Here is a 213742-nt window from a genome sequence, read left to right as displayed (position 1 = left end):
CGCCGCTACGAACGCAAGGCCGCCCACTTCACGGCATTCGCCCAGCTGGCCTGCGCGGTGATCTGCTACCGCCGAGCCATCAAGCTGGACCTGCTCACCCACGACAACCCCAAATGAGATGTGGTCTTAGCTTGCGGGTGGTAGTCATCGCGATGCACTCCTTTGCTCGTGGTGTCGCGACCCACTCTCGTTGGCGGGTGGGCGTGCTTCATCCGCTCACGTTCTGATCTCGTGTACGTCAGATTGCGTAGGGGCGGCTTCGCCGACCCCGAGTTCTGTGGTTCGGTTGCGGGGCGTGGGCATGTGGCGGGCGGGTGGCGCCAGTTGGGTAGGTGGTCGCCAAGGGTCGGGTTGTCTCGGTGGCGGACCGCCGACCACACCGGCCAGCGGGCCGGAACCAACCCGCTACCCGGCCGGTACCTGGCCCCCTGCACGGTGGTTCGCGTTCCTCACTCCTCAATGGACGGTCGACTCCATTGAGGTCGGAGCGTGCTCCGCAGGCGCCTGCCGAACATGCTGGTGACAGGCGTCCGGCCACACAACGTCGATCAGAGACGTAGCATGGCGGGAGGGGTGAGGGGGATCCGACGTTGGAACTGGAAAGGCCTTCCGGCCACTTGTTGCCCCGTCGGCTTGACCGGCCGGGAACGTGGCTGGTCGCCGCCGCCCTCCTGTATTCCTGCTGGCTCCTCGAGCTGGTGCTGCCGACAGGGCTGTCGACGGTGGACAGCTACGTGAGCGAGCTGCTCGCCGACGACCAGCCGTACCGGTGGGTTTTCCGCGTCACCGACGCGCTGGCCGCCTGCTGCCTGTTCCTCGCCGCCCGCCGGATGCGCGGGCGGCTCGTCATCGCGGCTGTGCTCGTCTTCGCGGTCGCGACCCTCGCCGACACGGTGCTGTCGCTGGACTGCGCGGCAAGCGTCGACGCGCTGTGCCGCTCCCGTGAGGCCGCGGGAACGGTGTCGCTCGGGCATCGGCTGCACCAGGTCACCAGCGTGCTGACGTTCGGCAGCGCCCTCGCCGCCGCCGCGGGTCTCGAACGGAGCACCCGCCGGTGGAGTGCCAGGGTGGTGGTCGCCCTGCTGGCCACGACCGGCGTGCTGTCCGCCGTCCTCGTGAACCAGCCCGGCGCCGGGCTGGTGCAGCGTGTCCAGTTGCTGACCATCGCGGTGGGACTGGTGCTCGGAGCGCGGGCGTCTCTCAGGTGGAGGCGCAGCGGTTTCCGTTGAGAGTCACTCGCGTTCGCCGGTGAGCAGCTGGGTGGCGGCGAAGTCCGCGTACAGGGGATCACTCGCGACGAGCTCGTCGTGAGTGCCGGACGCACGCACCTTTCCGTTGTCCACCACCACGATCCGTTCTGCCTGCGTGACCGTCGACAGCCGATGGGCCACCACGAGAACGGTCATCGTCTTCGCCGCGGCCGTCACCACGTCGCGGATCGCCATCTCGTTCGCGGCGTCGAGCTGCGAGGTGATCTCGTCGAGCAGCAGGAGGCGGGGACGGCGGATCAGCGCACGAGCGAGCGCGACCCGCTGCCTCTCGCCCCCGGACAGGAAGTTGCCGCGATGCCCGACCGCGGTGTCCAGCCCTTCCGGAAGGCGCTCGACCAGCGAGTCCAGCCGGGTCTGCGCCACGACGTCGCGGATCTCCTCGTCGGTGGCGTCCGGCCTGCCGTAGACGAGGTTGTCGCGCAACGTGCCCGACAACATGGGCGCGTCCTGTTCGACGTAGCCGACACCGGCGCGCAGGCTCGCCAGGTCCCACTCCGCGAGGTCGCGGCCGTCCAGCAGGATCCGGCCGGCCGACGGCTCGTAGAACCGCTCGACCAACGCGAAGAGCGTGGACTTCCCCGCACCCGAAGGACCGACGAACGCGGTCATTCCCGTCGCGGGAACGTCGACACTGATACCGCGGAGGACCTCTGGCAGCTCCGGGCCGTAGCGGAAGCGGACGTCCTCGAAAGTGAGACGGCTCCCGTCCTTCGCGGCGGACTCCGTGCGGGCGCCGGCGACTCCGGCGGGCTCGGACCGCATCTCCTCGACCTCGGCCAGGCGGCGTACCGCCGCCAGCCCGACGGACAGACTGCTGCCCGCGTGCAGCAACTGCCCGATCGGTTCGTTCAGGTAGAACAGGAACAGCAGGAAAGCGACCAAAGTGGACAGTGAGATGGCTCCTGTCGCGACCCGAGCCCCGCCGATGCCGAGCACGGCGAGGAAGGCCGCCTGGACCGCCAGGGTGTTGGACCCGTGCACCAGCGACTCCCAGCGCGCGGAGCGAACACCGGCACGCCACGCGTCCTCCGCCCCGCGTTCGATCGCGGCGATCTCCCCGGTCTCCGCACCCGCGGCCTTGACGGTCCGGAAGGAGCCGAGCACGCGCTCCAGTCGCGCACCCGTGTCCCCGACCGCGGACTGGGCGGCGCGGGACGCCTTCTCGATCATCGGCAGACCGGCGCCGGCGAACAGGCCGACCACGGCGAGCACGGCCAGGGTGACGCCGAGCAGGGCGAGGTCCATCACGCCCATCATGACGACCATCACTACGGTCGTGACCGCACCGGTGACCAGTCCGACGAGCGCGCTGGTGCACACCTCGCGCAGCAACGTCGTGTCACCGGTGAAGCGGGACAGCAGGTCTCCCGGCTGCGCGCGTTGCACGGCGGGCACGCGCAGCGAGAGCAGCTTCCTGGTGAGCCGCTTCCTCGCCACCAGCACGACGGACTCCGCCGCGCGTTCGAGCAGGTAGTCACCGGCCATCGCGATCGCGGCGCCGGCGAGCGCGAGGCCGACCAGCAGCGCCAGCAGGCCGGTGATCGCGTCACCGGTGCCCAGCCGGTCCACGAGCGCCTTCGCCGCGAGAGGCTGGGCCGCCGCGGCGAGCCCGCCGAGCAGGACGAGTGTTCCTCCCAAAAGGACAGTGCGGCGATGTGGCCGGACGTGGCCCAGCAGGGTTCTCCAGGCCGGGCGGTCGATCGAGGTGCGCACGGCGACACAACTCCGTCTTTTGTTGTCGTTGAACGGTCACCCCGATCCTCGGTCCGAGACGCTGCGCGCGGCACCGGTGAACCGGCCGGACGACCCAGCCGGTCGGATGGTGCTGCGCCGTCGACCGGAGGAGCGCCGCCCAGCCAACAGACAACCTCATCCTGTGATGCACGTCACTAGATGCAAGGGGACAGCTCGAAGGGAGACCAACGACATGGGAAAGATCCTGAGACGCGGCGCCGCACTGGCGGCACTGCTGATGATGGCCGGACTGCTCGCGCCGTCCGCGTCCGCCGCACCGTATTGCGGCATCACCTGGGGCTCACTGCCGAAAGCAGGGCCCAGCCACGCGCACACGAGCGCGACCATCAACGACGTGCGTGCCGGACGGCACGACTGCTACGACCGGCTCGTGGTCGACATGACCGGCGGCCCGGCTCCGGAGTGGTACCACGTCTCCTACGTGCCGACCGTGCACCAGCAGGGCAGCGGCTTCCCCGTCCCGCTGGCGGGCGGCGCCTTCCTCGACGTGCTCGTCGGTTCGGCCGCGCACGACCAGTACTACAACCCGACCTACCAACCGGCCAACCCGATGCAGGCCGTCAACGTCGCCGGCTTCACGACCTTCCGCCAGGTCGCGTTCCTCGGCACGTTCGAGGGGCAGACGCAGTTCGGGATGGGTGTCCGGGCCCGCCTGCCGTTCCGCGTGTTCACGCTCACCGGGCCGGGGTCGACCGGGCGCCTGGTGATCGACGTCGCGCACCGCTGGTAGGACATCGCCTTGCCCCGGCCGTTGGACCGTGGCAAGGCGGTCTGCTTCCGCGCGCGTCACGCCCGCGGGCCGGGCAGCCGCTCATCCTCCGCGTCCAGAGCCTCAAGCCTCGCGTGCACGGCTCTGGCGTCAGGATGCCTCAGGTTGTCGAGCAAAGCCGACGCGGACCGCAGCGCGTCTCGTGCCGCGGACGTCTCCCCTTCCGCGAGGTGCGTGTCGGCGAGCCGGGTGAGGGTCGCTGCGTTCTCGAACACGTCGCCGAGCTCCCGGTACAGCGCGAGCGCCCTCTCGTAGCACTCGATCGCACGGGCGTTGGCGCCCATGTTGTGGTGGATGAAGCCGAGGCTGTCCCAGGTGACCGCCTCGCCTGTCCAGTCACCGATCCCGCGATGCCGCACGAGTGCCTCCTCGCACGCCACCAGCGCGCGGCGGTGACTGCCCAGCTGGCAGAGGTACCAGCCGACCTGGTTCAGCGCGGCGGCCTCACCGGCGAGGTGACCGCAGTCCCGATAGATCTCCAGTGCGCGTTGGCCGTGCTCGAGTGCCTCGGTGAAGCTGCCTTGCGTGTCGGCCATCAGCGCGAGGTCGCGGTGAATGCCCGCCTCGCCGACACGGGTGCCGTCGAGATCGAGTGCGGCCATGAGGTGAGCACGCGCCTGTGGAACGGAACGCAGCATGATGAACGCCTGGCCGAGACCGCGATGGGCACTCGCAAGCGCTCGCCGGTCGGCCAGTCTCGCCCCGGCCGCGAGCGCGTACGTCCCGAGCTCGATCCAGTCGTGCCACCGGCCCTGGCGGTCCAGGAAGTCCGCCGTGGTCCAGGCGAGCTGCCACACGTGCTGGTCGAAACCTTCAGCGGCGGCGAGGGGAAGAAGCCGGCGCAGGGCGGCGATCTCGTCTTCGAACCAGCGCCACGCGGCCTGGTAGTCGCTCAGCGGTTCCGGGCACGTTCCCGGTGCCGCGTCATCCACGTCGATGTGGTCTCTCATGGGACGCAACAGCAATGCCCCGGAGACGGCAGTGTGCAGGTAGTGGTCCAGGAGGCGGCGCAACGCGTCGTTCCTCGCCGGCGCCGGGACCTCCAGCCGGAACCGTTCCGCGGCGTAAACCCTCACCAGGTCGTGGAAGGCGAACCGGCCCGGCCGGTGTTCCTCGGTCAGGTGCACGCGGGCCAACTCGTCCAGCGCGTCCTCCGCCTCCTTGCCGGACAGCCCGGCCAGGCTCGCCGTCGCCGCGGCGGTGACGCCGGGGCCCGGATGAAGGCCGAGCAACCGGAACACCTGCGCCGCCGTCGGTCCGAGGTGCCGGCAGGACAAGGAGATCGCGGCACGCACGCTGGTCTTCGGGTCGTCGTCGTCCAAAGTGTCCAAACGCGACTGCTGGCTGTCCAGCTCACCTGCCAGTGCCTTCAGGGAGAAGGTGGGGTTCAGCGACGCCCTGGCGGCGAGCACCGCGAGCGCGAGGGGCAGGAACCCCGCGCCCGCGATGAGCTCGTCGACCGCCTGGGTCTCCGCCTCCATCCGGTCGCGGCCGAGGTGCTGTTCGAGCAACGCGCGTGCCTCGCGGAGATCCATGTGGCGCAGCGTGATCAGGTGCGCGCCTTCCCCGGCCACGAGACCCGCCAGGTGGTTGCGGCTCGTGACGACCACCATCGAAACGCCGTCACCCGGCAGCAGAGGGCGGACCTGCTGCACGTCCCGCGCGTTGTCCAGCAAGATGAGCAACCGCCGCGAATTCAGGATGCTGCGGTAGGTGGCCGCCATCGCGTCGATGTCCGACGGCGCACGATCGGGCGGTACACCCAGCATCGTGAGAAGCGTCCGCAACGCCTCCGCCGGCGACACGGCGGCCCCGGCGTGCTCGAACCCTCGCAGGTTCACGTAAAGCTGGCCGTCGGGGAACGATTCCTGCACGCGATGCGCCCAGTGCACGGCCAGTGTCGTCTTCCCGACTCCGGCGGCGCCGCTGATCGCCACGAACGGCCGATGCCGGCGCAGCAGGTCGTCGAGCACTTCCAGCTCCCCGTCACGCCCGACGAAGAACGGAGAGTGCGCGGGAAGCTGGCGTGGCACCGGCATGTCGGGCCGGCGTTTCAGGGCGGCCGGCGACTGCTCGTGCTGTTCCCGCACGGCCGGGCTCGGGTCGACGCCGAGCTCGTCGGCGAGCCTGCGGCTCAGCTCGGCGTAGTGCCGGTCGGCGTCTGCGTGCCGTCCTGACTTGTGCAGTGCCAGGATGACCTGCCCCGCGAGGCGTTCGTCCAGGGGGTGTGCCGTGGTTTCGCGGAACATCTCCCCGAGCACGTCGTCCTGCCTGCCGAGCCGCAGGGCCACCTCGTTGCGGTCCAGCACCACGGCGAACCGCTCGGATTCGAGGGTGGCGCGCAGCTCGTCCAGCCACGGCGTGGACAACCCGCCGAACGGCCTGCCCCGCCACAGCGCGAGCGCGCGGTTGAACAACAGAACCGCCTGTTCGTCGTCCGCCGTCCTGGCTTCGGCGACCAGCTCCCGGAAACGGTGGAGATCCACCGCCATGGGATCGGCGGTGAGCACGTACCCCGCGTGTTGCCTGGCCACTGTCACGTCACCAGCTGCCGCGAGTGCCCGGCGCAACCGGGAGAGGTAGCCGTACAGCACGTTCTTGCCGCGATTCGGCGGGTCGTCCCCCCAAACCCGGCTCAGGATCCGTTCCACCGGAATCGGCTGCCGGACGTCGTGGAGCAGCGCCACCAGCACGCACAGCTGCCGCGCGCGACCGGCGTCGACGCTCTGGCCATCAATGCGCACCTCGACGTCGCCGAGCACCCGGAATTCCACCGACATGGATCCGAACTAACTCGTCATGGCCAGCCGACTCAAGGTGTTTCGAACTATTGCCGACATTCGGTTCAGTTCCACCGGTCTCAAGTCCGTGCTAATCGTTTGCGTCGTACTGGCACGATTGCGTTCATGGAGCGCGTTGTGATCCGCGGCCGCGGCGGCGCGGGGAAGTCGACTCTCGCGGCCGCCCTGGGCACCGCGACCGGGCTCCCCGTCATCGAACTCGACGAGCACTTCTGGGGGCCGGATCTAGAAGCGACTCCCCCTGATCGCTGGGCCGTCGTCCAGGGTGAACTCGCCAACACCGACCGGTGGATCATGGACGGTGACCTCGGCCCCTACGACGTCCTCGACGTCCGTCTCCGCCGGGCGGACACCGTCCTGCTGCTCGACCACTCGTTCCCGGGGTGCGCCTGGCGGGCGCTGCTCCGCTCACGGGAACGGGCCGATTTCTGGCTGTGGGTGTGGTCGTGGCGCCGTCGCCATCGGCCGCTCCTCATCAACGCGATCGCGGCACACGCCGGGCACGCGACGCTGCACGTGCTTCGGAATCCACGCGCGACAGCACGTTTCGTGGCTCGAGAGCTGACCCGGAGGACATGACCGTGGAACGTTTTTCCGTGCTGCTGATCGGCGGCCGGTCCGGCGTCGGGAAGTCCACGGTCTCCTGGGAGATCTCGGCTCAGTTGCGGGACGCGGCCGTGTCCCACTGCTTCATCGAGGGCGACTTCCTCGACCAGGCCCACCCGGCGCCACCGGACGACCCGAGCCGCACGGAGATGACCAGGCGGAATTTGGCTTCCCTGTGGGGAAACTACGCGGCGCTCGGCTACCGGCGGCTCATCTACACGAACACCGTCAGCGTGCTGGAACGCGACCTGGTGGTCGGCGCGATGGGCGGGAACGTGGAGGTGACCGGCGTTCTGCTGACCGCCGCGGACGACATCGCGAGCCAGCGGCTGGGCCTGCGGGAGACGGGCGGCCAGTACGAGGCGCACGTGACGCGCGGGACCGCCGCCGCCCGGCACCTGGAGACGCACGCGCCGCAGTGGGTGGTTCGCGTTCCGACCGACGGCAAGGACGTCACCGAGGTGGCGGGCGAGGTCATCGGCCTCACCCGCTGGCACGCGGTTTGATCACACCGACGGCAGGACTCGTGGCCACCGCTCGGGCAGGCCGGCGGCCGTGACGAAGGCCGGGTTCTCGAACTTCGTCGCGCTGGAGAAGCGGCCGTCGACGAGGGTGAGCACCCACAGGCAGTCGGCCCGCAGGTCGCCGGAGGCGTCGGGGCGGTACCCGGCCATGGCCGGCTGGCCGTTGGCACGGGTGGGCAGCAGCCGGACGTGCCAGCCCGGGGAGGCGAAAGTGCGCTCCAGGAACGGGATGCACACGTGCACGCCCTTGAACCAGACCGGATGCGGCACGGCCTCGAGGCTGAAGTCGTCGTGGATGACGGCGCGGATCGCGGCGGAGTCCCCCGCCTCGAACGCGGTGAGGTAGCGGTCGAGCAGGGCGCGTTCCAGCTCCAGGTCCGGTGGTTCCACGCGCTGGTCGGCGAGGTCCAGCTCGTCCAGCCGTTTGCGGGCCCGTTGCAGGAGGCTCTTCACCGCGGGCACGGTGATGCCGAGCGTCTCCGCGATCTCGGCGGCGGACCACGAGAGGACCTCGCGCAGCAGGAGCGCCGCACGCTGCCGCACCGGCAGGTGCTGCAGCGCCGCGATCAACGCGAGGCGCACCGACTCGCGCTGCACGGCGGCCTCGGCCGGTTCGTCGTCGCGGTGGTTCAGCACGGCGTCGGGCAGCGGTTCGAGCCAGGCGATGGACTCGTCGGAGTAGGCGCGGACGCCGGGGTCCGTCGACGGCGCGCCGAGGCCGGCAGGGAGCACCCGCCGGCTTCGATGGCTCAACGCGGTGATGCAGGTGTTGGTCGCGATGCGGTAGAGCCAGGTCTTGACCGAGGAACGTCCCTCGAAGCCGGCCGCGCCGCGCACCGCTCGCAGGTAGGTCTCCTGAACGGCGTCCTCGGCGTCCTGGTACGAGCCGGTCATCCGGTAGCAGTGCGCGAGCAGCCCGTCGCGCAGCAGGCCGAACTCGTCGTGCAGGCTCGCACTGGCCACAGATGTCACGTCACTCCCCCTGGTCGTGGGTCACCAACTCTTCATTGGACTCCTCCGGCCGGCAAAAGGAATCGCTATCGCGCGAGTTTCTCCAGGGCGCCGCGCATGCCGGCGAACCCTCCCCGGTAGAACCGCGGGCCGTAGGACACGCGGGCCACTCCCAGCGACCGCAACGCGTCGAGGTCGAGGGAGTCGGTGGTGTTCCCGTTGACCGGCGCCTGCACCTCTGCGATCAACCTGGTGAGGTCGTGGCTGGTCGAGCCGCCGATCGGGTAGACGCAGTCCGCGCCCGCGTCCCGGTAGAGACGGCCGCGCCGCACCGCCTCGTCCAACCGGTCCTGCTCGGGAACGCCGCTGGACGGCAGGAACACGTCGATCCTGGCGTTGACGACGATCGGGACCCCGGCGGCGTCGGCGGCAGCGCGCACCCCGGCGAGCCGATCCGCCTGCGCCGCCGCGTCCACGAGGCCACCAGCCCGGTGATCGGTGTCTTCGAGGTTGCAGCCGGTCGCACCGGCTTCGAGCAGCCGGGCCACGAACTCGTCCGGTACCAGGCCGTAGCCGGCTTCCGCGTCCACGGTCACCGGGACGGGCACGGCGGCGGCGATCCGGGCGGCGGCCGCGAACATCTCCTGCCAGGGCGCGCTTTCGCCGTCGCGGTGGCCGAGCGTCTCGGCCACGGCGGCACTCGACGTCGCCACGACCGGAAAACCCATTTCCACCACGAGTTCCGCGCTGGGCTCGTCCCAGGCGTTCGGCAGCACGAGCATCTCTCCGTGGTGGAGCTCGCGCAACAGGTCGGCATGCGCCTTCAGATCGGACACCAACTACCCCTTTCGTGGAATGACGGCTCCGGCCAGCGCACCAGCGGCCGCGAGGCCCGCGCCGGTCAGAACGGCCGCCGTGAAACCGTTCGAGAACTCCTCAGGCGTCGCGTAGCTGCCGGCCGCGGTGAAGCCGACGACCAGCACCGCCACGCCGAACGCCCCGCCGAGCTGCCGCATGGCGCTGAACGCACCCGACGCCTTGCCGAGGAACTGCGGCGCCACCGATGTCAGCACGGCGCTCTGCACGGCGGGCAGGCACATCGCGATGCCCGTTCCGGAGAGCACCAGCGGTGCCGCGATCGCCGCATAGCCGGCGGCGGGATGGGCGACGAGGGCGATCCAGACCATGGCCAGGCTGTGCAGGCCGAGCCCCGCGACGATGAACGGCCGCTCACCGAACCGGCCGACCGACCGCCCCACCCACTGCGGGACGATCACCGTGGTCAGTCCCCACGGCGCCAGCGCCAGCCCCGCCGCCAGCGGCCCGTACCCCAGTGCTTCCTGCACGAACTGGGCGATGAAGAACAGCACCCCGAACGCGGAAGCCCAGTGGAAGAAGATCACGACGTTGGCGGCGGCGAACCTGCGCGAGCGGAACAGGTGCAGCGGCAGCATCGGATGGGCCGCCCGGCGCTGCCAGGCGACGAAGAGCCCGATCGCCACCAGCCCCGCCACGGCCCATCCCGCCGAGCCGCCCTGGACGAGCGCCCACATCAGGCCGAACGTGCCGGCGCCCGCCAGCAGCAGCCCGGGAAGGTCGAGGGTGCGATCAGGTCCGCGGCTCTCCTCGACGCGTGTCAAAGCGAGGACCAGCAGCGCGGCCCCCAGCGGCACGTTGATCCAGAAGATCCACGGCCACGAGACCCCCTCCACCACGGCGCCGCCGACCAGTGGCCCGAGCGGTACGGCGACCCCGCTCACGCTCCCGAAGACGCCGAGTGCCCTGGGCCTGAGGGCGGGCGGGAACGCGGCGCTCAGCAACGCGAGGGCGAGCGGCATGATGAACGCGGCCCCGGCGCCCTGGACGACCCGCGCGGCGATCAGCGTCTCCACGTCGGGCGCGACCGCGCACACCAGCGAGGCCAGCGTGAACAACGCGACACCCGCCGCGAACACCCGCCGCCGTCCCCACCGGTCCCCCGCGGCCGCGGCGGTCATGAGCAGCACCGCGAAGCTCAGGCCGTAGCCGTTGACCGTCCACTCCAGCTCGGTGATCGAGGCGCCCAGATCCGTTCTGATCGCGGTCAGCGCCGTCGCCACGACCAGTGCGTCGAGGACGACCAGCAGCGAGGCGATCGAGGTGATCGCGAGCACCCACGTTCGCCGCGATCTCTCCTCTGCCGCCGGCACATCTGCGGGTGTGGTTCGGGTGGACACGTCCGTCTCCTCTGGCTCCAGCCGACGTCCTTCGGAGGAATAGACATCGGGCGGCAGCGAAAGGAATCGGCGCAGGGATCAGCTGTCGAGCCAGCGGGTTCCGCGAGGCTGGTCCCCGCGGTGCACGGCCTCGCGCACGATCACGTACTGCGCGGCCCGTTCGACGTCCTTGGGGTGCGGCTCGGCCCCACACCCACACGGGGCACACCCGCCAGCTCCACGCTGCTCGCACCAGTCGGCGATCCGGCGCAGGTTGGCGGGATCGAACGACGGCACCACGTCGAGGTCGTTCGGCCGCAGGTCCGCGCCGTACAGGGTGAGCACGGCCGAACCGCTGAGAACCCGTTCGTGCAGCAGCCGCAGGTACTCGCCGGGGGCCGGTCGTGGACCACGATCCACGACCGGCCCGTGGTGCTCAGCTGTGGTCGAGCCGCACCGCGTGCGCGTCGGCACCGTCGGCGATCGTCGAAGTGAAGAACGCGATGGTGCTGTTGCCGGAGATCGTCTCGAGCCCCATGTAGTCGCCGAGGAACAGCCCCCTCGGATCACCGGGCGCGAAGTACGAGATCGGGGCGGCGTAATGGTCGAACGGCCCGTGCAGGTGCTGTTCGGGCTGCCAGCTCAGGGTGCCGTCCTGCGAGTGGCGGAGCCAGACGTCGGTGGTGGCGACGCCGTCACCGAGCACGTTGTTCCGGTCGTCCCAGTAGGTCAGGGTGACCATGCCGGTGTCCGACACGTCGATCGCGTGGTTGTACGACTGCACGCCGGGGCCGCCGGTGGCGACCGCGGTGGGGCCGCTCCAGTGCCGGCCTCCGTCGGTGGACTTGGCCAGCACGACCTTGTTCACCGCGGTGCCGAACGAGTCGGACCAGACGACGTAGATCGCGCCGGTGGTCATGTCGACCGCGATGTCGGGCAGGTAGTCCTCGGCACGGATCGGGAAGTTGTCGTCGGGCACGACCAGCTGGGCGGTCCGGATCGGCGCGATGCGCGCCGGGGCCGACCAGTGCAGACCGGCGTCGCGGGAGGTCATGACGCCCACGTAGACGCCGTTGTCGTTGAAGCCGGCGCCGGTGAAGAGGTTCGCGGTGACGTTGTAGAGCGTGCCGTCCGGGCCGACCGCGATCTGGTTGCCCTGGAAGAAGTTGTTCGAGTTGCGCATCGGCACCGGCTTCGACCACGTCAGCCCGCCGTCGGTCGTCCGGGAGAACATGGGCATGCCGCGGTAGGCGAACGAGTGCAGGTCCGCGACCGGGTGCTGCCGGCCGTCGTTGGGATAGGTGCCGCGCAACCACGTCGCGTAGGCGTGGCCGGGCCGGGTCGGGTCGCCGGTGATGGAGACCTTGTCGTTGAAGATGCCGCGCTCGCCGCCGTCCTCCTGGATGATCCGCGGCGGCCGCCACGTGCCGGTGGACCGGTCGAGGCTCGTCACCGAGATCGCGGACAGGCCGAGCGCGGCCGAGTCGATCGGCTGGCCGATGAAGTAGGCGTTGCCCACCTTGTCGTAGGAGACCCACGGGTCGGTGACGCGGCCGAACCGGGTCGGGCCGCCCTGGCAGGCGCTCCACGGCACGTCCGGCAGCTTGGCCCACGACGTGCCGCCGTCGTGCGTGATCCACGAGGACAGGCCACGCGCGCCGCCGTCCGGCCAGCGGTCCTGCTGGGTCACGCCGATCATCTCGTCCGGGTTGACGGGATTGACCGCCACCTGCGGCTCGACCTCGGTGTTGTCGTAGGCCGCGGCGAAGTCGGCAGAGGCGCCGAAGGGGCAGGCCGTCAACGTCGACGGGCCGCTGACCAGCACGTCAGCGCCGACCGAGAAGGGAGCCGCCGATGCTCCGGGCGCCGCGCTGAACAGAATCAGAGGGACAGCCGCCGCCGCGGCGGTGAGCCGTCTGGTCGCATGCATGGGGGTACCTCCGCAGGTCTGCTTTCCCCCTCACGGGTGAATCGCTGCGGCGGGCCGGACCGTTGCAGGTCTTGCACGGCTGTCACAACCGGGCCCGACGCGCCGTCCTGTGGGCATGACGATCGAAACGAGCAACGAAACGACGTTCAGCCGCCTGCACGACGCCGTCAACAGCGGTGACGCGGAGGCCATCTCGAAGGCGATCGACGAGGTCGCCGATCCGGACCTGGTCTTCCACGCGCCGGTGCCGGGCGAGCTGTCCGGGGTGCAGGCGCTCAAGCAGGTGTGGGCGACTCTCCTGCGCGCGTTCCCCGACATCCACGTCGCCATCGAGGACGTGATCGCGCAGGGCGACAAGGTCGTCTACCGGAACACGGTCACCGGCACCCATCAGGGCGAGTACCGGGGCGTGCCGCCGACGGGCAGGTCCGTCCGTTACAGCGAGATCTTCATCCTCCGCTTCTCCGGCGGCCGGATCGCGGAGATCTGGGGCGTCGTCGACGTTTTCGCGCAGTTGAGGCAACTCGGGCTCGTCCAGGTCTGAGAACGGCACGGCGTTCACCGCGCACTCCGGTCTGGAGTGGACGGTCCCTGGCCGGCTACGCCCTTCGCGTTCGCCCGCTGAGCCCGCCGGGTGCGATCGTTGCGGCATGCCGGTCAACGACGAACTGCTCGAACGGTTCCGCGCGGTCGACACGACCGCCATCTGCGACGCCGACCGGACCACGCGGGTCGTGCACGGCGCGATCCGCGCCCGGTCCGCGACGACCCAGGTCTTCGGGCCCGCGTTCACGGTCCGGTGCCGGGAGGACTTCCTGGCCGTGCTGCGCGCGGTCGAGGCGGCCGAGCCCGGTGACGTGATCGTGGTCGACGGCGGGGCACGCGAGACCGCTCTGGGCGGCGAGATGTTCGCGCGGGCGGCGTTGGCGCGGTCGCTGGGCGGCATCGTCGTGGACGGCGGCTACCGCGACATGTCCTACGTCGCGACGTGCGCGCTGCCCGTCTACAGCCGGTTCGTCACGCCGCGCGCCGGTACCGCGTCCCAGCTCGGGGAACTCCAGGTTCCGGTGACCTGCGGCGGGGTCACGGTCAACCCCGGCGACGTGGTTCTCGCCGATGACGAAGGCCTCGTCGTCGTTGACCCACAACGGCTGGAATCGCTCCTCGACGCCGCGCTGGCCATCAAGAACACCGAGAGTCACGTCATCGAACTGCTCGACGGCGGAGGTTCGCTGAGCGACGCGTTCAACCTCGCCGAGCACGTCGACGCGCTCGGACGCGGCGAACCATCGAATCTCGGTTTCTCGCCGTTCCACGGGTAACGGTGTCCACACGGCGACACGAGTGCCGGCGTACCTCACGGCGAGCACCACCAGTGCGGCGATCGCCAGCCACACATAGGTGTCGTAGTCGTGCAGCCGCGTCACGAACACCAGGAACACGGCGACGAACGCCGGCCACGCGTTGCCGCGCAGGGCGAGGAACACCAGCACGGGTACGCACCACACCCAGTGGTGCAGCCAGGACACCGGGGAGGCCAGCAGCCCGGCGGCCGCGATGGCGAACAGCGCGACGAGATCGTCCCGCGTCCGCCGGGCCACGAACACCGCGACGGCGACGGCGGCAGCGGCCGGCACGGCCCACACCAGCGTTTCGATGCCCGGTGCGAGGCCCAGGTCGCGGACGAGGCCCTTGATCGACTGGTTCGTCGACAACGAGATGTCGCCGATGCGGTCGGGGTTCAGCAGGGAGTGGAACCAGTACTGCACCGAGTCCTCCGGTGCGGCGAGGAAGCCGGCGACGACGAGGGCCGCGAACGTCGCCATCGAGGTCATGGCGGCCCGCCAGTCGCGTTTGACGAGGAAGTAGAGCACGAAGACGGCGGGGGTGAGCTTGATCGCCGGCGCGACGCCCACCAGCACACCGCGCCGGCGCCGGTCCGTCACCAGCAGGCAGTCGATCACGACCAGGCCGAGCAGGAACAGGTTGACCTGGCCGTAGCCGTACGTCATCCACACCGGGTCCAGTGCCAGCCCGGCGATCGCGGCCAGCGGACCGGCCGTCCACTTGAGACCTGGGCGCACCTCGCCCGCCACCGCGACGCACACGACGGTCAGCACGACGAAGCCGGACGCCACGACGAGCGGGTTGTGCAGTCCCTCCGGCACGACGCTCAGCCCGCTGAACAACACCGCCGCGATCGGCGGGTAGGTGAACGGGAGCCGCGGGTCGAGCGGTGGCCCGGTGAAGCCGACGTACAGCGAGGCGCCGTCCAGCCAAGCCCTGCCGCCGAGGCGGTACACGTCCAGATCAATGGGATAATGGCCGTACCACTCGATCACCAGCCAGATCAGGGCGACGAGCCAGAGCACACCGGTGACCTGTCGAGCGCGCAGGCCTTCCGCGAGACGAAGCAATTTGTGCGGGACTTCGTCGGTAATCCGCGTTGTTGAAACAAGTGACACAGTTTCGAAGTTGACTGCGACCACAGTTGTACACCTTGTTGAACAACCGGAAGAACTACCGGCAGAAGTGGTCTCGCCTGCAACGTTTCACCGCTTCCGGCGTCTCTACACAACGTGGGGACATCGGCATTCGGGGACTTCTTGCGCTTCTACCGGTCGCGCATTCCGCTGACGCAGGAAGAACTGGCGGAACGGACCGGATTGAGCATGCGCGCGATCAGCGACATGGAACGCGGCCGGACGCAGACGCCGCAGCTCCGCACAGTTCAGCTGCTCGTCCGCGGACTCCGTCTGCAGGGCGAGGAAGCCGCGGAGTTCACGTCGCTCGCGCGCGCCGGGCGGACCCGTGCGGCGGAGGCGAAGCCAGAGGTTCCGGCCGCGGTCGCCGCGATGTCGTCGTACACGCTGCCGCCGGTGCTCATCGAGCTCACCGGCCGCGAGGCCGAGCGCAAGGAGGTGGACGGGTTCGCCAAGGACGCCGCGTCGGCGTCACGGCTGCAGCTCGCGGTGATCCACGGCGCGCCGGGTGCGGGCAAGACCGCGCTCGCCGTCGACGCCGGGCACCGCCTGGGCTCGCGGTTCGCCGACGGGTGCGTGTTCCTCGACCTGCGCGGCATGGACTCCGCCCCGCTGCCGGCGGACCGGGCGGCGCACCGGCTGCTGCGCGCGTTCGGGCTGGAGGAACGCCAGATCCCCGCCGACGCGGACGACAAGCTGGCGCTGTACCACTCGATGCTGCGCGACCGCACGGTGCTGCTCGTGCTGGACAATGCCGTGAACGAGGCCCAGGTGCGCCCGCTGCTCGCCTCCAGCCCCGGCACCCTCGTGCTCGTGACCAGCCGCAACACCATGACGGGCCTCGACGCCCGGCACCGGCTCTGCGTGGACATGCTGCCGCTGGACCGTTCGGTCGCACTGCTGGGCGCGGTGGCCGGCGAGCACCGCGTGGCGGCGGAGCCGTCGTCGGCCGAGCGGGTCGCGGAGTTGTGCGGTGGCATGCCGCTCGCGTTGCTGATCGCCGGCAACAGGCTCGCGAGCAGACCGCAGTGGACGATCAGGCACCTCGCCGAGCAGCTGGAGGACGAGCGGCGCCGGTTGTCGGTGCTGCGGGCGGGCGACCTCCAGGTGCGGGCGGCGTTCGAGATCTCCTACCACCAGTTGGGACCCGGTGCGGCCGCGTTGTTCCGGCGGCTGGCGCTGGTGCCCGGCTCGGACATCAGCACGGAGCTGGCCGCGGTGCTCGCCGAGCGCGCAGAGGAGGCGCTGGAGGAGCTCGCCGACGCGAGCCTGCTCGGCATCAGCGAGACACCGGGCCGCTACACGTGCCACGACCTGCTGCGCGTGTTCGCCGTCGAACGCATGGAACTCGACGAGGACCCGGCCGTCGTGCGGGAGGTGGGGACCCGGCTGCGGCACTGGCTGCTCGCCGTCGCCACCCGGGCGGGGCGGCTCTTCGACCACGACAACCCGGAACCGGTGCAGGACAGGGAGTCCGCCGGTCGCTGGCTCGCGCTGGAGCTGGAGAACTGGCGCGGTGCGTTGCGCTCGGCGGTGGCTCTGGGCGAACACGAGCAGGTGCTCGCACTGGCCAAGGCGATGCACTGGTACTCGGACATGCACGGCGTGGGCGAGCTCTGGCGCGAGGTCTTCAGCGCGGGTGTGGAAGCCGCGCAGGCGTTGGGCAGTGCCCGCGACACGGCCGAACAGCTCAACTACCTCTCGTGGGCGCTCTACGCGTTGTGCGGCCAGCCCCACGACGCCTTGGTCGTGCACGAAAAGGCGGCGGCGATAATGGCCAACGACACGCTCACGGAGGCGTGGACCTGGTACTACGGCTCGGCGATCCGGCGCCGCGTGGGCGAACCGGAGAAGGCCGTGTGGCTGGGACGGCGGGCCGTCGAGCTGTTCGAGCAGGCGGGGTACCTGATCGGGGAGAACCTGGCGCTGTCGTTGCTGGGCCTGATGCTGAGCACCGTCGGCTCGGTCGACGAGGCCATCGAGGTGCAGGAACGCGGGGTGTCGCAGCACCGCGAGGCCGGTGGCGACGACGAGCTGCTGTCGATGATGCTCATCCGGCTGGCGACCACCCTTGCAGCCGCCGGGCAGGTGCTGGCGTCACTGGAGCTGCTCGACGAGGCCGAGTCGTTGTTCTCGAAGCACGGGACCACGGCCGGTGTCGCGCGCGTGCGGCACAACCGGGGGATCGTGCTGATGGACGTGGGCCGGCTTCACGAGGCCAAGGTGGAGTTGCTGTCCGCGTTGGACGAGACTCGGTTGTCCGATCATCGGATCGAGATCATGGCTCGGCTGGCGGAACTCGCGAACGCGACCGGGGAGGCCGCCGATGCTCGCGAGATGAGGGTGCGGGCGTTGGCCGAGTGCGACCGGTATGACACACCGGCGGTGCGTGGGACGGCGGCCGGGCTGGCGGCGGCGCTGACGCACTGACGCAGAGGCGTGGTGGCGCGATGCACTGGCATGGCAGAGGAAGAGCAGGCAGAACTGGCACGGCGGTTCAGCCGCGACATGAACCGGGGCGTGGCAGAACTCGCCCAGCTCGGGTATCCCGCGCACTTCTTCAAGAAGATGCTGGCCGAACACGGAGCTGTGGAAGCGGCGCGACGGCTGGTGAGCGACCCGAAGCCGTCCTACGGGCTGTGGCGGCTTCAGGAGCTGAGCAGGCTCAACGCCAGCGTCGAGATGTGGGTGCTTCTCCCGTGGTTCGAACCGCTCTTCGACCAGGAGACGCGAGACCGGGCAGAACGCGAGCTCCGCCTGCTCGACGTTGACGTCGACCGCGAGCTTCGGCAGCTAGTCAGCCGGCTCCAGCCGCCCGCCTAGCCGGCACGGGCTTCGGCGATGCGGCGCACGAGATCCGCGACCCGTTCCGTCCCGAGCCGGTAGCCGGACTTCGCGTGCAACGCACCGGCCTGCTCCGCGTGCCGGCAAGCGTCGTCGAAGCGGCGCCGCGCGAGATCCACCTCGGCGAGCGTGCGCAGGCTCTCTCCCTCCACCAGCCGATGCCCGGTACCGCGGCTGATGGTCAGCGCCTCCGAGGCCAGCGCGCGTGCGGAGTCGTGTTCGGAGTGGCGGAGGTGCAGTGCTGCCAACGAGATCAGGGCGTCGCACCGGCCCCGCGAGTGGGAGGCGGCGATGGCCAGGTCGAGTGCTGTCCGCAGTTCCGTCCTGGCGGCGGTGTCGTAGCCGAGCAGAAGGTGGGTGCTGCCGAGGACGTGCCACGCGCTGATCTGGGTGCGCCGCATGCCGAGGCGGGTCGCGATGTCCAGTGCCTCGCGGGCGGTGTCCAGGGCCAGGTCGTACTTCTCCTGGTCGCGGTAGGCGCCGGAGAGGTTCGCCAGGTTGCCCGCTTCCTCGGCGGGCTCGGCGAACTCGCGGCACAGCGCCAGGCCCGCCTCGTAGTGTTCGATCGCGCGGTCCAGGCGGCCCAGGGCCTGGCAGGAACGGCCCGCGTGGGTTTCGCCCAGCAGCACGCCGAAGCGGACTCCCTTCCGCCGGGCCGCGTCGATCGCCTGGGTGTGCAGCTCGTAGGCCTGGTCCAGTTCGCCGAGCTCCCAGTACGCGTCGCCGAGGACGAGGGAGCCGTCAGTCGGGCGGCCGTCCTGCCGCCACAGCTCCCGCGCCCGCTGGTAGTAGTCGGCGCAGTCCCTCGGCCGTCCCATCGAGATCGACGTCCTGCCCAGCGCACAGAGCACGACGCGGTAGAACTCGGTGTGGCCCAGAGCTTCCGCGGCCGAGAGCGCCCCCCCCAGAAACGTCAGCGACTGCTCGTAGTCGCAGGCGCACCAGTGGGCGTCGCCGATGATCCGCAAGGCGTGGGCCTCGGTGAGCAGGTCACCGCTGCGGCGCGCGGCCTCCAGCACCGCCGTGCCGGTGGCGAGCCAGACCGACTCCATGCGGTGGCGCTCGAACTGCGGGTGCAACGCGATCAGCAGCTGCACGGCGAGCCTCGTGTGGCCGGCGGCCGCGGCGGCGTGGGTGGTGGCGACGAGGTTCTCGGTCTCGACGTCGATCCACGTGTTCGCGATGGTGTCGTCGATGAACGCCGTGTGGCGGTAGTCCTCGGCCAGCACGTGGCGGTACGTGCGCGGGTCGACGCGTTCGCCGGCGTTCAGCAGGGTCAGCGCGAAGTGGCCCCACAGCCGTTCGGTCGCCGCCTCGCGTTCGGCGTCGGCGAGGTGCGCGGCGTGCAGGCGGAGCAGGTCGTGGAACGTGTAGCGGCCGGGGCTGTGCTCGTCGACGAGGTGTGCGGCGGTGAGCGCGTACAGGCAGCGGTCGGTCTCCGCGGCGTCGAGCTCGGTCAGCGCGGCGATGGCGTCGGCGGTCAGGTCCCGGCCCGGCATGAGGCCCATGAGGCGGAACACGCGGCGCGCCTGCGGGTCCAGCGCGGCGTACGACAGGTCGAACGCCGCGCCCACCGCGGTGTCGGGGTCGCCGGGTGCGGCCAGTGAGGCGAGCCGGTCGCCGGAACGCAGGGCCGTCACGTAACCGGCGATCGACCGGCCGCCCAGCAGGTGCGCGGCGGCGATGCGCAACGCCAGCGGCAGGCCCGCGCACAGGTCCACGAGCTCGGCGACGGCCTCCTCTTCCGCGAGCACCCGCTGCTCCCCCAGCACGTGCACGAGCAGCGCGCGGGCGGCGTCCCGGCTCAGCTGCTCCAGCTGGATCCGCCGGGCCCCGTCTCGCGCGACCAGGCCGTCGAGCCGGCACCTGCTCGTGACGAGGACGAGGCACCCCGGCGAGCCGGGCAGCAGCGGCCGGACCTGACGTGCGTCGACGGCGTCGTCCAGCACCACCAGCACGCGGCGGTCCGCCAGCAGCGTCCGGTACGTGGCCGCTGCCGATTCCACGTCGGAGGGAACCTTGGCCCGCTCCATCCCGAGGCCGGTCAGCAGGTGCGTCAACGCCTCCAGCGGGGTCACCGGGGCACCGCCGCCGTGGCCGCGCAGGTTCAGGAACAGCTGTCCGTCGGGAAAACGGGACCGCGCGCGGTGGGCCCAGTGCACCGCCAGCGTGGTCTTGCCGATGCCCGCCATGCCCGCGATCGCGGACACGACCACGGCATTCGGCTCGTGCGCGAGTAACGCGTCCATCGTGAGCAGGACGTCTTCGCGGCCGGTGAACCCCTGCACGCCCGCGGGCAGCTGCGCGGCGACCGTGCGTTCGTCCGGCGGTTCGGGATCCGCCCTGGGCACCGGCGGCCTCGACGCGGCGGTGATCAGGTCGCCGTACTGGTCCGGGGTGAGACGCAACGCCCTGGCGAGGCGGGCGACGGTCTCGCGGTGGGGATACCGGCGGGCGCCGCGTTCCAGCGCGCCGATGGCCTGCGCGCTGATCTCGGCCCGCTCGGCGAGCGTTTCCTGCGTCAACGCGGCAGCCAGGCGGTGGTGGCGCAGCAGCGCGCCGAATGACCCGTCCACACACGCCTCCTGTACACCCGACTGTATCGGTGGGTTGTGCGGGTTGTCGCTGTTGCCACCGCCGTTCGGGCTAAAGAATCGTCATCAGGTTCGTGGTCGGCACCTGATCCAAGGGGGGAGAGGAGCCGGCCACGTCACGAAGGCCGGTTGCCGCGACGGGGGCGGCAACCGGCCTTCACACCCCCATCTCGGCGACGGCGTCCGCGAGGCCCTATCCGCCGCCCGTCGTCCAGGTCGAAGAAGTGCAGCCTGGAACACCAGGAACACCGCGAGCGGCACGATCATCGACAGGAACGCGCCCGTCGCGAGCAGGTCGATGTTGGTGCCGAACTGACGCAGCTGGGCCCGCAGCGCCACGGTGATCGGCACCGAGTCCTGGTCCGCGATCACCAGCGCCACCAGCATGTCGTTCCACACCCGCAGGAACTGGAAGATCGTCAGCGACGCGATCGCCGGCTTGGCCACCGGCGCCGCCACCGCCGCGAGACCGATCAGGTCGCGCGGGATGCCGGTGAAGAAGTTGCGCAGCAGGAAGATGGCGAACGGCAGGCCGAACGCGACGTGGAACAGCACGACGCCGGTGATGGCGCCGAAGAGCCCGCGACGAGCCCCGCGTAGTTCTCCAGCGTCAGCTCGGCCGGCTTGGCGAACACCGTCCACCAGCCGCTCGCGGTGTTGGCCGACACGTCGCGCAACGACGCGATCAGCAGGCCGAACACCGGAACCAGCCAGAACAACGCCACAGCGCGAGTACCAGCTGCACGAAACCGTTGCCGAGCCGCGCACCGAGCCGCGACAGCACGCCCCGTTTCGGCGAGCCGGACACTGCACCGGGGCCGCAGCGGAGGCGGGTCGACCGGGCTCGGGCTGGACATCGCCCGTGCGGCGGCCGAGGCCACCGGCGGGACGATCCACCTGGAGCGCGGACGGCTGGGCGGTGCTCGGGTGCGATTGCGGTTCGGGGAGGCCAACAGCCACCACTCGCCGGCCAGCCCGCGGGCATGGCGGTTGTGGCGAGGTCATCCGCAGATGTCGAGATGGCGGATTCAGCTTCGACATGACTGAGTAAGCGCCACGGACATGCTTGGAGGACGCCATGAAACCGCCCGTCGTCGACTTCGCCACCTGGGAAGCCGCCCGCGATGAGCTGCTGGTTCGCGAGAAGGCCCACACGCGCGAGGGCGATGCGATCGCCGCGGCACGCCGCCGGCTGCCGATGGTGGAGATCGACGGGAAGGCACTCGTCGTCGGACCCGACGGCCCGGTGCCGTTCGTCTCGCTGTTCGAGGACCGCGACGAGCTCGTGGTCTACCAGCACATGTGGTGGGACGGCGCGCCGCACCAGGGCCAGTGCGAGGGCTGCACCTGGGTGCCCTGGCACCTGCAGAACGCCGCGTACCTCCACGCTCGCGGGGTCTCGTTCGCCATCCTGACCGTGGGCGCCTGGGACGAGGTGGCGCCGTTCGTCGAGTTCATGGGTTACACGCAGCCCTGGTACTCGGTGCGGGGGCTGCCCGCACCGATCGGGGGCGACATGGGGTACCTCTCGTGCTTCCTGCGGGACGGGGAGCAGGTGTTCCTCACGTATCGGACCACCGGGCGCGGGACCGAGCGGGTCAACGGGTCGTTGGGGCTGCTCGACATGACGCCTTACGGGCGTGGTGAGAAGTGGGAGGACAAGCCCGAGGGGTGGCCGGAGGGGCGTGACGCCGCGTGGTTCTGGCGGACGGACGCGGAGGGGAACTCGACCTGGGGGCCGACCGGGCGGCCGGTGCCCCAGTGGACCCGTCCCGGCGTGACGCCCGAGCAGACGCTCGGCCGGGACGGGCACTGCCACTGACGCGCGTCATCCGTCGAGCAACCGCGCGCACCTGATGAGGCCCAGGTGCGAGTAGGCCTGCGGGTGGTTGCCGAGTGATCGTTCGGCGACCGGGTCGTACTTTCGGGCAGCAGCCCGGTCGGCCCGGTCAGCCGCACGAGGCTCTCGAACAGCTCCTCCGCGCCGGCACGCCGCCCCGCGTCAGCGGCGATCTTGTCGCGCAGCACCACTCGGTCCGGGTCGGCGGACCTGCGGAAGCGGGCCGCCAGGGCGATGGCGCGGTCCAGGGTCTGCCAGCACATCCCGCGGGAGTAGACGCGGTGGCGCGGCACGTGGCGTTCCTCCCAGATCCCGTGATCCGGTTCGGACCACCGGGCCGCCACAGCCCGCACCATCGCGGTGACCACGTCCCAGTCGCGGTCACCCAGCGAGCCCCGGGACAGTGACAGGTCGTGCACCAGGTCGGTGATCGGGCCGAAGACGTCCAGCTGCACCTGCGTGTCGGCCAGGTTGCCGACACGCACCGGGCCGGACCCCGCGTAACCCGGGAGGCTGTCGATCACCAGCGGCGTCGCGCAGCCAGCAGTAGCGGTAGTCCCAGTTGCGCACGCCGCCGATCTGCTCGGGCAGCGACGTCGTGGCGGCGGCCAGGACGGCGCCGGTGTCGCGGTGGCAGAGGGCGCGCAACGTGAGCGCGGATCTTCGCACCAGGTCGCGCTCGACGGAAGGCAGCCGCCGACCAGCCGAGCCAGTCGGTGTCCTCTTCGGACGGTGAGCCGAGGTCCAGTTCCATGACGAAAGGTGGGGTGATCACAGCAGTGGCGGTGCCGTCGGCGATCTCCCATTCCACGCCGGGTGAGCGCAGCACGATCGGCGTACCGGCGAGAGAAAGAGCGTCGGCAATCCGTTCCAGGACCACGGGTGCCCGGCCGAAGTCGGGGCGGGGCGCGAACTCCACCACCGCGGGCACCCTGCCCTCGACGGTGCCCACCAGGCCCGCGGACAGGTGGTCGGTGACCTGCAGGCCCGTCCAGCGGGTTTGCACCGTCATCGCGACGAGTACGTACCGTTGGCCCAACGGCAGTTGGTCCTTCTGGGGCCTGATGGAAAAGTGGCCCGATCCGCCGAGCAGTGCTGCGAACAACGCGGGCGAGTCCGGGGCGGGGTGGCACAGCCACGTCACGTCTGCATCGGACGTGACCAGGGCGAGCGCACGGCGGTCGGAGAGCGGGCTGTGCCGTTCGATCGGCACGGCCACGCGCACCGGCAGCTCGGTCAGGAAGTCCGTCACGACGGCGAACGCAGGAACGTGATAGGGCCATCGGACCTGTGTTGGTCAAGACTTAGGTCCGTCCCAACGGTTTCTTATTACATCGGATTCGGATGCGTGGATTGTTCGCGTTGAGTCATCTCGATAGGGTCCGCACATCAGTCCTGTGCATGACGTAAGGCGGCAATCTTTGATCGGGCAGCGTGGTCGACCGCCGTCGGACGCCGACCTGATCGACGCCGTGCGCGAAGGCAAGATCGAGGCTTACGGCAAGCTCTACGAGCGCCACGTCCGTGCTGCCAACCTTCTGGCGATGCAGCTGTCGAACTCTTCCTCCGACGCCGACGATCTGGTGTCGGACGCGTTCGCCAAAGTGCTCGCCGCGCTTCGCACCGGCGGCGGCCCTGGCGCGGCGTTCCGGCCGTACCTGCTGACGGCGGTGCGGCACGCGGCGTATGACCGGACGCGCAAGGAAAAGCGGCTCGAACTGGCCGGCGACATCGAGGAGGTTCCCGGTGCCGTGCGGGCGACGAGCGTGCCGTTCCGCGACAAGGCCGTGGAGGACCTCGACCAGGCGCTCGCGGCCACGGCGTTCGCGTCGCTGCCCGAACGCTGGCAGACGGTGTTGTGGCACACCGCGATCGAAGGCCAGTCGCCCGGTGAGATCGCGCCGCTGCTCGGACTGACCGCGAACGGCGTCTCGGCGATGGCCTTCCGGGCCCGCGAAGGGCTGCGCAAGGCGTTCCTGCAGGCGCACGTGGCCCAGGAACCGGCGGAACGATGCCGCGCGACCGTGACGAAGCTCGGCGCGTGGACGCGCGGCGGGCTCAAGGGACGTGAGGCCGTCCAGCTCGACGCGCACATGGACGACTGCGCCGAATGCCGCAAGCTCGCGAGCGAACTGGCCGACGTCAACGGCGCGCTGCGCGGTGTCATCGCGCCGATCGTGCTCGGCACGGGCACGGCCGGTTACCTGGCCGCGGCGGGCAAGGGCACGGCGGTGTCCATCAGTGCGACCTCGTGGTTCGGTGTGGCCGCTTCGGCCGCGGCCGTCGTGGTCGTCGCGGGCTCCGGTGTCGTCACCTCCGACAACGGGAACGCTCCCCATGCCGCAGCACCGATCACCTCGACGATCGCGACGGCCGGTGTCACGCCGACCACCACCACCCCCGGCTCCACCACGACCTCCGGCACCACCGCCGCGGGCACGACCGCCGCGGGCACGACCGCCGGTGGCGCCACGCCGATCACCGAGCCGAACGGGCCCAACCCACCGGCGGCGACGTCGACCACCACCGTCACGGTGGGCGAGGCCAAGCTGTCCGCCACCGCGCCCACCACCATGGCCATGTCCACCAACGGCCCGCCCGACGAGATGAACATCGGCATCTCCAACACCGGCTCGGCACCGACCACGGTGCCAACGTTGACGCTGGCCCTGCCCGACGAGATCAAGACGGTCGGGCCCGGCAACGTGCCGGAGGGATCAATCGGCTGTCCCGCGAGCAAGGGCACGGTCACGTGCACCGGTGGCCAGACGCTGGCGCCGGGTCAGACGATCAAGTTCAAACTCCGGTTGCAGGCAGGACCGAAGGCGACCAACGGCACCATCACCGGCAACGCGGGCCCGCTGCAGCTCAGCATCGTCGTCACGATCAGTTAGCTATTCCAGGTCGGGCAGCGAAATCGCGCTGTCCGACGCACCATGAGCGGGTGGAGGAGCTCACAGCGGCCCTCACCGTGCTCGAAGCGCCGTTCCGCACGCTCGTCGACGACTCGGAGTGGGCGCACGCGAGCATGGAGGGCATGGTGCTCGACGTCGGCACGTGGTGGACCGCCGACGCCGGCACCAGGTTGTCTCCCCAGGTCACGTTCAGCGTCGCCTTCAGCGAGGCCGCGCGCCTGCAGGGCGCGGTGTACGTGGAGGGCTACCTCTGGCTGGACGGCCGCCCGGTCGCCGCCGCGTGGTGCGGGAAGAACGACCAGGTCGTCTACGGGCCACGGGCGGAGGCGTACCTCGGCATCCCGCTGTCGCCCCACTTCTGCCGCAGGGTCCAGCAGCGCAACGGCACCGCCGCGGTGCTGATGAGCAAGCACCCCAAGCTGCTGCCGTTGCTGCGGGACGGCCTGCCACGCGGCGCGGTGCTGCCGGGTGGCAGGCCTGGACCGCGCTCAGTCGGTGCCTAGAGCGGCGAAGCGAACCTCGGCCTCCTTCTCGTGGCGGGCCGCCTCCGCCGGGTCCGCCACCGCCTTGGCCAGGTGCTTGTGCGCGTTGGCCGCCTCCCGCCGGTCGTCGATCCGTTCCGCCAGCTCCAGCGCCTCGCGCAACTGCACCACGGCCTCCTCGGGACGCCCGGCCGCGGTCAGCACCTCGCCGAGGTAGTTCAGCACCACCGTCTCGGTCGTGACGTCACCGATCGCGCGCACCGCCGTCAGTGCCGAGTTCAACGCTCCGAGCGCCTCGGAGTGCCTGCCCATGGCGTGCAGGATCATGCCCAGCGCGCTCTGGGTGTCGGCTTCGTCGCGGCGGCTGCCCAGTTCGCGCATCAGCGCCAGGGCCCCGTTGCAGGCTTCCAGCGCCTCGTCGTAGCGGCCCAAAGCGCTGTAGATGTTGCTGACGTTGCTCATCGCCTGCGACTCGAGGTGCCGGTCGCCCAGCTCCCGCGCCACCGTGATCGCCTGCTCCAGCAGCTCGGCGGCCTCGGTGTGGCGGCCCAGCGTCCGGTAGACCAGCGAGAGGTTGTTCAGCGTGCCCGCCACGCCCTGCAGGTCGCCCTGCTCGCGCAGCATCTCGATCGCGCGCTCGTTGTGGAAGATGGCGTCGGAGTACCGCGCGGTCTGCCAGAACACCATCGCGTAGTTCTTCGTCGTGATCGCGAGCGCCGCCGGGTTGTCCTTCGCGGCCTCCAGCGCCAGCTCGTTGATCGTCGCCCAGTCCCGCGTGTGGCCGCGCACCATGCAGAAGAACGTCATCGCGCGGGCGAGCTGCCACGTGTGTGTACGCCAATCACCGTCGAGCGACAACGCAACCGCGGCAACGAGTGTCTGCCGTTCGGTCTCCAGCCACTCCACCGCGTGGTCGTAGTCGCGCAGCACGAGCCGTGACTCCGGGCGGTAGGTGATGTCGACCTCGTACCTGCGGGCCGCGGGCGACATCAGCCGCGTCGCCTGGTTCGCGGTGTCCAGGAAGTGGTCCAGCAGCCGGGTCAGCGGCGCCCGCGACGAGTCCACTTTGGACTGCGCGTACTGGCGGAGCAGGTCGTGCATCCGGTACCGGCCGAGCGTGGTCGCCTCGAGCAGGTGGACGTCGACGAGGTCCTCGAGCATCCCGTCGCACTCCAGCAGGCCGAGATCACCGAGCGCCGCGGCCTGGTGCACGTCGAAGTCCGTGCCGTGGTGCAGTCCCAGCAGGCCGAAGAGCCGCTGGTGCCCGGCGGGCAGCTGGCCGAACGACAACGCGAAGACAGCGTCCAGTTCGGATAATCGTCCCTCGCGCAGCCGCGTCGCGAGGTGGGCGGTGGTCCACGTCGGACGGGAACGCAACCGGCCAGCCGCCAGTCGCACGGCCAGCGGCAGCCTGCCGCACAGCTCCACGACCTCACGGGCCGCCGGATCCGTGCCGCGCTCGTCGCCCACGATCGTCGCGAACAGCTGCAGCGCCTCCGCCTCGGACAGCACGTCCAGCGTGAGCGTCGAGGTACCTTCCAGCTCGACCAGCCGCGCCCGTGACGTGACCAGCACCAGCGACCCCGGCACGCCCGGCAGCAGCGGCCGCACCTGGTCGGCGCTCGCCGCGTTGTCCAGCACGACGAGCAGGCGCCGCCGGGACAGCTCGAGCCGCCACAACGCGGCCCGTTCGTCCAGGCCGACCGGGATGTCCTCCAGGCCGAGCGCGCGCAGCAACACGTCCAGCGCATCCGTTGGTTCAACGGGTGCACGGCCCGCAGTGTGCGCGTGCAGGTCGATGAACAGCTGACCGTCCGGATACTCCAGCCGGTGCGCCAGGTGCACGGCCAGCGTCGTCTTGCCGACGCCCGGCATGCCGTCGATCGCGGAGATCACCACGGCCGACTTCCCGGTGACAGCCCTGGTCAGCCGTTCGATCTCGACGGCACGGCCGGTGAAGTCGGCGACGTCGCGCGGCAGCGTGTTCAACGCAGGCCGCGGTTCGTCCCCGCGCAGCAGCCGCTCGTGCAGTTCCCTCAGCTCGGCGCCGGGATCGGTGCCGAGCTCACTGGCCAGCAGCACCCGCAGGTCCTCGAACGCCCGCAGCGCCTCGGCCGGCCGCCCCGCCCGCTGCAGCGCGTGCATCAACTGCAGCCACAGCTGTTCGCGCAACGGGAACTGCTTGGTCAGCCGGCGCAGCTCGGCGACCAGCCGCTCGCCCTGGCCGAGCTCGATCGCCAGGCGCGCGTGCTGCTCCGCGATCGTCAGCCTGCGTTCCTGGAGCAACGTCAGCTCGGCGTCGAGGCGCGCCCCGAAGGTGAGACCGTCGAGGGCGGGGCCGCGCCACAACGCGAGCGCCTCCTCGTACCGGGCCACCGCCGTCCGGTGGTCTCCCTGCCGCAGCGCCTCGTCACCGGCCGCGCACAGCCGCGTGAAGACGAAGACGTCGACCTCGTCGGCGGGGACGACGAGCCGGTATCCACCTGGGACGGTGACCAGTTCGTCGAGCACCACCTTGCGCAGGGCGGCCACGTAGGTACGGATGTTCGATTCCGGTGCCGCGGGCGGGGATTCCCACACCGCTTCACTCAAGTGTTCAAAGCTGACAGTCTCGTTGACGTGCAGGGCCAACGCTGCCAGCAGCGCCCGTTGCCGGGGCCCGCCCAGCCGCAGTTCCAAGCCCCCACGCCAGATCTGCAGCGGCCCAAGAAGCCGATACCGCACTAGCCCTCCTCGGGGGGCATGGTGCCAGAACATCGGACCGCTGTGCGGAATTTGTGCGGACGATCTTCGAAACTTTTCCCTCGCCGTCGCGAAGGGGAGAACCGCCGTGGACCGGAGATCATGGACGGGACAGGCAGCCTAAGATGGCTGCATGACCGAGACGGCCAAACGACGTCCCGGCCCCCGCATCGAAGAGGTGGCGAGGGTCGCCGGGGTCTCGAAGTCGACCGTCTCGCGCGTGATCAACGGCGAGCAGTACGTCAGCGCCAAGGCCCGTGAGGCCGTGCACGCCGCCATCGCCCAGCTCGGCTACTCGCCCAACCAGGCCGCACGAGCCCTCGCCGGTCACCGCGCCAACGCGATCGCGCTCGTCGTCTCCGAACCGTCCGGCCGTGTGCTCGGCGACCCGTTCTTCGCCGGGGTGCTGCGCGGGATCCACTCCGAGCTCGCCGGGCGGCACCTGCAGCTGCTGCTGATGATGAGCCAGCCGGCGGACACCGGCGATCTGGTCAACTACCTCAGCAGCGGGCACGTCGACGGGGCGTTGCTGGTGAGCCTGCACGGCGAGGACCCGCTGGTGGCCATGCTGAACGAGATCGGGCTTCCGGTCGTGGCCGGCGGGCGTCCGCTCGGGACGACCAGCGTCCCGTTCGTCGACGCGGACAACTTCACCGGCGGACTCGAAGCCGCACGGCACCTGGTCTCGTTGGGGCGCAAGCGGATCGGCACCGTGGCGGGACCGAAGGACATGGCCGTGGGCGCCGACCGGCTGAGCGGGTTCAAGCGCGGGCTGGGTGAGGCGAAGATCGCCGCCGACCTCGTCGAGCACGCCGACTTCACGCCGGAGAGCGGCGGCCAGGCGATGGAACGGTTGCTGGACAAGGCGCCGGAGCTCGATGCGGTGTTCGTCGCAGCGGACATCATGGCGTTGGGCGCATTGCAGGTGCTCCATGCGCGCGGCAAGCGCATCCCCGAGGACGTCGCCGTGATCGGCTTCGACGACTCGGTGTTCGCTTCCAGCGCGTCGCCGCCGCTCACCACGATCAGGCAGGACGTCGAGGAGCTCGGCCGCACCATGACGTGGCGGCTGCTCGCGGAGCTCGCCGGCGAGGCGGGGCTGCCTCCGTCACTGCTGCTGCCGACGTCCCTCGTCCGGCGGGCGAGCGCGTAACAACCTGGGAGCGTTCCCAGAAATCAACCTTAGATGCCTTGACACCCTCGTGTCGCGCGGGAAACACTCCGTAAAACTTCTGGGAGCGCTCCCAGAATTTGCCGCCGAGACCGAGGGAGTTCTCCCGTGCGCCACCGCAGTTGGGTCAGCGTGCTCCTCCTGTTGACCGCCGCCACCGCCTGTTCGTCCGGTGGAGCGACGAGCCAGGACGGCAAGACCGAGCTGACCATCGCGACGTTCAACGAGTTCGGGTACGAGGAGCTCCTCAAGGAGTACGAGGCGGCCCACCCGGACGTGAAGCTCACGCAGCGCAAGACCGGGCAGGGTGCGCCGCACCACCAGAACCTGTTCACCAAGCTGGGCGCGGGTTCCGGTCTCGCCGACATCGAAGCCGTGGAAGAGGGCTACCTCAGCCAGGTGATGGACAAGGCCGGTCAGTTCAACGACCTCGCCGAGATCGGGCCGAAGATCGAGGACGGCCGGTGGCTCAAGTGGAAGACCGACGCCGCCACCAAGGACGGCAAGCAGATCGGCTACGGCACGGACATCGGCCCGCTCGCGATGTGCTACCGCAAGGACCTCTTCGAGAAGGCCGGTCTGCCGTCCGACCCCCAGGCCGTGAAGGCGCTGTTCGCCACGTGGGACAGCTACTTCGCCGCCGGTGACCAGTTCATCGCGAAGTCCGGCGGGGTGGCGTGGTTCGACAGCGCCTCGCAGGTCTTCAACGCGATGCACAACCAGCACGAGCTCGGCTACTTCGACAAGTCCGACAAGCTCGTCGTCGACTCCAACCCGGCGATCAAGGCCGACTGGACCGCGGTGACGAACGCGGTCGCGAAGGGCCAGTCGGCGAAGCTCGTGGCGTGGAGCAACGAGTGGAACTCCGGCTTCAAGGCCGGCGCGTTCGCCACGAAGACGTGCCCGTCGTGGATGCTCGGCGTGATCGAGGCGCAGGCCGGGCCGGAGAACAAGGGCAAGTGGGCGGTCACCGACGCGTTCCCGAACGGTGGCGGCAACTGGGGTGGTTCGTACCTGACCGTGCCGAAGCAGAGCAAGAACGCCAAGAAGGCCGCCGAGGTCGCTGCCTGGCTGACGGCGCCGGAGCAGCAGATCAAGGCGTTCAAGGCGAAGGGCACGTTCCCGAGCCAGGTCAAGGCTCTCGACGACCCGGCGCTGCTCGAGCAGGTCAACGCCTACTTCGGTGACATCAAGGCGGGTGCGCTGTTCGCCGCGCAGGCCAAGAAGGTCGGTGCCGCGCAGTACAAGGGCCCGAAGGACGGACAGGTTCAGGAGAACGTGTTCAGCCCGGCGCTGCAGTCGGTCGAGCAGGGCAAGAGCGCTGACGAGGGCTGGAAGACCGCGGTCGCGGAGGCTCAGAAGGTCGCCAAGTGACCGCCGTTCTCACCAGGCCGGACCGCGAGCGGGTGCACCAGCCCCGCTCGCGGCCCCCGCGGCACCGGCTGTCCGCTTTGGACAACAAGGTGTCGCCGTACCTGTTCGTCGCGCCGTTCTTCGTCCTGTTCGGCGCGATCGGGCTCTTCCCGTTGCTGTACACGGCCTACGTGTCGTTGTTCGACTGGGAGCTCGGCGCCGACGAGACGACGTTCGTCGGTCTCGACAACTACCGGACCTTGTTCACCGACAGCCAGTTCTGGAACGCGCTGTTCAACACGTTCAGCATCTTCCTGCTGTCGAGCGTCCCGCAGGTGATCGTCGCGGTGGTGCTCGCCGCACTGCTCAGCGCCAACCTGCGTGCCAGGACGGCGTGGCGGATGGGCGTGCTGCTGCCCTACGTCGCGTCGCTCGTCGCGTTGACGATCATCTTCGGCAACCTGTTCGGGCCGCAGTTCGGGCTGGTCAACAGCGTGCTGACGACACTGGGAATTCCGCCGGTCGACTGGCAGGCCAACACGTTCGGCAGCCACGTCGCCATCGCGTCGATGGTCAACTGGCGCTGGACCGGCTACAACGCGCTGATCGTCCTCGCCGCGATGCTGGCGATCCCGCGCGAGGTGCACGAGGCGGCCACCGTCGACGGCGCGGGTGCCCTGCGCCGGTTCTTCAGCATCACGCTGCCGATGCTCAAGCCGACGCTGATCTTCGTCATCGTCACGTCGACCATCGGCGGCCTGCAGATCTTCACCGAGCCCAAGCTGTACGACCCGGCAGGGGGCAGCGGCGGCGGCGCTGAGCACCAGTACCAGACCGTCGTGCTCTACATGTACCAGTCGGCGTTCCAGCAACTGGACCTCGGCTACGCCTCCTCGATCGCCTGGACGCTGTTCCTGATCGTGATCGCGGTGGCAGGACTGAACTTCTGGCTCACGAGGAGGGCCGTGCGATGAAACGTCCGTCCTTCGTGGTCTACGGGGTGCTGGCCGCGTTCGTGCTGGGCTCGGCCTTCCCGTTCTACTGGTCCTACCTCGTCGCGAGTCGCGACAACTCGGTGCTCACCGGCGACTTCACGCTGATCCCCGGCGGGAACTTCTGGTCGAACGCCACGCGCGTGTTCGACACGATCCCGTTCTGGAAGGCGCTGGGCAACAGCTTCATCGTGTCCGGCACGGTGACGCTGTCGGTGGTGGTGCTGTCGGCGCTGGCCGGTTTCGCGTTCGCCAAGCTGCGGTTCCGCGGCCGGGGGGTGCTGTTCCTCTTCGTCGTGGCGACGCTCGCGGTGCCGACGCAGCTCGGGATCATCCCGCTGTACATGGCGATGGCGGAGTTCGGCTGGGCCGGTGAGCTGGAAGCGGTGATCGTGCCGAACCTCGTCACCGCGTTCGGTGTGTTCTGGATGCGGCAGTACCTGGTCGACGCGGTGCCCGACGAGCTCGTCGAGGCGGCGCGGATGGACGGCTGCAGCCTGTGGCGGACGTTCTGGCACGTCGCACTGCCCGCCGCCCGCCCCGCCGCCGCGATGCTCGGCGTGTTCACGTTCATGCAGTCCTGGAACGACTTCCTGTGGCCGCTGGTCGTGCTGAACGCCGACAACCCGACGCTCCAGGTGGCGCTGGAGAAGCTGCAGAGCGGCTACTACGTCGACTACTCGCTGGTGCTCGCCGGAACGACTCTGGCGACTGTTCCGGTCTTGATCGTGTTCCTGGTGCTCGGGCGGCAGATCGTCGCGGGCGTGATGCAAGGCGCTGTGAAGGGGTGAAGGTGGAGAACATCGCTTTCCCGAAGGGGTTCTTGTGGGGAGCCGCGACGGCTGCGTTCCAGGTGGAGGGGGCGACCGACGTCGACGGCCGCACCGACTCGATCTGGGACGCGTTCTGCCGCGTGCCCGGCAAGATCGTGGGCGGCCACACCGGTGAACCCGGTGCCGACCACTACCGCCGGTTCGAGCAGGACGTGCGGATGATGGCCGATCTCGGTCTGGGTGCCTACCGGTTCTCGATCGCGTGGCCACGGGTGCGGCCCGACGGCGGGGCGGTCAACCAGGCCGGGCTGGACTTCTACAGCCGCCTCGTGGACACGTTGCTGGAGCACGGCATCAAGCCGTGGCCGACGCTCTACCACTGGGACCTGCCGCAGAAGCTGGAGGACACCGGTGGCTGGGCGGAGAGGGACACCGCCCACCGGTTCGCCGAGTACGCCGAGTCGGTGGTCGAGGCGCTGGCCGACCGCGTCGACGGCTTCACCACGCTGAACGAGCCGTGGTGCGCGGCGTTCCTCGGCTACGCCGCGGGAATCCACGCCCCCGGCCGCACCGAGCCCGACGCCGCCGTGGCCGCCGTGCACCACCTGCTGCTGGCCCACGGGCTGGCGGGCGAAGTGATCCGCGGCGCCGGCAAGGAGCTCGGCATCACGCTCAACATGTACCCGATCATCCCGGCCGATCCGTCGTCGGAGGCCGACCGGGACGTGGCGCGGCGGCTCGACGGCCTGCAGCAACGGATCTTCCTCGACCCGTTGCTGCTCGGCGAGTACCCCGCCGACGTCCTGGAGGACCTGGAGCCGTTCGGGTTCTCGTCGGTGATCCACGAGGGCGACCTGAAGACGATCTCGGGCCCGCTCGACATGCTCGGCGTCAACTACTACACCGAGCACTACGTCAGCGCCCAGCCCGGCGAGATCGGGCCGTCGCCGTGGGTCGGCGTCGGGGACCACTCGTTCCCGCGCCGTGACGCGCCGGTCACGGACATGGGCTGGGAGGTGCGGCCGGACGGGCTCACGTCGGTGCTGCTGCGGGTGCACAACGACTACCCGTCGATTCCCCTGTACATCACCGAGAACGGCGCGGCGTACCCCGACCAGCCGGGAGTCGACGACGCGGAACGCACCGAGTACATCGCCTCGCACCTGCGGGCCGCGCACACCGCCATCGCCGCGGGCGTGGACCTGCGGGGTTACTTCTGCTGGTCGCTGATGGACAACTTCGAGTGGGCCGAGGGCTACGCGAAGCGGTTCGGCATCGTCCACGTCGACTACGACACGCAGGTGCGGACACCGAAGATGAGTGCCCGCTGGTTCTCCGCAGTGGCGCGCAGCAACGCAATCGCGTCATGACCACGCGCCCCGGCATCGACGAGGTCGCCCGGCTTGCCGGGGTGTCGAAGTCCACCGTGTCCCGGGTGCTCAACGGTGCGCCGCACGTGAGCTCCCGGGCACGGGAGGCGGTGCGCAAGGCGGTCGTGAAGCTCGACTACACGCCGAACCAGGCCGCTCGGTCGTTGGCAGGACACCGCGCGCACGCCATCGCGCTGGTGGTCTCCGAACCGAGCGGCCGGGTGCTGACGGACCCGTTCTTCGCCGGGGTCATGCGCGGGGTGCACGCCGAGCTGGCTGGGCACCGCACACAGCTGGTGCTGATGATGAGCGAGCCTGGTGATGTCGGGTCGTACCTGACCAACGGGCACGTCGACGGCGCGTTGGTGATCAGCCTGCACGGCCACGACCCGCTGCTGTCGTTGTTGTACGACAACGGCTTGCCGGTCGTGGCCGGCGGGCGGCCGCTGGCGGGCGGGCCGGTGCCGTACGTCGACTCGGACAACTTCACCGGGGCGGTGGACGCGACGCAGCACCTGATCTCCCTGGGGTGCCAGCGAATCGCCACCATCGCCGGCCCCTCGGACATGGCCGTCGGGCTCGACAGGCTGTCCGGGTGGCGGCGGGCGATGTCGGGCCGGCGGGCGGACCTGGTGGCGTACAGCGACTTCACGCCGGAGGGCGGTGCTGCCGCGATGACGTCGTTGCTGGCGCGGCAGCCCGACCTGGACGGGGTCTTCGTGGCCGCGGACATCATGGCGCTCGGAGCGTTGCAGGTGCTGCACGCCGCCGGGCGCCGCGTGCCGGACGACGTGGCCGTGGTCGGGTTCGACGACTCGGTGCCCGCCGTGCCGCCGCTGACGACGGTGAAGCAGGACATGGAGAAGTTCGGGCGGATGCTGACGTGGCGCCTCCTCGCCGAGATCGAGGGCGAGGAGGGGCTGCCGCCGACGGTGCTGCTGCCCACGTCGCTGGTGCGGCGGACAAGCGCCTGATCAGCGCGTCTGACCCTCACGGGGAAGGGTTTACATCGTTGATCACGAACGCTTCGTGACACGTCGAGGCTGTTTTCACTCGATCGGCACAACTTCGCCGCACTCTCGGTAACACCTGGCGAAGTCCCTCGATGGTCAGGCGTACGAACGCCCACCCCGAGGGAGCGCGACGTGATCGAGAACTCGGCCGCCGGACTGGTGATGGTGCCCGGAGAGGTGACGGTGACCGTCACCGGCGAGGAGCACCACCAGGACGTGCTGGCCCGGTACGCCGTTCCGGACGGTGTGACGCGGCACGTCGCCGTGCATCTGACGTGGTGCGGGATCGCCGTCGGCAAACACCGCGGTCAGCGCGGTATCGAGGTGCGGCTCGACGGGCAGCGCGTGGGTGAGCTGACTTTCCTGATGTCGCAACGGTATGCGCCGGTGCTGCTGCACGTGGAGTCCGGTGGTGGGTCGACCGGGTGCGCGGCGTTGGTCCAGCGCGGCGGCAACGGGCTGTTGCAGATCGTCCTGCGGATGCCGCGTGACGTTCCTCGTGGCGCGGCGGTGCCGGTGCCGTCGAAACCCAAGTCGTGGGTGGTGCCGGTGGTGATCAGCGCGGCGAGCCTGCTGGCGTTCTTCTTCGTGGTCGGCATCGTTGGCGCTGCGATCGGTGGTTCGGACAACGGTTCCGCGTCGGGTCCGACGACGACGGTGTCGCCCACCACGACGACTACGACGGTGGCACAGCCGACCACGACGACCACAACTACCACCACCACAACGACTACGACGACGACCACCACTCCCCCGGCGGTCGCTCAGCCGAAGCCGCAACCCCAGCCCCAACCCCAGCCGCAACCCAAGCCCCAGCCTCAGCCGGTTCCCGCTCCGGCACCGCAGCCGAAGTGCGACCCGAACTACAGCGGCTGCGTGCCGATCGCGTCAGACGTCGACTGCGCCGGTGGCAGCGGGAACGGGCCCGCGTACGTCGCAGGCCCGATCCGTGTCATCGGCAGTGACATCTACGACCTGGACAGGGACGGCGACGGTGTCGCCTGCGAGTGACGTGCCTTCAGCATCGGCTTGAACGAGTCCCGGTAGGCCCAGGCCAGGTAGATCTCGGCGGCCGCGAGCAGCACGGCCATGATCGCGCCGCTGGGTGCCAGCAGCACGTGGAAGCCGAAGATGCCGACCACGAGCGGCGCCAGCAGTGCCAACGCCAGCGGCGCGAACCTGTTGGTCAGCAACATGATTCCGGCAAGCAGCTCGACCACCTTGGTGACGGGCATGATGAACCCGCTCTCGCCGAGAGCGGTGGCGAACGCCATGGCCTCGGCGGGCATGCCCTCCATCGACTGCGATCCCAGGCCGAAGAGCCCGGTGAAGCCGGAGAACGCGAACAGCGCTCCGAAGAGGATGCGAACGGCAACGGTGAGGTACTTGATCGTCATGTCAAAAGCGTCGAACCTCCATTTAGCTGGAGGTCAACGGGGTTCGCTCACCGCTGAATGAACACGCTGTTCGCCTTGAACGTGATATCGGACCGGCCGGTCTTGCCGTCGATCGGGTAGGGCCGGGCGGTGCAGTCGATGCTCGTTAACAGTGACGCGGTCAGGTTGCTGTTGTTGCAGGCGCAGCGAATCCGCTCGCCCCAGCCGTGCTCCGCCAGGTCGACGCACGCGGACGAGCCGAGCGGCACGACGTTGAACCTGACCCCCTGGTAGCCGACCTGGTCCCACGCGCAGAACGCGTCGGTGAACGTGCAGTCCGGCGTGGCGGCATGAGCCGCGGGTTGATGGTGAGACCGGCCAGAGCGCACAGCAGAACTGCGATCTTCTTCATGGTTCCCCCAGTTTCCCCTTGTCTGACACCTTCCGCCGCCACGGGGCCAGGTAAAGGTTTTCGCGGTACCGGAACTCGGGTGACTTCAATGGTTTGATCAACGGGTGGAGATTCCAGGGGACGTGTTGCGCGCGGTCGGAGTGGACGCGGTGTGGTCGCGCGACCACGAAGGCCTGTCCGGTGACGTGTGGCGGGTGGGTTCCAGTTACGTGAAGCGCGCCGGAGTGGACGAGCGCGACCGGTTGCTGTGGCTGGGCGAGCACTTCGAGGTGCCGGAGATCAGGGCGTTCGCGGACGACTGGCTCGTGCTCGCCGACGTCGGCGCGCCCTCGCTGGCCGCGGTCGATCCCGTGCAGGCGGGGACTGTCATGGGCGAGGTGCTGCGGTCGTTGCACGCATTGCCGGTGGCGTCGTGTCCTTTCGACGCACGGGTGGCGGTCGTGCTGGAGAAGGCGCGGCGCAACGTCGAGGCGGGTCTCGTGGATCCGGACGACTTCGACGACGACCACCGCGGGGCCACGCCGCAGGAGTTGCTGGACCGGCTGATCGCGACCGCGCCGGAGGACGAGGATCTCGTGGTGGCGCACGGGGATTTCTGCCCGCCGAACGTGTTGCTGCGCCCGGACGGCTCGACCGTGCTGATCGACGTGTCACGGCTGGGCGTGTCCGATCGGCATCGTGACATCGCGTTGGCGCACCGGGAGTTGGGCGAGGAGGCCGCAGCCGCGTTCGACCGCGCCTACGGCCTCGTCCCCCGCCCGGAAACGCTTGCGTGGTACCGCTTGCTGGACGAGTTCTTCTAACCGCGCTCGTAGGGCGTCTGCTCGCCCGCCTCGACGGCGAACGGCAGGTGGTTGCCCGCGGGCGGCAGCGGGCAGGTGGCGAAGTCGGTGAACGCGCACGGCAGGTTCGTGGCGCGGTTGAAGTCGAGCACCACCTTGCCGTTCACCGGGGTTGCCGCGAGTGATCGGTTCGCCGCGTACGTGGTCACACCGCTGGTGGCGTCGGTGAACAGGATGCTCAGGCCGCCGTTGCGTCCGTTGAACGCCGTCAGCGTGTGCTCGGTGTCGTTGTACGTGAACCGCACACGGCCCGGTGCCTCGTAGACGTGGCTAAGTCCTTCCACGACCGCACCAACGGTTGTGGGCACAGGTGCGTCGAACGGTTCGTACACGCCTTCGAGCACCCACTTCTCTTGCGGCTCGTACGACGGCACGCCGCGGAAGTTCTGGAGCACTTCGGCTTTCGGGTCGTGGACGCGGATCAGGTACCCGCCGCGCCGCGCGATTTCGATCTCCACGTCACCGGCTTCGACGCGGGAGCCGGGACCGCTCTGGACGAGTGCGAACCGCTGCGGCTCTCCCCCGTTCTGCCAGTACGCCGCGTCGTCGTCCTGCCACCACACGCCCGGTAGGCCCTCATAGGCACGAGGGGCGGTCTCCAGCCAGTCGAGCGAGACCAGCGCAAGCCACCCGTACGGGTCGGCCAGGCTCTTCTCCCGCTCCGTCTTCCAGGTCTGCCAGTCCTCCGCGAAGCTCATGTCCGGGAGAACGGCGGGTCTGCGGAGTTGCTTCCCCGTCCCGAGGAATGGGATACGAGGGCGTCCCCGAGCTCGGTGCGGGCGTACACGACGCTGCGGCCGTGCCGTTGCGAGGCGAGCAGACCGGCGTCGCGCAACGCCCGCAGGTGCTGGTTCACCGCAGAGGTCGTGACACCGGTGCGCCGCGCGACGTCGGTGGACGAGCGCGGTTCGCCCAGCCCGGCCAGCAGGTCCGCCCGCACCTGGCCGAGCACGCGGACCAGCGCCGCGGGGCCGCTCGCCCGGCCGGTCTCCCACACCGTGCCGGCGCCGCGGGCCGCGTAGATCAGCAACGGCGGTGCCTCGGGATCGACGGGCACGGCCGTGCGCCGCGCGAACAGGCTGGGCATCAGGGTGAGCCCCTGTCCCCTCGCTTCGACCCGCCGCGGCTCGACGCCCTTGATCAGCACCCTGACGACGGGGCTCGAGAAGGTGATCCGTTCGGAGATGCCGGAGAGCATCGCCGCCAGGCCGTGCTGGGCCATCTCCCGGCCACGATGCGCGATGTCCGCTTCCAGGACGGCGCGCATACGGTCCCAGTGACCGGCCAGCGCAACGTGCCAGTAGGTCTCCAGCGCTTCGAGCATCCGGTCGCGGTCCCGGAGCACGGCGGGCACCTCCCCGAGCACCGCGCGGAGGTGGCGTCGCATCGTGCGGGTGGACACCTCCCGGAGCGCGGCGAACTCGTCCTCGATCTTCGTGAACGGCGTCTGAGGGCGGGGGCTCAGGAAGTCCGGTGTCCAGCCGCGGTCGTTGGACAGGGCCAGCAGGACCTCGGTGTCGACGTCCCGGATGCGGCGCGCGAACGGCAGGTGCAGCGGGTACCTGGCCGGGTCCTTCAGCACGCGCAGGCTGAGTGTGAGCTCGTTGAGCGGCGACACGGCGAACCGCACGTCGACCAGGTCGGACTCGCCGAGCACGAACTCGATCATGTAGCACAACGCTACATCAGTTACGCGCGGCAGGCGCGCTCGGACAAGCTCGTGCGCCATGTGGACCGATCTGGATCTGGCGTTGCGGATCGTGCGGGAGGCCGCGGAGCTCGCGGCGGCCGCGTTCGCCTCGGACACCCTGCACGTGCGGCACAAGGAGGACGGCAGCGCGGTCACCGCCATCGACCTCGCGATCGAGGACCTCGTGCGCAGGAGGCTGGCCGCGGCCGTGCCCGACGACGGGGTCGCCGGCGAGGAACGTCCCGAGCGGTACGGGACGTCGGGCAGGCGCTGGCTCGTCGATCCGATCAGCGGCACCGCGGACTTCGTGCGCGGACGGCCGACGTACTCGGTGGACCTGGCCATGCGGGACTCGCACGGGCCGGCGATCGCGGTGTCGGCGTTGCCGTCGCTCGGTCGCACGATGGCGGCGGGACGCGGGATCGGATGCCGGGTGTTCACCGGTTCTCACGAAGCCACCGCACGCGTGTCCACACAGGACTCGCTGCGCGGCGCTCGGGTGTGCCTGCACGGCAAGGACAAACCCGTGCTGGAAGGCTGCGTGGTGGTAGACGGCAGCGTTTCGGTGCTGAGCCTCGTCACCGGTGAGGCCGACGCGATCGTGGTCGCCGGCGCCGAACTGGACGAGTTCGACCTGGCGTGCCTGCCGGTGCTCGTGGAGGAGGCCGGTGGCCGGGTGACGATCACAGACGACGTCGTGCTGGCCACCAACGGTGTCCTGCACTACGCCTTCCGCGCCGTCCTGCCGAGACCCACCTGGGAGTCGAACCCAGTGTCAACGCTGTTGCAGAGCGTTCCACGGCCGTCGTGACGTGGGTCGGGCATCGCGCGTCCTGGTGTCGAACCAGGCAGCCCGGGCTTATGAGGCCCAGGTGACCACCGGGTCCCGCGCGATGGGGTGACCGACCGGACTCGCACCGGCTTCGACCAGGATCACAACCTGGCGCCTCGACTGCTTCGGCTTCGGTCACAGCTGCCCGTCGAGGACTCGAACCTCGATCTCCGCGTCCAGAGCGCGGCGTCCGTGCCGATTGGACCAACGGGCAACAAAAAAGCCGTCTCGTCGCGACGGCGACGGGACGGCTCCCCGGAGACATGGGTCAACTCATGCCGGGGAGCACCAGACGTGCTGATGACACATGTGCTGCATCACGGCTGGCTCCTTTCTCCGGTTCGTCGAGATCCACTCTGACGGATGACACGGGGATGCCGCAACGCATTATCCGGGGCTGCAAAACTTTGCAGGCTTGCAACGAAAACTCAAGCGATCCTCATGTCGACTTGCGGAAAACTTTTGCAACGTCTTTCCTGGACCGCTGACACACCCCATCGGAAGGCTCAGGACATGTCCCAGGACTGGTGGCGACACGCCGTCATCTACCAGGTCTACGTGCGCAGCTTCGCCGACTCGAACGGCGACGGCGTCGGTGACCTGCCCGGCATCCGTTCACGCCTGCCCTACCTGCGCGACCTGGGGGTCGACGCGGTGTGGATCACGCCGTTCTACGCGTCGCCGATGGCCGACGGTGGCTACGACGTGGCGGACTACCGCGCAGTGGACCCGCAGTTCGGTGAGCTCGACGACGTGCGCGCGTTGGCCACGGACGCGCACGAGCTCGGCATCCGCGTGATCGTCGACATCGTGCCGAACCACAGCTCGGACCAGCACGAGTGGTTCCAGGAGGCGCTCGCCGGGCGTGGCCGGGAGCGCTACATCTTCCGCGAGGGCGTGGGCGACCAGCCGCCGAACGACTGGGAGTCGGTGTTCGGCGGGCCGGCGTGGACGCGGGTGGCCGACGGATCCTGGTACCTGCACCTGTTCGCGCCGGAGCAGCCGGACCTGAACTGGGAGCTGCCGGAGGTGCGCGCGGAGTTCCGCGACGTGCTGCGGTTCTGGCTGGACATGGGCGTCGACGGTTTCCGGGTGGACGTGGCGCACGGGATGATCAAGGCCGCGGGGCTGCCGGACATCGGGCACGCCGACCAGCTGAAACTGCTGGGCACGGAGCCGTTGCCGTTCTTCGACCAGGACGGCGTGCACGAGATCCACCGCGAGTGGCGCACCGTTGTGGACTCGTACCCCGGTGAGCGCGTGCTGGTGGCGGAGGCGTGGACGCCTTCTGCCGAGCGGACGGCGCTGTACCTGCGTCCCGACGAGATGCACCAGGCGTTCAACTTCCACTACCTGACGGCCGAGTGGGAGCACGACGCGCTGCGAGCGGTGATCGACTCGTCGTTGGCGGCGGTGGCTCCGGTCGGTGCGCCTACCACGTGGGTGCTGTCGAACCATGACGTGCAACGGCACGTGACGCGGTACGGCGGCGGCGAGACCGGTGTGCGGCGTGCGCGCGCCGCGCTGGCGTTGATGCTGGCGCTGCCGGGATCGGTGTACCTGTACCAGGGCGAGGAGCTCGGGCTGCCCGAGGTGCTGGACCTGCCGGACGAGGTGCTGCAGGACCCGATGTGGGAACGCTCCGGCCACACCGAGCGCGGCCGTGACGGCTGCCGCGTACCGCTGCCGTGGACCGCGTCCGGCCCGTCGCTCGGGTTCGGCACCGGCGGGTCGTGGCTGCCGCAGCCCGCGGACTGGGCGAAGCTCAGCGTGGAGGCGCAGTCGGATGACCAGGACTCGATGTTGTCCTTCTACCGCAACGCTTTGCGCATCCGCCGCGAGCACCCCGCGCTGGGTGCCGGTGACGGGGTGAAGTGGGTCGACGGGCCAGCCGACGTGCTGTGGTTCGAGCGGGACGGCCTCGCGTGCGCGGTGAACCTGTCCGGAGAGGTCGTCTCGCTGCCGGATCCGGGCGCGGTGCTGCTGGCGTCCTCGTACTACGGCGTGCGTGACGGGCAGTTGCTCCTTCCGCCGGACACCGCGCTCTGGTGGGAGCTCTGACCAGCACTTTCGCTTGATCATCAAAACTGTCAGACCCCCTGGGTACGGTTCGTCGACATCAGCTTCGAACCGACTCCGGGGGTATGGCAGTGCGCAGATGGGAGCTCGTCTCTGGCGGCTCGGCGAAGTTCTGGGAGATCGGCCGCGACGGGTCGGTGGTGACCGTCCGGTTCGGACGGCTGGGGGCGGCCGGGCAGACTCAGACGAAGGAGCTGGCGTCCGCGGAGGCGGCTGAGGCCCACGTCGCGAAGCTGGTGGCGGAGAAGGAGAAGAAGGGCTACCAGAGCGTCTCGGCTCCCGCCGTGACCGCTCCGGAGCCCGAGCAGCCCGCCGCTGTGCTCGCGGACGAGGACACCTGGGTGATGCCCTCGGCGTGGTTGAAGGACGCGGTGCGGCGCCGGCACCTCGAGCCCGCGCCGCGGTTCGTGCTGGACACCTCTCGCGCGCAGGAGTTCCGCGACTGGGTGGCGGCGATGGGCGCCGAGATCGCCGAGGCGATGGCGAATCCGAGATCGAACCAGACCCTGGTGCGCGTCCTGCAAGACCAGCTCGACGGACGGCCGAGCCCCCTGGGTGCGGCACTGCTCGCCAGCGTGGCGCAGCTGCCCAAGGCGTCGGTGCACTGGTGGATCGCGGAGTACGGCCTGCCGTTCGCAGCCGCGGCCGTGGTGCACTGCTCGACCGTCTTCGTGGGCGGCTTCCACAACTCGCAGACCGGACGAACGTTCAAGGTCTACCTGGAGTCCTTCGACGATCGCCACCCGGACCCGACCGACGTCGACGGCTGGAACCTGATTCAGGTCAGGAACGCGCTGGCGGTAGCGGACTCCGCCACCCACGACGCGGCGGTCGCGGAGCTGGAGAAGGTCGGCGCCACGGAGTTCGGCCAGGTGGCTCGTGCATTCCTGGTGCCGGCGCGCCATGACTGGTTCGAGGAGGCGAACGCGCACGCGCCGCGGCGGCCCGGCAACTGGATGACGCTGTGCGCGGTGAGCACGCTGGAACAGCTCGCGCGGCTGCAGGGCCGCACCCTCACGTGGTCACCGCTCGCCATGCACACCGCGCTGCACGTGCTGGGGCCGGCGATCGCACCGTTCATCGCCGGGGAGATCGACGCGGCTCAGCTCGACCCGGACGAGCGCAAGTTCGCGTTGAAGGTGCTCGCCTCGCTGCCCACGGACGAGGCCTTCACGCTCCTGCTGGATCGCAAGGACACACCGTACGTGCGGCCCGTTCTGCTGTCCGCGATGGCTGCCTTCCCGTCGCGGGCGGCCCGGATCCTGGCGCCGCGTGCGGCCTCCGACCACGAAACCCTGCACCTGCTTCGCGCGCACCTGACGTCGCATCCCGATCTCGAAGTGACCGCGGACACCGCCGCGCTGCTCGCTGAGGCCGGTTCGCGGCTGGTGCCCGAGGCACCTGCCTCGGCGTTGCCCCGCGTACTCGCGCAGGCACCGTGGAGCCACCCGCGCCCGCAGCCGAAGCCCGTGGTGTTGAAGGACGTTCCGGTGCCCGCCGCGCACGTCACGTGGCTGCCCGGCGAGCGCGAGGAGTGGCTGGCGAGCGGCAGCGACTGGACCACGTCGCTCACCTACTGGGAGCACGCGGCCGAGGAGGTCCGGACCGGCCGGCACGGCGACCGCAGGCTGTTCGAGAACGGCCCGGAAGAACTCGCCCGCCCGCTGCTCGCCGGCTGGGTGCCCGGCGACGGCTGGGGCGGCGAGAGCTGGGGCAGGCGCATCGCGGCCAGGTTCGAGCTGGACGCCCTTCCCCCGATGCTCCGCCTGGCCGCGAGCAACCCGCACGTGTCCGGCGTGCTCCTGCTCCCGTACGCCAGCGCAGAGGTCGCCGAGCTGATGGCGAACTGGTTGGTGCGCCTCAAAACCGCCAGGACGTTCGCCGTGGCCTGGCTCGCCCGGCACGGCGAGGCCGCCGCCCGTCTCCTGCTGCCCTCCGCACTGGGCGCGGCAAGCCCTCAGCGCCGCTACGCCGAGCTCGCCCTCCGTCACCTCCACCTGGAGGCCGGTGTCGACGTCATCGCCGTCGCCACCTCGCTGAGCACCGCGGCGGGTGCGGCCATCCGCACGCTGATCGAGGTCGACCCGGTCGACGTCCTCCCCGCGAAACTGCCGGCGATCGGCGAGTGGGCCGACACCCGGCTGCTCCCCCAGGTCCTGCTGGCCGACCGCACGTCCGCCCTGTCGGCGGAGACCGCGACGAACCTGCTGATGACCGCGGCACTGTCCAAACCGGACGCCGTGTACGCGGGTCTGCCCATCGCTGTGGAGGCGTGCGACCGCGAGTCGCTGGCCGAGTTCGCCTGGGAGGTCTTCCGCCGCTGGCAGGCAGAAGAGGCCCCGCCGAAGGACGGCTGGGCGCTCACCGCACTCGGCTGGTTCGGCAACGACGAGACGGTGCGCCGCCTCGCGCCGCTGATCCGGGCCTGGCCCGGCGAGAACGCCCACGCCAAGGCTGTGACGGGCCTCGACGTCCTCGCCCAGATCGGCAGCGAGACCGCCCTCGCCCACCTGAACGGCATCGCCGAGAAGGTGAAGTTCAAGGCCCTCAAGGCCCGCGCCCAGGAGAAGGTCGCCGACATCGCCGCGACGCTGGGACTTTCACGCGACCAACTGTCCGACCGCCTGATCCCGACCCTGGGTCTGGACGACGCCGCTTCACTGGTCATCGACTACGGCCCTCGCCAGTTCACCGTGGGCTTCGACGAACAGCTCAAGCCGTTCGTGCTCGACCCGGACGGCAAACGCCGCAAGGACCTCCCCAAGCCTGCCGCCAAGGACGACCAGGACAAGGCACCGCTGGAACATCAGCGGTTCGCGGCGTTGAAGAAGGACGTCAGGACGATCGCGGCCGACCAGATCCAGCGTCTCGAACGCGCCATGATCGCCCAGCGCACTTGGACCGCCGACGAGTTCCACGCGGTCCTCGCCGCGCATCCCCTGCTCTGGCACCTCGTCCGCCGCCTGGTCTGGATCACCGACGACGGCCTGTCCTTCCGCCTGGCCGAAGACCGCACCCTCGCCAACGCCGCGGACGACGAGATCACCCTCCCGGCGAACACCACCATCCGGCTGGCCCATCCGGTGGACCTCGCCGACACGCTGGAGACGTGGGGCGAGGTCTTCGCCGACTACGAGATCCTCCAGCCGTTCCCGCAACTGGGCCGCCCGGCCCACGCCTTCGCCCCCGGCGAACCCCGCATCCCGCAACTGCACAAGTACCTCGACCTGCCCGTGCCGGTGGGCAGGATCCTCGGCCTCACCAAACGAGGCTGGGTGCGCGGCACTCCCCAGGACGCGGGCGTCGAAGAGTGGATCACGCGCCCGCTCCCGTCCGGCGGCGCGCTCGTCGCCACCCTGGACCCCGGCATCGCGGTGGGCGCGATCGACGTCTTCCCCGAGGTCAAGTTCACCTCCCTGTGGTTCTCGGAGACCGGCGAAGGCCACTGGACCGCCCCGCGCGACGGCGGCCCGGACAGCTTCGACGCCGACCCGGTCACCGCCTCCGAGCTCCTCGCGGAGCTGGAGTCCCTGCACGCGTGACGCACCTGCGTTTGAGCTACAAGTTCTTGTGAACGACCAAAAGATGCCGGACCGGCTGAGTACGGTCCGGCATCAACTCCGGAATCTGACCCCAGGGGGTACGGCAGTGCGCAGGTGGGAGCTCGTCTCCGGCGGCTCGGCGAAGTTCTGGGAGATCGGCCGCGACGGGTCGGTGGTGACCGTCCGGTTCGGACGGCTGCAGACCGCGGGCCAGACCCGGACCAAGGAGCTCGCGTCCGCGGAGGCGGCCGAAACGCACGTGGCGAAGCTGGTGGCGGAGAAGGAGAAGAACGGCTACCGACCCGTCGGCTCAACCCAGGCTGCCGCCGCCGAGCAGCCCAGCACCGACCGCGACAACGCCGGCCAACCCGCCGCCACCTTCGCTTCTCCTCCTGCCACCGAGACACCCACCAAGCCGCCTGTCGCCGACGAGGACACCTGGGTCATGCCCGAGGCGTGGCTGCGCGAGGTGGTGCGGCAGCGCGGGTTCGATCCGGCACCGGTGTTCTCCGTCGACGCCGAACTGGCCGCCGAGGGCCGGCAGCGCGCGGTCAGGCAGGTCGCCACCCTCGACCGCGTCATGGCCGAGCCGGAGTCCGACCAGGACCTCGTCCAGGCAGCGCGCGACCACCTCGCCGGGCACGTCAATCCCGTTGGAGCGGCGGCGATCGCGGTCATGACGAGGCGCGACGTGGCGACGGTGCACCACTGGATCGCCGACCACGGGCTGACGTTCGCGGTGGACGCGATGATCGAGAGCATCGGCATGCACGTCAACGCGACGTGGATGCCGCACAAGTCCGATTGGGGCAAACCCCACCTGTCCCGCTACGGCCCCGTGCACCTGAGCAACGGGAGTGTGGACGTCCAGATGCTCACGGCTCTCCGCTACGCCTTGGCCGTCGCGGACGACGCCGGGCGCGACGCGGCGGAAGCCGTGCTGGAGCGCAAGACCGGGCTCGACGCGGTGATGGCCCGCGCCTATCTGGTGCCGTCGCGCGCCGACTGGTTCGACGAGGCCTGTCAGCAGCCGAACTCGTTGACCCACTGGTGGCTTCTCCCCTGCAGCGCCAGCACTTACGACGAGTTCATGCAGGCCGAGGCGTCGTTGACCGGCAGCACGTTCATCCTCCACACCGCGGTGTACGTGCTCGGGACGGCCGTGGCGCCGTTGCTCGCGAAAGAGCTCGACAGGCCACACCAACTCGCGGACGGCCGCAAGCGGGTGCTCAAGGTCCTCGCGGCGCTGCCCACCGACGAGGCGTTCACGATCCTGCTCGATCGTCTCGACACCAAGTACGTGCGGCCCGCGTTGCTGTCGGCGATGGGCGCGTTCCCGGCGCGGGCGGCCCGGCTGCTGGCCGAGCGGTCGTCCGGCAACGACGAGCTGCGGAAGTTGCTGGGCGTCCACCTGGTGACGCACCCGCAGCTGGAGGTGCCCGCCGGGTTCACGCCGATCGACTCCGCGCTGGTGCCAGAAGCACCGGCGGAAGCGTTGCCGCCGCTGCTGGTTTCGCCGCCGTGGCCGCACCGCAGGGCTCCGGTGAAGCCGGTCGTGGTGCCGGACGTCCCGGTGCCCGCGCCGTCGGTCGTGTGGCAGCCGGGTGAACGCGAGGAATGGCTGAAAGCCGCCTGCTGGAGCAACCGCCACGACTGGCGGGAGCTGCTGAAGGAGTACGAGGCTCGCCGGATCGGCTTCCGCGCCAACGACCTGTTCCTGATGGCGCCCGAGGAAGAGGTGCGGCACCTGCTGGCGGACTGGAAGCCGAACTTCGGCTGGAGCTCCGAGCCCGCCGGCAAGCGGCTGGCCGCGCGATTCGGCCTCGACGCGCTGCCCCCGCTGCTGCGCATCGTCGAGTCGGCCACGAACGCCGCCGTGATCCTGCTGCCGTTCGCCAGCCCCGAGGTGGCCGCGCTGATGGCCGACTGGCTGGTGCGTCTCAAGCAGGCCCGGCGCGTGGCCCTCGACTGGCTCGGCCGGCATCGCGAGACGGCCGCCCGCTTCCTCATCCCCGCCGCACTGGGCGCACCGGGTGCCCTGCGCCGCAACGCCGAGGCCGCGATCCGCCAGCTCCAGAGCATGGGCGTGGACGTCGTCGCCGTCGCTCCCGATGCCGAGTCAGCCGCAGGCCTGCGGGCGCTGCTGTCGGTGGACCCCGCCGACGTGCTGCCCGCCAAGCTGCCGGTCATCGGCGAGTGGGCGGACACGAGGCTGCTCCCGCAGGTCCTGCTGAGCGACCGCAGGCACGCCCTGCCCCCCGAGGCCGCCCGCAATCTCCTGATGACGGCTGCCCTGTCCAAGCCGGGCGACGTCTACGCGGGCCTGCCGATCGTCCGCGACGCGCTCGACCGGGACTCGCTGGCCGAGTTCGCGTGGGCCGTCTTCCAGCGGTGGCAGGAGGTCGGTGCACCGTCGAAGGAAGGCTGGGCGCTCACCGCGCTGGGCTGGTTCGGCGACGACACGACGGTCCGCGCGCTGTCCCCGCTGATCCGCAACTGGCCGGGCGAGAGCCAGCACGCCAAGGCCGTGACAGGGCTGGACGTCCTGGCCGGCATCGGCACCGAGGTGGCCCTGTCCCACCTGAACAGCATCGCCGAGAAGGTGAAGTTCAAGGCCCTCAGGACCCGCGCCCGGGAGAAGGTCTCGCAGATCGCCGCCGAACTGGGCCTGTCCCGCGACCAGCTCGCCGACCGCCTGGTCCCGCGCCTCGGCCTCGACGACGAAGCCTCCCTGGTGATCGACTACGGCCCGCGCCAGTTCCGCGTCGGCTTCGACGAGCAGCTCAAACCCTATGTCCTCGACCCGGACGGCAAGCGCCGCAAGGACCTCCCCAAACCCGGCGCCCGCGACGACGAGGACCGGGCACCGCAAGAACACAAGCGCTACACGGCGCTGAAGAAAGACGTCCGAGCCGTGGCAGCAGACCAGATCCACCGCCTCGAACGCGCCATGGTCGACCAGCGCACCTGGACCGCCTCAGAGTTCCACACGGTCCTGGCCGCCCATCCCCTGCTGTGGCACATCGTCCGCCGACTGGTCTGGATCACCGACGAGGGCCTGTCCTTCCGCCTGGCCGAAGACCGCACCCTCGCCAACGACGCCGACGACGAGATCACCCTCCCCGAGGGCGCGACGGTCCGCGTGGCGCACCCGGCCGACCTCCGGGACTGTCTGGGCGCCTGGGGCGAGGTGTTCGCGGACTACGAGATCCTGCAACCGTTCCCGCAGCTGAGCCGCCCGGTGCACCTGCTGGCACCGGGCGAGGACTTCCTGACCCGCCTGAAGAACTACCGCGACGAGCCCCACCCGGTGGGCAGGATCCTCGGCCTCACCAAGAAGGGCTGGGTCCGCGGCGAACCCCAGGACGCCGGCGTCGAGTGCTGGATCACCCGCCCGTTCCCCGGCGGTGGCTCACTCGTCGCCTCTCTCGACCCCGGCATCGCGGTGGGCGCCGTCGACGTCTTCCCGGAGATCAAGTTCGCCGAGCTCTGGTACTCCGCCAACGGCGACGGCTACTGGTCTGTACAGCAGAACGCCCCGTCCACCGTCGAGCTCGACGCCATCACCGTCTCCGAGGTCCTGTCCGAACTGGAGTCCCTGCGCGCGTGAGCGTTGCACCAAAAATTGTCAGACCCCATCAGTACGGTCCATGACATCGGAACCTGACCCAGGAGGTACGGCAGTGCGCAGGTGGGAGCTCGTCGCGGGCAGCTCGGCGAAGTTCTGGGAGATCGGCCGGGAAGGATCCTCTGTGACCGTCCGCTTCGGACGGCTGGAGACGGCCGGCCAGACCCAGACCAAGGAGCTGGCGTCCGCGGAGGCGGCCGAGGCGCACGTCGCGAAACTGGTGGGGGAGAAGGAGAAGAAGGGCTACGTCGCGGTCGGCTCGGCCACGGCCGCTCAGGCTCCGGCGGCTGCCCAGCGCGCACCCGCCCAGCCGACCGCCGCTCGCGCAGCCGCGCAACCCACCGGCGCCGCTGCCAAGCCGGAACCGGTCGTCGACGAGGACACCTGGGTCATGCCCAGAGCCTGGTTGCGCGACGTGGTGCGGCAGCGCGGGTTCGACCCGGCACCGGAGTTCTCGGTCGACCACGCCAAAGCCGCCGAGGCCCGGCTCCAGATCGTCGAGAAGGCCGCCACGATCGAGCGCGCACTCTCCGCGCACAACCCGAACGCCGATCTGGCCGACGCGGCCAGAGAACACCTCGCCGGAAACGCGAACCCCGTTGGCGCGGCGGCGATCGCGGCCATCACGTCGTCCGGGCCGGCGTCGGTGCACGCCTGGATCGCCGACCACGGCGCGGCGTTCGCCGCCGTCGCGGTCATCGAGTTCGTCGCGCTGACGTTCGCGGAGGAGTGGAACGAGCGGCGGCAGAAGTGGACCGGTACCCGCCTGCACCGCCGGAAGGGGCACTTCCACGCCGGTCGTACCGACGTCGAGGGTCAGATGCTCATCGCCGTCCGCTATGCGCTGGCGGTCGCCGGTGACGCGGAAGTCGAGGCCGCGGAGGCCGCGCTGGCGGGGTTGAGTGCCACGCTCGAGGTGCGGCAGCTGCGGTCGTTCCTGGTGCCGTCGCGGGCGGACTGGTTCGACGAGGTGTGCCGCCAGTCCTACGTGTCGCCGTGGTGGCTGCTGCCGTGCAGTGCCAGCACGTACGAGGAGTTCGTCAAGGTCGGCCGGTCGCTGCCCAGCTCTGCCTTCGTGCTCTACACGGCGCTGTACGTGCTGGGGCCGGCCATCGCTCCGATGCTCGCGGCGGAGCTCGACGAGCAGTACCAGGTCGCGGACCGCCGCAAGCTGGCGCTGAAGATCCTCGCGGTCCTGCCGACGGACGAGGCGTTCACCATCCTGCTCGACCGCCACGACACCAAGTACGTGCGGCCCGCGCTGCTGTCCGCGATGACGGCGTTCCCGCGGCGGGCGGCGCGGCTGCTCGTGGAACGGGTCGAGCAGAGCGAGGAAGCGCGACAGCTGCTGAAGGCGCACCTGCTGTCACATCCGTCGCTCGACGTGCCGGCCGAGGTCACCACGCTGCTCGCCGCGTCCGAGGGCCAGGTCGTGCCGGAGGCGGGCACGGACCTGTTGCCGCCGCTGCTCGCCTCGCCGCCGTGGCTGCGGCGCCGTCCGCCGGTGAAGCCCGTGGTGGTGGCGGATCTCCCCGTGCCGGACGCGACGGTGGTGTGGGAACCGGGCGAACGCGAGAAGTGGCTCGAGTCGGGCCACGACTGGTACTCGGACCGCAGCTGGCAGACGTTGCTCGGGGACTACCTCGCGGGCCGGGCCGGCTACTTCGACAGCGAACTGTTCCTCCTCGCGCCCGAGGCGGAGGTGCGGCACCTGGTCGCGGAGTGGAAGCCGACGCACTCCTACGGTTTCGAGGACTGGGGCAAGCGGCTCGCCGCCCGGTTCGGGGTCGACGCCGTGCCCGCCCTGCTGCGGCTCGGCCAGGCCACCCCCGCGACGGGCGGTGTGGTGCTGCTGCCCTTCGCGTCCGCCGAGGTGGCTGCCGTGATGGCCGACTGGTTCGCGAGGACCAGGCAGGCCAGGCGCTGGGGGCTCGCCTGGCTGGCCCGGCACCGCGAACTGGCCGCCCGGCTGCTCATCCCGGCGGCGGCCGGCACGCCAGGCACCGCGCGCCGCAACGCCGAGGCCGCGATCCGACACCTGCACGGCATCGGCGTGGACGTGAAGTCCATCGCCGCGTCCTGCGGCGCGGAGACGGCGATCGACGTCGTGCTGTCCGTCGACCCGCTCGACGTGCTGCCCACCAAGCTGCCGGTGATCGGTGAGTGGGCCGACACCCGGCTGCTGCCCCAGGTGCTGCTCCGCGACCGCGCGCACGCCCTGCCGGCGGAGGCCACCGGGCACCTGCTCATGACGGCGGCACTGTCCAAGCCTGGCGAGATCTACGCCGGGCTGCCGGTGGCCAGGGAGGCGCTCGACCCGGCATCGCTCGCGGCGTTCGCGTGGGCCGTCTTCGAGCACTGGTTGCAGGCCGGCGGGCCGTCGAAGGAGAGCTGGGCGTTGAGCGCGCTCGGCTGGTTCGGCAACGACGAGACGGTCCGGGCCCTGTCTCCGCTGATCCGCAACTGGCCCGGCGAGAGCCAGCACGCCAGGGCGGTCGCGGGGCTGGACGTGCTCGCCGACATCGGCACCGAGGTCGCCCTGTCGCACCTGAACAGCATCGCCGAGAAGGTGTCGTTCAAAGGCCTCAAGACCCGCGCCCAGGAGAAGATCGCCCAGATCGCCGCCGAGCTGGGCCTGAGCCGCGACCAGCTGTCCGACCGCCTCGTCCCGCGCCTGGGCCTGGACGACGCCGCGACCCTGGTGATCGACTACGGGCCCCGCCGGTTCACCGTGGGCTTCGACGAGCAGCTCAAGCCGTTCGTGCTCGACCCGGACGGCAAGCGCCGCAAGGATCTCCCGAAGCCAGCCGCCAAGGACGACCAGGACAAGGCACCGCTGGAGCACAAGCGGTTCGCTGCGTTGAAGAAGGACGTCAGGACGATCGCGGCCGACCAGATCCAGCGTCTCGAACGTGCCATGGTCGACCAGCGGACGTGGACCGCGGAGGAGTTCCACACAGTTCTGGCCGCGCACCCGTTGCTCTGGCACCTTGTCCGCCGCCTCGTGTGGATCACCGACGAAGGCCTCTCGTTCCGGCTGGCGGAGGACCGCACCCTCGCCGACGCCGCCGACGACGAGATCACCCTCCCGGACAACGCCGTCGTCCGGGTGGCTCACCCGGTGAGTCTCCAGGCCGAGCCGCGCTGGGGCGAGGTGTTCGCCGACTACGAGATCCTCCAGCCGTTCCCGCAGCTGGGCCGCCCGGTCCACCTCCTGGCTCCCGGTGACGACGTGCTCCCCCACCTCGAGAAGTACTGCAACGTGCCCCGCCCGATCGGCAAGATCCTCGGCCTCACCAAGAAGGGCTGGGTCCGCGGCGAACCGCAGGACGCCGGGGTCGAGTGCTGGATCACGCGGCCGCTCCCCGGTGGCGGCGCGCTCGTCGCCTCCCTCGACCCCGGCATCGCGGTCGGCGCCGTCGACGTCTTCCCCGAGATCAGCTTCACCGACATGTGGTTCTCTCCCACCGGCAACGGCGACTGGTCCGCGCCGAAGAACGCGCCGCGCACCTTCGACGTCGACCCGATCACCGTGTCCGAGCTCCTTTCCGAACTGGAGTCCCTGCAGTCATGACCAGCACTCAGACGATGCAGCGCCCGCCGGCCGAAGTCCGCCACGCCGACGAGCTCGCCCGGCTGCGCGACTCCGACACCGCGCCCAAGCCGCCCGGCTGGGCGTTGAGCCTCGAAGCCGCGCGCAGGTTCGTGGTGGGCGACGAGGAGCGGGGGATCACGAAGAAGTTCGTCGGCGATCCGTCCCTTGTGGACAGAGCGCTCGTCACGCTGGCCACCAGCAGGGGACTGATGCTCGTCGGCGAACCGGGCACGGCCAAGTCCTTGCTGTCCGAGCTGATCGCGGCGGCGGTCAGCGGCGAGTCGACGCTGACGATCCAGGGCGGCGCGGCGACCACCGAGGACCAGATCAAGTACTCGTGGAACTACGCGTTGCTGGTGGCGGAGGGCCCGTCGCCGCGGTCGCTCGTGCCGGCGCCGATGCTGCGCGGCATGGCCGAGGGCAAGGTGGTGCGGTTCGAGGAGATCACGCGCTGCCCGTTGGAGGTCCAGGACTGCATGCTGTCGATGCTGTCCGACCGCGTGATGGCGATCGGTGAGCTGAACGGCCCGGACGGCATGGTGTTCGCGCAGGACGGGTTCAACGTGATCGCCACGGCGAACACGCGCGACCGGGGTGTCAACGAGATGAGCGCGGCGCTGAAGCGGCGGTTCAACTTCGAGACGGTGTTCCCCATCGCGGACTTCGACACCGAGCTCGCGCTGGTCGAGCAGGAGTCGGCGAAGCTGCTCGCCAAGTCCGGCGTCGAGCTCACGCCGAAGCGGGACGTGCTGGAGGTGCTCGTCAGGACGTTCCGCGACCTGAGGGAGGGCAACGACCGGCTGACCACCGTCATGAGCACGGCGGAGGCGGTGTCGGTGGCGCACGCGGTGGGGCTGCGCGGGTGGTTCCTGCGCGGCGAGGCGGGGACGGCGGCCGACGTCGTCGAGTGCCTGGCGGGCACGGCGGCCAAGGACAACGCGGAGGACCTGGCTCGCCTGCGCCGGTACCTGGAACAGCACGCGCCGCGGCGCAAGGGGAAGCAGTGGCAGGAGCTGCACCGGGCCCGCCACCTGCTGCCCGGCTGATGGGGGCCGTGTTCGTCGGCGTCCGGCACCACAGTCCCGCCTGTGCCCGGCTGGTCGCCGACACCATCCGCACCCACCGGCCGGCGTACGTGCTGATCGAGGGCCCTGCCGACTTCAACGAGCGCGTCGACGAGCTGCTGCTGGGACACGAGCTGCCGATCGCGTTGTTCAGCTACTCCGACCAGCACGCCTCGTGGACGCCGTTCTGCGACTACTCGCCGGAGTGGGTGGCGATCACCGAGGGGCGCCGGCACGGTGCGGAGGTCAGGTTCATCGACCTGCCCGCGTGGCACGAGGCGTTCCACGGCGTCACGAACAGGTACGCCGACGCCGAGCTGCGCTACGCCGAGGTCGTCGAGCGGTTGTGCCGGGAGTTCGCGGTCGACAACGTCGACGTGCTGTGGGACCACCTCTTCGAGTCCGAACCGGAGCCGAAGGGGCTGGACGAGTACTTCGACGTCCTGCGCGGCACGGCCGCCGCGGACGACGGCGACGCGGCGCGCGAGGAGTACATGGCGCGCTGGGTGCGGGCGGCCGTGAGGCACGCGGGTGGCAGGCCGGTCGTCGTGGTCACCGGCGGCTTCCACACGCCCGCGCTGAAGGCCGAGCTCGACAGCCGTCCGGCAGAGGACGCCGAGTGGCCGGGGGTGCCGGAACGCGAGCGCGGCGCCAGCTACCTCGTGCCGTACTCGCACGCGCGGCTGGACGCGTTCACCGGGTACCAGTCGGGCATGCCGTCACCCGGCTACTACCAGCAGGTCTGGGAGAACGGGCCGCGGCGGGCGGCGGACTGGCTCGTCGAGTCGGTGGCGACGAGGCTGCGCCGCAGGCAGCAGCCGGTGTCGACGGCTGACCTCGTCGCCGCGCACACCCAGGCCGGGGCGCTGGCGCGGTTGCGCGGGCACGAGCACCCGGCCCGCACGGACGTGCTGGACGGACTGACCAGCGCGTTGATCTCCGAGGACCTGACGCAGCCGCCGCCGTGGAATCGGCGCGGCACGTTGCGGCCCGGCGCGCACCCGGCGCTCGTCGAGATGATCGCGGCGCTGCGGGGTGACAAGGTCGGGCGGCTGCATCCGAGCACACCGGCGCCGCCGCTGGTCGACGCCGTCCAGCAGCTGCTGCGGGCGCACGGGCTCGACCAGGAGGGCAAGATCGCGCTCGACCTCACGGACCCGGACGCGTTGGAGCGCAGCAGGATCCTGCACCGGTTGCGGGTGCTGGGGATTCCCGGCTTCGAGCGCACGAGCGGGCCGTCGGGGGGTACCGCGCCGCAGCTGGACGAGCAGTGGCTCCTCACACCGGTCGAGGAGCGGCTGGCGGCGTTGATCGAGGCCGCCGAGCACGGTGCCACGCTGGAGGAAGCGGCCGGGGTGGCGCTCGAACGGCAGGCACGGCACGCGCAGCTGCGGCACCTCGCGGGGATCCTGTTCGACGCGGTGCTGTGCGGCATCTCGACGCTGTCGGAGAGGGTCAAGGCGTCGCTCGGCGAAGGCGTCAAGGAGACGGGTGACCTTGCCGCACTCGGCGACGTGCTGAGCGGTGTGCTCGGGTTGTGGCGGCACGACAGGTTGTTCGGCACGGCGAAGGACCCGTTGCTGGGCGCGGTGATCGACGCGGGCACGGCCAGGGTGCTGTGGCTGATCGAGGGACTGCACGGCGGACCGGCGCCTGCCGACCCGCACCGGCTCAGGACGATGGCGGCGACCAGGGACGCCGTGCTGCATGCGAACGCCGCGCTGTCACTGGACACAGCGGATGTCACTGGTGTGGCGACGCGCGTGAGCAACGACGTGCAGGCGCCGCCGGACCTGCGGGGTGCGGCGCTCGGCCTGGCCTGGGCGCTCGGCGCGCAGCCGGACGTGCGGAAGGTCCGCGGCATCGCGGCGCTCGGCGACTGGCTCGCGGGGTTGTTCGCGGTGGCCCGCGAAGAGGTGCTGGCGAGCCCCGATCTGGTCGGGGTGCTGGACGAGCTGGTCAGCGCGATGACCGAGGAGGAGTTCCTGGTGGCGCTGCCCGCGTTGCGGCTCGCCTTCAGCTACTTCCCGCCGAGGGAAAGGGAGACCATCGCGGGGACCGTCCTCGCCCACCGCGGCGTCGAGGGCGACGCGAGGAACCTCACCCGGCTCACCGCCGACCCGATGGTCGTTGCGGAGGCACTGGCCGTGGAACACCGCGTCGGGGCGCTACTCACCAAGGGCGGGCTGGCATGACTGACCTGGAACGCTGGCGGCTGATCCTCGGCGAGCCCGCCTCCCGCTGCACCGGCGCGCTGCAGGGTTCCGCGGCGGCGCGGGACGCCGCGCTGCAGTGGCTCTACGGGCGCGATCCCGAGCTCGCCGAACGCGGGGTGCGCAAGGGCGGCAACGAGGACTCCGTGCTGCAGACGGTGGACTGGCTGGACCAGGTGCACCGGCTCTTCCCCAGGGAGACGATCGAGCGGCTGGAGCGCGACGCCGTCGAGCGGTACGAGATCACCGACGTCGTCACGGATCCCGAGGTGCTGCAACGCATCGAGCCGAACCAGGCCTTGCTGCGGGCGGTGCTGCGCACCAAGCACCTGATGAACCCCGCCGTGCTCGCGCTGGCGCGCAAGATCGTCGAGGCCGTCGTCAGGCAGCTCATGGAGAAGCTGCGGACCGAGGTGCGGCAGGCGTTCAGCGGCACGAGGTCGCGGCGGCCGAGCATCCACCGCAACTCGCGCAACTTCGACTTCCGGGCCACGATCAGGGCGAACCTCCAGCGCTACCAGCCGGATGAGCGCAAGCTCTCGATCGAGCACGCGAAGTTCTTCTCCCGCACCCGCAAGCACGTCGAGCAGTGGCAGGTGATCCTGCTGGTCGACCAGTCGGGGTCGATGACCGGCTCGGTGATCCACTCGGCTGTCACCGCGGCCTGCCTGTGGAACCTGCCGGGGCTCAGGACGCACCTCGTCGCCTTCGACACCAACGTGGTCGACCTGACGTCCGACGTGACCGACCCGGTCGAGCTGCTGATGAAGGTGCAGCTCGGCGGCGGCACGGACATCGCCAAGGCGACCGTGTACGGGGCGAGCCTCGTCGACAGCCCGCGCCGGGCGATCGTCGTGCTCATCAGCGACTTCTACGAGGGCGGCAACGCGGACCACCTGGTCCGCACGGTGAAGGGCCTGTGCGAACAGGGCACGCACGTGCTGTGCCTCGCGGCGCTGGACGAGGAGGCGAACCCGGACTACGACCGCGCGCTGGGCCAGCGCCTCGCGAACGCGGGCGCCCACGTCGGCGCCATGACCCCGGGCCAACTCGCGGAATTCGTGGCGGAGAAACTCTCGTGATTAGACCCGACCTGCTGGCACTCACCCCGGACGCGCTCGCGGCGCTGGCCAACCGCGGCCTGGTGAAGCGTGCCGTCAAGGAGCTCGACGCGGGGGCCGTCCCCGTGCTCGGCACCGATCCGGACGGTGCCGTCCAGGGCGAGTTCCCGGACGGCACAACGACGACGCTGCCGCCGAACACCACCCTCGACGCGGCCCGGTGCAGCTGTGGCGCGGCGGGCGTGTGCCGGCATCGCATCGCCGTTGTCCTGGCGTACCAACGCACTCAGGAGGCCGGTGCACCGGCGGAGCTGTGGTCGCCGGGCGCGGTGACCGACGACGACCTGATGGCGCTGATGGGTGAACGGACGCTGCGCCGCGCCCGCCGGGCGTTCCAGGCCGGCTACCGCGCCAGGCTCCGCCGCCCGACCGCGGAGGACCGGACCGCGCAGGCCGAGCTCCCGACGTGCACGGTGACGTTCCTGGTGCCCGGCGACCTGTCCTACGTCCACACGGACGCGGTCAACCGCGACGAGGCGACGGCGCTCGCGGTGTGGGCGTTCCGCGAGGCCGACGCACTCGGCACCGACACGGTCGACGTGGGCGGATCTCCCACCACCGCGACGGATCTGACCGCCGTCACCGACCTGCTCGACCAGCTGCTGCTCGACGGCGCCACCAACGCGAGCGAGGTGCTGGACGTCGCGTGGCAGCGCCTGCACCGCGACCTGACCGCGCAGCGCCTGCACTGGCCGGCCTCGGTGATCACCGACCTGCTGGCGCAGCTGACCGCCTATCGCCGGCGCAGCGCCGACTACGAGGCGCAGCGGTTCGCCGCGCTGCTGACCGAGCTGCACGCGCGGACCACCGCGACCGGCCCGCGCGCCGAGGTCCTCGGCTTCGACGAACCCGCGGAGACACCGTTGCGGCGAGTCCGGCTGACGGCGCTGGGTGCACGCCTGCGCAGCGCCACCACCGCGGACGTGTTCTTCGCGTCGGGCGACGTGGTGCTGGTGCACCGCGACACTCCCCTGCGCACGGGGCAGAAACTGGCCGCGGCCAACGTCGTGTCGGAGTCGGCGACCCGCAGCGCGAGCCGCGTGGTGACGCTGAAGACGAGCAGGGTGGCCAAAACGTCGCTCACCCCGGTAGGCACGTCCTGGGACGATCTGCCGCAGGCGCTGGTGATCGACGACTACGACGCCGCGGCCGCGCACCTGGCCGACCTGCCGCCACGCCAGGTGCGGGCGAGGGTCGAGGCGGAACTGGTGCGCGTGGTCCGGGTCAGCGAGGTGACGGAGGTGGCCTACGACCCGGCGGCCCAGCGTCTCACCGCCACGCTGCACCACACGTCACCCAGCACCCAGAACCACCGCAGCCAATGCGTTCTCGAAGCGACCCACCGGGCGGTGGCGCCACACGCGCTCGACGCGCTTGCGACCGCGTTGCGCGCCAACCCGACGACGATCACCGGCACCATCCGCAGGCACCGCGGCACGCTGGTCGTCGACCCGCTCGCCGTGCGCACCGACGCGGGCGTGGTGGTGCCGGACCTGGCGCCGGGCACCACGCCGCAACCCTTGCCGCCGGGCGTCACCACGTCCGATCCGCTGAGCGCGGCGGTCGACGGCGCGTTGCTGGTGTTAGCCGATGCGGCGCATCGAGGACTGGACAACCTCACGGACAGCCTGCTCGCCCGCGTGCGCGAGGTCGCCGCGCGCCTGCACCGCACGGGCCTGCGCACGGCGGCGGCCCAGGTCACGGCGTTCGCCGACGGCCCGGCCGCGGCCACCTGGCTCCGCGCGCACCTCAGGTTGCTGGTGACGGCCGATGCTCGCTGACACGACCGACGCTGTGGGGTCGATGCGTCGCGACAACACGTAGTCCTCGGCGGCTTCGGCCACCCGCCCGAGCCGGTCCAGCAGGAACCCGCGGAGGTGAGCAGCTCGCGCCGCGCCCCAGCCACCCAGTGCCACACCACGCGTGTAGGCCTCGATCGCATCGTCCAGCCGGCCGCACGCGGCCAGCGCGTCGCCGCGCAACGCCCACGTCCGGTGGTCGCCGGGACTGAGCTCGACGAGCTCGTCGGCGTACCCGGCCGCGCGCTGTCCCAGGCCGATGGCCAGGTGGGTCTGCACGAGGAAGCAGTGCAGCGCGTACGCCTCGTCCGCCCACGCCAGCTGGTCCATCTCCGCCGAGCCCGGTGTGATCGACGTCAGGCATTCCAGCGCGCGTCCGAGCAGCCGGTGCGTCTCGGTGATGTCGCGCCGGACGAAGGGAACCGCGGCGATCGCCCGGTACAGCCGCGCGCGGTTGAGCGCCATGGTGAAACCGTTGTGCGGCAGCTCCGAGGACGCCTTCACCGCCAGTGCCGCACCGGCCCGCAGGGACGTGGAGTCGGCTCCGCGGGCCGCGTTGCGGAACACCACGAACAGCGCGAGGTCGCGCCGTGTCTCGGCCGGCAACCCGGAACGGGCTCCCCGCAACGCCATCGCTTCGACCGCGGACGCCGGGAGGTGGCAGCGCAGCACCGCGAGCTGTTCCATGGCGAGCTCCGGCGAGAGCACCTGCCGGTGCGCGTCGATCACGGTCAGCCCTATCACCGACGCCGCGCGCTGCGGATATCCCAGGCGCAGCAACAGATCGCAGGCGACGCGGCGTTCGCCCGTGCGCAACGAGCCGAGCGCGCGTTCGTGCACCCGCCACCACAGTTCGGAGGCGAGGTCGACGGGGAACGTCGTCATGTCCACGCCGACTCCGTCCAGCCTCCCCCAGCTCGCCGCCGTGAGCAGCCGCAGCTGTGCGGACGGTGGCGGTTCGAAGCGGGGCACACCCGCCGAAGTGCCCGTCACGAACGCCTGAGCCATGGCGTGTGTGATCTTCGCGTGCAACGGCGAAGTGGCGACGGGAGCGGAAAGGCCGGCGTAGACACCGCAGGCGACGGGGACCTGGGCGGTGAGCAGTGCCCGCAGCCGGGTGGCCAGCGCGCGAGGGCTCGGGTCGGTGCGGTACCGCGGCAACGCGGTCATGCGGGCCTCCCGGGGGTCAGTTGAGCAGTTCCCAGCCGCGTCTGGTCAGGCGATGACGGACCGACCGGCCGTTGCGGTGGGTGGACACGAACCCCGCGGTGCGCAGGGCGGTGGCGTGCTGCGACGCGGTGGGCAGGCTGATGCCCACGTGCCTGGCGAGCTCGGTGGTGGTGCGTTCGGACGTCAGCGCCCGCAGCACCAGCGTCCGGGTGCGCCCGAGGGCCAGTTCGAGGCTGGCGCCGCTCGGCTGCGGTGCCGCCGCGGGGTAGAAGAGCAGCGGCTGCGGTTCGGCGAACATCGACACCGCCGGGCGGGTGAGCCCGTGCAGCACCGGCACGATCAGCATTCCCGTGCCGCGCAACGAGATCTCGGTGTCCCAGCCCAGTTCGACGTGCAGGGCGGGCGAGTTCCACGAGATCGACGGGTGGAGTTTGCCGAGCAGGTCCCCCAGCCCGCGCGACACCGCCTGCGACGACCGCAGCCGCACCTCGGCGTCGAACGCCTGGCGCGTCTCCGGCCAGTTGTTCCCCAGCAGGTCGCGGAAACCCGCGTTGAGGGCCGACCTCAGGTCCTGCCGCGAGGTCGGAGTGCCGGCCGCGAACGACCGCAGCCACGGCGAGGTCGTGCCCAGCATGCTCGCGATCTGGTCGCGCACCCGCGTCGAGGGCACGTCGAGCACCTGGCGCACGGCCTCGTCGAAGTCGGGTCGCGCGGAGTTGAAGAAGTCCGGGATGAACCGGCCGGGCCTGATCAGCTCGGCGAGCGGGCGGATCTGCGGCAGCAGCAGCCGGTCCCAGCTACCGCCGTGCACCGTGAAGACCAGCTCGTACATCGGCAGCGGCGCCGGCGCGAACCGGGTGCGCGCGAGATCTTCCAACTCGAAGAGAATCGTCAACGCGCGCCCCTTGGGCACGGATTCGGACAACACTATCGGCATTTGCTTCCCCCCGGAGTGCAACCACTTCCGACGGTACGCAGTTCTCGTTGTCCAGTCTCAGCGTTGTTCCACTTGACAACGATCGGTGGACAACGTCAGACGAGCGGCCCGGTCTGCTCGGTGAGCTTCAGCAGCAGGTCACGGGTGTGTTCGCGCTCTTCGGGTGTCTCCTGACCGCGCCACAGGAGATCTGCCAGCGTCACTCCGTCGAGTGCACGTGAAATCAGGTCCGCGCGTTGTTGATGAAGCCCGTCGGAATCGATTTGCTGGCGCCAGCGGGCCGCGGCGACATCCAACCGCTGCTGCAGTTCCGGGACGCCGAGCAACGCCGTTACGACAGACGGGTGAGACCACAGCTCGTCCGTCGTGAACGTCGCCCGGATGTGCGCGCGGGTCCACCGGCCCGGCGTGTCCTCCGGTTCGAGCAGGCTCTCGACCATCACGTCGTAGTGGCCGAACCACTCGTCGATCAGGCCGACGAGCAACGCCTGCTTGGTGCGGAAGTGGTGCAGCAGGCCACCCTTCGACACGCCCGCTTCCCTGGCGACGGCGTCGAGGCTGACTCCGGGCCCGTGCGTGATCAACGCGCGCGCGGCCGCTTCGATCACTTCACGGCGAGTGCGGGGCGCATTGCGTTGTTCTCCAGGCACGGGGTCAACCTAGTGGTTGCTCAGCCGACCGTCCAGACGGTAGGTTGATTTACAGACCAGATGGTCGGCTAAGGGGGATCTCGTGCGGAAGTGGGCAGCACTGGGCGTGCTCGCGCTCGCGTTGTTGTTGATCGCGGTGGACGCCACGGTGCTGGCGCTGGCGATTCCGGCGCTCGGTCGTGACCTGGGGCCGTCGCCGGCCGAGGTGCTGTGGATCGGCGACATCTACTCGTTCGTGCTCGGCGGTCTGCTCGTCACGATGGGCACGCTCGGCGACCGGATCGGCCGCAAGAAGCTGCTGCTGACGGGCGCTGCCGGGTTCGGGGTGGCGTCGCTGCTCGCGGCCTTCGCGCCGTCGGCGGGCTGGCTGATCGTGGCTCGCGCGCTGCTCGGCGTGGCGGGCGCGACGATCATGCCGTCGACGCTGTCGATCATCCGCAACCTGTTCACCGACCCCGTGGAGCGCACACGGGCGGTGGCGGTGTGGGCGGCGATGGCGACGGCCGGTGCCGCACTGGGCCCGCTGGTCGGCGGGATTCTGCTGGAGCACTTCTGGTGGGGTTCGGTGTTCGTCATCAACCTGCCGGTGATGGCGTTGCTGCTGGTGTTCGGCGCGTGGTGGCTGCCGGAGTCCCGCGACCCCGATCCGGGCCCGTTCGACCTGGTGTCGGCACTGCTGTCGGCGGTGGGCGTGGTGCCACTGGTGTACGCGATCAAGGAGGTCGCGCTGGTCGGTTCCACCTGGACGGCACTGGTGGCGGGTCTGGTGGGCGTGTCCGGGGTGTGGTTGTTCGTGCGGCGGCAGCAGTCGTCCGCGCACCCGATGATCGACGTGGCGCTGTTCCGCAAGCCGGCGTTCAGCGGTGCCGTGGGCGCCAGCATGATCGCGATCTTCGCCCTGACCGGGCTGGTGTTCTTCCTGTCGCAGTACTTCCAGAACGTGCTGGGCCACTCGCCGCTGGAGGCAGGTCTGCGGGAGCTGCCGCTCGGGATCGCGGGCATGCTCGTGGTCGTGGTGATCGGGCGGGTGGTGCGGTGGCTCGGCCTGGGCCGGGCGATCGCGCTGGGCCTGCTGGCCAGCGCGGCCGGGCTGGCGATCGTCGGGTTCTCCGCGGCGTACGGCGCGATCGCGGTGGCGTTGGTGATCGTCGGTGCCGGGGTGGGCCTGGCGCTGACGCTGACGACGGACGCGGTGGTGTCGGCCGTGCCCGCGGACAAGGCCGGTGCGGCGTCGGCGGTGTCGGAGACGGCGTACGAACTGGGCGCGGCGCTCGGCATCGCGGTGCTCGGCACCGTGCTGTCGGCATGGGCTCGCGCGGGCACGTTCACGGAGGCGATGCAGGGCACGGCACTGGTCGCGGCCGGGCTGCTCGTAGTGGCGTCCTTCGTGGCCTACCGGCTCGTTCCCGAGCACCGCGAGGCGGCCGAACCCGCGGTGGAACGGCGCTGACGCTGCGCTCGCACCGGGTCTGGGCGCACGCTTGTCTCAGCACTCGGGGGTGTGACGGGAGAAGCCGATGAGCTGGTTCAGGAGCAGACGACAGCTGTGGCTGGTCATCGGCGTGGTGACGGGTGTAGCCGTGCTCCTCGGCGGCGTGCTGATCGCGCTGAGGCCCGATCGGCAGGAGCCTCCCGGCACAGCCCCTGTCACGGAACAGACCGCGTTCTCCGTGTACTTCCACCGCGGCGACCCGGCCGCGGTCGTGGCCGTACCGCGCTCGGTGCCGAAGACCCAGATGGTCGCGACCGCCGCGTTGAACGAGTTGCTGGCGGGTCCCACGGTGGCCGAACGCGAAGCGGGCTACTGGTCGATGTTCGTGCCGGGCACCGCGAAGTCGCTGAAGAGCGTGCAGATCACGGACGGTGTGGCGCACGCCGACTTCACGGACTTCAGCACGATCATCCCGAACGCGAGCTCGAGCACCGGCAGCGCCGCGTTGCTGGCCGAGCTGGACGCGACGCTCAAGCAGTTCCCGACGGTGCGGTCCACCGTGTACTCGTTCAACGGCGACGTCGCGGGGTTCTACCACTGGCTGCAGGTCACTCCCCCGGACACGCCGGGCGACCAGACGGGCGCGGTGGCCGCGGGCAAGCGGTTCCTCGTCGAGGTCGCCGGGATGCGGACGGCGTTCGAAGGGCCGTTCCGGTGGACCGGTGACAACCTCGCCGAGGCGACGTACTACCCACCGTCCCCGAACGACAGCACCCAGCCGGTGAGGACACTGCCGACGGCGGTCGGGCTGTCACGCGCGGGTGGCCGGTGGCTGGTGACCGGCACCCGCTCGGACGTCATCCTGGTCGACACGCCGAAGACCGGCGAGGCGGTGTCGTCACCACTCGTCCTGACCGGACGTGCCCACGTCTTCGAGGGCAACGTGACGGTGCGCGTCGTGGCCGAGACGGACGGCGGCACGGCCGAGATCGCCAAGAGCTTCGTCACCGGCGGCGGCGGCGACGCGCCGGCCCCGTTCCGCGGTGAGATCACCTTCCCGCGGCCGGCCGGCGGCACCGGATGGGTGTTCTTCCAGGAGCACTCGGCCGCGAACGGCGAGGTCGTCCTCACCACCGCGGTGCGGGTGACGTTCTAGCCGGCGGTCTTCGACGCCTCGGCCAGACGTTCCTGAAGACGTTCCCTGACCTGGTCCGGGGTGTAGGCGGCGCGGCGGCGCTGGTCGCGGGCCACCAGCACACCGCTCGCCGCGACACCCGCGAACGCGGCGATGCCGAGCACCTTCCAGAGCTTCATGTGCCTAGGCTACGTGGTCATGGCGATAACCCTGGACGAAGCCGTCGAACTGACCCGTACCGGTGACGTGTGGGTGTTCCGCGGTCGCAGCGCCGCGGACAGGGCGATCCAGGCGATGACGAACAGCCCCGTCAACCACGTGGGCATGGCGATCGTGCTGGACGACCTGCCGCCGTTGATGTGGCACGCCGAGCTCGGCAAGTCGCTCAAGGACATGTGGAGCGGCACGCACCAGCGCGGCGCCCAGCTGCACGACCTGCGCGACGCCGTGGTGACGTGGCACGACAAGTACAAGCAGCGGGCGTGGCTGCGGCAGCTCGACCACCCGGTGACGCGCGAGATGGAGGACGCGGCACTGCGCGCGGTCGCCCGGCTCGACGGCACGCCGTTCCCCTCGACCGCGCGGCTCGCGTCACGCTGGCTGCGCGGGCGGATTCCGTTGCGGGACAAGGCGGACGCTACGCTGGAGAGCGCGTTCTGCGCGGAGATCGTGGCGGTGACGTACGCGGAGATGGGACTGCTGCCCCACCGCCGGCCGAACTGGTACGACCCCGGCCGATTCTGGAGCGGCGACGACCTCGACCTGCTCGGCGGCGCCCAGCTGGGCAAGGAGATCGAGGTCACCGTGTGAGGGCCGCGCCGACGAGCACCAGCCGCAGCGTGCGTTCGGTGGCGTCGGTGAGGAGCTCGGCGGTCCTGGCGATCGCGACGTCCAGCTCGACGGGCGCGGCGATGATGCTGGTGTAGGCGTCGATGCCGACGTCGTGGTTGACGCGGGCGTCGGCACCGATCGTGCCGGCCAGCGCGATCACCGGTTTGCCGTGCTTCTTCGCCCTGCGCGCCACCTCGGCCGGCACCTTGCCGTGCGGGGTCTGGCCGTCGATGGCGCCCTCCGCGGTGATGACGAGGTCGGCGAACGGCAGCCGTGCGTCCAGATCGGAGTGTTCGAGGATCACGTCGAAGCGCGGCACGAGGGTCGCGCCCAGCGCCGCGTGCAGTCCCGCGCCGAGCCCGCCGGACGCGCCGCCACCGGCGATGGTCCGCACGTCGCCGAGCAGATCCGCCCAGTTGTCGAGGGCATCAGAGAGCTGCTCGACCTGCCGCGGCGTCGCCCCCTTCTGCGGACCGAACACCCGCGCCACACCACGCTCGCCGCACAGCACGTTGTGCGGGTTGCACGCCACGGTGATCTCGACCTTGTCGAGCCTCGGGTCCATTCCGGACAGATCGAGCGTGCGGGCGTTGACCAGTGCCGCTCCCCCGTGCCCGATCTCGTCGCCGTTGGCGTCCTTGACACTGGCACCCAGCGCCTGCAACGCACCCGCGCCTCCGTCGGACGTGCCGGAGTCGCCGCAGCCGACGAGGATCCGGTCGACGCCGAGGTCGAGCGCGGCCTTGATGAGCTCGCCCACGCCGTACGTGGTCGTGCTCGCCGGATCGCGATGATCCTTCGGCACCAGCCTGAGCCCGGCTGCGGCGGCCATCTCCACCACGGCCGTGCGAGGTCCGGGACCACCGAGCAACGCGAAGTGCGACGGTACCGGCTCACCGATCGGCCCGGTCACGAACGTGGGGACGACCGTGCCACCGGTCGCCTCGGCGAGCGCCTTGGCCGAGCCCTCTCCGCCGTCGACGAGCGGCGCCTTGTCGACGATCGCGCCCGGCACGACCCGGTGGATGCCCGCGGCGATGGCGTCGGCGACGGCACACGCGTCGAGAGATTCCTTGAAACCGCTGGGAGCAACGAGAAAACGCATCATCGACCTCATTTCAGTGGTAGGCCGAGGTACGGCCAAAGCAGGACGGCTGCCGCGAACACGAGCAGCCCGGTGACCGGGGCCAGGACCGCGGAGAGCTTGAGCAGGTCCTTGGGCCGGTAGGCGTCGGCGAAGAGCGCGACCGGTTTCGCGGACGACGTGAGCGTGTGGCAGAAGCCGGCCGCCGCGGTGGAGGCGAAGGCGAGGGCGGCGGGGTTCATGCCGGCCGCGAGCGCCAGCGGGATGACGATCGGGATGAGGACGCTCGACCGGGCCGACCGCGACTGGATCACGAGGTGGGCCGCGAGGCTGACGCCGATGACGGTGGCGAGCAGCCGCAGGTCCGAACCGCCGCCGAGGTGGCCGGCGGCGAGGTCGGCGGCGCCGGACTTGATCAGGGCTGTGCCGAGCGCTGTGGTGGCGGCCATGAAGACCAGGAGGGACCACGGCACCTCGGCGAAGGCTGCTTTGAAGGTGGTGGTGCCGAGACGGGGTGCGGTGATGAGGAGGGCGCCGGTCAGGGCGGAGACCTCGGGTGGGATGTGGTGCCAGGGCTCGGTGAGCCAGGCGGCGGAGACTGCGAGGACGACGGTGAGGGCGGTCCACTCCTGCCGGGTGAGGGCGGGGGTGCGGCGGCGCCATGACTTCGCGGCCGATGTGCCGTCGGCGCGGGGCTGCTCCGGAGTCTCCAGAGGCGGCGGCGCGAGTTCGAGCGTCCGGAATTGTCGGTGCTGCGTGGGAGAATCAGAACAGGGGACCCCTGGGAGGGGACCCTCGCTCCGCGCTGCACCCACGAGGGCGGGCACGCGCATCTCGACGGTGGCCTGTTCCGCGGCGACCTCCACCTGCAGCGGCCTCGCCCGGTCCTCCCGCGTGGTGAAAAGCCACAACACGATCTCGGCCGTCAAATGCGCGCTCACCACGGCCAGCGGCACCCCGAGCAGCAGCCACCACCCGAAGCCGATGCCGTGCCCGGTCGCCGTCTCCAGCAGCGAGTTCGTGATCAGGTGCGCACCCGCCCCCACCAGCGTGGCCACCGCGGTCAGCAGAATCACCGACGGGAACAGCACGCCAAGCGCGCGCACGACCCGGCGGCGGTTCTTCAAACCCTCGGCCAGTGCGCCGAACACCGGGAGCGCCAGCGCCGCGCGGCCGGACGTCGAGGGCACGAAGAACGCCGACAGCAGCAGACCGAGCGACACCAGGTGGGCCAGGCCCCGCACGGTCCGGGCGCGGCCCACCAGCCACGTCGCCAGGCGGGTCGTCAGGCCGGATGCCGTCACGCCCGCCGCGAGCACGAACGCCGCGAGCAGCAGCCACGTCGTGGCGCCGCCCAGAGCGGCGAGCGAGGAGGCGGGCAGGACGCCGAACAGCAGCAGTGCCGCCACGGCCGCCAGGGCGACGAACGTGTCGTCCAGCGGCGTGCACACCCACAGGAGCACCGCCACCCCGAAGACCACCAACGTCAGAATCACGGGAACCAGAGTGCGCGGCCAGGCTGATCCACAGGTGAGGCGACGATGAAAGAGCCTTCATCTAGACGAGGCGATATCCCATCCCCCGCACGGTTTCCACCCGCGAGGCACCGATTTTCCTGCGCAGCGAACGAACGTAGACGTCGACCACATTGGACCCCGGATCGAAGTCGTAGCCCCACACGTGCGAAAGGATCTGCTCACGCACCAGCACCTGGCCCGGATGCCGCAGGAACAGTTCCAGCAGAGCGAACTCACGGGCGGTCAGGTCGACCGGGCCGGACGGCAGCACGGCCTGGCGGGTGCGCAGGTCCAGGGACAGCGAGCCGGACGACAGCACCGTGGCCTCGGGCACACCGGGTGGGCGCAGCCGCAGCCGGACGCGGGCCAGCAGTTCCTCGAAGCGGAACGGTTTGGTCATGTAGTCGTCGGCGCCACCGGACAAGCCCGCCACCGTGTCGTGCACCGAGTCGCGTGCGGTCAGGATGATCACGGGCGTGGCGACCCCTTGCGAGCGCATCGAACGCAGCACCGAGAAGCCGTCGATGTCGGGCAGGCCGAGGTCGAGCACGACCAGGTCGAAGGACGCGGCCCACGACAGGGCGTCCGCACCGGACGACACGACCGATGTGGTGAAACCGTTGGCGCGCAGGCCTTTCTCCACGAAGGAGGCGATGCGTTCCTCGTCCTCGACGATCAGGATCCGGCCGGTCATCGCGGTACCTCCACCACAAAAGTCGCTCCCTCGCCGGGAACCGAAAGCACTTGAACGCGACCGCCGTGGGCTTCCGCGATGGCTTTCACGATCGGGAGGCCCAAGCCGGTCGAACGGGAGAACAGCAACGACTCGTCACGCACGCCTGGACCGGAATCGGCCACCCAGAAGGAAACTACACCATCCACAGAGGACCCGAAACGGATCGTGGAGCCGCGAGAGGTGTGCTTGACCGCGTTGGAGGCGAGCTGCACGAGAGCCTGGGTCACGCGTTGGGGATCGAGCACCGCCTCGCCCTCCGCGATCGACTCCAGCACCCAGCGACGATCCCCCAGCGCGCGCAGCTTCGCGTCGATGTCGCTGGTCAGCTCGGGGAGGCTGGTGGGCACCGGGCGCAGGAAGTCCGGGCGTTCGGACTTCACCAGCAGCAACAGGTCCTCCACCAGGCGGGCCATGCGGTCGAGCTCGTCGGTGCACAGACGGACGACTGCGGCGCGTTCGGACGGGTCGTCTCCCAGCAGTTCCAGGTGGCCGCGGACGATCGTGATCGGGGTGCGCAGTTCGTGGGAGGCGTCGTCGAGGAACTGGCGCTGCAGCCGGAAGGAGCGTTCCAGGCGGTCGAGCATCGAGTTGAACTGCTGGGCCAGCGCGGCGACGTCGTCGTTGCCGGACACCGGGATGCGGCGGGTCAGGTCGTCCTCGGTGATCTCGGCGGCGGCCTGGCGGACCATCCGCACCGGCGCGAGGATCACGCCCGCGACGAACCACGCGATCAGCGCGGCGATCAGCAGGCCCGCCAGCGACACCAGGACGAGCACCCGCAACGTCGAGTGCACCGGGGCGAGCACGCCGTCCTCGAAGTAGCCGGTCACGAACCACATGTCTGATCCGCCGGCGGTAGCGTGCACCTTCGCCCAGCGGAACGGGCCGGCCGGGGTGGACGCCACTCCCCACGGCGCGCTCGCCGACGTGATCGTGCCCAGCACCGCGCGGTCGTTCTCCAGCGCGTACGTCACCTCGGAGCGCTGCACCAGCACCTTGCCGGCCGGGAACACGGCGAAGTGCGCCTCGTGCTCATCCGGGTACTGCAGGCGCAGGTGGGCCTCGGCCACCGTCCGCGTGTCGCCGGGGTGGGTTTCGGCGTAGGTGCTGAACTCCGTCGTCTCCTGCTCCAGCGCGCGGTTCACCCGGTCCTCGACGTCCACGAGCAGGAACCGCCACACCACGACCACGACGGTCGCGAGGACGAGCGTCATCAGGCCGAGGAGCCAGCACATGATCTTCACGCGTGCGGGCACGTCAGTCGTCCTCGTCGTCTTCGAGCGGCGGTGGCGGCGGCAGTACGGAACTGGGCGTCGGGGTGTGGGTGGGCACGGGCGTGGGCGTAGGCGTTGGCGCGACTGAACGTCCTATCTGGACGTCGGGCGCGCGCACTTCCGGTGGCACCGGCCGCACCACGGTCAGCACGAGCAGCACGGCCGCCAGAGCGCACGCCACGCTGAGCACGGCCACGAGGACCGTGCCGGTGCGGGCGGACGGCAGCATGCGTCCGAGCCTGCCCGGCGATCCCGCGTCCCTCATGAGACCAAGATGAAGATCTCTTCATCTGTCCGCAAATCGACTGATAAATATCAGCCCCTTGACCGGGACAGGACGGCCCCAACACGATGAGAGCGGTCTCACCCTGGGAGATGACAACGATGTCACGACTGTTCGCGATCGTGCTCGCCCTGCTGTTGCCCGCCGTGCCCGCCACCGCCGCACCCACCGGCTGGACTGTCACCGGTCCAGGCCAGATCACCGCAAAAGTTGCCCTGACCAGCGGAAATCTTACGCTGGCCGTGCAGAGACATGGCAGAACCGTCCTACAGCCGGCATCCGTCGGCATCACGACGACCACCGCTGATCTCACCAAAGACCTGACCTTCACCGGCCGCTCTGACCGCGTTGTCATAGAGCGCTACGAGATGCCCCACGGCAAACGGCTGCAGCGCTCCACCCGGATGACCGAGACCAAGCTCGGCTTCCGCAACGCCGCGGGCAGCTTCCACCTGGTCGTCCGCGCCGCCCCGGACGGTGTCGCCTACCGCTACGTCCTCCCGAACGCCGCGACGGTCACCTCCGAGGCGTCCAGCTTCGCCGTGAACCCCGGCTCGAAGGCCTGGCTGCTGCCCTACAACGCCTGGTACGAGGCCAACCGCGTCCGCACGACGGCGGGCGAGGCCAGCGGCGACTTCGGCTACCCGTCGCTCTTCCAGACGGGCGACGACTTCGCGCTGCTCACCGAGTCCGATGTGGACGGCCGGTACGCGGGCAGCAGGCTGCGCAAGGCGGGCACCGGCTTCCAGGTCGTGCTGGCCGACCCGCAGGTCGAGTCGACGGGCACCACGCCGTGGCGCACCGCGATCGTCGGCGACCTGACGACCGTCAGCACGTCCACGCTGGTCGACGACCTGGCCACCCCCGCGCTGTTCAACGACAGGAGCTGGATCAGGCCGGGCAAGGTCGCGTGGTCGTGGCTGAGCGAGCACTCCAGCCCTGGCGACTTCGCGCGGCAGAAGCAGTACGTGGACTTCGCCGCCAGGCACGGCTGGGAGTACGCGCTGGTCGACGAGGGCTGGAGCGCCCAGTGGGTGCCGGAGCTGATCCGCTACGCCCGCGCCAGAGGCGTGGAGATCCTGCTGTGGCTGCGCTGGAGCGACCTCGACACCCCGCAGGAACGCGACACCGTGCTGCCCAGGATCAAGCAGTGGGGCGCGAAGGGCGTGAAGCTCGACTTCATGGAGTCCGACTCGCAGGACCGTTACCGCTGGTACGACGCGGTTCTGCGGAAGACCGCCGACCTGCGGCTGATGGTCAACTTCCACGGCTCCACCATCCCGCACGGCCTCGCCCGCACCTGGCCGCACGTGCTCACCATGGAAGCCGTGCGCGGCGCCGAGAACTTCCCGCCCGCCGCCAACAACCCCGTGCAGTTCTTCACCCGCAACGTCGCGGGCTCGATGGACTACACGCCGGTGTCGCTGGAGGTCGGCACCAAGGAGGCGACGATCGCGCACGAAACCGCGCTGCCGGTCGTGTACGAGTCGGGCTGGACGCACTTCGCCGACAAACCCGAGGCCTACGAACGGCATCCGCAGGCGTTGCGCTACCTCGACCAGCTGCCGACGGTGTGGGACGAGACGAAGCTCCTCGACGGCGATCCCGACACCCACGCCGTCGTCGCCCGCCGCAACGGCGACAGGTGGTTCGTCGGCGGCATCGCCACGCAGGACCGGACTCTGCGCGCACAGCTGGGTTTCCTCGGCGGCGGGCAGTGGCTGGTCGAGACCGTCCGCGACCCGGCGACCAGGGCCGACGTCGTGCGCGACCGGCAGGTGCTGCGCAACACCGACACCCTCGACGTCCCGGTGCGGCGCAACGGCGGCTTCGCGGCGGTCATCTGCCGCAACCGGCCGGGCCTGCAGACGTGCGACCAGCCGATCCGCCAGGTCCCGAAGACCACGCTGACCGTCACGCCGGCTGCACCCGTCGACGCCGAGAAGGGCTCGGCCTTCGAGGTCACCGGTACGTTCACCAACGGCGACCGGCAGATCCGCGACGTCGCGCTGACGGCCACCGCCCCCGAGGGCTGGACGGTGTCCGGTGCGACCGTGGAGCGCCGCAGGATGGCGCCGGGCGAGTCGATCACCGGTCGCTGGCGGGTCCAGGTCGGCGCGCAGAGCCCGATCGGGCTGGTGGACGTGCCGGTGGTCGCCACGTTCGGCGACGGCGTGCACGTCGAGCAGGCGGTCAGGGCGTTCGTGCCACCACCGGTGCCCGCGAACGGCGCGTACCTCAGCGATCTGCCGTTCATGAGCGAGACCAACGGCTGGGGCCCGGTCGAACGCGACCGCTCCAACGGCGAGAACTCCGGCGGTGACGGCAATCCGCTGTCCATCGGCGGCGTCACCTACGCCAGGGGAATCGGCGTGCACGCGCCGTCCGAGGTGTCGGTCTACCTCGGCCGCGGCTGTGAGCGCTTCACCGCCAAGATCGGCCTCGACGACGAGACCAGCGAGCCGGGTTCGGTGGCGTTCCAGGTGTTCGGCGACGACAAGCTCATCCACGACAGCGGTGTCCAGAAGGGCAAAGCCGCGGCGATCCCGATCGACGTCGACGTGACGAACGTCCGGATGCTCAGCCTGCGCGTCACCGACGGCGGCGACGGCCGGAACTTCGACCACGCCGACTGGGCGGAGGCCGCGCTGAAGTGCTGATGAATCGCAGACAGTTCCTTTACGCGACCGGACTGCTGACACTCGCGCCCAGCATCTCGCTCGCCCAGCTGAAGGACACGTACTACGAGGTGCTGCTCAGGCACACGAGATGGGCGGAGACGCAGTACGACCCGGTCGCGGGCCGCTACCGGCGCACGGACTTCGGGTTCGCGGTCGTGCTCGGCAACGCCGTTCTGCTGACGCGCGGCAACTACGACGCGGCGCTGGCTGGCATCGAGAAGGACGTGCTGCGTCAGCACACCCTCGCGACGATCAAGCACTTCGCCGCGAGCAACGTGCTCGCGGGCGGCACGGAGTGGGGCAACACCTTGTTCTGGGACACCACGTTCCAGTCGTACTTCGTGCTCGCCGCCCGCCTGCTCTGGCCCGACCTGGACGCCGCCACCCGCGCCGACGTGGAGACGATCGCGCGCGGCCAGGCCGACTACACGACCTCGCTCGGCACCGGCAACGACCCGCGCTCGGGCGGCTGGACGCCGAACGGCCTGACCGGCGGCTACCGCGGCGACACCAAGCTGGAGGAGATGGGAGTCTACGCCCAGTCGCTCGCGCCGGGACTGGCCTGGCACGGCGACGGACCCGGCTGGCGGGAGGCGTTCGGCCGCTGGAGCCGCAACGAGGCTGGGCTGCCCGCCGCAGACCTCGCCAATCCCTCCACAGTGGACGGCGTGCCGATCTCGGCGAACACCGCGGCGAACCTCCACGACACGTTCATCGTGGAGAACCACGGCTCGTTCGGACCGCACTACCAGTCCGAACTGTGGCGCACGTCCGGCCGCAACGCCGTGCACTTCCTGCTCGCCGGTCGTCCCCTGCCCGAGGTGCTCACGAAGCAACCCAACGGCGAACTGTTGTGGCGCACCATCCTCGCCACCATGAGCGACGCGGGCGAGCCGTTGATGCCCATGGTCGACGACCGCGAGCACCTGTACGGCCGCGACGTCATCCCGCTCGCGTTCCGCTCCACCGTGCTGCGCGACCCGATGGCGGCCTTCGCGGAAGCCGCGCTGGCGTCCCGGCTGCTCGCCTACCAGGCGCATCCGCCGGTGTACCGGCTCGCGAAGTTCTCCGGTGAGGCGAAGTACGAGCCGGAGGCACGGGCAGAGCTCGCGATCAGCTACCTGCTGCACGAACTCCGTCCGCCGGTGACCCCGGTTCCTGACTTCTTCGCACGTGCGGCGATCACGATCGACCACGGCGCCGACCCCGGACTGCTGACCCACCAGTCCGCGGCGGCGTGGGCGGGCACGGTGACCAAACCCGGGTTCACGAAGTTCGCCTGGCAGCCCGCGCACGACGACTGGCTGTTCAAGATCAGCGGCACCACCCCGATGCTGCTGCCACCCGCCACGGTCACCAAGCGCAATGCCGTGGTGTACCAACAGGTTCGCGACGGGTTCGACGGCACGGCGAGCCTGCTGGCGTTCGCGGACGGGTTCGCCGGCACCGCCACGCTGCCCACCGGGACGATCGTGTGCGCTCTCCCCCGGCCCGGCCGGGTGGACGTGCAGAACCTGGCGATGACGGGGATGCCAGGACTCACGGGTTCCCGCACCTACACCGGTGCTTCCGGCCGCGTGACAGTTCGCGCGCGCGAGGCCTTCCGAGTCGATGAGCTGACGTTCCCAGCCACGACCGCACGTCACGTCCGGATGGTCGGCGTGCGGCCGCATCCCACGTACGGCTATTCGTTGTTCGACTTCGACGTGGAAGGCGATCTCGCGCGCGGAAAGCCGACCACGGCGTCGTCCTTCGACACGGGCATGGAACCGGGCAAGGCCACCGACGGCAATCCGGTCACGCGCTGGGCGGTCGCACGGGCAGAGCGCGGCCGTGCCGACAGCTGGCTCGCGGTCGACCTGGGCGCTGCCACGACGGTGAGCCGCGTGCGGCTGCGCTGGGAGACCGCGGCGGCGGGCGCCTATCGCATCGAGACGTCGATGGACGGCGCCGGGTGGACGACGGTGGCCGAGCACCCGCGACCGGACCTCAGCACGGCCGGCTGGCTCGACGTGGACGGACGGGCGGGGTTCGTCGCACGGGCAGCCGATCCGATAACCGTGCACGGCGACACGATCAGCGTCCCTTCAGGGATCGTGGAAGGTTACGTTCGCGCCGATCTACGGGCTGTCGCCGCGAATCCGGCACCTCAATGCCCTCCATCAGTACAGGCGAGCACGGCAGACGGCTTCCTCACCCTCTTCAACCTGTCGAACGCCGACGTCACCGGCACCGTCCGCCTCCACGGCACCCGTCTCTACCGAGGCACTCAGCTGACCACCACCAACGGCACCGACTACGCCCTCACCCTGCCCGCCGCCACCGCACGGATCGAGCCACCGTGGTTCACCGCCCGACACATCCCCGCGGGCATCACGGCGATCGTGCACGACGGCCGTCGGGTCACGTTCCGCGGCGGCCCCGCCCGGTTCACGCTGACCCACCGCGACGGCACCACCATGTCGATCGTGCTCGGCCAGGCCGAGCGCACGGTGACCATGCCGCAGGCGAAGCCGTTCCCGTTGAACGACCTCGCGCTGGGCCGGGTCACGTTCCCCAACTCCGTCCTGCCGCCCGGCATGACCGACCCGGCCGCCGCGGTCGAAGGCCGGCAGAACACCTCGTGGACGCCAGGCCGTGACGGCCGCATGGTCGTGGACCTCGGGTCGGTGTACGACATCAGAGTCGGTCTGAAATGGACAGACGGCCCGGTCCCGCCGCACACCATCACCGGCAGCACGGACGGAAAGACGTACGGACAGGCAACCGTCGCCAGGTACGTGGCCGTCTCGACCGGATGGCGGCCAGGACACGCGTCGCTCAGAAGCCTCTCGGTGACCGGAGGAGATCCTGTTGGCTGACAAGAAAGCCGTGTGGCTGGTCGCGCTCACGATCACCGCACTCGCGACACCGGCAGCGCAAGCGGCGACCACCGTGTACGAGGCCGAACACGCCACCCGCAGCCAGGGCGTCGTCGAGTCCAACCACGACGGTTACACCGGCACGGGTTTCGTCAACTACGACAACGTGATCGGCAGCGCCGTCGAGTTCACCACCTACACCTCGCACGCCAGGCAACACGACCTCGTCTTCCGCTACGCCAACGGCACAACGACCGATCGGCCGATGGAAATCACCGTCGACGGCACGCCCACCACCGTGTCGTTCGGGAGCACCGGCGCCTGGACGACGTGGGCGACGAAGACGCTCACAGTGCAGCTGTCACAGGGAACCCACACGATCCGCGCCACCGCCACGACTGCAGGGGGCGGCCCGAACCTCGACTCGCTGACCATCGCGAACGACGTCGAGGCACCGCGCCCGCGTGACTGGTCGACGGCCGTGGTGGACTCGACGATCGCCACCCGTCCCGCCACGTCGCTCGGCCTGAGCTACACCGACACGTTGTTCCTGCACAGCGTGTACCTCGTCCACCGGCGCACCGGCCGCTACCTCGACTACCTCAAGGCCTGGGGTGACGCACGGGTGCGCGCCGACGGCAGCACCGGCAACCCTTACAACGATCTCGACAGCATGCTGGCGGGCAACATCTTCCTGGACCTCGCGCAGGCGACCGGCGAGGAGCGCTACCGGCTGGCCGCCCAGCGCATCCGCGACCGCATCGCCACCTACCCGCGCACGTCCGACGGCGGCCTGATCCACAACGTCGCGTTCACCGGTCAGCTGTGGGCGGACGGCGTGTTCATGGTGCAGCCGTTCCTCGCCCGCGCGGGCGACGTCGACACCGCGACCCAGCAGCTCTCCATCTACTACCGGCACCTGAAGAACCCGGAAGGCCTGCTGCGGCACGCCTACTCCGAGCACACAGGACAGTCACCCGAGGTGTGGTGCCGCGCGGTCGGATGGTTCGGCATGGCCACAGTGGACGTGCTGCGGCACGTACCGCGCACCCACCCGGCCCGCGCCGAGCTGATGGAGATCGTCCGGCACCTCGCGGACGGCTACCGGCGTTTCCAAAACCCCAGCGGCCTGTGGTTCCAGCTGCCGATCAAGCCGGACCTGACGGGAAACTGGCTGGAGACCTCGTGTTCGAGCATGTACGCGTACACGATCTCGCAGGCTGTGGAACAACGTGTGCTCAGCCCGTCGTACCTCCGGGTCGCCCGGAAGGGGTACCGCGGGGTGCTCTCCCAGGCCTCCATCGGGTCGGACGGGCGCACCGCGATCGCGGGCATCAGCGTAGGCACCAGCGTGGGCGACGAGGCCTACTACCTGCGCCGGGCCCGTGCGGTGAACGACTTCCACGGCCTGGGCGCGTTCCTGCTCATGAACGAAGAGCTTGGTTTAGGTCCTAAATAGTCGGCAATCCATTGACATGTTCGACGGATTGCGATCCGCCGCACGCGAAAGCGTGGTCAGGGCGTTGTGGGACGTGCCGAGGCTGCTGCGCCATCCCGTGTGGCGGAGCGCGGATCCCGGCCAGGGCAACGGACTGGGCGTCGTGCTCGTGCCCGGTTTCGGTGCCGGTGAGGCAAGCCTGGTGCCCGCCGGCTCGTGGCTGCGGGCACGCGGCTACCGACCGGCGAGCTCTGGTGTGGGGTTCACCGTCGGGTGCACCGCGGAGCTGCTGAAACGGCTCCTGCACAGCACCGAGAAGCACGCCGAGCACACTGGACGTCCGGTGGTGCTGCTCGGCCAGAGCCGTGGCGGCGGCCTCGCGCGTCTCGCCGCCGCCCGGCGCCCCGACCTCGTGCACGGCCTGGTGATGCTGGGCAGTCCCGTGCTGGACCCGTTGGGCGCGCATCCCAACGTGCTGCGCATCGCGAGGTTTCTGGCACGACTGGCTTCCGCGGGCATTCCCGGGTTGCTGGACGACGACTGCATGCGAGGGCCGTGCTTCGAAGAGCACGTGAAGGACCTCGCCGAACCGCTGCGGGTACCCGCGATCTCGATCTTCTCACGTTCGGACGGAATCGTGCCCTGGCAACTGTGTCAGGACCCGTACGCCGAGTGCGTCGAGGTGCACAGCACGCACACCGGCATGGGGTTCGACCCGAAGGTCTACGAGCTGCTCGGCCCGCGGCTCGCGGCCTGGGCGACCGGCACGATTCGCGCGTTCAGAAGCTCACCGTCCACAACGTCCAGCAGCCCGATCGTGCAGTGCGGCTGACGGCGCTTGTCCGTGGGAGAACCGGGGTTGAAGACGCGGAACCCGTCTTCTTCCTCGTCCCACGGGATGTGCGAGTGACCGAAGACGACGAGCCGGGCAGCGGGGAACCGGCGGCGCATCCGTGCCAGCCTGCCGGCCTTCTGCCCGCTGTCGTGGATCATCGCTACCGGCAGGCCCTCGATGTCGAACTCGGCGGTCTCCGGTGCACCCCACGCCACCACGTCCGGCCCGTCGTTGTTGCCGCACACCGCGATCACCGGCGCGTACTGCGCCAGCTCGTCCAGCACGGGAGCCACGCAGACATCACCGCCGTGCAGGATCAGGTCGGCGGACCGCAGGTGCGAGGCCACGTCTGGAGGGCACCGCTTCCAGAACCGCGGCGCGTGGGTGTCGGACAGCACGACCACTCTCACACCTGCAGACCGTAGCAAGCTCACACGTCCGCCCGCGGTTTGAACGAGGCGGAAGCGGGTATTCGGCGCGCATGGCACGTGCGATCTGGAGCGGTTCGGTCAGCTTCGGGCTGGTGAGCATCCCGGTGGAGCTGTACAGCGCGACCGAGGACCACACGGTGCACTTCAACCAGTTCCAGCGCGGGACCTCCGACCGCATCCGCTACAAGCGCGTCAACGAGCGCACTGGGCGTGAGGTGCCCTACGACAAGATCGTGAAGGGGCACGAGGTCGACAACGGCGAGTACGTGATCGTGGAGCCCGAGGAGCTCGACGACATCGCTCCCGGCCGGTCGCGGACGCTCGACATCGAGGCGTTCGTGGACCTCGACGAGATCGACCCGGTTTTCTTCCAGAAGACGTACTGGCTCGGCCCGGCCAAGCCCGAGTTCTCGCGTCCGTACCTGTTGCTGGCGCAGGCGATGAAGAAGACGAACCGGGCGGGCATCGCGATGTTCGTCATGCGCGGCAAGCAGTACCTCACCGCGCTGAAGGAGGACAACGGGATCCTCGCCGTGCACACGTTGTTCTTCGCCGACGAGATCCGCAAGCCGGAGGACGTGCTGGACGTGACGCCCGAGGGACGGGCCCCGCGCGGCAAGGAGCTCGACATGGCGGTGTCGCTGGTCGAGTCCATGGCCGACGACTGGCGGCCGAAGGACTACCGCGACACCTACACCGAACGCGTCAACAAGCTCATCAAGGACAAGCAGAAGGGCCGCGAGATCGTCGTCGAGGCCGAGCCGCCGGAGGCCACGGGGGTCGTGGACCTCATGGAGGCGTTGCAGCGCAGCGTCGAGGCGAGCAAGAAGAAGCGGAGCGGCACCAAGAAGAAGGCCGGTTAGTGGCGTGGCCCGGAACGTTGCCGGGCAACGTCCCGGGCCACGCCACTAGCTCACCACTACCGCCGTGGCGTTGTCCGTCCCGCCCGCGTACAACGCCGCCCGCACCAACCGGTCGGCCGACGCGTGCCCAGCCATGATCGCCTCGATCCCGTCATGCCCCAACGGTCCGTAAACGCCGTCCGACACGAGAACGAGCCGCGGAGCCCGCGTCCCTGCTCGCCCGATGTTCTCCCGCGTCGCGTGCCGGACGGTGTTGGTCACGACGTGCTCCAGCCGTGGCTGCGGCACCACACCGCGCTCGCGGAAGTACTCCGCCACCGTGTGGTCGGTCGTGAGCTGCAAGAGGTCCTCACCGTTCGACGCGTACGCACGGGTGTCACCGGCCCACGCGACGTCGAAGCCCCCGTCCGGCCGGGCGACGGCCACCACGATGACGGCGTCCCCCGTGTGCACTTGGAGGGCGTCACGCGCGGCCAGGACAGCGGCAACCGGGTCGGCGAGGAGAGCTGCGGCCTGCGCGGCGGCGTGCGCGGCTTCGGCGGCCGCGGTGGAGTCGCCCACCCCGTCGGCCACGACGAAAGTGCGGCGGCCGTTGGTGGCGTACGCGTCGGCGTTGTGCGTGCGCGGTCCACGGTCCGACGCGTAGGTCACGGTCAGCGCGGTACCGAGTGGCATGGTGCGATCGATCAGCATGGCGACCTCCCTGACTCCACTAAGCCGCGCGTGCTTAGGAGTCTGCTGTCAGCACCCTGAGAAATTCTCTAGAACTTCGCCGCCCGACGAAACCGCTCCGCCGCCCGGATCAGCGCTGCCGACAGCTCCGGCGGGGAGACGACCTCGAACTCGACGGTGATGCTCGCGAGCATGAACACCACGTCGTCCATCGTCTCGCCTCCCACGCGCACGTCGCACGACGTTTCGTCGACAGCGAAAACCTCGCCGTAGCTGCGCCACTCCGAAGCCTGGGAAGCGGGCACGCTCAGTCGCACCACGCCCTGCACTGGCCACCGGTTCGCCACGCGAGCCGCCACGAACGCCCCCGCGTCGCCGCCCGGAATCTCACGCGGCGTGAACCGGGCACCGAACGGGGTCCGCACGCTCATCCGATCGAGCCGAAATGTCCGCCAGTCGCCTCGCAGCACGTCCCACGCGACCAGATACCAGCGACGACCCCACGTCACCAGCCGGTGCGGCTCGGCCTCGCGCAGGGACTCCTCCCCCGTGTGACCCACGTAGCAGAAGCGGATCCGCTGCCGGTCACGGCACGCGGTGCCCACCAAGGTCAGCAACGACGCGTCCACGGAAGGCGCCGATCCCGTGTGCGGCACTGTCGCGATCTCCAGGGCCGCCACCTGGTGCCGCAACGCGGACGGCAGCACCTGCTCGACCTTGAGCAACGCGCGCACGGCCGTCTCACCGATGTTCTCGATGCCGCTCGCGGTCCGCAGCCCGACGGCCACGGCCACCGCCTCGTCGTCGTTCAGCAGCAACGGTGGCAGCCGCGCTCCCGGTCCGAGCCGGTAGCCGCCGCCGGACGTGCCCATCGACGCGTGCACCGGGTAGTCCAGCTCACGGAGCTTGTCGATGTCACGCCGGACCGTGCGGGTGGTGACGCCGAGCCGGTCCGCGAGCTCCGCACCGGACCACTCACGGCGCGACTGCAGCAGCCCGAGCAACTTCAGCAAACGAGCAGAAGACACTGTAGGACCATATCTGTCCTACAGTGCTCATAGCGTCGTCAGCATGAAACCGTTCGAGATCAACGTCCCGCAGTCCGACATCGACGACCTGCACCGCCGCCTCGACCAGACCCGCTGGCCGGACTCGCCACCGGGCGCGAGCTGGGCCCAGGGCACCCCGAAGGACCACCTGCAGGAGCTGGTGCGGCGCTGGCGGGACTTCGACTGGCGGGAGCAGGAGCGGCGGCTCAACAAGATCCCGCAGTTCCTCACCGAGATCGACGGCGCCCAGCTGCACTTCATCCACGTGAAAAGCCCGAACCCGGACGCCGAACCGCTGCTGCTCACGCACGGCTGGCCGTCGACGTGCTTCGCGTTCGAGGAGATGATCGAGCCGCTGAGCCGCGAATTCCACCTGGTGATCCCGTCCGTGCCGGGCTTCGGGTTCTCCGGCCCGACGCGCGAGCTCGGCTGGACCATCCCGCGCGTCGCCGACGTGTTCTCCGAGCTGATGAAGCGCCTGGGATATGACCGCTACGTCGCGCACGGCTACGACTTCGGCGCCATGCTCACCCGCTACCTCGGGATGCGGGACGAGGTGCGCGCGATCCACGTCAACCAGATCTTCTCCGCGGGAGTGACGGCCGAGACCGCCGACATGGAGGTGGAGGCCGAGCGCAGGTCCGTGGAGAAGGCGTTCAAGTACGAGTTCGAGCAGTCCGGGTACGTGGCGGTGCAGTGCACCCGGCCGCAGTCGATCGCCTACGGGCTGACCGACTCCCCGGTCGCGCAGCTGGAGTGGATCGAGTGGGCGTTCCACACGTGGAGCGATCCGGAGATCGGCGTGCCGGTGGACGCGCTGCTGACCGACGTGTCGATCTTCTGGTTCACCCGGACCGCGGGCTCGTCGGCGCGCTACTACCAGGAGGGCGACGACACCTGGGGCGAGCTGGAGCCGGAGTCGCCGACACCGACCTCGGTGTCGGTGTTCCCGCACGACGTGGGTGTGCCGATCCGGCGAATGGCCGAACGCAACCACAACATCGTGCGGTGGACCGAGATGGAGCGCGGGGGTCACTTCGCCGCGATGGAGGTGCCCGAGCTGATGGTGCGCGAACTGCGAGAGGCTTTTCTTTTGTGACGGTCTCGCGAGGACCGAACACGCCCGACTACGGTGATCAACGTGCGGTTCACGGTCTTCGGCGGGGTCTCGGCGTGGGTGGACGGCCGCGCGACCGAGTTCGGTCCGACGCGGCTGGGCGCTCTGCTCGGTGTGCTGCTCGTCGACGCCGGCAGGGTGGTCGGAGCCGATGAACTGGTCGAGCGCGTCCTGGGTGACACGCCGCCGCCCCGTGCCCGCGCGATGATGCAGACGTGGCTGACCAGGTTGCGGCAGACGTTGCCCGGCCTGATCGAGCGCGAGGCCGGCGGGTACGTGGTGCGGGTCGATCCGCTGGAGATCGACCTCCACCTGTTCCGCCACCTCGTGCGCACCGGCAGGACCGCGGAGGCGATCGCACTCGCGGACGCGGAGCTGCTGTCCACACTGGACACTCCGTGGGCGCGGCAGAGGCGGCGGGACTTCGCCGCAGAGCTGCTGGCCGCACGGCTCGACCACGTCGACGCGCGGCTGAGCTCCGGCGAGCACGCGAAGCTGGTGCCGGAGCTGCAGGTGCTCGTCGCCGAACGCCCGTTGGACGAACGGATCGCCGCCCAGCTGATCGAGGCGTTGCACGGCAGCGGCCGCACCGCCGACGCGACCAGGCACTTCGAGCTGCTCAAGGCGCGCCTCGCGACCGAGCTGGGCGCCGAACCGTCCCGGCAGCTCACCACCCTGCACCGGCGGCTGCAGGCGGCGTCGGCGCCGCGGCAGCTGCCCGCGCCGCCCAAGCCGTTCACCGGCAGGGCGCTGGAGCTCGCGCAGCTGGACCAGGCACCGAACGGCGTCGTGGTGATCACCGGCACCGGCGGGGTCGGCAAGACCTCGCTCGCCGTGCACTGGGCACACCGGGCCGCGGCACGGTTCCCCGACGGTCAGCTCTACGTGAACCTGCACGGCTTCGGGCCGTCCGGCGCGGCGCTGAGTCCCGGTGACGCGCTGCTGCGGTTCCTGTCCGCGCTCGACGTGCCGCGCGCGAAGGTACCGCACGACCTGGCCGGGCAGGCGGCGTTGCTGCGGGACACGCTCGCGGACAAGCGGGTGCTGATGCTGCTGGACAACGCGACCGACGCCGACCAGATCGAGCCGTTGCTGCCGCGCACCCCGAACACGCACGTGGTGGTCACCAGCCGGACCGCCCTCAAGCCGACGCACAAGGCACGTTCGCTGCCGCTGGGCCTGCTGCCGCCCGACGACGCCCGCGAGCTGCTGACCGCCCGGATCGGCCACGACCGCGCCCAGGCCGAACCGGAGGCCGTCGACACCGTGGTCCGCCGCTGCGCCCGTCTGCCGCTGGCGCTCGCGGTCGCCGGAGCACGGGCGGCGACGCAGCCCGAGTTCCCGCTGGCGGCGCTGGCGGACGAGCTGGCAGACCTCGACGCGTTCGCCGACGACGATGACGTCACGGCGGACCTGCGCTCGGTGTTCTCCCACTCCTGCAGGGCGCTCAGCCCTCCCGCACTGCGTCTGTTCGGGTTGCTCGGCCTGATGCCGGGTTCCGACATCAGCCTCGCGGGCGCCGCTTCCCTGGCGGGGCTGGGACTGCCGACGACGGAGGCGCTGCTCGCGGAACTGGCCAGGGCGAACCTGCTCGACGAGTCCGAACCGGGCCGGTTCACGTGCCACGACCTGCTGCGCGACTACGCGGCGGAGCTGGCGCACGCCGGGGAACGCGACGAGGCGCTGCACCGGTTGCTCGACCACCTCGCGCTGACGGGGGTCGAGGCGGGCGTCGTGTTCACCCCCAGCCGCCACCGCCCGGCCACCCCGCAGCCGGCACCGGGCGTGGTGGTCACGCGGTTCGGCACGCACGAGGATGCGTTCGCGTGGCTGATGGCCGAGCACCCGACGCTGATGTCGGCGATGCCGCACGGCACCCCGGCGCAGACGTGGCTGATGGGCTGGTCGCTCGCGGACGTCCTCGACCGCCAGGCGCACTACCGCGATCTGCTGGCGTCACAACAACTCGCCGTCGCCGCGCTGGAACAGCTCGACGACACCGACGGCCTTGGCCGCACGTTGATCAACCTCGGCCGCGGGCTCGCCAGGGTGGGCAGGCTCGACGAGTCGACGGCCGCGCTCGAGCGGGCGTTCGAGGTGTACGAGGGCAACCCGGCAGGCCAGGCGGGAGTGCTGCTGAACATCGCGATGCTGTGCCCGGACGACCGGATCCCCGAGGCGCTCGAGCACACGCGGCGCGGTCTCGCGTTGTTCGAGGAGTGCGGCGACGAGTACGGCCAGGCCAACGCGTTGACCGGACTCGCATGGGGCTACGGCAAGATCGGTGGGTACGCCCTGGCCGTCGAGTACGCCGAGCGCGCCATGAAGATGTGGCAGGCGATGGACCACGTCATCGGCATGGCGGAGACGTGGGACAACCTCGGCACCGGCTACCAGGGCCTCGGCGACCACGAACGCGCGGCGCACGCGTTCACCCAGTCCTCCAGGTACTTCCGGCTGGGCGGCGACCTCCGGCTGGAGGCCGGAGCCCACGAACAGCTCGGCGACACCCATCTGGCCGCGGGTGACGCCGAGCAGGCTCGCCGTGCCTGGCAACGATCTCTCGACCTGCGCACCGGAGCCGGCCTGCCGGTCGGATCCGTGCTTGCGAAGCTACAAGCCGAACGCCAGTAGCACGTGCCCGTGCGGGTTCACGTAGTCCGACACGTAGCCCGACTGCACGTAGACCATGCCGTTCGACACCACCGCGCCCGTGCCCGGCCCCGCCATGGCACCGCCGCGCCCGGTCAGGCCGTTGACACCGCGGACGTCCTGGATGGTGTCGTGGGTCCACAGGATCCTGCCGGTCTTCGAGTCGTACGCGCGGAACTTGCCGTCCTGCGCGCCCAGCCACACCACGCCGGGTGTGCTGGACACCGGGACACCGTGCGCCGGAGCGCAGCCGGGCTGACCGGCCGCACCGCCCGTGGAGCACCCGTCTGCGGGCGCCGGGGTCTCCCACAGCACGCCGCCCGTCGCCGGGTCCACGGCGAACAGCTTGCCGGGATCGGCGGCGTAGGTCGCGATGTAGAGCCGCTCGCCGTCGTAGCTCGATCCCCACTGGATGCCGCCGATGCCACCGCTGGGCCACGGCACACCCAGCTGCCGGCGCCACACGACCTGCCCCGTCCTGGCGTCGAACACGTGGTACACACCCGACTTCTGGCCGACGCCGACGAGCTGACGCCCGTTGACCTCGAACAGGTTCGGCGTCGCGCCGATGTCGTAGTCGAGGTTGGTGTTGTCCTTCAGCCCTGGGCAGTAGCCCTCGGGATCCGGTTCGTTGCAGGCCCACCGCCACGTGTCGGCGTCGGTGACCTGATTGGTCCACTTGACGGCGCCGGTGCGGGCGTTGAGCGCGAGCAGCGAGTCGAACTCGCCGCCCTTGCCGGTGTAGTTCTGGCCGGTGCCGACGTAGAGCGTGCCGGTCTTGCGGTCGATCACCGGAGAGCTCCACACGCCGACGCCGGACGGCTCGAACCGCTTGGCGCCGTTGGGCCACGTCCCGACCTCGACCGGTTCCGGCACCGTGTAGTGGCGCCAGACCAGCGCGCCGGTGTCGATGTCGTAGGCGTCGATGTGACCGCGGAACGTGCAGCACGCGTAGTCACGCGGCAGCACGTTCTCGCTGCTCGACGTGCCCACGTACACAAGTCCGTTGTGGACGATCGGCGAGCTGGTCGTCTGCGCGGCGACGGTGTTGTCCATCTGGGTCTGCCAACGCTGCCGGCCGGTGCGCTGGTCGAGCGCGAAGAGCCGTCCGGTGCTGTCGCCGAAGAACACCTTGCCGTTGGCCACCGTCGGGCCGTCGGAGTTGTACGCGAACCGGCTGGCCGGTGGGAGTGTGAACTCCCACTTGGCTTTGCCGGTGCGCGCGTTGCGGGCGTAGAACTTGCCGTCCGGGGCGCCGAAGTAGATGGTGTCGCCGACGACGGCCGGTTGACTGCGGACGATGTAGGCCCCGCCCCTCTCGTAGGCCATGGCCCACTTGAGCTTGAGCTTGCCCACGTTGTGCTGGTTGATGCGCCACTCCGCGGCGTTGTGCCGGGAGCCCCTGAGGTCCTTCTGCCACCCGGCCCAGTCGCCGTTGGCGTGCGCCGTAGCGGGTGCGGCGGTCAGGACTGCTAGCGCCGCGGTGAGCAGCGCTGTGGTCTTGAGCATGGAATTTCCCCCTTCCGCCTTCCACCCTGGCAGTGGCGGAAGGGGGACGCGACCGCCCAAAGTCGTGTTGAGGCTTAGCCGATCGGTTGATGCGTCACGACGTCGACGCCCGGAAATCCCCGGCTGACGATCGGGTTCGGCCGGCCGTGCAGGTACTGGCGGAAGAACGCCGGGATGTAGGTGGTGGCGACCTTCCGTTGCTGCTCAGGGCTCAGGCCGGTGTCCGGGCAGCGGCTGTCGTTGTCGTAGGACCACTCGGTGTTGAAGTAGTTGTGGTTGGCGTACTTCGGTGTGACCGCGTGGATCGGCACGAGGTTGCGGCCCTTGGCGTTGTCGACGAACGTGCCGCCGTTCACCGCGCCGTCGCAACTGCCGGTCATGACCGCGAACGGGATCTTCGTGATCCGGTAGTCGAGGTTCTGCGGAGCTTCCGGGTCCGGCGCGTAGTAGTCGGCGGGCGCGAGCGGCAGCACGGCCTTGATCCGCACACCGGCCGGAAGCTCGGTGACGTGCTTGTCCGACGCCTGGTAGACAGCGCCGCGGCCACCTCGCGAGTGGCCGAGGGTGCCGACGCTGGTCAGGTCGACGTGGTTCTTGAACCCCTTGAGCCTTCCGGCGAGCGGACCCTTGCCGTCGTTCAGGTCGCGCCACATTTCGAGGTGCTTGCTCATGAGCGCGGCCCGCGCCACGTCCGCGGGTTGGCCCATCTCACCGGCGTTGACACCGTTCACGCTCACCGACACGACCACAAAACCCTGCCGCGCCAGCTCCTCCCCCAGGTAGTCGTACCCGCGGTAGCTCGGGAACGGGTCGCCTTGAGGGCACGGCCAGACCCATTGTTCGTTCTGGCACGGCTTCCAGAAGCCGTGCGCGAGCAGCACCAGCGGCCTTTTGCCGACGAGCGTGCGTGGCGCGTGCACGACGGCGGTGAGCTCGAGGTCCGCGACGGGACCACCCGGCTCGACGTGAAAGCCGGGCACCTGGAAGGCCCGATCACCGAGCGAGTACTCGACCTTTCTGACGTCGTCGCGGTGTTCCGGGGAAGCAGAGGTGTACGGCGCGGTCAGCACCATCGCGAACGCGACGACGGCCGCGGCCGTGCCGATCTTCTTGGGCGCGATTGCCATACCGGTGATCAAATCGGTCACATGTGGGGGACTTGTGAGGACCGTGTCACGGTTCTGCCACAGCGAAGTGGCCGGCGAACCCGCGGAACCGTTCCACCAGCGGTCCTCCTGCCTCGCTCAGCTGCCGCCACAGCTCCCGATGGCGGTCCACCGCGATCCGATCGCTCACCAGCACGACCACGGACCCCTGCTGCGCCAACGACTGCGCGTAGTCGTCGTTGCCGCGGAAGCTGAACACCAGCGGCAACGTCCCGACGAGTGCGCGCGGCGAGTGGACCACCGCGTTCAGGTCGCCGACCGTGTACTCCATCTTCATGACCGCGGGCCGGTGCTCGCACCGCTGTGGTGGCCGCGGTGCTCGGCGCGGTCAGCACCATCGCGAGCGCGACGGCGGCCACAACTGCCCCGATCCCTCTGGGCACGATTGCCATGAGCACGATCTCATCGGGCCCATGTGCGCCGAAGGTCCGGACTTTGTCACGGTTTTGCCACAGCGCCTTCGACACCGTCCAGCAGCACGCGCAGGCCGTTGCGGAAGTTCTCCAGGGCGTCGTTCTCGAGATAGGGCAGCTCGGGATCGACCGGTTCCCGATCCTGCTCCAGCAGGTGCAGCATCGGGAACTTCTTCTCCAGGTCGGGCTCGATCTCCAGGAGCACGGCGGACCGCGCGTACCACCACTCCTCGTCGGCCTCACCGGTCGCGCCACCCGCGGCGCGGGCCTCGGCGATGGTCTGGGCGGCACCGCGCACGAAGTAGTTGATCGCGCCGACGATGCCGCGCAGCTCGCGACCGGGCAGCCCGGTGGAGACCAGGATCGTGGCCAGGGCCTCGATCACGGCGAACTCGTGCGGGCCGAGCACCGGACGCGCCTGCGACACCTGCATCACCCACGGGTGGCGGCCGTAGAACTCCCACATGTCGTGCGCCCAGCGCGTCGCGGCGGGGCGCCAGCCGTCGTCGAGCGGGTAGGACGTCGGCAGTTCGGCCATCGCGCGGTCGTACATGAGGTCGACCAGCTCGTTCTTGCCCGGCACGTACGTGTAGAGCGCCATGGCGGTGCGGCCGAGACGCTCCCCCACGGCGCGCATCGAAAAGGCGATGCCCTCTTCGTCGGCGACCGCGATGGCCGCGTCGACGATCGCGTCCACGCTCAGGCCGGGCTTCGGGCCGGGACGTTTCTCCGCGCCCGCCGCGCGCCAGAGCAGCTCGATGGAACGGCGTGGGTCTCCCTGACCCGCGTAGACGACCACCTTGCGACTCCTTACGGCGTAAAGTAACCTCGTTGGCCGATACTTTACGGCATAAAGAATCAGTGGGGGAAGTTCTGATGACCGCTGTCGCCGACAGCCACGACGTGATCCAGGTCCGCGGAGCCAGGGAGAACAACCTCGCGGACGTGTCGCTCGACGTCCCCAAACGCCGCCTGACCGTCTTCACCGGCGTGTCCGGCTCCGGCAAGTCCTCGCTCGTCTTCGGCACGATCGCGGCCGAGTCGCAGCGCATGATCAACGAGACCTACACCGCGTTCCTGCAGTCGTTCATGCCGTCGAGCGGGCGGCCGGACGTGGACGCGCTGCACAACCTGAGCGCGGCGATCATCGTCGACCAGGAGCGGATGGGCGCGAACTCCCGCTCGACCGTCGGCACGGCCACCGACGCGCACACGATGCTCCGGATCGTGTTCAGCCGCCTGGGCGAGCCCTACGTGGGAACGTCCGGTGCGTTCAGCTTCAACCTGCCGGAGGGCATGTGCCCGGCCTGCGAGGGCCTGGGCAAGGTCACCACCATCGACGTGGACGCGATCGTGGACCGCTCGAAGTCGTTGAACGAGGGCGCGATCGACGCCCCGAACTACGGCGTCGGCACCTGGTACTGGCAGGTGCTCGCGAACTCCGGGCTCTACTCCCCCGACAAGCCGATCGCGGAGTTCACCGAGCAGGAACTTCACGACTTCCTGCACAAACCGACGACGAAGCTGAACATCGGCGGCACCAACGTCACCTACGACGGCCTGATCCCGAAGCTGCAGCGGACGATCCTGTCCAAGGACCGCGAGTCGATGCAGCCGCACGTCCGTGCCTTCGTCGACCGCGCGGTGACGTTCGCGACCTGCCAGGACTGCGGCGGCGCGCGACTGAACGAGGCCGCGCTCAACTCCAGGGTGAAGGGCCTCAACATCGCCGAGTGCTGCGCGATGCAGATCAGCGACCTCGCCGAGTTCGCCCACTCGATCGACGACCCGTCCGTCACGCCACTGCTCGCGACGCTGCGCAACACCCTGGACGCGCTGGTCGAGATCGGGCTCGGCTATCTCTCCCTCGACCGCGAGTCCGCGACGCTGTCCGGCGGCGAGTCGCAGCGCGTGAAGATGGTGCGGCACCTGGGATCGTCGCTGACCGACATCACCTACGTGTTCGACGAACCGACCGTCGGCCTGCACCCGCACGACATCCAGCGGATGAACAACCTGCTGCTCCGCCTGCGGGACAAGGGGAACACCGTGCTCGTCGTCGAGCACAAGCCGGAGACGATCGCGATTGCCGACCACGTCGTCGACCTCGGCCCCGGCGCTGGCGTCAACGGCGGCCACGTCTGCTACTCCGGTGACGTGGCCGGCCTGCGCGCCTCGGGCACGCTGACCGGCAGGCACCTCGACCACCGGGCGAAGCTGCGGCCGGAGTTCCGCTCCCCCAAGGGTTTTCTGAAGATCTCCGGTGCCAGGCAGAACAACCTCAAGGACGTCTCGGTCGACATCCCGCTCGGGGTGCTGACCGTGGTCACTGGTGTCGCCGGTTCCGGCAAGTCGTCGCTGATCCACGGGTCGCTGCGCAAGCGACCGGACGTGGTGACGGTCGACCAGTCACCGATCCGCGGGTCGCGCCGGTCCAACCCCGCCACCTACACCGGGCTGCTCGACTCGGTCCGCACGGCGTTCGCCAGGGCCAACGGCGTGAAGGCGGCGTTGTTCAGCGCGAACTCCGAGGGCGCGTGCACCCACTGCAAGGGAATCGGCCTCGTCTACACCGACCTGGCGATGATGGCCGGCGTCGCGACGGTCTGCGAGAAGTGCGAGGGCAAGCGCTTCACGCCCGAGGTGCTGAGCTACACGTTGCGCGGCAAGAACATCAGCGAAGTCCTCGGCATGTCCGTCGCCGAGGCGCGCGAGTTCTTCCCGTCCGGCCAGCCGCACGCCGTGCTGAGCCGCCTGCACGACGTCGGCCTGTCGTACCTGTCGCTGGGCCAGCCGTTGACGACACTGTCCGGCGGCGAGCGCCAACGGCTCAAGCTCGCCATCCACATGGCGGAGAAGGCGTCGACCTACGTGCTGGACGAGCCCACGTCCGGCCTGCACCTCGCGGACGTCGACCAGTTGCTCGGCCTGCTCGACCAGCTGATCGACGCCGGCAACACGGTCATCGTGATCGAGCACCACCTCGCCGTGATGGCGCACGCCGACTGGATCGTGGACATGGGTCCTGGTGCGGGCCACGACGGCGGCCGGGTCGTGTTCACCGGCACGCCGGCCGACCTCGTCGCCGGGGCGGGCACCCTCACCGCCCAGCACCTCAAGGAGTACCTGTCGTGAGCCTGCTGACGGTCACCTCGGTGCGGCCGCTGACCCCGCGCATGGTGCGGATGACGTTCACCGGCGACGGACTCGCCTCCGTCGGCACCTGGCCGGACCAGCAGCTGAAGCTGTTGTTCCCCAAGCCGGGTTGCTCCGCGCTGGTGTCGGAGTCTTCAGACGTCAACGTCTGGTACCAGGCCTACCTCGCGATTCCCGAGGAGCAACGGCCGTGGATGCGCAGCTTCACCGTGCGCTCTCTTGTTGACGGCCTGCTGACCGTGGATTTCGTGCTGCACGGTGACAACGGCCCCGCCTCCCGCTGGGCCGCCACGGCTCAGGTCGGTGACGTCATCGGCCGGTTCGGGCCGTCTCCCGACTACGCCCGGCCGCTCGGAACAGCGGAGCTGCTGGTGTTCGCGGGCGACGAGACGGCGTTGCCCGCGATCGCCTCGCTGCTCGAGCTGCTGCCCGCTTCTCGGCAGCGGCTGGCGTTCGTCGAGATCGCGGACCCGGCGGAGGAGCAGGACGTCCCCGGCGTGCGGTGGGTGCACCGCAGTGCCGGGGAGAACCTGGTCTCGGTGGTGACCGCTGCCGACGTGCCGTCGTCGGCCTGGGTGTGGCTGGGCGGCGAGGCCTCCGCGGTGCGGGCACTGCGGAGGCACTTCGTGTCGCTCGGAGTGTCCAAGAAGGACATCGAGTTCTCGGGTTACTGGCGGCGCGCGCTGACCCAGGACGACGCGCCGACCACCGAGGATCTCGCCGAGGCCCAGGAGCGGATCGCCGCGCTCAGCGAGTGACCACCAGGACAGCGCTGCCGGCCGGCACGTCGACCGCGGTCTTCGTGCCGGCCACCCTGATGTGCCTGGGCTTGGGCGTGAACTTCGCGTTCTTCTCGACCTTCGACCCGGCGATGGTGATCTCCGTCGAGTCTAGCTTCGGCGCCGTCAGCACGTAAACGCTTGCGTGGCGGGCCTTGCGCGGCAACGTGATCGTCGCCGTCACCGCAGACGCGCTCTTGTTGTTGACGAACACGTTGTTGCCGATTCCCCACGCCGTGACCTCGTCCGCGCCGGTGACGCTCGCCGCGTGGTAGGCACCGGGCCCGGCCAGCTTCCAGAGCAGCTCACCGTAGTAAACCCCTTGCACCCCGGTGGGATTGAGCCCGTCGAACTTGATCGGCGAGTAGTGCAGCGGGAACTGGACCGACGTGCCACCGTGGAAGTTGATGCCGGAACCCTGCCGCGCCGCGACGTCCGACATGTAGTCCAGCGACCACAGCGCCGCCGCCTGCACGTCACTCACACCTGCCGCGCCACCGTGGTAGTAGTTGTTCGCCTCGGTGACACGCCACTGCCCGATCCCGGTGGCCTCCCTCGCCTTCTGCATCGCGGCGGAGGCGGTGGGCAGCCGCCCCGACCTGGTGGACGCGAGCATGTCCGGGATGGAGGCCTTGTCGTTGCGCGCGATGTACTGGTGCGTGGAGAGGATGGTGGCGCCGCGGTCCTTCTGCGTGCGGCCGAAGTCCATGGCCCACGTGGTCTTGTTGGCCTCGCCGGGACCGTCGAACTTCGCACCCGGCACCTTCGCCCTGATCGCGTCGGCGAACTTCGTGAACAGCGCCTCGTACTCCGGCCACGTCTTGACGTAGACGTTCGGCTCGTTGCCGATCTCGAACGCCACGAGATCCTTGCCCAGGATCTCGGCCGCCTGCCGCGCTTCGTCGGCCGCGTTCTCCGGGGTGTTGGTCTTGAGGTTGATGCCGTAGACGACCTTCCACCCGGTGACCTTGGCGAACAGCGCCAGCTCCCGGACGTCCGACGGCGCGACCTCGTTCGCCTTGCCGCCCGTACCCTGCGGGTTCCAGGTGGTCATGTCCACGAGGTTGCCGCCGATGCGCAGCAGGCTGGGCCCGAGGAGACGGAAGAGCCGGACCAGGTCGGCGTTGCGGGCGTTGAACATGCGCGCCCCGACCCGGTCCTTCTCGTAGCTGAAGCCGGCGAAGTCCCTGCCGACGTGACTCGTGCTCGCGGGGTCCACCTGCACGCTGACACCAGGCGCGGCGTGCGCCGGGGTGCCGGTGAACACGATCAACAGGGCCGCCGCGACCGCTGCTAGACGCATGGAAGTCCCTTCGTCCGTGCGGCGGCGATCTGACTTTAGATCGGATGTTTCCGGAATTCGAGCACGCAGCGCTCATCGGCGACTTCTGTTACCGAGTCGAGCACCAACCCGTGCGTTTCTGCCAGCTCCTCGAACTGTGCGACGCTCCGCTCCTGTCCGCCGAAGTGCACCAGCATGACCAGGTCCATCTCAGTGCTGGCCCGCAGACCTCGGATGGATTCGACGATGATGACGCGGCCGTCGCGGTTCAGGGCGTCGACGCAGCGGGCCAGGACGCGGTGGCACTGCTCGTCGTCCCAGTCGTGGAGGATGTTGAAGAGCAGGCAGGCGTCCGCTTCCGGCAGCGGGTCGAAGAAGCTGCCCGCGGTCGCCCGCGCGCGATCCCCCAGCCGGCTGAAGTTCCGCAGCGCCGGTCCGACCTCCAGGTCCACGAGATGCCCGCACACCCCGGGATGAGCGTCCAGCACGGCGGCGAGCAGGTCGCCGGGCCCACCGCCGACGTCGACGATCATCCTGAACCGCGACCAGTCCACGGCGGCGACGAACTGCGGGATCCGGTCCCGGAGGCGCCAGGTCATCTGCCGGTCGAACGCGCCCCGCAGGTGAGGCTGCTCGGCGAGATCGGCCCAGAAGTCCCGGCCGTAACGCACCGGGTAGGCGGGCTCGCCGGTGCGGATGCCGTGGGCGAGGTCGACGAAGGCGAGGTCGGCGCGCCCGGCGGCGGTGTCCTGGTGGAGGAGGTTGTGCAGTCCGTTGTCAGCGTCCGCACAGAGGTGCTCGCCGAACTCGGTGGTGCGGTAGCCGGTGCCGGCGAGTTCGACGATGCCGAGGGTGACGAGGTGACCCAGCAGGAGTTCGAGGGCTCTCGGGTTGACGTCCAGTTCGGTGGCCAGGAGGTCGGGGGTGGCGGGATCAGCCCGCAGGCGGTCCGGCAGCCCCAGCGTCACCGCGACCCGCAACGCCATGGGTGTGACCAGCCCGGACATTCGTCGAAGCGTCTGCACGTCGTTGTCGTTTCCCACGTGGATTCACCCTTCCACCGGCGGTAACCAAATTTCTGCCTGCACTGAAGCCACAGGGAGAACAACTAACCGAGCTCGGACGCTTACGGTGTGCGTATGAAGACCAACTGGGCCGGCAACGTCACCTTCAGCGCGGCCCAGGCCGTCACGCCGACCACGGCCGACGACCTGCGCGCGATCCTCCGCGGCTCCCCTGCGGTGCACGTCGTCGGTTCCGGGCACTCGTTCAGCCCGATCGCCGACACGACGGGCACCCTTCTCTCGCTGGCGCAGATGCCCGAGGTCTTCGAGGTGGACGGCCGCACCGTCCGGGTCGGCGCGGGCATGACGCTCGCCGCCCTCGCCCCGCTGCTGCACGACGCGGGGCTCGCCCTGCACACGCTGCCCTCGCTGCCGCACATCACCATCGCCGGCGCCATCGCCACGGCCACGCACGGCTCGGGCGCGCGGTCGCTGGCGGGAGCCGTGCGGTCAGTCGAGGTCATGCGCGGTGACGGCTCGGTTGTCGAGCTGACGTCCGCGGGCGCCGCCGTGTCGATGGGCGCCCTGGGCGTGGTCACGAGCGTGACACTGGACGTCGTGCCGTCGTTCGACGTCGCGCAGACGGTCTACGAAGACGTCGCGTGGACGACGCTGCTGGTTCAGCTCGAGCAGATCTTCGAGGGCGCCTACAGCGTCAGTGCGTTCGTCGACTGGCAGGGCGGCGCGACGCTGTGGGTGAAGCATCGCCTGGGCGACGAGCCGTTCGCGTTTCCCGGTCGCGCGGCCGACGGGCCGCGTCACCCGGTCACCGGCCAGCCGCCATCGCGCTGCACCGAGCAGGGCGGCGTCCCCGGCCCGTGGCACGAGCGCCTCCCTCACTTCAAGGCAGAGTTCACGCCGTCGGTCGGGCAGGAGCTGCAAACCGAGTACTTCGTGCCGCGCACCCGTGCCGTCACGGCACTGCGCGCGCTGGCCGAGATGTCCACGGTGATCTCGCCGCTCGTGCAGGCCTGCGAGATCCGCACGATCTCCGCGGAACCGCAGTGGCTGAGCCCGGCCGTCGACCGCGACAGCCTCGCCATCCACTTCACCTGGGTGCCGAACACGCCGGCGGTGCTCGCCCTGCTGCCCAGGCTGGAGGAGGCCATCGCGCCGCGGCCGCACTGGGGGAAGCTCTTCACCGTGCCGCCGACGCTGCTGGCCGCGCGCTACCCGCAGTGGGACGCCTTCCGGGCGCTCGCGAACGAGCACGACCCGAAAGGCGTCTTCCGCAACGACTTCCTGACCCGCTACATCGGGCCGGCCGCCACCACGTGATGGCGTAGCGCCTCGGAGAGTGCCGTCATCGGGTGCCGAAGGTCTGCACCCAGTAGTGGCGCCACTGCGCATTGGCGTTGTGGGCGTAACCCACGCCGATGGACTTGTACGAGCAGTTCAGCATGTTCTTCTTGTGCCCGGCGGAGTTCATCCAGCCCACCACGACCGCGCTCGGCGTCGTGTACCCGGCCGCGATGTTCTCGGCCTGACCGGTGTTCTTCGGATACCCGGCCCGCGCGATCCGGTCGAACGGGCTGCTTCCGTCCTTCCCGGTGTGGCTGAAGTAGTTCTTTTCCGCCATGTCCGCGCCGTGGCCCTGCGCTGCCTGGTCCAACGCGTCGTTGCGCGTGAGAGCGGCACAGCCGACCTTGGCACGTTCGGCGTTGGTGAGCGCGACCACCTCTTCCCGGAAGTCCGGTGCGGCATTCGCCTGCGGTACCAGGCAGGCGAACATCAGGGTCGAGCACACCACCGCGGTTAATCGCGACAAAACTGTTCTCCTTGAACTTCCCGAAATGGGACAGGACCCGGAGAATGCTAGTGATCAAGATTCATACCCGTACCGGAGAAAGGAGCAATCGAGAACGCGCGAACGGCGGACGCCACACGACCACCGGACGGACTCGTTCGGCGGTTCCCAACGACCGGCTACGAAGTCTCGCCCTTCTGGCGCAACGCCTCCAGCTCGTCGTCCGAGAACCCGTACGTGGTCGCGATGGTCATCTTCGGGCACGTGATCAGCAGACCGGGCCCCCACTCCTCCACCACGACCCCGCGCTGGTTGGCGGACTCGAAGAAGGGCTTGCCCGAGACCGGCAACGACACCTCGCGGTCCCAGAACACCGTGCGGCGCGCGGCACCCGGCTGGTACTCGTGCGCGAACTTCAGCTGGTGCAGGAACGTGATCCAGCCCTCGGTGATGTCGTCGTAGTAGTCGTCCCACTCCGGCGAGGTACCCTTGGGCGCGCGGGTGAGCACGACGCGCGTGCCTTCGGGGACGGGCGTCAGCGCGAAGGTGTCGTGGCCGTGGACGATCAGCGTCGTGCCGTCCTCCTCGACGTTCTGGAAGTAGATGTGGTCGATCTCGGCGTCCAGCTCCGGGATGTCCCAGCCGTGCCAGTGCCGGATCTTCTCCTTGTCGCGGAACGACTGCCACACCTCGTCGACCGGCGCGGCCACGGTGATCTCGATCCGCACGCCCTCATCGCTCATCAGAAACTCCCGGATGCCCCAGCGCGACCACCCGGTACGGGCGGCCTTCCTCGGTGTCGTACTTCAAGGCGATCTGCCGCACCGCTTCGGCCAGATCGCTGGTGAACTCGTGGACTTCGCCGGGCGCGCCGAAGCGGACCGTCGTCTCCACGGTGAAGGTGAGCAAACGCTTTCCCGCGTCGGCGGCCGCGCCCGACATCCGGTCGACTTCCCGCGCCAACCCGGACGCGACCGACACCAGATGCGTCGCGGCGAACTGGTCCTGCACGCCGGCGTCCACGGAGCGGCCCGGCCTGGCGCGCAGCACGCGTTCGACGCAGCCGCGGCGCTGGCGTTCCTCGACCAGCTCGACGAGTCCTGCCTGCTCCAGCGCTCGCACGTGGTAGTTGACCCGCTGGCGCGGCAGGTCCAGCGCGGCCGCGAGCTGCGTCGCCGACGCGGGCGACTTCAACAGCTCCAGCAGCGAGCGACGCAACGGGGACAGCTCCACGTCCAGCACGGTCTCATTTGACAAATTCATTTGTCAATACCGGAACACGACCGGAAACGGTTAGGTTCGTTGACGGTTGCAACAAACCGCCCCCACCCTGTGAGCCGTGAGAACCCCCCTGCTGGTGGCAGCGTTGGCAGCAGCAGCGATCGTTCCTGTGTGGACGGTCGCGGCGCAGGCCGACGTGGTGCCCGGAACCGCTTATCAAGTGACGAACGTCGGCAGCGGAAAGTGTGTCGAATCGCTGGGATCAGCCAACGGCGCACAGCTCCGCCAACAGACCTGCTCTGGGCAGACGTGGAAGTTCACGCCCACGAGCGACGGCTACTTCACGGTCGGCGAAGGCGCTGTCTGGGACGTCTCGAACGTGTCCACCGCAGACAACGCGCTGATCCACATGTGGCAGAACTTCAACGCCAACAACCAGCAATGGCGCCCCGAGCAGATCGGCACGGACACCTACCGGTTCGTCAGCCGCCACAGCGGCAAGTGCCTCGACGTGCCCGGCGCCTCCACCGGTGACGTCCAGTTGGTGCAGTACACCTGCAACGGCACCAACGCCCAGGCCTTCCGCCTCACCACCGGCGGGCCGCCGAACCCGGGCCAGCCGGACTTCGGCCCGAACGTGCTGATCTTCGACCCGTCGATGCCCGCCAGCACGATCCAGGCGCGGCTCAACGACGTCTTCCGGCAGCAGGAAGAAGGTCAGTACGACGCGCGCCGGTACGCGATCATGTTCAAGCCGGGCAACTACAACGTCGACGTCAACATCGGCTTCTTCACCCAGGTTCTCGGCCTGGGCCTGCTGCCGGACGGCGTGACGATCAACGGTCAGGTGCACGTCGAGGCCGACTGGTTCCAGGGCAACGCGACGCACAACTTCTGGCGCGGCGCGGAGAACCTCGCAGTCCGGCCACCCGGCGGCACGAACACGTGGGCGGTCTCGCAGGCGTCCGCGATGCGCCGCACGAAGGTCTATGGCAACATGCAGCTCGACGACGGCGGCTGGTCCAGCGGTGGCTTCCTGGCCGACTCCGTGGTCACGGGCCAGGTTCGTTCCGGTTCACAGCAGCAGTGGCTGTCGCGCAACACGGAGTGGGGCTCGTGGACCGGTGAGAACTGGAACATGGTGTTCGTCGGCGCCCGCAACGCCCCGCAGACGTCGTTCCCCGAACCGCCGTACACCAACGTCGCGCAGACCCCTGTCGTGCGTGAGAAGCCGTTCCTGAACATCGACAGCTCCGGCAACTACAACGTGTTCGTGCCGGCGCTGCGCAGCAACACCAGCGGCACCACGTGGGCGAGCGGCACGCAGCAGGGCACGAACCTCCCGCTGTCGAACTTCTACATCGCCAAGCCGGGCACGAGCGCCGCGACGATCAACCAGCAGCTCGCCGCGGGCAAGCACCTGCTGCTCACGCCCGGCATCCACCAGGTGAGCGAGCCGATCCGGGTCACGCGGCCGGACACCGTGGTGATGGGCCTCGGGCTCGCGACCGTCATGCCCACCAACGGCAACATGGCGCTCGATGTGGCCGATGTGGACGGAGTGAAGATCGCGGGCCTCCTGATCGACGCGGCCCCGACCAACTCACCGCTGCTGATGCAGATCGGCGCACCCGGCAGCACCGCACGTCACCAGGCCAACCCGACGTCGGTGCACGACCTGTACGTGCGCATCGGCGGTTCGGCCGTCGGACGGGCCACGACCTCGTTGGTGGTCAACAGCCACGACGTGATCGGCGACCACCTCTGGCTGTGGCGCGGTGACCACTCCATCGGCGTCGGCTGGGATCTCAACACGGCGGACACCGGGTTGATCGTCAACGGCAACAACGTGACGATGTACGGTCTCTTCGTCGAGCACTACCAGAAGTACCAGACCATCTGGAACGGCCAGGGCGGCCGGACGTACTTCTACCAGAACGAGATGCCGTACGAGGTGCCGAACCAGGCGGCGTGGATGAACGGCTCGACGCGCGGCTACGCGGCCTACAAGGTCGCCAACCACGTCACGACGCACGAGGCGTGGGGCCTGGGCAGCTACATCTTCGCCAACGCCAACCCGAGCGTGGTGGCCGACCGCGCGTTCGAGGTGCCGAACACGCCGGGCGTGAGGTTCCACAGCATGGTGACGATCTCGTTGGGCGGCAAGGGCACGATCGAGCGAATCATCAACAACTCGGGTGGACGGGTGACCGCCGGTTCCACCGAGGCCTATCTGGCGAACTACCCGTGATGTTTCCCCGAAGATCAATGTTCCACTGATCGGGTTTTCGACCGCACATCCCCGTGCTCCGGTCCGCATAGACTGGAGCATGGGGATGTTCACAGAGCAGTTGCGGCTCATCGAAACCTTGAACCCGGTGTACAACGCCTTGACCACGGTGTTCGACGTGCCGGCCGAGCAGCCGGCAGGCCCGCTCGCCGGTGTCGTGTTCTCGGTCAAGGCCAACATCGACGTCGCCGGCGCCGCCACCACGCACGGCATGAAGTCGTTGACGGGCAACATGAAGACGGAAGACGCGCCGATCGTGGCACGGCTTCGGGCGGCCGGTGCGACACCGATCGCGCACGCGAACATGCCGACGCTCAACGCACGCGGCATGCACACGTACAGCGAGCTGGCGGGGCACACCATCAACCCGTGGGACGCCACGAAGTCGCCGGGCGGCAGTTCCGGCGGCGACGCGGTGGCGGTCGCGACGGGCATGGTGCAGATCGGGATCGGCAACGACAGCGGCGGATCGCTGCGGCTGCCGGCGTTCCTGAACGGCGTCTGCGCGCTGAAGCCGAGTTGCGGCCGCTATCCGCAGGGTGCGGTCTTCGGTCAGCCCGACCCGCCGTTTCCCACCCAGGTCATGACGGTCGAGGGTCCGCTCGCCCGCACCGTCGCCGACCTGCGTCGGGTGCACGAGCTGCTGTGCGGTCCCGATCTGTCCGATCCCCGCGCGGTGCCCGTTCCCCCGACTGGTCCACCAGCTCCTGAGGTGGCTGGTTTCGTGCCGGGCGACCCGGCCGTCGAGGCGGCCGCTCAACGGCTCGCCGACGCGGGCTACGAGGTCGAACCGGTGTCACCGCCACGGCTGGACGAGGCCGCCACGCTGTCGTTGCGGATGATCGCCACGCCGATCGCGCTCGGCTACGAGCAGTTCGCCGCGTTCGCCGGTGAGGACGTCGCCCTCTTCGCCCGTCATCTGCTGGAGGTGCGACCGGGGCTCGACCTGGCGGAGTTCCTCGCGGTCACCGCCACCCGCCTGGCCGTCCAGCGCGAGTGGGCCCGGTTGCTCGACCGGTACCCGGTGCTGGTCGGGCCCGTGTCGACCATCCCGTCGTTCGAACCGGACCAGGACCGTCCCAGCCCCGAGGCGCTGGCCGCGTATTTCGAGGCCACGAAGCTGTGCGAGGCGACCAGTTTCGTCGGGGTGCCCGCGGTGGCGGTGCCGACGGGGTTGCGGGACGGGTTGCCGACCGGCGTCCAGGTGATCTCCCGGATGTACCGGGAGGACCTGGCCCTGGAGGCCGCCGCAGTGCTCGAAACAGAGCTCAGGCCAGCCGTTTCGGTCGGTTGATCTTCATCTCGTCCATGTCGGTGACGGCGGCGCGCAGCCCGCGGAAGTCGACGCCCAGCGCGTCGAGGGCCGCGGCCGCGCGCCGCAGTCCCGCCTCGTCGGGCTTGCCTTCTCTTGGATCACTGGGAGCGGTGAGGATCACGCGGTAGCTGAAGAAGTCGAGCTTCTCGTCGAACGTCAGCCCGCCCTCCTCGCTGAACCCTCCGTCGCGCAGGAGGTCGAAGCCCTTCAGGTGTTCCCGGAGCGTTGCGCGCTGGTCATCGGTCAGGTCGGCGAACCGGCCGCGGACGAGTACTCGGTAGGTGTGTTCAGCCACGAGCAGACATCGTGGCCGAACGCGCGCCGGTCTGGCGAACGATTTCCGCCGTGCGGAAGAATCGTGCCCATGAACGCAAAAGAGCTGGTCACGCGCATCCGGACGGAGCTGCACCCCGGTGAGCACGACAACCTCGTGGTCAAGCTGATCGAAACCGGTCAGGCGCCGCGCGCCGTGATCGCGACGTTCGCCGCGGAAGAGAACCACATCGTGTCGTCGGACTGGCGAACATTCCTCACACTCGCGGCGAAGGCGGAGGAACCGAACGCGCGGGCGTTCTTCACCTTGCTGGCGGGCGGCGAGGAGCTCGTGCTGCCGATGCTGGAACCGCTCGCGAAGGCCGCCGGCATGTCGGCCAAGGAGTTCCAGAGCTACGAGCCCTACCCCGGTTGCCAGGCCTACCCGGCGTTCCAGGCGTGGATGGCGCTCAACGGTGAACCGACCGACGTGATCCTCGCGATCCTCGCGAACTTCACCGCGTGGGGCGGCTACTGCGCCCGCATGGCCAAGGGCCTGCGCGAGCACTACGGGTTCGACGACGACGCGTGCGCGTTCGTGGACTTCTTCGCCACGCCCGCCCCGCAGCTCGAAGAACGCGCGATCGCGGCGGTGCAGGCCGCGCTGGACGCGAACTGGCAGCCGAAGCACGCATGGCGCTACGGCCGCCTGCTGCAGGCCTACGAGCTGGAGTTCTGGTCCACCCTGGCGTGACCCGCGCGAAAGAGCGGCACCTCGGGTGAGGTGCCGCTCTCGTTCGGCGTTGATCAGACCAGGTGCAGGCCTTCGTTCGTGAAGCCCTCCGCGATCACCTTCGAGTCACCGAACGGGCTGTCCGCGTACCCGAGGTTGTTCTGCCAGGCCACGACCTTGCCGTCGCCCTGGACCGTGACGATCTCCGCGCGGCCGTCGCCGTTGATGTCACCGAAGTGCACGTTGTCCTTGGCGAAGCCGACACCGATCTTCTTCTCGTCGGCGAACGGGAACTCCGCGAAGCCGGTCACGTTCTTCCACGCTCGCACCTGTCCGTCGCCGGCCACGGTCATGAACTCGGCACGGCCGTCGTTGTCCAGGTCGCCGAAGAACAGGTTGTCCGCGGTGAAACCCGTCGCGATCTTCACCGAACCGTCCCACGGCCGCTCGTTCGCGAAACCGGTCGCGTTGCGCCACGCCACCACGTCACCGTTGGGCATCACCGCGATGATCTCGGCACGCCGGTCGCCGTTGAGGTCGGCGAAGAACGTGTTGCCACGGGAGAACCCGTCGGCGATCAGCTTGTCGCCGTCGTACATCTCCGCCGCAGGCCCGAAACCCTTGGCGTTGCGCCACGCCTTCACCGTGCCGTCCGCCAGCACCGAGATCGTGTCCTTGTCGCCGTCACCGTCGACGTCCGCGAACCGCAGCTCCTCGTTGGTGAAACCGGTGGCGATCACGACGTTGGCGTCCCACGGCCGTTCCGCGGACAGGCCGTGGGCGTTGCGCCACGCCATCACGTCACCGTTGGCCAGCACGGCCGCGACCTCCGCCCTGCCGTCACCGGTGAGCGAGGATCCGGACTGCGCGGGCACGCCCGAGTTGAAGCGGTAGAGGTCGTTGTCCCGCATGATCTTGATGACCTTGGGGCCGTAGCTGCCGTCCGTCGCGTAGACGTTGCCGATCTCCGTGACGAACCGGTCGGGGTCGTTCGTGTACTGGAACGCCGGCCGGTAGGCGGCGACCGTGGTGAGGATCCGGCCGTAGTCGCGGAACGAGTCCTCCATCGAGCGGTAGATCCGGAAGTACCTCTTGACGGTCTGGCAGGTCGGTTCGCACTCCGTGGTGCTGTACTCGCGGCAGCCGATCGCGATCGGCCCCGGCGAGGTCGGGCTGGTGCACTTGACGCCGAAGTAGTTCTTGTCGTTGACGGCCAGGCCGCTCTGGCCCCACCGGGACTCGTGGATGGCCTGTCCCATCGAGACGCTCGCCGGGATCTGGTGCTGCGCCATCTGGGCCTGGGCGTACGGCAGGATCGTGGCGATGAAGTCGGGGTTCGCCTGTGCGGTGCCCGTGGTGACGGTGGTGGCGAGCGCCAGTCCGAGCAGGCCCGCGCTGATGAGCTTCTTCACGACGACTGTCCCTTCTGGATCGAACGCGGGCTGCTAGAGGAAGAAGATGTTGTCGTTGCCGAAGCCCTCGCCGATGACCTTCGAGTCACCGAACGGGTTGTCGGCGTGGCCGAGGTTGTTCTGCCAGGCCACGGCCTTGCCGTCGCCCTGGACCGTGACGATCTCCGCGCGGCCGTCGCCGTTGATGTCACCGAAGTGCACGTTGTCCTTGGTGAAGCCGGTGGCGATCTTCTTCTCGTCGGCGAACGGGAACTCCGCAAAGCCGCCCACGTTCTTCCACGCCCTGACCACGCCGTCGCCGGCGACCGTGGCGATCTCCGCGCGGCCGTCGTTGTCGAGGTCGGCGAAGAACAGGTTGTCCGCGGTGAAACCGGTCGCGATCTTCACGGAACCCTCCCACGGCCGCTCGTTCGCGAAGCCGGTGGCGTTGCGCCACGCGATGACGTCACCGTTGGGCATCACGGCGATGATCTCGGCACGCCGGTCGCCGTTGAGGTCGGCGAAGAACGTGTTGTCACGGGAGAACCCGTCGGCGATCAGCTTGTCGCCGTCGTAGAGCTCGGCCGCGGGCGCCCAGCCCTTGGCGTTGCGCCAGGCCTTCACGGTGCCGTCGTCCTGGACCGCGAGGGTGTCCTTGTCGCCGTCTCCGTCGACGTCCGCGAACCGCAGGTTCTCCTTGGTGAAGCCGGCCGCGATGACGACGTTGGCGTCCCACGGCCGTTCCGCGGACAGGCCGTGGGCGTTGCGCCACGCCATCACCTCGCCGTTGGCCGCGACCGCCGCGATCTCCTGCGCGTTGTCACCGGTCAGCGACGAGTTGGTGTTCGCGGGCACGTCGTCGACGATGTGGTCGTAGCGGATCGGCTGGTAGGTCCGCGCGTAGGCCGCGGACCACACGGTGCGGTGCGCGTAGACCGGGTCGCCGCCGTGGTTGAGCACGACCGGGCGGGTCTTCGCCGCGTCCTCCCAGCGCTCGAAGATCGCGACGTGCTCGCCGGGCCGGTTCAGCGCGTCACCGGGTTTGAGCTCCGCCCACGAGATGTGGTGCGAGATGATGGAGATGTCGCTCGTGGTGAAGGACCTCCTCGCGCCCCACGCCATCGAGGCGTGACCGGAGCAGTCCTTGCGGTAGTTGCCGAACCTGTTGGTGTAGCAGCCACCCTGGTTGTAGGTGACCTTCTCGTCGATCCAGGACTGCGCCCTGGCCAGCACCTGGCTGCGGGTCATCTGCTGGTTGTGGCCGGTGTCGGCGCACGTCAGCAGGACGTTGAAGTCGTCGGCCGCGGCGGTTGCGACGCCGGGAGCCCCCAGGATCCCCGCGCAGACAGCGGCGACGGCCAAAGCGGTGCGAATCATCATTTCGAGTCCCCAGTCCTCTTGTTTCCCCAGTTCCGAGGCCGGTGTCCCTGGCACCGCCTCGCTGGGAACAACAATGGGCGACTCGTCTGCAAGATCGCTCCAGGTCGCCTGCAGATGGTCTGCAGGCGACCTGCAAAGCGAACTACCTGGGCAGATAGGCCCGGTGTGCCTTGGAGAACTCGTAGTTGTTGAACTTGTCCCAGTTGATCGACCACGTCATGAGGCCGCGCAGGTTCGGGTACACGCCCTTCGGCTTGTAGCTGCCGCAGTTCGTGCCCTTCGTCAGGCAGTTCAGCGCGGTGTGGACATCGGCGACGGACGTGAACCCGTTGCCCGCGTTGACGGACGCGGGCAGTCCGATCGCCACCTGTTCCTGGCGCAGCGGCGCGAAGACCTTCGACGTGTCACCGCGCACCGGGAACCCGGCGAGCACCATGTCGGCCATCGCGATGTGGAAGTCCGAGCCGCCCATGAAGTGGTACTGGTTGTCCAGGCCCATCACCGGGCCCGAGTTGTAGTGCTGGACGTGCAGCAGCGTCAGGTCGTTGCGCATCGCTTCGATCACCGGCAGGTACGCGCCCGTGCGAGCATCACCGCCGCCCGCGCCGCCGTAGAACTGGTAGCCGACCTGCACGAAGAACGTCTCCGGTGCCATGGTCAGCACGAAGCCGGCTCCGTAGCGGGACTTCAGCGAGCGCAGCGCCGAGATCAGGTTGACGATCACCGGTGTGGTCGGGTTCCTGAAGTCGGTGTCGCCGGCGTTCAGCGACAGCGAGTGGCCCTCGAAGTCGACGTCGAGACCGTTCAGGCCGTACTTGTCGATGATCGCGGACGCCGACCGCACGAACGCGTCGCGCGCCGCCGCGGTCTCCAGCCGCACCTGGCCGTTCTGGCCGCCGATGGAGATCAGGACCTTCTTGCCCTTCTGCTGCTGGGCCCTGATGCCCGCGATGAACTCGGCCTCGGACTCGACGTTCGGGCACTCCGCGACCGGGCATCGGGTGAACCGCAGCTCACCCGAGGTCGAGCTGGTGGGCTCGGCGAACGACAGGTTGATGACGTCCCACTCGTCCGGCACGTCCCGCATGCGGATGTACCCGGAGCCGTTGGCGAAGCTGGCGTGCAGGTAGCCGACGAGCACCTTGCGCGGCAGGCTGCCGGTGGGCGGAGGTCCGGTCGTAGTCGTGGTGGTCGTGGTGGTGGTGGTCGTCGTCGTTGTCGTCGTTGTCGTCGGCGGGGTGCCACCGGTGCAGGCCGCGCCGTTGATCGTGCAGTTGACCGGGTCGGCGATGCCGCTAGCGTTGTAGCCGAACGTGACGCTGGCGCCGGGCGCGACGGAGCCGTTGTATTCGCGGTTCACGAACGCGTAGTGGTTGCCGCTCTTGGTGAGCAGCGAGTCCCAGTAGGCGCCGACGGACGTGGACGCCGGGTAGTCGAACTCGACCTTCCAGGAACTGATGGCCGCGCTGGTCTCGTTCTTGATCGTCACCGTGGCGGTGTACCCGGTGTCCCAGGACTGCTTGGAGAACGTCGCCGTGACACCGGCGGCGCTGGCAGGGGCGAGGCTCACGATCACGGTGCCGAGCACCAGTGCGGCCACCGCGCTTATTCGAGCGAACAACAACATGGCTGCTCCATCCCACACGCGTTGGCGGCCGGCAGGGGGTCTCCTGGAATTGGACTAGACCATCTACCTCGGAGTCAAGGTTCTAGACTGCCCGGTCGTGCCCCACGCTCGTGCCGCCGACGGAACCGCGCTCCACTACTCGGTCGAGGGCTCGGGGCCTCCCCTGCTGCTGATCGCGGGCCAGTCGAACTCGTCGCGCTGGTGGAACCAGGTGCTGCCGTCGTTCGCCGCGCGGTTCACGACGATCGTCACCGACCACCGCGGAACCGGTTCCAGCGACAAGCCCGAATCCCCGTACAGCACGCGGCTCTTCGCGTCGGACTGCGTCGCGATCCTCGACGACGCCGGGATCGGCAGGGCCCACGTCTACGGCACGTCGATGGGCGGCCGGATCGCGCAGTGGATCGCCGCCTCCCACGGCGACCGCGTCGACCGGCTGGTGCTGGGCTGCACGTCGCCCGGCGGGCCGCACGCCGTCGAACGCAGTGCCGAGGTGCGCAGGTCGTTGGCGCAGGTCGACCAGAAGAAGGCGCGCCAGGCGTTGATCGACCTGATGTACACGCCTGCCTACAGCGGCCCGTACAACACACTCGGCGACCCGCGGATGCCGCCGTACGCGCGCAAGCTGCACCTGTTCGCGAGCGGCGAGCACGACGCGTGGGACGTGCTGCCGTCGATCACCGCGCCGACGCTGGTGGTGCACGGGACCGAGGACGTCTTCAACCCGACGGCCAACGCCGAGCTCATCGCGTCCCGGATCCCGGGCGCGGACACGCACCTCATCGAGGGCGCGCGGCACGGCTACTTCGAGGAGTTCCGCGACATCGCGACGCCGCTGGTGATGGACTTCCTCAGCTCGTGACCCACCGCAGGCCGCGCATCAACGCGTGGCCCGCGAACCGCACGCCGGTGGCCTCGGCGATCGGCAGGTACGGCAGCCGCAACGGCATCCGCGCCCACATCGGAAGGCTGGCCACCGCGTTCGCCGAGAGGATCGCGTACGGGCCTATCGCCAGTACCGGCAGAGGCGCCTTGAGCAGCAGGAACCGTGCCGCCTCCCTGGCCTCGCGGGTGCCTTTGAGCTCGGGCCGGTAGGCGTTCAGCCGCGCTTCGAGCTCAGCGGTCGTGCGCGGCGGGTCCGGGATGCCCATCGCGTCCGCGATCACCGCCATGTCGGCGACGTACCCGTCGTAGTCGTCGAGCGGCTGCTCGCCGTACTTCTGGTGGCAACGCAGGAAGCTGTCGACCTCGGCCACGTGCACCCAGCCCAGCAGGTGCGGGTCGTCGGCGCGGTACTCACGGCCGTCCGGCGCGGTGCCGTGGATGTGCGCGTGCACGCGGCCCAGCCGTTCGATCGCCTTGTGCGCGTCCTCGACCGTTCCGTAGGTGGTCACCCCGACGAACAGGCTGGTGCGCTGCAACCGTCCCCACGGATCGGTGCGGTAGTCGGAGTGCTGCGCGACCGCCGCCATCGCCAGCGGGTGCAGCGACTGCAGCAGCAACGCCCGCAGCCCGCCGATGAACATGGCGTGATCGGCGTGCACGTGCCGGATCGGCCGGTCTTCGGCGAACAGGCGCGGACCGGGCGCGTCGTGGATCCGCCGCGCGTGCTTCTCGCGCTCGGGACCCGCGACCTTCTCGAACAGGCCGTCACTCAGCTGACGCCGCAGTGCCTCCAGCATCTGCCCATCATGCGCGACCGTTGCTGAGACCGGGAAGACGAATCCACTGGTCCGGCTCAGTGAACGTCTTGTTGTCCGGCGGCCGCACGCCCGCGAACGCGCAGCAGTACGTCACCGCGTGATCCTCGTAGAGGTGCGCCAGCAGCACCAGGTACGCGTCGGTGTCGGTGTGCTCGTTCGGACCGCCGCCGGGATGCAGGTCTCCGTCGACCGCCCTGCCGTCGCGGTAGACGCACCCCCTGCTTGCCGCTGCTGGGGTTGGCGTACATGCCGTACGCGACCGTCCCCGCCGACAGCCGTTCCATGAACTCGGGCAGCTGCAGGTTGAAGTGCCACGGCTGCACCAGCACGCACCCGCCGGGCACGCCGGTGACGCTGAGGGTGAAGTCCGTGTCCTCGCCGAACGGCACGGGGAACCAGTCCCCCGCCGGCACGGTGTCCGGTACCTCGTCCGCGGGACCACAGCGGCGTTCAGCCTGCGGATCGCCTCGGCCGCGTCGATGTCCGCCACACACACGACGGTGTAGTTGTCGTAGTGCGGAAACCCTTCCTCCGCCGCGAGGAGGCCGTCGCGCACATCGACCGCCGCCTGCTCCTGCTCGGTCAGCACCTCGCCGGACGCGATGACGTGGTCCGTCGCCAGGCTCAACCGGGCGGGCGACCAGCCGGACATCATCGGCCGCGACGGATCGGCGCCCACCGCCAGCAACACCCGTGCGAGGCCGGGCTTGCCCTCCTGCACGGTCTGCCACAACGGCGTCCGGCCGCGGTTGATCGCGTCGACGTGCCGGGCGCGGGCAGCCGGTTCCGCGACCGCCTCCGCCGTGCCGTGCTCCACCGCCAGGTGCAGCGGCGTCGTCCCGTGGACGCCGCCGTCCGGGTCGGCGCCCGCGTCGAGCCTGCGCCGCACGGCGTTCGCGCTCTGCCAGCCGGTGCTCGGAAACCCGCGCCAGCCGTCCGTCATGAGCGCCAGAAGTCGATGTCGGGCAGAAGCAGCCACCGATCCGGATCGGTGAACGCCTTGTCGTTCTTCGGCCTCAGGCCCACGTAGGCACAGCAGTAGGCGACGGCCTTGTGTGCGTAGAGATACGCCAGGAGCACCTCGAAGGTGCTGTCCCGCTCGCCCGGGCCGCCGCCGGGATGCAGGTCCCGCCCGACGGTCTGGCCGTCGCGATGGATGTTGCCCTGGTTGCCGCTCTTGGGGTTCGCGTACATGCCGTACGCGACCGTCCCCGCCGACAGCAGTTTCATCACCACCGGCGTCTGAGCGTTGAAGTACCAGGGCTGCACCAGAACGCACCCGCCGGGGACGTCCGTGACGCTGAGGGCGCGCTCGGTGTCCTCGCCGAACGGAGCGGGCCACCAGTCCCCTGCCGGAACCTCGGGTGGAACCTCGGCCGTGGGCACCACTGTCGCGTTCAGCCTGCGCGTCGCCTCCTCGGCGTCGACACCGGCGACGCACGCGATGCTGTAACCGTCGTAGTGCCGGAACCCCTTCAGGGCGAGGGTGAGCCTGCCGCACTCGCGGACCGCCCGCTCCTCCTCGTCGTCGGTCAGCACCTCGCCGGACGGGATGACGTTCCCGGTCACCAGGCTCAGCCGGGCGGGCGACCAGCCGGACATCATCGGCCGCGACGGATCCGCCCCCGCGGCCAGCAACGCCCGCGCGATGTCGGCCTTGCCCTCGTACACGGCCTGCCACAGCGCGCTGCGGCCGTCGTCGAGCTGATCGACGTCGTCGACGCGCGCGGCCACCTCCGCCACCACCTCGGCCGTGCCGAACTCGACCGCCGAGCGCAGCGGCGTCATCCAGAACGGCCCGGTGTTCGGGTCCGCGCCCGCGTCGAGCCTGCGCCGCACGGCGTCCACGCTCTGCCAGCCGGTGCTCGGAAAACCGCGCCAGCCGTCCGTCATGAGCGCCAGAAGTCGATGTCGGGCAGAAGCAGCCACCGATCCGGTTCCGTGAACGCCTTGTTGTCCACCGGCCGCAGCCCCGCGTAGGCGCAGCAGTAGGCAACGGCCTCACCGTCGTACAGGTGTGCCAGCAGCACCCCGGGCGTGCCGTCGTCCTCCGCGGGAGCACCTCCCGGATGCAGGTCCCATCCGACGACCTCGCCGTCGCGGTGGCTGCTGCCCTGGTCGCCGCTCTTGGGGTTCGCGTACATGCCGTACGCGACCGTGCCCGCGGACAGCCGGCGCATCACGTCCGTGCTGGACGCGTTGAAGTACCAGGGCTGGACCACGACGCAGCCGCCCGGCACGTCCGTCACGCCCATGGCCAGCTCCGTGTCGTCCTCGAACGGCTCCTCGTACCAGTCGCCGAGGTCCGGCAGCTCGTCGTCCGGCACGACGTACGCATTCAGCCTGCGGGTCGCCTCCGCCGCGTCGATCCCGCCGACGCAGGCGATGCTGAAACCGTCGTACTCCGGGAAGTCGCCGATCGCTGCGATCATCCGGTCGCGATCGGCGATCAACGCCCGCTCCTGCTCGGTGAGCACCTCGCCGGACGGGATGACGTTCCCGGTCACCAGGCTCAGCCTGGCAGGCGACCAGCCGGACATCATGGGGCGCACCGGATCCGCGCCAGCGTCCAGCAGCGCCTGGGCGTTGCCGGGCTTGCCGGCGTGCACCGCCCGCCACAGCGCCGAGCGGCCGTCCACGAGCACGTCGACGTCGTCGACGCGGGCGGCCAGCTCGGCCACCACCTCGGGCGTGCCGTTCTCGGCCGCGTCGTGCAGCGGTGGCATCCAGTGCCAGCCGACGTTCGGGTCGGCCCCGGCGTCGAGCCGTTCGCGCACCGCTTCCAGACTGGCCCACCCGGTGTGCTGGAAACCTTGCCATCCCTCGTGTTCCGCCCCCATGAGCACGGCACCCTACCGAGTGGCGGGGTGCCGTGCGCAGGAGGATCAGCCGAGCGCGATCTGGTCGAGGTCAGGCGCCCCGGCACCGTCGTTGCCGAACTTGATCGTGTTCGGCCCGGCGTTCAGCGTCACCGGAATCTCGGCCACGTACGGGGTGTTGTTGCCGACCCCGTTCAGCTTGACCTCGACCGGCGCGCCGCCGTTCACGGAGACGAAGTACGACCGCGGCCCGTTCACCGTGAACTGGATGAACAACCTGTAGGTGCCCGCGGGCACGTTGATGTTCGGGAAGGTCACCGACGCGTCCGGGCCGCCGCCGATGTTGCGCACCTTCTCCCCGCCCGAGCACGCCCCGCACCCGGTCAACCCGGTGCTGCCGAACGAGTTCGCCGAGTCCTCCGCCTCGCGCACGAACACGCGGTCCGCGGGACGAGTCCGCACCGGCACCGCACCCGACACCTTGCGGTCGGAGCCCAGCAGCTGGAACGACGCGGTCACCGGGATGCTGACCGAGCCCACGTCCTGCCCGGCGGGAGACACGGCGGTCCAGACGCCTTCCAGCACACCGGCCAGCCGCATCGACGACCGCACAGCGGGCGCACCGGTCAGCGTCCACCCGGCGGGAACCACGGGCGCCAGCGACACGTTGTCGATCTGGTCGTCGGCGTCCAGGCGCAGCCGTGCCGTGATCTTCACGGACTGCTGGCCTGACGCGACCCATTGCACGCCATGGGGTTGCACGGTCAGCGTCGTCTTCGGCGTGTAGTTCGAAGGCGGCAGTCCGCCCACCGAGATCCGGTCCAGGCCGAGCGCCTTGCCCGTGCCGAACACCCGGACCGTGTTGCGGCCCGCGTTCAACGGCACGGCGATCGACGTCGGGTCCGGCACGTCGGACCGATCCGCGGGCACCGCGACGGCCACCGGCGCCGCACCGTTCACCGACACCGAGACGGACGAAGCGGCGGCAGACGTCAACGACAGCTGCAGGTTGTAGGTACCGGCCGTGGCAACGGAAACATCGCGATAGGTCACGGCGTTGCGCTCTCCGCCGCCGAGCCCGGTCACCTGACGCGCGCCCGAACAGGCCTCGCAGGGCTCAACGCGCACCGCACCGGACCGCGACGCGTTCTCGGCCTCCAGCGCACCGCCGGAGAGAGACCGCGGGTAGCTGTGGCCGACGCGGATCTCGTCGATCTTGAGTTCCTTGAAGTAGACCGGTGCCTGCGGCCCGCCCCACGTGCCCAGCACCGTCAGGCGCAGCCAGCGAGCGTTCGTCGAGCCGATGTCGATGAACTGCGTGCCGCGCGCGGAGGGCAGTGCGCCACTGCGGACGTGCCACCAGTTGCGGCCGTCGTCAGAAGCCGTCAGCTGGTAGTCCTTGATTCGCGACGAGTCCTCCGGCCGGCCGAACGACACGCGGGCGTGCGTGGGGGACGACTCGCGCTGGTTGATCGCGAGGAACGAGGCCTCCTTGCGCCGTCCCAGGTCCAGCGAGATCGAAACGGGCTGGGCCGCGCCTGCGTCCCAGTACTTCTCGAAGCTGCCGTCGGTCAGGTTCGATGCCGGGAAACCGTCCTTGGAGGACGTCGCGAACGCCTTGACGCCGGTGTGGAATCCTTGCCGGCCACTGGTTTCCACCGCGAACACGGTGTCGTACTCGTCCCACTTCGTGATGCCCTCGATCGTCAGGTGCCCGGCGGACTGCGAGAAGCGCATCCGCTCACCCGTCCGCAGGTCCTTCACACCGGTGACCCGGTACCCGTTGTCCCGCAGGCGGACGAAGTCGGCACGCGGCCGCGTCACCACGTGCACGTACTGCTTGCCCGTGGCCGGGTTGATGGTGATCACGCCGTGCGCGCCGTCGTTCCAGAACCCCGGCTGCATGCCGCCGTACATGTACCCGGCGCCCTCGACACCCTGGATCGACTCGCGGATCGGCGGCACCCAGGTGGACATGAAGTTGTTGTACGCCTCCTGCTGCGCGGGCATGCGGCCGTTCACCATCGGCGTCTCGGCCATGAGCGACTTGATCGAGGAGCCCGCGTTGGTGATGTAGCGGCCGGTGTTCAGGCGCGTGTCGACGGCGTGGTTGCCGCCGTCGTACCACCAGTCGCCGGTGTTGGGCAGCTTGTAGCAGGCCTCGGACAGGCGCGGCATCGGCGTGAACGTCGCCGCCGGGTAGTCGTAGGACGGGAACATGCCGGTCTTCTGCTCGTTCGAGACCGTGTCCATGATGGGCGTGTCCTCGTTGTTGTTGCTCAACAACCAGGTGGGCCGCAGCTGCCGGATCTGCTCGTAGAGCTTGTTGCGCTCCCAGTACTCGTTGTCGTTGTCGATCCAGAAGCCCGCGAGGTCGTCGTAGTTCTTCATGACCTCGAAGAAGAGGTCGTAGCTGTACTTGCCGAAGCCCTCGCGCGTCGTCAGGTCGACGGTCTCGCCCTTGTGCGCCGAGTAGGCCGCTGAGTCGAGCATCTGCACGCCCTGCTCGCTGTGCCACTGCGGGTCGTCTGTCATGTAGAGGATGACCTTGACGTCCTTGGCCTTGCCCGCCTTGACCAGCTCGCCGAGCAGGTCGCGTTGCGTGGCGCAGCTGCCGGGGATCTTCGACGGCCACGGCCGCGCGTAGCCGAGCCGCGAGTGGAACGTCGCCAGCACGACGTAGGAGGCGCCGAGCTTGCGCGCCTCGTCGATCCAGTAGTCGGGGGTCCACCCTCCGCCGGTGACGTCGCGCTCCCACTCGGCGCAGTTCAGGTGCTTCGGGGCGGTGAACATGCCCCAGTGCAGGAAGAGACCGGCGGTGGACTTGCGCAGCCACTCCTGTCTCGGATGTTGTACCTCGGCCTGCGCGGCGACCGGCAGGGCGACCGTGACCAGGCCAGCGAGCAGCGCGGCCACCACGGCCACACACAAACGTCGTAGTGCCATGACCATCGCTTTTCTCGTCGGGGCGGCGGCGAGAGATCCGATGATTACAACCGGATGTACGTGGGTCAAGCCTCCGTTACGCCTGCGTTGCCAGGACTCATCGGAGCACTACCACACCTGTCCGGCCGGATCGGCCTTGAGGGTGGCTTCGCGAACCGCTCGAGGTCATCGCGCCCAGCCGCTGTCCGGGTGAACACCCTTGCATCGTGCGGGCAAGCCCCTCCTTCAGGGACCGAAGCGTGATACGACAGGCACATGATCGAGGAGGACTTCCCGACCGTCTTCCACGACGCGGACGACATCGCGCGACGCGGCCAGCGGATGACCTTCCGGCTGAGCAAGTTGCGGCTGGTCAGCGCCGTGGTGGCGGCGCTCGGCGGCGCACTGAGCTGGAAGCTCGGGCGGTTCGACGTCTGGGCGCTGGTCGCGCTGCTCGGCTTCCTGGCGGCGCTGTACGCGGAGATCATGCTGTGGACCCGCCGCCCGGAACGCGACTGGACCGCGGGCCGCACGATCGCCGAGGACATCAAGTCGCTCGCGTGGCGGTTCACGGTGGGTGGCCACCCGTTCCCGGCGAGCATGCCGCTGGCCGAGGCCAGGAAGCTGTTCCAGCGGCGGGTCAACGAGATCGTGGCGCGCGACGGCGCGGGCATGACGTTCCACAGCGTGAGTCGCCAGGCGACGACCAGGATGGCCGAGCTGCGGACCAGGTCGCTGGACGAACGCCGGCAGACCTACCTCGACGAGCGGATCAGCAACCAGCAGCGGTGGTACTCCGACAGCGCGAACCAGCACCAGCAGCGCGCGAACCGGTTCCGCGCCCTGCTGCTGACCGGCGAGCTGATCGCCATCGTGCTGGCCGCGGGCAGGGGCTTCGGCGTCTGGGACGTCGACATCTCCGGGGTGATGGCCGCCATCGTCGCGAGCGGCGCGGCGTGGCTCGGGCTGCGGCAGTACGAGAAGCTGCGGCTGACGTACTCGACGGCGGCGAACGGGCTGGCGTACGTGTCCGACCAGCTCGCCGACGTGCCGGAGGACCAGTGGGCGAACTCGGTGCTGGACGCGGAGGAGTCCTTCCGGAAGGAGAACACCACCTGGATGGCGTCTCAGCCGAGCGCCGCCTGAGACCAGGTCGCGTTCTCCCCCGTCGTTGGCGCTCAGGCCAGGGCGTCGACGACCTTGGTCACCATCTCCCTCTCGGTCGAGGCCACCTCGCCGTCCGCGCCCGCCACCGAGCGGCACATCTCCGTCACGGCGGCGCGGAAGATCTCGACGTCACGCGGTTCGTGGGCGTGGATGATCCGGACGGCGTCCTTCAGGGCGGCGAGGACGCCGGCCTCCACATCGGACGCCGACCCGCGGGGCAGCGAGGGCGGGGCGGCGGCGATGACGGCGCGCAGGTCGTCCGGGAGCAGGGTCGTGGCCCTGATGCCGGCGTGGCTCTCCTCGTCGACCGAGCCGGGGTCCGCCGTGGACACCAGCACCATGGCACCGAAAACGGCCGTGCGGAGGGTCTGCCCCTCCGCCTCCGTGTACGCAGTCATGGGCGCAAGCCTATGCAACGATCACTGGCTATGAGTGCGGGTCAGGTGCTTGGCGCCAACATCAGGGCGTTCCGGGAACAGCGCGGGTTGTCACTGTCGGAGCTCGCGCGGCGGTCGTCCATCGCCAAGGGCACGCTGTCCCAGCTGGAGAGCGGCTCCGGCAACCCCACGATCGAAACAGTGTTCAGTTTGTCGAACGCTTTGGACGTGCCCGTGTCGGAGCTGGTGACCGAGCGGCCCCCGCCGGACGTCGTGCTGGTGCGGGCCAGGGACGTCGAGGTGCTCAGCAGCAACGCCGTCGACCTGCGGCTCATGCGGCGGATGGACATCGCCGACACAGTCATCGAGATCTACGACCAGCGCGTGAGGCCTGGTGCCACCCAGACCAGCGAAGGTCACCCGGGCAAGGAACACGTGCTGGTCACGAGCGGTCAGCTGCGGGTGGGGCCCACCGAGGCGCCGTACGAGCTCGGGCCCGGCGACTACGTGTGCTTCCCCGGCTCGGCCCCGCACCTGTACGAGACGGTCGGCGGAGAAGTCAGCTCGGTACTGGTGCTGGAGTATCCGAAGCACTAACGTTCATTCTAATGAACGGAGGTGGCGATGAACCCGGACGTCGTGGTCGTGGGAGCGGGCATCATCGGGGCCGCGTGCGCGCAGGCGCTGAAGACACGCGGGCTCGACGTCGTCGTCATCGACCGTGCCGGACCGGCGGCGGGCACCAGCTCTGCCGGTGAGGGCAACGTCCTGGTCAGCGACAAGGAGCCGGGCCCAGAGCTCGAACTGGCCAAGGCGAGCCGGGAGCTGTGGCCGGAGCTCGCGGAAGACGCCGAGTGGGAGGAGAAGGGCGGGCTGGTCGTCGCCATGACCGCGGACGCCTCCGAGCCCCTCAAGGCGTTCGCCGCGAAGCAACGGGCGGCGGGCATCGACGCCTGCGAGCTCACCGCGGCGGAGGCGCTGACCCACGAACCGCACCTCAACCCCGCGATCACGGCGGCGGTCCACTACCTGCAAGATGCCCAGCTGAATCCGGTCAAGGCCACGAAAGCCCTGCTGCGCGGCATCAGGATCATCAACGCCGAGGTGTCCACAACGGACGGCCGGAGCGTGACCACGACCGACGGCGTGATCAGCTGCGGCGCCGTCGTCAACGCCACCGGCCCGTGGGCGCGGCACTTCGGCGTCAACGTGCTGCCCCGGCGCGGCGTCGTCCTGGTCACCACCCCGCTCCCCGGCGCGATCCGGCACAAGGTCTACGACGCGGACTACGTCGGCGCGGTCGCGAGCGGCGACGCCGACCTGCAGACGTCCGGCGTCGTCGAGTCGACGCAGGCCGGCACCGTGCTGATCGGGTCGAGCCGCCAGCGCAAGGGGTTCGACGACACGATCGAGAGCAGGGTGCTGAAAGCGTTGGCACACAGAGCGATCGCGCTCTTCCCGATGCTGGCCGGCGTTCCGGTCATGCGCGCGTACGGAGGCTTCCGCCCGTACGCGCCGGACCACCTGCCGATCATCGGCGAGGACCCCCGCACGCCGGGCCTCTGGCACGCCACGGGCCACGAGGGCGCGGGCGTCGGTCTGGCTCCCGCCACCGGGCGCCTGCTCGCCGAGCTGCTCACCGGCGCCACCCCGCACGTCGATCCCCACCCGTTCCGCGTCAGCCGTCCGGAGGTGATGGTGTGAAGGTCACGTTCAACGGCCTCCAACGCGAGGTCGGCCACGTCGCGGAACTGTTGCCGGGACGGTTCTTCTGCGGCATCGGCGTGTGCTTCGGCTGCGTCGCGGAGATCAACGGTGTTCCCGAGGTCCGTGCGTGCCGCCACCAGCTGCGCGACGGCGACGTGATCAGGACCCGGACCTGGACGCAGCCATGAGGATCGTGGTCGTCGGTGCGGGCCCCGCCGGGATGGCCGCCGCCAGAACCGCCGCCGACGCGGGTGCCGAGGTCGTCCTGGTCGACGCGGAACCCGAGGCGGGCGGCCAGTTCCTGCGCGGGCGAGCCAGGTTCAGCCACAGCGGTGTCACGCATCTCAAGAACACCGAGGCGTGGCTCGTCGAGAACCAGACCCTCCATCTGCGAGGACCTCGACAGCTCCACTTCGACGCGTTGATCATCGCCACCGGCGCCTACGACCGGCCCCTGCCCTTCCCCGGCTGGGACGGCCCCGGCGTGATCACCGCAGGTGCCGCGCAAGCCTTGGCGAAGCAGGGCGTCACCCTCGCCGAACGCGTGATCGTCTCGGGCACCGGCCCGTTCCTGCTGCCCGTCGCCACCGCGCTGCAGGAACTCGGCGCCACCCTCGTCGGTGTCTACGAGGCGAGCTCACCGCTCGCCTGGGTGCGGGAGGCGAGGGCCGTGCTGGCGAACCGGCACAAGATCGCCGAGCTCGGGAGCTACCGGAAAGTGCTGTCACGCCTGGAAACCCGCACCGCGGTGGTCGCCAAGAACGGCAACCGTGTCACGGTCGCGAAGCTCGACCGCCACTGGCGCCCGGTCAGCCACCGCACCGAGCAGGCCGACCTGGTGTGCATCGGCTACGGCTTCCTCCCGCGCACCGACCTGGTGCCGGACGCCAAGCGCACCAACGACTTCCTCGACGTCGACGAACGCCAGCAGACCTCGCTCGCGAACATCTACGCGGCCGGCGAGGTCACCGGCATCGGCGGCGCGGATCTGGCCGAGGCCGAGGGCGTCGTCGCCGGAGCCGCCGCGGCCCACCAGGAACCGCCGCCGAAAGCGGTCGAGGCCGTGCGCAAGGGCCGGTTGTTCGCCCAGGCCCTCGCGCGAGCACACGCGATCCAGCCGGGCTGGAAGACGTGGCTGCACCCCGACACCACCGTGTGCCGTTGCGAGAAGGTCAGCCTCGAGGACCTCGGCGATGCCACCGGCATGCGCGAGCTCAAGCTCACCAGCCGCGTCGCGATGGGCCGTTGCCAGGGCCGGATCTGCGCCCGCAACGCGTCCGAGCTGACCGGCATTCCGTTCGACGGCCAGCGCCGCGTGATCGCGGTCCCGATCCCCCTTGGTGAACTCGCCGCACTCCCGGAGGAGAACTCATGACCGAACGCCTGGACGGCGTCATCGTCGCCACCGCGCTCCCCTACGCCGAGGACCCCAAGGCCCCGGCCGGACTGCGCCCGGACCTGGAGAAGTTCGCCGAGCACTGCCGGTGGGTCGTCGAGAGCGGCTGCCGCGGCGTGGGCCCCAACGGGTCGCTCGGCGAGTACTCGTCGCTGACCGACGCCGAACGCCGTGAGGTCGCCCAGACCGCCATCGCCGCCGTCAAGGGGCGCGGTATCGCGGTCATCGGCGTGCACGGCGTCGGTGCGCATCAGGCCCGCCACTGGGCCGAACTGGCGGCCGAGGACGGTGCGGACGGCGTGCTCTGCCTGCCGCCCACGATGTACCGGGCGAACCGCGGCGAGGTCGTGCACCACTTCCGCGAGGTCGCCAAGGCGGGCCTGCCGATCATGGTCTACAACAACCCGATCGACACGAAGGTCGACCTCACGCCGGACCTGATCGCGGAGCTGGGCCAGATCGAGCACGTCGTGGCGGTGAAGGAGTTCTCCGGCGACGTCCGCCGCGTGCTGGAGATCAAGGCCGCCGCCCCGCACCTCACCGTCGTGGCCGGCGCCGACGACGTGGTGCTGGAAAGCCTCCTCATGGGCGCCACGGGCTGGTTCGCGGGCTACCCCAACGTGTTCCCGGCCGAGTCCACCGAGCTGTTCGAGCTGGCACTGGCGGGCAAGCTGACCGAGGCCCGCACGATGTACGAACGCCTCGTGCCCGTGTTCCGCTGGGACTCGCGCACCGAGTTCGTCCAGGCGATCAAGTACTCGATGGACCTCGTCGGCCGCTACGGCGGTCCGTGCCGTCCCCCGCGCGGGCCTCTGTCCGCCGAACAGCGCGCCCAGATCGAGGCTGACATGAAGCTGGCAACGTCATGAGGTTCGCCAAGTACTTCAGCGCGGTCGACTCGCACACCGAGGGCATGCCGACGCGGGTGATCACCGGCGGCGTCGGCGTGATCTCCGGCGAGACCATGGCCGACAAGCGGCTCAACTTCATCAAGAACCACGACCACATCCGGCGGTTGCTGGTCAACGAGCCGCGCGGCCACGCGGCGATGAGCGGCGCGATCCTGCAGCCGCCGACCCGCCCGGACGCGGACTGGGGCGTGCTCTACATCGAGGTGTCCGGCTGTCTGCCGATGTGCGGCCACGGCACGATCGGCGTGGCCACGGTGCTGGTGGAGACCGGCATGGTCGAGGTGACAGAGCCCGTCACCACCGTCCGCCTCGACACCCCGGCCGGGCTGGTGCTCGCCGACTACGACACCCGCACGAAGCTCGTGACGATCCGCAACGTCCCGGCGTACGCGCACGAGCTGGACGCGGTGATCGACGTGCCGGGACTCGGCGAGGTGCGCTACGACATGGCGTACGGCGGCAACTTCTACGCGATCCTCCCGCTGGAGCAGCTCGGCATCCCGTTCGACCGGGCGGAGAAGGATCGCGTCCTGGCCGCCGGACTGTCCATCATGGAGCAGATCAACGCGGTCAAGCGCCCGGTGCACCCGGTGGACGCCGCGATCAGCGGCTGCAAGCACGTCCAGTTCACCGCGCCGGGCCAGGACGGTGCCCACTCCCGCAACGCGATGGCGATCCACCCCGGCTGGTTCGACCGTTCCCCGTGCGGCACGGGCACCTGCGCCCGGATGGCCCAGCTGCACGCGCGCGGTGAGCTCGGAATCGGTGCAGACTTCGTCAACGAGTCGTTCATCGGGACCAGGTTCATCGGCCGGTTGCTGGAGGAAGTGCCGCTGGGAGACCGAACGGCGGTGGTGCCCACTGTGGCCGGTCGCGCGTGGATCACCGGCATGGGGCAGTACCTCCTCGATGCCACCGATCCGTTCCCGGAGGGGTTCTCGCTCTAGTCGTTACCCTCGGTGCCGTGACGACGACACCAAGTCTTGAAGCGCTCCTGCGCATCGGACCGTTCCACTCGGCCCTGCGCGCGGCCATCCGCCGCCGCGGGCTCACCCTGGAACGGCTCCGGCTACGCCTCGCGCAGCAGGACGTGGCGGTGGCGCTGTCGACCCTGAGCGACTGGCAGCAGGGCCGGGTCCGCCCGGTCTCGCCGAAGTCGCTCAGGGCCGTGTCGGTGCTGGAGGACCTGCTGGAGGTGCCGTCCCGCTCGCTGCTCACCCTCCTGGAACGCTCGGACCCGAGCGGCTGGCCGGACGTCGTCCCCGGCATGATGCCCGGCTTCAACACCAACGACCTGGAGATCGTCTCCCGCCACGACAGGGTCTTCGTCGACGCCGAACGGCACGCGTCACGCATCCACGTGAGCATGGTCGCCCGCGCGCGCCAGGACGGCGTGGACCGCTTCTACGCGCACTACTTCTGTGACGACGCCGTGCACATGTCCGAAGTCCGGCACGAGCCGATCCGGAACTGCCGGGCCGGACGGGCCGCGCGCAACGAGGCCGAGCACGTGACGGTGGACGAGCTGCTGTTCGACCGACCGCTGGCGGCGGGTGAGACGTGGGTGTTCGAGTTCGTCATCCACGACCCGACGCTGCTCGACAGCTTCGAGCACGCGCAGGGCGTGCGGTGCTTCCTCGCGCAGAGCCTGATCGAGGTGCACTTCGACCCGGCCGCGCTGCCCGCCGACCCGCACGTGTACCTGCAGGACTGGCAGGAGGCGGAGCCGCACCGGACGATCGACCTGGCGCTGGACCACACGAACTCCGTGCACCACTTCGAGACGAACGTGTCCGTGAACTGGATCGGCATCCGCTGGAAGTGGGCCTAGATGCTCACCACCGACTTCGCTGATCCGTTCGGAGCCAGGTTCGGCGTCATGCGTTCCGTTACCTCCTGAAGGCTCCCCAAACCGGGAAACGCCAGCTAGCGTGCGCTGGTGCAGGTGCCGTGGAGAGCCGCGCCCAGAGCGGCGCTGTCGAGTCCGCTCACGTTGGTGGTGAGCATCGCGACGACGTTGCTGCTGGGCTTCGTGGTGGCCGCGGCCGTGCTGCACTCGTCCTCCGCGGGCAGCGCGGCTCTGGCGTACCAGCAGGATCGGATCTGCCCGCATTCCGTGCACCCCTCGCTGGACGGGGACCAGCTGCCGCTCGCCAGCGCTGTCACGATGTCCTCGCAGAGCCCGTTGAGTGCTGTCTACACGCGAATCGGGCGTCCTGACTTCAACGGCCTCGCGACCTACGGACGGTTCGGGTACCGGCCGGAAGCGTTGTCGCACCTGACTGTCGTCGAAGGTGGCGGCACCGGACTCTGGGTGCCGCAGACGATCGCCACGGCGGCGCGCGTGAAGGTCGGCGACCGGCTGACCGGCTCGCCGCTGGTGGTCAGCGCGATCTACGCCGACCTGGCGCATCCGGTGTCCGGGTGGTGGTGTTCGGAGGCGAAGACCGTGGTGCCGAACCCGCTGGGCGGCGACGGTGCCAGCACGTCGGTGATCTGGGTGCCGCAGGTCTCGGACCTTTCCTCGCTGCCGCAGGAGTTCTCGTCCGGTGCCTCGGTGTCGCTGCGGTTCCCCGTCGAGCCGCTGTCGACGCTCGCCGAGGCGGAGGCGCTGCGGGACAGGGGGAACGCGCTCGTCACCTCGCTCGGGCTGCCGTTGACGCGGACGGACGTGCTGACTTCCGCCATCACGGCGGCGCGGACCTCCGAGCGCAACGTCTCGTCCGCGCTGCTGCCGTTGGTGATCATCAGCGTGCTCGTGGGGCTGGCGGGTGTCGGCACGGTGACCGTGCAATGGGCTCAGCGCAGGCATTCCGAGCTGCGGCTGCTGTGGGTGCGCGGGGCCGGTCCGCTCGCGCTCGGGTTCCGCGGCGTGCTGGAGCTCGGGTTGCCGTTGGTGGCCGGCGGGTTGCTCGGACTGGTGGCGGCCCGGTTGCTGTTGCCGCTGTACGCACCTGGCGCTGTGCTGGCCCCTGGGACGCTCTGGGTGGCGCTGGGCCACGTCCTGGTTGTGGTCGCCGCGTCGCTGGCGGTGACGGTTCTCGTGGCGTGCTGGCGGGCGCACCGGACGTTCCAGCGGCGGGCGCGCTCGTGGCGGCTCTCGGTCGTGCCCTGGGAGCTGGTCGTCGCCGCGCTGGCGGTGCTGGCGTGGGTTCGCCTGTCCCGCAACGGGTTGGGCACGACCCTGAAAGGCGGCGAGCTGCCGCGGATCGACGTGGCGGCGTTGACGTTCCCGCTGCTGGTCGTGCTGGCGGCGGCATTGCTCGCGACGAGGCTGCTGCGGTGGTCGCTCGCCTGGTCGCATCGCGTGCAGTGGTGGCGGGTTCCGGCCGCCCAGCTGGCGGTGCGCCGGCTGGCGGCCGCGGTGGGGCCCGTGACCGGTGTGGTGCTGGTGGGTGTGCTGGCGGTCGGGACCATCGCGGTGGGCAGTGCGGTCGCGGGCGCGCAGAAGTCGGCATTGGACTCGAAGTCCGGCGTGTTCGTCGGCGCCAACAGCACGGTGCAGGTGTCGCAGGACATCGCGCTCGGACGGGTGACGCTGCCGTCGTCGTTGCGGGGCAACACAACTCTCGTGGGCGTGAGCACGGGCGCGTTGGTCGTGGACCCCGCCACGTTCACGGACGCGGCCCTCGTGGACGACGCCGCTTCGGTGCGCTCGCTGCTTTCCGGACTGCGCCGGACCGGCGACACCGCTCCCGCTCTGCGGATCGGGCGTGCGGCGAACCAGGAGATCCAGATTCCCGGACTGCCGCTGGTGAAGCCGGTGGCGTCGCTGCCGGTGTTCCCGAAGCTCGGCACGCGGGGCTACGTGCTCGCGCGGGAGTCGGTGCCCGCCGTCGAGCAGGTGGGCTCGTGGCACCTGTGGTCGTCGTTGCCGTTGGCGGCGCTCACTTCTTCGTTGCAGGCGGCGGGTGTCCACTATACGAACGTCGCGGACCGGGCTCGCGTGCTCGACGGGTTGCCGTTCCTGACCGTGGAGTGGACGTTCGGTTTCGTGGCCGCGATAGGTTTCGTGCTGGCCGTGGTGGCCGCGGTCGCGCTGTTGCTGGCCATCGAGGTGCGCCGCCGCCAGAACGCCGTGTCCGGCGCGCTGTCGACCCGGATGGGCATGCGGCCGTCGGTGTTGTGGTCCAGCCATCTGCTCGAAGTCGGCGCGCTGGCGTCGCTGGCGGTGGCGATCGGCGCGGTGGCGTCGTTCGTGAGCATGGAGTTCGCGGTGCCGCGGCTGGATCCCGCGCCGTGGCTCAACCCCGCGCCGGTGCTGCCCGACCTGGTGCCGTTGCTCGGTTCGATGGTGCTGTGCGGTCTGTTGGTCGTCGTGGTGGCGGCGTGGCTTGCGTTGCGCGGTGTCCGCACCGCGCGGATGGGAGAGCTGCTCAGGTGATCCGCGCTTGTGGCGTCGGGGTGTCCTACGGTCCGGTGCGCGCCGTCTCGGACATGTCGCTGGCGATCGCGCCCGGCCTCACCGTGCTGTCCGGCCCGTCCGGCTCGGGCAAGTCGACGCTGCTGCGGGTGCTGTCCCTGGTCGAACGGCCGTCCGCCGGCGAGGTCTTCGTGCGCGACCGGCCGACGTCGGCCCTGTCGTGGTCCGAGCTGAGATCGTTGCGGCGCAAGGAGATCGCGGTCGTCTTCCAGAACCCGGCCGACAACCTGATCTCACACCTCACCGTCGGCGAGAACCTGCGCGCGGCCGGGGCCACCGACCTGTCGTTGCTGGACCGGCTGGGGCTGGGCGGATCGGGCGCCTGGCGGATCGGCGCGTTGTCCGGCGGGCAGCAACAACGTCTGGCGTTCGCATGTGCGTTGGCGCGCGGGGCTTCCGTCCTGGTGGCGGACGAACCGACCTCGCAGCTCGACGTCCGGTCAGCCGATCTGGTCCTGGAGACGCTGGCGTCCCTGCCCGTGCCCGCGGTCGTGGCCTCACACGATCCGCGGCTGGTCGAGCTGGCGGACCTGTGCGTTCCCCTGGCGGCGTCGTGATCCGGGCGGCCGGGGTGCACCGGGCCTTCGGCGACGTCTCCGTGCTGCGGGGCGTGGACCTGGAGGTGTCCGCGGGCGAGCTGGTGACGTTGAGCGGGCCGTCCGGCTCGGGGAAGACCGCGTTGCTGTCGTTGTTGTGCGGCTTCGACTTCCCCGACCGCGGCTCGGTGCTGCCGGGGCCGGCCCCGTGGTCGGCCTGCGCGGTGCTGCCGCAGTCGCTGGGGCTCGCTTCCGAGCTGACGCTGGAGGAGAACGTCGCGCTGCCGTTGCGGCTGGCCGGGCGCGCGGTCGACGGGGTGCCCGGACTGCTGGCGGAGCTGGGCATCGGGGCGTTGGGGGCGCGGTATCCGGGCCAGGTGTCGTTCGGGCAGCAGCAACGGGCGGCTCTGGCGCGTGCGGTGGTGGCCGGGCCTGCCGCGTTGCTCGCCGACGAGCCCACGGCCCACCTGGACGCCGAGAGCGCGGTGGCCGCGGTGGGGTTGCTGCGGCGGGTCGCGGACGAAGGTGCGGCGGTGCTGATCGCTACGCACCACGACGCTGTGCATGCGGTGGCTGATCGCGTACTGGTGCTGGCTGACGGGCAAGTTCAGAGCTGATCGGGTGGGCGCAGCCCATCGCCTCGTTGACGGCGGTCTCACCGTGGGTGCGCTGCAGGTGCGTCTCGCCCCACACCCGGACGCTCTCCACGACGGGCAGGACCGTGGTCCCGTAGGGCGTGAGCCGGTAGATGACGGGTGCCGGGACCGGTCCGGTCACCACGCGTTCGACGAGCCCGTCGGCCTCCAGCTCGCGCAGCTGCTCGGCCAGCACCTTGGGCGTGATCGGCGCACCCCGGCGGCGCAGACCGGCGAAGTGGGACTCGCCGTGGGCGAGCCAGTACACCAGCGTCAGCTTCCACTTCCCGCCGATCGCCGCGAACGCCGCCGCCATCGGGCAGCCGGGAAGCGGGTTGGGGCGCGTTAGGTTACCTGGAGGTGCCTTCTTGTTCATGGTGATCGCTCCGTCGACAGTCGAGTCATGAACATGCGCAGGCTGCTCACCGTGCCACACACGCGAATTCTGGTCGCGTGTCTCGCACTTCTCGCGCTCACCGGATCGGCGTCGGCCGACGTCGCGGACGGTCAGCGGGACTTCGACTGGGAGATCGGGAGCTGGCACTCGGACGTGCGGGTGCTCGCCGATCCGTTGTCGGAGACCGAGGACGAATGGCTCCACTTCGCGGGCACGTCGGTCGTGCGCCCGCTGCTCGACCGGCGGGCGAACGTCGTCGAGCTGAAGATCGCCGGGCCCACGGGGCGGATCGAGGGCCTCAGCATGCGCCTCTACGAGCCGCAGGCGCAGCGCTGGAGCCTGACCTTCGTCAACATCCGCAACGGACTGCTCACCCCGTCGGTGTACGGCGGGTTCCGCGACGGCGTAGGCGAGTTCTACGGCGACGACGAGCTCGGCGGGCGCCCGATCAAGGTGCGGTTCCTGATCCACCGGCACGGCAGGGACCGGGCGACGTTCGAGCAGGCGTTCTCCCAGGACGGCGGTGCGTCCTGGGAGACCAACTGGATCGCGGTCGACCGCCGGACCTGATAGCTCAGACCGCCGGCGGCCGGTCCTCGTACGGCGTCGACAGGACCACGGTCGTGCGGGTCGACACGTTCGCCGACTCCCGGATCTTCTGCAGCAGCTCCTCCAGAGCCACCGGCGACGCGACCCGCACGCGCAGCACGTACGAGGCGTCACCCGCCACCGAGTAGCAGGCCTCGATCTCCGGAAGGTGCTCGAGGCGCTTCGGGTAGTCGTCCGGCTCGGAGGGGTTGATCGGGAAGAGCGAGATGAACGCCGACATCGGCAGGCCGATCTCGGTGCCGTCCAGGCGGGCGGCGTAGCCCTTCACGATGCCGCGCTGCTCCAGCCGCTTCACGCGCTGGTGGACGGCCGACACCGACAGGCCGACCCGCTCGGCCAGGTCGGTGAAGCTGCACCGGCCGTCCGAGGCGAGTTCCTTCAGGATCGCTCTGTCGATCTGCTCGAGGGTCAAAGCACCACCAGCTCGTGAGGTCGGTTGTTGAAGGACTCGACGCCGTTCTCGGTGGCGACGACGATGTCCTCGATGCGAGCACCCCAGCGGCCGGGCAGGTAGATGCCGGGCTCGACGCTGAACGACATGCCCGCCTCCAGCGGCAGCGAGTTGCCGCTGACGATGTAGGGCTCCTCGTGCACGTCGAGGCCGATGCCGTGCCCGGTGCGGTGCACGAAGTACTCGCCGAAGCCCGCGTCGGCGATGATCCCGCGGGCGACGGCGTCGATCTCCTCGCAGGTCACGCCCGGCTTCACCGCCTCGACGGCGGCCTGCTGCGCGGCCTGCAGGACGGCGTAGGTGTCCCGGACGTCGTCGTGCTTCGGCTCGCCCATCACGTAGTTGCGGGTCGAGTCGGAGTTGTAGCCCTCGGCGACCGGGCCACCGATGTCGATGACGACGACGTCGCCCGCCTCGATCACGCGCTCGGAGTCGCGGTGGTGCGGCGAGGCGCCGTTGGGCCCGGAGCCGACGATGACGAAGTCGGCGAAGGTGTGGCCTTCCTCGACGATCGCGGCGGCGATGTCCTTGGCGACGTCCTTCTCCGTGCGACCGACACGCAGGAACTCACCCATGCGCGCGTGCACGCGGTCGATCGCTTGACCGGCCTTGCGCAGGGCGGCGATCTCACTCGCGTCCTTGCGCATCCGCAGCTCGCGGATGATGGGTCCGGCGAGGGTCTGCGCGCCGCCGATCGCCTGGCCGAGCTTGATGGTGTGCAGCGCGGGCATCATGTCCGCCACGGCGGTCCTCGTGCCCTTGATCGCGGCCTTGACCAGCGCGTACGGGTCCTCGCCGTCGACCCACGTGACGACCTGGACGCCCAGCTCGTCGGTCGGGATGCCCGCGTAACCGGGCTGCTCCAGCTTCGGCACGACCAGCGTCGGCGTGCCGCCCACGGGCAGCGCGAGGCAGGTGAGGCGCTCGAAGGAGTCGCCACCGGCACCGATCAGGTACCGCAGGTCCGAGCCGGGAGAGATGAGCAGGGCGTCGACGCCCGCCTGCTCGGCGGCAGCGGAGGCGCGGTCAAGCCGCGCACGCAGCGCGGACACGTCGATGGGCCCGGTGATCGTTGCCATGGTCGAAAGCCTAGTAGCTTGTCCACTCGTGAGCTCTCCCCTGGTGCTGCTCGACTCCGCGAGCCTCTACTTCCGGTCGTACTACGCGCTGCCGGACTCGATGACCGCGCCCGACGGCACGCCGGTGAACGCCGTGCGCGGGTTCGTCGACACGATCGCCCGCGTCATCACCGACCGCGGCGCCGGCCGCCTGGTCGCGTGCCTGGACGCCGACTGGCGCCCCGAGTTCCGCGTGAAGGCCCTGCCGTCCTACAAGGCGCACCGTGTCGCCGAGAACGCGGACGACGGTTCCGAAGAGGTCCCGGACACCCTGACCCCGCAGATCCCGATCATCCTCGACGTCCTCGACGCCGCGGGCATCTGCACCGGCGAGGCGGCGGGCTACGAGGCCGACGACGTCATCGGCGCACTCGCCCACCGCGAAACCGTGTCGCCCGTCGAGGTGGTCACGGGCGACCGCGACATGTTCCAGGTCGTCCGCTTCGAGCCCACCCCAGTGCGCGTCGTCTACGTGGGCCGCGGCTGGAACAAGGCCGAGGTCCTGGGCCCCGAGGAACTGGCGGCGAAGTACTCGGTGCCGGTCGAGAACGCCGGCTCCGCCTACGCCGACATGGCCGTGCTGCGCGGCGACCCCTCCGACGGCCTGCCGGGCGTGGCGGGCATCGGCGAGAAGACCGCGGCCAAGCTCATCACCGAGTTCGGCTCGCTGGAGGCGTTGCTCAAGGCCGTCACCGACCCGATGGACCGCAAGCTCACCACCAAGGCCCGCAACGCCCTGATCGCGGCCGAGGACTACCTGGCCGCCGCACCCACCGTCGTGCGCACCGCGCTGGACGCCCCCGTGGTCCTGGACCGCGACGACGCGGTGCCGCGCGTGCCCGCGGACCCGGAGCGGCTGCGTGAGCTCACGCAGCGCTGGGGGCTGGGCAGCTCGGTGCCGCGCCTGGTCAACGCGATGGAGCGCCGCGCCTAGAAGAACGTCCCGCAGTACGGCTTCCTGTCCACCGCGAACAACGCGTCGGCGTCCCTGAGACGGGTACCCGAGATCCGTTTGGCGGCCGCGAGCTGCGAGAACGTGGTGTCGCCGAGATACACGGCGCCGAGCAGGTCGACCGGGATCGTGAGGTCGGCCTGCTCCTCGACGCGCTCGGCACCGTGCGGCGACACCCGATAGCAGCCGTCGTTGGCCGGCAGCAGCCTGTCCCGCACCCCGATCACGACCGGCTCGGCGGCTCCGTAGGTGCGGGCCTGGAGCATGCGGGGCACGTCGACCAGGCGCAACCAGATCTCGTCGAACACGTCCTTGGTGCGCACGACGCGCGGGTCCTCGAACAGCCACGTCACCGGGTCGTCGAGCGACACGTCGTCCTCGATCTGGTCGACCAGGTCCAGTCGCGTCACGTAGATCCACAGGTCGCGCCAGGCGTCGTCGTTCGCCCACTCGAAGTCCGCAATGGACATCCGGTGCTTGAAGTCCTTCTCCTCGGTCACCTTGTACGTCAGGAAACCGTCGTCACCATCCGGTCCACTGTGGACGACGGTGACCGAGTTCTCCGCTACGCTCCTGCGATCGCGTGCCCGCGCCCACCAGCCAGGCCATCGGCTGATCTGACCCGGCCGCGACAGCCCGAGGGCCTCGTGCAGTTCCGGCAGGAGCTTGTCGGCGGTGTCCTGGTCGAGCATCCGCACGCGGCCGGTCATCTCGCCCGGGATCACCGCACGCTTGGCGTCGACCTCGACGGTCCGCCACCGCCCGGCCAGGCCGTAGCCGAAACGGCCGTAGATGCGGCCCTCGGAGGCGCGCAGCGTGGCCACCGGGTCCGGCAACGACGAGAGTTGCTCGCGCATCAGGGCGGTCAGCACGCCACGGCGCGTGTAGTCGGCACGCACGCCCACGCGTGAGACTGCGGCGTGCGGCACGACGGCGCCACCGGGCACCACTAGAGAGGAGGCGTACGACTGGGTCGTGCCGATCATCTCGTCCCCGTCGAAGGCCGCGAGCACGCGATCAGGCTCGTAGGAGGGCTGGACGACCTTCCAGTCGTCGTCCGAGGGAGGCCCCCAGTGCATCGCCCGCCGGAACACAGTCGTGTGGGCCCGGAACTGCGCTTCGTCGCTGAGCACGCGGATGTCGGTCACGTCCGCGATGGTGGCTCACGCCCGGCCGCGCGCGCACCTCAGTTTCCGCTCGCCCGGAAACGGCACCTCCCCCAAGGTCAGGAAGTCCTTGGGGGAGGTCAACGGAGATCAGTGGTGCCGCTGCGGAGATCAGCCGGTGGGCTGGCCCACCTCGTACTCGCCGTCCTCGGTCTTGACGACGATCTTGACCTTCTTGTCCTTGCCGCCGACCTGGACCTTGCACTCGAACGAGGTGTTGGGCTTGACCTCGTTCTCACCGGTGCAGGTGGCGCTGCCGACGTCGGAGATCTTGTACTCGTCCTTCAGGATCTGGACGATGCCGGTCTGCACGGCGGTGTTGTCGAAGATCTTCTTCTTGAAGCCGGCCGGCGAGACGAAGCCCCAGAACAGCACGCCACCCACGAGCAGCACGACGATGACGGCGGCGACCCAGATGGCCGCGCTGGACTTCTTCTTCGGCGGAACCGGCGGGCCGAAGCCCGGCTGCTGCCCGTACGGGTTGGGCTGGCCCGGGTACTGCTGGGTCTGCTGGCCGTAGGGGTCCGGCTGCACGGGCGTGCCGTACGGGTTCGACTGGGGCTGCGGGGGCACGCCGTACTGCTGCGTCTGCTGCTGCGACGGATCGAAACCGGGGTACGGCTGCTGCTGGCCCGGCTGGGGCTGCGGCGGGCCGTAAGGGTTCTGAGCCGGGAAGCCGCCGGACGGTGTGCCGGGAGGGAAACCGCCACCATAGGGCTGCTGCGGCTGCTGCTGGCCCCAGGGCTGCTGCGGATCGTTCCCTCCGGACGGTCCGTACGGGCTGCTCATCTGTCGACCTCCGTGTGTACGACGTTGCGGCGCGATCCAACCACACCGTTGACGTCAGTCTTCACTCCGACTCGCAAAACCTTTGTCAGGCCTGCGTCAATCTCCGGGTCACATCATCGCCACAACACCGCGCCGCAGCGCGTCGACAGCCTTCGCCGCGGCGGCGCCGACCGGATCCGCTCGGCCGACCACATCACGGATCTGGTCCAAAAGGTCGATCACCTGACGGCACCAACGGACGAAGTCGCCCGCGCCGAGCTCGTTGCCGCCCGCTTCGGCGGCGCTCAGCACCTTCTCCAGCGACTCGCCGCGCGCCCACCGGAACACCGGCCACGCGAACCCGGGATCGGGCTGCCGGGTGATGCGCTCCAGCTTGTGGCGGCGCTCGTCGTCCTCGATCTCCGCCCACAGCCGCACCGTCGTGAGCATGGCGTCCGACACCGGCCCCTGCGGCAGCCGCGCCTCGACCGGACCGTCCCGGCGCGCCTCGTAGACCAGCGACGACACGACGGCCGCGAGTTCCTCCGGCTTGAGGCCCTTCCACACGCCGTTGCGCAGGCACTCGGCGGCGAGCAGGTCCGACTCGCTGTAGAGCCTGGTCAGACGCATGCCGTCCTGGGTCACCTCGTCGTTCTCGCTGAGGTAGCCCCGCTCGCGCAGCAACGCGCGGATGCGGTCGAACTGGCGTGCCAGCGAGTGCGTGGTCGCCGCGACCTTGCGCTCCAGCTGCTCGGTCTCGGCCAGCAGCCGGTGGTAGCGCTCACCCCAGCGCGCGTGGTCTTCGCGCTGGTCACAGCCGTGGCACGGGTGCGAGCGCAGGGCCCGGCGCAGCGTCGCGAGCTCGGGGTCGTCGTCCGCCGTGGTCTTCTTGCGGCCACGCGCCGGCACCGCGATGCCGGTGTTGCGGATCGACGACGCGAGGTCGCGCCGCGACTTGGGCGAACGCACGTCCACCTGCCGCGGCAGCCGGATGTGGCCCAGCACCTCGACCGGCGACGGGAAGTCCGCCGACGTGAGCCGGCCCGACCAGCGGTCCTCGGTGACGACCAGCGGCCGCGCCTCACCCAGCGGCTCGAGGCCGGGGTCGATGACGACGGCGAGCCCGGACCTGCGCCCGGACGGCACCGCGATCACGTCGCCCTTGCGCAGCCGCTCCAGCGACTTGGCCGTTTCGATGCGGCGCGCGTTGGTGTTCTGCTTGGCGAGCTGCTTCTCGCGGTCCGCGACCCGGCGGCGCAGCGACGCGTACTCCGCGAAGTCGCCGAGGTGGCACGTCATCGACTCGGCGTAGCCCGCGAGCGCGTCCTTGTTGCGGTCGATCCGGCGCGCCAGCCCGACGACAGACCTGTCCGCCTGGAACTGCGCGAACGACTGCTCCAGGATCTCGCGCGCCGCCGACGCGCCCAGCTGGTGCACGAGGTTGACGGCCATGTTGTAGCCAGGCCGGAAGCTCGACCGCAGCGGGTACGTGCGCGTGGACGCGAGCCCGCCGACCGCCTTGGGGTCGATCCCGGGCTGCCAGACGACGACCGCGTGCCCCTCGACGTCGATGCCACGACGCCCCGCACGCCCGGTGAGCTGCGTGTACTCGCCCGGCGTGAGGTCGACGTGCGCCTCGCCGTTGTACTTGACGAGCTTCTCGAGCACCACGGTCCGCGCGGGCATGTTGATGCCGAGCGCGAGCGTCTCGGTCGCGAACACGACCTTGACCAGCCCGCGGACGAACAGCTCCTCGACCGTCTCCTTGAACGCGGGCAGCAATCCGGCGTGGTGCGACGCGATGCCGCGCTCCAGCGCCTCACGCCACCCCCAGTACCCGAGCACCATGAGGTCGGCCTCTGGCAGGTCCCGCGTCTTCTCGTCGATGATCAGGCGAACCTGCTCGGTCTCGTCCGGCGTGTTGAGCCGCAGCCCGGCGCGCGCCGTCTGAGCCACAGCCGCGTCACACCCGGCCCGGCTGAACACGAACACGATCGCCGGCAGCAGCCCGGCCCCGTCGAGCCGCTGGATCATGTCGATGCGCGACGGCGGCTTGTACCCGGTGTTGCGCGGCGGCCTGCCTCCCCCGTTGCGGTTGCGCCCGCGGCTGAACGGCACGTGGTACCGAGTCAGCTCCTCGGTCTTGCGCAGCACCTGGGCGTTGATCCGCGCGTGCGTCTCGTCGCCCTCGAACAGGTCGAGCATCTGGTTGCCCACCATCATGTGCTGCCACAGCGGCACGGGCCGGTGCTCGTCGACGACGACCGTCGTGTCACCGCGCACCTCGACCAGCCACTCGCCGAACTCCTCGGCGTTGCTGACCGTCGCGGACAGACCGACGACCTGCACGTGCTCCGGCAGGTGCAGGATCACCTCTTCCCACACGGGACCGCGGAACCTGTCCGCGAGGTAGTGCACCTCGTCCATGACGACGTACGCGAGTCCGTCCAGAGTGGACGAACCCGAGTACAGCATGTTCCGCAGCACCTCGGTGGTCATCACCACGACCGGAGCCCCGCCGTTGACGCTCGTGTCACCGGTCAGCAGGCCGATGCTCTCCGCCCCGTAGCGCGCGGTGAGATCGGCGAACTTCTGGTTGGACAGCGCCTTGATCGGCGTGGTGTAGAAGCACTTGCGGCCCTCGCTCAGCGCGAGGTGCACGGCGAACTCCCCCACCACCGTCTTGCCGGCACCGGTGGGGGCGCAGACGAGCACTCCGTGACCGTCCTCCAGAGCCTCACAGGCCTGGCGCTGGAACGGGTCCAGCTCGAACGAGACGACGGAGCCGAAGTCGGTCAGCTTGGGCCGCTGAGCGCTGCGCCGGGAGTCGGCGTAGGCCTCGGCCGGGGACCGCGAAGCACGTGACACCTCTTCAGGCTTTCACATCGCACCGACAATCGCCGCCGAGATAGATTAACTTCAGTAAACACTGAAGTTATTGAGAGGGTTGGGGTTGCAGGTTCGCCTCGGCGGCGGGTCGGTTTGCGTTGGTGCGTTCCGGTTCCAGCGGAGGGCTCGCCGATGCGGTTGGGTCGCGTTCCAGCATGGTTGCGCAGGCCTTGACGGGCCGGGTCACTTCATCGCCGCTTCACGACGACAGCGATTGAGGCTTGACCTCGGGGCCCTTGCGAGGCGCTCATCGGCCTGAAAAAGCCGGGCATGTAAAGCGCCCGGCCGATCCGATACGGTAGCACCTCGCACCCGGAGTCAAGCCCCAATCGCCAGCGTACGTGGGCACGTAGGGCGCTCGGGTTCCGGGAATTACCGGTTGGACGGCGTGGCATTGCCCCTTACCGCTCGGCTTCACCATCGCGGTTATGTTCTGGAACAACCGGTAGGCCAGCTCCTTGCCGAACGCCCGCACCGCACTGGGCTCATACTCACGAGCGAAGCCGACAACAGGCGCCTCGACTTCGGCGGGCAGGGCCTTCATGACCTCGGCGACCACCGCGACATGCTCGATCGACAACGCGCCCTCCGCCACCGCCGCGGCGACCACGGGAAGCTCAGGCTCGAGCACGCTACCCGCGGGGGTGATCTCTCGAACCAGCAGTGCGGCGCGGGTGACCCATTGCCTGGCGGTTTTCCGATCCCAGCGCACCGCGTGCCGCAACACGTGCGGCAAATCCTGGTAACCCAGCTCAGCCGCGGCACCACGCCGATCCAAGTCCGCGATTCTGCATCACGGAATGTTCGCGAACCCGGATTTCCGTAATCTCGTCGACGATGCCGCGCAGCAGCTCGTCGGTGGAGAGGAGTCGGGTGTCGCTCACGCGTTCTGATCTACCGCAAGATCACGACAAGATAACAGATCAGGGCATACACAATCGGGTGAACGGCCCGATCAAACCGCGTTTCGCGGCGAAGCAAGCCGTAAAGGGCAATGCACCACCGGGCAAGCGGTAATGGCGTGAGCCGGCGGTGCCATCGTGCCCGCGGACGCCGGCGATGAAATGGCCCGGCCCGTCAAAGCCCGCACAACCACCCTGGAACGCCGAAAGCCCGGCCCGCCAAGAGGCGAACCGGGCCACCAGCCGTCAGAACGTCCGCTGCACCCGATCCGCGACAAGCTTCACGAACCGAGACGGGTCAGCCAGCTCCCCACCCTCGGCGAGCAACGCCAGCCCGTAGATCAGCTCAGCCGTGTCCGAGAGCGACTCCCGCTCCCCACCGGCGAACGCCTTGTGCAGCCCCTCCACCAGCGGGTGCGACGGGTTGAGCTCCAAGATCCGCTTGATCTTCGGCAGCTCCTGCCCCATCGCCTTGTACATCTTCTCCAGCGTGGGAGTGATGTCGTGCGAGTCGCCGACAACGCACGCCGGAGAGGTCGTCAGACGCGAGGAGAGGCGAACCTCCTTGACGTCCTCCGACAGCGCGGAGCCCATCCACGAGAGCAGGTCCGCGAACTCCGCCGCCTTGGCCTCGTTCGCCGACTTCTCCTCGTCGGTCTCCAGGTCCACCTGTCCCTTGGCGACGGACTGGAACGGCTTGCCGTCGAACGAGGGAACGGCGTCGACCCACATCTCGTCGATCGGGTCGGTGAGGATCAGGACCTCGTACCCCTTGGCGCGCAACGCTTCCAGGTGCGGCGACTTCTCGACCGCGACCCGAGAGTCGCCGGTCATGTAGTAGATGTGCTCCTGGCCTTCCTTCATCCGCGAGACGTAGGAAGCCAGGGTGGTCGGCTCGTCCGCGGAGTGCGTCGAGGCGAACGAGCAGATCTCCAGGATGGCGTCGCGGTTGTCGAAGTCGGAGAGCAGGCCCTCCTTCAGAGCCGCGCCGACCTCGCGCCACAGCTTGGCGTAGTCGTCAGGGCGCGAGGACTGCAGCGACTTGATCGACGAGAGGACCTTCTTCACCAGCCTGCGGCGCATCAGCTGGATCTGGCGGTCCTGCTGCAGGATCTCGCGCGACACGTTCAGCGAGAGGTCGGCGGCGTCGACGACGCCCTTCACGAAGCGGAGGTACTCCGGCATCAGCTCGGCGCAGTCGTCCATGATGAAGACGCGCTTCACGTAGAGCTGGACGCCGCGCTTGCTGTCGCGCATGAACAGGTCGAGCGGCGCCTGCGACGGCAGGAACAGCAGGGCCTGGTACTCGAAGGTGCCCTCCGCCTGCATGCGGATGGTCTCGAGCGGCGCGTTCCAGTCGTGGCTGATGTGGCGGTAGAACTCCGCGTACTCCTCCTCCGTCACCTCGGAGGCCGGGCGTGCCCACAGGGCCTTGCGGGAGTTGATCTCCTCGCCGCCCAGGCGCACGGGCCAGGTGATGAAGTCCGAGTAGCGCTTGACGATCTCGCGGATCTTCGCGGGCTCGGTGTAGTCCGGCAGACGGTCCTCGTCGTCGGCCGGCTTGAGGTGCAGCGTGACCGAGGTGCCCTGCGGCGCGTCGTCGACGTCGTCGATCGTGTACGTGCTCTCGCCGGTCGACTCCCAGCGCACGCCCTTCTCGGCGTGCGGGTACTTCGTCACGAGGGTGACCTTGTCGGCCACCATGAACGACGAGTAGAAGCCGATGCCGAACTGGCCGATCAGGTCGGACGACGACGATTGCTGCTCCTTGAGCTGGCGCAGGAACTCCGCGGTGCCCGACTTCGCGATCGTGCCGATGAGCCGCACGACGTCCTCGCGCGTCATGCCGATGCCGTTGTCGCGCACGGTCAGCGTGCGCTCGGCCGGGTCGGACTCGATCACGATGTGGAGGTCGTCGACGTCGACCTTCATGTCCTTGTCGCGGAAGGACTCCAGCCGCAGCTTGTCCAGCGCGTCCGAGGCGTTCGACACGAGCTCGCGCAGGAACGTGTCCTTGTTCGAGTAGATCGAGTGGATCATCAGCTGCAGCAGCTGACGCGCCTCGGACTGAAATTCCAGCGTCTCCATGAATCCCCACCGAAACAGAAAGCGGTACGAACAGCCCTACAATTTAGCGGCCCACAACTGTGAGAGCGCCTGGAACCGTGCGAACGGAGACGGGCAGCGCCTCCTGGCGTTCGCCGTCGGCGTAAGCGATCCATCCGTTGCCACCGGACAACGACACCTCACGCGCGCGGAACGTGCGCACGGACGGATGCTCGGTGTGCTGGCCCGTGCGCAACGTCGGCAGCATCCGCATGAGCATCGACCGGCTGGCGTGCTCCACCACCGTCACGTCGAACAGCCCGTCCGACGCGTCCGCGGCGGGGCAGACCGGGATCCCGCCGCCGTAGTTCGGCGTGTTCCCCACGGCCACCAGCGTCGCGTCCAGCGAGAACGTGTCGCTCTCCGTCGTCACGAGCAACGGCGCCGACCGCAGCGACGCCAGCTCGGCCAGGATCGCCAGGTCGTAGCGGCGGGGACCGGCGGGCCAGCGCATCGCGTTCGCCCGCTCGTTCACCGCCGAGTCGAACCCCGCGCACAGCACCGTCGCGAACCACTGCCCGGTCGACAACCGGCCGAGATCCAGCTTCTTGCGGGTCCCGAACACCACGTCGTCGACGGAGGCCGACCCGATCGCGGTGGCCAGGTCGTTGCCGGTACCCGCCGGCACGATCCCCAGCGCCGTCGACGTGCCCGCGCACGCCTGGATGCCCAGGTGAGCGGCACCGTCACCACCGAGCACTACCAGCAGGTCGACCCCGGACGCGACGGCCTCGCGCGCCATCGCCAGCGTGCCCTCCGCGTCGTGCGCGACCAGCTGCGTCAGCGACGAGACGTGCGGGCGCAACGCGGCGGCGGTCGACCCTGCCATGCGGGCCGCCCGCCCCTTGCCCGACGCCGGGCAGACCAGCAGGGCTGCCCGCGTCACGTGGCGTCGTCGTAGTTCACGCGCTTCGCGGGTTCGGAAGCGGCGGGCTCGACCTTCTCACCAGGCATGTTGCCGTCGTCGTTGGACGGCGTGTAGTCGAACGGCGCCGCCTCGTTGTCGTCGAGCGCGTCCCAGCCCTCGGCCGCGCGCAGCTTGGCCTTGCGCCTGTCGTGGATGCGCGCGAGCTGGATCGCCATCTCGAACAGCAGCACCAGCGCGAGCGCCAGCACGACCATCGAGATCGGGTCGGTGCCGGGCGTCGCGATCGCGGCGAACACGAACAGGCCCATCATCAGGCCGCGCCGCCACTTCGACAGCCGCTCGTACGACACCACGCCCGCGCGGTTGAGCATCACCACGACCAGCGGGAGCAGGAAGCTCACGCCGAAGATGAACAGCATGGTGATCACGAAGTTGATGTACTTGCTACCCGTGAGCGCCGTGGTCCAGTTGCCACTGCCGAAGCCGAGCAGCACCTTCAGGCCCTCGGGCACCACGAGGTAGGCGAGCACCGCGCCGGCGATGAACAGCAACGCGCCGATGCCCACGAACACCCGCGCGAAGTTGCGTTCCTTCGCGTACAGGCCGGGCGTGATGAACGCCCAGATCTGGTACAGCCACAGCGGGCTGAGCAGCACCGCACCCGCCGCCGTGCCGACCTGGAGCTGCACCAGGAAGATCTCGAACGGCTCGGTCTGCAGCAGCGCGCAGCGGCCGTCCTTGGTGATGTCGGCGCGGTACGGCGCCAGGTCGGCCTGGCAGTACGGCCCCGTCAGGATGTCGCCCAGCGACGGGATCGGGCCGAGCCGCACCTGGAACCAGATGAAGCCGAAGATCGCACCGATGGCGATCACCAGCATCGCGAGGCCGAGGCGGTACCTCAGCTCGTACAGGTGCTCTTTGAGCGACATCGTGCCGTCGGGGTTGCCCCTACGGCGCTTGCCGCGTTCCCGGCGCTCGGCGAACCACCGGAACGGACCTGCCACCTCGCCAACCGTCCCTTACAAGTCTGCGACCGGAAGGTCAGTTGTTGGTGGCCTTGTTCTGAGCGGTCTGCTCGATGGGCGGCGCGACCTGCGGCTGCTGCTGAACAGGCTGCTGAACGGGCTGCTGGACCTGTGGCTGGGCCGACGGGAGCTGCTGCACGGGCTGCTGCGCGACGGGCGCGTCGTCCGTGGCGTCGGGGTCGCGCAGGCCCTTGGTCTCGGCCTTGAAGATCTTCGCCGACCGGCCGAGCGACCTGGCCATGTCAGGAAGCTTCTTCGCACCGAACAGCAAGATGATCACCACAGCGATGATGATCAGCTCGGTGGGTCCGAGGTTAGGCATTGCTGGTCCTCCTGTCTGCCCCGCGACGTAGATCGTACACGGGGTTTGCCCTGGTGCAGGCCTATCCCGAAGGCCGTCGTTGCGCGAACGCCACCTTCAGCGCGGCCGTCCGCGCCTTCAGCAGGCCCACGTTGTCGCCGACCCTGTCCCTCACCAGAGTGCGGGCGCTGGCGAATCGACGCAAGGATCGGATGACTCGAAGTGCGATCGCGGCCAGCACGATCAGTCCGAGCGCGACCAGCGCCAGGGTCGGTGTGTATGGCACGAGCACACGTTATACGTCCTGGGTGGACAACAGGTGATCTGCCCGGCGCAATGCTTCCTCCGCGCGGCGAACAACCTCCTCCGCCAGCTCGGCCGGCTGCTCCACGTGCACGTCACCGCCGAGTCCGAGGAGCAGGCGGACCATCCAGGACGAGTCGTCGTAGCGCATGAGAACACGCGTGCGGCCGTCGGAGAGCTCCGCGGCGTGATCAACGGGGTAGTACTCGGCCACCCAGTGCGCGTCCGGTTCGAGCAGAAGGACCGCGACCTTCTGATCGTCCCGCGGCTGGAACAACCCCTCCGACGTATCCGTCAGCCGTGCGTGCGGCGGAGGCGCCGAGGGCTCGTCGAGCACCTCCACGTCGTCGATCCGGTCGAGCCGGAACAACCGCACGCCGAGCGCGGAACGGCACCACGCTTCGAGGTAACCGCGCCCTTCGACCAGCAGCAGGCGCATCGGATCGACGATTCGATCGCTCATCGCGTCGTGCGACTGCGAGTAGTAGCGGATGCGCACGGCCCGTTCGCGCTTCACGGCGTCCTGCACGGCCGCTCGGATCTCCGTGGTCTCCTCGCGCTCGAAGGCACCCAGCCCGACGACCATGCCCGCAGGCTGCGCCTTGCCGACCGCCGACTCGATCTTGGCCAGTGCCCGCTGCACCGCGTCCGTGTCGACCACGCCCGGCGTGTCCGACAGCGCCCGCAGCGCCACGAGCAGCGACGACGCCTCGGCCGCGGTGAGCCGCAGCGGCCGGTTCATGCCCGCGTCGAACGAGACCGTGATCGTCTCGCCCTCGAACGACAGGTCGATGAGGTCGCCGGGGCCGTAGCCGGGCAGGCCGCACATCCACAGCAGCTCGAGGTCCTTGCGCAGCTGCTTGGGCGTGATGCCGAAGTCGGCGGCGGCCTCCTTGATCGTGATGGCGGGCCGGTTGAGCAGGTACGGCACGAGTGCGAGCAGACGCGGCAGCCGTTCGTTCGACGCGGTCACCGCGCTCCTTCCAGTGCACCCTGCAGGCGGTCGCGAACCGACTTCGCCAGCACCTCGGGCTCCAGCACCACGACGTCGGGACCGAACCCGGCGAGCCACTTCGCCGCCGAGTCGGGGAACTTCAGGTCGATCTCGACGATGTCGCCGCCGTCGCGTTCCTCGATGATCTTGGCGTGCCTGCGCACCCCCAGAGCCCGGCCCTTGGCGACCCAGATCTTGGCGGGCGCCGTGTGATGCGGATCGGCCTCCGTGCGCGCGATGAGGCTCATCAGGTCGGTTCCCTCCGGCACCTTCACGACGCCGGGCTTGCCGACCGTGCGCACCTGACCGACGACACGGGACAGCCGGAAGCAGCGCGTGTCGTCACGATCGCGGTCCCAGCCGACGAGGTACCACTTGCCGCGCCACGCGACCACGCCCCACGGCTCGACCGTTCGTTCCTTCTGCCCGCCCGGCGGCGGCTTGCGGTACCCGAACGTCACGACCTGCCCCGCCTGGACCGCCTGCAGCAGCGGCGGGAACGCGGGCTCGTTCGCCCTGACCTTGGGCTCGACGGCGGCCGGCGCGTCCTGGTCGACGTCCACGCCGGCGGCCCTCAGCTTGATCAACGCGCCGTGCACCGCGCCCGTGAGCTGCGGTGAGTCCCAGAGCCGGGCGGCCAGCGCCACGGCGGCCGCCTCGTCGGGTTCGAGGTCGATGTCGCCGAGCTCGTAGTCGCGCCGCGCGATGCGGTACCCGTCCTCCGCGCCCTCGACGTTGGACTGCCTGCCTGTCTCCAGCGGCACGCCGAGGTCGCGCAGTTCGGACTTGTCGCGTTCGAACATGCGGAAGAACGCCTCGTCCGTCGGAGCCTCGTGATAGCCCGGGACGATGGCGCGGATGCGCTCCGCTGTCAGGTACTGGCGGGTCGACAGCAGGCACAGCACCAGGTTGACAAGGCGTTCGGCGCGTGCGATGGCCACGGACAAACCCTAACCCCGTGTGGTTTGAAACCCTGACATCACCTGTTGTGAACGGTCCGTTCAGAGCAGCGCGCGCAACTCCCGTACCAGCTCCACGGGCGCTTCCTCGGCCATGTGGTGTCCACAGTCGATGGCACGTACCTGCACGTCATCGGCCCACTCGGCCCACACGTCCTCAAGATTCTCGTAGAGATCTCCGAGGTCGTCCTTCGCCGACCACAACGCCAGCACAGGACACGCGATCTTGCGCCCGCGCGCGTGGTCCTCGTCGTCGTGCTGGCGATCGACCTCCAGCCCGGCGCGATAGTCACCGCACATCGCGAGCACCGTCTCGGGGTCGTGGATGGCGCGCTGGAAGTCCACCCAGTTCTCCACGCCCATCGCGAGCGGCGTGTCGTGGTACCGCCCGCCGTAGAAGAGGTCGGGATCCTGGTTGATCATCGCGGCGGCGAGCTCCTGCTGCGCCAGGAAGAACCAGTGGTACCAGGCCTGCGCGAACCGGGCGTCGCACCGCCGCAGGTGCGCCCCGATGGGCAACCCGTCGAGCACGGCGAGCTTCGTGACCCGGCCGGGGTGGTCGAGCGCGAGCCGGATCGCCGCGGCCGCACCCCGGTCGTGCCCGACGACGGCGAACCGCTCGTGGCCCAGCGAGCTCATCAGGTTCACGAAGTCACGCGCCATGGCCCGTTTCGAGTAGTCGCCGGGCTTGCTGGACTCGCCGTAGCCGCGCAGATCCGGGCACACCACCGTGTGGTCCGTGGCGAGCAACGGCGCGACGCGGTGCCACGTCGTATGAGTCCGAGGGTGGCCGTGCAGGAGAAGGACCGGTGGCCCTGCCCCACCGGTCCTCACTCGCAGCACGGCCTCGCCGACGTCGATGCGGCGCAACGAGAATCCCTCGAACACGCGCTAGAACTACCCCGGTCCCCCGCGCCCGGAAACCAGTCAGTTCGTGCCGACGCGCCCCTTCTCGCCCGCCGCCCAGCACGTGAATCCGACACAGTCGACGGTGTCGAAGCTGCCGGTGTCGGCCACCTTCCAGGTCCTGCCGTCCTTGCTCACGTCGGTGCCCGACGGCCCGACCGCCACCAGCCCGTTGCCGCGGTAGGCGATGCCGGACCGGTATCCGATCGGTGCCGTGGCTCCCGCCTTCCAGCCCCGCCGGTCCTTGGTCGCGAACGCGGGCGTCGGATCAGTCGGCTTCAGGTAGTCGCCGCCGATCGCCACACCCCGCCACGGCGTCTTGAACGCCACCGCGAACACCCCGGCCGCCGCACCACTGGGCAACGGCACCTCCGCCGCCTCCCACGACCGCCCGCCGTCCCGCGACTCCAGCACCCGTGCCTTCGCGCCGCCGCCGGTCGCGATCCACGCGTGGTTGCCCGCCGTCGTCACGCACTGCCCGGACGCCGCGAACGCGAACTCCCCCGGCAACGCGTCAGGCATGCCCTTGGTGTCGTTGACGTGCCACGAACGCCCGCCGTCCCACGTCCTGAGGACGCGGAACTTGCCGTCGACCGGGTCGCTCAGCGCCAGCCCGCGGAACCGGTCGAAGAACGCCACGCAGTCGTAGAACGCCTTCGGGTCGGTGTTGCGGAACGACTCCTGCCAGGTCTTTCCGCCATCGGACGTGCGGTAGATCCGGGACGACTCACCTTCACCGATCGACAGCGCCACGGCGTTGCGCGCGTCGAACGCCTCGATGTCGCGGAACTCGAGCGCCTCCGTGCCGGGCGGCCCGACGGACTCCCACGACCGGCCACCGTTCACCGTGCGCAGGACAGCGCCTTTCGAGCCGCTGACCCACGCGACCTGACCGGACACTGCGGACAACCCGCGCAGGCGGGCGTCGGATCCGGTCGGTTTCAGCTCCCAGTACGGCGCTTCAGCGGAAGCGACCCCAGGGAGAACCAGGAAAGCGGCGAGTGCCGCCGCGATGATCCTCATGCGGCCACTCTGGTCCAGACGGTGATCGCTTCCTACCCTCCGTTCGGCGTGACGCCGCTGACGGGTGGCGTGCCGCTCGGCATCGCGGTCAGCGACAGACGACAGCGGCGGGCCCGAATGGACCCGCCGCTGTCGTTCACGCCTGATCAGAGCGATGAGATGAGCCTTTCCACGCGCTCGTCCACCGCCCGGAACGGGTCCTTGCACAGCACCGTGCGCTGCGCCTGGTCGTTCAGCTTCAGGTGCACCCAGTCCACGGTGAAGTCACGCCCGGCGGCCTGCGCGGCGGCGATGAAGTCGCCACGCAGCTTCGCGCGGGTGGTCTGCGGCGGGGTGTCCTTGGCGGCCTCGATCTCGCCGTCGTCGGTCACGCGCTCGACCTGGCCCTTGCGCTGCAGCAGGTCGAACACGCCACGGCCGCGGCGGATGTCGTGGTAGGCGAGGTCGAGCTGGGCGATGCGCGGGTTGGACAGGTCCATGTTGTGCTTGGCCATGTACCGCTCCATCAGGCGGTTCTTGATGGCCCAGTCGATCTCGCGGTCGATCTTCGTGAGGTCCTGCGCCTCGACGGCGTCGAGGGTGCGGCCCCACAGCTCGATCACGCGCTGCGCCATCGGGTCCGGCGAGCGCTTGGCCGTGTGCTCGACGGCCTTCTCGTAGTACTCGCGCTGGATGTCGAGCGCGGAGGCTTCCTTGCCGCCCGCGAGGCGGACCGTGCGGCGGCCGGTCAGGTCGTGGGAGATCTCGCGGATGGCGCGGATCGGGTTGTCCAGCGAGAAGTCGCGGAACTGGACGCCCTGCTCGATCATCTCGAGCACCAGGTTCGCGCTGCCCACCTTGAGCAGCGTCGTCACCTCGGACATGTTCGAGTCGCCGACGATGACGTGCAGGCGCCGGTAGCGCTCGGCGTCGGCGTGCGGCTCGTCGCGGGTGTTGATGATCGGGCGGGAACGGGTGGTCGCGGACGACACGCCCTCCCAGATGTGCTCGGCGCGCTGCGAGAGGCAGTACACGGCGCCGCGAGGGGTCTGCAGGACCTTGCCCGCGCCGCAGATCAGCTGGCGGGTGACCAGGAACGGCAGCAGCACGTCCGCGATGCGGGAGAACTCGCCGGCCCTGGCGACCAGGTAGTTCTCGTGGCAGCCGTAGGAGTTGCCCGCGGAGTCCGTGTTGTTCTTGAACAGGAAGATGTCGCCGCCGATGCCCTCGTCGGCCAGCCTGCGCTCGGCGTCGACGAGCAGGTCTTCGAGGATCCGCTCGCCGGCCTTGTCGTGGGTGACGAGCTGGGCCAGGTCGTCGCACTCGGCCGTGGCGTACTCCGGGTGTGAGCCGACGTCCAGGTAGAGCCGAGAACCGTTGCGCAGGAAGACGTTCGAGGAACGCCCCCACGACACGACCCGGCGGAACAAGTACCGCGCGACCTCGTCCGGGGAGAGACGCCGCTGCCCGTGGAAGGTGCAGGTCACCCCGAACTCTGTCTCAATGCCGAAGATCCGCCGCTGCATACCTCAACAGTAGGCGACTTCCGGCCGCACCAGGGTGATCCGTTCGGGCGGCGCGCCGGTTGCGGTTTAGTGTCGGTGGGGTGTGGAAACGGGTCAGCGCTCTCGACAAGAAGCTCATGAGCTCCTCAGCGAGACTGCCTCCGAGCAGGCTCGACCGGGGTTTCAAGCGGCTTTCCCGCGCCGCGAACCACAGCCTGTTGTGGTTCGTCGTCGCGGCCGTTCTGGCAACTGGGAAAGGCCCGTTCCGGCGGGGTGCGCTGAGAGGGCTCGCGGCCATTGCCGGGGCGTCTGCCAGCGCGAACCTGATCGGCAAGTCCCTTTTTCCGCGACGCAGACCCGCCGCTGATCTGCTCGCGGTGGAACGCCGGTTGTCACGCCGGCCGACGTCGTCGTCGTTTCCGTCCGGTCACTCCGCGTCAGCCGCCGCTTTCGCCACGGCGGTGGCCATGGAATCGCCCAAAGCGGGTGCGGTGATCGCGCCGCTCGCGGCCGCCGTGGCCTATTCACGCGTCCACACGGGCGTGCATTGGCCGACCGATGTCGCGGCCGGTGCGGCGGTGGGTGCGGGGGCCGCGCTGCTCACTCGCCGGTGGTGGCCGCTCGGGGTGAACGAGCCCGCGTCGGCCTACGAGCACGCCGACCTGACGTCGCTGCAGGACGGCGACGGGCTGGTCGTCGTGGTGAACCCGCACTCCGGGATCGGGCCGGACCCGTCACCGCGCATCGCGGAGGAGTGGCCGAAGGCGCAGATCGTGCCGATCGAGGAGCTCGGCTCGCTGCCGGACGCGAAGGCGCTGGGTGTGGCCGGTGGTGATGGCACCGTGGCCGCCGTGGCCGCCATCGCAGCCGAGCGCGACCTCCCGCTCGTGCTCATCCCGTCCGGCACGTTGAACCACTTCGCGCGTGACGTGGGCATTCAGGGGCTGCACGACACGGCTCAGGCGGTGGCGGACGGTGTGGGCGTGCGGGTCGATCTGGCGCAGGTCAACGGGCAGTGGTTCGTGAACACGGCGTCGCTCGGTGGCTATCCGGACATGGTGCGGATCCGGGAGAAGCTGGAGAAGCGCTGGGGCAAGTGGCCGGCCGCGGTGCTGGCGCTCTTCCGCGTGCTGCAGCGCGCCAAGCCGCTGGACATCACCATCGACGGCGACAAGCACCTCGTGTGGCTGCTGTTCGTGGGCAACGGTCCGTACCGGCCGAAGGGTTTCGCGCCCACCATGCGCCCCCGGCTGGACGACGGGCTGCTCGACGTGCGGTACGTCCGTGCGGACCGGAGGTACTCGCGGACGAGGTTCTTCCTGGGCGCTCTGTTCGGGGCCCTGGAGCACTCGCGCATGTACAAGCACTTCGAGGTCGCCTCGTTGAACGTCGAGGTCCACGGCCCGCCGATCTCGATCGCGACCGACGGTGAGGTGCGCGAGAGGGGCAACCACTTCAAGTTCCGTTCACGGCCGGCTGCTCTGGGGATCTATCGGCCGTAGCTGTTCGACATTGTCGAACATGCGCAGCTAGAGTGCGTGCTGTGCCCGGACCCATTCAGTCCATTCAGCGCGCGGCGGAGGTTCTTAAGCTGCTCGCGCACGGCGGCGCGCACCAGCTGAGCGTCGGCGAGATCTCCCGCGCGCTGGACCTGGCCAAGCCGACGGTGCACGGCATCCTGCGGACGCTGCAGGAGGTCGGGTTCGTCGAGCAGGACGTCGAGGGTGGCAAGTACCGCCTGGGCGCCGCCCTGTTCCAGATCGGCACGAGCTACCTCGACGGCAACGAGCTGCGCGCCAAGGCGCTGAACTGGTCGGACACGCTGGCGATGCGTGCGCGCGAGGCGGTGCGCATCGGCGTGATGCACGGCAAGCACGTGCTCGTGGTGCACCACGTGTTCCGGCCGGACAACAGCCGGCAGACGGTCGACACCGGCGCACTGCTGCCGTGGCACGCGACCGCGCTCGGCAAGGTGCTGGTCGCGTTCGGCGAGTGGCCGGACGGCGAGCTGCAGCGCTACACCCGCCACACCCTCACCGGCTTGGACCTGAGCACGGCGCTGGACGACGTCCGCGAGCGCGACTGGGCCTACGACCTGCACGAACTCGTCGAGGGCGAGGCGTCGATCGCCGCCCCCATCCGGGACAGGCGCGGCGTGGTCGTCGGCGCGGTCGGCATCTCCGGACCGGTCGAGCGGCTGTGCGAGTCACCCGATCAGCCGCCGCGCCTCGAACTCGTGTCCTACGTACGTGAGGCAGCTCGCAGCGTTTCGAGGGAGCTCGGCGGCCTCTCCTGGTAGTAGGGTGAAACCGTTCGACAATGTCGAATGGCACAGAGAGGTGCTTACCGGTGAGCTACATCGCGGCGATCGACCAGGGCACGACGTCGTCCCGGTGCATCGTGTTCGACCAGTCAGGCGGGATCGTGTCGGTCGCCCAGCGTGAGCACCGGCAGATCTTCCCCAGGCCGGGCTGGGTGGAGCACGACGCGACCGAGATCTGGACGAACGTCCAGGCCGTCGTTCGCGACGCCCTCGCCCAGGCATCTCTGACGCACGCCGACATCGCCGCGTTCGGCATCACGAACCAGCGCGAGACGACGGTGGTCTGGGACCGCGAGACCGGCGAGCCCGTGCACAACGCGATCGTCTGGCAGGACACGCGCACGGACGCGGTGATCAAGCAGCTCGGCGACCAGGACCGCTTCCGCGAACGCTCCGGGCTGCCGCTCGCGACCTACTTCTCCGGCCCGAAGGTGCGGTGGCTGCTGGACAACGTCGAGGGCCTGCGCGAACGGGCCGGCCGCGGCGAGGTCCTGTTCGGCACCATGGACACCTGGCTCATCTGGAACCTGACCGGACGCCACGTCACCGATGTGACGAACGCGTCGCGCACCATGCTGATGAACCTCGAGACCCTGGACTGGGACCCCGAGCTGGTGTCCGCGATGGACGTCCCGCTCGCGATGCTCCCCCAGATCCGGTCCTCCTCCGAGGTCTACGGCAGCTACGAGGGCGTGCCCGTCGCGTCCGCGCTCGGCGACCAGCAGGCCGCCCTGTTCGGCCAGACCTGTTTCGCACCCGGCGAAGGCAAGTGCACGTACGGCACGGGCGCGTTCCTGCTGATCAACACCGGCGACCAGCCCGTTCGGTCGCGCAACGGGCTCCTCACCACCGTCGGCTACAAGATCGGCGACGAGCCCGCCGCCTACGCGCTGGAGGGCGCGATCGCGGTGACGGGCGCGCTGGTGCAGTGGTTCCGCGACAAGGTCGGGCTGATCTCGTCGGCGGCGGAGATCGAGACGCTCGCCCGCACGGTCGACGACAACGGCGGCGCGTACTTCGTGCCCGCGTTCTCCGGGCTTTTCGCACCCCACTGGCGAAGTGACGCGCGCGGCGTGATCGCGGGCCTGACGGGCTACATCTCGCGCGGACACCTCGCACGGGCCGTGCTGGAGGCATCCGCGTGGCAGACGCGCGAGGTCGTGGACGCGATGAACGCCGACTCCGGCGTGGACCTCACGACGCTGCGGGTCGACGGCGGCATGACCGCCAACAACCTGCTCATGCAGTTCCTGGCGGACGTGCTGGACGTGCCGGTGGTGCGCCCGATCGTCGCGGAGACGACGTGCCTCGGCGCGGCGTACGCGGCCGGTCTGGCGGTCGGCTACTGGCCGGACACGGCCGCGTTGAAGGCGAACTGGCACAAGGCGGCCGAATGGGAGCCGTCGATGGAACCGGCCGCCCGCGACAAGGGCTACCGGAAGTGGAAGAAGGCGGTCGAGCGGACCGTCGGGTGGATGGACGAGGACGATGACTGACCTTTCTCTTGGCCTGACCCAGCGGGCACGCGCCCGCGAAGAGCTCCAGCACGGCAAGTTCGACGTCGTCGTGATCGGCGGCGGCATCCTGGGCATCGCGACCACGTGGGCGGCCGCCCGCTCGGGCCTGCGCGTCGCGCTGGTGGAGAGCGGTGACTTCGCGGGCGCCACCTCGTCCGCCTCGTCGAAGCTCGTCCACGGCGGCCTGCGCTACCTCGCGATGGGCCCGTCGGCCGTGCCGATGGTGCACGAGAACCACAAGGAACGCCGGGCCCTGGGCGACCGCCTGGCGCCGCACCTGGTGCGCCCGCTGCCGTTCCTCGTCCCCGTCTACAAGGGAGGCCCGCACAGCCGTTTCGTGCTGGGTGCGGGCGTGACGCTGTACTCCGCGCTGTCGGGCTTCGGCGACGGCATGGGGAAGGTGCTGTCGGCGCGCAGGGCTGTTGAGTGGGTGCCTGACCTGCGCGCCGACGGTTTGCGCGGTGCCGCGATGTACTACGACCACCAGATGAACGACAGCCGTGTGGCGATCACCGCCGCCCGCGCCGCCGCCGAGGCCGGTGCCGTGCTGCTCAACCACATCTCGGTCGTGGGCCTGCGCAAGACCGGCGGGAAGGTGACCGGCGTCGACCTGCGCGACGCCCAGGGCGAGTTCGGCGTCGACGCGCGCGTCGTCGTGAACGCCACCGGCCCGTGGCTGGACGTGTTGCGGCGCATGGAAGACGCGTCGGCGGCCCCGTCCATCCGGTTGTCGAAGGGGTCGCACCTGGTGCTGCGGACCTCGTCGGAGTGGAAGGCCGCGCTGACGATCCCGGTCGACGACGTGCGTGTGTCGTTCGCGATCCCGTGGGAGGGCCACCTCCTCCTCGGCACCACCGACGAGGCGTACGAGGACGACCCGGCCAAGGTCGCCTGCACGGACGCCGACGTCGACCAGATCCTGTCCGAGGCGGGTGTCGCGGTGTCCGGCCTCGACCGTTCGCGCATCGCGTACACGTTCGCGGGCCTGCGGGTGCTGCCCGGCGGCCCCGGTGACACCTCGCACGCCAAGCGCGAGACCGTGATCACCGCGGGCTCCGGCGGCATGATCAGCGTGGCCGGCGGCAAGTGGACGACGTTCCGCAAGATCGGCGCCACCGTCCTGTCCAGGGTGAACGCCGAGCTCGGCCGCACCTTCGACGGCTCGCTCGACGGCGTGGCGCTGCCCGGCTCCGCCCAGCCCGACACCGTCGGTTCCGTGCTCGGCCACGCCTGGGACGCGCTGCCCGACGACGTCGTGCGTCACCTCGCCACCCACTACGGCACGACGTCGCACGAGGTCGTCGCCCTGGGCCTGGAGAACCCGGCGCTGCTGGAGCGCGTCCACCCGGACGGCCCGGACATCTGGGCCCAGGTCGAGCACGCCCGCCGCACCGAGTGGGCGTCCGAGGTGGACGACGTGCTGCGCCGCCGCACCACCGTGATGGTGCGCGGGCTCGACTCCCCCGAGGTCCGGTCGCGCGTGTCGGAGCTGCTCGCTTCCTGACGGGCCATGGCGCGTTCCACGAGGTGGCCGGCCAGTCCGGGTGCCTCGTGGAACGCCACCGGCACCACCCTGCTCAGCGGTACGGGTCGGTGATCTCCACCAGCTTCTCCAGCGCCTCGCGCAGCTGGCCCATGCGGCGCTTGCCGATGTGCTGTTCCCATTCCGCCTCGATCCTGGCCATCTCCTCGCCGGCGACGGGGAGCGCGCCCTGAGCCTTCTCGGTGATCCGGACCAGCCGCGCCCTGCCGTCGGTCGGGTCGGGCACCCGTTCCACGTACCCGGCCTTCTCCAGCTGGTCCACCAGGAACCCGGCGGTCTGCTTGGTCACCTGGGCCGCCTCGGCGAGCTCGGTCAGCCGCGTGCCGTCCGGGCCGATCCGTTGCAGCACACGGGCCTGGGCGAGGGTCACGTCGTAGCCGGCCGCGGTCACCGCCGCCATGATCCGGTTCTCCAGCTCCCGGTACGGGATGTAGAGCAGCAGCCCGATGTTCACCAGAGACCCCCCTTGTTTTAGTCAGAGACTCTGATTAAAGTAGTCAGCCTCTCGAACTAAATCAAGAGGGGGTTCGCAATGGACACCACCCAGATCTGGCAGACGATCGACTCCGAACGCGCGGCGACGGCGGAGCTGCTCGCCGGCCTGTCGGACCTGGAGTGGACCTACCCGTCGCTGTGCGAGGGCTGGACCGTGCGCGAGGTGGCCGCCCACCTGACGCTCGCGCCGCACGCCACCATCGGCGGCGCGATCCGCGACTTCGCCAGAGCCAGAGGCAGCTTCAACCGCATGATCGACCAGACCGCACGCCGCTCGGCCCGCAGACCGACCGCCGAGATCGTCGCGGACCTGCGCGGCAGCGTCGGGGTGCACAAGCTCGCCCCTGGACAGAAGCTCAAGGACTGCCTGATGGACATCATGGTGCACACGCAGGACATGGCCCTGCCGCTCGGCATCGAACGCCACATGCCGGCCGAGGCCGCCATCGTCGCCGCGGACCACCTGTGGCAGATCGGTTTCCCGTTCCACGCGCGCCGCAGGCTGGCCGGGCACCGGCTCGTCGCCACCGACGCCGACTGGTCGACGGGCGAGGGCACCGAGGTCAGCGGCCCGATCGAGGCGCTGGTGATGTTGCTGGCCGGCCGCAGCGCCACGATCCCGAAGCTCACGGGCATCAGCGCCTAGAGCGAGCGCACCATCCTGCGGCACACGTGGACACGCTCGAACCGTTGCCGCATCTCGGTTTCCCGCTCGATCCGGGCGTGCAGGAACGCTCCTGCCGCCGTCAGCCCGTGCCTCGCGATGACCACGGTGCCGACCTCGTCGGCGGACGCGTGCACGTGCAGATAGCGTGAGGACTCCACGAACCCGTTGCGCGCGTACCACTCCAGCGCGGGCTTGTCCTCGCGGATCCAGGCGTCGAGAGTCGTGACGCCGCACCGCTCCAGCCGTCGCAACGCTTCCGCGAGCAGGGCCGTCGCGATCCCCCGCCCCTGATGATCGGGGTGCACCACCACGTTGTCGATGGTCGCCTCCGCGCCGGGCACCGACACGTCGAGCAGTCCGACCACCACGTCGTCGTCCACCGCGACGAGCTCCAGATCGGCCCGGCGTTTGGCCTGCCACACGTCGTCGTAGTAGCTCGTCGCGAGGAACCCCAGCACCCGACAGCGCAGCCACGACGGCTCGTCCGCCGAGTCGTAGTCCCGGACCACCGGCCGCTCGCCCGTCAGCGCAGGACTGCTCGACGCCCCCAACAGGTTCACTCGCCCGGTTCGTCCTCGCACTGCACCGACCACGTCTCCCCCAAACACGCTTCCGCCGGTCGTTGCAATTTCAAGGGTTCCTGATCGCAGCCCCGCTCGCACGTGGGTTTCGACATCACCGTTTGCCAGGAACATACTCGGTATGCATACTCGGTAGGCATGTCGGTCAAACACGGTCTGCTCGCGCTGCTGGAGCGCGGGCCCATGTACGGCTACCAGCTGCGGGCGGCGTTCGACTCGGCCACCGGCGGCACGTGGCCGTTGAACATCGGGCAGGTCTACACGACGTTGTCGCGCCTGGAGCGCGACGATCTCGTGGTCGCGCTGCCGGAGAACGATGGCCAGCGCCCGTACGAGATCACCGGGCAGGGCCGCGCCGAGCTCAGGAAGTGGTTCTCCTCGCCGGTGAAACGCGGCGACCGCCCGCGCGACGAGGTGGCGATCAAACTCGCCCTCGCGATCACCACCCCCGGCGTCGACGTGGCCAAGGTCGTGATGACCCAGCGGACGGCCACGATGCGCACGCTGCAGGAGTACACGCGCCTGAAGACCCAGCCCGGCGAGCTGCCGTGGCTGCTCGTGCTCGACGCGATGATCTTCCAGGCCGAGGCCGAGCTCCGCTGGCTCGACCACTGCGAGGCGAGCCTCGTGCGCTACGAGACCCGGGCCGTTCCCGAGCCCGCCGATGTCGAGGTGCCGAGATGACCGTCCTCGAACTGCGTGACGTCCACCGCGTCCACGGCACCGGCGGCACCGCCGTCAACGCGCTCGACGGTGTCTCCCTCATCGTCTGCCCCGGCGAGCTCGTCGCGGTCATGGGCCCGTCCGGCTCCGGCAAGTCGACGCTGCTGAACCTCGCGGGCGGCCTCGACAGTCCCACCAGCGGCCAGGTCCTCGTCGACGGCACCAGCCTGCAGTCCCTCTCCCGCAAGCAGCTCGCCACCTGGCGACGCAAGCGGATCGGCTACGTCTTCCAGGACCTCAACCTCATCGCGAGCCTCACCGCGGCCGAGAACGTCGCACTCCCCCTCGACCTCGACGGCGTCCGCAAGTCCCGCCAGCAGGCCGAGAAAGCACTGTCCGAAGTGGACCTCGACGGCTACGCCGACCGCTTCCCCGACGAGATGTCCGGCGGCCAGCAGCAACGCGTCGCCATCGCCCGCGCCCTGATCGGCGAGCGCCGCCTCGTGCTCGCCGACGAGCCCACCGGCGCCCTCGACTCCCGCACCGGTGAGGCGGTGCTCCGCCTGCTGCGCTCCAAGGTGGACGCCGGAGCCGCCGCCGTCCTCGTCACGCACGACGCCCGGCACGCAGCCTGGGCCGACCGCGTGATCTTCCTGCGCGACGGCGTGGTCGTCGACGTCTCGCAGCGCGACCAGCCAGAAGAACTGCTGAGCACCCCGTGACCGGATGGCGCGCAGCACTGCGCATCGCCCGCCGCGAGGCCCGCAGGTCCCGCGGCCGCACCGCACTGGTCGTGGCCCTGATCCTGGTGCCCGTCGCCGCACTCTCGTTCGCGGCGATCGTCCACGACTCGACCACGCTGACTCCGGCCGAGGAGTCGTCCCGCCGCATGGGCGCCGCCGAAGCCCTGGTCAGCTGGCCTCACCGCGGCCCGGTCATCCAGCAGCCGACCAGGGATCAGGCCATCCCGATCGGCAACGCGGACGGCCAGGAGCCGTCGGAAGAGCGCCTGAGAGCCCTGCTCTCCGGCGCCGCGCTCGTGCCGGTCGAACGCGGGGGCGTCAACTTCCGCACGACAGCGGGTATCGGCCGGGCGGGCGTCCGGCAGCTCGACCTGGCAAACCCGCTCACCCAGGGCCTGATCACGGTGCTGGAAGGCCGCCCGGCGGCCAGCGGCACCGAGATCACGTTGTCCCGCAAGGCGATGTCCCGCACCGGCGCCCAGCTGGGCGGCACCGTCACCACCGAGGACGGCCGTGTGTTCATCGTCGTGGGTGTCATCGAAGAACCCGACCGCCTCGACAACACCACCCTGGTGGCGCTGCCCGGCACCTTCGCGGGAACCGACCGCTCCTGGCTGGTCACCACGCCCATCGACTGGGCAAAGGTCAAGGAGCTCAACAAACTCGGCATCGCGGTGCTGTCCCGCACCGTCCTGCATCACCCGCCCTCCGCCGCCGACCGCTACCCGCAGTTCCGCGACGACCACGAGCTGAGTGCGGACGTCCTCGTCCTCGTCGCGGGCCTGGCCGTGCTCGAGATGTCCCTCCTGGCCGGCTCGGCGCTGGCCGTGGGCGCCCGCCGCCGCAAACGCGACCTGGCCCTCGTCTCCGCGGTGGGCGGCGCCCCGTCCCACGTCCGGCGCATCGTCGTGGCCGACGGCGTGGTCGTGGGCCTGCTGGCGGCGCTGGGCGGCGTGCTGCTGGGCGTACTGGCCGCCGTGGCCAGCCGCCCGCTGATCGAATGGCTCCTGGCAGAACGCTTCGGCGCCCAGCGCTTCTACCCCTCCGCCCTCGCCGCCCTCGCCCTGCTCGCCATCGTCACCGGCGTACTGGCGGCCCTGGTCCCGGCCTGGATCTCCTCCCGCCAGGACGTCGTGACCGCTCTCGCGGGCCGCAAGGGCATCACCAGATCCCGGCGCCGCTGGCTGTTCCTCGGCCTGACCCTCATCGCCGCGGGCGTGGCCACGGGCGTCGTCAGCGCGATCGGGATGCAGGTGGCCGGCATCCTCATCGCACTGATCCTCACCGAGGTGGGCCTGGTCCTCTGCACCCCGGCCCTCCTGGGCCTGCTGGCCAAAGCCGGCCGCTGGCTCCCGGTGGCCCTCCGCATCGCCCTGCGCGACGCCTCCCGCAACCGCACAGCCGCCGCCCCAGCCATCTCGGCGGTCATGGCCGCGGTGATCGGCGCGGTGGCGGTCAGCGTCATCCTGACCTCCCAGTCCCAGCAACAAGCAGCCCAGCTGGCGGGCAACATGGGCGACGTGACCGTCTACCGCCCGGACGACGTCACCAAGCCCAGCACCACCACCATCCCGCCGTCAGTGGCCACCGCCATCCGCAACACCATGCCGGTCGCCGAAACCCACGAGATCAAGCTCCTGGCGTGCGACGGCGGCCCGTGCTTCGCCCACATCCGCCCACCGGTCGACCGCGAATGCCCCTACTCCCCGGACGTGCTGGACCGCGAGCCCACCGAGGCCGAACAACAGTCGGCGCGGGCCGACCAGCGCTGCACCGGCGTGGGCCGCACCCACCGCTACTTCGGCAGCTTCAGCAGCCCGAACGGCTTCCTGGCGGTAGCCACCCCAGACGCCGCGAAGACCCTCCTGCACCTGCACCCCGACGAGGTGGCCGCGGCCCAGAACGCCCTCCGCGATGGCAGAATCGTCGTGAACGACCCCAACCTGCTGGCAGACGACAAGGTCCTCCTCGCCACCGGCACCCGAGCCACCACCATCCCGGCCCCGGGCCACGCCACCCCGAACCGCGACCGCGCCCCCATCGCGATGATGACCGAGGAAACGGCCAGATCCCTGGGCTTCGACGTCTCGACGTCCACCGTGTACGCCACCACAACCCGAATGCCCACCGAGGCAGAACAAGACGCCCTGACCGCAGCCCTGGGCGGCGAGTACGAGGTGCACGTGGACCGCCCGACAGAATCCGACGTCCAGCAGGCCCTCGGCATCCTCGGCCTGGTGGCCGGCATCATCACCCTGGCAGCCGCCGCGCTGGCCACCGGTCTGGCCGCGGCCGACGGCCGCCGGGACCTCACCACGCTGGCCGCGGTGGGCGCCACCCCCACCCTCCGCAAACTCCTGTCCCTGAGCCAAGCCGGCGTGATCGCGGGCACCGGCGGCCTCCTCGGCACAGCGGCAGGCGTGGGCTCAGCCCTCGCCCTCCTGGCCGCGCTGAACGTCGGCTACACCAAGATCTGGCCCCAACCAGCCCTGAACCCGCTGACCATCCCCTGGCCCAACATCGCCATCTCCCTGCTGGTGGTCCCAGCGGTGGCAATGCTGGGCGCGGCCCTTTTCACCCGTTCCCGCCTGCCGATCGAGCGGCGCGAATAGGCTGCGCCCGTGACAACCTTCGCGATAGTGCACGGCGCAGGCGATGTGGGCTGGTCATGGCACCTGGTAGCAGAAGCGCTGCAAGCCGAGGGCCACACCGTGATCGCCCCGGACCTCCCCACCGAGGACGAGTCGAAGGACCTGACGGACTGGGCGTCGACCGTGGTCGACGCCCTCCCGTCCACTTCGGACGTGGTGGTCGTGGGCCACTCGTTCGGCGGCCTGGTGGCCCCACTGGTGGCCGCGGAGATCAACGCCTCGGCCCTGGTCCTGGTGACGGCGATGCTGCCGCGCCCGGGCGAGGCCCCCGGTGACTGGTGGACCAACACCGGCTACACCGACAGCGGCCTGGAAGACCAGTTCTGGCACGACGTTCCGCCCCACCTGGCGGAGGAGTCCCAGAAGCGCGAACGGGACATGTCGGAAACCGCCATGTCGAAGCCGTGGCCACTCGACGCGATGCCAGCGGTGCCAACGCATTTCATCCTGTGCACAGAGGACCGCTTCTTCACGCCGGAGTTCATGCGGCGAGTGGTGGCCGACCGCCTGGGCGTGGAATCGGTGGAGCTGGCCGCGGGCCACTGCGCTCAGCTGAGCAAGCCGACAGAACTGGCAGCCCTGCTGGCCACCTACGCAGCCTGAAGCCCGAAGGCGAGGCGAACGCGAAGGCGAAGCCGAGCCCGCCAATGCCGAAGGCGAGGCCCACCAACACAACGCCGGTGGTGGTCCCGTCACGAGTCGCGCCCGATCGTTGGCCGCGCCAGAGGGGTCAGGTCAAGTCGACACGCTTTTCGTCGACTTGACCTGACCCCACGGACCCCAAGCGCCCCAAACGAAAGGCCCCCGGGGGAACACCCCCGAGGGCCCATCGCAACAACCAGAACCCTACTTCGACTCGTCCTCCGAGCCAGGCAGCTGAACGTCCTCCACAGGCTTCCCGCCCTTGGTGGGCGCAGGCAGGAGCTGATCCAAAGCCGCCCCGGCAATCCGCCGGAACGCCCTCCGAGGCCGAGCCCTCTCCAGAACCGCGATCTCCAGCTTGTTGGCGGGCAGCAACTCCGGCCCACCATTACCGGTGGAGGGCGAGCCGGCGGACAGAGCCTTCACCGCGACCGGCACAGCCTCCGCCAACGACAACCCGTCGGCGAACGACTCCTTCAGCGCGGTGTTGGCGGCGTCCACGGTGCCACCCATCACGATGTACTGCGGCTCATCCACAATGGACCCGTCGTACGTCAACCGGTACAACGTGTCCGAGTCGGCGGTGTCCCCGACCTCGGCCACGCAGATCTCCACCTCGAAGGGCTTGATCTGCTCGGTGAAGTAGGTGCCGAGGGTGGTCGCGTAGACGTTCGCGAGAGACCTGGAGGTCACGTCACGCGGGTCGTTCTGGTAGCCGCGCACGTCGGCGAACCGGATGCCCGCCTGGCGCAGGTTCTCGAACTCGCTGTAGCGGCCGACGGCGGCGAAGCCGATGCGGTCGTAGATCTCCGAGACCTTGTGCAGGGTGCTGGAAGGGTTCTCCGCGACGAACAGAATGCCGTCCGCGTACTTCAGCACGATGACGCTGCGACCCCTGGCGATGCCCTTGCGGGCGTACTCGGAGCGGTCGCGCATCACCTGCTCTGCCGATGCGTACAGCGGCATCGTCATGGGTGGTGCTCCTGACGTCGAACCTGATGGGGACTCAGCCTGAGGGGCGGGACCGGCGGCCTTCGACGACCGCGTCGGCGACCGTGGCCACCTGGGACTCCGGGATCTCGACGGCGCCGTCGGGGCCGTTGATCGTGACCACGACCGGGTAGAGCTTGCGGACCGGGTCCGGGCCGCCCGTCGCCGAGTCGTCGTCGGCCGCGTCGTACAGCGACTCGATGACCGAGCGGATGGCGGCGTCGACGTCCGCGTCCGGGTCGTAGAGCTTCTTGAGCGCCGACTTCGCGAACAGCGAGCCGGAGCCGACGGCCTGGTAGCCCTGCGACTCCTCGTAGCGGCCGCCGGTGACGTCGTAGGACACGATGCGGCCCGCGCGGTCCGAGTCCGTGGCCGAGGTGTCGTACCCGGCGAACAGGGGCACCACGGCGAGGCCGGCCATGGCCGCGTCGAGGTTGCCCCTGATCATCGCCGAGAGGCGGTTCGCCTTGCCGTCGAGCGACAGCGAGACGCCCTCGATCTTCTCGTAGTGCCGCAGTTCGACCGTGTACAGCCGCACGATCTCGATCGCGATGCCCGCCGTGCCCGCGATGCCGACGGCCGAGTGGTCGTCGGTCACGAAGACCTTCTTCATGTCGCGCTGGGCGATGACGTTGCCCATCGTCGCGCGCCGGTCACCGGCGATCACGACCCCACCCTTGTAGGTGGCCGCGACGATCGTCGTCCCGTGCGGGGCCTGGACGGTCCCCTCCGGGAGCTTCCGTGCGCCAGGCAGCATGTCGGGTGCCTGCGCCCGCAAGAAGTCCGTGAACGACGACGAGCCCGGCGTCAGGTACGCCGGAGGCAGCGCCGCGGCCGGGTAACGCCCGGTCGAGCTGTGGTCCATGTGTTGGTTGTTCTCCCGTCCCCGAAATGGTCAACAGGCCCCCGAAGGCCTACTGGCCACCCTTTTGCACGTATGCGCGGACGAAGTCCTCCGCGTTCTCCTCGAGCACGTCGTCGATCTCGTCGAGGATCGCGTCCACGTCCTCGCCGAGCTTCTCGCGGCGTTCCTGACCCGCTCCGGCAGCGCCCTCGGCACCGTCGTCGCCGTCGCCACCACCCTGGCGCTGCTTCTGTTCCTGGGACATCTCGGCCTCCCGCTAACTCGCCTGACAAGAACACTACCCAGCGGCACCGACAAAAATCCTGAGCCACTCGGGTAGACGATCACCCGCGAGTGAGCGCGTCCACCAGTTGCTCGGCGGTGTCAGAGGCCTCCAGAAGGGCTCCGACGTGCGCTTTCGTCCCGCGGAGCGGTTCGAGCGTCGGGATTCGCACGAGGGATTCTCGACCCAGATCAAAGATCACCGAGTCCCAGGATGCGGCCGCCACCGAGGTGGGGTAGCGCTCCAGGCACCGGCCGCGGAAGTACGCACGCGTGTCCTCCGGCGGAGTGGTGATGGCCGCGCGCACCTCCTCCTCGCTGACCAGGCGCTTCATCGAGCCGCGCGCGACCAGGCGGTTGTAGAGGCCCTTGTCCAGCCGGACGTCGGAGTACTGCAGGTCGACCAGGTTGAGCCGCGCGGAGCCCCACGCGAGGCCGTCGCGCTGCCGGTAGCCCTCGAGCAGCCGCAGCTTGGCCACCCAGTCGAGACGGTCGGCGCACTCCGCGGGGTCGCGGGCGAGCGCGTCGAGCACCTCGCCCCACACCCGCAGCACGTCGCGGTCGCCGATGCCCTCCTTCTCGATGAAGGCGGCGGCCCGCTCGTGGTAGGCGAACTGCACGTCGAGGCCGGTGAACTTGCGGCCGCCGGTCAGCTCGACCTTGGTCTTGAGGGTCGGGTCGTGGCTGATCTGGTGCACCGCGCGGACCGGGTCGACCATGCGCAGGTCGTCGAACCGCATCCCGGCCTCGATCATGTCGAGCACGATCGACGTGGTGCCGAGCTTGAGGTACGTCGAGTACTCGGCGAGGTTCGCGTCGCCGATGATGACATGCAGGCGGCGGTACTTGTCCGCGTCCGCGTGCGGCTCGTCGCGCGTGTTGATGATGCCGCGCTTGAGCGTCGTCTCCAGGCCGACCTCGACCTCGATGTAGTCCGAGCGCTGCGAGAGCTGGTAGCCCGCCTCCTCGCCGGACGGGCCGATTCCCACGCGGCCGGAACCGGTGATGACCTGGCGCGACACGAAGAACGGCGTGAGGCCGGCGATGACGGCGGTGAACGGCGTCGACCGCTGCATCAGGTAGTTCTCGTGCGTGCCGTACGACGCGCCCTTGCCGTCGACGTTGTTCTTGTACAGCTGCAACCGCGGTTGACCGGGCACGGTGGCGGCCTTCATCGCGGCCTCCTCCATCACCCGCTCCCCGGCCTTGTCCCAGATCACCGCGTCACGCGCGTTGGTGACCTCGGGCGCCGAGTACTCGGGGTGCGCGTGGTCCACGTAGAGCCGCGCGCCGTTGGTGAGGATGACGTTGGCCGCACCGAGGTCCTCGACGTCGGAGTCGGCGGGGTGGCCGCCGGGGCTGCCCAGGTCGAACCCGCGCGCGTCGCGCAACGGCGACTCCACCTCGTAGTCCCACCTGGCCCGCCTGGCGCGCGGTATGTCCGCCGCCGCCGCGTACGCGAGCACCACCTGTGTCGAAGTGAGCACCGGGTTCGCGGTCGCGTCGCCCGGCACCGCGATGCCGTACTCGACCTCGGTTCCCATGATCCGCCGCATACGCAACACCTTATGACCTGACCCCGGCAACAGCGTGAGGGGAGCTTCGCGTTGAAGCTCCCCTCACCCTATTCACCCGGACGCCAGTCCTGCCGCCGGGCGAATGCGGGACGCGCCGCGAGACGGCCCGAAAGCGGCCAGGACAGCCAGCACGACGACCGCCACCGCGCCTATGACCAGCGGCAACACGACCTTCAGGCCGGGCAGCGACATGTCGATCCCGGTGGACAGGATCGCGACTTCCGCGTAGGCGAACCCGAGCACGCCGCCGCCGATCACCCCGACCAGGGCCAACATGATCGCTTCAGCGATGACTCCGCCCTGCAGTCCGCCCCTAGTGACACCCAAGGCGCGCCTGAGTGCGAGCTCCTTGCGGCGTTCCTGGACCGAGATCGTCAGCGCGGTGCCGATACCGGTCACGGCGACCGCCACGGACAGCCCGAGCAGCACCATCATCAGCACGGTGCCGAGGTGCATGTACCGGTCCGCCTCCGCACGCTCGTCCGCGTCGGTCCGCACGACGACCGTCGGGTTGTTCGGCAGTGCGGCCTGCAGGTTCGCCCGGAACTGCGCCTGATCGGCCCCCGGCTTCAACGCGACCAGCACCTGCTCGGCCGGTCCGGAGGTCAGGCCGCCGATGATCGTCGCGTAGCCGGTGACGCTGCCGGGCAGAGTCCCGACGATCTTGTACTGCTTGCCGTCGCTCTCGATGAACGGCCTGTCCTGCCAGTGCGGCGGGACCAGCGCCGTACCGGCCGTGAGCTGCTCGCCCCCGGACACGTTCTGCGCCTTCAGCCACGCCTTGAACTGCTCGGGATCGACGCCGGACCCGTTCTCGGCCTTGTGCAGCACCACACTGGCGGCCACCTCGGGCTGGGCGGGGATGGCCGGCAGCGGCCGTTCCCCCGCGTCCACCACGGTCGCGTCCGGGCGTTCCTCGTTGGCGAACGTGTCGGCCATGTCCTGCGCCCCGCCCAGCACGACGAGGAAGAACGTCACCATGGAGCTGGCCAGCAGCAACGGCAACGCCACCGACGCGGACCGCTGCGGCATCCTGCGCACCTCGGCACCGGCGAGCTTCCACTGCGTGCCGCCGATCTTGCCGAACAACCGCGCGATGAACGGCACGGTGACCGGGCCGAGGATCCAGAACAGGCCGGTCACCGCGGCGATCGCGGAGAACGTGACGGCGAGCGGTGCCCCGGACGTGCCCTTGGCCGCGATCGCCACCAGTGCCAGCAGTGCCGCGCCGGCGGTGAACAGCAGACCGAACACCAGCCGCAGGCGCCGGACGGACTTCGGCGGCACCTCGTTCTCCGCCTCACGCAACGCGGCGAGAGGCGATACGCGCGCAGCGTTGATCGCAGGCCGGACTGCCGCCATCACGCTCAATACCGCGGCAACGACAACTCCGAGGATCACGTAGCCGAGCGACGGCAGCAGCTCCGGGCTGAGCTGCACCGCGCCGAACAGCGCGGAGACACCGGTGACGTCGAACGTCCTGGCCAGCAGCCACGCCGTCGGCCCGCCCAGCAGCGCACCGCCGACACCGGCCAGCGCACCGGTCAGCAGCGCCTCGAACAGGCTCCTGCGCACCAACGGCCCGCGCTGGGCACCGATGCACCGCAGCAGCGCTGTCTGGCGCTGACGTTGCGCGTAGACCGCACGGAACGTCGCCGCCGCCACGAACACCGCCGTGGCCAGCGCGAGCACGCTGAACGGCAGGAGGATGAAGGTCAGGTCGTTGCCGACCTTGTCGGCGTCAGGAGCCGGATCCCGCACGAGATACGCCGGGCCGGCCGCACTCGCGACGGCGTCACGGGCACCGCCGATCACCCACACCGCTTGCGTCTCCGATCGCGGGTCGAGCTTGCGGGCGAGGTCGGGGCCCGCGACCAGGATCGGCCGCGAGTCGATCCCGCCCTTCTTCATGACACCGCTGACCGTGACCTCGAAGGGCCTGCCGTCCGCGGCGGCGAGGTTGATCTTGTCCCCGGGCTTGAGGCCGCGTTCGTACGCGGTGATCTTGTCGACGGCGACCTCGTTGCCGGCGGCCGGCGCCTTGCCCTCGGCCAACGGCCAGCGCACCAGATCCGGCTGCTGGACGTGCACCTCAGCCCGGTGCTCCCCCGCCCGGCCGCCGGCGTCCAGCAGATCCGCGCGCACCTCCTGCACCGGCACTGCCCTGCCGACCGCGGAAAGCCTGGTCACCAGCGCGTCGTCGAGCTTCGGGCGGTTCGCCTCGACGGTGTCGGAGCCGTACTCGGAGGGCTGGACGTCCACCACGTGCCCCACGGCGGACGGTGTGAGGGGTGCGCCCTCGTCGACCGACCTGGAGAGCGCGTCGCTCAGCACCAGGGCGGCCAGCAGGCAGGCCACACCGACGACGAGCGCGACGCCGGGCAGCAGCGCGCGACCCGGCCGGGCGCGGAACTCGGCGACGCCGAGCCGCAGGGAAGTGGACACGAATCCTCCTCGGTGACGTCTGACGGTCACGAAGGTAGGAAGGGAGACGATCAGCGGGCGTCGGACTGGGGTAGCAAGCTCGCGTACGACCACAGGAGGACACGGGGATGATCAACCTGTACGACGAGAACCGGTTCGTCATCGGCACGGTCTCGCGGGAACGCATGCGTGCCGAGAACCTGTGGCACGGCTGCGCGACCATCATCGTGCGGTCGGTCGACGGCTCGCGTGTCTACGTGCACCGCCGCACCGACACCAAGGACATCTTCCCCGGCCTTTACGACTGCACCGCCGGCGGCGTGATCGACGCGGGCGGGAACCCCGGCGAGGCCGCCGAGCGCGAGCTTCGCGAGGAGCTGGGAGTAGAGGTCCCGCTGAAGAAGCTGTTCATCTCCAAGTACGTCGACGACCGCACGCGCTACCACGTGTGGGTCTACGAGGCACGCACCGACGGCCCGTTCACCCACCAGCCCGAGGAGGTGGCCTGGGGCGGGTGGATGGACCTCGACGAGCTGCGCGTGAAGATCGAAGACCCCGACTGGCCGCTGGTGCCGGACGGCCGGGCGATCGCCGGGGAGTGGCTGCGCCAGGTCAGTTCCAGCTGAGCCCGGCGCGGGTCTGCCAGTACTGCTCGGCCGGCTCTGCCAGGTCCGGCAGGTCCACGTCGATCCGCATGGCGTCCACATTGGACTTGAGCTGCTCCGGGCTCGCCGCACCGGACAGCACGACGTCCACCCACGGCTGCCGCACGATCGCCGCCAGCGCGACCGCGTCCGGCCCGACGCCCAGCGCTTCCGCCTGTGCCGCAACCGCTTGCGGCGGCTGCACGACGAGCCTGCCGTTGGCCACGCCCTCCTTGATGATCACGCGCAGCCCGGCGTCGTGCGCCTCGCGCAACGCCTCGCCCGCCGACGTTTCGAGAACGTTCCAAGTGGACTGGACGGACCGGAAGATGCCGAGTTCCAGCGCCTTGCGGATGGCGTCGGCCTGCCGCGGGCCCGACGTCGAGAAGCCCAGCGGCACCCCGATCTCGACCATCGCGTCCTGCAGGGCGCGATCGGAGAACAGCGGACTGTCGGCCGTGAGCGAGTGCACCTGGTAGAGCGCCACGCGTGGCAGGAGCGCCGAAGTCTCCTGCCACTGCTGGGTGAACCGGGCGAGCGAGTGCTCCTTGACCTCGTGCACCTCGGCGTCGGGCCGCCAGTCCGCCGTGTAGGCGTAACCCCACTTGCTGGAAACCGTCACATCGTCGTGGCCCGGCAGCCACGACGACAGGAAGTCCTCCGACAGCCCGTACGACCGGGCCGCGTCCACCCACCTGATGCCCAGCTCATAGGCCGTGTCGAGGACCAGGTGGCACTGCGCGCGCATGGACTCGACGTCGCGCACGGCCGGCAGCGCGCCTTCACGCCCCAGGTTGATGTAGGCGGGACGACCGAGCGAGGCGAGACCGAGCGCGAGGTGAGCCATGCCGTCAACGGTAGATCACCACTGGTCGGCGGAGCGCACGATGTCGCGCACCCAGACACCGGCGGGCTTGAGCTTGCCGGTGCCGCTGAACGACGTGCCCGAGCAGGTGCCCTGCTGGAACACCGCGCCGGAACGCTTGTCGTCCGAGAAGTTCCAGTTCGCCCAGGAGATCTTCTTGCGCTTCATCAGGTCGATGAACTTCTGCGTCATGGCGAAGTCGTTCGGGCCGTCGCCGGTGGCCTCCTGCGTGCCGAACTCCGTGACGAACACCGGGACCTTGCTGGACACGCGGTCGAGCACCGAGACGTAGTCGTCGCGGTGGTCCTTCGCGTAGAAGTGGAACGAGTACATGAAGTTCATGGCGTTGACCTTGTTGTTCAGCACCACCGACGGATCCTGCTTGTCGGAGTGCCCGAACGTCGACCAGCCGTTCGTGCCCGAGATGATCAGGCTGTCCGGGTCCTCCGCGCGGATGACCGGGATCAGCTGCTCGGCGTAGGACTTGATCTTCGGCCAGGACACGCCGTTCGGCTCGTTGGCGATGTCGTAGATGATGTTCGTCTTGTCCTTGTGCCGCGCCGCGATCTCCTTGAAGAACGTCTTCGCCTTGGCCGTGTAGACGTTCGGGTCGCCGGGGTCGAGCTGATGCCAGTCGACCAGCACGTAGAGGCCGCGCCTGGTGGCCTCCTCGATGTAGCTGTGCATCAGGTCCGTGAACTTGCGCGGGTTCGTCTCGTAGCCGCCGTCCTTCGCGGCGATGTACATCGCGACGCGGACGATGTCGGCCTTCCAGTCGTTCGTCAGCGCGTCCCACCACTGGGACTTGTTGCAGCCGTTGAACCACTGGATGCCGTGCGTGCTCATGCCGCGCAACTGGATGGCCTTGCCGTTCTTGTTGCACAGCTGGACTCCGCAGACCTTCAGCTGACCGTTGACCGCCGCGGGCGAGCCCGCCGGCAACGCGGCAACAGCGGTACTGGCGGTCGTCACACCGGTCAACGGGAGCACGACCGCCACACCGAGCACCGCCACAGATCTCTGCCAAGCCATACAGCTTCCCCTCTCGGACTGGCGGCGGTGTTGTGAAAGGTATGGACGTCCACGAAGAGCGTCAATCGGATCGCCGCCGAACTGTCCCAAAAGGCAAGTGGCACAACGGCGAACGGCGGCCCCGAAGGACCGCCGTTCACGTGACCCGCCGGGGTCGGTCTAGCGATTTGCCCTGATGTGGTTGCGCACCCACTTGCCGGCGTCCTTCAGCGGACCCTCGCCGGCGAAGCTGTTGCCGGAGCAGGTACCGCTCTTGAACACCGCGCCCGTGCGGTGGTCGTCGGAGAAGTTCCAGTTGGTCCACGAGATCTTCTTCGAGTTCATCAGGTTGATGAACTTGTTCGCCATGGTGAAGTCGTTGGGACCGTCACCCGACGCCTCCTGCGAGCCGAACTCCGTGACGAACACCGGCACCTGGTTCGACACCGTGTCCAGCGCCCTGAGGTAGCTGTCGCGGTGGTCCTTGGCGTAGAAGTGGAACGTGTACATCAGGTTCGAGGCGTTGACCTTGTTGCGGCTCACCTCGTTGATGTCCTTGCCGTCGGACAGGCCGAACGTCGACCAGCCGTGCGTGCCCACGAGCACCAGGCTGTCCGGGTCCTCCGCGCGGATGGTCGGGATGACCGCCTCCGCGTAGGACTTCACCCGGGACCACGACACGCCGTTCGGCTCGTTGGCGATGTCGTAGATGATGTTCGTCTTGTTCTTGTGCCGCGCCGCGATCTCCTTGAAGAAGGTCTTGGCGCGACTGGTGTTGTGGTTCGGGTCGCCGGGGTTCAGCTGGTGCCAGTCGACCAGCGCGTACATGCCGCGCTTGGTCGCTTCCTCGATGTAGCCGTGCACCATGTCGGTGAACTTGCGAGGGTTGGTCTCGTAGCCACCCTCCTGGATGTACATCGAGATCCGGAGAACATCGGCCTTCCAGTCGTTCGCGAGCGCGTCCAGGGACGCGGTCTTGACGCACTGGGAGTACCACTGGATGCCGTGCGTGCTCATGCCGCGCAGCTGGACCTGCTGGCCCGCCTGGTTGCACAGCTTCACACCGCAGACCTTCAGCTGGCCGTTGACCGCCGCGGTAGAACCCGGCGGCAGCGCGGCAGCGGAGACGTCACCCTCGGGTGCGGCAGCGACCGAGCTGCCTGCCATCACACCGGTCAGCGGGAGCACGACTGCCGCGGCGAGCGCCACCACAGACTTCTGCCAAGCCATTCAGCGTCTCCTCTCGGACTGCTGGCGGCGGATTAGTTAGGTAAGTTTCCTTACCGATTAAAGGTATGGATGACCATAAGGGCAGTGTTTCGGTGCGTCAAGCGTCTCGTCGCAGAAGAGTCACTGTTCCGGTACCGAGCGTCACCACTACGTAAATGAGCAAACATGTGACGGCGGCCAGCGGGGTCAGCGGCGCGTTCTCCACGATCCCGGCCACCTCGTACACCAGGTACGGCACCATCACCGCCGAGGCGTCCGTGTTCCACGGGTCCGGCAGCATCGGGGTGATCGCCGGCAGACCCCACAGCAGGACGCCGACCACGACGATCGCGACCGCGGTGGACCGCAGCGCCAGCCCCAGCCCCAGGCCGATCAGGCCGGTCACCACGATCGACAGCACCGCCGCACCGAACCACGGCAGCACGTCGGCAGGCCCGTTCCAGGGCGCGACCGGCGGCGGCCGGTCCCCCATGATCAGCCAGCCCGCGCCGATGCTCAGCGCCAGCGCGGCGGCACCGATCACCGCGGCCGCCGCGGTGACGAGCACGGTCTTGGCGGCCAGCAGGCGTTTGCGGTCCGGCACGGCGGTCAGCGCGGTCAGCCTCGGGTCGGAGGTGGCCACGAGCGCACCGAGCGCGGCGACGCAGAACTGCACGACCGGGTTGATCACCACGCTGGCGTCGGCCGAGGCGAACTTCATCTGCTCAGCGGCCGGCGACGTGTCGTAGTCCTGGACCATCAGCCACGACAGCAGCGCGCCGCACGCGACCATCAGACCGATGGCGGAAACCAGGCCGAAGGGCGCCCGGACGGTCCGGAGTTTCAGCCACTCCGCGGCGAGCGCGTTCTTCACAGCCCCCTCCCGCTGGTCAGCTCGAGGTACGCGTCCTCCAGGGACCCGTTCCGCGTCAACGCTTCCATCGGTGTCTCCTTCACCAGCTGTCCTCTTGCGACGATCACGACGTGGTCGGCGGTCAGCGCCATCTCGCTCATCAGGTGACTGGAGACGAAGACGGTCCTGCCCTCCCTCGCGAGTCCGCGCATAAGGTCGCGGATCCAGCGCACGCCTTCGGGGTCCAGGCCGTTGACGGGTTCGTCGAACATCAGGACCTGCGGGTCGCCCAGGAGCGCCGCCGCGACGCCCAGGCGTTGCTTCATGCCGAGCGACAACGTCCTGATCCGCTTGTGCCGGACGCCTCCCAGCCCGACCTGCTCCAGCAGCTCGACGGCACGCTGCTCGCCGATCCCGTTGCTCGCGGCGAGCCAGCGCAGGTGGTCGAGCGCCTTGCGGCCGTGGTGCACCGCGGCCGGGTCGAGCAGCACTCCGACGTGCCGCAGGGGCTGGCCGAGGTCCTGGTACCGCCTGCCGCCGACCAGCGCCTCACCCTCGGTGGGCCGGTCCAGTCCCACGATCATCCGCATCGTCGTGGACTTGCCGGCGCCGTTGGGCCCCAGGAAACCCGTGACCAGTCCGGGTTGGACGGTGAACGACAGGCCGTCGACGGCTGTCGTGTCGCCGTATCTCTTCGTCAGGTTCCGCACCTCGATCATGTGGAAGAGAGTCGGCTGTCGCCGCCGTCAGCGGATCGGACCTCGGGCCGAACCCCGGAATCGGACCGTGGTCCGAGGCGTGCGGGTCCTCCGCTCGTTACCGTCGGTCCCGTGATCGCAAGACTGCACCTCTACCTGGTCGACGCGGCCGCCGCGGCGGTGATCGCGGTGCTCGTGGCGTACGGGATGCTCGAAACGCAGGACAAGCCGTGGTGGCTGGTCGTGCCGTGCACCGCCGTGATCGCCCTGCCCGTCACCGTCCGCAGGCTGTGGCCCGTGTCCGCGCTGACGCTCACCACAGCAGCCACCGTCGCCGTGGTGATCGGCCAGGTGCTGCCCGTCCAGGCGCTCGGCGCGCCGGTGGGGGCGGTGTGCTTCGCCCTCTACACCGTGGCCGTCGAACGCACCCGGACGTGGTCGCTCACCGGGCTCGTGGTCGCAGTGGTCGCGATCGGCGGCGTCGGCGGAGGCGAGCCGGAGAACATGCTCGCCGTCACCGCCGCGATGGGCGCGGTGTGGGTGATGGGTTACACGACCCGGTTGCGAACGTCGTTCCTGCGGCGCGAGTCGTCGCAGCGGGCCGAACAGGCGTTGACCGACGAACGCATGCGCATCGCCCGCGAGTTGCACGACGTGGTGGCGCACAACCTTTCTCTCATCGCCGTGCAGGCCGCCAACGCCGCACACGTGCGCTCACCCGAGCACGCGTACGAGGCGTTGAACGTGATCTCCGAGACGAGCCGGGCCGCCCTGACCGAGATGCGCGGCCTGCTCGGCGTCCTGCGCTCCGACGCCGACCTGGCGCCCTCCCCCGGCCTCGACGGGCTGGCCGATCTCGCCGACCGGGCGTCGCTGGCGGGCGTGCGCGTCGCGCTGGACGTGCGGGGCGACTCCGTTGTGCCGGAAGGGGTCGGACTGTCGGCGTACCGGATCGTGCAGGAGGCGCTGACCAACGTGGTGAAGCACGCGGCGCCCGCCTCCTGCACCGTGCTGGTGGAGGTGGAGCCGGCGTCGGTGCGCATCGAAGTGGCCGACGACGGGCCGGGAGTTCGGGAGCTGGGTGTGGGACACGGGTTGATCGGCATGCGCGAACGCGTGGCGGTGTACGACGGCACGTTCAGCGCGGGCCCCGGTGTGGACGGCGGATTCCGGGTCGCGGCGGAGCTGCCGATCCGATGACCAGTGTGCTGATCGTCGACGACCAGGCCTTGCTGCGCGCGAGCTTCCGCCTGCTGGTCGGCAACGAACCGGACCTGACGGTGGTGGGCGAGGCCGGCACCGGAGCCGAAGCGGTGTCGCTCGCTTCTTCTTTGCGGCCCGACGTCGTGCTGATGGACATCCGCATGCCGGAGATGGACGGCATCGAGGCCACGAGGCTGCTGTCCGGGCCGCGCGTGCTGGTGCTGACGACGTTCGACCTGGACGAGTACGTGTTCGGCGCGTTGCGGGCAGGCGCCTCGGGTTTCCTGCTGAAGGACACGCCACCGGCCGAGCTGCTCGCCGCGATCCGGGTGGTGGCGGCGGGCGAGTCGCTGCTGTCGCCGACCGTCACGCGGCGGCTGATCCGGGAGTTCGTCCGGCAGCCGTCCGCGCCGGCGGTCAAGGGGCTGGAAGTGCTGACCGAGCGGGAGAAGGAGGTCCTGCTGCTGATCGCCCGCGGGCTGTCCAACGCGGAGATCATGGCGCGGCTGCACGTCAGCACGGGCACGGTGAAAACGCACATCGGGAACCTGCTGTCGAAGCTGCACGCGCGTGACCGGGCGCAGCTGGTGATCGCGGCCTACGAGTCCGGCCTGGTCTGAGAACGCGAAACCGCCCCGGCCGAGGTGACCGGGGCGGTTCGGTGGAGCGGTCCTACAGGTAGGTGCCGGTGTTCGTGGCCGTGTCGATCGCGCGGCCCGCCTCCTGGTTCTTCCCGGTGACGAGCGTGCGGATGTAGACGATCCGCTCGCCCTTCTTGCCCGAGATGCGTGCCCAGTCGTCGGGGTTCGTCGTGTTCGGCAGGTCCTCGTTCTCGGCGAACTCGTCGATGATGGCCGCCTGCAGGTGCCGGACCGAGAGGCCGGGCTGCTTGGTTTCGAGCAGCGACTTGATCGCCGCCTTCTTGGCCCTGTCGACGATGTTCTGGATCATCGCCCCGGAGTTGAAGTCCCGGAAGTACAGGACCTCCTTGTCACCGTTTGCGTAGGTGACCTCCAGGAACCGGTTGTCCTCGGACTCCTCGTACATGCGCTCGACGGTGTGCTGCACCATGCCCTCGATGCAGGCCTTGGGGTCCCCGCCGAACTCGGCGAGGTCGTCGGCGTGCAGCGGGAGGTTCGGCGTCAGGTACTTGTTGAAGATGTCCTTCGCGCCCTCGGCGTCGGGTCGCTCGATCTTGATCTTCACGTCGAGGCGGCCGGGGCGGAGGATCGCCGGGTCGATCATGTCTTCACGGTTGGAGGCGCCGATGACGATGACGTTCTCCAGGCCCTCGACGCCGTCGATCTCCGAGAGCAGCTGGGGCACGATCGTCGTCTCGACGTCGGACGACACGCCGGAACCGCGGGTGCGGAAGATCGAGTCCATCTCGTCGAAGAACACGATCACCGGGGTGCCCTCTGACGCCTTCTCACGAGCCCGCTGGAAGATCAGGCGGATGTGCCGCTCGGTCTCACCGACGAACTTGTTGAGGAGCTCGGGGCCCTTGATGTTGAGGAAGTAGGACTTGGCCTGCTTGTCGGTTTCGCCGCGGATCTCCCGCACCTTCTTGGCCAGGGAGTTCGCCACCGCCTTGGCGATGAGCGTCTTACCGCAGCCGGGAGGGCCGTAGAGCAGCACGCCCTTGGGCGGGCGCAGCTCGTACTCGCGGAAGAGGTCCGCGTGCAGGAAGGGCAGCTCCACGGCGTCGCGGATCTGCTCGATCTGCCGGGACAGGCCGCCGATGTCGCTGTAGTCGATGTCCGGGACCTCTTCGAGCACGAGATCCTCGACCTCGGCCTTGGGGACCCGCTCGTAGGCGAAGCCCGCCTTCGAGTCGACCAGCAACGAGTCGCCGGGCTTGAGCGGCGAGTCGAGCAGCGGCTGGGCGAGCCAGACCACCCTCTCCTCGTCCGCGTGGCCGACGACCAGCGCGCGGGCGATCTGGTCCTCTCCCTCTTCGGAGAGCACCTCCCGCAGCGCGCAGACCTCACCCGACCGCTCGAACCCGCCTGCCTCGACGACGGTCAGCGCCTCGTTGAGGCGGACCGACTGGCCGAAGGACAGCTTCTCCGGCTCGACCGCGGGGGACACGGCGACCCGCATCCTGCGGCCGGAGGTGAAGACGTCCACCGTCCCGTCGTCGAAACGCGCCATGAAGACGCCGTACCCGCTGGGCGGCTGGGCCAGCCGGTCGACCTCCTCACGCAGCGCGAGCAGCTGGCTACGTGCTTCGCGGAGGGTGTCTATGAGCTTCGTGTTTCGCTCGGTCAGTTGGCTGACCCGTTCCGTCGCCTCGGCCAGTCGCTGCTCGAGCAACCGGACGTGGCGCGGGGACTCGGTCAGCTTGCGACGCAACGACGCGATCTCGTCCTCGAGGAACCTGATCTGCGCTGTCAGCTCAGCAGAATTGTTGCCCTGGTTCAGCTCGCCACCCTCGTCGGGCTGGCTGCCGGGATGACCGTGCTGCATGTCGGCACCCTCCTCCCGTGTTCGTACCGATTACGGTACCGGCGATCACCGACAAAATCGTGCACTCACAACATCATCTTCGCTCGTGTGACGCAACGGTCCGGCCTCCAACAGAGGTCAACTGCTCCATCTCGGTGTTCGGTGGAACCGCCCACCCGCTACGGTGCGTCCCAGAAGCACCGACCGGCGTTTCGCCCATCGACACGCCGATCGACCTGCGAGAAGTCCGAGGAGAGGGTCATGGGAGCACCTCGGCGGGCACCCGGTCCCCACGCTCCGCGACCACCCTCGGACGACCGTGAACACGTCCCGTGCGGCTCGCGGCCCGGCGACGGGCGGCAACCCGCCGTCGTCCCACCAGGTGGACCACCGGCTGCTCCGATCGGTGGTCACGCACCGCAACGCACCCCGCCCGTGCTCGTCGGAGGACCCGCTCAGGCGGGGCTTCAGCGCGACCGGAGGCCGTGCGGCCAACCGGGTGGTCTTGCCGGCGCAACCGGCGCACCACCCCGACAGCGCAGTGCATCGCGGTCGATTCCCGCTGGAGTTGCCGCAATCGTTATCAGACACGGCCTTCGCGCTGCCGGATGGCAACAGCACATCGTGTGCATAACCACTCGTGCGTGTCGATAGACCCCATTCGCCCGCGCGTTAGTCCGCGAAGCACCACAATGTCCAGCGAAAGATCACCTCATCCGCATCGGGGGAGTTTCGATGACCTACCCGCCGCAGCAGCCCGGGCCCTACGGGCAGCAGCCGCCGCCCGGTGGGCCGTACGGGCAGCAGCCGCCGCAGCAGCCGGGTTACGGCCAGCAGCCGCCGCCCGGATACGGCCAGCAGCCGCCACCGGGTTACGGCCAGCAGCCGGGTCCGTACGGCCAGCCGCAGCAGGACCCCTTCGGCCAGCAGGGACCGCAGAGCGGTGGTTTCCCGCAGCAGGGCTACGGCCAGCCCGGCCCCTACGGCCAGCAGCCCGGCTACGGCGGGTTCGGCGGTCCCCCGCCGAAGAAGAGCAACACCGGCATGATCATCGGCGTCGTCATCGGCGTCCTGGTGCTGGTCGGCGGCGGTATCACCGCGGCGGTGCTGCTCTCCGGCAACGACTCGAAGAGCAACTCCAGCTCCTCCGGCAACTCGAACAACGGCGGCAGCGACACGAGCGGCGGTGACGACACCGCCGACGTGAAGAAGGCCGCGGAGGCCTACATCGCCGCGGCCGCGGCCAAGAACGAGAGCAAGGCCAAGTCGCTGGCCTGCAAGGAGATGCTCGACGAGGCCGCGGAGCTCGAGAAGAACGCCACGCCAGAGCAGAAGAAGCTGGCCGAGGAGCTGAAGAAGATGCCGGCGCCCAAGATGACGTACAAGGGCGCGACCGTTTCCGGCGACACCGCGACCGTCAAGATCGAAGTCAGCGCGAACTACGGCGGCCAGAACCAGACCGCGGACTCCGAGTGGAAGTTCAAGAAGGTCTCCGGCGACTGGAAGTTCTGCACTCTCCAGAAGGACATCAAGGTCCCGACGACCCGCTAACGGCCATTTGAGTGCGAACCACCAGAATTTCAGCTGAATGAGAACGACTTCCACATCGGGGGAATTTCGATGACGTACCCGCCGCAGCAGCCCGGCCCGCACGGGCAGCCGCCCAATCCGTACGGCCAGCAGCAACCGGGTCCTGGCCAGCAGCCGGGCTACGGCCAGCAACCGGGCTACGGTCAGCAGCCCGGGTACGGCCAGCAGCCGGGCTACGGTCAGCAGCCCGGGTACGGCCAGCAGCCGCCACCCGGTTACGGCCAGCAGCCGGGTCCGTACGGCCAGCCGCAGCAGGACCCCTTCGGCCAGCAGGGACCGCAGAGCGGTGGTTTCCCGCAGCAGGGCTACGGCCAGCCCGGCCCCTACGGCCAGCAGCCCGGCTACGGCGGGTTCGGCGGTCCCCCGCCGAAGAAGAGCAACACCGGCATGATCATCGGCGTCGTCATCGGCGTCCTGGTGCTGGTCGGCGGTGGCATCACCGCGGCGGTGCTGCTCTCCGGCAACGACTCGAAGAGCAACTCCAACTCGGCGTCGACGAACACGAACCAGCCGACGAACGGCAGCAACAAGCCGACCACGCCGTCGTCGAAGAGCTCGTCGAGCGGCGGTGACTCCGACGCCAAGGAGGTCGCCGAGGAGTTCACCAAGATCGTCCTGAAGGGCGTCCGCGCGGGCAACAGCAACCCGAACGACGTCAAGGCCCTCGTGTGCGCCGCGGAGTTCCCCAAGCTGAAGACCCAGTCCGGCCAACCGCAACCGGGGGCGTCGGCCACGGTGACCGACGTCAAGACGTCGGGCAGCAGCGGCACGTTCACGCAGAAGCTCACCGGGCTCGTCAATCCGGCCGAGCCGGGCAAGACCACCTCGGGCGGCATCATCTACAAGCTGTCCAAGGAGGGCAGCGACTGGAAGGTCTGCGGCGTCGACAAGATCGAGTCCAACTGACCTGACGCCAAGGGCCCCGAACTTCGGTGAAGTGGGGCCCTATCGCGTCACCAGGGCGAGGTCAGCCCTTGCTGGGACGGCGCTGCGGCTTCGGTGCCGTCACCCCGTCCGCGAGCTTGCGCGTGGTCAGCAGGAACGCCGTGTGCGCGATCATCCGGTGCTCCGGGCGCACCGCGAGACCGACGACGTGCCACGGGCGGACGAGCGTCTCCCACGCATGGGGCTCGGTCCAGCACGTCATCTCCCGCAGCGCCTCCGTGACCGTGGAGAGCTGCGTCGTGGTGGCGACGTACACGACCAGGACGCCGCCGGGGATGAGGTTCTTCGCGATCGTGGGCAGAACCTCCCACGGCGAGAGCATGTCGAGGATGACCCGGTCGACCTCGCCCTCGTGGTTCTTCACGTCGTCGACGGTGATCGACCAGTTGCCGGGGCGCTCGCCGAAGAACGTCTCCACGTTGCGGATCGCGTGGACCGCGTGGTCGTCGCGCACCTCGTAGGACTGGACGCTGCCCTTCTCCCCCACCGCGCGCAGCAGCGAGCACGACAGCGCACCGGAACCCGCGCCGGCTTCCAGAACGCGCGCGCCCGGGAAGATGTCGCCGTACATGACGATCTGCGCGGCGTCCTTCGGGTAGATGACCTGCGCGCCGCGCGGCATCGACAGCACGTAGTCCGGCAGCAGCGGGCGCAGCGCCAGGAAGTTCGTGCCGCCCACGGAGGCCACGACCGAGCCCTCCGGCTGTCCGATCAGCGAGTCGTGCGGGATGGCGCCGCGGTGGGTGTGGTACTCCTTGCCGGGTTCGAGGACGACGGTGTAGTGCCGCCCTTTGGGGTCGGTCAGCTGAACCCGGTCGCCCGGACGGAACGGGCCACTTGCGCTAATCACCGCGCAATGGTGTCAAACGCCCTTCTCGATGGCCGCACGCAGGTCCTCCCTGCGCAGCACACCCGCCGGACGGCCTTCCAGATCCACGACGAGGAACTGCCACGCCGCCGTGCCCTGGACGCGTTCCACGATCTCCTCGCCGGACTCGTCGGCGAGCAGCACGGTCTCGGGCAGGATCGGTTCGGCGGCCTGTTCCGCCGGCGCGAACGGGCTTGCCGCGGCGAGCCTCTCGGCCGCCTCGGTGTCGAGCAGACCTGCCGCGACGCCGTCCGCCCTGACGAGCACCACGCCGCGCCCCGCCGAGGTGCTCAGCGCGTCCGCCACGGGGCTTTCCGCGGGCAGCTGGAGCACCGGGCGGATGAGGTCGGCCAGGGTGAGACCGGCGGGCCAGGTGCGGCGTCGTTCGCTGGCGAGCTCGCTCTTCGCACCGGCGACGACGACCCACGCCGTGAGCGCGCACACACCGAAGCGCAGCCAACGGTCTTCCGCGCCTTGAGCGACGCCGTAGAGCGCCCACGCCACCAGTGCGATGGCGACGGCGAAACCGCCGACCACGGCGACACGCGTGCCCGTCGCCCGTTGCCCGGTCGCAGCCCACACGCCTGCTCTGACGATCCTGCCGCCGTCCAGCGGGAGTCCCGGCAGGAGGTTGAAGATGGCCACCGCGACGTTCGCCGCGGCGATCTGGAAGACGAGCACCCACACGACGTCGCCCGGTTCCATCACGAACGCGCCGATGCCGAAGATCGCCGCCAGCGCCACGGACACGACGGGTCCGGCGCCCGCGACCACGCCCTCGTGGCTGGGTTTGCCGGGCGTGCGCATGATCTCGGACAGCCCGCCCAGCAGGTACAGGCGAAGTCTGCGCACCGGCAGGCCGAGCCGCAGCGCCGCGACGCAGTGGCCGAGCTCGTGCGCGAGGACGCTGAGCCCAAGGAACACCGCGAAGAGCGCCGCGAGGAGAAGGCCGACGCCGGGCGGCGTGCCGGGCGCGAGGTCGTCGACGAGCGGCGCGTAGAAGGCCACCACGATGGCCGAGCCGATCCACCACGACGGCGCGAGCACCACAGGGATGCCCGCCACCCGGAACAGCAGCAGGCCGCCCTCTCGCTCACTGATCCGCGCGGCCACGGGTGCACTGTAGAGCCGCCGGTGTGATCTCGCGGTGTACCGCTTCCGGGGATTGTCGGACCTCTGTCCTAGGGTGCCAATCATGAGCACCACGTTGCGACGGCCGGCCCTGTCCCCGTCCCGGGCCGGGGACTTCAAGCAGTGCCCGCTGCTCTACCGGTTCCGCGCGGTCGACCGCCTGCCGGAGAAGCCGACCAAGGCGCAGGTGCGCGGCACGGTGGTGCACGCGGTGCTGGAGGATCTCTTCGCCCTGCCCGCCGCGGAACGCGTCCCGGACCGCGCCCGTTCGATGATCGCGCCCGCCTGGGAGCGCGTGAAGGCGGAACGCCCCGAGTTCTCCTCGTTGTTCGAGCAGGCGGGCACCGACGAGGAAGCGCAGTGGCTGGAGTCGGCCTCCGCGCTGCTGGACGGCTACTTCGGACTGGAGGACCCGCGCCGCCTCGAACCGGAGTCGCGCGAGCTGCTGGTGGAGTCCGAGCTCCCGTCCGGCGTCCTGCTGCGCGGCTACATCGACCGGGTGGACGTCGCCCCGACGGGTGAGATCCGCGTGGTGGACTACAAGACCGGCGCCGCGCCCCGCGAGGTGGGCGAGGCGAAGGCGTTGTTCCAGATGAAGTTCTACGCGCTCGTGCTGTGGCGCCTGCGCGGCGTCGTCCCCCGCCAGCTGCGCCTGATGTACCTGGCCGACCGCCAGGCGCTGGCCTACACGCCGGACGAGTCCGAGCTGTCCCGCTTCGAGCGCACCCTCGAAGCCATCTGGCAGGCGATCATGCGCGCGGCCCCGACCGGCGACTTCCGCCCGTCGCCCAGCCGTCTGTGCGACTACTGCGACCACAAGGCGTTCTGCCCGGCGTTCGACGGCACCCCGCCTCCCTATCCCGGCTGGCCGGAGCCGGACGACACCGAGCCCCTCCAGGACCGCGACTGATGACCGCCTTCTACCTTCCGCTGGGCGAGGACACGTTCCGCTCGACCGAACACACCGTCGGCCCGTGGGGCCCGGACAGCCAGCACCTCGGCCCGCCGTCGGCGTTGCTGGTGCGCGCGCTGATGGCTCGGCGGCCGACCTTCGCGCGCGTGACGTTCGAGGTGCTCGGCCCGGTGCCCGTGGCGGAGCTGACGGTGTCCACTTCGGTCGAACGTCCCGGCCGCTCGGTGGAACTGCTGTCGGCGTCGCTGTCGCACGAAGGCCGCGTGGTGCTGACCGCGCGGGCCTGGCACATCGTCGGTTCGGACACCACGGCCGTCGCGGGCGGGGACGTGACCGGGATGGCGCCGCCGTCCTCCGCGGTGCCGATGGAGATCCCGGACTTCTGGTCCGGCGGCTACCTGGCCGCCGTCGAGTGGCTGTCGGTGTCGGGCGGGATCTTCACGCCGGGCGACGCGCAGGTGTGGGCCCGCCCGCGGGTCGCCGTGGTGGACGGGTTCGAGCCTTCTCCGCTGGAGCGCCTGTTCTCCGTGGTCGACTCGGCCAGCGGTGTTTCGTCCCGTGTGGACATTCGCAAGTGGTACGCGATCAACACCGACCTGACCGTCCACTTGCACCGGCAACCCGTCGGCGAGTGGGTCGGGATGGACGCGCGGACGACCATCGGCCCGGACGGGACCGGGCTGGCGACCAGCACGGTGCACGACGTCGAAGGGCCGGTGGGAACGACGGCACAGGCGTTGTTCGTGCGCGAGCGCTGACTCAGCGGGAGAACTCGAGCCGGGTGGCGGGCTCGTCCCTGAGCACCACGACGACCCCGCTGCTCCTGGTCCACTCGTCGGACACGAGGAAGTACTTGCCGCCAGTGTTCTCCAGCAGCCGCAGCCCCACGTACCGGTACCGGTACCTCGACTTCTCCCCGTCGAGCGCTTGTTCCCGGACCCCGGGAGCCGAGATGTGCAGGCGCTCCTGGCTGTAGACGGTCACCGAGGGCGCCGCGTGCGCCGCGAACTCGTCGGCCATCCGCTGCCCGTCCACCTGCGCGTAGTTCAGCGCGGCCCAGAACAGGCACAGCACCCCGGCGGCTGCGGCGAACAACCTGATCCTCGGCCAGTTCCAGTCGCGCCCGGCGCGCAGACGGATCACGTAGCAGGACAGGAGGATTCCGCCACCGACCGCCAGCGGAAACGTGTAGAAGCTCGCCACCGGCCACACGTACCCCAGGCCGACCACCACCAGTGGCAGCTGCACCCACGCCCACGCCAGCGCTGTCCGCAACGGCTTGGACGCCAGCAGGGCGGACCGCAGGCGCGGCTCCAGCCACAACCACACCAGCCCGGACACCACGACAACGGCCAGCAACACGAACACCGGCGTGATGCTGCGCAGCATGTAGTCCGCTGTGGACATGCCGAGGATGTTGCTCTCGATGCCGAGCGCGCGGGACTGCGTGTCGCTGCGCTTCCAGCCGAACGCCACCAGCAGGCCGGTGATCACCGTGACGTTGGCCAGCACCGCGCCGACCTTGCGCAGCACCTCGCCCTGGTCCACCGGCTCGGGCCGCTTCTGTCTGGGCGGCAGGTGTTTCGGCGTCCTCACGACGAGCTCGTGGTCGTCGTAGTGCTGGTCGTCGTCATGGTCGTGGTGGTGGTCCTGCCTTCGACGACATCCGTGCGTGGATCGTCCTTGGCGAACGGGTCGTTGGTGGGCCAACGCGGCGGCGTGCCGGGGGTGCAGCGCACGGAGTCCTGCGGCACCTGATCGAGCACGCTGCGCACGGCCTTCAGGACGGCGCAATCGCACTCGGCCGAGCCACCGTCACCCTGATGCATCGCGAGCCCCAGCTTGGCCGCCTTGGCGAACATCGACCGGGCAGCGGAGGCCTTGCCACCGCAGAGGTCGACCGCCGCCTGGTACAGCGGGGCGTTGCGCGGTGTCTGCAGGCCGCTCCAGGTGCGGTCCAGTTCCTGCTGCGCCTGATCGCAGGCCTTCTCCACCAGCCGCGTGTAGATCACGTCCTCGTTGGTGGTCGGCGACCTCGGACCCGACGGCAGGTTCCAGCCGTACTGCCGTTTCGGCGTGGTGGTAGTTGTCTTCTTCGGAGGCGTGGTGGTCGTGGTTTCCTGAGTCGTCTCAGTCGTGGTCGTGGTGGTTTCGACGAAAGTGTCACCGGGCCCGGACAGGGCTCCGCTGCCACATCCGGCCAGAACCAACGCGAGCGCTAACGGAACGATCCCGCGGCAGCCGTCCATCGCAGCCACCACCCTTTCCTCGGTAGTGCAATCTATGAGGCAAGGATGCGCCCGCCGGATATACCAATTCGCTAGGCCGAATGAGGGATTGACGGAACAGCGAGCGCCCCGAGCAATGCGCGGACGCACAAATCGCGCAACTCCACCCGGTCCAAAACGTCGTGCTCCAGCCACTCCACACACATCACGCGCACGAAGCCCAGCCACGCCATGACGGCGGCGGACGCGAGCGGCCCGTCCACCCCTGCCGCGTCGAGCAGGCGGCGTTGCAGCACGGCGAACTCGCCGGTGATCACGGCCTGCACCACCGGGTCGTTCGCCAGCACCCGGTTCGCGTCCAGCACGAGGTTGCGGTTCGCCAGGAAGTGGTCGAAGTGGGCGTCGAGGCCGGCCGCGACCTGCTCGGTCAGCGGTCCGGCACCGAGGTCGCCGACCTCGACCAGGAGCTGGTCCGCCGCTCGCTGGTGGACGGCCGCGAAGAGGTCGCGCTTGCTGGAGAAGTGCCGGTACAGCAAGGCGCGCGAGATGCCCGCGCGCTCGGCGACCTCCTCCATGAGCACCTCGTCGTAGGGCTTCGCCGCGAACAGCGCGGCGCCGACGTCGAGGAGCTGGTCGCGGCGGGCGGCCGGGGTGAGTCTCACACCGGAGAGCTTAGTTGACACGTGTCTACCAGGCGCGTTTAGTAGACACGTGTCAACTAAGGGGCGACTCAATGGCCGCAACGCTGCGATGGCTCTCGTGGGCAATGGGCGTGGCGTGTGTGTTGATCGGGGCGTACCACGTCTTGTTGGGCATCGACTCGGTACCGGGTGAGGCGGGAGCCGGGGCGACGGTCGACAGCCGCGAGCGCTTCTACAACGCGATCTTCCTCGGCTACGGCCTGGCGTGGATCTGGGCCGCCCGCCAGTCGCCGATCCCGGCGAACGCGATCAGGTGGATCGCCGCCGTGTTCGCGATCGGGGCGTTCGGCCGGCTGCTGTCGATGGCGGTGCACGGGCAGCCACACTGGTTCCAGATCCCGCTCACCGTGATCGAGGTGGTGCTGCCACCGCTGTTCTTCTGGCTGGCAGCGGCCGGCGAGAAGGTGCACCACCGGCGCGGCCGAGGCGTACCGTCAACGGCACTGTGAAGAGGTTCGCGAACCGGCAGGAGGCGGGCCGCGCCCTGGCGGCGCGACTCGCGGACCACGCCTGGCACGACCCGCTGGTGCTGGGCCTGCCACGCGGCGGGGTCCCGGTCGCCAAGGAGGTCGCGGACCAGCTCGACGCGGAGCTGGACGTGGTGGTGGCGCGCAAGATCGGGGCGCCCGGTCATCCCGAGTACGGGGTCGGCGCGGTCACGGCGGACAGCGAACCCATCTACGACCCGGCCGTCCTGCGGGCGCTGAACCTCACCGAGGAACAGCTGTCGCGCACCTGCGACGAGGAACGCCAGGAGGCCGCCAGGCGCACCGCCCTCTACCGCGGGGACAGGCCGCCGCCGCACATCAGCGACCGCGACGTGATCGTCGTCGACGACGGGCTGGCGACGGGCGTCACGGCCAGAGCGGCGCTGCACTGGGTCGCCCGGCACGCGCCGCAGCACCTAGTCCTCGCGGTCCCGGTCGCCGCGAGGGAGTCGATGACGACGTTCGACACCCCCGTGGTGGCGGTCCTCGTCCCGCGGAACTTCGGCGCGGTCAGCCGGTGGTACGACAGGTTCGATCAGACGACGGACGCCGAGGTGCTCAGCGCGCTCGCGTAGTGCTCCACCACCGGGAACGGCGAGTAGAACCGGTGCAGCAACGACGACCAGCGCTCGTACGACGGCCCCTGGCGGAAGCCCACGGTGTGCGCCTCGACCGACTCCCACCGCACCAGCAGCAGGTACCGCGACGGCGTCTCCAGGCACCGCAGCAGCTCGAGACCGAGGAAGCCCGGCGAGGCGGAGATCAGCTCCCGCGCCTCGCCGAACGCCCACTCGAAGTCGGTCTCCTGCCCCGGCACCACGTCCAGGACGGCGTGCTCCAGGATCACAGGCGGCAGAACCTGATGTCCGACGCCAGCACGGCCTTGGCGCCGATCGCGGCGAGCTCGTCCATCACCCGGTTGGCGTCGCGGCGCGACACCATCGCCCGCACGGCCACCCAGTTCTCGTCGGCCAGCGGGGCGACCGTCGGAGACTCGAGGCCGGGGGTGAGTGCGACGGCGTCGTCCAGGAGCGACCGCGGGCAGTCGTAGTCGAGCATCAGGTACTGCTGCGCGAACACGACACCCTGCAGGCGGGCCGTCAGCTGCTTCTTGGCCGCCGTCAGCTCGGAGCCCGCGCGGTGCACCAGCACGGCCTCGGACTCGCAGATCGGCTCGCCGAACGGCACCAGGTCGTGCTGGCGCAGCGTCCGGCCGGAGCCCACGACGTCCGCGATCAGGTCGGCCACGCCGAGCTGGATCGAGATCTCCACGGCACCGTCGAGACGGATCACCTTCGCGCTGATGCCGCGGGCCTTGAGGTCGCGGTTGACCAGCTTCGGGTACGCAGTGGCGAGCCGCTTGCCCTCCAGGTCCTCGACCTTCCAGTCCTTGCCCTTGGGCCCCGCGTAGCGGAAGGTCGACCCGCCGAAGCCCAGCGCCAGCAGCTCCTCGACCGAGGAGCCGTTGTCGTCGGCACCGGAGTCGGCGGCGAGGTCGCGGCCGGTGATGCCGAGGTCGAGGTCGCCGGACGCCACGTAGATCGCGATGTCCTTGGGACGCAAGAAGAAGAACTCGACGTCGTTGTTGGGGTCGAGCACGGTCAGGTCGCGGGACTCGTGCCGCTGGCGGTAGCCGGCCTCGGTCAGCATCGCGGAGGCGCGTTCGGTGAGCGCGCCCTTGTTCGGGACTGCAACGCGCAGCATGTGAGGGTCTCCGTCAGAGGTACTTGTAAACGTCGTCGAGGGTCAGGCCGCGGCCCAGCATGAGCACCTGGAGGCGGTACAGCAGCTGCGAGATCTCCTCTGCGAGCTTCTCGTCGGACTCGTACTCGGCGGCGATCCAGACCTCGCCCGCCTCCTCCAGCACCTTCTTGCCCTGCGCATGGACGCCGGCCTCGAGCGCTGCGACGGTGCCGGAACCCTCCGGCTTGGTGGCGGCTCGTTCGGTCAGTTCGGCGAACAGGGAGTCGAAGGTCTTCACGGGGGGATATCCTCCCATCTCCCGGACACGGGTCCACACCACGGTCACATCTGTCCCACGCCGTGGACGTGATCTGTCCTGCATGGACACCCAGTAGCGTGAACTTCGTGTCGGAGTTCGCCGAAGTGCTCGAATCGCTGCGCCGGGTGCGCGGCATCAACCCGTTCTTCGCCCTCGACGTGGGCCGCCCGGACGAGACGTGGCTGCCGGGCACGGCGCTGCTCGAAGGCCCCGCGCTCAAAACCACGATCGACGCCATCGCGACCCGGTACAACGCGGAGGAACCACGCGTCGCGGCGAGCCTGTTCTTCCTCAGCTACACCGCGCGGCTGCTGAGCCCGCTCACGGCCGCGAACATCCCGATCGACATCAGGCCGGAAAACCTGTGGTGGCACCACGACATCACGAACGGCCTGAGCGTCCGCATCGACGAACCCCGTCTCGGCCCGCCCGCCGCGCAGGCGCTCGAACCCGTCGTGGAGGCGATCCAGGGGGTGACTCCGGTGGCGCGCGGATTGTTGTGGGGCAACGCGATGTCGAACATCGCGGGCGCGCTCAAAATGGTTGTCCGCGCACGCATGCTCACCGCCGAGGAAGCGGAAGAACGCGGCGAACGAGTGATGAGCGCGCCGCCGTTCGAACAGGCGGGGGAATTTCTGAGCTTCCCCGGTGAGGTCACGTTCCGGCGTCGGTCCTGCTGCCTTTACTACCGCGTCGCCGCTGGTGGGAAGTGTGGCGACTGCCCACTCGTGAAGTGAGGAACGCAACAACTCCAATGGCCGGTTGTGCTTGAGCGCCGGCTCAAATTACGGTGCACGCGCCGCAGTGACGGGAAGCCGGTGAAAATCCGGCGCGGTCCTCGCCACTGTGACCGGGAAGCGATCCCCGCCGAGAACGTCACTGGCACCCGAGAGGGCGCTGGGAAGACGCGGGGGCAGCGTTGATCCGGGAGTCAGGAGACCGGCTGCGGCGCCGCAAGGAGAGTTGACCTTCCACGAGGTATGGAGGAGCCCGTCATGACGAGCCCCGCAGCACATCTGTCCGCCGTCCGCGTGCCCAAATGGGCCTTCGCCGTCGCTTTGCTCGGCCTGATCGTCACCTACCTGGTCCTGCAGGAGAACGGCCTCGCGCTCGGTGCGAGCTCGGAGCTGCTGCACGAGTTCTTCCACGACGGCCGTCACGCGCTCGGCGTCCCGTGCCACTGATCTGATCTCCAGTTCAAGCACATGACGACGACGTACAAGTCCCTTGCGCTGCGCGGAATCGCGGCGGGCGGCATCGCCGGTGTCGCCTCCGCGCTCGTGCAACTGCTGGTGACCGAGATTCCGATTCGGGCCGCGCTCGCGGTCGAGGAGGCCCGGGAACCCTCCGGTGACGGCCACGCCCACTCGCACGGCGAGGAAGAGCTGGTCAGCCGGGGCGCCCAGGTCGTGGGCGGCATGCTCGGCGTGGTCATCGTCGGCATCGCGGTCGGCCTGGTGTTCGCCACGGCCTACGCGCTGTCGAAGCGGTGGTTCGTCGACCGCACGCCGTTCAGCCGCAGCTTCGCGTTCGGTGCCGCGGTGTTCGGCGCGGTGGCGTTGCTGCCGTGGATCAAGTACCCGGCCAACCCGCCTGCTGTGGGCGACCCGGAGACGGTCAACTACCGGACCGCGCTCTACCTCGGTGTGGTGGCGGCCGGTCTGGTGATCGTGTGGGGTGCGAGCTGGCTCGCCGAGCGGCTGCGGACGCGGACGCAGCCGGTGCGGGTCACCGCGGTGCTGCTCGCGGTGGTCGCGGCCGTCGCGGTGGTGCTGCTCGCGTTCCCCGCGCCGCCGGACACGATTCCCGCGGACATGCCGGTGAACGTGCTGTGGCAGTTCCGCCTCAGCTCACTGGCCCAGCTCGCCACGCTCTACGTCGGTCTCGGCGTGGTGTTCGGCCTGCTGATCGATCCGGCCACGCGCAGGGCCAAGGCCGCCGAGAAGGCGGCCATCGCCTGATGGCCTGGGGGTGGCCGTGCGCGCGGCCACCCTCACCGGCTCCGAGTGGCTGGACCAGTGGGGCGACCGTCGCCGTCCAATGGTTGTCCAGTTGCGATTGCCAGCATGGAGGCGTCGGCGACCTTGCCGAGGTGGCCTGATTCCACTGGTCTGGTGAAGGAGTCCTCCATGTCAGTTCGACAGCGGCTGGCGGCAGTCGCCGCCACTCTGCTCATGTCGGTGAGCGGGCTGGTCGTGGCGAGCAGCCCCGGCCTTGCGGCGGCTGATGCGTCGTCCGCCGTGGCGCCGGCGGCCGTACCGGTCGGCACGTATCGGATCAGGAACATGGAACGGCCCGGTGAGTGCCTCCAGGCGGACCCGAGAACCGCGCCGGCGATCGGTACGGCGATGGCGATGGTGCCCTGCAGCGACAGCATTTATCAGAGGTGGCTCTTCGGGTCGGCCAACCCGAGCTTCCCGTCCGGTTTCAACGAGGTCCGCAACGCCGCCGGCAGGTGCCTGGACGCGCACGACCGCGGCGGAGTGGTGCACGGCAACATCATCCACCTCTACGACTGCAACAAGAGCCCCAACCAGGCGTGGGCGTTCTCCGTACCGCCTTCGCACGGCGTCGTCTGCATGTGGCGTGCGCATCTGTGTGACAAGGTGCTGGACCAGCAGCTCTACCACACCGCCGGGCTCGGCTACCGGGTTCACCTGATGAACACCCATGGACGTGCCAACCAGGACTGGTACGTGGAAGCCGTCGGCTGAGACGAGCGAGTCCGGTGGCTCAGGGGATCTCTGAGCCACCGGACCGGTCAGAGCGCCTTCAGCACGTCCAGGTCCACGCCCACCAAGGAGTCGCGGAAGATCCGCCGCTCCCCCGCCTCCACCTCGACATCACACGGCACCACCAGCACGGTGCAGCCGGCAGCCACAGCGGCGGCCACGCCCGTCGGCGAGTCCTCGATCGCCACGCAGCGGACCGGATCAACGCCCAGCAGGCGCGCAGCCTTCAGGTACGGCTCGGGCAGAGGCTTGTTCAGCCCGTCCACCTCGTCCCCGCACACCGTGACGTCGAACAGGTCCCGCCCGATCGTGTCCAGCGCGACCTCAGTCAGCGAACGTTCGGTCGACGTCACCAACGCCATCGGCACGCCCGACGACCGCACCGCCCGCAAAGCGTCGGCAGCGCCCGGACGCCAGGGCAGACCAGCCCTGAACACCTCCTCGGTGCGGCGCGAGATCCAGGCGGCGCCGTCGGCGAGGTCGGCCGCGGAAGGCTCGATGCCGACGTCGGCGAACAGCAGGCGCATCGTCGTGGGCACGTTGGTGCCGACCATGCGTTCACGGGTCTCCAGCGAGAGCACCCCGCCGAGCTTCTCGGCGTACTCGTAGAGCGGGATGTCCCAGAGCTTCTCGGAGTCCAGCAGCGTGCCGTCCATGTCCCACAGCACAGCTTGCAGGTCAGACATTGAAGTACTTCGCCTCCGGGTGGTGCGCCACGAAGGCGTCGGTGGACTGTTCAGGGTGCAACTGGAGTTCCTCGGACAGCGAGACGCCGATCCGCGAGGGCTCCAGCAGTTCGACGATGCGCCTGCGGTCTTCCATCTCCGGGCAGGCGCCGTAGCCGAACGAGTAGCGAGCGCCGCGGTAGCCCAGGCGGAAGAACTCCTCGACGTCGGAGGGATCCTCGGCGGCCACTGACTCGCCGGACGGCCACACGAGCTCCTCGCGGACGCGCTTGTGCCAGTACTCGGCCAGGGCTTCGGTCAGCTGGACGCCGAGGCCGTGGACCTCCAGGTACTCGCGGTAGGCGTTCTTGCCGAACAGTTCGTTGGCGTAGTCGGCGATCGGCTGGCCCATCGTCACGAGGTGGAACGCGATGACGTCGACCTCACCGGCCTCCTTCGAACGCCAGAAGTCCGACAGGCACAGCCGGCGATCCCGCTTCTGGCGCGGGAACGTGAACCGGAACCGCTCGGGGGAATCGGCAGCGGGCTCTTGCAGGATCACCAGGTCGTCGCCGTCGGAGACGCACGGGAAGTAGCCGTAGACGACCGCGGCGTGGGCCAGAACCCCTTCTGTGGCAAGGCGTTCCATCCAGTAGCGCAGACGCGGGCGGCCTTCGGTCTCGACCAGTTCCTCGTAGGTCGGGCCGCCGCCGCGCGTGCCCTTGAGGCCCCACTGGCCCATGAACGTCGCACGCTCGTCCAGCAGTGCCGAGTAGTCCGCGACCGGGATGCCCTTCACGACGCGGCTGCCCCAGAACGGCGGCGTCGGGATCGGGTTGTCGGACGCCACGTCCGAGCGGCCCGGGAACGACTCCTCCGGCTCGGCGGCGGCCTTGCGCGCGGCCGCGATGCGCAGCGAACGTTCGCGGCGTGCCTTGCGTTCCTCGGCCTTGGCCTGAGCCTCCGGGTCGACCAGCGGCGCCTCGCCGCGCTTGGCCGCCATGATCGCGTCCATCAGCCGCAGGCCCTCGAAGGCGTCGCGGGCGTAGCGGACGTCGCCGAGGTACATCTCGGTCAGGTCGTTCTCGACGTACGCGCGGGTCAGCGCCGCGCCGCCCAGCAGCACCGGCCACCGCGCGGCGACACCCCGGGAGTTCATCTCCTCGAGGTTCTCCTTCATGATCACGGTCGACTTGACCAGCAGGCCGGACATGCCGATCGCGTCCGCGCGGTGTTCCTCCGCGGCTTCGAGGATCGCGTTGATCGGCTGCTTGATGCCGATGTTCACGACCTCGTAGCCGTTGTTGGACAGGATGATGTCGACGAGGTTCTTGCCGATGTCGTGGACGTCGCCCTTGACCGTGGCGAGCACGATCCGGCCCTTGCCGCCGTCGTCGGAGCGCTCCATGTGCGGTTCGAGGTGGGCGACCGCGGCCTTCATGACCTCGGCGGACTGCAGCACGAACGGCAGCTGCATCTGGCCGGAGCCGAACAGCTCGCCGACCGTCTTCATGCCCGCGAGCAACGTGTCGTTGATGATCTGCAACGCCGGGCGCTGCTCCAGCGCGGCGTCGAGATCGGCTTCCAGGCCGTTGCGCTCGCCGTCGACGATCCGGCGCTCCAGCCGTTCGAACAACGGCAGCGCGGCCAGTTCCTCTGCGCGCGAGGCGGAGTTCGACTTCGTCGTGACGCCTTCGAAGAGCTCCATGAGCTTCTGCAGCGGGTCGTAGCCCTCGCGGCGGCGGTCGTAGACGAGGTCCAGCGCCACGGCGCGCTGCTCGTCGGGGATGCGGGCCATCGGCACGATCTTGGACGCGTGCACGATCGCGGTGTCCAGGCCCGCCTGCACGCACTCGTGCAGGAACACGGAGTTCAGCACCTGGCGCGCGGCCGGGTTGAGTCCGAAGGAGACGTTCGACAGGCCCAGAGTCGTTTGCACGTCAGGATAACGGCGCTTGAGCTCGCGGATCGCCTCGATGGTCTCGACGGCGTCGCGGCGGACCTCCTCCTGGCCGGTGGAGATCGGGAACGTCAGGCAGTCGACGATGATGTCGTTGACCCGCATGCCCCAGTTCTTCAGGTCCTCGATCAGCCGGACGGCGACGCGGACCTTCCACTCCTTGGTGCGGGCCTGACCTTCCTCGTCGATGCACAGCGCCACGACCGCCGCGCCGTGCTCCGAGGCGAGCCGCATGATCTTCTGGAAGCGGGAGTCCGGGCCGTCGCCGTCCTCGTAGTTCACCGAGTTGACGGCACAACGGCCGCCGAGACACTCCAGGCCCGCCTGCAGCACCGCGGGCTCGGTCGAGTCCAGCATGATCGGCAACGTCGACGCGGTCGCCAGCCGCGAGGCCAGCGCGCGCATGTCCGCCTCGCCGTCGCGGCCCACGTAGTCGACGCAGAGGTCGATCAGGTGGGCGCCCTCGCGCGTCTGGTCGCGCGCGATCTCGATGCAGTCCTCCCACTTCCCGGCCAGCATCGCCTCGCGAAATGCCTTGGAGCCGTTGGCGTTCGTGCGTTCGCCGATCATCAGCACCGAGGCGTCCTGCTTGAACGGAACGGCCTGGTACAAAGAGGACACACCGGGCTCTGGACGCGGCCTGCGCCGGGACGGTCCGAGATCGCGCACCGCCTCGGCGACCTGACGCAGGTGCTCGGCCGTCGTGCCGCAGCAGCCGCCGACGAGCCGCGTGCCGAACTCCTGCACGAACCCGGCCAGCGCCTGCGCCAGCTCCTCCGGCGACAACGGGTAGACCGCGCCGTTCGGGCCGAGCTCCGGCAGGCCGGCGTTCGGCATCACCGACAGCGGGATGCGGGCGTGCTTGGACAACGTCCGCAGGTGCTCGCTCATCTCGGCGGGACCGGTGGCGCAGTTGAGGCCGATCAGGTCGATGCCCAGCGGCTCCAGCGCGGTCAGCGCGGCGCCGATCTCCGAGCCGAGCAGCATCGTGCCGGTCGTCTCGACGGTCACCTGGGCGATGATCGGGACGACCCGGCCCTCCGCCGCCATCGCGCGCTTGGCGCCGATGATCGACGCCTTGGTCTGCAGCAGGTCCTGCGAGGTCTCCACGATGATCGCGTCCACACCGCCGACCAGCAGGCCCTTGCACTGCTCCTGGTATGCGTCGCGCAACGTGGCGTACGGCGCGTGGCCCAGCGTCGGCAGCTTGGTGCCGGGCCCGACGCTTCCCAGCACGAACCGGGGCTGGTCGGACGTGCTGAACTCGTCCGCGACCTCACGGGCCAGCGCGGCACCCCGTTCGGACAGGTGGAAGATTTGGTCCGGGATGTCGTATTCGGCCAGGTTCGCGAGGTTCGCGCCGAAGGTGTTCGTCTCGACGGCGTCCACGCCCACCTCGAGATAACCGCGGTGCACGGCCTTCACCACATCTGGCCGTGTCACGTTGAGGATCTCGTTGCACCCCTCCAGACCGTTGAAGTCGTCCAGAGAGAGGTCAGCAGCCTGAAGCATGGTGCCCATGGCGCCGTCAGCGACGACAACACGGTTCACCAGCGCTTCCAGGAACGGCGACTCTCCGCGATCACGCATGGGCCAAGCCTACGATGAGTTGAACAGGTGAGGCCGTAGTCTGGCGCCGTGAACGATCCGTCCCAGGAATCCCCGACCCCCTCGAACCCGCGCAAACCGCTCACGAGTCCGATCATGGTCTGTGCTTTCGAAGGGTGGAACGACGCGGGCGATGCCGCGAGCACCGCCATCGAGCACCTGCAACTCACCTGGGACGCCACCCCGCTCGCCGAGATCGACCCGGACGACTACTACGACTTCCAGGTGACGCGACCCACAGTCCGCATGGTGGACGGTGTCACCAGGAGGGTCGACTGGCCGACGACGCGGCTCTCGGTGTGCCGGCCTCCCGGCTCGTCGGTCGACGTGATCCTCGTGCACGGCATCGAGCCGAACATGCGGTGGCGCAAGTTCGCCGCCGAGCTGCTGGGGCACATCGAAGCTCTCGGGGTGACGACCGTGGTGACGCTGGGCGCGCTGCTCATGGACACGCCCCACACCAGGCCCGTGCCGGTCACCGGCACCGCCTACGACCCGGACGCCGCCGCGAAGTTCGGGCTGGAGCACTCGAAGTACGAAGGCCCCACCGGCATCGTCGGCGTCTTCCAGGACGCGTGCGTGCAGGCGGGCGTCCCGGCGATCTCGTTCTGGGCCGCGGTGCCGCACTACGTGTCGCAGCCGCCGTCCCCCAAGGCCACGCTGGCCCTGCTGCACCGGGTGGAGGAGGTCCTCGACATCGAGGTCCCGCTCGGCGCGCTGCCGGAGCAGGCCGAGGAGTGGGAGCGCACGGTCACCGAGATGGCCGACGAGGACGAGGACGTGCGCAACTACGTGCGCGCGCTGGAGGAACGCGGGGACGCGGCCATCCAGATCACCGAGGCCTCCGGTGACGACATCGCGGCGGAGTTCGAGCGGTACCTGCGCCGTCGCGGGCGGGGACCGGGCTGGCCGTCGACCGGCCCCCGCTGAATCACCCGTTCATGTAGCCGGGCGCGGCGTAGGCGTCGGCCTGAGCGCGGTACAGGTCGGCGTAACGACCCCCACCGGCGAGCAGTTCGTCGTGTGGGCCGGCCTGGACCAGCTCGCCGTTGTCGAGCACCAGGATCTGGTCCGCGTCGGCCACGGTGGAGAACCGGTGCGACACCACGACGGTCACCGCGCCGGTCCGTGCCGCCAGTTCGCGAGCGCGTGCCATGTACCGGGTGAAGATGGCGTGCTCGCTGGGGGCGTCCAGTGAGGCGGTCGGCTCGTCGAGGACGAACAGCAGCGGCGTGGGGCGCATGGCGGTGCGCGCCGTCGATCCGCGCGGTGGCGAGGAAGAACAACGGCTCTTCCACCACCTCCAGCACGTGCCCGAGCAGCAAGGCGGCACCGAAGACCGCCAGCGGCACCAGAGCCCTGGCCAGAACATCCGCGTCCGGCCCGCCTGCCGCCCTGTCCACCAGCGTGGCCAGCGCGATCGCGGAGACGGCCGGCATGAGCTCGCGATGCCGGTCATCGCGACAATCCCAACCAGCAGACCTCGCCCGGCCGCGGCCAGTGAGCGCAGCAGCAGAACACGCTCACGGAGCGCGTTGCGAATCATCGACCCTCACCACAATCGTCGATTAATGCAAACCGTGCGAGATGAACAATCAGGCCGAGCGGAAGGAAGCATGCCCCCAGGCCTGCTACCAGCAGGTTTCGCACACCGAGGACGGATGAGAATTGACCCTCACTGTCGAATCGAAGCGCTTCACCAGCACCGTAGGGCCGCCTGTCCGCGAATGTCAAACAGATTTGCACTGCGACCCGCATCCACCGGAATTCGTTCAACACCAGCCGCAGCGCCAGTCAGCCGACGCAGGGAGGCCGGTGAAGAATTTAGCTACGACAACAATCACAGCGCGGTTGTGCCGTCCCCCGCACTAGGGTTGGACGGTGGACGTTTCTGTGGGCCGCTTGGCACGCGCCGGGTTGTACGCCGGCGCATTGATCGGGCCGTTCGGCGGCGCCATCACCACGTCGATCCTGCCCGAGATCGGGGCGAGCTTCGGCCGGTCGGCGGGCTCCGCGGCGTCGACGCTCACGTTCTACCTCGTGCCGTTCGCCGTGTTGATGCTCGTGTCCGGCACGTTCGCCCAACGCTGGGGTCCACAACGGACCGTCCGGATCGCGTACATCGCCTACGCCGTCACCTCCGCGCTGGCCGCGAGCGCCTGGACGTTCGAGGTGCTGCTGGCCGCACGCGCGCTGCAGGGCGCCGCGAACTCGTTCACCACGCCGGTGCTGCTGGCCGTGATCGCCGCCTCGACGCCGAAGGAGAAGCTCGGCCGCGCGCTGGGGCTGTTCGGGTCGACGCAGGCGGCCGGGCAGACCTCGGCCCCGCTCGTCGGCGGCCTCACCGCCGAGATCGACTGGCGGCTGGCGTTCGTGGTGATCTCCGTGGTGGCCGTCGGGCTGGCGGTGCTGGGCGTGCCGCAGACGGACGCCGAGCCGGAGCGCAACGCGAGCCTGCGCAGCGCTTTCGTGCCGAGCACGATCAGGCCCGCCGTCGTCGCGTTCGTCGGCTGGGGCTGCCTGGGCGGGCTGTCGTTCCTCGTGGCGTTCCGGCTGGACGACGTGTTCGGCCTCGGCGCCGGTGAACGCGGGTTGCTGCTCACCGGGTTCGGGATCGTCGGTTTCCTGACCGCGCGGCAGGTCGGCAAGGCGATCGACAGGTTCGGTGCCGCGACCACGGTCGTCGTGGGCGCGACGCTGGGCGCGGGCCTCATCGCGGCGGCGGGCACGACCCCGGTCGTCGCGATCGTGGTCCTCGCGTGGGCGCTGACCGGGGCGGCCGCTCAGGGTGTGCTGGTGAGCATCAACGCGTTGGTGCTGCAGAGCGAGAACGCCAACAGGGGCGGCAGCGTCAGTGTCGTGCAGTCACTGCGCTTCATGGGCGCCGCCGCGGCCCCGCTGGCGTTCGTTCCGCTGTATCAGGCCCACCCGTTGCTGGGTTTCCTCGTCCCGGCCGGTCTGCTGATCACCGTGCCCGCGGTCGTCACGTGGTCAGGTCGCGGCGCCGGAACCCGGCGAACCCCGCAGCCAGAAGCACCGCCGCCACTCCGGTGAGCCACAGCAGCGGCCCGGCGACGATGTCCGGGTACTTCGGCACGTGCGTGAACGGCGCGACGTCGATGATCCACTGATCCAGCTGCAGGGCGGGGCCGAGCAGCGTGATCACCAGCGACACCGACACCACCGCCCAGCTCACGCCGGTGAACTGCGGGAACAGCCCGAACAACGCCAGCGCCACGCCCGCGATCACCCAGGCCGCCGGGAGCTGGACGAGCGCTGCGCCGAGCATCTGCGGGAGCACCGTGCCGAGGTCATCGGTGCGCAGGCCGTGCACGAGACCGAGGCCGAGACCGGCGGAAGCCAGCACCACCGCGCCGTCGGCCAGGGCGAACACCGCGTGCGACGCCACCCAGCCCCAGCGCGAGACCGGGGTCGCGAGCAGCGGCTCGGCGCGGAACGACGTCTCCTCCGACCGCAGCCGCAGCACCGCCTGCACGAGGTAGATCGACGTGATCAGGCCCAGCATCTGCGTGATGGTGGCGAAGAACGCGTCCACCATCGCGTCCGCGCCGCCGATCTGCTGCACGATCTGGCCGAGCGCCGGGTTGTCCTGCACCATCTGCCCGACCGCCTGCGCGACGCTGCCGTAGATCGTGCCGACCACGAGCAACGCCAGCGACCAGCCGATCAGCGAGCCCTTCTGCAGCCGCCACGCCAGGCCGAACGGGGTGCCGATCGTGCCGCCGGCCGGACCGAGCCTGGTCGCCAGCAGACCGAGGCCGACGTCCCTGCGCGTCACGACGTAGGCCGAGACGCCCACCAGCAGCACGAACGCGGCCAGCGAGATGCCGAGCACCCAGAACCTGTCGTCACCGAACGACCGCACGTGCTCGGTCCAGCCGATCGGCGAGAACCAGGTGAGCCACTGCGGCCCCGACTCCCCCGCCGCGTCGCCCGCGGCGCGGAACAGGTAGGTCACACCGAGGAAGCCGCCCGCGATCGCGTTGGACACGCGCGAGTTCTCCGACAGCTGGGCGGTGAACGCGCTGACCCCGGTGAAGACCAGACCGACGCTCGCCGTGGACAGGCCGAACGCGAACGCGCCGGTGGCGTCCAGATCCTTGCCGATCAGCGCCAGCGCCTGCAGCACGCCGATCAGCAGGCTCGTGCCGCCCGCGACGATCACCGCGGCGGCGAGCGGTGCGTGCCGTCCGACAACTGTCGCGCTGATGAGCTCGGTGCGGCCGGCTTCTTCTTCCGCGCGCGTGTGCCGGGTGACGACGAGCATGGCCATGATCGCGATGAACAGCCCGGAGAAGACGCCCCAGCGCCAGGCCACCAGGCCGCCCAGCGACGACGTGTCGTGCAGCGGGCCGAGCATCGCGAGGAACGCGGAGTTGGCGTTGGCGGTGACCCCGAGCAGCGCCCGCGACTCGGGCGTTTTGTACAGCTCTTCCAGGGCGGTCGTCGTCGAGTACGTGATGCCGACCAGGAACAGGATCCAGATCGGCAGCAGGATCCGGTCGCGGCGCAGCGCCAGCCGGACCAGATGCCCAGTACCGATGAGGGCCGTGCCGATCATTTCGCGTCCTCGTAGTGCCGCAGGAAGAGCTCTTCCAGCGTCGGTGGCTGCGAGGTCAGCGTGCGCACACCCGACGACACGAGCTGCTTCAGCGCGAGGTCGAGCTTGTCCGAGTCGACCTCGAACTTGACGCGGTTGCCCTCGGCCACGAGGTCGTGCACGCCGTCGAGGTTCGCGAGCCCGTTCGGCGGCCCGGCCAGCTCTGCGGAGATCGACGTGCGGGTCAGGTGCCGCAGGTCGGCGAGCGTGCCGGTCTCGACGCAGTGGCCGTTGCGGATGATGCTGACCCGGTCGCACAGGGCCTCGACCTCGGCGAGGATGTGGCTCGACAGCAGCACGGTGCGGCCACGCTCGCGTTCGTCGTTGATGCAGTCCTGGAAGACGGCCTCCATCAACGGGTCGAGGCCAGACGTCGGCTCGTCGAGGATGAGCAGCTCGACGTCGCTCGACAGGGCGGCGACGAGGGCGACCTTCTGCCGGTTGCCCTTGGAGTAGGTGCGGCCCTTCTTGCGCGGGTCCAGCTCGAAGCGCTCCAGGAGCTCTTCACGGCGCTGCTTGCGCAGGCCGCCGCGCAACCGTCCGAGCAGGTCGATGACCTCGCCGCCGGTCAGGTTGGGCCAGAGGTTCACGTCGCCGGGGACGTAGGCGAGGCGGCGGTGCAGGGCAGCGGTGTCCTTCCACGGGTCGCCGCCGAGCAGCCGCGCGGTGCCGGAGTCGGCACGCAGCAGGCCGAGGAGGATCCGGATCGTCGTCGACTTGCCCGCGCCGTTCGGGCCGAGGAAGCCGTGCACCTCACCGGTCTGGACGTCCAGGTCGAGATCGTCCAGTGCACGCGTCGGGCCGAAGGTCTTCACCAGGCCCGACACGGATATCGCAGATGTCATGGCCGGTAAGCTACGCTTCTTTCACAAGTTCGTGAAGGACGTAAATTTTGCCCGATCGACTGGCGGAAGGGGATGATGCCGCGGTGACGGGAGCTACACAGCGTGACACGCAGGCGGTAAGCCAGTTCGTCGAGCGGTTCGGCGGAATTCTGGCGGACGCCGGCATGCCGCGCATGCCGGCGCGCATCCTCGCGGCGCTGCTGACGACGGACTCAGGGCGGCTCACTGCGGCCGAGATCGCCGATCTGCTGCAGATCAGCCCGGCGGCGGTGTCGGGCGCGGTGCGCTACCTGACCACGATCCAGATCGTCAGCCGCGAACGGGAGCCGGGATCGCGCCGCGACATCTACCGGATGCGCGACAACGTCTGGTACGAGGCGACGTTCCGCAGGGACCAGATGCTGCAGGTGATCGACGAGGTGCTGACCGAGGGCGTGGACACGCTCGGGGAGGACACCGAGGCGGGAGCGCGCCTGGACGAGACGCGCGAGTTCTTCCGCTTCTGCCACCTCGAGCTCGGCACACTGCTCGACCGGTGGCGCACGCACCGCGAGAAATGGCTGGAACAGCGGAAAGCCTGAGCCATAGGGGTTCCGCATGAAGTTCGCGAGCATCGCGCACCACTTCTTCCTGTGATCGGAAGGCTCGAGGGCGATGCCGACGGCGTCGCCCTCTTCGGTGCGCCCTCATCAGGCCGCCTGTCTCCCGCCCGCCACGCGCTGAGCTGCGCCGCGGGCCACACCTTCGACATCGCCCGGCACGGCTACGTCAGTCTCCTGGCCGACACCCGTGTCACGAGCGGTGATGACCCGGCCGTGGTCCGGGCGAGTGCTCGACCACCTGCCGGGAGCCCGCGGACCGGGACTCGACACGTCGGATCGCGCGGCCTGCTCGGGACCAGGGCCCACGCGCGGCGCTCGACGGCTTGCCCGGCAGGCAAGTGACCGTGTCAGTCCTGGTCACCGCCCACCGGGCAAGGTTGCCCGTCAGCCCGTGATGAGCGTCAGGTTGTACGCCGAAAGGATCTCGTTGACCGGCTGGAAGTAGGTCGTGCCGCCGCTGGTGCAGTTGCCGGAGCCACCAGAGGTGACGCCCTGCGCCTGCGTGCCGCTGACCCACGAGCCGCCCGAGTCACCGGGCTCCGCGCACACGTCCGTGCGCGTCAGGCCGCTGACCGAGCCCTCCTGGTAGTTCACCGTCTGGCTCCTCGCCTGGACGACACCGCAGTGCCAGCCCGTGGTCGAGCCGGAACGGCAGATCGACGCGCCGACCGCGGCCTCGGTGTGACCGGAGACGACGACGTCAGCGCCGCCGTAGTGGTTCACCTTGGCCGTGGGCGTCCACGCCGAGTTGGCCTTGACCCACCCGTAGTCGTTGCCCGGGAAGGACGAGCCCTCGAACACGCCCAGAGCCGAACGGTCGACGCCGGCCACCGTGTCGCCCTTGGAGCCGCAGTGCCCGGCGGTGACGAACCCGCCCTGCACCGCGAAGCCGACCGAGCAGCGGCCCGCGTTGTTGATGTAGTAGGCGTCGCCGCCGCGGATGTCCTTGAGCAGACGGGGTGCCTCGTCGGTCTCGACGACCTTCGCGAGCGTGCCCGCCTTCTCCGCGAACGACTTCGCCACCTCGGCCTGACCGCGCTTGACGGTGATCGTCACGGCGTTGGCCTGCGGATCCACGAACCAGCCGGTGACCTCGGCGGGCGCCTTCTCGGCGTCCAGCCTGGTCTTGGCCGCGTCGAGGTCCTTCTCCTTGTGAGCGACCGTGCGGGGTTGCGCGCCGAGCTGCTTGATGCGGTCGGCCTTGGCGCCGGTGACGCCCTCGGTCACACCGACGACGAGCTTGCCGATGGACGCGTCGAACCACGCGCCACCGAACTCGTCACCCGCGAACCCCTTCGCGACGTGCTGCAGGACCGCGGCCGCGCTTTCCTGACGCAGCCGTTCCGCCGCCTGCTGGGCGTTCAGACCGAGGTCGCGCTGCATCGCGGCGAGCAGGTCAGCCGACGGCTCCGGTGCGGCGACGGCGGCAGGGGAGACCGTCGTCGCGAGGGCACCCGCCAGCACGGCCACAGCCGCGACAGCCATGCGCTTCATAGGCATTTCTCCTCAATGTTCGGTTTGCAGGGCCGGTGTAACGCCGGACCGGGCAACCGCGATGAGGAGATCGGCTGTGCTGCAACACAGCCCGCACGACACGGAAGCAATGGCGTCCCCAGGCGGTCGAACTGCCCGATCAGTTCGTTCCTCCGTCTGGGTGACGCTATGTTGTGCTGCCTACGGACGGTAGGGCCGATCGAGGGGTGGACCTCCCGGCATCAGAGTTGGTATAGGGAATCCAAATGCCTTCTCTCAGTCTATTTCCGTGACGGAGAGCGACATTCGCTTTGACACGCGAAGGCAAATCTGTCAACAGTTCGCACTCGTCGGCGTATCCCTCTGACCTGCGGTTTAGGGCTAGCGTGCAGGACACCCTGTTCCCTGCACGAGGGAGAACCCTGCCATGCGAAGAGTCTTGGGTACGGGACTCGCCGCCGCCGCTGCCTTATCGTTGGCCGCCGCTGTGGTGCCCGCTGCTTCAGCTCAAGAAAACGTGGGGACGATTCTCGGCGCGGACCGCGCCGATGTCGTGAAGGACAGCTACATCGTCTCGCTCAAGGCCGGAACGGCGTCGAGGGCCGCCGCACCGGGCTTGGCGAGCAAGTACGGCGGCCAGGTCGGCAAGGTCTGGCAGCACGCGCTCAACGGGTTCTCGGTGAAGATGACGGCCAGGCAGGCCGCCCGTCTCGCCGCGGACCCGCAGGTCGCGTTCGTCGAGCAGGACGCCCAGATCAAGATCATGGACGTCCAGCAGAACCCGCCGTCGTGGGGTCTGGACCGCGTTGACCAGCGGGATCTGCCGCTGAGCAACAGCTACCAGTACGACACGACCGCGTCCAACGTGACCGCCTACGTCATCGACACCGGTGTGCGCACTACGCACCAGACGTTCGGCGGCCGCGCGACGTGGGGCACCAACACCTCCGGCGACGGCAACAACACCGACTGCAACGGCCACGGCACGCACGTCGCCGGCACCATCGCGGGCTCGCAGTACGGCCTCGCCAAGGCGGCCAAGGTCGTCGCGGTGAAGGTCCTGAACTGCCAGGGCTCCGGCTCCATCCAGGGCGTCGTCGACGGCGTCGACTGGGTGACCGCGAACGCGGTGAAGCCGGCGGTCGCGAACATGTCGCTGGGTGGTGGCGCTGCCGCCGCGCTCGACACGGCCGTCCGCAACTCCATCTCGTCCGGTGTCACCTACGCGATCGCGTCCGGCAACTCGAACACCGACGCGTGTTCGACGTCCCCGGCCCGCGTCGCCGAGGCGATCACGGTGAACTCGTCGACCAACACCGACGCGCGTTCGTCGTTCTCGAACTACGGCACCTGCACGGACATCTTCGCGCCGGGCTCGAACATCGTCTCGGCGTGGAACACCAACGACACCGCCACGAACAACATCTCCGGCACGTCGATGGCCACCCCGCACGTCGCGGGCGCCGCGGCGCTGTGGCTGGCCACGCACCCGAGCGACAGCCCTGCCGCTGTCTGGGCGGGCCTGAACGGCGCGTCGACCCCGAACAAGATCACGAGCCCCGGCACCGGTTCCCCGAACAAGCTGCTCTACACCCTCTTCGGTGGACAGCCGGGCAACCCGTCGGTGACCAACCCCGGTAACCAGACCTCCACGGTCGGCTCTCCGGTGTCGCTCCAGCTCTCGGCGTCCGGCGGCACCGCGCCGTACACCTGGTCCGTCTCCGGTCTCCCGGCCGGTCTGTCGGCGAGCGCCTCCGGCGCGATCTCCGGCACGCCGACCACGGCGGGCACCTCCACGGTGACCGCCACGGTGACCGACTCGGCGGGCAAGACCGGTTCCGCGACCTTCACGTGGACGGTCAACGCCGTTGGTGGCGGCTGTGACGCCAAGACCAACTCCACCCCGGTCACCATCGGCGACCTGCAGACCGTGACCAGCACGATCGTCATCTCCGGCTGCGCGGGCAACGCGTCGGCCACGGCGACGGTCAAGGTCTCGATCACGCACACCTACAAGGGCGACCTCGTGGTGGACCTGGTCGCGCCCGACGGCACGGTCGTGAACCTGCACAACCGTTCCGGCGGTTCGGCCGACAACATCAACGAGACCTACACCAAGAACCTCTCCGGTGAGGCTGCCAACGGCACCTGGACGCTGCGCGTGCGCGACGCGGCGTTCCTGGACAGCGGCACGTTGAACAACTGGACGCTCGACGTCTGAGCTGACCGGTTGTGACTGAACGAGACCGCCCCCGGTGCTTCCGCCCCGGGGGCGGTTTCCTTTTCACGGATACCGCTCCAGCGCGGCCTCGTCACCGATGTTGAGCGCTGCCTCGGCGGCGGCCTCGAACACGACCGGCGGCAACCGCGGCACCTCGCGCGCCTGCCGTTCGGCCTCGGCGAACGCCTCCTTCGCCAGCTCGCCCTCCGCCTGCCCCGCCAGCAGGAAGAGCTCCTCCACGAACTGGCGGCCCAGGCCGGCCTCGCGCCAGCCGTCGACGTGCTCGAGCGCTCTGCGGCACTCACACAACGCCTCCCACGCGGCACCGTGGTCTCCTGCCCGGCGTTCGAGACCGGCCAGCGTCTGCCACGCCGACGCGCGGTCCCAGTCGTTGTCCGCGAACGCGAGGCTTTCCCGTTGCACGCGCGCCGCTTCAGCGAACTCATCGAGCGCCATCAGGTGGAAGCAGAGCGTCCTCAGCGTCCTGCCGTCCCGCTCGCGGCCACTCGCCCACCGGTCCAGCTCGGCGCGCGCCAGGTCCTTCTCCCCCACCAGCATCGCCCGGTCGAACCAGGTCAGCGGGTCCTCGTCGGCGGGGTCCTCCGGGAACCACTCCCGCTCGTCCCGCGCCCACTCCTCCACGCGTTCCTCGTCGACTCCCGTGCCGAGCAGGTACTCCAGCGCCTTGTCGCGGTCGGGGTGGTCGAGGGCACGCAGGTGGTCGATCGTGACCCGCACGCCGGCCGCGAACACGTGCTCGACGTCGTAGCCCAGCAGGGTGTCGAAGTTGGCGCGCTTGATCTCGTACTGCCGCCACGCGTCCTCGGCCTGCCGGTGCTCGGCGAGGAGAAAGCCGGCCAGCGCGGCCTGTTCACCGAGTCCCTGATGCGGCGAATGCCTGCGGCACAAGGCTTCCTGCTCGGCCAGGAACCGCAGCAGGGACAGGTCGCCGGGGCGGCGGTCGTACTGCAGCGCCCACAACACCTTCGCGCGCGGTACCTCGTTCGCGTCGCGACCGTCCGCCGTGCGCTCGTAGCGCAACTCCTGCCACGCGTCCGCCGACTCCCGCATGCGCGCCAGATCGCGTCTCGCCGCCTCCATCACCGGTCCATTGTGGCCTTCGCGCATACTCTGCCGGTGAGTTCCGGGGACAGATGGCAGGTCGTGCTGCACAACGACGACGTCAACGTGTTCTGCGTCGTGCAACACCTGCTGCGCAAGGCCTGCGGCCACGACGCGGAACAGGCACAACGCCAGACGCTGGCGATCCACGAGAGTGGTAGCGCGGTGGTCGGAACCTACGACCGCAAGACGGCGGAGGAAGTCACGTTCCGGCTGATGCGGTCCGGTCTGCACGCGACCTTCGGGAGAGCTCGGTGAGCAAGAGCACCTTCAGCGCCGAACCCGTCGACGGCGGCGTGCTGGTGGAGATGACCGAGGAGTTCGTCACCGGCCTCATGGCGGCGCTCGATCTGCTGGTGCAGGTCTACACGCCGGGCAGTGTGACGTTCCGGCTCCGCCATCCGTGGGGGGCCGTACGGAGGTCTTCGCTGCTACGCCGGATGCTCCCGCAGGCCGGTGCGTCATGGTGGCTGTCGGCGGGCTTCCGGAGGCGGTACCGCGAAGAGCTCGCCGATCCCGCACCCGTCGATCGGGTGAGGGCACGCTGCACCGGCCCCGGGCCGAGGGTGCTCAGCTTCGCCGAGGCCGACGAGCGGATTGTCGTGATGAGTCAGGCCCGGTCACTTTACCGGCTGTTCTGGAAGGCCGATCACGAGTACGTCATGGCTTTCTCGACGGTCCAGTGCCAGCTCGTGAAAGCACTCCTGGTTCAGGAGTGCCCGGCTTGCCCGGAAATTAACATGACCGACACATCCCGGCAGTGAAGCTATTTATTGGATAGGCGCGTCCTCCACCCACTCGTACGCCGGTGGCTCGTACTCCGCCATCCGATCTACCAGCCGCCCGATTTCGTCGTCAACCAGAACGATCTCGCGATAGGGCGCTTTCAGGAAGCCTTCAGCGACCATGTGGTCGATCAGCGCGATCAGGTGGTCGTAGAACCCTCCGGTGTTGAGCAGACCGATCGGCTTGGCGTGCAGACCGAGCTGCGCCCACGTCCAGATCTCGAAGAGCTCGTCCATCGTGCCCGCGCCGCCCGGTAGCGCCACGAACGCGTCCGACAGATCCGCCATCAGCGCTTTCCGCTGGTGCATCGTGTCGACGACGTGCAGCTCGGCCAGTCCGTCGTGGGCGATCTCCCACTCGATCATGTGCTGCGGGATCACCCCGACGACCGACCCGCCCGCGTTCAGCGCGCCGTCGGCCACGGCCCCCATCGTGCCGATCCTGCCGCCGCCGTAGACGACCTCGATCCCCCGCTCCGCGAGCACCCTGCCGACGCCGGCAGCGGTCTCCATGTGCCGCACACGGCCGGCCGACGAACCGCAGAAAACGCACACTCTCATGACGCCACACTATAACCATACCGAGCGGAACGATGCGCAAAAACGGACATCACTTGCGGAACCCGACAGTATCGCTGAACTTTTTCTGAAAAAGCCTGAACTTCCGCGGCACTCCAGCGGCAGCGAGTGAAAGTGGGGGGAGATCCACCACAAAGGAGCGGGCAATGAATTGCGTACATCTCGTCGTCGGCCCCACCGGTGCGGGCAAATCGGACGTCGCAGTGAAAGTCGCCGATGTGCACAACAATGCACCGATCGTCGTGGCCGACCGGATCCAGTGCTATCTCGACCTGCCGGTCACCAGTGCCCGGCTCGACGGGCCCGGCCGCCTGCACCTGGCCCGCCGGACCGTGCCGGACGGCGACTACCCGGTGCACGAGGCCGCGTGGGCGCTGCTGCGGAAGGTCGAGACGCTGAGCCGCACGCACGAGCACGTGGTGGTGGAGGGAGGATCCATCTCGTTGTTGCGCAGGTTCGCCGACTGCCGCGGGCGGTTCCCGTTCCAGCTCACGTCAACGGTGCTGCCGCTCACCGATGAACGGGCACACCTCGACCGGTTGCGCACACGGGCCGCGCGGATGATCGCCGACGGCATGCTCGACGAGATCGCGAAGGCCTGGCAGCACCGGGAGCAGCGCGCGTTCGTCGCGTCGGTGAACGGGCCGGAGGCCGTGCTGCGGTGGTGCGAGCAGCACCGCGTCGACCCCGAGGACCTCCCCGGTGTCGACGACGCCGGGATGGCCGAGCTGGCCGAGCTCGTCGCACTGGTGCACCACGAGCACAGCCTCGAACAGCACGAGGTGTTCACCCGGCTGTTCGGCTGGAACCACGAGTGACCCGGCTCCGATGAGCGGAGCCGGGTCTGCCCCGGTTAGAGCTCCACGCCCAGGAGCGCGTCCACGGCGGTGCGGATCTGCGACGGACCGTGCGAGTCCGAGCCGCCGTGCGACAGCGCCTCGTCCGCCCACGCGTCGATCGCCACGAGGGCCTTGGGCGTGTCGAGGTCGTTGCCCAGGTGGTCACGCAGCCGGGCGACGGTGTCCGCGGCGGACGGCCCGGACGGCAGGTCGGCCGCGCGCCGCCACTTCGCCAGCCGCTCCAGCGCGTCGTCCAGCAGCGACTGGGTCCACGGGCGGTCCGCGCGGTAGTGGCCCGCCAGGAGCGCGAGCCGGATCGCGTTCGGGTCGACCTTCTGCGAGCGCAGCTTGGAGACGAAGACCAGGTTGCCGCGCGACTTCGACATCTTCTCGCCGTCGAGGCCGATCATGCCCGCGTGCACGTAGTGGCGGGCGAACGGGTGCTGGCCGGTCTGCGCCTCGGCGTGCGCCGCCGAGTACTCGTGGTGCGGGAAGATCAGGTCGGAGCCGCCGCCCTGCACGTCGAAGCCCATGCCGAGGCGGTTGTGGGCGATGGCGCTGCACTCGATGTGCCAGCCGGGGCGGCCGTCGCCGAGCTCGGACGGCCACGACGGCTCGCCGGGACGCTTCATCCGCCACAGCAGCGCGTCGAGCGGGTGGCGCTTGCCGGGACGGTCCGGGTCGCCGCCGCGCTCGGCGAACAGGCGCAGCATCTCCTCGGAGGAGTAGTTCGACTCGTAGCCGAAGCGGCCCGTGGCGTCGTGCGAGTAGTAGATGTCCGGGTACTCGGCATCGTCGGCGCGGTAGGCGACACCGTCACCCAGGAGCTTGGCGACGACCTCGACGATCTCGGGGATCGCCTCGACGATGCCCACGAAGTCCTGGGGCGGCAGGACGCGCAGGGCCTCCATGTCCTCGCGGAAGAGGGCGGTCTCGCGCATCGCGAGCACGACCCAGTCGTCCTGGTCGCGCTCGGCGCGTTCCAGGAGCGGGTCGTCGACATCGGTGACGTTCTGGACGTAGTGCACGTTGTGGCCGTTGTCGAGCCACACGCGGTGCACGAGGTCGAAGGCCAGATAGGTGGCGGCGTGGCCGAGGTGCGTCGCGTCGTACGGCGTGATGCCGCAGACGTACAACCTGGCGGTGTCTCCCGGCGCCGTGGGGCGCACTTCGCCCGTAGCCGTGTCGAACAGCCGCAGCGGGCGGGGGTCCCCCGGAACCCGCGGCACAGGAATTGATGACCAGGTCTGCATACATCCGACACTAACGCGTGCCACCGGACGGAGTGCACTTTCCGGCTGTTGGGACGCCCACCCCGAACGGACCAGGACAGAAAGATCGGACATTCGTTGACGACGTTGTCATCACCTCCCTAGCGTCCAGGGGCATGCTTCGTGTCGTCGTAGCCACGGTGGTAGCGCTCTCACTCTCCCCCGCAACCGCACAAGCCGAACCGCTCGACGCGTTGGCGTACCTGGAGAACCCGAGGATGACCGGGGAGAACCAGGAGCCGCCGCACCCCGACCTGAAGCCCGAACGGCGCCTGAGCCTCAACGGCGAGTGGCGCCTCCGGATGTTCGACAAGCCCGAGGACGTCAGAGAGACGCCGGACGGCTGGCGCACGGTCCGGGTGCCGCACACGTGGCAGACCGACTTCCTCGACCATCCGATGTTCCGCAACATCCCCACCGAGATGTACCCGGACAACCCGTCGGCGATCCCCCGCGACGTCAACCCCACCGGCGTCTACGAGAAGACCTTCGACCTGCCGGCGGACTGGGACCGCACGCTCGTGAGGTTCGAGGGCGTGACCAGCGGATACTTCGTCTGGGTCAACGGCGCGTACGTCGGCTACGACCAGGGCGGCTACACGCCCGCCGAGTTCGACATCACGAGCAGGCTCAAGGCCGGCCGCAACACGCTGCGGGTCCAGGTCCACCGCTGGGGCTCCGGCTCCCACCTGGAGGACTTCGACCAGTGGCGGTTCTCCGGCATCTTCCGCGAGGTCTGGCTCTACTCGACGCCCAGGACCTACCTCGCGGACGTCACGATCAAGACCGACCTGGACGCCCGGTACCACGACGCCACGCTCACCGCCGACGTCAAGATCGGCGGCCCGCAGGAGGGCCACACCGTCCGCACCAGGCTCTTCGACCCGCAGGGCCGCGAGGTGCCGGTGCAGGACGGCAAGGTGAGCAACCCGCTGAAGTGGACCGACGAGACCCCGAACGTCTACGAGCTCCGGATCGAGCTCCTGCACGGAGGCAAGGTCGTCCAGACCGGCAGGCAGCCCGTAGGGTTCCGCAAGATCGAAATCATCGACAAGCAGCTCAAGATCAACGGTAAGCGCGTGCTGTTCCGCGGCACCAACCGGGCCGAGACGTCGGCGCACGGCAGCCGCTACGTAACCCGCGCTGACCAGGAAAAAGACATCGAACTGATGAAGCGGTTCAACATCAACGCGGTTCGCACGTCGCACTACCCGAGCGACCCGTACTTCTACGAGCTGGCCGACCGCAACGGCCTGATGATCGCCGACGAGGTCGACGTCGAGACCCACCACCACGACGGCTGCCCGAACAACTGCCTCGCCGAGCGCCCGGAGTGGCAGGACGCGTTCCAGGACCGGTTCGTCGCCATGATGCAGCGCGACAAGAACCACCCCAGCGTGATCATGTGGGACACCGGCAACGAGGCGGGCCTCGGCAAGGCGCACTACACGATGGCCGAGTACGCGCGGAAGAACGACACCCGCCCGCTCTACCACCAGCCGAACGTGCCGGACGGCGACGCGCCGTTCGCGGACGTCGCCGGCCCGCGCTACCCCTCGCCCGCGAGTCTCGAAGCCAAGGCGAAGACGACGACCAAGCCGATCATCATGGGCGAGTACGCGCACGCGATGGGCAACAGTCTCGGCAACTTCAAGGAGTTCTGGGACGTCGTGCGCGCCTACCCGCAGGTGCAGGGCGGCTTCATCTGGGACTGGGCGGAGCAGAACATCGCGCTGCCCCTCTACACCACACCCGACGACGCCAACGGCATCATGACGTGGCTGTCCGGCAAACCGTCGCACGTGGACGGACCGCACGGCAAAGCGTTGCGGCTCAGCGGACTCGACGACTTCGTGGAGGTCTATCGCGACCGCAGGCTCGACGAGGTCAGCACCGGCCTCACGCTCGACGCCAGGGTCAAGCCCGCCGCGTGGACCGGTGACTTCACCGTGATCTCGAAGGGCGACCACCAGTACGCGCTGAAGATGGCGAACCGGACCACGCTGCAGTTCTTCATCCACAGCGGCACCTGGCGCACGGTCGAGGCCCGGGTGCCCGCCGACTTCTACGACAACTGGCACCGCGTCACGGGCACGTTCGACGGCACCGGGTTGCGGCTGCTGATCGACGGCAAGGAGGTCGCGACCACGAACCACACCGGCACCATCGACTGGTCGCACTGGCCGGTCAACATCGGCCGCAACGCCGAGACCATGCAGGAGAACGTCCAGACCCGCATGGCGCACGGCGTGATCGACCAGGTCCGCGTCTACCACCGCGCCCTGACCGACGCCGAGCTCGCGCAGGACCCGAAGAAGACCGCCGTCCTTGCACTCGACTTCGAGAAGCTGGAGGACAAGGGCCGCAAGGAGTCCTACGGCGCGGGCACCGGCGGCGTCGACGGCGTGGTGTGGGCCGACCGCAGGCCGCAGCCGGAGACCACCGAGCTGATGGCCGTCCACTCCCCCATCCGCTTCTCCTTCCAGGACAACAAACTCACCATCGCCAGCGAGCGCCAGTTCACCGGCACCGACGATCTCGAACTGCGCTGGCAGGTGCAGGACAACGGCCGCACGATCGCCCAGCACCGCGGCCGGCTCCAGCCGGGCACGATCACGTTGCCGGACTTCAAGGCGCAGACCGAACGCCGGCTGACCGTTCGCGCGACCGACAAACGGGGCAACGACGTCGGCATCGCCCAGTTCCCGGTGGGCGGCACGCAGATCGCCGGCCTGCACGTCCCCGGCTCCGGCGGCAAGCTCACGACCACCCAGAACGACACCGAGATCGTGGTGTCCGGCAAGGACTTCCGCTACGTCGTCAGCAAGAGGTCCGGCACGCTCACGTCGATGCGCGTGCGCGGCACCGAACTGCTGAGGACCGGCCCGGAGCTGGACGCCTGGCGCGCCCCGCTGTCCAACGAGTTCATGAGCGAGGACAACTCCTGGTACCGCAACGGCCTCGACCGGCTCAGGACCACGCCGTCGAGCGTCACCGTCACGCAGAACGGCCCCGACACCGTCATCACGGCCAAGTCGACCGCACAGGCGGTGCAGAACGCGTCGTTCGGCCAGACCTTCACCTACCGGATCACCGGCGACGGCGAGATCCACGTCGGCCACCGGGTCGCGGCGAAGGACAGGATGCGCGACCTGGCGTACCTGCCCGGCATCGGCTTCACGCTCAAGGTGCCGGACAGCTTCGGCAGGTTCACCTGGTACGGCCGCGGCCCCGGCGAGAACTACGACGACCGCAAGGCAGGCAACCCGGTCGGCGTCTATCAGTCCACTGTGGATCGTGAGTTCAACGACTACTACAAGCCGCAGGACTTCGGCAACCACGCGGACACGCGCTGGGCGACCCTGTCCGACGGCCGCGCGGGCCTGCTCGTCGCGGGTGACCTCGACGTGCGGGTGTCGCGGTACGACGACCTGGACCGCGCGCCGTACCCGTTCGCGCTCAAGAAGAACGACGGCTGGACGACCCTGCACGCGGCCCACCGCGTCTCAGGTGTCAGCGAGACGTTCCACGAGCCGTTGCCGCAGTACCAGGTGGAGGCGGGCAACGAGTACGCGTACTCCGTGCTGCTGCGCCCGCTCACGCCGCAGGAGGCAGCGACGGGCAAGCTCGGCAACAAGGTCGACTGCGCGCCCGCCATCGAGCTGAAAGCCGCCGACACCGCGCTGGAGCCGGGTGAGCAGGTGGAGGCCGAGCTGGTCGTCACGAGTCCGTGCCCCGGAACCACCACGGCCAGGCTGACCGCGCCCGAGCACTGGTCGGTCTCCCCCGGGACCGTCGACCTCACGGGCGGCTCCGCGAAGGTGACGATCAAGCGTGACGGCGGGGAAACCGGTACGCGGCCGGTGTTCGTCGAGGTCGGCACGGGCAAGGCGACCACGACCCTGACGAAGGACTTCACCGCCACGCCGCGCCCGCCGCGGGGAGAGGCCCCGGTGTCCGCGCTGGAGTTCCTCGGCGAGCGCAACGGCTGGGGCCCGCTCGAACGCGACCGCAGCAACGGCGAGAACGGCGGCGGCGACGGCAACCCGATCAGCATCCGGGGAGCGAAGTTCGACAGGGGCGTCGGCGCGCACGCCGAGTCCGAGTTCCAGGTCTACACGGGCGGGAAGTGCACGACGCTGACCGCCACGATCGGCGTCGACGACGAGACGAACGGCGGCGGCAGCGTCCAGTTCGAGGTCCTGGAAGACGGTCAGCGGGCCTACCTGAGCCCCACCCTGACCGGGCAGAGCGCGGCGCTCCCGCTCACCGTGGACACGAGTGGAGCAACGGTGCTGACGTTCCGGATCGCAGACGGGGGTGACGGCAACGCCTGGGACCACGCGGACTGGGCGAACCCGGTGCTGAGCTGCAATTGAGAGGTACCGTGGGATCAAGGGAATTCGCCGGTGAAGGGCGGGGTCTCATGGTCGTGGAAATCCTCGGCGGAGTGGTCGCCTTCGCGGGCCTCGGTCTCGCGATGAGCGCCCGAGTGATCAAACAGTTCGAACAGGGCCTCGTGTTCCGGTTCGGCAAGCTGCAGCAGGCCGTGCGCGGGCCGGGGCTGACGGTCATCGTTCCGGGCGTGGACACGCTGCGGAAGGTCAACATGCAGATCGTCACCCTGCCCGTGCCGGCGCAGGACGGCATCACGCGCGACAACGTCACCGTGCGCGTGGACGCCGTCGTGTACTTCAAGGTGCAGGATCCGGCGAAGGCCATCATCAACGTCGAGGACTACCGGTTCGCGATGCTGCAGGTGGCGCAGACGTCGCTGCGGTCGATCATCGGCAAGAGCGAGCTGGACGACCTGCTGTCCAACCGCGAGCGCCTCAACCAGGGCCTGGAGCTGATGATCGACACGCCCGCGCTGCAGTGGGGCATCGACATCGACCGGGTCGAGATCAAGGACGTGGCGCTGCCAGAGAGCATGAAGCGCTCGATGTCGCGGCAGGCGGAGGCCGAACGCGAACGCCGCGCCCGCATCATCACCGCGGACGGCGAGCTGCAGGCGTCCAAGAAGCTCTCCGAGGCGGCGGGAACCATGGAGGCGACGCCGGGCGCCCTGCAGCTGCGGCTCCTGCAGACCATCGTGGAGGTGGCCGCGGAGAAGAACTCGACGCTCGTGCTGCCGTTCCCGGTGGAGCTTCTGAGGTTCCTGGAGAAGAACACCAACGTCGAACTACCGTCACCTCCGACTACGGAGCGTGATTCGTCCGAGTGAGTTAACGGAGTAACGCCCGCTGCCGGGAAACGACGTCCGGGCAGGGGGTTGTGACGCATGCGGGAAAGGGTCAGAGGCAGGTTCGTCGGCATCGGCGTCGGCTCCTACGAGCTGGTGCAGCCGCTGCAGCACGCCGTGAGCGACGTGCGGGAACTGCACGCCCTGCTCAAGGGGTACGAGGGCGAACCGCTGGCCGACCCGGCAGAGGCCGACATCCGCGCGCACATGAAGGCGTTGCGCCAGCAGCCGCAGGACGGTGGCGCGCTCGTGGCGTTGTGGAGCGGGCACGCCGTCCCGGTCGCGGGCAACCTCCGGCTCCTCGCCAGGGACAACGACGGCGCCGTCGACGGCATCATGCTGCACGAGTTCGCGCTGTGGTGTGCCGCCTCGGGCGCGCACCAGGTGCTCATCATCGTCGACGCCTGCTATTCCGGTGCCCAGCTCGACGAGGCCGTCCGCACGATCGCGGCCGTCCAGGAGGAACTGCTCGCGGGCCAGGTGCACTGGGCGGGCGTGCTGGTGTCGTGTTCGAGCATCGAGACAGCCCGTGACGGCCTGTTCGGCGGCAAGCTGCGCAAGCTGCTGCGTACCGGCCCCACGGCCGATGAGGACGCACGGCGCTGGAGCGACCGCACCGCGTTGGTCGACGGTGGCGCGGTCGGGACGGCGCTGCTGAACGCGTGGGACAGCGACGTCCAACGGCCGCGCTTCATGCAGTACGGCTCCGCTCAGCCGATGCTGCCGAATCCCCTCTACGCCGCGAACACCGTCGTGAAGCACCTGTTGCTGGCCGCTCGTGGTGGCGACTCGGCGGACAACCGGTCGTGGTTCACCGGCCGCACCGCCCAGGTCGACCGCGTGGTGGGCTGGGTGAAGTCGGGGGTCCCCGGCCTGCGGGTGGTCACCGGCTCGCCCGGTACCGGCAAGTCCGCTGTCGTCGGCCGGGTCGTGAGCCTGTCCAACTCGGCCGAACGGGACCTGCTGCTGACCGCGGGACCGCCGTTCCGGCACGCCGACCCCGGCCCTGACTCGGTGCACGCGGCCGTGCACGCCCGCGCGATGGACGCCGACCGCGTCGCCGACCTGCTCAGCCGCCAGCTCGTGGGCGCGGGCCTGATCCCCGAGCCGGAAGGGCCGCGCCGGGGCGCCGCCGAACTGGTCGGCGTGGTCAGCAGGCTCACCACGCCGCCGGTGCTGGTGGTCGACGGCCTGGACGAGGCGCGCGGTGAGTCGTTCTCGATCGCCACCTCGCTGCTGACCAAGCTCGCGAGCTGCGCCGTCGTGATCGTCTCGACCCGGCAGGCCCACCGGGTGGCCGGTGGTGCACCGCTGCTCACCGAGCTGTCGCCGGTCGAGGTGCTGAACCTCGACGAGGCCGGCAGCGAGACAGACGTCCGCGAGTACGTGCTCGCACGGCTCGGCCCGGACGCACCGCAGTCCACTGTGGACGAACTGGCGAAGCTGCCGTTCCTGACCGCGTGGATGATCACCGACCAGGTGCTGGCCGACGCCAGGGGTCAGTTCAACGCCGACTTGAAGCTCTCGCTGGACGCGGCGTTCGACCGTGAGCTCGCGAAGGTGCCTTCCGCACGTGCGTTGCTGACGGCGTTGACGTGGAGCTACGGCGCGGGCTTCCCCGAGGCCGAGTGGATCGCGGTCGCGAAGGCGTTGTCCGGTACGGAGTTCGGGCGCGACGAGATCACCGCCGTGCTCACCGAACTGGGCCGTCACGTCGTGCAGGACGGTGAGGAGGGCACGGCGGTCTTCAAGCTGACGCACCAGACGTTCGCCGACCACCTGCGGCCGCCGTTCGCGCCGAGCAGGGAAGCGGTGTTCGCGCCGGACGCGGAGAAGGTGGCGTGCGCGCTGATCGAGCTGTACCGGCAGCGGATCGACGCCGGGGTGCCGCCGGACGTGCCGGGCTACCTGTGGAAGTACGCGTGGCGGCACTGCGGGCACGCGGGCACCCGTGCGCTGGACGGCCTGCGCGAGCTGGCAATGCTGAACCGGATGCTGTTGCCGGACATCGCACTCGCGGCGACGACGGCGGCCGGCGAGCTCACGCACTGGGGCCGCGGCGACGAGGCCATCCCACTGCTGGAGGAGGCCGCCGAACACTTCCGCACGCTCGTGCCGACCACCCGGATGTACCTGGCGGACCTGGCTTTCGTGCTCAACCGGCTCGGTCAGCGGTTCCGCGAGGCCGGACGGCTCCAGCAAGCGGTGGCGCCCGCGGAGGAAGCCGTGGTGCGGTACCGGGAGCTGGTCGCCTCGACACCGACGACAGCGGAGACCCTCACACACAAGCGACTCGCGCAACGCATCGCGAAGACGACCACGCACGGCGCCGACAACCCGACGTACGCGGCGCACTTGAGCGGCGCGCTGGTGGACCTGAGCGAGGTTTACGCGATGCTGGGGCGCAGGCACGAGGCGCTGTCCACGGCGAGGGACGCGGTGGCCGCGGTCGACTCCGACGCTCCGCTCGCCCGCGCGATGACGTGCCTTGCGGCGCGGTGCAGCGAAACCGGCCGGCGCTACGAGGCGATGCAACGCTCCAAGCAGGCCGTCGAGCTGTACTACGCCCTCGCGCAGACGAACCCCGTGTTCCTCGCGCACCTGGTCAGCGCACTCGTCGAGCTGAGCCGCGACCACCTCACGCTCGGCAGGCTGGCCGAGGCCGCCCGCACCACGCAGCAGGCCGCGGACATCAGCGGCGCGCTCGGCCGGCACGCCGCGTTCCGCCCGCAGCTCGCGGACGCGGCGCTGAGCCTGAGCGTCGCCTACAGCATGGTCAACCGCAGGGCCGAGGCGCTCGACACCGCGCGGCAGGCGGCGGACCTCGCGGACGGCCTGCGGATCCACGGCCTGGCGCTGCACAACCTGATGCGGCGGCAGCGGGACGCGGGCAAGCCCGCGGACGCGCTCGTGACCGGGCTGAGAGCGGTCGAGGTGTGCCTGCTGCCGGAGCACTCGCACCGGTTGTCGACGCTGGCGGCCGCGCTGTTCACGCTCGACACGATCTGCGCCGGCCTCGGCCAGCCCGAGATCGTCGACGAGACGTGGGAACGGGTGACCGCTCACTTCACCGGCCCCCACCTGGCGACCCTGCTGATGCTGCGGGCCGCGGCGACGTCACCCGGTGACCCGGCGGCGGGCAGGTGGCTCTGCCAGGCGCTCACGCACGTCGGGCAGTCCCGGCAGGCGATCCACGACGTGCACGACATCGCCCGCCGCCACTACGACTCCGGCCGCCCCTGGCCGTGGGACACCACACCGGACTGGCTGACGGTGGACCGGACGCTGCTGAAGACCGCGCGCAAGTGGGTGTTCGCCCGCTCGTACGTCGAGGAGCGCGCTGTCCTGGTCGACCACCCGGAGCTGCTGTCGACCGACGCCGACGTGGCGATCACCGAGGTGCTGTACGGGACGAGCCTGATCGAGGCCCAGAACATCCAGTCGCGCCGCGCGGCCGCCCGGCAGCAGGGCGTGGTGCACGCCTACCGGCCGTGGCTGCTGGCGAGCCTCGCCGACGAGTTCGTCGACGCCGCGCCCGCCCGCCGCCGCGAGCTGCTGGCGACGCGGCGGGAAGAGCTGCTGGACAAGGAAGTCCTGAAGAACGTCCGGGACAACCGGCCGGTGCACGCGTTGCTGCTGCTGGCCGACGAGGACTCGGACGTGCTCGACCTCGTGCTGGACGCGCTGGAGAACCCCGGCCGCACCACGGAGATCCTGCGCGGCCTGGCGGCGGGGGCGTCCCCGCAGGCGCTCTCCCAGGCCGTGACGGCGCTGGAGCCGCACCCGCTGGCCGCGCTGTACAAGGTGGTCGCCAGGGCGAGGGCCGGTGACGTACGGCTCGCGTTGCCCGCGGCCGGGCAGCGCCTGGCGTGGATCCACGAGCTGACCTACCTGGTGCCGGCGAACCTCACGCTGCTCACCCTCATCCGCAAGCTCGCCGAAGGATCTCAGGGAGCGGAGTCTTAGATGAGCGATCTGGTCGTCGTCCTGCCCGGCATTCTCGGCAGCACGCTCAGGGGTCCCGACGGCATGGTCTGGGAGGTGTCCGGCAAGGCCGCCGTGCGCGCCGTGCTGACCCTCGGCCGCAGCCTGCAGCGGCTGAAGCTGCCGCCGGGCATCGGGGACGAGCACCCCGGTGACGGCATCGAACCCGTGGCGCTGATGTCGGACCTGCACATCATCCCCGGCATCTGGACGCCCCTGAAGGGCTACGACCGGGTGACTCGCCGGCTGAACTCGCTCGGCTACACCGTAGAGAAGGGCAACCTGCTGCTCTTCGCCTACGACTGGCGCCTGTCCAACCGCTACAACGGCGCGCTGCTGGCCAAGCGCGTCGACGAGGCGCTGGACAAGCTCGGCCCGGACGCCAAAGTCAGCTTCGTGTGCCACTCCATGGGCGGCCTCGTCGCGCGGTGGTGCGTCGAGCAGTGCGGAATGGCCGAGCGCACCGACAAGCTGATCACCATGGGCACGCCGTTCCGCGGTGCGGCGGCAGCGCTGGACCAGCTGGTCAACGGCGTCCGCAAAGGACTCGGGCCGCTCGCGATCGACCTGACCGAGTTCGCGAGGTCGATGCCGTCGCTGCACCAGCTGCTGCCCGAGTACGCGTGCATCGAGAGCCCGTCCGGCCTGGTCAAGACGACCGAGACGACGTTGCCCGAGCTGGACACGAAGATGGTCGAGGACGCGATGGCGTTCCACGGCGCGTTGAACGACTCGTTCGCCGACCGGACCTACGCGATCCTCGGCGGCAAGCAGCCGACCGCCACGACCGCGCGCATCGCCGACGGCAGGATGACCTGCTACCGCACGTACGAGGGCGAGGAGCTGTACGGCGACGCGACGGTGCCGATGGTCGGGGCCGCGCGCCGTGGACTCGCGTTGTCGTCGAACACGCTGCACCGGGTCACAGAGCAGCACACGTCCCTGCAGGACAACGCCGCCGTCCTGGACGCCGTCGAGTCGTTCCTGACCGCGAAGGAGATCGTCCCCAGGAACGTCACGAACACGGAACCGCAGGTCATCGTGCCCGACCTGGTCATGACCGGCGAGGACCTGGACGTCGTCATCGAGCTGAA

General features: G+C 69.7%; 182 protein-coding genes, 2 tRNA genes, 5 pseudogenes and 1 riboswitch (1 of these 190 cut by a window edge). Of the genes and pseudogenes, 92 read left to right on the top strand and 97 right to left on the bottom strand.

Annotated elements, in window-relative coordinates; genetic code table 11:
* Window positions 1-620 precede the first annotated feature (620 nt).
* Window positions 621-1229 (top strand): DUF998 domain-containing protein, encoded by a 609-nt coding sequence (locus ABFX45_RS07460; RefSeq protein WP_170155194.1) that lies wholly within the window; start codon window positions 621-623, stop codon window positions 1227-1229.
* Window positions 1230-1232: 3 nt separating this feature from the next.
* On the opposite strand, the gene ABFX45_RS07455 is transcribed toward ABFX45_RS07460, so the two are convergent.
* Window positions 1233-2984: an ABC transporter ATP-binding protein gene (locus tag ABFX45_RS07455; protein WP_346128565.1), complete on the bottom strand. Its 1752-nt coding sequence runs from the start codon at window positions 2982-2984 to the stop codon at window positions 1233-1235.
* Between the two features lie 214 nt (window positions 2985-3198).
* Between ABFX45_RS07455 and ABFX45_RS07450 the strand changes: the two genes are divergently transcribed.
* Window positions 3199-3756: an AMIN-like domain-containing (lipo)protein gene (locus ABFX45_RS07450; RefSeq protein WP_109640116.1), complete on the top strand. Its 558-nt coding sequence runs from the start codon at window positions 3199-3201 to the stop codon at window positions 3754-3756.
* 56 nt (window positions 3757-3812) lie between these two features.
* On the opposite strand, the gene ABFX45_RS07445 is transcribed toward ABFX45_RS07450, so the two are convergent.
* Complete coding sequence (locus ABFX45_RS07445; protein WP_346128563.1) at window positions 3813-6575, bottom strand: AfsR/SARP family transcriptional regulator; 2763 nt, start codon at window positions 6573-6575, stop codon at window positions 3813-3815.
* A 126-nt stretch (window positions 6576-6701) separates the two neighbouring features.
* Between ABFX45_RS07445 and ABFX45_RS07440 the strand changes: the two genes are divergently transcribed.
* Together ABFX45_RS07440 and ABFX45_RS07435 are read left to right on the top strand one after the other, a co-directional pair.
* Window positions 6702-7175 (top strand): P-loop NTPase family protein, encoded by a 474-nt coding sequence (locus ABFX45_RS07440; protein ID WP_346128561.1) that lies wholly within the window; start codon window positions 6702-6704, stop codon window positions 7173-7175.
* A gap of 2 nt (window positions 7176-7177) precedes the next feature.
* Window positions 7178-7708, top strand: coding sequence for a DEAD/DEAH box helicase family protein (locus ABFX45_RS07435; RefSeq protein ID WP_346128559.1), 531 nt, complete (start codon window positions 7178-7180; stop codon window positions 7706-7708).
* Here ABFX45_RS07435 and ABFX45_RS07430 read toward each other — a convergent pair whose 3' ends face one another.
* From ABFX45_RS07430 to ABFX45_RS07410, 5 genes are all read right to left on the bottom strand, one after another.
* The gene (locus ABFX45_RS07430; RefSeq protein ID WP_170155195.1) at window positions 7709-8698 is read right to left on the bottom strand and encodes an RNA polymerase subunit sigma-70; all 990 of its coding nucleotides are present in this window, start codon (window positions 8696-8698) and stop codon (window positions 7709-7711) included.
* Between the two features lie 65 nt (window positions 8699-8763).
* The gene (locus tag ABFX45_RS07425) at window positions 8764-9513 is read right to left on the bottom strand and encodes an isocitrate lyase/PEP mutase family protein (RefSeq protein WP_346128556.1); all 750 of its coding nucleotides are present in this window, start codon (window positions 9511-9513) and stop codon (window positions 8764-8766) included.
* A 3-nt stretch (window positions 9514-9516) separates the two neighbouring features.
* Entirely contained in the window at window positions 9517-10893 is a 1377-nt protein-coding gene (locus ABFX45_RS07420) for an MFS transporter (protein WP_346128554.1), read from the bottom strand.
* Between the two features lie 78 nt (window positions 10894-10971).
* Entirely contained in the window at window positions 10972-11292 is a 321-nt protein-coding gene (locus tag ABFX45_RS07415; protein WP_346128552.1) for a hypothetical protein, read from the bottom strand.
* 16 nt (window positions 11293-11308) lie between these two features.
* On the bottom strand, window positions 11309-12802 hold the full coding sequence (locus ABFX45_RS07410; RefSeq protein WP_346128550.1) for a sialidase family protein: 1494 nt from the start codon (window positions 12800-12802) through the stop codon (window positions 11309-11311).
* Window positions 12803-12917: 115 nt separating this feature from the next.
* Here ABFX45_RS07410 and ABFX45_RS07405 point away from each other — a divergent pair, with 115 nt between their 5' ends.
* Window positions 12918-13346: an ester cyclase gene (locus ABFX45_RS07405; RefSeq protein ID WP_346128548.1), complete on the top strand. Its 429-nt coding sequence runs from the start codon at window positions 12918-12920 to the stop codon at window positions 13344-13346.
* Window positions 13347-13452: 106 nt separating this feature from the next.
* The gene (locus tag ABFX45_RS46365; protein WP_428834093.1) at window positions 13453-14124 is read left to right on the top strand and encodes an RraA family protein; all 672 of its coding nucleotides are present in this window, start codon (window positions 13453-13455) and stop codon (window positions 14122-14124) included.
* A gap of 219 nt (window positions 14125-14343) precedes the next feature.
* Here the strand turns inward: ABFX45_RS46365 and ABFX45_RS46360 are convergent.
* A pseudogene (locus tag ABFX45_RS46360) lies at window positions 14344-15105 on the bottom strand (glycosyltransferase family 87 protein); the annotation flags it as partial.
* 276 nt (window positions 15106-15381) lie between these two features.
* Between ABFX45_RS46360 and ABFX45_RS07395 the strand changes: the two are divergent.
* The gene (locus tag ABFX45_RS07395; protein ID WP_346128544.1) at window positions 15382-17715 is read left to right on the top strand and encodes a helix-turn-helix domain-containing protein; all 2334 of its coding nucleotides are present in this window, start codon (window positions 15382-15384) and stop codon (window positions 17713-17715) included.
* 30 nt (window positions 17716-17745) lie between these two features.
* The gene (locus tag ABFX45_RS07390; protein WP_346128542.1) at window positions 17746-18108 is read left to right on the top strand and encodes a hypothetical protein; all 363 of its coding nucleotides are present in this window, start codon (window positions 17746-17748) and stop codon (window positions 18106-18108) included.
* Here the strand turns inward: ABFX45_RS07390 and ABFX45_RS07385 are convergent.
* Together ABFX45_RS07385 and ABFX45_RS07380 are read right to left on the bottom strand one after the other, a co-directional pair.
* Window positions 18105-20705, bottom strand: coding sequence for an ATP-binding protein (locus ABFX45_RS07385; protein ID WP_346128540.1), 2601 nt, complete (start codon window positions 20703-20705; stop codon window positions 18105-18107). The two genes, ABFX45_RS07390 and ABFX45_RS07385, sit on opposite strands and share 4 nt — an antisense overlap.
* 84 nt (window positions 20706-20789) lie before the next feature.
* Window positions 20790-21365 carry an ABC transporter permease family protein gene (locus ABFX45_RS07380; RefSeq protein WP_346128538.1) on the bottom strand — a complete coding sequence of 192 codons (576 nt, stop codon included), beginning with the start codon at window positions 21363-21365 and terminating at the stop codon, window positions 20790-20792.
* A gap of 436 nt (window positions 21366-21801) precedes the next feature.
* On the opposite strand from ABFX45_RS07380, the gene ABFX45_RS07375 reads away from it, so the two are divergent.
* On the top strand, window positions 21802-22545 hold the full coding sequence (locus ABFX45_RS07375; protein WP_109640128.1) for a DUF899 family protein: 744 nt from the start codon (window positions 21802-21804) through the stop codon (window positions 22543-22545).
* A gap of 6 nt (window positions 22546-22551) precedes the next feature.
* Here the strand turns inward: ABFX45_RS07375 and ABFX45_RS07370 are convergent.
* A pseudogene (locus tag ABFX45_RS07370) lies at window positions 22552-23776 on the bottom strand (glycoside hydrolase family 15 protein).
* Between the two features lie 208 nt (window positions 23777-23984).
* Here ABFX45_RS07370 and ABFX45_RS07365 point away from each other — a divergent pair.
* Window positions 23985-25457: a sigma-70 family RNA polymerase sigma factor gene (locus ABFX45_RS07365; RefSeq protein ID WP_346128535.1), complete on the top strand. Its 1473-nt coding sequence runs from the start codon at window positions 23985-23987 to the stop codon at window positions 25455-25457.
* 50 nt (window positions 25458-25507) lie between these two features.
* Window positions 25508-25981 (top strand): hypothetical protein, encoded by a 474-nt coding sequence (locus tag ABFX45_RS07360; RefSeq protein ID WP_109640130.1) that lies wholly within the window; start codon window positions 25508-25510, stop codon window positions 25979-25981.
* Here the strand turns inward: ABFX45_RS07360 and ABFX45_RS07355 are convergent.
* Complete coding sequence (locus tag ABFX45_RS07355; RefSeq protein ID WP_346128533.1) at window positions 25967-28717, bottom strand: AfsR/SARP family transcriptional regulator; 2751 nt, start codon at window positions 28715-28717, stop codon at window positions 25967-25969. The two genes, ABFX45_RS07360 and ABFX45_RS07355, sit on opposite strands and share 15 nt — an antisense overlap.
* Before the next feature lie 118 nt (window positions 28718-28835).
* On the opposite strand from ABFX45_RS07355, the gene ABFX45_RS07350 reads away from it, so the two are divergent.
* From ABFX45_RS07350 to ABFX45_RS07320, 7 genes are all read left to right on the top strand, one after another.
* Complete coding sequence (locus ABFX45_RS07350; protein WP_109640132.1) at window positions 28836-29855, top strand: LacI family DNA-binding transcriptional regulator; 1020 nt, start codon at window positions 28836-28838, stop codon at window positions 29853-29855.
* 159 nt (window positions 29856-30014) lie between these two features.
* Entirely contained in the window at window positions 30015-31247 is a 1233-nt protein-coding gene (locus tag ABFX45_RS07345) for an ABC transporter substrate-binding protein (RefSeq protein WP_233440088.1), read from the top strand.
* A gap of 32 nt (window positions 31248-31279) precedes the next feature.
* On the top strand, window positions 31280-32200 hold the full coding sequence (locus ABFX45_RS07340) for a carbohydrate ABC transporter permease (RefSeq protein WP_233440089.1): 921 nt from the start codon (window positions 31280-31282) through the stop codon (window positions 32198-32200).
* A complete protein-coding gene (locus tag ABFX45_RS07335; RefSeq protein ID WP_346128531.1) occupies window positions 32197-33009 on the top strand; it encodes a carbohydrate ABC transporter permease in 813 nt (270 codons plus the stop codon). Before ABFX45_RS07340 ends, ABFX45_RS07335 begins: the two co-directional genes overlap by 4 nt.
* A 2-nt stretch (window positions 33010-33011) precedes the next feature.
* Window positions 33012-34361 carry a GH1 family beta-glucosidase gene (locus tag ABFX45_RS07330; protein WP_233440072.1) on the top strand — a complete coding sequence of 450 codons (1350 nt, stop codon included), beginning with the start codon at window positions 33012-33014 and terminating at the stop codon, window positions 34359-34361.
* Window positions 34358-35335, top strand: a complete 978-nt coding sequence (locus ABFX45_RS07325; protein WP_109640136.1) for a LacI family DNA-binding transcriptional regulator — start codon at window positions 34358-34360, stop codon at window positions 35333-35335. Before ABFX45_RS07330 ends, ABFX45_RS07325 begins: the two co-directional genes overlap by 4 nt.
* A gap of 171 nt (window positions 35336-35506) precedes the next feature.
* On the top strand, window positions 35507-36385 hold the full coding sequence (locus ABFX45_RS07320; RefSeq protein ID WP_346128528.1) for a hypothetical protein: 879 nt from the start codon (window positions 35507-35509) through the stop codon (window positions 36383-36385).
* Here ABFX45_RS07320 and ABFX45_RS07315 read toward each other — a convergent pair.
* Window positions 36343-36771: a DoxX family membrane protein gene (locus ABFX45_RS07315; protein WP_346128526.1), complete on the bottom strand. Its 429-nt coding sequence runs from the start codon at window positions 36769-36771 to the stop codon at window positions 36343-36345. The genes ABFX45_RS07320 and ABFX45_RS07315 overlap by 43 nt on opposite strands.
* A 47-nt stretch (window positions 36772-36818) precedes the next feature.
* Complete coding sequence (locus ABFX45_RS07310; protein ID WP_346128524.1) at window positions 36819-37139, bottom strand: hypothetical protein; 321 nt, start codon at window positions 37137-37139, stop codon at window positions 36819-36821.
* A 127-nt stretch (window positions 37140-37266) separates the two neighbouring features.
* On the opposite strand from ABFX45_RS07310, the gene ABFX45_RS07305 reads away from it, so the two are divergent.
* Window positions 37267-37965 carry an aminoglycoside 3'-phosphotransferase gene (locus tag ABFX45_RS07305; protein ID WP_346128522.1) on the top strand — a complete coding sequence of 233 codons (699 nt, stop codon included), beginning with the start codon at window positions 37267-37269 and terminating at the stop codon, window positions 37963-37965.
* Here ABFX45_RS07305 and ABFX45_RS07300 read toward each other — a convergent pair.
* Together ABFX45_RS07300 and ABFX45_RS07295 are read right to left on the bottom strand one after the other, a co-directional pair.
* Window positions 37962-38702, bottom strand: a complete 741-nt coding sequence (locus tag ABFX45_RS07300; protein WP_109640142.1) for a DUF1684 domain-containing protein — start codon at window positions 38700-38702, stop codon at window positions 37962-37964. The two genes, ABFX45_RS07305 and ABFX45_RS07300, sit on opposite strands and share 4 nt — an antisense overlap.
* Window positions 38699-39673 (bottom strand): ArsR/SmtB family transcription factor, encoded by a 975-nt coding sequence (locus ABFX45_RS07295; RefSeq protein ID WP_346128520.1) that lies wholly within the window; start codon window positions 39671-39673, stop codon window positions 38699-38701. Before ABFX45_RS07295 ends, ABFX45_RS07300 begins: the two co-directional genes overlap by 4 nt.
* A 58-nt stretch (window positions 39674-39731) precedes the next feature.
* On the opposite strand from ABFX45_RS07295, the gene ABFX45_RS07290 reads away from it, so the two are divergent.
* Complete coding sequence (locus ABFX45_RS07290; RefSeq protein WP_346128518.1) at window positions 39732-40505, top strand: inositol monophosphatase family protein; 774 nt, start codon at window positions 39732-39734, stop codon at window positions 40503-40505.
* 83 nt (window positions 40506-40588) lie between these two features.
* Here ABFX45_RS07290 and ABFX45_RS07285 read toward each other — a convergent pair.
* Both ABFX45_RS07285 and ABFX45_RS07280 read right to left on the bottom strand, forming a co-directional pair.
* Window positions 40589-40665: transfer RNA gene (locus ABFX45_RS07285), tRNA-His, on the bottom strand.
* Window positions 40666-40667: 2 nt separating this feature from the next.
* Window positions 40668-40740: transfer RNA gene (locus ABFX45_RS07280), tRNA-Gln, on the bottom strand.
* A gap of 299 nt (window positions 40741-41039) precedes the next feature.
* Between ABFX45_RS07280 and ABFX45_RS07275 the strand changes: the two genes are divergently transcribed.
* The 8 genes from ABFX45_RS07275 to ABFX45_RS07240 all read left to right on the top strand — a co-directional run bounded on the left by ABFX45_RS07275 (window position 41040) and on the right by ABFX45_RS07240 (window position 59549).
* Window positions 41040-42587 carry a glycoside hydrolase family 13 protein gene (locus tag ABFX45_RS07275; protein WP_346128516.1) on the top strand — a complete coding sequence of 516 codons (1548 nt, stop codon included), beginning with the start codon at window positions 41040-41042 and terminating at the stop codon, window positions 42585-42587.
* 83 nt (window positions 42588-42670) lie between these two features.
* Window positions 42671-46147, top strand: a complete 3477-nt coding sequence (locus ABFX45_RS07270; RefSeq protein ID WP_346128514.1) for a WGR and DUF4132 domain-containing protein — start codon at window positions 42671-42673, stop codon at window positions 46145-46147.
* A gap of 106 nt (window positions 46148-46253) precedes the next feature.
* A complete protein-coding gene (locus ABFX45_RS07265; RefSeq protein WP_346128512.1) occupies window positions 46254-49757 on the top strand; it encodes a WGR and DUF4132 domain-containing protein in 3504 nt (1167 codons plus the stop codon).
* A 73-nt stretch (window positions 49758-49830) separates the two neighbouring features.
* Window positions 49831-53349 carry a DUF4132 domain-containing protein gene (locus ABFX45_RS07260; RefSeq protein WP_346128510.1) on the top strand — a complete coding sequence of 1173 codons (3519 nt, stop codon included), beginning with the start codon at window positions 49831-49833 and terminating at the stop codon, window positions 53347-53349.
* Complete coding sequence (locus tag ABFX45_RS07255; RefSeq protein WP_346128508.1) at window positions 53346-54416, top strand: ATP-binding protein; 1071 nt, start codon at window positions 53346-53348, stop codon at window positions 54414-54416. The genes ABFX45_RS07260 and ABFX45_RS07255 overlap by 4 nt, the downstream gene beginning before the upstream one ends.
* A complete protein-coding gene (locus ABFX45_RS07250; RefSeq protein ID WP_346128506.1) occupies window positions 54374-56629 on the top strand; it encodes a DUF5682 family protein in 2256 nt (751 codons plus the stop codon). Before ABFX45_RS07255 ends, ABFX45_RS07250 begins: the two co-directional genes overlap by 43 nt.
* Window positions 56626-57729: a VWA domain-containing protein gene (locus ABFX45_RS07245; RefSeq protein ID WP_109640151.1), complete on the top strand. Its 1104-nt coding sequence runs from the start codon at window positions 56626-56628 to the stop codon at window positions 57727-57729. Before ABFX45_RS07250 ends, ABFX45_RS07245 begins: the two co-directional genes overlap by 4 nt.
* Window positions 57726-59549, top strand: a complete 1824-nt coding sequence (locus tag ABFX45_RS07240; protein ID WP_346128504.1) for a hypothetical protein — start codon at window positions 57726-57728, stop codon at window positions 59547-59549. The genes ABFX45_RS07245 and ABFX45_RS07240 overlap by 4 nt, the downstream gene beginning before the upstream one ends.
* 144 nt (window positions 59550-59693) lie before the next feature.
* Here ABFX45_RS07240 and ABFX45_RS07235 read toward each other — a convergent pair.
* From ABFX45_RS07235 to ABFX45_RS07225, 3 genes and pseudogenes are all read right to left on the bottom strand, one after another.
* A pseudogene (locus tag ABFX45_RS07235) lies at window positions 59694-59897 on the bottom strand (BTAD domain-containing putative transcriptional regulator); the annotation flags it as partial.
* A gap of 856 nt (window positions 59898-60753) precedes the next feature.
* Complete coding sequence (locus ABFX45_RS07230) at window positions 60754-61674, bottom strand: ArsR/SmtB family transcription factor (RefSeq protein ID WP_346128502.1); 921 nt, start codon at window positions 61672-61674, stop codon at window positions 60754-60756.
* A 95-nt stretch (window positions 61675-61769) separates the two neighbouring features.
* The gene (locus ABFX45_RS07225) at window positions 61770-62282 is read right to left on the bottom strand and encodes a TetR/AcrR family transcriptional regulator (protein ID WP_170155201.1); all 513 of its coding nucleotides are present in this window, start codon (window positions 62280-62282) and stop codon (window positions 61770-61772) included.
* A gap of 124 nt (window positions 62283-62406) precedes the next feature.
* Between ABFX45_RS07225 and ABFX45_RS07220 the strand changes: the two genes are divergently transcribed.
* Together ABFX45_RS07220 and ABFX45_RS07215 are read left to right on the top strand one after the other, a co-directional pair.
* Entirely contained in the window at window positions 62407-63774 is a 1368-nt protein-coding gene (locus ABFX45_RS07220; RefSeq protein WP_346128499.1) for an MFS transporter, read from the top strand.
* A 67-nt stretch (window positions 63775-63841) separates the two neighbouring features.
* On the top strand, window positions 63842-64912 hold the full coding sequence (locus ABFX45_RS07215; RefSeq protein ID WP_346128497.1) for a Gmad2 immunoglobulin-like domain-containing protein: 1071 nt from the start codon (window positions 63842-63844) through the stop codon (window positions 64910-64912).
* On the opposite strand, the gene ABFX45_RS07210 is transcribed toward ABFX45_RS07215, so the two are convergent.
* Window positions 64909-65070 (bottom strand): hypothetical protein, encoded by a 162-nt coding sequence (locus tag ABFX45_RS07210; RefSeq protein ID WP_170155202.1) that lies wholly within the window; start codon window positions 65068-65070, stop codon window positions 64909-64911. The genes ABFX45_RS07215 and ABFX45_RS07210 overlap by 4 nt on opposite strands.
* Before the next feature lie 19 nt (window positions 65071-65089).
* On the opposite strand from ABFX45_RS07210, the gene ABFX45_RS07205 reads away from it, so the two are divergent.
* Entirely contained in the window at window positions 65090-65701 is a 612-nt protein-coding gene (locus ABFX45_RS07205) for a hypothetical protein (protein WP_109640158.1), read from the top strand.
* Here ABFX45_RS07205 and ABFX45_RS07200 read toward each other — a convergent pair.
* The 5 genes from ABFX45_RS07200 to ABFX45_RS07180 all read right to left on the bottom strand — a co-directional run bounded on the left by ABFX45_RS07200 (window position 65691) and on the right by ABFX45_RS07180 (window position 70598).
* The gene (locus ABFX45_RS07200) at window positions 65691-66827 is read right to left on the bottom strand and encodes a glycerate kinase family protein (RefSeq protein ID WP_109640360.1); all 1137 of its coding nucleotides are present in this window, start codon (window positions 66825-66827) and stop codon (window positions 65691-65693) included. The genes ABFX45_RS07205 and ABFX45_RS07200 overlap by 11 nt on opposite strands.
* Before the next feature lie 8 nt (window positions 66828-66835).
* Window positions 66836-68302: an SLC13 family permease gene (locus ABFX45_RS07195; RefSeq protein ID WP_170155203.1), complete on the bottom strand. Its 1467-nt coding sequence runs from the start codon at window positions 68300-68302 to the stop codon at window positions 66836-66838.
* Between the two features lie 61 nt (window positions 68303-68363).
* Complete coding sequence (locus ABFX45_RS07190) at window positions 68364-69017, bottom strand: response regulator transcription factor (protein WP_346128494.1); 654 nt, start codon at window positions 69015-69017, stop codon at window positions 68364-68366.
* Window positions 69014-70315 carry a sensor histidine kinase gene (locus ABFX45_RS07185; protein ID WP_233440074.1) on the bottom strand — a complete coding sequence of 434 codons (1302 nt, stop codon included), beginning with the start codon at window positions 70313-70315 and terminating at the stop codon, window positions 69014-69016. Before ABFX45_RS07185 ends, ABFX45_RS07190 begins: the two co-directional genes overlap by 4 nt.
* A gap of 1 nt (window position 70316) precedes the next feature.
* The gene (locus tag ABFX45_RS07180) at window positions 70317-70598 is read right to left on the bottom strand and encodes a hypothetical protein (RefSeq protein WP_346128492.1); all 282 of its coding nucleotides are present in this window, start codon (window positions 70596-70598) and stop codon (window positions 70317-70319) included.
* 119 nt (window positions 70599-70717) lie between these two features.
* Between ABFX45_RS07180 and ABFX45_RS07175 the strand changes: the two genes are divergently transcribed.
* Genes ABFX45_RS07175 through ABFX45_RS07160 form a run of 4 tightly spaced genes read left to right on the top strand, consistent with a single transcriptional unit; the run spans window position 70718 to window position 78428 of the window.
* Window positions 70718-73276: an NPCBM/NEW2 domain-containing protein gene (locus tag ABFX45_RS07175; RefSeq protein WP_346128490.1), complete on the top strand. Its 2559-nt coding sequence runs from the start codon at window positions 70718-70720 to the stop codon at window positions 73274-73276.
* Window positions 73276-76158 carry a discoidin domain-containing protein gene (locus ABFX45_RS07170; protein WP_346128488.1) on the top strand — a complete coding sequence of 961 codons (2883 nt, stop codon included), beginning with the start codon at window positions 73276-73278 and terminating at the stop codon, window positions 76156-76158. Before ABFX45_RS07175 ends, ABFX45_RS07170 begins: the two co-directional genes overlap by 1 nt.
* Window positions 76151-77617 (top strand): glycoside hydrolase family 88 protein, encoded by a 1467-nt coding sequence (locus ABFX45_RS07165; RefSeq protein ID WP_346128486.1) that lies wholly within the window; start codon window positions 76151-76153, stop codon window positions 77615-77617. The genes ABFX45_RS07170 and ABFX45_RS07165 overlap by 8 nt, the downstream gene beginning before the upstream one ends.
* Before the next feature lie 16 nt (window positions 77618-77633).
* Window positions 77634-78428 (top strand): alpha/beta fold hydrolase, encoded by a 795-nt coding sequence (locus tag ABFX45_RS07160; RefSeq protein ID WP_346128484.1) that lies wholly within the window; start codon window positions 77634-77636, stop codon window positions 78426-78428.
* On the opposite strand, the gene ABFX45_RS07155 is transcribed toward ABFX45_RS07160, so the two are convergent.
* On the bottom strand, window positions 78320-78841 hold the full coding sequence (locus tag ABFX45_RS07155; protein ID WP_346128482.1) for a metallophosphoesterase family protein: 522 nt from the start codon (window positions 78839-78841) through the stop codon (window positions 78320-78322). The genes ABFX45_RS07160 and ABFX45_RS07155 overlap by 109 nt on opposite strands.
* A 71-nt stretch (window positions 78842-78912) precedes the next feature.
* On the opposite strand from ABFX45_RS07155, the pseudogene ku reads away from it, so the two are divergent.
* Window positions 78913-79716, top strand: a pseudogene (ku, locus tag ABFX45_RS07150) (non-homologous end joining protein Ku); the annotation flags it as partial.
* Between the two features lie 54 nt (window positions 79717-79770).
* Here ku and ABFX45_RS07145 read toward each other — a convergent pair.
* The gene (locus ABFX45_RS07145) at window positions 79771-80418 is read right to left on the bottom strand and encodes a PP2C family protein-serine/threonine phosphatase (protein ID WP_346128480.1); all 648 of its coding nucleotides are present in this window, start codon (window positions 80416-80418) and stop codon (window positions 79771-79773) included.
* A gap of 68 nt (window positions 80419-80486) precedes the next feature.
* Window positions 80487-81425 (bottom strand): helix-turn-helix transcriptional regulator, encoded by a 939-nt coding sequence (locus ABFX45_RS07140; RefSeq protein ID WP_346128478.1) that lies wholly within the window; start codon window positions 81423-81425, stop codon window positions 80487-80489.
* 43 nt (window positions 81426-81468) lie between these two features.
* Here ABFX45_RS07140 and ABFX45_RS07135 point away from each other — a divergent pair, with 43 nt between their 5' ends.
* Together ABFX45_RS07135 and ABFX45_RS07130 are read left to right on the top strand one after the other, a co-directional pair.
* The gene (locus tag ABFX45_RS07135) at window positions 81469-82545 is read left to right on the top strand and encodes an epoxide hydrolase family protein (protein ID WP_109640168.1); all 1077 of its coding nucleotides are present in this window, start codon (window positions 81469-81471) and stop codon (window positions 82543-82545) included.
* Between the two features lie 42 nt (window positions 82546-82587).
* Window positions 82588-85197 (top strand): AfsR/SARP family transcriptional regulator, encoded by a 2610-nt coding sequence (locus ABFX45_RS07130; RefSeq protein WP_346128476.1) that lies wholly within the window; start codon window positions 82588-82590, stop codon window positions 85195-85197.
* Here ABFX45_RS07130 and ABFX45_RS07125 read toward each other — a convergent pair.
* The 4 genes from ABFX45_RS07125 to ABFX45_RS07110 form a co-directional block, all read right to left on the bottom strand.
* Window positions 85177-86724: an outer membrane protein assembly factor BamB family protein gene (locus ABFX45_RS07125; RefSeq protein WP_109640170.1), complete on the bottom strand. Its 1548-nt coding sequence runs from the start codon at window positions 86722-86724 to the stop codon at window positions 85177-85179. The two genes, ABFX45_RS07130 and ABFX45_RS07125, sit on opposite strands and share 21 nt — an antisense overlap.
* Window positions 86725-86798: 74 nt before the next feature.
* The gene (locus ABFX45_RS07120; protein WP_109640171.1) at window positions 86799-87851 is read right to left on the bottom strand and encodes an alpha/beta hydrolase; all 1053 of its coding nucleotides are present in this window, start codon (window positions 87849-87851) and stop codon (window positions 86799-86801) included.
* A gap of 46 nt (window positions 87852-87897) precedes the next feature.
* Window positions 87898-88167 carry a hypothetical protein gene (locus ABFX45_RS07115; protein WP_346128473.1) on the bottom strand — a complete coding sequence of 90 codons (270 nt, stop codon included), beginning with the start codon at window positions 88165-88167 and terminating at the stop codon, window positions 87898-87900.
* Between the two features lie 161 nt (window positions 88168-88328).
* Window positions 88329-89102, bottom strand: coding sequence for a TetR/AcrR family transcriptional regulator C-terminal domain-containing protein (locus ABFX45_RS07110; protein WP_109640173.1), 774 nt, complete (start codon window positions 89100-89102; stop codon window positions 88329-88331).
* 77 nt (window positions 89103-89179) lie between these two features.
* Here ABFX45_RS07110 and ABFX45_RS07105 point away from each other — a divergent pair, with 77 nt between their 5' ends.
* Both ABFX45_RS07105 and ABFX45_RS07100 read left to right on the top strand, forming a co-directional pair.
* Entirely contained in the window at window positions 89180-91438 is a 2259-nt protein-coding gene (locus ABFX45_RS07105; protein WP_346128471.1) for an ATP-binding cassette domain-containing protein, read from the top strand.
* Window positions 91435-92217 (top strand): siderophore-interacting protein, encoded by a 783-nt coding sequence (locus ABFX45_RS07100; RefSeq protein WP_346128469.1) that lies wholly within the window; start codon window positions 91435-91437, stop codon window positions 92215-92217. The genes ABFX45_RS07105 and ABFX45_RS07100 overlap by 4 nt, the downstream gene beginning before the upstream one ends.
* Here the strand turns inward: ABFX45_RS07100 and ABFX45_RS07095 are convergent.
* Window positions 92207-93541 carry a hypothetical protein gene (locus ABFX45_RS07095; protein ID WP_346128467.1) on the bottom strand — a complete coding sequence of 445 codons (1335 nt, stop codon included), beginning with the start codon at window positions 93539-93541 and terminating at the stop codon, window positions 92207-92209. The two genes, ABFX45_RS07100 and ABFX45_RS07095, sit on opposite strands and share 11 nt — an antisense overlap.
* A 35-nt stretch (window positions 93542-93576) precedes the next feature.
* Window positions 93577-94563 (bottom strand): methyltransferase, encoded by a 987-nt coding sequence (locus ABFX45_RS07090; protein ID WP_346128465.1) that lies wholly within the window; start codon window positions 94561-94563, stop codon window positions 93577-93579.
* Between the two features lie 96 nt (window positions 94564-94659).
* Between ABFX45_RS07090 and ABFX45_RS07085 the strand changes: the two genes are divergently transcribed.
* Window positions 94660-95862 carry an FAD-binding protein gene (locus tag ABFX45_RS07085; RefSeq protein ID WP_346128463.1) on the top strand — a complete coding sequence of 401 codons (1203 nt, stop codon included), beginning with the start codon at window positions 94660-94662 and terminating at the stop codon, window positions 95860-95862.
* Between the two features lie 25 nt (window positions 95863-95887).
* Here ABFX45_RS07085 and ABFX45_RS07080 read toward each other — a convergent pair whose 3' ends face one another.
* From ABFX45_RS07080 to ABFX45_RS07070, 3 genes are all read right to left on the bottom strand, one after another.
* Window positions 95888-96352, bottom strand: coding sequence for a CAP domain-containing protein (locus ABFX45_RS07080; RefSeq protein ID WP_211337615.1), 465 nt, complete (start codon window positions 96350-96352; stop codon window positions 95888-95890).
* Between the two features lie 158 nt (window positions 96353-96510).
* Window positions 96511-97074: an SRPBCC family protein gene (locus ABFX45_RS07075; RefSeq protein WP_146231771.1), complete on the bottom strand. Its 564-nt coding sequence runs from the start codon at window positions 97072-97074 to the stop codon at window positions 96511-96513.
* Window positions 97064-97594 (bottom strand): ArsR/SmtB family transcription factor, encoded by a 531-nt coding sequence (locus ABFX45_RS07070; RefSeq protein WP_346128460.1) that lies wholly within the window; start codon window positions 97592-97594, stop codon window positions 97064-97066. Before ABFX45_RS07070 ends, ABFX45_RS07075 begins: the two co-directional genes overlap by 11 nt.
* A gap of 76 nt (window positions 97595-97670) precedes the next feature.
* Here ABFX45_RS07070 and ABFX45_RS07065 point away from each other — a divergent pair, with 76 nt between their 5' ends.
* Window positions 97671-99803 (top strand): RICIN domain-containing protein, encoded by a 2133-nt coding sequence (locus ABFX45_RS07065; protein ID WP_411711473.1) that lies wholly within the window; start codon window positions 97671-97673, stop codon window positions 99801-99803.
* Between the two features lie 79 nt (window positions 99804-99882).
* Complete coding sequence (locus tag ABFX45_RS07060; protein WP_346128458.1) at window positions 99883-101136, top strand: amidase; 1254 nt, start codon at window positions 99883-99885, stop codon at window positions 101134-101136.
* Here ABFX45_RS07060 and ABFX45_RS07055 read toward each other — a convergent pair.
* Window positions 101111-101452 carry a DUF6204 family protein gene (locus tag ABFX45_RS07055; RefSeq protein WP_112229565.1) on the bottom strand — a complete coding sequence of 114 codons (342 nt, stop codon included), beginning with the start codon at window positions 101450-101452 and terminating at the stop codon, window positions 101111-101113. The two genes, ABFX45_RS07060 and ABFX45_RS07055, sit on opposite strands and share 26 nt — an antisense overlap.
* Window positions 101453-101521: 69 nt before the next feature.
* On the opposite strand from ABFX45_RS07055, the gene ABFX45_RS07050 reads away from it, so the two are divergent.
* Complete coding sequence (locus ABFX45_RS07050) at window positions 101522-102163, top strand: thiaminase II/PqqC family protein (RefSeq protein ID WP_112229564.1); 642 nt, start codon at window positions 101522-101524, stop codon at window positions 102161-102163.
* Window positions 102164-102216: 53 nt separating this feature from the next.
* Here ABFX45_RS07050 and ABFX45_RS07045 read toward each other — a convergent pair whose 3' ends face one another.
* From ABFX45_RS07045 to ABFX45_RS07035, 3 genes are all read right to left on the bottom strand, one after another.
* The gene (locus ABFX45_RS07045; RefSeq protein WP_346128455.1) at window positions 102217-103554 is read right to left on the bottom strand and encodes a glucosaminidase domain-containing protein; all 1338 of its coding nucleotides are present in this window, start codon (window positions 103552-103554) and stop codon (window positions 102217-102219) included.
* Between the two features lie 33 nt (window positions 103555-103587).
* Window positions 103588-104913, bottom strand: a complete 1326-nt coding sequence (locus ABFX45_RS07040) for an FG-GAP repeat domain-containing protein (RefSeq protein ID WP_346128453.1) — start codon at window positions 104911-104913, stop codon at window positions 103588-103590.
* A 142-nt stretch (window positions 104914-105055) separates the two neighbouring features.
* Window positions 105056-106540 (bottom strand): chitinase, encoded by a 1485-nt coding sequence (locus ABFX45_RS07035; RefSeq protein ID WP_346128451.1) that lies wholly within the window; start codon window positions 106538-106540, stop codon window positions 105056-105058.
* A 97-nt stretch (window positions 106541-106637) separates the two neighbouring features.
* Here ABFX45_RS07035 and ABFX45_RS07030 point away from each other — a divergent pair, with 97 nt between their 5' ends.
* Complete coding sequence (locus ABFX45_RS07030) at window positions 106638-107402, top strand: alpha/beta fold hydrolase (RefSeq protein WP_109640185.1); 765 nt, start codon at window positions 106638-106640, stop codon at window positions 107400-107402.
* Here the strand turns inward: ABFX45_RS07030 and ABFX45_RS07025 are convergent.
* Genes ABFX45_RS07025 through ABFX45_RS07005 form a run of 5 tightly spaced genes read right to left on the bottom strand, consistent with a single transcriptional unit; the run spans window position 107392 to window position 114008 of the window.
* The gene (locus ABFX45_RS07025) at window positions 107392-108222 is read right to left on the bottom strand and encodes an oxygenase MpaB family protein (RefSeq protein WP_109640186.1); all 831 of its coding nucleotides are present in this window, start codon (window positions 108220-108222) and stop codon (window positions 107392-107394) included. The genes ABFX45_RS07030 and ABFX45_RS07025 overlap by 11 nt on opposite strands.
* Window positions 108223-108229: 7 nt before the next feature.
* A complete protein-coding gene (locus ABFX45_RS07020; RefSeq protein ID WP_346128449.1) occupies window positions 108230-109186 on the bottom strand; it encodes an ankyrin repeat domain-containing protein in 957 nt (318 codons plus the stop codon).
* The gene (locus ABFX45_RS07015) at window positions 109183-110136 is read right to left on the bottom strand and encodes an ankyrin repeat domain-containing protein (protein ID WP_346128447.1); all 954 of its coding nucleotides are present in this window, start codon (window positions 110134-110136) and stop codon (window positions 109183-109185) included. The genes ABFX45_RS07020 and ABFX45_RS07015 overlap by 4 nt, the downstream gene beginning before the upstream one ends.
* Window positions 110133-111083, bottom strand: coding sequence for an ankyrin repeat domain-containing protein (locus ABFX45_RS07010; protein ID WP_346128445.1), 951 nt, complete (start codon window positions 111081-111083; stop codon window positions 110133-110135). Before ABFX45_RS07010 ends, ABFX45_RS07015 begins: the two co-directional genes overlap by 4 nt.
* Window positions 111084-111128: 45 nt before the next feature.
* Window positions 111129-114008 (bottom strand): alpha-L-fucosidase, encoded by a 2880-nt coding sequence (locus tag ABFX45_RS07005; protein ID WP_346128443.1) that lies wholly within the window; start codon window positions 114006-114008, stop codon window positions 111129-111131.
* 255 nt (window positions 114009-114263) lie between these two features.
* Here ABFX45_RS07005 and ABFX45_RS07000 point away from each other — a divergent pair, with 255 nt between their 5' ends.
* On the top strand, window positions 114264-115133 hold the full coding sequence (locus tag ABFX45_RS07000) for a DUF4231 domain-containing protein (RefSeq protein ID WP_109640189.1): 870 nt from the start codon (window positions 114264-114266) through the stop codon (window positions 115131-115133).
* Between the two features lie 32 nt (window positions 115134-115165).
* Here the strand turns inward: ABFX45_RS07000 and ABFX45_RS06995 are convergent, their stop codons facing one another.
* Window positions 115166-115552, bottom strand: a complete 387-nt coding sequence (locus ABFX45_RS06995) for a hypothetical protein (protein WP_109640190.1) — start codon at window positions 115550-115552, stop codon at window positions 115166-115168.
* A 30-nt stretch (window positions 115553-115582) separates the two neighbouring features.
* Here ABFX45_RS06995 and ABFX45_RS06990 point away from each other — a divergent pair, with 30 nt between their 5' ends.
* From ABFX45_RS06990 to ABFX45_RS06945, 10 genes are all read left to right on the top strand, one after another.
* Entirely contained in the window at window positions 115583-116128 is a 546-nt protein-coding gene (locus ABFX45_RS06990; protein WP_346128440.1) for a helix-turn-helix domain-containing protein, read from the top strand.
* Window positions 116129-116155: 27 nt separating this feature from the next.
* Complete coding sequence (locus ABFX45_RS06985) at window positions 116156-117235, top strand: NAD(P)/FAD-dependent oxidoreductase (RefSeq protein WP_346128438.1); 1080 nt, start codon at window positions 116156-116158, stop codon at window positions 117233-117235.
* Entirely contained in the window at window positions 117232-117426 is a 195-nt protein-coding gene (locus ABFX45_RS06980) for a 2Fe-2S iron-sulfur cluster-binding protein (protein WP_109640192.1), read from the top strand. The genes ABFX45_RS06985 and ABFX45_RS06980 overlap by 4 nt, the downstream gene beginning before the upstream one ends.
* Window positions 117423-118613 carry an NAD(P)/FAD-dependent oxidoreductase gene (locus tag ABFX45_RS06975; RefSeq protein ID WP_109640193.1) on the top strand — a complete coding sequence of 397 codons (1191 nt, stop codon included), beginning with the start codon at window positions 117423-117425 and terminating at the stop codon, window positions 118611-118613. The genes ABFX45_RS06980 and ABFX45_RS06975 overlap by 4 nt, the downstream gene beginning before the upstream one ends.
* Window positions 118610-119503 carry a dihydrodipicolinate synthase family protein gene (locus ABFX45_RS06970; protein WP_109640194.1) on the top strand — a complete coding sequence of 298 codons (894 nt, stop codon included), beginning with the start codon at window positions 118610-118612 and terminating at the stop codon, window positions 119501-119503. The genes ABFX45_RS06975 and ABFX45_RS06970 overlap by 4 nt, the downstream gene beginning before the upstream one ends.
* Window positions 119500-120492 (top strand): proline racemase family protein, encoded by a 993-nt coding sequence (locus ABFX45_RS06965; protein ID WP_109640195.1) that lies wholly within the window; start codon window positions 119500-119502, stop codon window positions 120490-120492. Before ABFX45_RS06970 ends, ABFX45_RS06965 begins: the two co-directional genes overlap by 4 nt.
* A gap of 17 nt (window positions 120493-120509) precedes the next feature.
* A complete protein-coding gene (locus ABFX45_RS06960) occupies window positions 120510-121376 on the top strand; it encodes a hypothetical protein (protein WP_346128434.1) in 867 nt (288 codons plus the stop codon).
* A gap of 108 nt (window positions 121377-121484) precedes the next feature.
* Window positions 121485-123929 carry an ABC transporter permease gene (locus ABFX45_RS06955; protein WP_346128432.1) on the top strand — a complete coding sequence of 815 codons (2445 nt, stop codon included), beginning with the start codon at window positions 121485-121487 and terminating at the stop codon, window positions 123927-123929.
* The gene (locus tag ABFX45_RS06950; protein WP_233440077.1) at window positions 123926-124525 is read left to right on the top strand and encodes an ABC transporter ATP-binding protein; all 600 of its coding nucleotides are present in this window, start codon (window positions 123926-123928) and stop codon (window positions 124523-124525) included. The genes ABFX45_RS06955 and ABFX45_RS06950 overlap by 4 nt, the downstream gene beginning before the upstream one ends.
* A complete protein-coding gene (locus ABFX45_RS06945) occupies window positions 124501-125121 on the top strand; it encodes an ATP-binding cassette domain-containing protein (RefSeq protein ID WP_233440078.1) in 621 nt (206 codons plus the stop codon). Before ABFX45_RS06950 ends, ABFX45_RS06945 begins: the two co-directional genes overlap by 25 nt.
* On the opposite strand, the gene ABFX45_RS06940 is transcribed toward ABFX45_RS06945, so the two are convergent.
* Window positions 125048-125515, bottom strand: a complete 468-nt coding sequence (locus ABFX45_RS06940; protein WP_233440079.1) for a winged helix-turn-helix transcriptional regulator — start codon at window positions 125513-125515, stop codon at window positions 125048-125050. The two genes, ABFX45_RS06945 and ABFX45_RS06940, sit on opposite strands and share 74 nt — an antisense overlap.
* Before the next feature lie 27 nt (window positions 125516-125542).
* Between ABFX45_RS06940 and ABFX45_RS06935 the strand changes: the two genes are divergently transcribed.
* The gene (locus tag ABFX45_RS06935) at window positions 125543-126106 is read left to right on the top strand and encodes a hypothetical protein (RefSeq protein WP_346128428.1); all 564 of its coding nucleotides are present in this window, start codon (window positions 125543-125545) and stop codon (window positions 126104-126106) included.
* 4 nt (window positions 126107-126110) lie between these two features.
* On the opposite strand, the gene ABFX45_RS06930 is transcribed toward ABFX45_RS06935, so the two are convergent.
* Both ABFX45_RS06930 and ABFX45_RS06925 read right to left on the bottom strand, forming a co-directional pair.
* Window positions 126111-126557 (bottom strand): Lrp/AsnC family transcriptional regulator, encoded by a 447-nt coding sequence (locus ABFX45_RS06930; protein WP_109640200.1) that lies wholly within the window; start codon window positions 126555-126557, stop codon window positions 126111-126113.
* Window positions 126554-127675: a M24 family metallopeptidase gene (locus ABFX45_RS06925; protein WP_112229553.1), complete on the bottom strand. Its 1122-nt coding sequence runs from the start codon at window positions 127673-127675 to the stop codon at window positions 126554-126556. Before ABFX45_RS06925 ends, ABFX45_RS06930 begins: the two co-directional genes overlap by 4 nt.
* A 28-nt stretch (window positions 127676-127703) precedes the next feature.
* Here ABFX45_RS06925 and ABFX45_RS06920 point away from each other — a divergent pair, with 28 nt between their 5' ends.
* A complete protein-coding gene (locus tag ABFX45_RS06920; protein WP_109640202.1) occupies window positions 127704-128648 on the top strand; it encodes a 5'-3' exonuclease in 945 nt (314 codons plus the stop codon).
* On the opposite strand, the gene ABFX45_RS06915 is transcribed toward ABFX45_RS06920, so the two are convergent.
* The 15 genes from ABFX45_RS06915 to pafA form a co-directional block, all read right to left on the bottom strand.
* Window positions 128645-129814, bottom strand: a complete 1170-nt coding sequence (locus ABFX45_RS06915) for a GNAT family N-acetyltransferase (protein ID WP_346128426.1) — start codon at window positions 129812-129814, stop codon at window positions 128645-128647. The two genes, ABFX45_RS06920 and ABFX45_RS06915, sit on opposite strands and share 4 nt — an antisense overlap.
* Window positions 129815-129943: 129 nt before the next feature.
* The gene (locus ABFX45_RS06910) at window positions 129944-130621 is read right to left on the bottom strand and encodes a DUF4333 domain-containing protein (protein ID WP_109640205.1); all 678 of its coding nucleotides are present in this window, start codon (window positions 130619-130621) and stop codon (window positions 129944-129946) included.
* 108 nt (window positions 130622-130729) lie between these two features.
* A complete protein-coding gene (locus ABFX45_RS06905) occupies window positions 130730-133468 on the bottom strand; it encodes a DEAD/DEAH box helicase (protein ID WP_346128424.1) in 2739 nt (912 codons plus the stop codon).
* A gap of 268 nt (window positions 133469-133736) precedes the next feature.
* Entirely contained in the window at window positions 133737-134267 is a 531-nt protein-coding gene (locus ABFX45_RS06900) for a DUF222 domain-containing protein (RefSeq protein ID WP_346128422.1), read from the bottom strand.
* A complete protein-coding gene (locus tag ABFX45_RS06895) occupies window positions 134242-134373 on the bottom strand; it encodes a hypothetical protein (protein ID WP_346128420.1) in 132 nt (43 codons plus the stop codon). Before ABFX45_RS06895 ends, ABFX45_RS06900 begins: the two co-directional genes overlap by 26 nt.
* 264 nt (window positions 134374-134637) lie before the next feature.
* On the bottom strand, window positions 134638-136479 hold the full coding sequence (htpG, locus tag ABFX45_RS06890; RefSeq protein ID WP_112229549.1) for a molecular chaperone HtpG: 1842 nt from the start codon (window positions 136477-136479) through the stop codon (window positions 134638-134640).
* Window positions 136480-136522: 43 nt separating this feature from the next.
* On the bottom strand, window positions 136523-137383 hold the full coding sequence (locus ABFX45_RS06885; RefSeq protein WP_346128418.1) for a diacylglycerol kinase family protein: 861 nt from the start codon (window positions 137381-137383) through the stop codon (window positions 136523-136525).
* On the bottom strand, window positions 137380-138294 hold the full coding sequence (gene tatC, locus ABFX45_RS06880) for a twin-arginine translocase subunit TatC (RefSeq protein ID WP_109640373.1): 915 nt from the start codon (window positions 138292-138294) through the stop codon (window positions 137380-137382). Before tatC ends, ABFX45_RS06885 begins: the two co-directional genes overlap by 4 nt.
* A 112-nt stretch (window positions 138295-138406) precedes the next feature.
* The gene (gene tatA / locus ABFX45_RS06875) at window positions 138407-138712 is read right to left on the bottom strand and encodes a Sec-independent protein translocase subunit TatA (RefSeq protein WP_109640210.1); all 306 of its coding nucleotides are present in this window, start codon (window positions 138710-138712) and stop codon (window positions 138407-138409) included.
* 61 nt (window positions 138713-138773) lie between these two features.
* Complete coding sequence (locus tag ABFX45_RS06870; RefSeq protein WP_109640374.1) at window positions 138774-138977, bottom strand: bacteriophage holin; 204 nt, start codon at window positions 138975-138977, stop codon at window positions 138774-138776.
* A 9-nt stretch (window positions 138978-138986) separates the two neighbouring features.
* The gene (locus ABFX45_RS06865) at window positions 138987-139967 is read right to left on the bottom strand and encodes a helix-turn-helix transcriptional regulator (protein ID WP_109640211.1); all 981 of its coding nucleotides are present in this window, start codon (window positions 139965-139967) and stop codon (window positions 138987-138989) included.
* A complete protein-coding gene (locus tag ABFX45_RS06860) occupies window positions 139964-140929 on the bottom strand; it encodes a helix-turn-helix transcriptional regulator (protein ID WP_109640375.1) in 966 nt (321 codons plus the stop codon). Before ABFX45_RS06860 ends, ABFX45_RS06865 begins: the two co-directional genes overlap by 4 nt.
* Window positions 140930-140989: 60 nt before the next feature.
* The gene (locus tag ABFX45_RS06855) at window positions 140990-141835 is read right to left on the bottom strand and encodes an alpha/beta fold hydrolase (RefSeq protein WP_109640212.1); all 846 of its coding nucleotides are present in this window, start codon (window positions 141833-141835) and stop codon (window positions 140990-140992) included.
* 39 nt (window positions 141836-141874) lie between these two features.
* Window positions 141875-142876 carry a beta propeller repeat protein gene (locus ABFX45_RS06850; RefSeq protein WP_346128414.1) on the bottom strand — a complete coding sequence of 334 codons (1002 nt, stop codon included), beginning with the start codon at window positions 142874-142876 and terminating at the stop codon, window positions 141875-141877.
* Window positions 142877-143022: 146 nt separating this feature from the next.
* Complete coding sequence (gene pafA / locus ABFX45_RS06845; RefSeq protein ID WP_109640214.1) at window positions 143023-144381, bottom strand: Pup--protein ligase; 1359 nt, start codon at window positions 144379-144381, stop codon at window positions 143023-143025.
* A 116-nt stretch (window positions 144382-144497) separates the two neighbouring features.
* On the opposite strand from pafA, the gene ABFX45_RS06840 reads away from it, so the two are divergent.
* Genes ABFX45_RS06840 through ABFX45_RS06825 form a run of 4 tightly spaced genes read left to right on the top strand, consistent with a single transcriptional unit; the run spans window position 144498 to window position 149704 of the window.
* Window positions 144498-145862 (top strand): bifunctional phosphatase PAP2/diacylglycerol kinase family protein, encoded by a 1365-nt coding sequence (locus ABFX45_RS06840; protein WP_109640376.1) that lies wholly within the window; start codon window positions 144498-144500, stop codon window positions 145860-145862.
* 41 nt (window positions 145863-145903) lie between these two features.
* Window positions 145904-146659, top strand: coding sequence for an IclR family transcriptional regulator (locus ABFX45_RS06835; protein WP_109640215.1), 756 nt, complete (start codon window positions 145904-145906; stop codon window positions 146657-146659).
* 50 nt (window positions 146660-146709) lie between these two features.
* Window positions 146710-148179 carry a glycerol kinase GlpK gene (gene glpK, locus ABFX45_RS06830; protein ID WP_325049738.1) on the top strand — a complete coding sequence of 490 codons (1470 nt, stop codon included), beginning with the start codon at window positions 146710-146712 and terminating at the stop codon, window positions 148177-148179.
* Window positions 148172-149704, top strand: a complete 1533-nt coding sequence (locus ABFX45_RS06825; RefSeq protein WP_346128411.1) for a glycerol-3-phosphate dehydrogenase/oxidase — start codon at window positions 148172-148174, stop codon at window positions 149702-149704. The genes glpK and ABFX45_RS06825 overlap by 8 nt, the downstream gene beginning before the upstream one ends.
* A 73-nt stretch (window positions 149705-149777) precedes the next feature.
* Here the strand turns inward: ABFX45_RS06825 and ABFX45_RS06820 are convergent, their stop codons facing one another.
* Window positions 149778-150197, bottom strand: a complete 420-nt coding sequence (locus ABFX45_RS06820; protein WP_109640218.1) for a MarR family winged helix-turn-helix transcriptional regulator — start codon at window positions 150195-150197, stop codon at window positions 149778-149780.
* A gap of 78 nt (window positions 150198-150275) precedes the next feature.
* On the opposite strand from ABFX45_RS06820, the gene ABFX45_RS06815 reads away from it, so the two are divergent.
* Window positions 150276-150884: a maleylpyruvate isomerase family mycothiol-dependent enzyme gene (locus ABFX45_RS06815; RefSeq protein ID WP_346128409.1), complete on the top strand. Its 609-nt coding sequence runs from the start codon at window positions 150276-150278 to the stop codon at window positions 150882-150884.
* On the opposite strand, the gene ABFX45_RS06810 is transcribed toward ABFX45_RS06815, so the two are convergent.
* Window positions 150881-151465 carry a GNAT family N-acetyltransferase gene (locus tag ABFX45_RS06810; protein WP_346128407.1) on the bottom strand — a complete coding sequence of 195 codons (585 nt, stop codon included), beginning with the start codon at window positions 151463-151465 and terminating at the stop codon, window positions 150881-150883. The two genes, ABFX45_RS06815 and ABFX45_RS06810, sit on opposite strands and share 4 nt — an antisense overlap.
* 159 nt (window positions 151466-151624) lie before the next feature.
* Between ABFX45_RS06810 and ABFX45_RS06805 the strand changes: the two genes are divergently transcribed.
* Genes ABFX45_RS06805 through ABFX45_RS06790 form a run of 4 tightly spaced genes read left to right on the top strand, consistent with a single transcriptional unit; the run spans window position 151625 to window position 156146 of the window.
* On the top strand, window positions 151625-152170 hold the full coding sequence (locus tag ABFX45_RS06805) for a PadR family transcriptional regulator (protein ID WP_109640221.1): 546 nt from the start codon (window positions 151625-151627) through the stop codon (window positions 152168-152170).
* Window positions 152167-152871, top strand: a complete 705-nt coding sequence (locus ABFX45_RS06800) for an ABC transporter ATP-binding protein (protein WP_346128404.1) — start codon at window positions 152167-152169, stop codon at window positions 152869-152871. Before ABFX45_RS06805 ends, ABFX45_RS06800 begins: the two co-directional genes overlap by 4 nt.
* Window positions 152868-155504: an FtsX-like permease family protein gene (locus ABFX45_RS06795; protein WP_346128402.1), complete on the top strand. Its 2637-nt coding sequence runs from the start codon at window positions 152868-152870 to the stop codon at window positions 155502-155504. Before ABFX45_RS06800 ends, ABFX45_RS06795 begins: the two co-directional genes overlap by 4 nt.
* Before the next feature lie 9 nt (window positions 155505-155513).
* A complete protein-coding gene (locus ABFX45_RS06790; RefSeq protein WP_346128400.1) occupies window positions 155514-156146 on the top strand; it encodes an alpha/beta fold hydrolase in 633 nt (210 codons plus the stop codon).
* A gap of 243 nt (window positions 156147-156389) precedes the next feature.
* Here ABFX45_RS06790 and prcA read toward each other — a convergent pair whose 3' ends face one another.
* The 5 genes from prcA to ABFX45_RS06765 form a co-directional block, all read right to left on the bottom strand.
* The gene (prcA, locus tag ABFX45_RS06785; RefSeq protein WP_109640225.1) at window positions 156390-157157 is read right to left on the bottom strand and encodes a proteasome subunit alpha; all 768 of its coding nucleotides are present in this window, start codon (window positions 157155-157157) and stop codon (window positions 156390-156392) included.
* A gap of 34 nt (window positions 157158-157191) precedes the next feature.
* Window positions 157192-158040 carry a proteasome subunit beta gene (gene prcB / locus ABFX45_RS06780; protein ID WP_346128398.1) on the bottom strand — a complete coding sequence of 283 codons (849 nt, stop codon included), beginning with the start codon at window positions 158038-158040 and terminating at the stop codon, window positions 157192-157194.
* Between the two features lie 49 nt (window positions 158041-158089).
* Complete coding sequence (locus ABFX45_RS06775) at window positions 158090-158284, bottom strand: ubiquitin-like protein Pup (RefSeq protein WP_109640227.1); 195 nt, start codon at window positions 158282-158284, stop codon at window positions 158090-158092.
* A 79-nt stretch (window positions 158285-158363) separates the two neighbouring features.
* Window positions 158364-159857, bottom strand: a complete 1494-nt coding sequence (gene dop / locus ABFX45_RS06770) for a depupylase/deamidase Dop (protein WP_109640228.1) — start codon at window positions 159855-159857, stop codon at window positions 158364-158366.
* 72 nt (window positions 159858-159929) lie between these two features.
* On the bottom strand, window positions 159930-162323 hold the full coding sequence (locus ABFX45_RS06765; protein ID WP_346128395.1) for an FtsX-like permease family protein: 2394 nt from the start codon (window positions 162321-162323) through the stop codon (window positions 159930-159932).
* 107 nt (window positions 162324-162430) lie between these two features.
* Between ABFX45_RS06765 and ABFX45_RS06760 the strand changes: the two genes are divergently transcribed.
* The gene (locus tag ABFX45_RS06760) at window positions 162431-162928 is read left to right on the top strand and encodes an NUDIX domain-containing protein (protein ID WP_346128393.1); all 498 of its coding nucleotides are present in this window, start codon (window positions 162431-162433) and stop codon (window positions 162926-162928) included.
* Here ABFX45_RS06760 and ABFX45_RS06755 read toward each other — a convergent pair.
* The 5 genes and pseudogenes from ABFX45_RS06755 to ABFX45_RS06735 form a co-directional block, all read right to left on the bottom strand.
* Window positions 162915-163793 carry an aldo/keto reductase gene (locus ABFX45_RS06755; protein ID WP_109640231.1) on the bottom strand — a complete coding sequence of 293 codons (879 nt, stop codon included), beginning with the start codon at window positions 163791-163793 and terminating at the stop codon, window positions 162915-162917. The two genes, ABFX45_RS06760 and ABFX45_RS06755, sit on opposite strands and share 14 nt — an antisense overlap.
* A 15-nt stretch (window positions 163794-163808) precedes the next feature.
* The gene (locus ABFX45_RS06750) at window positions 163809-164843 is read right to left on the bottom strand and encodes a glycoside hydrolase family 5 protein (RefSeq protein WP_346128391.1); all 1035 of its coding nucleotides are present in this window, start codon (window positions 164841-164843) and stop codon (window positions 163809-163811) included.
* Between the two features lie 159 nt (window positions 164844-165002).
* The gene (locus tag ABFX45_RS06745) at window positions 165003-166052 is read right to left on the bottom strand and encodes a glycoside hydrolase family 5 protein (RefSeq protein ID WP_109640233.1); all 1050 of its coding nucleotides are present in this window, start codon (window positions 166050-166052) and stop codon (window positions 165003-165005) included.
* Between the two features lie 97 nt (window positions 166053-166149).
* Complete coding sequence (locus ABFX45_RS06740) at window positions 166150-166905, bottom strand: ABC transporter permease (RefSeq protein ID WP_346128388.1); 756 nt, start codon at window positions 166903-166905, stop codon at window positions 166150-166152.
* A 50-nt stretch (window positions 166906-166955) separates the two neighbouring features.
* Window positions 166956-167603, bottom strand: a pseudogene (locus ABFX45_RS06735) (ABC transporter ATP-binding protein); the annotation flags it as partial.
* A 111-nt stretch (window positions 167604-167714) separates the two neighbouring features.
* Between ABFX45_RS06735 and ABFX45_RS06730 the strand changes: the two are divergent.
* Together ABFX45_RS06730 and ABFX45_RS06725 are read left to right on the top strand one after the other, a co-directional pair.
* A complete protein-coding gene (locus tag ABFX45_RS06730) occupies window positions 167715-168782 on the top strand; it encodes a sensor histidine kinase (protein WP_109640236.1) in 1068 nt (355 codons plus the stop codon).
* Window positions 168779-169405: a response regulator gene (locus ABFX45_RS06725; RefSeq protein WP_109640237.1), complete on the top strand. Its 627-nt coding sequence runs from the start codon at window positions 168779-168781 to the stop codon at window positions 169403-169405. The genes ABFX45_RS06730 and ABFX45_RS06725 overlap by 4 nt, the downstream gene beginning before the upstream one ends.
* A gap of 52 nt (window positions 169406-169457) precedes the next feature.
* On the opposite strand, the gene arc is transcribed toward ABFX45_RS06725, so the two are convergent.
* Window positions 169458-171254 (bottom strand): proteasome ATPase, encoded by a 1797-nt coding sequence (arc, locus tag ABFX45_RS06720; protein ID WP_109640238.1) that lies wholly within the window; start codon window positions 171252-171254, stop codon window positions 169458-169460.
* Window positions 171255-171968: 714 nt separating this feature from the next.
* Between arc and ABFX45_RS06715 the strand changes: the two genes are divergently transcribed.
* Both ABFX45_RS06715 and ABFX45_RS06710 read left to right on the top strand, forming a co-directional pair.
* Complete coding sequence (locus tag ABFX45_RS06715; RefSeq protein ID WP_346128385.1) at window positions 171969-172784, top strand: Rv0361 family membrane protein; 816 nt, start codon at window positions 171969-171971, stop codon at window positions 172782-172784.
* A gap of 69 nt (window positions 172785-172853) precedes the next feature.
* Window positions 172854-173729: a hypothetical protein gene (locus ABFX45_RS06710; protein WP_346128383.1), complete on the top strand. Its 876-nt coding sequence runs from the start codon at window positions 172854-172856 to the stop codon at window positions 173727-173729.
* Between the two features lie 61 nt (window positions 173730-173790).
* Here the strand turns inward: ABFX45_RS06710 and ABFX45_RS06705 are convergent, their stop codons facing one another.
* Together ABFX45_RS06705 and ABFX45_RS06700 are read right to left on the bottom strand one after the other, a co-directional pair.
* Window positions 173791-174615: a tRNA (adenine-N1)-methyltransferase gene (locus ABFX45_RS06705; protein WP_211337626.1), complete on the bottom strand. Its 825-nt coding sequence runs from the start codon at window positions 174613-174615 to the stop codon at window positions 173791-173793.
* Between the two features lie 15 nt (window positions 174616-174630).
* The gene (locus ABFX45_RS06700; protein ID WP_233440081.1) at window positions 174631-175749 is read right to left on the bottom strand and encodes a site-2 protease family protein; all 1119 of its coding nucleotides are present in this window, start codon (window positions 175747-175749) and stop codon (window positions 174631-174633) included.
* An 82-nt stretch (window positions 175750-175831) separates the two neighbouring features.
* Between ABFX45_RS06700 and ABFX45_RS06695 the strand changes: the two genes are divergently transcribed.
* Window positions 175832-176677, top strand: coding sequence for a RecB family exonuclease (locus ABFX45_RS06695; protein ID WP_109640242.1), 846 nt, complete (start codon window positions 175832-175834; stop codon window positions 176675-176677).
* A complete protein-coding gene (locus ABFX45_RS06690; RefSeq protein ID WP_346128582.1) occupies window positions 176674-177438 on the top strand; it encodes a thioesterase family protein in 765 nt (254 codons plus the stop codon). Before ABFX45_RS06695 ends, ABFX45_RS06690 begins: the two co-directional genes overlap by 4 nt.
* Before the next feature lies 1 nt (window position 177439).
* Here the strand turns inward: ABFX45_RS06690 and ABFX45_RS06685 are convergent, their stop codons facing one another.
* From ABFX45_RS06685 to ABFX45_RS06675, 3 genes are all read right to left on the bottom strand, one after another.
* Entirely contained in the window at window positions 177440-178276 is an 837-nt protein-coding gene (locus tag ABFX45_RS06685; RefSeq protein WP_346128381.1) for a hypothetical protein, read from the bottom strand.
* A complete protein-coding gene (locus tag ABFX45_RS06680; protein ID WP_346128379.1) occupies window positions 178273-178938 on the bottom strand; it encodes a hypothetical protein in 666 nt (221 codons plus the stop codon). Before ABFX45_RS06680 ends, ABFX45_RS06685 begins: the two co-directional genes overlap by 4 nt.
* Window positions 178939-179000: 62 nt before the next feature.
* Complete coding sequence (locus ABFX45_RS06675; RefSeq protein ID WP_346128376.1) at window positions 179001-179570, bottom strand: TetR/AcrR family transcriptional regulator; 570 nt, start codon at window positions 179568-179570, stop codon at window positions 179001-179003.
* A gap of 71 nt (window positions 179571-179641) precedes the next feature.
* On the opposite strand from ABFX45_RS06675, the gene ABFX45_RS06670 reads away from it, so the two are divergent.
* Window positions 179642-180058: a DUF4345 domain-containing protein gene (locus ABFX45_RS06670; RefSeq protein WP_346128374.1), complete on the top strand. Its 417-nt coding sequence runs from the start codon at window positions 179642-179644 to the stop codon at window positions 180056-180058.
* Window positions 180055-180672 (top strand): phosphoribosyltransferase, encoded by a 618-nt coding sequence (locus ABFX45_RS06665; protein WP_346128372.1) that lies wholly within the window; start codon window positions 180055-180057, stop codon window positions 180670-180672. The genes ABFX45_RS06670 and ABFX45_RS06665 overlap by 4 nt, the downstream gene beginning before the upstream one ends.
* Here the strand turns inward: ABFX45_RS06665 and ABFX45_RS06660 are convergent.
* Genes ABFX45_RS06660 through ABFX45_RS06650 form a run of 3 tightly spaced genes read right to left on the bottom strand, consistent with a single transcriptional unit; the run spans window position 180633 to window position 182078 of the window.
* Window positions 180633-180944 carry an antibiotic biosynthesis monooxygenase family protein gene (locus tag ABFX45_RS06660; RefSeq protein WP_109640249.1) on the bottom strand — a complete coding sequence of 104 codons (312 nt, stop codon included), beginning with the start codon at window positions 180942-180944 and terminating at the stop codon, window positions 180633-180635. The two genes, ABFX45_RS06665 and ABFX45_RS06660, sit on opposite strands and share 40 nt — an antisense overlap.
* On the bottom strand, window positions 180941-181801 hold the full coding sequence (gene hisG / locus ABFX45_RS06655; protein WP_109640250.1) for an ATP phosphoribosyltransferase: 861 nt from the start codon (window positions 181799-181801) through the stop codon (window positions 180941-180943). The genes ABFX45_RS06660 and hisG overlap by 4 nt, the downstream gene beginning before the upstream one ends.
* Before the next feature lie 13 nt (window positions 181802-181814).
* On the bottom strand, window positions 181815-182078 hold the full coding sequence (locus ABFX45_RS06650) for a phosphoribosyl-ATP diphosphatase (protein ID WP_109640251.1): 264 nt from the start codon (window positions 182076-182078) through the stop codon (window positions 181815-181817).
* Window positions 182079-182185: 107 nt separating this feature from the next.
* Here ABFX45_RS06650 and ABFX45_RS06645 point away from each other — a divergent pair, with 107 nt between their 5' ends.
* The 4 genes from ABFX45_RS06645 to ABFX45_RS06630 all read left to right on the top strand — a co-directional run bounded on the left by ABFX45_RS06645 (window position 182186) and on the right by ABFX45_RS06630 (window position 184813).
* Entirely contained in the window at window positions 182186-182836 is a 651-nt protein-coding gene (locus tag ABFX45_RS06645; protein ID WP_346128369.1) for a (2Fe-2S)-binding protein, read from the top strand.
* Window positions 182837-182884: 48 nt separating this feature from the next.
* Window positions 182885-183061: riboswitch (cobalamin riboswitch) on the top strand.
* 33 nt (window positions 183062-183094) lie between these two features.
* Window positions 183095-183283, top strand: a complete 189-nt coding sequence (locus tag ABFX45_RS06640; RefSeq protein ID WP_109640378.1) for a CbtB domain-containing protein — start codon at window positions 183095-183097, stop codon at window positions 183281-183283.
* Window positions 183284-183304: 21 nt separating this feature from the next.
* Complete coding sequence (locus ABFX45_RS06635; RefSeq protein ID WP_109640252.1) at window positions 183305-184060, top strand: CbtA family protein; 756 nt, start codon at window positions 183305-183307, stop codon at window positions 184058-184060.
* Between the two features lie 168 nt (window positions 184061-184228).
* Complete coding sequence (locus ABFX45_RS06630; protein WP_346128366.1) at window positions 184229-184813, top strand: RICIN domain-containing protein; 585 nt, start codon at window positions 184229-184231, stop codon at window positions 184811-184813.
* A 47-nt stretch (window positions 184814-184860) separates the two neighbouring features.
* On the opposite strand, the gene ABFX45_RS06625 is transcribed toward ABFX45_RS06630, so the two are convergent.
* Both ABFX45_RS06625 and metH read right to left on the bottom strand, forming a co-directional pair.
* A complete protein-coding gene (locus ABFX45_RS06625) occupies window positions 184861-185517 on the bottom strand; it encodes an HAD family hydrolase (RefSeq protein ID WP_109640254.1) in 657 nt (218 codons plus the stop codon).
* Window positions 185510-189046 (bottom strand): methionine synthase, encoded by a 3537-nt coding sequence (gene metH, locus ABFX45_RS06620; protein WP_346128364.1) that lies wholly within the window; start codon window positions 189044-189046, stop codon window positions 185510-185512. Before metH ends, ABFX45_RS06625 begins: the two co-directional genes overlap by 8 nt.
* Window positions 189047-189094: 48 nt before the next feature.
* Here metH and ABFX45_RS06615 point away from each other — a divergent pair, with 48 nt between their 5' ends.
* On the top strand, window positions 189095-189994 hold the full coding sequence (locus tag ABFX45_RS06615) for a PAC2 family protein (protein WP_170155207.1): 900 nt from the start codon (window positions 189095-189097) through the stop codon (window positions 189992-189994).
* Between the two features lies 1 nt (window position 189995).
* On the opposite strand, the gene ABFX45_RS06610 is transcribed toward ABFX45_RS06615, so the two are convergent.
* The gene (locus ABFX45_RS06610) at window positions 189996-190307 is read right to left on the bottom strand and encodes a hypothetical protein (RefSeq protein ID WP_211337618.1); all 312 of its coding nucleotides are present in this window, start codon (window positions 190305-190307) and stop codon (window positions 189996-189998) included.
* A 638-nt stretch (window positions 190308-190945) separates the two neighbouring features.
* On the opposite strand from ABFX45_RS06610, the gene ABFX45_RS06605 reads away from it, so the two are divergent.
* Window positions 190946-192118 (top strand): MFS transporter, encoded by a 1173-nt coding sequence (locus tag ABFX45_RS06605; RefSeq protein ID WP_346128361.1) that lies wholly within the window; start codon window positions 190946-190948, stop codon window positions 192116-192118.
* Here the strand turns inward: ABFX45_RS06605 and ABFX45_RS06600 are convergent.
* Both ABFX45_RS06600 and ABFX45_RS06595 read right to left on the bottom strand, forming a co-directional pair.
* Window positions 192048-193646, bottom strand: a complete 1599-nt coding sequence (locus tag ABFX45_RS06600; protein ID WP_346128359.1) for an ABC transporter permease — start codon at window positions 193644-193646, stop codon at window positions 192048-192050. The two genes, ABFX45_RS06605 and ABFX45_RS06600, sit on opposite strands and share 71 nt — an antisense overlap.
* On the bottom strand, window positions 193643-194530 hold the full coding sequence (locus ABFX45_RS06595; protein ID WP_109640258.1) for an ABC transporter ATP-binding protein: 888 nt from the start codon (window positions 194528-194530) through the stop codon (window positions 193643-193645). Before ABFX45_RS06595 ends, ABFX45_RS06600 begins: the two co-directional genes overlap by 4 nt.
* 83 nt (window positions 194531-194613) lie before the next feature.
* Here ABFX45_RS06595 and ABFX45_RS06590 point away from each other — a divergent pair, with 83 nt between their 5' ends.
* Complete coding sequence (locus ABFX45_RS06590; RefSeq protein WP_233440082.1) at window positions 194614-195111, top strand: GbsR/MarR family transcriptional regulator; 498 nt, start codon at window positions 194614-194616, stop codon at window positions 195109-195111.
* Between the two features lie 51 nt (window positions 195112-195162).
* Window positions 195163-195474 (top strand): putative RNA methyltransferase, encoded by a 312-nt coding sequence (locus ABFX45_RS46355; protein WP_428834092.1) that lies wholly within the window; start codon window positions 195163-195165, stop codon window positions 195472-195474.
* Window positions 195475-195516: 42 nt separating this feature from the next.
* Here ABFX45_RS46355 and ABFX45_RS06585 read toward each other — a convergent pair whose 3' ends face one another.
* On the bottom strand, window positions 195517-196626 hold the full coding sequence (locus ABFX45_RS06585) for a S1 family peptidase (protein ID WP_346128356.1): 1110 nt from the start codon (window positions 196624-196626) through the stop codon (window positions 195517-195519).
* Window positions 196627-197122: 496 nt separating this feature from the next.
* Between ABFX45_RS06585 and ABFX45_RS06580 the strand changes: the two genes are divergently transcribed.
* Window positions 197123-198826, top strand: a complete 1704-nt coding sequence (locus tag ABFX45_RS06580; RefSeq protein ID WP_325051079.1) for a S8 family peptidase — start codon at window positions 197123-197125, stop codon at window positions 198824-198826.
* A 63-nt stretch (window positions 198827-198889) separates the two neighbouring features.
* Here the strand turns inward: ABFX45_RS06580 and ABFX45_RS06575 are convergent, their stop codons facing one another.
* Window positions 198890-199927 (bottom strand): hypothetical protein, encoded by a 1038-nt coding sequence (locus tag ABFX45_RS06575; protein ID WP_346128353.1) that lies wholly within the window; start codon window positions 199925-199927, stop codon window positions 198890-198892.
* Between the two features lie 36 nt (window positions 199928-199963).
* On the opposite strand from ABFX45_RS06575, the gene ABFX45_RS06570 reads away from it, so the two are divergent.
* Both ABFX45_RS06570 and ABFX45_RS06565 read left to right on the top strand, forming a co-directional pair.
* Window positions 199964-200206: an ATP-dependent Clp protease adaptor ClpS gene (locus ABFX45_RS06570; RefSeq protein WP_346128351.1), complete on the top strand. Its 243-nt coding sequence runs from the start codon at window positions 199964-199966 to the stop codon at window positions 200204-200206.
* Window positions 200203-200712, top strand: a complete 510-nt coding sequence (locus tag ABFX45_RS06565) for a hypothetical protein (protein ID WP_346128349.1) — start codon at window positions 200203-200205, stop codon at window positions 200710-200712. The genes ABFX45_RS06570 and ABFX45_RS06565 overlap by 4 nt, the downstream gene beginning before the upstream one ends.
* Window positions 200713-200718: 6 nt before the next feature.
* On the opposite strand, the gene ABFX45_RS06560 is transcribed toward ABFX45_RS06565, so the two are convergent.
* Window positions 200719-201294: an LOG family protein gene (locus ABFX45_RS06560; RefSeq protein ID WP_346128347.1), complete on the bottom strand. Its 576-nt coding sequence runs from the start codon at window positions 201292-201294 to the stop codon at window positions 200719-200721.
* A gap of 164 nt (window positions 201295-201458) precedes the next feature.
* On the opposite strand from ABFX45_RS06560, the gene ABFX45_RS06555 reads away from it, so the two are divergent.
* Window positions 201459-202130, top strand: a complete 672-nt coding sequence (locus tag ABFX45_RS06555; RefSeq protein WP_346128345.1) for an isopentenyl transferase family protein — start codon at window positions 201459-201461, stop codon at window positions 202128-202130.
* 35 nt (window positions 202131-202165) lie between these two features.
* Here ABFX45_RS06555 and mshC read toward each other — a convergent pair whose 3' ends face one another.
* Window positions 202166-203404: a cysteine--1-D-myo-inosityl 2-amino-2-deoxy-alpha-D-glucopyranoside ligase gene (mshC, locus tag ABFX45_RS06550; RefSeq protein WP_109640266.1), complete on the bottom strand. Its 1239-nt coding sequence runs from the start codon at window positions 203402-203404 to the stop codon at window positions 202166-202168.
* A gap of 134 nt (window positions 203405-203538) precedes the next feature.
* Between mshC and ABFX45_RS06545 the strand changes: the two genes are divergently transcribed.
* The 4 genes in view from ABFX45_RS06545 to ABFX45_RS06530 are tightly spaced (at most 57 nt apart) and all read left to right on the top strand, a layout consistent with a single transcriptional unit that may run on beyond the window.
* Window positions 203539-207801 carry a glycoside hydrolase family 2 TIM barrel-domain containing protein gene (locus tag ABFX45_RS06545; RefSeq protein WP_346128343.1) on the top strand — a complete coding sequence of 1421 codons (4263 nt, stop codon included), beginning with the start codon at window positions 203539-203541 and terminating at the stop codon, window positions 207799-207801.
* A 47-nt stretch (window positions 207802-207848) separates the two neighbouring features.
* Window positions 207849-208646 (top strand): slipin family protein, encoded by a 798-nt coding sequence (locus ABFX45_RS06540; protein ID WP_109640268.1) that lies wholly within the window; start codon window positions 207849-207851, stop codon window positions 208644-208646.
* A gap of 57 nt (window positions 208647-208703) precedes the next feature.
* A complete protein-coding gene (locus tag ABFX45_RS06535; RefSeq protein WP_346128340.1) occupies window positions 208704-212630 on the top strand; it encodes an AAA family ATPase in 3927 nt (1308 codons plus the stop codon).
* On the top strand, window positions 212631-213742 hold the 5' portion of the coding sequence (locus ABFX45_RS06530) for an esterase/lipase family protein (protein WP_346128338.1). It continues 214 nt past the right edge of the window; only the first 1112 of its 1326 coding nucleotides appear in the window; the start codon lies at window positions 212631-212633; its stop codon lies off the right edge, out of view.

The organism is Lentzea roselyniae, from assembly GCF_039537795.1.
GTDB lineage: Bacteria > Actinomycetota > Actinomycetes > Mycobacteriales > Pseudonocardiaceae > Lentzea > Lentzea atacamensis.
The sequence above is the reverse complement of the archived record's forward strand: the minus strand, read 5'-3'. Positions and strand labels throughout refer to the sequence as shown.

Bases quoted from the DNA above. Each gene is read 5' to 3' on its own strand.
- ABFX45_RS07450 (WP_109640116.1), top strand. From the start codon at position 3,199: ATGGGAAAGATCCTGAGACGCGGCGCCGCACTGGCGGCACTGCTGATG.
- ABFX45_RS07445 (WP_346128563.1), bottom strand. From the start codon at position 6,575: ATGTCGGTGGAATTCCGGGTGCTCGGCGACGTCGAGGTGCGCATTGAT.
- ABFX45_RS07440 (WP_346128561.1), top strand. From the start codon at position 6,702: ATGGAGCGCGTTGTGATCCGCGGCCGCGGCGGCGCGGGGAAGTCGACT.
- ABFX45_RS07410 (WP_346128550.1), bottom strand. From the start codon at position 12,802: ATGCATGCGACCAGACGGCTCACCGCCGCGGCGGCGGCTGTCCCTCTG.
- ABFX45_RS07405 (WP_346128548.1), top strand. From the start codon at position 12,918: ATGACGATCGAAACGAGCAACGAAACGACGTTCAGCCGCCTGCACGAC.
- ABFX45_RS46365 (WP_428834093.1), top strand. From the start codon at position 13,453: ATGCCGGTCAACGACGAACTGCTCGAACGGTTCCGCGCGGTCGACACG.
- ABFX45_RS07390 (WP_346128542.1), top strand. From the start codon at position 17,746: ATGGCAGAGGAAGAGCAGGCAGAACTGGCACGGCGGTTCAGCCGCGAC.
- ABFX45_RS07375 (WP_109640128.1), top strand. From the start codon at position 21,802: ATGAAACCGCCCGTCGTCGACTTCGCCACCTGGGAAGCCGCCCGCGAT.
- ABFX45_RS07355 (WP_346128533.1), bottom strand. From the start codon at position 28,717: ATGTTCTGGCACCATGCCCCCCGAGGAGGGCTAGTGCGGTATCGGCTT.
- ABFX45_RS07350 (WP_109640132.1), top strand. From the start codon at position 28,836: ATGACCGAGACGGCCAAACGACGTCCCGGCCCCCGCATCGAAGAGGTG.
- ABFX45_RS07335 (WP_346128531.1), top strand. From the start codon at position 32,197: ATGAAACGTCCGTCCTTCGTGGTCTACGGGGTGCTGGCCGCGTTCGTG.
- ABFX45_RS07325 (WP_109640136.1), top strand. From the start codon at position 34,358: ATGACCACGCGCCCCGGCATCGACGAGGTCGCCCGGCTTGCCGGGGTG.
- ABFX45_RS07315 (WP_346128526.1), bottom strand. From the start codon at position 36,771: ATGACGATCAAGTACCTCACCGTTGCCGTTCGCATCCTCTTCGGAGCG.
- ABFX45_RS07300 (WP_109640142.1), bottom strand. From the start codon at position 38,702: ATGAGCTTCGCGGAGGACTGGCAGACCTGGAAGACGGAGCGGGAGAAG.
- ABFX45_RS07295 (WP_346128520.1), bottom strand. From the start codon at position 39,673: ATGATCGAGTTCGTGCTCGGCGAGTCCGACCTGGTCGACGTGCGGTTC.
- ABFX45_RS07290 (WP_346128518.1), top strand. From the start codon at position 39,732: ATGTGGACCGATCTGGATCTGGCGTTGCGGATCGTGCGGGAGGCCGCG.
- ABFX45_RS07275 (WP_346128516.1), top strand. From the start codon at position 41,040: ATGTCCCAGGACTGGTGGCGACACGCCGTCATCTACCAGGTCTACGTG.
- ABFX45_RS07270 (WP_346128514.1), top strand. From the start codon at position 42,671: ATGGCAGTGCGCAGATGGGAGCTCGTCTCTGGCGGCTCGGCGAAGTTC.
- ABFX45_RS07255 (WP_346128508.1), top strand. From the start codon at position 53,346: ATGACCAGCACTCAGACGATGCAGCGCCCGCCGGCCGAAGTCCGCCAC.
- ABFX45_RS07245 (WP_109640151.1), top strand. From the start codon at position 56,626: ATGACTGACCTGGAACGCTGGCGGCTGATCCTCGGCGAGCCCGCCTCC.
- ABFX45_RS07230 (WP_346128502.1), bottom strand. From the start codon at position 61,674: ATGCCGATAGTGTTGTCCGAATCCGTGCCCAAGGGGCGCGCGTTGACG.
- ABFX45_RS07215 (WP_346128497.1), top strand. From the start codon at position 63,842: ATGAGCTGGTTCAGGAGCAGACGACAGCTGTGGCTGGTCATCGGCGTG.
- ABFX45_RS07210 (WP_170155202.1), bottom strand. From the start codon at position 65,070: ATGAAGCTCTGGAAGGTGCTCGGCATCGCCGCGTTCGCGGGTGTCGCG.
- ABFX45_RS07205 (WP_109640158.1), top strand. From the start codon at position 65,090: ATGGCGATAACCCTGGACGAAGCCGTCGAACTGACCCGTACCGGTGAC.
- ABFX45_RS07200 (WP_109640360.1), bottom strand. From the start codon at position 66,827: ATGCGTTTTCTCGTTGCTCCCAGCGGTTTCAAGGAATCTCTCGACGCG.
- ABFX45_RS07190 (WP_346128494.1), bottom strand. From the start codon at position 69,017: ATGACCGGCCGGATCCTGATCGTCGAGGACGAGGAACGCATCGCCTCC.
- ABFX45_RS07180 (WP_346128492.1), bottom strand. From the start codon at position 70,598: ATGAGGGACGCGGGATCGCCGGGCAGGCTCGGACGCATGCTGCCGTCC.
- ABFX45_RS07175 (WP_346128490.1), top strand. From the start codon at position 70,718: ATGTCACGACTGTTCGCGATCGTGCTCGCCCTGCTGTTGCCCGCCGTG.
- ABFX45_RS07170 (WP_346128488.1), top strand. From the start codon at position 73,276: ATGAATCGCAGACAGTTCCTTTACGCGACCGGACTGCTGACACTCGCG.
- ABFX45_RS07160 (WP_346128484.1), top strand. From the start codon at position 77,634: ATGTTCGACGGATTGCGATCCGCCGCACGCGAAAGCGTGGTCAGGGCG.
- ABFX45_RS07145 (WP_346128480.1), bottom strand. From the start codon at position 80,418: ATGCTGATCGATCGCACCATGCCACTCGGTACCGCGCTGACCGTGACC.
- ABFX45_RS07135 (WP_109640168.1), top strand. From the start codon at position 81,469: ATGAAACCGTTCGAGATCAACGTCCCGCAGTCCGACATCGACGACCTG.
- ABFX45_RS07125 (WP_109640170.1), bottom strand. From the start codon at position 86,724: ATGCTCAAGACCACAGCGCTGCTCACCGCGGCGCTAGCAGTCCTGACC.
- ABFX45_RS07120 (WP_109640171.1), bottom strand. From the start codon at position 87,851: ATGGCAATCGCGCCCAAGAAGATCGGCACGGCCGCGGCCGTCGTCGCG.
- ABFX45_RS07115 (WP_346128473.1), bottom strand. From the start codon at position 88,167: ATGAAGATGGAGTACACGGTCGGCGACCTGAACGCGGTGGTCCACTCG.
- ABFX45_RS07105 (WP_346128471.1), top strand. From the start codon at position 89,180: ATGACCGCTGTCGCCGACAGCCACGACGTGATCCAGGTCCGCGGAGCC.
- ABFX45_RS07095 (WP_346128467.1), bottom strand. From the start codon at position 93,541: ATGCGTCTAGCAGCGGTCGCGGCGGCCCTGTTGATCGTGTTCACCGGC.
- ABFX45_RS07085 (WP_346128463.1), top strand. From the start codon at position 94,660: ATGAAGACCAACTGGGCCGGCAACGTCACCTTCAGCGCGGCCCAGGCC.
- ABFX45_RS07075 (WP_146231771.1), bottom strand. From the start codon at position 97,074: ATGAGCGATGAGGGCGTGCGGATCGAGATCACCGTGGCCGCGCCGGTC.
- ABFX45_RS07070 (WP_346128460.1), bottom strand. From the start codon at position 97,594: ATGAATTTGTCAAATGAGACCGTGCTGGACGTGGAGCTGTCCCCGTTG.
- ABFX45_RS07060 (WP_346128458.1), top strand. From the start codon at position 99,883: ATGGGGATGTTCACAGAGCAGTTGCGGCTCATCGAAACCTTGAACCCG.
- ABFX45_RS07050 (WP_112229564.1), top strand. From the start codon at position 101,522: ATGAACGCAAAAGAGCTGGTCACGCGCATCCGGACGGAGCTGCACCCC.
- ABFX45_RS07040 (WP_346128453.1), bottom strand. From the start codon at position 104,913: ATGATGATTCGCACCGCTTTGGCCGTCGCCGCTGTCTGCGCGGGGATC.
- ABFX45_RS07035 (WP_346128451.1), bottom strand. From the start codon at position 106,540: ATGTTGTTGTTCGCTCGAATAAGCGCGGTGGCCGCACTGGTGCTCGGC.
- ABFX45_RS07025 (WP_109640186.1), bottom strand. From the start codon at position 108,222: ATGCTGGAGGCACTGCGGCGTCAGCTGAGTGACGGCCTGTTCGAGAAG.
- ABFX45_RS07020 (WP_346128449.1), bottom strand. From the start codon at position 109,186: ATGACGGACGGCTGGCGCGGGTTTCCGAGCACCGGCTGGCAGAGCGCG.
- ABFX45_RS07015 (WP_346128447.1), bottom strand. From the start codon at position 110,136: ATGACGGACGGCTGGCGCGGTTTTCCGAGCACCGGCTGGCAGAGCGTG.
- ABFX45_RS07010 (WP_346128445.1), bottom strand. From the start codon at position 111,083: ATGGGGGCGGAACACGAGGGATGGCAAGGTTTCCAGCACACCGGGTGG.
- ABFX45_RS07005 (WP_346128443.1), bottom strand. From the start codon at position 114,008: ATGGCACTACGACGTTTGTGTGTGGCCGTGGTGGCCGCGCTGCTCGCT.
- ABFX45_RS07000 (WP_109640189.1), top strand. From the start codon at position 114,264: ATGATCGAGGAGGACTTCCCGACCGTCTTCCACGACGCGGACGACATC.
- ABFX45_RS06995 (WP_109640190.1), bottom strand. From the start codon at position 115,552: ATGACTGCGTACACGGAGGCGGAGGGGCAGACCCTCCGCACGGCCGTT.
- ABFX45_RS06990 (WP_346128440.1), top strand. From the start codon at position 115,583: ATGAGTGCGGGTCAGGTGCTTGGCGCCAACATCAGGGCGTTCCGGGAA.
- ABFX45_RS06985 (WP_346128438.1), top strand. From the start codon at position 116,156: ATGAACCCGGACGTCGTGGTCGTGGGAGCGGGCATCATCGGGGCCGCG.
- ABFX45_RS06975 (WP_109640193.1), top strand. From the start codon at position 117,423: ATGAGGATCGTGGTCGTCGGTGCGGGCCCCGCCGGGATGGCCGCCGCC.
- ABFX45_RS06970 (WP_109640194.1), top strand. From the start codon at position 118,610: ATGACCGAACGCCTGGACGGCGTCATCGTCGCCACCGCGCTCCCCTAC.
- ABFX45_RS06965 (WP_109640195.1), top strand. From the start codon at position 119,500: ATGAGGTTCGCCAAGTACTTCAGCGCGGTCGACTCGCACACCGAGGGC.
- ABFX45_RS06940 (WP_233440079.1), bottom strand. From the start codon at position 125,515: ATGAACAAGAAGGCACCTCCAGGTAACCTAACGCGCCCCAACCCGCTT.
- ABFX45_RS06935 (WP_346128428.1), top strand. From the start codon at position 125,543: ATGAACATGCGCAGGCTGCTCACCGTGCCACACACGCGAATTCTGGTC.
- ABFX45_RS06925 (WP_112229553.1), bottom strand. From the start codon at position 127,675: ATGGCAACGATCACCGGGCCCATCGACGTGTCCGCGCTGCGTGCGCGG.
- ABFX45_RS06910 (WP_109640205.1), bottom strand. From the start codon at position 130,621: ATGAGCAGCCCGTACGGACCGTCCGGAGGGAACGATCCGCAGCAGCCC.
- htpG (WP_112229549.1), bottom strand. From the start codon at position 136,479: ATGGAGACGCTGGAATTTCAGTCCGAGGCGCGTCAGCTGCTGCAGCTG.
- tatC (WP_109640373.1), bottom strand. From the start codon at position 138,294: ATGTCGCTCAAAGAGCACCTGTACGAGCTGAGGTACCGCCTCGGCCTC.
- tatA (WP_109640210.1), bottom strand. From the start codon at position 138,712: ATGCCTAACCTCGGACCCACCGAGCTGATCATCATCGCTGTGGTGATC.
- ABFX45_RS06850 (WP_346128414.1), bottom strand. From the start codon at position 142,876: ATGAGGATCATCGCGGCGGCACTCGCCGCTTTCCTGGTTCTCCCTGGG.
- pafA (WP_109640214.1), bottom strand. From the start codon at position 144,381: ATGCAGCGGCGGATCTTCGGCATTGAGACAGAGTTCGGGGTGACCTGC.
- ABFX45_RS06840 (WP_109640376.1), top strand. From the start codon at position 144,498: ATGAGCTCCTCAGCGAGACTGCCTCCGAGCAGGCTCGACCGGGGTTTC.
- ABFX45_RS06825 (WP_346128411.1), top strand. From the start codon at position 148,172: ATGACTGACCTTTCTCTTGGCCTGACCCAGCGGGCACGCGCCCGCGAA.
- ABFX45_RS06815 (WP_346128409.1), top strand. From the start codon at position 150,276: ATGGACACCACCCAGATCTGGCAGACGATCGACTCCGAACGCGCGGCG.
- ABFX45_RS06805 (WP_109640221.1), top strand. From the start codon at position 151,625: ATGTCGGTCAAACACGGTCTGCTCGCGCTGCTGGAGCGCGGGCCCATG.
- ABFX45_RS06800 (WP_346128404.1), top strand. From the start codon at position 152,167: ATGACCGTCCTCGAACTGCGTGACGTCCACCGCGTCCACGGCACCGGC.
- prcA (WP_109640225.1), bottom strand. From the start codon at position 157,157: ATGACGATGCCGCTGTACGCATCGGCAGAGCAGGTGATGCGCGACCGC.
- prcB (WP_346128398.1), bottom strand. From the start codon at position 158,040: ATGGACCACAGCTCGACCGGGCGTTACCCGGCCGCGGCGCTGCCTCCG.
- ABFX45_RS06775 (WP_109640227.1), bottom strand. From the start codon at position 158,284: ATGTCCCAGGAACAGAAGCAGCGCCAGGGTGGTGGCGACGGCGACGAC.
- dop (WP_109640228.1), bottom strand. From the start codon at position 159,857: ATGCGGCGGATCATGGGAACCGAGGTCGAGTACGGCATCGCGGTGCCG.
- ABFX45_RS06760 (WP_346128393.1), top strand. From the start codon at position 162,431: ATGATCAACCTGTACGACGAGAACCGGTTCGTCATCGGCACGGTCTCG.
- ABFX45_RS06755 (WP_109640231.1), bottom strand. From the start codon at position 163,793: ATGGCTCACCTCGCGCTCGGTCTCGCCTCGCTCGGTCGTCCCGCCTAC.
- ABFX45_RS06750 (WP_346128391.1), bottom strand. From the start codon at position 164,843: ATGGCTTGGCAGAGATCTGTGGCGGTGCTCGGTGTGGCGGTCGTGCTC.
- ABFX45_RS06745 (WP_109640233.1), bottom strand. From the start codon at position 166,052: ATGGCTTGGCAGAAGTCTGTGGTGGCGCTCGCCGCGGCAGTCGTGCTC.
- ABFX45_RS06725 (WP_109640237.1), top strand. From the start codon at position 168,779: ATGACCAGTGTGCTGATCGTCGACGACCAGGCCTTGCTGCGCGCGAGC.
- arc (WP_109640238.1), bottom strand. From the start codon at position 171,254: ATGCAGCACGGTCATCCCGGCAGCCAGCCCGACGAGGGTGGCGAGCTG.
- ABFX45_RS06715 (WP_346128385.1), top strand. From the start codon at position 171,969: ATGACCTACCCGCCGCAGCAGCCCGGGCCCTACGGGCAGCAGCCGCCG.
- ABFX45_RS06710 (WP_346128383.1), top strand. From the start codon at position 172,854: ATGACGTACCCGCCGCAGCAGCCCGGCCCGCACGGGCAGCCGCCCAAT.
- ABFX45_RS06695 (WP_109640242.1), top strand. From the start codon at position 175,832: ATGAGCACCACGTTGCGACGGCCGGCCCTGTCCCCGTCCCGGGCCGGG.
- ABFX45_RS06670 (WP_346128374.1), top strand. From the start codon at position 179,642: ATGGCCGCAACGCTGCGATGGCTCTCGTGGGCAATGGGCGTGGCGTGT.
- hisG (WP_109640250.1), bottom strand. From the start codon at position 181,801: ATGCTGCGCGTTGCAGTCCCGAACAAGGGCGCGCTCACCGAACGCGCC.
- ABFX45_RS06640 (WP_109640378.1), top strand. From the start codon at position 183,095: ATGACGAGCCCCGCAGCACATCTGTCCGCCGTCCGCGTGCCCAAATGG.
- ABFX45_RS06635 (WP_109640252.1), top strand. From the start codon at position 183,305: ATGACGACGACGTACAAGTCCCTTGCGCTGCGCGGAATCGCGGCGGGC.
- ABFX45_RS06630 (WP_346128366.1), top strand. From the start codon at position 184,229: ATGTCAGTTCGACAGCGGCTGGCGGCAGTCGCCGCCACTCTGCTCATG.
- ABFX45_RS06625 (WP_109640254.1), bottom strand. From the start codon at position 185,517: ATGTCTGACCTGCAAGCTGTGCTGTGGGACATGGACGGCACGCTGCTG.
- metH (WP_346128364.1), bottom strand. From the start codon at position 189,046: ATGCGTGATCGCGGAGAGTCGCCGTTCCTGGAAGCGCTGGTGAACCGT.
- ABFX45_RS06610 (WP_211337618.1), bottom strand. From the start codon at position 190,307: ATGCGCCCCACGCCGCTGCTGTTCGTCCTCGACGAGCCGACCGCCTCA.
- ABFX45_RS06600 (WP_346128359.1), bottom strand. From the start codon at position 193,646: ATGATCGGCACGGCCCTCATCGGTACTGGGCATCTGGTCCGGCTGGCG.
- ABFX45_RS06595 (WP_109640258.1), bottom strand. From the start codon at position 194,530: ATGACATCTGCGATATCCGTGTCGGGCCTGGTGAAGACCTTCGGCCCG.
- ABFX45_RS06585 (WP_346128356.1), bottom strand. From the start codon at position 196,626: ATGAAGCGCATGGCTGTCGCGGCTGTGGCCGTGCTGGCGGGTGCCCTC.
- ABFX45_RS06575 (WP_346128353.1), bottom strand. From the start codon at position 199,927: ATGGAGGCGGCGAGACGCGATCTGGCGCGCATGCGGGAGTCGGCGGAC.
- ABFX45_RS06560 (WP_346128347.1), bottom strand. From the start codon at position 201,294: ATGAGAGTGTGCGTTTTCTGCGGTTCGTCGGCCGGCCGTGTGCGGCAC.
- ABFX45_RS06555 (WP_346128345.1), top strand. From the start codon at position 201,459: ATGAATTGCGTACATCTCGTCGTCGGCCCCACCGGTGCGGGCAAATCG.
- mshC (WP_109640266.1), bottom strand. From the start codon at position 203,404: ATGCAGACCTGGTCATCAATTCCTGTGCCGCGGGTTCCGGGGGACCCC.
- ABFX45_RS06545 (WP_346128343.1), top strand. From the start codon at position 203,539: ATGCTTCGTGTCGTCGTAGCCACGGTGGTAGCGCTCTCACTCTCCCCC.
- ABFX45_RS06540 (WP_109640268.1), top strand. From the start codon at position 207,849: ATGGTCGTGGAAATCCTCGGCGGAGTGGTCGCCTTCGCGGGCCTCGGT.
- ABFX45_RS06535 (WP_346128340.1), top strand. From the start codon at position 208,704: ATGCGGGAAAGGGTCAGAGGCAGGTTCGTCGGCATCGGCGTCGGCTCC.